Below are 222,942 nucleotides of genomic sequence, written 5' to 3'. Positions count from 1 at the left end.
AGTATTACCTCCGAGAAGATCGTGGTTGATAATTAATAAAATAAGTTTAACATTTTATTCTATGTTTTTCCACAGGTGCAAAACTATAATACACTTTTAAACATAATTGTGAACAAAAAAAAGCTTTTATCCACAAGAAAGCTGCAAAATATCAAAATTTTTGCAGTTATAAACAGAGCGGTTGTGAATAAAAAAAGTAAGAGTATCAACAACAAAATAATCATTTTGCAAAAATAATCCACAGGCTGTGTATAATTTTGTAAACAAGATGTTAATTGTTGATAACTTTGTAAAAATCCTTGTTGATAATATAAATATAAAAAAATTAATCGCAAAAAATTCACAAAACAAAAACGACTAAAAAAATAAATAAAGAATATCTATAGTATTTTTTTCAATAAAAGACTTGGCTTTTTCTTTTATCTGTGATATCCTAAATTAGAAATTGTGCTTATAGTACTAAACGGAGGTGCACATAATGACCACTAAGAGAACTTATCAACCAAAGAAGCGTCACCGTTCACGTGTTCATGGTTTTATGAAGCGTATGGCAACAGCAAATGGCCGTAAGGTTTTAGCAAGACGCCGTAAAAAGGGTAGAAAAGTCTTATCTGCTTAAGCCACTGATATTCAGTGGTTTTTTTAGTTTAAAGTTAGGATGAGTTATTTTGAGAAAATCCTATCGTGTAAAATCAGAAAAAGATTTTCAATTGGTATTTGAAACTGGACAGTCTATGGCTAATAAAGCCTTTGTCTTATATCAATTAGACAAGGTTAATCAGCCACATTTTCGCGTAGGTATATCTGTTGGTAAAAAGGTTGGCCATAATGCGGTTTTGAGAAATCGTATAAAAAGATGTATCAGAGCAGCAATCACTGAAGATAAGCATATGATAAAAAAAGATGTCGATTTTTTAGTAATTGCTAGACCATATGTAAAAGATCTTGATATGAAATGTATAAAGGCAAATTTAGAGCATGTTATGAAACTGTCTAATTTATTGATTAGTGATATACCATCGCAAGTTGAGGAGAATTAAAGTGAGCGACTTTCTATCAAAGAAAAATTTAAAAAAGATAATAGTAATCGCAACGATTTTACTTATTTCATTAACCATAACGGGGTGTGTTTCTACAAGTAGTAATGGTTCTGTACCGCCTTTGTCAAACAATAGTGGCAGTTTTTGGGATCGTTATATTTTATACTATATTTCAAGTTTTATTTTATGGCTTGCAGCAATATTACATAACGCATATGGCTGGTCAATAGTTGTATTTACTATTATTGTTAGGGTTGTATTATTGCCATTAAATGCTATTTCAATTAAAAGTATGGCTAAACAGCAAAGTTTACAACCTGAGATGGAAGCTTTACGTAAGAAATATTCAGATAGAGATGCTGAAACTCGTAGAAAATTACAAGAAGAAACTAGTAAGTTGTACAAGGAAAGTGGAGTTAATCCATATTTAGGCTGTTTACCTATGTTAATCCAGATGCCGATTATGATTGCTTTGTGGCAAGCTATTTTAAGAACTCCTGAATTGCAAAATGGACGGTTTTTGTGGATGGATTTAGGACATCCTGATCCTTATATGGTTATGCCAATCTTAGCAGCTATTTTTACATTTATTGCAAGTTACATAGGGCAATTATCTCAAGCTAAATCATCTAATAATGCAATGACTAAGGGCATGACATATGTTATGCCAGTATTTATTGGTGTGATGGCATGTAGTCTGCAGTCAGCATTATCCTTGTATTGGGTAATTTCCAATTTGTTCCAAGCGATTCAAACCTTCTTTTTGCAAAATCCGATAAAATATTATCGTGAATTAAAGCTTAAACAGATGCAAGAAAAAGAGCGTAAGGCCAAGTATAGGAAAATATATAAGAAATTCGGTCGAAAAATTAAATAGTTATCTATAGTTATTAGATAAAGTAGTCAAAGTGCTTTATCCATCAATGTAGTGGTGGAGTGGGCACTTTTTTTATACAAAATTAATTAAGGTGAAATTATGGTACAGGTTTTAACACAATATGATACTATTGCTGCAATTGCCACACCAATCGGTGAAGGCGGTATATCCATTATTAGGGTTTCGGGTGAAAATGCGTTAGAAATAGTCAATAAAATCTTCCGAGGAGCAAATTTGAATAAAGTTGCCTCGCATACTATTCATTATGGACATATTATCGATTATGCTAATAAAGACGTAGTAGATGAAGTTTTAGTAACAGTAATGTTAGCTCCTAAAACATTTACTCGAGAAAATACGGTTGAAGTATCCTGTCATGGTGGATTATTAGTGACACAAAAAATATTACAATTGATTCTTGATAATGGAGCTAGAATGGCTACGCCAGGGGAATTTACTAAGCGTGCATTTATTAATGGACGAATTGATTTAACGCAAGCTGAATCGATTATGGATATTATTGAAGCTAAGACTGATCGGGCTAGACAAGTAGCAATGAAGCAATTAGAAGGTGGACTTCTTTTTGAAATTAGAAAATTGCGACAAGAACTTTTGAATACCATGGCACATGAAGAAGTTAATATTGATTATCCTGAATATGATATGGACGATGTTACTTCTAAAGAAATGTATGACAAGGCTCAACAAGTTATCAAAGAAATAGATAAATTATTAGCCACTGCTCAAGAAGGAAAGGTAGTTAGGTCTGGACTTGCAACAGCTATTGTTGGTAGACCTAATGTTGGTAAATCTTCGTTATTAAATTACTTATCTAAAGAAGAAAAGGCTATTGTAACTAATATAGCAGGTACTACTCGTGATACTTTAGAGGAGTATGTATCATTAAAAGGCATTTTATTAAAACTAATTGATACAGCAGGAATAAGACAAACAGATGATATAGTTGAAAAAATTGGTGTAGAACGTTCAAAAAGAGCTATAACTGAATCTGATTTAGTTTTGTTGCTAATAAATTCTAGTGAAGAATTAACTGAAGAGGATCAGAAATTATTAGAATTAACGCAAGATAAAAAAAGGATTATCATTTTAAACAAAGCTGATCAAGTAGCAAAAATAACTAAAAAAGATATTCAAAAAATTACTGATAGTCCTATTGTGACGATTTCAGTATTAAAGAAAAAAAATATGATTGGATTAGAAGAGGCAATTAAATCTTTATTTTTACAGGGAATTACTGATTCAAAAAGTGAAGTTATGGTAACAAATCAAAGACAAAACGATTTACTCAGAAAGGCCAAGCAATCATTAATAGAGGCTATTGAGGCTATTAATGATAATATGCCATTAGATCTTGTGCAAATAGATCTAAAAGAGGCGTGGGATAGCTTAGGTGAAATTACGGGTGACACAGCACCTGATGAATTAATAACACAATTATTTAGTAAGTTTTGTCTTGGAAAGTAGGGTATTCAAAAATGAAGACATATAATTCTAACGAATATGATGTGATTGTTGTGGGAGCAGGACATGCTGGATGTGAAGCTGCACTAGCTGCAGCCAGAATGGGGGAAAAGACACTTTTATTGACTATCAATTTGGATATGGTAGCTTTCATGCCTTGCAATCCATCTGTTGGTGGTCCAGCTAAAGGAACGGTAGTACGTGAAGTAGATGCCTTAGGTGGTCAAATGGGCAAAAATATAGATGCAACATATGTTCAGATGCGAATGCTGAATACAGGTAAGGGTCCTGCTGTGCGTGCATTACGTGCTCAAGCAGATAAGTGGAAATACCACGAATATATGAAAAATACTATTGAAAATACACCTAATTTGACTTTGCGACAAGGAATGGCTGATGAATTGATTGTTGAAGAAGGTATATGTAAAGGCTTAATAACCAATACAGGAGCAAAATATTTAGCCAAAAGTGTAGTTTTAACACCTGGTACAGCTACGCGTGGCAGAATTATCATTGGTGAATTAACTTATTCATCTGGACCTAATAACTCCTTGCCTTCTATCAAGTTAGCTGAAAATTTGGAAAAATTAGGTTTTAAGATGCGTCGTTTTAAAACGGGAACTCCTCCACGTGTGGATGGTAATACGATTGATTATTCTAAAACTGAAGAGGAGCCGGGCGATAAGGAGCCAAGACATTTTTCATATACTACTAGCGATGATGATTATCTTAAAGATCAATTATCTTGTTATATGACATATACTAATCCCGTTACACATGAAATAATTAGAAAAAATTTAGATAGAGCACCTATGTTTTCTGGTGTGATAAAGGGAGTGGGTCCTCGTTATTGTCCATCTATTGAATCTAAGATTGTTAGATTTGCTGATAAAGATAGACATCAAATATTTTTAGAACCTGAAGGTTGGAAAACAAGAGAAATATATGTTGGCGATTTTTCAACTTCAATGCCTGAGGAGGTTCAATTAAAGATGTTACACTCTGTGGTTGGATTAGAAAAAGCAGAAATGATGCGTCCAGGGTATGCGATAGAGTACGATGTAATTGAACCATGGCAATTAAAGCATACATTAGAAACTAAAAATATTCGTCATTTGTTTACTGCAGGTCAAATGAATGGCACATCAGGTTATGAAGAAGCAGCAGGGCAAGGACTAATTGCAGGTATTAATGCAGCATTAAGTGCACAAAATAAGCCGGGATTTGTATTGGGTCGTGATGAAGCTTATATTGGTGTTCTGATAGATGATTTAGTTACCAAAGGAACTAATGAACCTTATCGTTTGTTAACTAGTCGTGCTGAATATCGTTTATTATTACGACATGATAATGCAGATTTGCGTTTAACAGAAAAAGGGTATAACTTAGGTCTGATTTCCGAAGAGCGTTATCAAGAATTTTTACGTAAAAAAGAAGCAATTGCGACGACTATGAAAAATATAAAGTCTATAACAATTCATCCAACTGAGGAAGTACAAAATTATTTAAAGGATATCAAGCAGGATGCACTAAATGGAGCAGTTAATGGAGCTGATTTCTTAAAACGACCACGTGTAACTTTTGACGCTATTGAAAAATTAACAGGTAAAAAATTAGCGGCTGATAGATATGTCAAAGAGCAGGTTGAGATTGCTTTAAAATACGAAGGTTATATTAAGAAAGAAAAGATTATGGTGGATCGCTTGCATCGATTAGAATCTAAGAAAATACCTGAAGGTATTGATTATGCAGCAATTCCAAGTTTGGCTACTGAAGCTAGACAAAAATTTGAAAAAATACGACCTGAATCTATTGCACAAGCTGAAAGAATATCAGGTGTTAATCCTGCAGACTTAGCTGTTTTGACAGCTTATATACAGCAGGGCAGAATTGCAAAAATCAAATAAAATTAAGCAAGGCACAAAAAAACGACTTTATTGTTAGGCGTATCGTCTAAGTTATAAAGTCGTTTTTATTAGTTTAAAAGTGATTTTACTATAACATACATACTTGACATTCTTTAGAGCCAGTACATTTGAATTTATCTGTTTTGATAACTTCATCAGCAGCTAGATTTTCACTACCTTCTAGTACTTCTTGTCTAACACGAACGTAGTAAATGGTTGCACATTTCTTCTTAAAAGCATAGATATAAGCTTTATTTAAATCTCGTGTAGTAGCTTTATCTGTCATAAATAAAGTTAATGAGATAGCTTGATCTACATGTTTTTGAGCAGCAGCTACTATGTCTATAATAGCTGCGGGACCTACTTCATAGGCACCTTTTTGATAATATTTGTAATTATTGTTATCAATTTTATATGCGGGAACGTATATTCGTCCAACCATTCCTTCTTTTCTAGTTTCAACAGGAGCTACAACTGGTTGTAAACTTGGGGTACAAGAAGATAAGTAGCTGATAGAACCCGTTGGAGCTACAGCTAGTAAGTGCGAATTAGCTAAACCATATTTTTTTATATTGTTTACCAGATTATTCCAATCTTCACGACTTGGAATATAAAAATGATATTTATTTAATAGATCTTTAATAGTAGCTGTTTTTGGTAAATTATCATGCTCAGTATATTTCTTAAAGTAAGAACCGTCAGCATATTCAGATTCTTTAAAACCAGAATATGCTCCAAATTTTTGAGCTAACTTGTTAGAAGCTTTGAATGCATAGTATGCAGTTGCGTAGAAAAACATATCAGTAAAATCAACTGCTTCGGGTGAATTGTAGAATATATGGTTAGTTGCTAAAAAGCCGTGTAAGTTCATAGCTCCTAATCCGACAGCATGGTTCGCTAAATTACCTTTTCTGATTGAAGGGGCACATTTTAAATTTGATTCACGTGAAACACGATCTAAAGCTCTGATACTATTAGCAACTAAATGTTCAAAATGTTCCGAGTCATCCATAGCCTTTGCAATATTGAGTGAACCTAAGTTACAGCAAATATCATGTCCAGTTTTTGAAAAACTTAAATCTTCATTGTACTCACTAGGTGTGTTGACTTGTGCAATTTCCGAACATAAATTTGACATTACAATGCGTCCTTCTTTTTTGTTTGGATTTCTATCATTAACGGTATCTTCAAACATAATATAAGGATAACCTGATTCGAATTGTAATTCAGCAATCGTTTGAAATAATTTACGTGCACTGATATATGTTTTCTTGATCTTAGGATTGGCTACCAATTTATCATATTCTTTGGTGATTGAAATATCGGACATAGGTTTGCCATATTCTCGCATAATGTCATAGGGGGAAAAGAGAGCCATGTCTTTATTTTCTTTTGCTAGTTGAAAGGTGATATCTGGAATTACAACACCTAATGATAAAGATTTTATTCGTATCTTTTCGTCAGCATTTTCTCTTTTTGTATCTAAAAATTTAAGTATCTCAGGATGATGAGCGTGTAAATATACCGCTCCAGCTCCCTGACGTTGCCCTAGTTGATTTGCATAAGAAAATGAATCTTCGAGCAATTTCATGACGGGTATAATACCACTAGATTGATTTTCTATTTTTTTAATCGGTGCTCCAAATTCGCGAAGATTAGTTAAACACAAAGCCACTCCGCCACCACGTTTAGATAATTGCAAACTAGTGGTAATGCTTCGGGAAATAGATTCCATATTATCTTCAACACGAAGCAAATAGCATGATATATATTCGCCACGTCTTTTTTTACCAGCATTAAGAAAAGTTGGTGTAGCTGGTTGAAATCTATTGTGAATAATGTCCATTAATAATGAAGTAGCAAAGTCTTCATCACCATCAGCTAAGAATAAGGCGTTCATTACCACACGGTCTTCGTAATTTTCAAGATATTCTTTGTGGTCATTAGTTTTTAAGGCGTAGGCATTGTAAAATTTTACAGCTCCCATAAAATTAGGAAAGGTAAAGTGTTGATCGTATGCTTTTTTTGTTAACTTTTCGATAAATTCAATATTATATTTAGCTAGTAAATCTTTGTCATAATAGTCATTATCAATTAAAAAATTTAATCTTTCTCGAAATGATTTGAATTTTTTAGTATTCGGATTAATTTTTTCATCTATGTATGCTTTAACAGCTTTTTTATCAGCTTCAAAGTTAAAATGACCATTTTCATCTTTAAATTCTGTTAATGCATTTAAAGAAATATAAGTTTCATTATTTTTCATCGTTATTTTGTTTCCACCGTTCTGTTTTTAATATATTTAAGACATTTTCAACGTCTTCCATTGTACCTAGCAATTCAAATTGATATAAAAAGGGAACATGTAATTTTTTGGATATTATAGGTCCGGCTACAGCAAATTGATCTCCAAAGTTAGTGTTACCTGAAGAAATTACGCCCCGGCAATAGCTTCTATTATCTTTATCATTTAAGAATTGTATAACTTGTTTAGTTACAGCACCATGCATATGCAATCTACCGCCGCAATAGGTAGGAACAATTAGAATATAATCTTCATTAACTTTTATTGGAGTACCATCTAATGGAATTCTTACAGAACGCCAATTTAATTTTTGTACAAACCTGTGTGTATTATTTGATGATGTAGAAAAATAAACTACTAATATTTTTTTATCCATTTTAAAACTCCCAATCATCGTCTGTTGTTTCTTCAGTTACTCCCATTACATATGATGAGCCATTACCAGAAAAGAAGTCGTGATTTTCATCCGCTCTGGCAGATAGTTGAGCTAAAACTTCGGGTGCGATATGTGTCTCAGCTTCGGTAAATGGAGAATCATAACCTAGATTTTGTAAAAATTTTCCTGCATTATATATGCTGAATCTGATAGCATCTTCAGCAATATCGAAACCTTTATATAGCTCTCGTAAATATGCTTTTTCAAGGTCAATTAATTTATAAAGTAAAGCAAAAACAAAATCTTTCATTTCTGCTTGTCTTTGAGGAGCTAATTTTGCAAGTTTCTGCTGATACTTATAACCACTGTAATAATTATGGATAACTTTATCTCTTAAGATTAAGCGAATAATATCGGCTGTATTTGGTAATTTGTTTCGTGATGATAAATAGAAAGGTAAATAAAAGCCACCATACAATAAAAATCCAGGCATCATAGCAGCAGCGACTTTAGATTTTAAAGGATCATTACCTGTGTAATACGGTATTAACGCTTTAGCTCGTGCTTGCAATGCTTCATTATTGATTACCCAGTTGTGGGCCTCATCTATTTGATCACTATTACATAGTGTAGAAAAAATAGTACCATATGAACGTGCATGAACAGCTACCATAAAAGCAAAGTTGGCATAAATAGCTTGCTCATGATCTGTTTGAGCATTTTTTATTTGGGCTACATCACCGATAGATGCTTGTATAGTGTCTAGCAAAGTTAATCCTGTAAAGGTACGTGTAATTAATTGCTGCCAATCTTTTGATAAACTATTCCATGAAGGTAAATCATTTGATACGGGAATTTTTTCTGGGAGCCAAAAGTTTTGTGTAACTCTGTTCCAGACTTCTAAATCTTTATCATCGTCAATCTTGTTCCAATTGATTGAACGCATATTAAGACCGTTATCATGATAAGCAAAATGAACTGGTGCTTGTGAATGATCGTAATAACTTTCTGACATAAACATTTCTCCTTACATAAAAAATCAACTTACAATCTAGCAGTTAATTTCAATCTAAAAAACAATCTAACACAATATCTTGTGCTTTTCAAATAATAAATATCATTATATAGTATCAAAAGGCTAAGGTATAGGGATAAAAAAGAAAAAATAAATTTAATAATATCTTATGTTACATGTGAAACAAAAAGAGCAACTATCTAAATAGTCGCTCTTTAAGATGATAGATATGGTAGTTAAATTTTAGGTGTATTATTTTTCAAATGATACCAAGATACCGCCATTTTCAGCATAAAAAGTACATAGAGCAGTACATAAACTAAATGATATGTCAGCATTTGGAAAAGTACTTGTAATCGTACTAGCAACCAATTGTGCTTCAGATAAATTGTTAACATGGTCAATTTCTACTTTGCCACCATTATATCCTTGATCTATCATCGCTTGTAATAGCTTAGGATAACATTTTTTCATACCACGAGCTTTGGATATTAATGCAAATGTTCCAGCGTCAGTAACTGTACCAATAATATTTAAATTAACTAGCTTGGAAAGTTTAGCAATAGTTGGATTGATTCTACCGTTATTTGCCAAGTTCTTCATATCTTTTAATATAAATACCATTTGTAATGTTTGCTGGTATTGTTTAACATCCTCAATAACTTCATCAAAAGTCAGGTTTTTATTTAAATCTTGTGCAATTCTTTCAGCAATCATTCTCATTTGCGGACCTGCTGATAGAGAATCGAAAATCTCAATTTTTACGTGAGGGTATTTTTCTTTGTATAAATTTGCCGCTTGAATAGCAGAATCATAAGTAGCAGATAAGCCACTAGTGATAGTGACTACATAAATCTCGTCTGCACCTGCAAATGCTTGTAACCAACTAGCAATGCTAGGACATGCGGTGCTGGTTTTTTGCTTGGTGTTAATAATAGCTTGAATAAAATTGTTAATATTGATATTGTTATCATCTAACCAAATATTATTATCTATTATAATAGACAGGGGGACATTAATATGTTTTTGTCCTAAAATAGTACTAGATAAGATATTGGCACCAGAATCGGTAATAATTTTTTTAATCATAGGTTGAGCCTCTATATTTTTTACATTATCTTGATACAAGTTTTTGATAAACTTATATCAAGATATAGAGTAACACAAAATAGAACAAAAGTATAAATATTTATATAGGAAGTGTATTTAATATTGAAAACAACGGAATCAGAATTAGTCAAAGACATTATCAACTTTAGGTTACCCAGGTATGATGAATTGCCAGTAATGGGTTTATATTTGGAACAAGTAGCTAATTACTTGAATGAATATTTGCATGCAATTAGTGAAACTCCCATCACTAGTTCAATGATTAGTAATTATGTTAAACATAAAATTATATCTAAGCCGATAAAAAAACTATATGATAGAGATCAAATAGCCTCGTTAATTTTTATAGCTCTTGCCAAAAACATTTTACAATTAAATGATTTAAAAAAAGGTCTTGTTATTCAGCAGGGCAGTTATAGTACAAAAGTGGCATATGATTATTTTTGTGTAGAATTAGAGAATAATTTACAATACGTATTTGGCTTAAAAGATGAAAATAAGATGGAGGATAATGCTCCTAGTCCTGAAAAAATTATGTTACATAATATGATTTTGACAATTAGTTATAAAATTTATTTGACGAAGTATTTTGAATTATATGATATAACCAAAAATAAGGGGTAACTGATTTGATATATAAACAAATAATTTTTGATATAGATGATACAATTATTGATTTTGACAATACTGAATATGTTGCCTTGAATAGTTTGTTTAAATTTCACGGTTGGAATATAACGCCTGAGATTCGAAAGAACTATCATGCATATAATCAAGGACTATGGCGCTTACATGAACAAGGAAAACTAACATATGAAGAGCTATCTGAAATTTGCTTTCGAGATTTTATCAAGCGAGAATACGATATAGATGTAAATGGTAAGCAAATCATGGCTGAATATAGGCATTATTTTGGCAATACACATAAATTAATACCTGGAGCTAAAGAAGCTTTACAATATTTTAAAAATCAAGGTTATTATTTAGCTGCTTTAAGTAATGGTGAAACATTTATGCAGAAAAAGCGTTTAAAATTGGCAAATGTTGCTCAATATTTTGATTTAATTATAACTTCTCAAGAAGCTCAAGCATCTAAGCCTAATCCTGCTATCTTTGATTATTTTTTTAGTCGCAGTAAAGTAAGTGTTAATCAATCTTTGCTTTTTGGTGATGGATTATCATCTGATATCTTAGGTGCTACTAATTATGGATTAGATTGTGTATGGTTTAATCATTGTCATAGAAAAAATCTTTTGCGACTAACTCCATTGCTAGAAGTTGATACCTATTCGGATTTTATAAAATATTGTAAAAATCATTAAGACACATAAGGAGCAAAAAATGTTATTTATTTCTTGGAATATCGATTCTTTAAATGCAGCTTTAACTGGTGATTCAGATAGAGCTCATGAAACTAGATCCGTGCTAAATAAAATTAAGGAGGCAAATCCTGATGTAGTTGCAATTCAGGAAACAAAATTACGAGCTAATGGTCCTACTAAAAAACATTGTGATATTTTAGCTGATATTTTTGAGGACTATCAATATGTTTGGCGTTCGTCACAAGAACCGGCACGTAAAAGTTATGCAGGTACTATGTTTTTATATAAAAAAAATTACCATCCACAAGTAACCTATCCGTTAATTGGGGCACCAGATACAATGGATCAAGAAGGTAGGATTATCACGCTAGAATTCGACACATTTTATTTAACACAAGTTTATACTCCTAATTCGGGTAATGAATTAAAACGATTGGCTGATAGAGAAATATGGGATACTAAGTATCAAGAATATTTAGCCAAATTAGATCAAAATAAGCCTGTGATTGCAAGTGGTGACTATAATGTAGCACATCAAGAAATTGACCTAAAACATCCTGAAACTAATCATCATAATGCGGGATTTACTGATGAAGAGCGTAAAGGGTTCAGTAAGTTACTTAGTTTGGGTTTTATTGATACATTTAGATACATAAATGGTGATATTACGGATGTCTATTCTTGGTGGTCACAAAGAATTCGCACAAGTAAAACTAATAATGCAGGTTGGAGAATAGACTATTATCTAGTTTCACAAAGATTAGCTGATAAAATTGAACAATCTAAAATGATAGATACAGGTGATCGAAAAGATCATTGCCCAATCCTACTAAAAATAGATTTATAAATAATTTCCCGGTAAATAATTTGCTTACAATTTTATATAAAAATATATTAAGCAAAAGATGTGTAAAATCTCACAATTAAGGTATAATTATTACTAATATACATAGGGGGAATTTTTATGGATAATACTGCGGTTGAAGATAATGAACTATCACAAAATATCAAATATAATAGATTAACTGGTTTAAAATTGTTTGCGATGACTAGTTCAATGGTTATATCAGTAAGTGAACTGGTACCTTTTGGAAAGACTGGTCCTACCGCAATATTTTATTTACTTTTAGCTGGTCTTATCTGGTTTATACCTATTACTAAAATGGCTGGCGAAATGGCATCGATAGATGGCTGGAATAAAGGTGGTATTTTCACTTGGGTCAAAGAAACCTTAGGGGAGAAAACAGGCTGGACAGCTTTATTTTACCAGTGGATACACATAACAATTGGTATGAATGTGATGATGTATATTATTATCGGCTCGGTATCTATTATTTTAAATAAGCCATATTTAAATACCACTCCTTGTATTAGATTTTTGCTAATGATGATCATTTTATGGTCTATTACTTTAGTCGAAATGGTTGGTATGAAAAAAATAGGACGAATTGCAGAATGGTGTTTCGGTTTAGGAATTGCTATGCCTGTTATTTTGTTAATATTATGCTTTTTCGTCTATTTGTTAGAAGGAAAAAACGTTTATTTTCATATTAATTTTGATAATGTCTTTCCTCACAAATTTGATGGTAATAGTTTAGTAGTTTTTGTTCCATTTATATTAGCATTTTGTGGAGGAGAAGCTTCAGCTCCACATGTCAAATATTTGGAAAAACCTAAACAATACTCTAAAGTAATGCTAGGTTTGGCATGCGTAGCTATTTGTTTTGATTTATTGGGAAGCATGGCTATAGGTATGACTGTTCCTAAAGAATTGCATACTAATAATGTTACGGGATTTGTAGAAACTTTTGGTCATATGTTGAATAGCATTAATCTCCCGGGTGATTTGTTGATGAAAATCATAGGAGCATTATTAGCGTGTGGTATTATTGGCCAATTGGGTAATTGGCTTGCAGGTCCTAGTCAGGGCATGTTCGAAGCAGCTAAAGAAGGTTATCTACCAGCATTTTTTACTAAGTCTACTAAACGTGACGTTCCAATGAGACTGATAGTGCTACAATCTTTAATTGTTACTCTCGGAGCTATTGCTGTAACCTTTACAAGTGGTACCAATGCTAATTTTGCATTTGATGTTTCGATGGCAGCAACTACTGTTCAATATTTGATGATGTATATCATTTTACTGATATCGTATATAGTTTTAAAATTACGTCATGCAAAATTACCCAGGACATATTATATGACGACTAGTCCTATTAAAGGTATTAGTATTGCGTTAGTAGCTTTATGTATTACATTGATAGCATTTGTTCTTACTTTTATTCCAACAAGAGAAACGCCAGAACATTTACGTAATATGTATGTGTTAATTATGCTTATAATGTGTGCTATAGTGACTATTTTACCTCTAATTGTTTATCATTTTAGATATCTTTATGGTAAAAAAAGATTATAAAGAAAGCGTTTAATCAAAAGAAGTTAATTCTCATTAGCTTCTTTTTTTGTTACAATAGTAAGATATTATATTTTAAATAGGAGGAACAAAATTGATACAAAAATTAAATTTGAGACAATATTTAGTTATTGCTTCGATGATTTTTGCACTATTTTTCGGAGCGGGAAATTTGATTTTTCCACTACATTTAGGGCAATTAGCTGGTCGTAATTGGCTTATTGCTACTATAGGATTTTTAATTACAGGGGTATTATTACCATTATTTTCAGTGCTGGCAATTGCTATTACTAAAACAGATGATGTATATGGCATTGCTAAACCTGTGAGTAATTTATTTGCTACTTGTTTTATGATATTAATCCACTTAACATTGGGTATAATGTGTGCTTCACCGAGAACAGCTAGTGTTTCTTATAGTGTAGGTATTGCACCATTATTACCATCTAAGTGGCACAATATTGGGTTAGTTATTTTTACTGCCATATATTTTATTCTAACTTTTATAATTGCGTATAACGCAGGTAATATATTAGAAAATTTAGGTAAAATATTGAATCCTATATTTTTAGTTCTCTTGTTTTTAGTTATTATTATTGCTTTGTTTAAACCTTTAGGGAATCCCGCTGATTTTTCAGCTACAGCTAGCTATGCTCATAGTGCAGGTGTTAATGGATTTTTGGAAGGATATAATACAATCGATGCTTTAGCAGGTATCGCCTTTGGGGTATCTGTTATTTCGGCTGTTAAATCTATGGGCGTTACTGAAAAGAATGAAGTTGCCAAAATTACAGCCAAATCAGGCTTCATTGCGATGACCATGATAGGTATTATTTATTTCCTACTAATTTTGTTAGGAGCGATGTCATTAGGAAAATTTAAAGTTTCAGCAGAAGGTGGAAAAGCATTTTCACAAATTGTTACTTATTATGGTGGTACATTAGGTCAAATTGTCCTTGCAAGTTTGGTTACATTAACATGTTTAACAACAGCTGTGGGATTAGTTAGCTCATTTGCACAGGATTTCCATAGTCATTTTGGTGGCTTAAAATATCGTAAGTGGCTTGCTATCACATGTTTTGCTTCTTTCATGACTGCAAATCTAGGGTTGGAATTGATTATCAAGTGGACCTTTGCTATTCTTATGTTTTTATATCCAATAGCTATGGTTTTAATTATTTTGGCATTATTTTCACCATTATTTAAGGGTGACCATGTCGTATATAAGGTGTCGGTTGTATTGACTATTATACCTGCCTTTATGGATTTGATAGCTCATCTACCTGCACCTATATCTGAAACATCATTTTGCAAGATGATAATTGATATTCGATTAAAATATTTCCCTTTATCAGATATTGGCTTATCATGGGTATTTCCAACATTATTAGGTATTATAATTGCTACTTTAGTTCATGTATGGCGTAGAAAAAATAATAAGATTTAATCGGTTAAATGAGTTAAAATAGAAACAAAGATTAAAAGGAGATATATCTATGAGAAATGGCACAAGGATAATTACGTTAGATAATGGCTATCATTTATGGACTAATACACAAGGTCAAGGCAAAATACATCTTTTAGCATTACATGGTGGCCCTGGTGGCAACCATGAATATTGGGAAGATGCAGCAGTACAGTTAAAAAAACAAGGCTTAGATGTACAAGTTACTATGTATGATCAATTAGGATCTTTGTATTCTGATCAACCCGATTATTCTGACCCTGAGATTGCTAAAAAGTATCTTACATATGAATATTTTTTAGATGAAGTAGAAGAAGTTCGTCAAAAGTTAGATATTGATAATTTTTACTTAATTGGTCAAAGCTGGGGTGGCTTATTAGTTCAAGAATATGCTGTTAAATATGGTAAGCATTTGAAGGGAGCAATTATCTCTTCGATGGTAGATGAAATTGATGACTACGTAAAAGCTGTAAATCGTAGGCGTCAAGAAGTATTACCTCAGACTGAAATTGATTTTATGCATCAATGTGAAACTAATAATGATTATGATAATGATCGTTATCAAGCTGATGTACAAATTCTTAACATTAACTTTGTAGATAGAAAGCAACCATCCAAGTTGTATCATTTACATGATTTGGGTGGCACGGCAGTTTATAATGTCTTTCAAGGTGATAATGAATTTGTAATTACAGGTAAGTTGAAAGATTGGCATTTTAGAGACCAATTGAAAAATATAAAAGTTCCAACTTTACTTACTTTTGGTGAAAATGAAACTATGCCACTTGATACAGCTAAAATTATGCAAAAAGAGATACCAAATTCTCGCTTGGTAACTACACCTAATGGTGGTCATCATCATATGGTTGACAATCCGGATGTTTATTATAAGCATTTAGCAGACTTTATTCGTGAAGTTGAAAGTGGAGAATTCAATAAATAATGGATATGAACCTCGAAATTTGGACAACAAATTCGGGGTTTTTATTGTGTCCAAATATCTGAATAACACAAAAAAGTAGCTTTTATTTTAATTAACATTTATATCATTTTATGATAAACTTCTTGCTAAGTCGATATACTATTATTTATCTTTTTTTATGGTGGATAATTATTTTTAGTGAGGAAAGAAAATGAATTTAAAAAAGACTTTATGTGTTACATTGGCTACTGTCACATTAGGAACTATTTTGTCTAGTGTATGGGGAGCAGAATGTGGTTGGAACGAGTTACGCTAAAAAAATAATAAAATGGATATTATCATTGTTGTTAATTATAATAGTTGGTATAACAATTATTACGGTATATTCTGCGTACTATAGTTTTGGTACAATGATTTTTGGTGTTCATACTGAAAGTGCCATAAAAGATTTTTGGAGTACGGAATTTTTATTAGGCGTTGTTTATATAATTGTAGTAATAACAATTGCAGTAGTTACAGAAGTTACTAGATTATACAAAAAACATCTAAAGTAATGTATTTGCTATAACATATGCCACACATTTTTTACTCAAAGAACGATACGCGTAGTGTGGTCAATTATGAAAAGTTATTTTTTCTGTTATTTTATATGAACCTCGAAATTTGGACAACAATTTCGGGGTTTTTATTGTGTCCAAAAAAACCATATCTCGACACATGATCGAAATATGGTTTAAAAAATCTAATTAATAGTATTTTTTGAATTAGAATCTCATGAACATCATTCCTGCCCAACTAGTTCCTTTATAGGCGTTATTTATGATATCAGTATAAAATTTATCAACAGAAGGAGATAGTTTAGATTGCAAAGCTAGAGGGCGAACTTGAGATAAAAAGTTATTGAGTACTCTTTGGGTGTATTCGCCCTTTTCTAAGCGATTTTTGACTCTAGTTAAAGTTTCTTGCTCTTCTGACTTTAAATTAGGATCTTTTAAAATTTCACATATGTCTGTAACAATTTTTTCTTCCACTTTATTCTTTTTACCAAACATTTTGATCTCTTTTCTATTTATGAAAACCTAAGCAACAACCACTACTGTATAAAGTATGCTTACAATCGTCTGATAATATGATGCAATCATAAGAATATTATAGGTCTGATTTTTTAAAAAACAATATATAAGAAAAATAGTAATTTTATTTAGAGCTCTAAATAAAAAACGAACAAATATTATTTACTTATGATAAATGTTTGTATATTATATAGATAACAACTGATAGAGAGGTGATTTATATAATATATAAAAAAGTGATAGAAGGCACAATTTGCACGCCTGAAACAGTAGATAAAATTGGATGTTATGGTAATGCTTTAGTATGTGTTAATCAGCAAGGATTAATCGCATCAGTACTATTTCCGAACAATAGCCAATATGGTGAGATTAAACAAACAGCTATTTCACAAGGTAATTATCATCAACTAGCTGCTGATGAATATCTTTTACCAGGGTATGTTGATTTACATGTGCATGCACCGCAATGGCCACAAGCTGGACTAGCTTTAGATCTTCCTTTAGCAGATTGGCTAGATCATTATACTTTTCCTTTGGAAAGCAAATGCTCAGATTTAAACTACTCTAAAACGATATATGATTCTTTAGTTAAAGAATTATTATCTCAAGGAACTACTACTGCTTTAATGTTTGGTACTATCTATAATGATTCCAACATCATTTTAGCTAAGGCTTGTTTAGAATATGGATTAAGAGGTTTTATCGGACAAGTTGCTATGGATAATGCAGATCAAACACCTGCTTATTATAGAAATCAGTCTGCAAAAGATGCTATTGATGCGACTGAATTGTTTATTAAGCAATTGCAAAAATTAAGCAATGATGCAGATAGAGTAGTTCCTGTCATTACTCCTAGATTTGTTCCAAGTTGTAGTGATGCATGTTTACAAGGGTTAGGTCAATTAGCTAATAAATATAATGTGCCAGTGCAAACACATGTTAGTGAAAGTAGTTGGGAGCATGGATATGTGCTAGATCGCTTTAAAGCTACTGATACTAGTGTTCTTGATCAGTTTGGTCTTTTAACCGATCGAACAATTTTAATGCATGCAACTCATTTAACTGATGATGATATGGATTTGCTTGCCAAGCGTGAGGCTGCTTTAGCACATTGCCCTATCTCTAATGCTTATTTTGGCAATGGAGTTATGCGTGTTAAAGAAATTTTAGCTAAGCAAATCAAGCTGGGCTTAGGGACAGATATTTCAGGTGGTTATTCATCTAGCATATATCATAATATTCGCCAAGCGGTAATATCTTCACGGATGTTAGAAGACGGTGTAGATACTACCAAGCAAGCAACTACTAGAGGTGTTGCAAATTCTAGAATTAATATTGCTACGGCCTTTTATATGGCTACAGTAGGAGGTGCTGAGGCATTACATTTAAATACTGGACGAATTAAAGAAGGATATAAAGCTGATTTCCAAGTGGTGAAAAGTCACCCTTCAGTTATAACATTATCCGATGAGCAAATGATTGAACGAATATTATATCAAACACAACAATCTGATATTAAACAAGTCTATATAGATGGAAATTTAGTTTATTGTAAAGATTAATTTGTTATAGAGAGTGTAAAAAGATGGCAAAAAGAACTAGTTTATTAATTGGTCCAGATGAAAAAGTAAGTAAATTTGAGGCTACAATTTTGGGATTACAACACGTTTTAGCGATGGATGTTTATGTCCCTCCAATTATTTTGGCAGGAATATTAGCTATGAGTTCTGCAGATGCGATGGGGTTATTGCAAGCAACATTCTTAGCTGCTGGAGTAGGTACTTTATTGCAAACGGTTATATTTATGAAGATACCTGTTTCTCAAGGCCCTTCGTTTGTTCCATTGACTGCTGCAGCTGGTATAGTTTTAGCTAATGGAGGACTACATGGCAAGGGTATAGCTACCTTATTAGGATCCTCTCTTATAGGTAGTATTTTTCTAATTTTATTAGGATTAACGGGAGTATTTCACAAAATTATTAATAAATTTGTTCCACCAGTTGTTGGCGGTACTATTATTACTTGTGTGGGGTTATCTTTAATACCAGCAGCGTTAAAAGATAATATATTTGCTGCTCCAGGTAATATTTTTCAGAATATTGAACTAGCTTCTATAACTGCAGTTGTTTTAATTTTCTGTATTGCCATGAGTTTGCGTATCCCTAAGTTGGAAAAAATATTTAAAACTAGTTCTATAGTAGTAGCTTTATTGGTAGGAACCTCAGTAGCTGCAACTATGGGTCGTTTTAATTGGAGTCAAGTAGCCAGTGCACCATTATTTAGTTTTCCACAAAGAACCATATTACATTGGGGACTAGATTTTTCGCTGACACCAATTATTACATTTATAATTATTTATATAATATTGACTGCAGAAACAACAGGAACGTGGTTTGCCATGAGTGCAGTTACTGGCTGTGATATTTCTAAAAAACAGTGGAATAACGGTATTATAGGTGAAGGAGCAAGTTGTATGTGTTCAACTTTGTTAGGTGCAACACCGGTAACAGGTTATTCTACTAACGCTGGTATTGTTTCTATCACTGGTGTAGCAAGTAAACATGTTTTCATATCTGCGGGTATATGGTTTATAATTTTAGGATTTTTTAGCAAACTTTCAGCATTTTTAGCTACTGTGCCTGCTCCTGTCATTGGTGGTGTATTTGCAATTATTACAGTTACTATTATGTTAAATGGATTAAAGGTTATCAGAAATGTTGAAACTGAAGAATCTGATCTCTATGTAATAGGTATACCTATTGTTTTGACTATGGCATTGCTTTTAGTTCCAAAGAAAGTAGTAGCAGTGACGCCACAACTTTTGCAATATTTATTGGGTTCACCAATAGCTGTAGCTGCGATAGTAGCAGTGATTTTAAAATTGATAATGCCTAAATACCGAGGACGTTTAGCTAAAAAATAAAGTTCATAGTAACGAAAAAAGGATCTTGTAAAAAGATCCTTTTTTATTATGGGTGGTCAGGGGATCGAACCCTGGACCCACGGATTAAGAGTCCGTTGCTCTGCCAGCTGAGCTAACCACCCATGTCATCAACAAATAATATTATGCCATGTATCTTTATAAAAAGCAATGTTTTTTTATAAAAAATATTCAAAAAATTAGGAAACAATTTTTTTACAGTATTTGTCAAGTAATATTTTGCTATGCATAATAGATATCTATAGCTCCATCTTTTCAAAAATAACGTAAAAACAGTATAATGGTAGATGAATATGAGGGAGGAATTGTTATGCCCAAAAAGATTTTAATTGTTGATGATGAAAAAACTATTTCGGATATTATTAAATTTAATTTAACTAAGGAAGGTTACGAAGTAGATACTGCTTATGATGGTGAAGAGGCAGTCAAAAAAGTAGATGAATTTAATCCTGATTTGATGATTCTAGATTTAATGTTACCTAAAAAAGATGGTCTTGAGGTGGCAAGAGAAGTGCGACAAAGTCATGATTTATCTATTATTATGGTAACTGCTAAAGCTGCTGAAATTGATAAAGTTTTAGGATTAGAAATGGGTGCTGATGATTATGTTACAAAGCCTTTTTCTAATCGTGAATTGGTTGCCCGAGTAAAGGCTAACTTACGTAGACGTGAAATCACACAAAAGTCAAAACCTGATGAAAATGCTAATATTACCATAGGCAATTTGGTTATTATGCCTGAAGCATACATTGTGGAAAAAGCAGGGACAAATATAGAATTAACACATCGTGAATTTGAATTGCTTCGTTACTTAGCACAACATATGGGACAAGTGATGACTAGAGAACATTTGTTACAAACGGTTTGGGGATATGATTATTTTGGTGATGTTCGTACTGTAGATGTTACAGTTAGACGTTTACGTGAAAAGATAGAAGATAATCCGTCTACTCCGTCCATTTTGGTGACCCGTCGCGGTGTTGGTTATTATGTTAAAAGTCCAACTGATGAGTAATGATGGTCACATACAGTGACCTTATTTTGTAGTATTTTATTATGAAAAAAATAAGAAAACCTTTTACATCAATTAATGCTAAAATTGCTATAATTTTTATGCTATTGCTTTTAGCAACTATCGAAATTGTTGGAGCTTATTTTACTAGACAATTGGAGCAAAATTCGATTGAATCATTTGAAACTTCAATTCAAATACCAAACTTGATATCTAATCAAATAGCAACACAATTGAATAAAAACAATGCCAAGAAGGCAAATAAACAATTAAATAGAATAGTATCTAATTATAGTAATGATGCTATTAATGATATTACAGTTGTAGATAGTAAGTCTGTCATCAGATCTGTTTCTAATGTTAATGATCAAGGTACCATTGGCCAAAGAGCTACTAATTCTGATATAAAAAAGGTATTAACTTCTGGAAGACAGATTTCCAAGATTATAAATGATAATGGTAAATATATGATCCAAATCTCTCCACTAAATGTAGGTAATGGGCCGAATACAATAGTGGGAGTTATTGTTGTCAAAGCAGGCATGCAAAGCGTATTTAATAATATACATCGTGTATCATTTCTATTTCTGACGGCTTCATTAGTTGCAGCTACATTAGGAGCAGGAGTAGCTTTAGTTATTGCCCGGGCAATAACTAAGCCAATTGAAGAAATGAAAGATCAAGCATTGCGAATTTCTAACGGTGATTATTCTGGGCATGTTAAAGTATATGCTAATGATGAGATGGGTGAATTAGCACGTGCTTTTAATATTTTGTCAGTTAGAATTGAGCGAAGTCAGGAAGTTTCTGACAGCGAACGTAGGAGATTGGATAATGTTTTAATGCATATGACTGACGGTGTTATTGCTACCGATCGTCATGGTAATATCACTATCATTAATGAAACTGCACTAAATTTTTTGGACAAAACTGAAAATGAAGTTAAGGGTGAGCCTATTACACAATTATTAGGATTAAAGGAAGTTACAATCCAAGACTTAATGAGTACACAGCAAGAATTAATAGTAACAGCTAATGTTAATACGCATGACGAATTGATTTTACATGCTGATTTTTCGCTGATTCAGAGGGTAACAGGATTTGTATCAGGGCTAATTTGTGTATTACATGACATAACAGAGCAACAGAAAAACGAAAATGAACAGCGTCAATTTGTTTCAAATGTATCACACGAGTTACGAACACCATTGACATCTTTACGAGCATATGTCGAAGCATTAAATGATGGTGCATGGAAAAATGAAAATATTGCACCACAATTTTTGGGTGTTATCCAAAATGAAACAGAACGTATGATTCGTATGATTAATGATCTGTTGAACCTTTCTCGTATGGATCGTGGTGTAGTTAAAATGGATTTAGAATGGGTTAATCTAAATGATTTCTTATCTCATATTTTAAATCGTTTTGATATGATGCTAAAAAATGATGGAGTAAAAAAATATAAAATTCGACGTATTTTTCCTCATCAAGCGTTATGGGTTGAAATTGATACTGATAAAATGATGCAGGTGATTGATAATATTATGAATAATGCTATTAAATATTCACCTGATGGTGGCTTAATTACGATTAGATTATTGCAGACACATAAACATGTCATTTTGAGTGTATCAGACCAAGGATTAGGTATTCCACGAAAAGATTTGAGCCGAATATTTGACCGCTTTTATCGAGTAGACAAAGCGAGATCTAGAAAACAAGGTGGTACTGGTTTGGGCCTAGCTATTTCAAAAGAAATCGTTGAAGCACATCATGGTAAAATATGGGCTGATAGTTCTGAAGGCAATGGTTCAACATTTTATATATCTATACCATATGAAAAAATGAGTGAAGAGGGAGATATGTGGGATGAAGTTTAGCGATAAATGTCAAAGAATAGTTTTAAGAATATCTCTATCTGTGATGGTTTTATTATCGATTATTTTGTCTGGTTATATATGGGGCTCAGATACTCGTTTTTCTAGAATGGAACAAGACTCTAATCAGCCAGCAATCAAAAAGAATGTTGGTCAAAAGTCTTTACGCGAGATATATACTCCTACACAAGTTTTTTATTATCGTGATAAGCAACTGTATCAGGCGTACGATGCTAAAAGAAATTTAACTTTAGAGTTTTCTAAATTTACAAAAAAGCTGGAAGGACATAAGATAAACAAAATCAAATCTAATAGTACATTTTATCGTCAACTATTACATGATGAAAAATATTTTCAATTGACTTTTCCTGATCAGATAACTATATCTTTGTTTTTACCTCGTGCTAATAAATATTTAGATGGCGAATTTAATCGTATTTTTGTTTCAACTAAAGATAAAAAATATTTATATTTAGGTGATGATCGCAATAACACATTGTATCGAGTATATGCTAATGTATCATTCAAGAACTTGTATAAGCATATTCAGAAGGCAGCTTCGCAAATACCGATTTCGCTAGAGAAATTAAAAGATGGTTTTTGTGTAAGTTATAATAAAGATCAACAAATGGCAATATATAGTTATTTGACTTATAAAGAGACAGATGCATATTTTGTTTATAAATTGCTTGACTCTGGAAACCCAACCCAACGCAATGCTGATGACTATATTGCTTACTATAATGGTATTTATCAGCGGCTAGTTGCTTATAAAAAGACACATAATTATGAATTTGTTGATTATCAGCAAAATAAAATTCCTAATACAACTACTAAAATGTTGACTGATAGTTTATTTTACGTTAGAAAAATCTGCTTGAACGAACCAGATTTACGTTTTTTTGATGCATCGAATAATACGATTTCTTATCAGAAATTTGTAGAAGAATATCCTGTTTTTTTACCTGAAGATAATAATGTGAGAGCAAAAGTAACTTTTACTAGAAGTTGTATGCAAATTAATTTCAATAGTTTGGATTTAAGAATTCCAATCCCTACCAATGGTGCGAAAAAAGAGTTACAAGCTACAGATAAGATTATTGATAAACTATTGCAAGCTGGGTATAAAAAGTCATATTTAGAAAAAATCATTATAGGTTACAAAGTATGTCATGATACTAATAAAACATCTAATCTAATTGATTTAATTCCTACATATTACATAAAAATTAATGGGCGATGGCATTCATTGGATGCTTGGCTGAATAATAATTATGAAGTACATATTCCTGCAAGTCAGCAAGGAGGTATATCTAATGGATTTTAAACGTATTGAATGCATTTTTTTGCTGGTATTTGTAGCTATTAATATTTTTTTATTTGTGGAAATTTTTCAAGCACCCAAACTTTTAAACGGGGTTCATACTGTTAATGTGCAAAATAATGATTTGAAAAATGAAATTATAGCTGATAATATTACTTTACCTAAGATTAGCGATGAACAAGGAGAAGGGTATTATTTAGCTACCAAAGAAGGGCATAGCTGGATTAGTAAGGCCAAGGAACAATTAAGCAATAATTGTACTATTGTTAGCTCAAAAGATACAGATGCTATTATTGTTAATTTAAATAAACCAGTGGATTTAGGTAATAATAAGAATAAGACGTTATCTAATATCAAAAGTTTTGTATTGAATACACGTAATGTATATCAAGGTGGAAAATATAAATACATTGATAGTACAGCAGATAAAAGTACATATATTTTTGCACAAAAATCAAAATATGGATTGGTTACAGAAAACCACAGTCAATTGAGTATTGTTGTTAAAAATAATCATATTGTTTCTTATATGCAATATTATGTTGCACCACTCAATACGTTAAGGGAAAAACAAGCTACTATTAGCTCACAAGCAGCAATTGATGCTTTATACACTTATAGTGAGTTACCTAATAATTCGCATGTATTATGGATTAGTTTTGTTTATAGTAAATTGATTACTACTAGGGGGAGTATAATTTTTATACCCACATGGTTAGTAGCTATCCAAAACAGCAATAATAAATTTACTATTTTTAAACGTGTTAATGCATTTAGTGGTAATGTTATGACCATTGATAACGAAGAAGATAAAGGATACATAAAATAATATTTGAAAGGAAAGTTTTTAAAATTGCGTATATCAATATTATCTAGTGGCTCTGCGGGTAATACTACTTTAATTGAATCTGAGCATCATAAAGTTTTGTTAGATGCAGGTCTTTCTGGAAAAAAAATTGCTAACTTATTAGCCCAAAGAGGGGTAGACATTAAGGATATCGATATGGTGTTTTTAAGTCACGATCATACAGATCATTCGGGTGGCTTAGGTGTTTTAATGAGAAGGTATTCGCAATTAAATGCATATGCTAATGAAGGCACCTGGAAATATTTGCAAGAAAGTAATAAAATTGGCAAAATACCCAAAGAGCAAATCAATATATTTGCACCTGAAACCACTAAAATATTTGATGATTTAGAAGTGCATAGTTTTGCGACAAGTCATGATGCTGCTGAACCGCAATATTACGTTTTTTGCAGTGGTGGTAAACGTTTTGCTTGTTTAACCGATACAGGATATGTTTCTAGTTCAGTTAAAATGCAAATTGAAGCTGCAGATGCTTATTTGATGGAGTTTAATTATGATGATATGATGCTAAGAAATGGTCCATATTCTTGGAGTTTAAAGCAGCGAATATTATCTGATGTTGGGCACCTATCTAATGAGCAGGCAGTGGAAGCTCTCGGTGATGTGGTTTCACGTGAAACCAAATATATTTTTCTAGCTCATATTAGTCAACATAATAATGATCAATTATTAGTTAAAAAAAGTGCACTGCAATTATTTGAACAAAGAGATGCAGACGTTGACAGTGATGTGCAATTTATGACAACTGCACCCATGAAACCAAGCAAATTCATAGAATTATAAGTTGATAATTAGTACAATGAAGCAAGGGGGATGTTATGAAAGATAAAAATAATATAAATCAAATACTTAAAACAATTTTGATAAGTTTTGTCTCAGGTATGCTGGGAGGCTTGTTAGTAATTTATGTGGTAGGATATCGCCCTAATAATACATCTATTAATAAATATGAATCACCAAAATTAGTTTATGATCAATCAAAACATGCCGGATTGATGACAGGTGCATTTAATATGGTTAAAGATAGTGTTGTTTCGGTAATTAATTTGCAAAAAACAAGAAAAAATAATCTGTTTACTGACATATTTGGTAGTAAGAATGATAAAGATACTTTACAAACTTATAGTGAAGGATCTGGTGTTATTTATTACAAAAATTTAAATTATGCTTATATAGCTACTAATAATCATGTTGTGGCAGATAGTGATCAATTGCAAGTCATTTTAAGTGACGGCAGAAAAATTGCAGCACAAAAAGTAGGAACAGACCCTGAAACAGATTTAGCTGTTTTAAAAGTAAATAGCAAGTATATCAATCAGGTGGCTAAATTTGCTAGTTCTAAAAATTTAGTGCCAGGACAGCCAGTAATTGCAGTAGGTTCTCCATTAGGTAGTCAGTACGCTACTAGTGTTACTCAGGGCATTATATCTGCTAAGAGTAGAGTTGTTAATGTAGTTAATGAACAAGGTCAAGTTACTAACGAAGCTACAGTTATTCAAACCGATGCAGCCATTAATCCTGGTAATTCAGGTGGCCCTTTGGTTAACGAACAGGGTCAAGTTATAGGTATTAATTCCATGAAATTATCACGCTCTGGAGATGGCACAGCTATTGAAGGAATGGGATTTGCTATTCCGAGTGATGAAGTTGTTAATATTTTGAATCAATTAGTTAAAAATGGAAAAATAGTTCGTCCAAAATTGGGAATTAGAGTATTAGATGTAACCGATTTAACTAGAAAAGATAAAAAACGAATACAATTACCTAATAATATTCAAGAAGGTGTAGCAGTTTTTTCAGTTGATTCAGGTAGTTCAGCTGCAAAAGCGGGAATAAAAGCTAAGGATGTAATTGTTCAAATTGATAATGATAAGATAGATAGTGTGGCTTCTTTACATAGCAAATTGTATAAACATAAGATAGGTGATAAAATCACGATAAAAGTTATAAGAGCTGGTAAATATGTAACATTAAAGGCTATCTTGCAATAATTCAAAAAGGTATCACAGATATTTTTCAATCGTATGTGATACCTTTTTTTATTATTTAAAATTTGTCGATACGTTTATTTGCGGTCATTCTCATTTATAAAGTTTGTTTTTTTATTAAATTCGTGTCAAAAATTGTACACATGAAAAGTAAACCTGTGCAAAAGTCTGTGGATTGTGGATAACTATGCGACAAAAATGTATATATGCTGTGGAAAGATTGTGAAATATGGGTACAATTTTAGTAAAACAAAAAAGTATAACGTTAACAAATCCAATGATAGTAAGGCTTTTTCATAAAGTGAATAAACATTCGTAAAAATCAGATGTTGTGTATTATTTTAGCAAAGATTTTATAAATTTAATTACACGGGCACAACAAATTGTGGTTTACGACACAAAAATTCTAGATATAGATTTCACTAATCCACAAGTGTGGATAAGTTCTGTGGATTAGTTGTAAATTATGTTGGTAATTTGCAACAATATTTTTAAAATGTTTATTTGATATGTTAATATATTGTTTGATTATAAAATAATGGATATAGGTAAAATAATGAATATCAAAATTGTATGTGTAGGAAAATTAAAAGAAAAGTATTTTAAAGATGGAATTGCAGAATATTTAAAACGAATGGATCGGTATGCTAAAGTTGAGATTGTCCAAGTACCTGATGAAAAAGCACCAGAAAAATTAAGTGATGCGGAAATGGAAAAGGTTAAGGAAATCGAAGGTAATCGTATTTTGAGTAAAATTAAAGATAAAGAATACGTTTTTGTAACAGCAATAAAAGGCTGTGAGTATACAAGTGAAAATTTTGCTCAAAAAATTTCTGATGTAACGACATATGGACATTCTGATATAACTTTTGTGATTGGAGGTAGTTTGGGTACTTCCAATGCTGTTAATAAAAGAGCTGATGAGTTGATTTCTTTTGGTAAATTTACAATGCCCCATCAGTTAATGAGGTTGGTATTAATTGAGCAGATATATCGTGCATTTATGATTAATATTGGTAGCCCATATCATAAATAGTATCAAATATGAAATATGAATAAGATTGGTTGAAATAATAACAAGATGGAAAAGAATAGCAACCAGTCTTTTTTTGTAACTAAAATCGGAATAATAACACTTCTACTTTTTTCTTCGCAATAACCATGTGATGCCATGCCTTGAGATAAGCTATCCGCCCAAGTCATAGCTGATATAATTGCTTTGAAATATAATTTAGGCGACCAAAAAGATAAAAATAGTCCCCGCATTTGACCAGCGATTCTAATCCGCTTAACTTCCTCATAAATTTTAGGAAGTAAATTGAAAGCTGCTAAAGAACCATAAGCAAATTTAGAGGGTAAATGTGCATTCTGTTCTAAAGATTTAGCTAATGTATAGTTATCAGTTGAAGTTGCGAAATAGGCACCAGATAAAGCGAATGCATAAATACGTGAGATTAAAGTTAAAGCATAAGTTAAATTATGTCCAGGGGCATAAAAATAAATTGTAAAAAACACACTGATACAGGCATATAAGGGAACGATAGTGAAGTAACATAGTTTTTTATAATTTATATGATTTATTATTAATAATATTAGGCTACCTATAATTAAGCATAAATTAGCAATTAAATTTGGTATGATAGTAATTTCAATCGTTAATAAACAAAGTAGTAATAGTTTCAAACTTGGATTCATAATTGCTTGGTCCTTAATTAGTTATAAATTTAAGATTTTGATTTTGTAGTTGCAGATGGTACTGACATAGTTGATCCATTTGATCTAAATTATGACTGATAATGATAACAGTTTTGTTCTTATCAATAAAATATTCTTTTAATAGGTTAATAAAGATAGTAATACTTTCGCAATCTAGCCCTGTAAAAGGCTCATCCAGCAATAATACTTGAGGATTAGCCATAATCATTAAAAGAAGTTGTAATCGCTTTTTTTGACCACCTGATAAGGAATAAACAGTTTGCTGGAGATGATCATTTAGTTTTAATATTGATAAGTAATGTTGCAAACTTTGTTCATCAAATAGACTATTGGCACATTTGAACTGAGATAATTCCAATTCTTCTTGGACTGTAATCATCAAAAATTGATCATCCGCATTTTGAAAAGCTTGATTGACTTTGGATAAATATTTTCTGAATGACCATTTTCTAATTTCTTTGTGTTCAAAAAGCAAATTACCTTCGTAATCAATTAATTTAGTCATTGCTTTAAAGAGTGAGGTTTTACCAGAGCCATTTTCACCAGTTAATAAAATGCCTTTACCTTTTGGTATATCTATCGTTACTTGATTAATCAAAAATTTGGCTGGATTTTTTAACGTAAACTTTTTCAATGAAAAATCAGCATTAGACGAGCTCGTCACCATTTCAAAATGCTTATTTAATGTTGGTTTAACTTGGGCAAATAAGGCTCTTTTTTGTTCGTTATCGTAATTAACGAATTTTTCATTGATAAAGCCAAAGATATCATCACAAATATTTTGATATCCTGCTAGATTATGATCAGTAATGAGGATTGTTTTACCAGCCTGTTTTAAAAGTGCTAATTGCTTGATTAGTAAATGTCTAGTAGTCATGTCACAACATGCAAAAGGTTCATCAAGTAAGATTAGCGGTGGATCCATTGCCATTATAATAGCTAAAGCGACCCTTTGCTTTTCTCCACCAGATAAATTGATAAAAGGTCTATCTAATAGTTCTTCAATGTTGGTTAATTTTACAGCATTATTTATTTGCGTATATGCTTTTTCTTTGGAGCAGTGGATATTTTCTAAGGTAAAAATAAATTCTTGTCTGGGTGTAGCCATCGTAAATTGCTTGTCTGGTTCTTGAAAAATCATACCCCAATTTTTGAATGGATTTATTATATTACCTTTTAAAATTTGTCCACCATATTGAGGATAAAGTCCAGCAATTAGCCTTAAGAGTGTTGATTTGCCGCAACCATTAGGTCCTATAATAAGTGAAAAACCACCCCGTGGGATGGTTAAATTGATATTTTTTAAAATAGTATTGACATCATAATTGAATGATAAATTATTAATGATTATATTTTGTGAGTACATGTGCTTTATCCAAAAGTTTAACGATACTATTGACTATAATGGTACAAAAGACGATCATAGATATCCAGCGAACTCCTAGACATAATAAGTTAGTATTAAGTGGTAATTTATTATATCCATTTTTCATAAAGTCCCAACCAAACGTAATAAACGTATTAATTGTTGCAGATACAATTAAAGTGAAAATATTGTATTTACGATAAATAAATGCGGCAAAGCCTAATTCACTACCAATTCCTTGTACTATACCCGATATGAGGGTTGAAATGCCCCATTGACCACCAAATAATCCTTCAGCAGCAGCACTCAACAATTCTCCTAAAAAACTGGTACCAGGTAATTTCACTACAAAACCTGCCAACGGTCCAGCCATACACCATAGGCCCATACAAATATCATTGGCTAACGGTCCTAAAAAAACTAAGGCATTATAAAGTTGGTTGCTTAAAATATAAATACCACCAAACATTACAGCAATTAGTGCAATGAAGATAATGTCTCTGATGTGTAACTTACTTGTCATGTAATAAACTCCTTTCAGGAGCGAAAAAAAACGCCCCAATGAGGCGACTAATATAAGTCCAAAAATAAATCATTTTCCCTTCGCTAATATTAGTTAGATCAGGTTCAATGGGTATATTCTCAACCACTAAAGGTACCCCAAAATAATATATTTTACAACTTATAATATATACTGATTAAAGTTAAAATTCAAATTTATGTGCAATTACATTTTTTCCAAACGTTCAATGCGTTTTTTTGTTGTTGGATGAGTGTCAAACAAATGTGTTAAACCATGCTTATGGAAAGGATTTTCAAAATAAAGACTTGCACTTGACTTATCAGCTACAGTCATAGGTGCACTAGTAGAAATTTTAGTTAAAGCGGATATCAATCCTTTTGGATTACGCGTTAATTCTACTGATCCTGCATCTGCTAAATATTCACGGTTTCTTGACAAAGCAAATTGCACTAGGGTTGCACTGAATACTAGCAATGAAGAAAATATTCTCATAAATAAATAGATTAACCAACCCCAATTAGCATTACGATCGTCATCTTTATCGCTAAATATATTGCCAAAATATAAAAACACATTGCATGTTAAATTACCAATAAAAGAAATGACAGCTACTAATACGATAGCAACAGTTGATACTAAAATATCGTAATTTTTAATATGGGATATTTCGTGACCAATTACACCTTCTAATTCTTCTCTAGTTAGCATTTTGCGTAAACCCATAGTTACAGCTATGCAGCTATTTTGCGGATTTTTTCCAGTAGCAAAAGCATTAGGACTATCATCTTCAATTATAAAAACCCGAGGCATGGGCACTTGAGCAACCATTGCCATATCTTCTACAACATGCCATAATTCTGGATCATCTTGTTCTTTAATTTCGATAGCATGATTCATTCGCATTATCATACTAGCTGGATTAGCCAAGCCGATGAATAAATATACAACACTGGCAAATATTGACCACATGATCCCTTCTATTGGTGAATTATAAAAAATTTTACCAGATACAGCTCCGATTATAGCTAAAATGATGACAAAGATTGCTAATAATATTACAGTTTTGCGTTTATTTTTAGTTATCTGTTGGTATAGCATGATTAAAATTTCACCTTAGGTACGTTCCTTTCTTCACTAGGAGTTGCGAGAAATTCTTGCTTAGTGAAGCCGTGTATACTTGCTACTATATTTGATGGAAATACTAAAATTTTCTTATTGAAAAATGATACAGTGGAATTATAGAGCTGACGTGAGTAAGCTAATTTATTTTCAGTATTTACTAATTCTTCTTGCAATTGTGCAAAATTTTCATTTGCTTTCAAATTTGGATAACTTTCTGATAAAGCGAAAATTGATTTTAAAGAATCAGTCAATTGGTTAGATACTTGCATTTGTTCTTGATGATTGCCAGTAGGTATCTGCACTAATTGATTACGTAATTGAATTACTTTCTCTAAAGTTTCACTTTCGTGTTTGGCATAACCCTTAACGGTTTCTACTAGATTAGGAATTAAATCGTTACGTCTTTTTAGTTGTACATCAATTTGACTCCAGGATTCTTCGATATTTACTTTAGCTCTTTGCAACCCATTATAAATTGCAATGTATAGAACTACTAATATAATTAAAATAATAACGATTGCTAAAATCATAAAAATTTTCTCCTTTTAAATTACAAAATATAAAACTAGCCAGCCTAAGATCATTAATACAATCAAACCTGTAAATTGCAATAAACTGAACATACAAAAGAATTTTTTGCGTGAGATTGTACCATGCTCTAAAAAGCTTTTAAAAACTAACATATTTGCCATAGAACCTACTAGGGTACCAAATCCACCAATATTGGATCCTAAAAAAAGTGCTTCGGCGTAATTGGTAAATTTACCAATCAAAATAGTAGAGGGAACATTGGAAATACATTGACTTGAAAGAATAGATGTTAAATAAACTAAATGCTCATTTGACATAGCTTTCGAAATCTCATTCACAATGAAGGGAATCTGTTGTATATCACTGATGAAAACAAAAAAACAAGTAAATGTCAATAATAAAGCATAGTCAATGTGTAATAAAATTGTTTTATTAATAAATATAGTTAATAGGATTGCTAAAATTGCTGGTACATAGACAGGAACTACATTAAAAATCCCAAAGAAAAAGAAGATAGAAACTACGATTGTTAAAATCATCGGTCGCATACTGATACGAATATCTTCCTTTGGTAAGGAAGGTATCGGTGTATTTTTGACGAACATCAACATAATGATTAGCAGAATGAGACTAACTGATAATAGTGGAAGAGACCATTTAAAAAATTGGATGGGTGTCACCGTATAACGATTGACAATATAAATATTATGAGGATTACCCCAAGGCGTAAATGCTGCACCGATATTAGCTCCCATACCGATTAACGTTACTGGCAAAATTTCAGGTAATTTGTATCGTCTGGCAATGGTTAAATATAAGGGTATTAATGTTAAAACTGTTATATCATTAGTTAAAAACATTGCCGAAATTACAGAAAGAAAAGTAAAAATTACTGTTAATCTACGTGTATTAGATGCACTAGCAGTTAATTTATATGCTAAAACGTCTAAAACGTGCAGATACGAAAAAATTTGAATAATTGTCAGCATCGCCAAGATAGAAAATAAAGTATGCGTATTGATGTCGCCTAATCTTGGTCTGGCAAAACAAAGACTCAAAATTGTAATTATAACCGTTATTTGTAAAATACGGTCTTTAAATATATTCCTTATGACGGTCATTAGGGGATCCCCTCTTAAAAATTACACATGTCTATTTTGTACTTTTTATACTGGAATATCATTTGATAAAAAAGAAGCACACACATATACTTCTATTGTATCAGTATTATTAATATTTAGGTAGGTGATGAGCAGATATTAACTATTAAATTAACAGGTTTGATAAAATTAAATTGAATATAAACAGTATAAGGATGGCTACTATATATGTTAATTAAAAAAATAATCAGTTTAAATATAAAGACGACTGCAGCTGATCTTTTGCAGAATAAAATATTTGACAATGCAGTGATTATCTTAGCGTTGAATGATGGTTCCAACAAATATTCCACTGTAGGTGGAACGTGCACGATAGGGGCCAATTTTCAGTTGGTAATTTTGTCTAAATATGATTCACAATATGATATTAAAATTGATAATAATATGAATATACCTATGTATACATCACAAGATGAATTACAATATTTCACTAAAGGGTTGACCTTAGGTGCCAAAGCTGGTGTATTGTTCCTATCATCTGATGAGGGTATTATTGATAGTGCGGTAAGTATTAATAATAAAACTTGTCATACTAACTAGTTTAATGTTATGATAATAGAAGATTTTCGAAAATTTTTATTGAGAGGAAGAAAGACATGTCACGTAATATACATACAGGAATCAATCCTCATCGTAGACCTAGAAACAAAGATAATTCTAAGGAACGTGTAGCTCATGCAGCTAAGGTTGTTGCATTCTTGAACAAAGCTAAAGCAGATGAAAATAAATAATTAATAGTTATTTATATTAAGGAAATGTTTGTAGGAACATTTCCTTTTTGTTTGCATAATTTGAAAAGTTCTGCTATTATATTAAAAATTTTTAGATTAGAAGGGGTACAATTATGGGATTACATGCATATATTCAAGGGTTTAGTAGTTTAGAGTCAATAGATCGTGCACCAGGTTATTTTAAATATCAACATCATTCAGTAGCGGCACATTGTTTTCGAACTGCAGAGTTAGCACAAATTATGGGTGACATTGAAGAAGTAATAGGTGGTCAAAAAATAAATTGGAAAGCTCTCTATGAAAAAAGTTTGAATCATGATTATACAGAACGTTTTATTGGTGATATTAAAACACCTGTGAAGTATGCTACGCCTGAATTGCGAAAAATGATTGGCGAAGTTGAAGAAACAATGACAGCTAAATTCATTAAAGATGAAATACCAGCAGAGTTTCAAGACATATACAAAAAAAGGTTGAGTGAAGCTAAAGACGATACTTTGGAGGGTCAAATTTTATCGATATGTGATAAATTAGATTTACTATATGAAGCATATGGTGAAATAGAGCTGGGGAATCCAAGTCTTGTATATATGCAGATGTTCAAAGAAAGTTTAGCTACAATTAAGACATACGATAATTTAGCTTGTGTGAAATATTTTATTCAAAAAATTTTACCAGATCTATTTAAGGGAGATTTTGCAGGAAAAGATAAGATGGAAAGAATAGCTTTTAGTATTTTGTTAATGGGAGATGAGCAATAATTGAAATTAGAATGTACTGCATGTGGGTTAAGATTGAATCACTTGCACTTTAAAAGAGACGATGCACTTAATATAAAACTATTCAGTGTTTGTGATATATGTCAAATGCGAGGTGTTGATCCACTTAAATATGAAAATAAAGTAGTACAAAAGTTATCCGAAATTTGTATGTTCAATTTTTATGGCAAAGTAACAAAAGCGATAGTAGCCACAAAATATACAACTTTCGTTCTTCCTAAATATAAACGTGCGTATGAAGCATTTATTCAAGACTATGATTGCAATGATGTAGCTATTGATCAAATAAATAGAAATACATTTTATCAATTTGTGATTAAAAGTGAGATGGGAGAATTGCCTAGTCCTGAACTGACGAATACTTTTGAAGAAAATCTATTGCAGTTGGGGATTCAGGCGGATTTTTCTTTTAATAAAATTGATTATATTGATAGAGAATATATCAGAAATAAATATAAGTATCGATGTCAATATTGTGGTCGGCGTGGCACTAGTGTTGATCATAAAGATCCAGTTTGCTTTTCCCATGATAATGGCTTGGATAATTTGATTTTATCTTGTAGTGAATGCAATAAGATTAAAGGAAATATGTCTTATCAATCATTTTGTAAAATGAATGCCCAAATTAAAAATATCAATAAAAAATTAGTAAAATACGAAACATATTTAAATTGTTTGCATGAACTATTTGATGAAAATAAGAGGTATATTGATGGACAAGTACACTTACGTGGAGTTATCAGAGATACAGAAATAGATGCTATGCGTAAACAAAATAAATCTTTGCATGATGCTATTGATAGTTTGCAAAGCGATTATGATAAATTACGTTTAATACGTAAAAACTATTTTGAAGTTAATGATAGCATTACTAACGCTGAAAAGACTGATAAATTGTTTTAACGACATATATGACATATATAAAAAATACTCTCTGAAAAAAAGTGCAGAGGGTATTTTTTGTATCAGTATTGAAATAGATTATAGAATATTGTATAGAAATTAAAAAAAAAGAAAACTATATTTACAAAAAGATAAATATTAAGATATTATTATTATTATTAGTTTTATCCAGAAAGTGAGATATTAGTTATGCAAAATACTAAGGATTATGTCAAATTGTTTTTCAAACAAAATAAGTTTGTAGCTTTTGTATCAGCATTAGTTTTCATCATATTATCAACTACTTACAGTATTGTGTCTTGGATTATGCAGGTTATTTTTGATTATATGGCTGGCAATAGTACATATTCCTTTGAAAGTATATTGTTGATGCTAGGTAGTTACTTACTTGTTGCAGCGTTACTCTTTATGATACAACGTAGTGTATATCCTAGATTTCTTGAAAAAGCAATGAATCAGTATAAAGAAGCTGTCATTAAGAAGCTTTTTAAGAAAAGTTATAGTGATTTTTTAATAACTAATTCGGGTACATATCTCTCTGTGTTAACCAATGATTGTGAACGAATTTTAGAAACATATTTGAAAAATATTTTTGAATTTATTCAGAATATTGTTATGGTAGTCAGCAGTTTAACATTGATGTTGTACTACAATTCATTGCTGACAATTATTGCAATAGTCATTGCCATGATCCCGATGGTTTGTTCTCTTCTCACAGCACGTAGTATTGCAACACGTGAGGAGCAAGTTTCCAAGACTAACGAATCTTATGTGTCGTTGACGAAGGACATTTTAAATGGCATTTCTGTTATTAAGAGTTTTAAGGTTGAGAATGAAGCTATTAGTCGCTATCAAAACAAATCGATGCAACTTGAGCATACTAAAAAAATGCGTGAGCAAACATTTACTGTTGTTTCAGCTTGTGGCACTATTGCTTATATGGTGACGCAGTTTGGTGTTATGGTCATCGGAGCTTGGATGATACATGAACATATTGGTACTATGACTGCAGGTATGATTTTAGCATTTATTAATTTAATGAATGGAATTTTGCAACCAATTAATGCACTTCCACGGATATATGGTGGGATGTCAGGTGCTAAGAAGCTAATTACTAAGATGTCTGATTATATGAGCAATGCTAAAGAAGATACGGGTGAAACTATCGTGCAACCGCTGGCTAATATTGCTTTGCAGGATGTTTCTTATGCTTATGACACTGATCATACGATTCTTAAGCATATTAATTTGCAGTTGCAAGCTGGTAAGTCTTATGCAGTTGTTGGTCCATCAGGAGCCGGTAAGAGTAGTTTGATTAACTTATTAATGGGTTACTATCAAAATTATGATGGTAGTGTGCACTTTAATAACTATGAACTTAAGCAAATAAGTAAATATTCGCTTTATGAAAAAATAACGCTTATGCAACAATCTGTCTTTATATTTGATGCTTCGATTTGGGATAATATAACTTTATTTAAGCAATTTCCAGCTGCTGAAGTCGATCGAGTTATTCATTTAGCAGGTTTGGATCACCTCATTAGTCAAAAAGGCAGAGATTATCAGTGTGGTGAAAATGGTAGTCATCTTTCTGGTGGTGAAAAACAACGTATAGCTATTGCACGTAGTTTACTAAAGAAATCGGAAATTTTACTTGTTGATGAAGCTACTTCCGCTTTAGATAATGAGACAAGTGCAAATGTAACTCAATCTATTTTAGATTTACAAGGAATACTCCGATTAGTTGTGACGCACCGCTTGGATGCTAGTTCATTGAAACAATATGATGAAATTCTTGTCATGAAGGACGGAGCGTTGATTGAACGTGGTAATTTTGATACTTTAATGGATAGTAAGGAATATTTCTACTCTTTATATACCATTTCGAAATAAAATATAAAACTATATAGAAAAAAATGGATGATTTTATGAATTCATCCATTTTTTTATATCCTATAAATTTTCATTTTTGAAATTGCGTAAAAATTTCTTGGTTTTTTCTTCTTGAGGGTGGTTAAAAATTTCGTTAGGCTGTCCTTGTTCTGTGATTATCCCATCACTCATGAAAATAACGTGATCTGAAATATTACGAGCAAAAGCCATTTCATGTGTAACAATGATCATTGTTAATCCTGTTTTGGCAAGATCATTCATGGTATTTAAAACCTCTCCAACCATTTCGGGATCTAATGCAGAAGTAGGCTCATCAAATAATAATATTTCGGGATTCATTGAAATTGCTCTAGCAATCGCTACTCGTTGTTGTTGACCACCCGATAACTGTTTAGGCTTTGCTTCAATATAAGGCTCCATACCTACTTTTTTAAGGTTTTCAATAGCAATTCTTTTTGCTTCTTCTTTACTTCTGCCTAAAACAAGTTCTTGCCCTACCATACAATTTTGTAAAACATTTTTATTGTTAAACAAATTGAATTGCTGGAAGACCATGCCTACTTTTGAGCGATATAGGTTACGATCAAAGGATGGATCTAAAATATTTTCATCATGAAAATTGATAATACCTTTATATGGTTCTTCTAAAAGATTTAAACAACGCAACATCGTTGATTTACCACCACCTGAAGGACCAATGATAGTTAAAATTTCGCCTTGAGTGACGTCAAAAGAGATATCTTTTAAAACAAAATTATTGCCAAATTTCTTTTGTAAATGTTGAATTTGTAAAATCTTCTTATTAGAATTAGTCATTTTCATTTTCTCCTTCCTTTGGTTCGTCAACTTGTAATTGGTTGGCCATTAAATTATAGTTTTTTGGACCTTCTAATTTGTTTTCAATTAGTCGGAAAATGCGGGTAATTGAAAAAGTTAATATTAAGTAGACTATCGAAATAATGAAGTAAGTTTGGAAAAATTGGAATGTTTGACTGGCGACTGTAGTACCTACAAAGAACAATTCGGATACAGAAATGATGCTTAAGACTGAAGTGTCCTTGATGTTAACAATAAATTCATTTGTAATGGAAGGTAAGCAATTTCTAACTGCTTGCGGCAGAATTATATGCCACATTTTTTGTGAATGAGACATACCTAGAGCACTAGCTGCTTCAAATTGACCTTTAGGAGTAGAAATAATACCACCACGAATAACTTCTGCTAAATAGGCACCTGTATTAATAGAAATAATGAATAATGCAGCTAAGGTACGGTCGAGATTGATGTGCCATAATTGTGCAATACCATAATAAATGACGGCAGCTTGAACCATCATAGGTGTCCCACGAAAGATTTCTACATAGACAGCTAATAACCAATTAATTAGTTTTAATAACCAATATTTGACCTTAGATATAGGTGTTGGAATAGTTCTAATAATTCCAACTAATAAGCCGATAAAGAAACCGATAATAGTACCAATTAAGGATAAAAAGACAGTCATAATGACACCATTGAGGATCATTTTACCGTAGCGATGCATGATAGAAACAACCCAGTTGGTCTTTTTAGTTGTTGAAACTTGAGGTTGTTGCTTAATCGCAAAACTCATTAATTTTTCACGTTTATTATCAGAAATTGTTTTTAATATTTGATTAACTTGATTTAATAATTTGGTATTGCCTTTTTTTACACCGATACTAGTAATAGAATCATTATAATTAACATGAAAATGAGGCATTTTGCTTAGATTAATAGATACAATGTTAGGGTTAACGCGGTGGTAACTTTGGTATTCGATATCTTCGGCTACGTAACCATCAATTGTACCAGAAGCAAGACTTTGTCGCATAACAGAAAAATCTCGCATAGCTGTTAGTCTTTTAGCTCCTACTAATTGTTTAATTAAATCATAATGTAATGTTCCTTGTTGAGCAGTTAATTTGGCCCCTTTAAATTCGGTTAATTTTGTAGCTGTGGCAAAATTACTTGCATTGTTAACGATAAGGACAAAAGTACTTTTGCGGTAAGGAATCGAAAAATCAATAGCTTTTCTTCGTTCAGAAGTTGGTGACATGCCAGCTATAATTAGATCAATTTTGCCAGATGTTAAGGATGGCAATAATCCATCCCAGACAGTTTTTTCAACAATAACACGTCGATGCAATTTTTTACCAATAATTTTGGCTATTTGTACATCGTAACCATTAGCAAATTGCTTAGAACCATCAATAGGTACAGCTCCATGTGCATCTGTATTTTGTGTCCAGTTATATGGTGGATAATTGGCTTCCATACCAATTTTTAATGGTTCTTTTGTTTTAGCATTAACAATTGATGTATGACTAAAACTAACGGTTATGATACTGCATAAAAAAAGAATCATAATCATAAATGTATTTATTTTTGACTTCATTTTGAAATACCTCCAAAAAATTATTTCAAATAAAGCCAATACAATAAAAGCGTAATAAAACCCTGTTGTATTTCATTATCAAAACACAACAGGGTTTACAAAAAATCATTAGTAATTAAACCAAATCATATAGCGCTCCCTGGAATTGTCCAGGACAGTCTGTAAAATATGCTTTTACAGCCCAACAAAATATATAGACGAAATAATATTCTGTTTCGGCGATATTCCTGAAATAAATAATCAACATCTTCGTCGACTCCTAAATATTTCGTGAGTATCGCAACCTCTATTGCATTGGGAATTTATTCAACTAAAACACATGATAAACCGTTTATTAAAAAAGTCAAGTATTTTTTCCATATAAAAAATAATTTTTTAAAAAATTATAAGAACGGTGAAAACATTCTGGCAAAAGCTTGTTTGAATTTAAGCCATTTAGACCATCTTTCAGTAATTGTGGGAGTCAACTGATAGCATTCGCACATATCATGCTTAAAGATATCTTTTAATTGTTTAGTGATAGTATTGTCATAAATGATGATTTCATCTTCGAAATTTAAAAGGTATGAACGATAATCTTGATTCATAGAACCAACGGTTGAAAAATCATTATCAATTGTGACGGTTTTGGCATGCAAAAATCCTTTTTCATAAATATAAATTTTTATGCCCATATTCATTAAATAATTGGCATACCATTCAGTTGCTCGATAAATTCCAATGTGGTCAGGCATGCATGGAATCATGATACGTACATCAACGCCAGAGTTAGCTGCTGTTACCCATGTTGCTATCATGGGATCATCGGGAATCAAGTAAGGAGTTTGAATCCAAATGCTTTCTTTAGCCATCATCATTAATTTAATCATTCCATTACGTAAATAGGGGACTTCTTTATCTGGACCATCGTTGACTACTTGGACTGTAGAATGATTGGTGTTATATGGATCATTATTACATTTTGGAAATAATAGGTCAGAAAATTTGATTGTATGTTTATAATCATTAGAAGCATTCCAATCCATCACAAAGCGTTCTTGTAACAAGAGTGCTGCTGGTCCAACTAGTCGAATATTAGTATCACGCCAATAACCGAATTTTTTATTATGTCCGATATATTGATCGCCTATATTATAACCACCAGTCCAAGCAATTTTGCCGTCAATGACAACAATTTTGCGATGCATATGATAATTTATCCTGTATTTCTTAATATTATTTTGAGAAGTAATGAATGGTATCACTTCTCCGCCTACCTTAATTAGAGGCTTAAACCAGCTTAATTTTGTACCTAGTGATCCCCATGGGTCGAAAATTATTCTAACTTTAATACCATTTTTTGCTTTATCTATGAGTAAATTCAAAAATTTATTTCCCAATTGGTCATTCATAAAAGAGTAATATTCAACATTAATAGTATGATGTGCATTTTGCATATCGTTGAATATTTTTTGAAAATTGGATTGGTTATCCGTATAAATTTCTATTGCGTTATTTTTTGATAAAGGGGCTTCTTTTTGATTATTAAAATATTTGATTAATTGGATGGCTTTATGCGAGGTATCGTTAGAAAAAATTTTTTCTAAACTATAAGCTTGCATTTTATTTACTTTATCTAAGCTGATATGTTTTTGTTTATTAATAGCAAAAAGATTTTCTTTAGAAATTCCACGACCGATAAAGCCATAAATAATAAAACCAGCAACAGGGAAAATAAGTAAAATGATGAGCCAAGCCCAAGACGTTGCTACGGAGCGTTGATGTCTAAAAACAATATAGAAAGATATAATCATATTCACTATTAGTATAAGTGTAATTATATTAGCCATTGATACCACCCTTTTGCTAGTTTGTTTAAAATTATTTTAGCATTAATGATAAAATTAGTAATATAGAGGTGAGAAATATTATGAAATTTTATGCCGTGAGAAAAGGTAGAAAAGTTGGAATTTTTAACACTTGGCAGGAGACTAAAGAAAATGTAGTTAATTTTTCTGGTGCTGAATATAAATCATTCAATAGTATGGAAGCCGCTCAGGCTTATCTGAATGCAGATAAACCTGTCGTAGATGATTATTCAGATTGTGACATCATTGTTTATACTGATGGTGGTTGTCGTAATAATGGCGTTCATAAGGGTGGCCATGTTAAAAAAGATGATAAAGCTGCGTGGGCTTATACAATTAGATGCAAAGATGAAGCTTGCAGTATAGATGGTGTTGGTGGCGAGAGAGGGGCTACTAACAATCAAATGGAATTAACAGGACTAATTGAGGCCATTGAAATGTTAATCAAGAAAAATTGGCAAAATAAAAAGATACGTTTTTGTTTGGATTCTAAGTATGTAATTGAAAACATTGATAGATTGTCTACATGGAAAGCTGCTGGTTGGCGTAATACTAGTGGTTTAGTAGCTAATAAAGATAAGTGGCAAAAATTAGAACCGTTGTTGCAAGAATGTACTAATAAATCATTTTTCTGGGTTAAGGGTCATGCTGATAGTGAAGGTAATAATTACGTTGACCGAAAATTAAATGAATATATGGACGATGAAATGTAAAAAAAGATATTAGTCACAATGATGTGACCCCAAAAAGTTAGACTTTTTTAACGTAGCAGTTTATATGACTGCTACGTTATTTTTATGCAGCCAAGAGTTTAAGCCTGTATTGAACTGGACTTATCCATCCTAGTTTTTCTTTAATTCTTTGTTCATTATAATACTTTATGTATCGTTCTATTTCTAATTTTTACTCATCATAGCTATAGTAAGTAACACTATAATAGATTTCTTGTTTAAGTAATCCAAAGAAGTTCTCCATAACAGCGTTATCATGACAGTTTCCCTTACGAGAACGATTTGGAAGATTCTTTCTTCTTTCAAACGATAAGTGTATGCTTTCATTTGGTAAGCCCATCCTTGATTTCTTAATTCTCCAACCACTCGGCGATAACCATAATAGTCTCTCTGATTTCAAGAATCTTGTCCTCAATTTCTTTGTCTGGATTTTCTCTATCTAATCTTTTCTGCCAATACATATATGTTGATTTAGGCATGCCTGTATAAGAGAGAAGGTCTTTTAGTTTAATTTCTCCTCGGAGACTTTTGATGACGAGTGCCGTTATCTCATTTTTGCCTGTCCTCTAAACGCAGCCTCCTCAATTCTTTTAAAAAGGCATTCTCAATTTTTAACTTAAGCAGTTAATCTTCTAATTCTTTAACATACTCTGCACTTGTATCAATTATTATTTCTTCTTTCGACCTTTCTTGTTCGATTTTAAAGCATCAGGACCGACAGTACGAAAGAGATTAACTCAACTACAAATCATCTTGGATTGCTTATACCTTCTTGAATCGCTAAGTCTTGATATGAAATCTCACTTGATAGATATAACTTTACAACAGAAATTTTCTTTTCGAAAGATATTGTGCTCCACCTTTACCATCTAAATAGTCTAAAACAATTTTTTTCTTAAATTCAAAACTATATTTTGCCATAAAAAACCGACCTTCCAATCGTTAGATTTTGGTCTAACTTTTTGGGGGGTCGGTACATATTATAACTTTTTAATTCCATTTTAAATACCTCCTTAAATAGTTCTATATTTATCCGGTTATATGATGAGAATTATAACTCATTTCAAAGCAAAAAGAAGAAAAAATAAAAAATAAAGAAAGAAAATTAAAATAAAAATACAAAAATATAGTATAATTTATCTGAAATTAAAGAGGATGGTGATAAACATGGAGGAAAATAGTAAAGCTGTAACAACCAATAAAGTAAGAGAAAAAAGAAGAAAAAACAACAGTAATTTGTTTTATATCCAATCATTTTTAATACTTGTAGGTATTGTTGTCCAATCAATTTTACACGGATTTGAGTCAGGATATACTTTACCTTTAGTAGCAATTTTTTTACTTACTATTTCTATATCCGCATTTCAAGAGATGGGGATAACAGTTGACTTTAATGGTAATAAACATAAAGATTTAGTAGTTTTAAGTGTAACGTTTGCAGTACTTGCTGCCATCTTTCTGGTTTTATATTTAACAGTAATAAAAACTGATATGACACCTCTTGTATATTTTGGCTCTGTATATGGAAGTCTAATTGTTGTATTCGTGATAAGCATAATAATAGTTTTGAAAAAATAAATAGATGGAGACGATATATTAGGATCGTGCAGAAAGTTAATGCTTGATACTACCACTGTGTGATGATACTTAACTTGTTTAGTTGCTTCATCCATTGAAGTAGACACTTGCAATCTACCTTTACAAAGAAATTGTTGTACTTTAGCACAGTGCTGATAAATGGCATTAGCCAATTTATCAAAGGCTAAACAGCGGATATAATCAGCTTCTTTTCTGTCATCTTGTCGAGGTACTGCCATTGTAAACCATGTATAAGGACAGCTATTAGCTGATTTTTAATTTAACTATTCTCTTAAAGATTCAATTGTTTTATAATAAAAAGCTAAAATTGAATACAAATGAAAAAAGCCCAACTTTGAATTAGCGTTCAAAGTTGAGCTGTACGCTAGACTACAAACCCAGACTTTGTAGCTGCACGCTTTTCTAACAATTTTAAAGCTAATTAATTAGGTATTAAAATAGTAACGTGAACTGAAGAAGAAATCAAAATGTGAGATACAAAGGTTTGTAGTTGTATCTCACTTTTTTATGGGCTTTTGATGTGACTAATATCTTTTTTTATTTTATTTTGTCTAACATAATCGTAAATTTAAACAAACTCTTGAAAAAGTTAACAATAGCATCAATAATTTGTTGGATAAAATTACGGTTTTGTTGAGTATTTAATTTGTTAAAAATATCTTTAGCTTTACTTTGAATTTGAGCCGCGAATTTACTTGCTTGTTGCTGGAAATTTTTACTATTAAGTGCACCAGATTTTTTGATTTCTATTAGCAAGTGAATAATTTGCTCTTTTTGTTGGCTAGTTAGAATATTATTTAAATGATTGATATTTAATTGATTATTTAAAATAATACGGATATCATTATCACTTAAATTATTGCCTTTTTTTGCCATTTCTGCTTTAGCTCCTGCGATAGCATTATTTAATTGAGCATCAGAATAGCCTTTTTTATCTTTGTTTTGTTGGGTAATGTTACTTAATGTGTTTATTTCTTGCTGTGCTGCATTGATTTGTTCTTGATTCAAATGAATGCCATTTTTAGCATATGCAGCATACACACCTGCCAAGGCACCAGATCCATCAATAGGAATAGCTGAGGTCACGTAAATATTAGCATCACTAATGCCCGCAGTAATAGCTGCATTTTTATATTGATTTGTCGTAATTGTGGTGATGTTATTGTGGCCATTATATGGTAGGATATGCACGTTAATACCATTTCCATTACCTTGTCTTTGAATTAAAGCACTTGACCAAACACCTGAGTTGTTATTAAAATTGGCACCTGTTGGATTAAGATATTTTACAAGATCTTTACCACTAATTGTGACTATTTTACAATTTTCGCCATTATTTGCTCTATTTAAAGTATTGATAGTTCCCTTTTTTTGATTAGGTGTTAATGATACACCTAGTGTCATTATAGAATTATCATCGGCAGATACCCGTTTAGTGTTAACTGCTAATATCAGTAATAGACTACTAATAAAGGCGATGATAGATAAATTAATTTTTTTCATTTTATTTACTCCTTTTAAAAATGGAAGCACTTTATAACCAAATATTATACATATTTTTGCTTTTAAATAAATATATATTATGTAATTTGTTTGCTGGATGATATAATCATTTAAAGAAAAGGAGATAATTGTTTATGTTAGACTTACCACAACTGACAGTTATTATGCCTGTATATAATGTTGAAAAGTATATAGGTAGGGCTCTGGAGGCATTGCTTAACCAAAAAAATCGTAATTTTAAATTACTTATTGTTAATGATGGCTCTAAAGATAAAACTAGACAGATAGCTGAAAGTTATAGTGATAAATTTTTATACTTTAAACTGATTAATAAGGCCAATGAAGGTGTTGCTGCAGCTCGAAATGTAGCCTTAGCTCATGTTGATACACCTTATTTTACTTTCCATGATGGTGATGATTGGGTAGATCCAGATTATACAGATTTCTTTATCAATTCATTCAAACGCTATCCTCATGTTTCGCTTATATCTTGTGGTTATTGGATAGATAAAGAGAAGCAAAAAAAGAGTAGAAGTATTGACCCGAAAAGAGAGAGCGGTCATTTAACTAAGAAAGAAGCATATTTTAAAATAGCCAATGTATCTACATCACCTGTTAAGGGATATACATGGAATAAGTGTTATCGCTTGGATGTTGTGCGTAAACACAATATTAAATTTATGGGTGATATAGCCTTTATGGAAGATGAGGTCTTCAATATAGAATATGTTTCTTTGAGTGACGGCGTTTATTTCACATCTAAGCCCTATTATCATTATTGGCAAAGACCCGATAGCTTGATCCATGTAACATCAGGATTGAAATACATACCAGACAACGTTAGAGCAACATATCGAGTATGGCACAAAATTTTAAAGAGTTTACGTCATGAAAAAAAGAAAATTAGAAGAAAAATGCCTAACAAGATTACGAATAATTAATAATTTAGATTTAGCTATTAGGGAGAAAAATGAAAGTTAAAATTAATGACATTGAGTTGTATTATCAAAAGTTTGGAACAGGGCATCCTATCATTTTATTGCATGATTATTTTCAAGATGGATCTATTTTTGATAAATTAATAGCTCCGCTATCATTGTCATATACTGTATATGTGCCGGATTTACGTGGATATGGAATGAGCCAAGGGGAAAGCACACATTATTATCAAACTGATGCAGAAGATATGGCTTCTTTTATTAGAAAAGTTAATATCAAAAAGCCATATGTACTAGGATTTGGTTCAGGTGGTAATATAGCTTTAGCATTGGCGAGTCAATATCCTAATATGTTAAAAAAATTAATTGTTGCAGGTACATATTTAAATGACGATGGTATTGATTCTGTGCATGTTGTGATTAGTAATTTGCGACATTTTGTACATCGAAAACAAATAGATCATCCGCGTAATGTAGATTTTAACTTCGATCTTAATAATTTAAAACGTATAACTATCCCCACATTAGCTGTAGTAGGTGAAAAAGATTGGGTTAAAGTAGATCATGTGAGGGCTTATAGTGATTTGATTGATAATGGTAGATTGATTGTGATGCCAAGACAAACACATGATAGCTATTTGATACATAGTTTAAAGTGTATAGATTTAATTAAAGACTTTTGCAAATAAGTGTTATTATTCATTTTTAAAACAAGCATTTTTTAGTTATAATAATTGTGTATATAGAGATCATCATATTTTGAAGAGGGATAAGTAAATGAACAAAGAAGAATTACATGAATTATTACATCCAATGAAGTTAATTGGGTTGGGTGGCAACCAGACATTGGCTAAGCGTATTGCAAAAGCTTTGAATAAAGAGTTACTTGAGACAGCTGTTAAGCATTTTAGTGATGGCGAAATTCAAGTTAATATTACAGAAACTGTTAGAGGCTGTGATGTTTATGTTATTCAATCTATTCAAGATCCAGTCAATGAAAATTTCATGGAACTAATGATTGTTTTGGATGCTTTAAATAGAGCTTCAGCACACAGTGTGACAGTAGTTGTTCCTTATATGGCTTATTCTCGTCAAGATACTAAAAATAGATCTCGTGAGCCTATTACTGCTAAATTATTGGCTAATTTGCTACAATTAACTAGAATTGATGATGTAGTTGCTTTGGATTTACATGCATCTCAAATTCAAGGATTTTACAATATACCTGTAGATCATCTTCATGCTTTACCAATTCTTGCTCAGTATTTTTTAGATAATGGTATTGTAGATAGAGATTCTGATTCCGTAGTGGTAGTTTCTCCAGATCATTCAGGTGCTAAATTGGCAAGGAACTTTGGTTCATATTTCAATGCACCAATAGCTATTGTTGATCAACGAGGTGCTCGTTATGATACTGAAGTGCATGATATGATAGGTGATGTTAAGGATAAAACTGTAATTATTGTAGATGATTTGATTGATACTGGTTCTAGAATATCGTCATCTACCAAATCAGTATTGGCAGCTGGTGCGAAAAAAGTGTACGTGGCTGCAACTCATGCCTTGTTATCTCAAAATGCTATTGATGTTTTAAATCAATTAAATTTGGAACAAATAGTTGTAACTGATACTATAGAGCATAAAAAATATCCTGATAGGATAGTACGGTTATCTGTAGATAGATTGCTTGCCAAAGGTATAGATTATATCTACAATGATAAATCTATTCATCAAATTTTTGATGAACAAAATAGAATACACCATTAATAAACAAATGGGGGGCGTTGAGTAGTGTTGTTGCTCATGCTCCCTTATTTTTTTACTAAAAATTTATTATATTTTACTCCAAAAGTGTACAAAAGAATATATACTTAATACAGATAGTATATTTATATACGGAAAAAGGTAAGGTAATAAGTTATTATGGCTAGACAAAAAAACATGAAAAGACGTCGAGCAATATTATGTAGTACATTTGCATTGCTTCGTGAAAAAGGTATCAAAAATGTTTCCTTAAAGATGATTGCGGAAAGATCGAATATTTCGAAATCATTGTTGCAATCTTATTATCCACATAAAAATAAATTAATTACAGAAATTATTATAGGATTTAAAACAACAATATTGCGTAACTTGCCACAAGCGAGTTTTTATAGTATTAATGAATTTGCCAAGGTTAAAGCCTTTATTTATCTGATTTTACAGATAGGAATGACAGATAAAGGAATATCACAAATTTTAGAGAGTATCTTGAAAGATCGCAATAATAAAACTGTATGGGACAATATTTTGGATGATTGGCTAGTTGCTAATAAAATTAAAGATAAATTAGGTACTAATGAACAGGTACAAGTGGGTTTGTCATTTGTAGTTTCTGGGGGAACTAATTTATACTTTAAACGTAAAGAACTTAATTTGAGTGCAGAAGATATTTCCAATATCATGGTTAAATCATTTATGACTACCTTTTTAAATTCTTCCGACCAAGAGATTAATGAAGCAATTACTGAGGGACATGATATGATTGTGCGTTTTGATATGAATAAAGTTTTCAAAATTATCAATTCGATGTTTTTAGAAGAGGAATAAGGAATACATGAATGAAGATTCTAGAGTGGAATTGATTAAGTTAAGTGTCACGCAGACAAAACATTATAAGCGAATGGTGGAATGTTTGACCTTTTTGTTAGTTACTTTGTTATTTAGTACCTTAACTTTTATGAATCCCTATTTTATGACTAAGCAATTAGCTAAAGAAAGTAATTATGTTATTGTCGATCGTCAGATTAATAAAAAATTTAATAATTTAGCAAATGTACTTGAAGTTGAAAAGAAAGAAACTAATAGTGCTCTATTAAATAGTAAGCAGACTCAACCGATGGCTCGAGAATTGGTTGATTATGTGATAGGATTGGGTTGGTTTAAAACTGACAATTCGGAAATAGCTCATAAAATTAAAAAGCAAATATATAAATTTGATAGTAATGTTTCATCGGGAGCTATTGAGGTTCAAAAAAAATTAAAAAAGTGTGGTAATCAAGCCAATGATTTTATAATTTATAGCTTTAATCTAAATGATTCAATGTTGCTAGCTAATTTGCATACTTTGTTTTTGATAATTAACGTGGTTGTGATCATCACGTGTGTTTTTGTAGCCCTCGCTTTACTAAAAGAGTATATGAGTATATTAAAAGGTCGTAGCTTAATACATTTAACATCGGTTGCTATATCAATCTCTAGTTTGATGATAATGTTGATTTTTATATTGTTAGCAGCTTTACCATTAATATTTAATGTTGAAAGCTGGAATATTCTGGGATTATTTTTAGAAATAGCTAGTGGAATCTTTTTGGAACTAGTGTTTGTAGCGGCTATTTTGTTTGTTATTAGTACAGTAATAAGTCAAGTTACTAGTAAGTTGTAATAGGTTATTAAAATTATATGATTAAAAAACATCACAAGCATTTTATCTAGTGAAAACATAAATGCTATTATGAATGATATAGAATATAGAATATTGATAAAATACTTGTTAGAATGAGGCGATATTTTGAAAGATTGCGTTTTTTGTAATATTATCTCTAAGAATCTTAAAAGTAATATTATTCATGAAAATAAAGGTGCCATTGTTATAATGTCGGATAATCCTGAAGTAGAGGGACATATGCTTGTTTTTGCAAAAAAGCATTTTCCTACATTGGAACTGGCAGATCAGAGCTCTTGGTACTATATTGGTGAAATATTAAATGAATTAGGAAAGAGACTAAAGTCCCAAGGATACGATGGATATAATTTATTGAGTGCTAACGGTGTAGCTGCAGGTCAATCTGTTAAACATTTTCACTTTCATGTTATTCCGCGAAAGAAGAATGATGGCATTAATGCATGGCCAAATTTTAAAACGAAACCTAATAATACCAGTGATTTTTTTGAAAAAGTAAAATTTTAGTATTATCGGCAAACAATATAGTCTTTAGGAATCATTTGTTAGTAATTTTATGTTGAAAAAGGCTAGATATTTTTTGAAGGATATTGAGCTTTTGGGCATCCAAAGAAGAGACTCACAAAATACTAAAACACTATTAGTACTAAGACCAAATTAGTCTGTATTATGATTGCTTTACTCATAAGCATGGTAAGCACTAGTCTTTCTAGAGTGTTTACTTCAAAAAATAACCAATCTTTAAGTAGATCTGTCATTTTTGGCTTTTAATATTTAAATCCTACGAATTTAATTTTTATTGGGATACCACGTTAATTAACTATTTTTTCAATCCAACCACTAGCAGCTGGAATAGTCTAATCAAAAGTAAGATTATTTACAAATGGAAGAAAAGAGAAATGATAATCCGCTTATAGAAGATGTAAAAAGGGCAATCATTGATTTCTGTAACAGGGAATATGAAGAAAATCATAGCTATGATGAATTTAATACCCTGTATCATGATTTAAAACATATCGGTATTGCCTATACCAATACACCGGATGAAAGATAGGGTATTCAGTATGAGCTTAATTTAAAGGAGAAAACTTGGACGCAGTATATTGATAATATTCCTATCAAAACAGAGAGCTTTGATTACGAGAGTAAAGGAGAAAATGAAGCTCTAAGGAAAATGGAGGCATTGAAAAATTTAGGATTACTGCATTGGGATATAAATTATTAGATATGATATTAGAAAAGGATTAGGGGGGGAGTGATGACTATGCCTGATACAATTATATATTGGTTATGGGGATTGGTAAAAGCAATACCTGAAGATATTATCAAGGGACTAATAGCATCATTTTTAATTTTACTTATAATAAAACTTGTTAACAAAGTTAAATTTTTAACTTCTAAAATTAAAAATATCATATTAAAATTGTTTAATACGAAGATAGAAATATCTACTAAAACCACTTTTATTGAATCTCCAGATTATCATTACACTACAATAAGACGAGCTGAAAATGTTAGAAGTGAAAATTCTAATGACAATGATGTTTTTTTGCTAATCATTGCAGGAGTTTTTGTAGCTTCTATGTAGTTAGTTTTTTCAAAGAATATGTAGATTATATTTCTTTGTTTTTAAAGTGGTTTGGACTTATCCCACTGATGATATGTATATTATTTTTATTTGTTATATCTATTAGTCCAGAAGTTCAAAAAGTTACAGTTAAATTCATCGCAGTTTCAATAGTTGTTTCTGCATTGACCTTATATTATGGACTTAATCTTAAAGAAATGGCGACAACAATGAGTGCAACAATAACAGATGGAAGAAATTTTTTTGCATCGATATATAAAATTTGGGGCGTATTTATAGGAGTAAGTCAACAGTTAATATCTTATATATTATTGCTTAGAGTAATAAGTGTTTATATTGATAGAAAAAAGAAAAAACCGATACAATCGGTTCGTCGTTTCGTTGCTAAAACAAAACAATTTGAATCGATTATGTTTCTTAGCATTATAGTAATATTTTTGTCAATTTTATCATACGCATTTACATTAAAAGCTGTTCATAAATTTCTATTAAAGCAATAGTAAGATTTAAAAGCCTATCTTTCCATCTCCTTGCCCATGTAAATTCCATAGTTCTTTCGTATTTGATAAAGCTCGTCCATAGTAGATTTTGTAGAAGAATACTCTTGCATTAGGGTATTCTTTTTTTCTTGCAGTTTATCAAGTCTATCTAAAATATTCTTTGAATTTGGAAGTTTAGAATAGGAGCTTTTAAGCTCTGAAAGAGAATTTTCATATAGAGTAATGTGAGCCTTGTACTCTTCAAAAAATGCCTTGTCAGACGGATTAGCCTTATATTCCTTGTAGTACGCCCTGTATTTTTTAACGGTATGAACTTGATCCATAGTTGCAGAAAGCTTCTGTATTTCTATATCAATAACCTTTATTTTATCCTGTAAATTTTGTCTTTCTTCAGCACTTTTCCTAATGTATTCATCAAGCTGATTAACGGAGTTAATGCCATGTTTTCTGATGAAAATAACCGATTCAGCCATTGTATTTAAGTTATGTTTGGTTGCCCAATATTCATAACCTTTGCTCTCTTTCACTTTGGCATTGGTATTCATATTGATGACATTTCCGATTCGTTTTTTGACAGGTGAGGCTTTGATATTTTGATTTTCTGTAATACGCTCTCTTAATCTTTCTTCTGTATAATCCTCACCAATCGTCTTAGCCCTTGTAAATCTCTGCTTATCTTTTGGCTTAAAGGCTATATGTTTCCCATGCTTTATTTCATAACCAAGTTCCGCCATCTTCTTTAGAAATTCTTCCCAATCTTTAGACTGTTTTAGCAAACGATCAATGTCAAATTGAAGTCTGCTTTTCCAAGAAGTACCTTTCTTAAATTGCTCATTTTCATACCATGACTTACCATTTGTTTTGTACTTTCTCTTATAGCTCTCGTAGAACTCATCAATCACAAATAGGTTATTTTCTTTGCATAGCTTATCGCTTTGATACCTGATTTGGTGGTAACTTCTTTTGTTGGACTGATAGCACTTGCCCGTTACCATATTTACATTATTGAAGATGATATGGTTGTGGATATGCTCTTTATCTATGTGGGTAGATAAGACATATTCGTACTCGTCCTTTAATATCTTTTTGCACAGTTCAAGACCGATTTGATGTGCTATTTCAGGACATTATTCTCTTAGGTAAATGCAAAGAACTATTATATTTTGTTTGGCGACTTTAGTATACCAGACGAACATGTCTTTTCTGTTGCACTTCATTGTACAACTGAGGTGTATAAAAATACCCCTAGTTATTTTTTGTATAACTGATATGTACCCCTTTTACTGGACAAACCGGTGAAAGGGGTTTTGTATGAAATACGATTATGTTTTTAAACTTAATGCTGTAGAACTATATCGCTCTGGTCAGTGGATTGAGACACTGGAAGGTATAAGTCAAAAGGATTTTAGAAAAAGAATTGTACAATGGTCAAGAATTGCAGATATATATGGTCTTGATTCTCTTCGGCATTCAACTACATGTAAAGAACGTTCGGCTGAATGTAGATATCAGTTAGTAGCTCGTGTACTTGCCGGTGAATCACAAAAATCTGTTGCTATTAGTGCAGGAATTGATAGTGGATTATTGTCTAAATGGGTTCAGACATATAAAATTAAAGGGTATGAAGGATTAAATCTCAAAAAAGGTAGAAAAAGTAAGAAGGAAGCAAACGTGAGCAAGAAATCCAAACCCACTGATTTAACCCCATCAGAACGTGAAGAATTAATTCGTCTTAGAGCAGAAACTGAATACTTAAAAACGGAGAATGAAGCAATAAAAAAATTAATCGCCTTGAGACACGAAAAATGGGCTGCGCGACTCAAGGCGAAAAAGCATCAATCATCAAAGAACTCCGTGAAAAAGGATACCCATTAAAGTATCTTTTAATTGCCATGAGAATGGCCAGATCGACCTATTATTTGGAGATCAATAAGGCAGATGTTGTTGCTAACCGCAATCAGGAATTATTAGCGGAAATCACAGAAATTTTTGAACAGCACAAGCACAGATATGGCGTGCGTAGAGTTCACAGAGAGCTTATAAATCGAGGATACCGGATAAATCATAAACGAGTACAACGACTAATGCATGAAGCAGGATTGTTTGGCAAACGTCCTAAGAAGAAATATCATTCCTACAAGGGAGAAGTCGGTAAAGTTGCGGATAACATAATAGATAGAGATTTCAGTACTACCGCACCTCTCCAAAAGTGGACAACAGACGTATCTCAGTTTAATTTTTCATGGGGGAAATGCTATATCTCTCCAGTGCTGGATATGAATACGAATGAAATCATTTCATATGATTTATCAACAAGCCCGAATCTTGAGCAGGTATCAAGAATGCTGGATAGAGCTTTTGAAAAATTTCCATCTGTTGAAGGGCTTATATTTCATTCAGACCAAGGCTGGCAGTATCAACATGCCTATTTTAGAAATACATTAAAAGAACGTGGGATCATTCAGTCTATGTCAAGGAAAGGAAACTGCTATGACAACTGCATCATGGAAACATTCTTTGGAAGATTAAAGAACGAGATGTATTATGGATATGAGAAAGACTATTCTTCCTTTGAAGAATTCTCAAAAGCAGTTGAAGAATATATAGATTACTATAATAACAAAAGAATTCAGGCAAAAACAAAATGGATGCCTCCTGTACAATACAGGATAGCATCCATGTGTTCAGCCTAGTTCATAAATATGTGTCCAGTATTCTGGGTACATATCAAACTTTAGGGGTACAATTTAAAATTATGAGTATTTCTATCAATGATATTATAAAAATGGTAAGAGAAACAATGGTAAAAATAAAGTAAGAGTAACTAATCTTTTCAACATAGTAAAACCTCATTTTTATTATTATAACTAGTAATATTTGGTAAAAAGATAATTTGCAAATATGAAAAAAAGAAAAAAAGAAAAATCATATTTGCGAATTGACAAAAAATAGTTAGAAAAATGATACACTACGTTCGTAAATTATTTGATCAAATTTTTTATGCTGTTTATATCATTAGGAGGTGTCTTACCATGGAAAAATTAAATCATAATGCAGTAACTTCTTTGAATGAAGTATCAGATTCTGAATTAGATACTATTTTAGGCGGTAGTCGTTGGCAGTATTATCGAAAAAGTAAACTTAAAATCTCGTATTAGAGATAGTATTCAAACTCAGCTGATTCCTTCAATTATTAGTATTTTTTCTTTCTTGATACTTTCACTATATTTATATAGGGTTTCTCGCTTACTGACCTTTCTGTCAGTATTACTACTAATTGTTTATGCTCTCATTAACTTTTTAATATACAGAAAAATTCTGAATGCTAATTTGAAGTATGTTCAGCAAACTATTACTGTTTCTGATAAGATTCAAGAGGGATTATCACAAATTGATCAAATTAAGTCTCTTGGGTCCGAGGTAGTATGGGAAAAAGAGTGGATAAACTCTAGTATGCATGGTCAAGAATTATATAATGACATCTTATCACTTCAAAGTATAATTAATATGACTAATCAATTATTTTCAATTTCTAGTGCAGTCATATTAATTTATTTAGGAATTAACTTAGTATCACTCCACAGAATTAACATGGGGGATTTAGTCCTGTTTCAGACAATTTTTATTTCTTTAATGTCTTCAGTAACGCAGTTTCAAACCAGCCTTATAGAATTGTCTAATTTAAGTGTTTATTCAAAGAAAGTCCAAAGTTTATTCATCAAAGATGAACAAAGACAAGATAAAGTCATTCCTAATAATGATTACATCCTTAAGGCACAGGATGTCTCATTTAGTTTTTACGGAAATAGACAAGTCATTAAAGATTTTAATTTGACTATCCGACCTGGTGAAAAAATTGCCATTTTAGGAGAATCAGGATCAGGTAAGACTTCGTTATTAAATGTTCTTTTAGGGGTATATAAATACCAAGGGGATATTTATTATGGGATTAAAGATTTTAGGAAGAAATTGGGCGTCGTTACTCAGAATATGAATTTAACTAGTGGTCCACTTATTAAAAATTTAATTGGTAACTCCAGCATCACCCCTAAAATTATGGATGAAGTTAATTATGCTATAAGTGCTGTTAATATGATGGAAACTATTGATAAATTACCCAAAAAGATTTTTTCAAATCTTTTCCAGAATGGTAAGAATCTTTCAGGCGGACAAATACAAAGATTGTTAGTTGCTAGATCACTTCTTAATGATAGTAAATTTCTAGTTTGGGACGAGCCATTTAGTAATTTGGACAACCTTAATCGAGAAAAAATTTATAGTAACATCTTAAATTCAGCACGGTATAGCGATAAGACCTTGATTTTGTCTAGCCATCATATTGATTGTGTTAAATATATGGATAGGATTATTTTTATTAGTTCACGAGGTCAAGTAAGTGTTGGTAGTGATGAAGAATTGAGGAATAATATTGAATATCAGCAATTTATCGGAATTAACAAAGGAGAAAATAATGACTAAATCAATACTATCAATTAGAAATTTATCCAAATCATTTGGTGGACAAAAAGTTTTGGATAATCTTAATATGGAGATTAAGACAGGTGAAATTTACGGTTTCTTAGGGGTTAATGGAGCAGGTAAATCGACTACTATGAAAATTATTTTAGGGCTACTTCCTAAAGATAGGGGCGAAATTATTGCTCTGGGTCATTCTTTACCCAAAAATCGCAGTCAGGTCTTACCAGAGATTGGTGCTTTGATTGAGGAGCCCTCCTTTTACCCTAATCTAACTGGTTTTGAAAACTTGCAGCTGATTCAAGAATTAGCTAATTTACCAAAAGAAAATATTAAAGTTGCTATGGAAGCTACTGGTATTTATTATGCTAAGGATAAATTAGTACGTAACTATTCTTTAGGAATGAAACAACGGCTTGGTATTTCAATGGCTTTGATTAAGTTTCCTAAATTTTTGATTTTAGATGAACCGACAAATGGTTTGGATCCTGATGGCATTCATCAAATGCGACAATTAATTCGCTCCTTACCGCAAAAGTTTAATATGACGGTCTTAATTTCAAGCCATATTCTTTCAGAAATTGAAAATCTTGCTGATACTGTTGGGATAATTAAAGATGGGCACCTTATTTATGAAGGTAGTATTAATCGTTTACTTAACCAGGAGAAGAAATATCGATTAAAGGTTAACGATCTGGAAAAAGCGATTCATATTATTCAACATTTTGATAGTAATATTACTATTACAAAAGATAATGATACCCTTTTACTATCATTACCTGACCATGCGTTTGTTCCTGACTTAATTACCCAACTAGTCCATAACGAACTTCAAATTTTTGAAATCTATGGAGTTAAAAAGACTTTAGAATCAGTCTTCCTATACCTAACTAAGGAGTGATGAATTATGAAACAACTACGCACTGAAATTAAAAAGTATAATCGAAATCGCCTTTGGCTGCCAATTTTAGTTTTATTTTTATTTTCAATCTACTGGTGCTCTGTGAGTAATAATATTCAAATTAACAAAAATTCATCTAATATTTTCCAGACCCTAGTCTTTAACCTATATACTATTAATAATCTAATTATTCCCTTTAGTGTAGCCTTACTTTCTTATAGAATGGTAATGATTGATAGAAAAAACCGCATGTTTAGCGTTTTATTTACCAATGGTGGGAATGAGATTGGCTTATTTCTAAGTAAATATATCCTTGGGATCTTAATCCTTTTTATCGGATTTGCTTGCCAACTTATTTTCACAATTTTATCTAGCAAGTACTATCATACGAGCATTAATCATAATGAACTAATCCTATTTGTTGTTGCTATGCTGTTAGGAAGCGGAACAATGTTACTGATACAGCTGTTGCTTTCCTTTGTCATTGAGTCTCCAATTATACCGATTGTTATTGGACTTGCTGGAAGCTTCTTAAGTATGTTAACTTCAGGACTATTGTCAAAGCAGATTACTATTTTTATTCCTTGGGAATATCTTTCAACTTTAAACCCTTATACTATTAATGATAGCGGGATACACCCTTTCACTAATTATCAATTTTATTTCAGTTTAGTGCTCATTATTCATCTACTACTACTAATTATTTCAATCTGGTTAGTGTTTAAAGAAAGGATTATTCATGAATAGTCGGTTAATTAAATGGGAGCTCAAAAAGCAACAACATACTTATCTCCCAATTATCTTATGTTGCTTTATTATTGTTGCTGTTTTTCTTGGATCTTTTCTATATTTCATGAATCAGCAAGTGTTTGGTAAAGACCAGACACAGTGGCTAGCATTATGGGGTGAAATTGGCTTATTTTATGCTCAATTATTTTTTCCATTATTGATTGCCATTATTGTCAATGCTGTTTGGTATCAGGAGTTGGAACAAAATAGTTGGCATATGTCATCGCTACTTCCAATAAAGGGAGATAGGCTTCTCATTGCTAAAGTTATTACTGCTTCTTTTTATTCACTGCTGAGTCAAATTATATTGATTATCTTATATTACTTAATTGCTTGCTTAGCTCATTTTCCAATATCTCATGTAAATCCCTTTACTTTTATTTGGTGGGGACTACTAGGGTGGGGTGGCAGCCTTTCAATTATTGCTCTACAATTCTTCGTGTCTATTATGTTTAGTCGATTTACATCACTAATTTTCGCTTTAATATTAGGATTAGGTAACTTTGTGACTCTATTAATGGGTCCTACAATCTTTAATTTATACCCCTACTCTCAGATTGCTGTTGGAATGAGGGTGCGTGCATATGAAAACATGTCCTTTTCTGAATTTGGTTTTTTCCTAATTACTAATCTGGTGTGGATGGTAATTGGATTTTTCCTTTCTAAAATTACAATGAAAAGAAAATATCATTTTTAGTGGCTATACATAAAGATAGTGTAATATTTTAAAGCTTTTAGAGTTTTACTACTATTTATTATAGATATTGATTTGATTTTTGTTGAATATTTCAAAAATTAAATCAATAGAGACTAAAGTCCTTCATCAATTGTAGCAATTTATGAAGAATATTATTATTTGAGAGAACTAGCTTAGTTTTCTCTTTTTTTGATGCAAGAAACCTATAATCATAAAAAGTAGTGTAATATCATTTGAAAAGTAATGTGAGTCTAGAACAATCAATAGGAAGTATGTTATGATAACATAAAAGTATAGGTGAGAAGAGGATAGAATGTCAGAAAAATCTTTAGAGCTAGGGGAACTTTTCAAGGAGTTAAGGCTTGCACGTGGTCTGAAATTAAAAGACGTAGCGAGAGAAAATTTATCAGTTTCCCAATTATCAAAATTTGAAAATGGACAAACTATGCTAGCTGCCGATAAGTTACTTATTGCCATCCAAGGGATTCACATGACTTTTTCAGAGTTTGGTTATGCGTTAACACAATATCAAGAATCTGATTTATTTAAAATTGGAAATCAATTAGTAAACTTTCAAGCAAAAAGGAACGTTGAAGGTTTGAAGGATCTTTTGAATAACTATCAATCTCGGGAGACTTATGAAGTTTATCACCAGTTAAATGAACTAGTGCTTAAATCTGCAATACATTCATTGGAGCCGAGTTTTGAAATTACGAATGAAGAAAAAGAGTTTCTGACGTCCTATCTTTTTGCGATTGAAGAATGGACTGAATATGAACTCTACCTTTTTGGAAATACTTTATTTATCTTATCTGATGAGGATTTGATTTTTTTGGGTAAGGCTTTTATAGAGCGAGATAAATTATATAAGGATCTTTCAGAACATAAAAAACGGGCTGAGTTAGTTTTAATAAATTTAATTTTGGTGTTAGTTGAACATCGAGACTTTTATTATGCTTCCTATTTCATTAATAGCCTTGAGAAAATGTTAAATTATCAAGATATGTTTGCTAGAATTGTTTTAAACTTTTTAAAGAAAGTTATGAATTATATAGAAGATGGAAAAGTAGACTTATCTGATATTGAAGCCTACATTGATTTAATTGAACAGCTAGATAATCCTACCTTAGTCATGTTTTTAAGAACTAATTTAGAACAGATTGTTAACAATCAATGAATGTATTGAGTAATATGGATTAAAGATGCTAGAATAAAACCAGTTAAAATGATTGCAAATTGTGAAATGAAAAGGGCTGGGCAAGCTCCTTTTACCGTGACTTTTTAAGCTGTTTATCAATATAATTTTAATATTTAGGTTCAATACAAAATAATTGATAAAATCTAATTCATCTCAGGAAAGCTGGGATGTTTTTATTTGGATCTTTGCAAAGAAAGTTGATTCATAGCTATTTGGGGATGCTTTATGACAATTATTATCAATCATAAATAATTAGCCTATACTAATAGTAATCAGTTGCAACAAGACAATTATTAAAAATGAGTTCCGAGTATAGTGAAATTTTGACATGGTTGTGGTAGATGAGCTTTCAAGTTTTAAATCATGTCATGCAAAACGCTTCAAAGCGTTATTAAAGGCTAGGACAAAAGTTAATATGTAGGCATTTGTGGATCAGATAAACAAAAATTAGATGATCCACCTATTAAATATTTAGGACATGAAATAATTGGAAAGGATATGGATAATGGAAAATTTGTTGTAATAAATCCAAATATTACATGTGGTAAATGTTATAGTTGCCTAAATGGTTATGAAAATTTATGTAGCAAAGAAAAGGCTATAGGGACTAATGTGAATGGTGGTTTTCAAGGTTGGTTACGAGTTCCATCTACTAATCTAGAATATATAGAAAAACCAGATCTTAAGTATATATTTACAGATCCTTTAGCAGTTGTTCTGCATGGTATGTCAATGATAAAAATTTTATCTCATTATAAAGTTCTTGTATTAGGAAATGGTAGTATAGCAAAAATATTAGTATGGCGATTAAATTTATTAGGTATAAAGCCAGATGTTATGTGCAGATCTGGAATTTGGAATAATAAGGAATTAACCATATCTAATTTATATAAATTGACGGGAAAAGTACCGCCTAATTACTACGATATAGCTTTTGAGTGCATAGGTTTTAAACAGTCGGAAACTATAAAAAAATCATTAGAAATGATTAGACCAAAAGGAGAATTTATTTGTTTCGGTGTTTTTCCAGAGGACTATTCTCCAACATTAAAAGTTAGAAGGTTATTTGAAAAAGAAATAACTATATTGGGAGTTCGATCATTTACGAAAAAAGATTTTAAATACGCCAAAAGCATATTAGATCTTCATGGTAGTAAATTGATAAGTAGATTATGTATAAGCGTTGTATCTGGTGAAAACATAAATGCTATTATGAATGATATAGAAAATAGAAATATTGATAAAGTAATTGTTAGAATGAAGCGATAGTTTCAAAGATTGCGTTTTTTGTAATATTATTCATGAAAATAAATGTGCCATTGTTATAATGTCGGATAATCCTGAAGTAGAGGGACATATGCTTGTTTTTGCAAAAAAGCATTTTCCTACATTGGAACTGGCAGATCAGAGCTCTTGGTACTATATTGGTGAAATATTAAATGAATTAGGAAAGAGACTAAGGTCCAAAGGATATGATGGATATAATTTATTGAGTGCTAACGGTGTATCTGCAGGTCAATCTGTTAAACATTTTCACTTTCATGTTATTCCGAGAAAGAAGAATGATGGAATTAATGCATGGCCAAATTTTAAAACGAAACCTAATAATACCAGTGATTTTTTTGAAAAAGTAAAATTTTAGTATTATCAGCAAGATATTTTAGTGAATTGTTCTAAAAGTAATATGCCATACGTGTAAAATTAAGGCATTCATTATTACAACCATGTTAGAATCAAAAAAGTATAAAAAAACATACTCCGATAGAATATCGAAATATGGTTTTAAACAAATATATTTAATCATATATTTTAAATTTTATGGTGGTGTGGGAGGTACTTTACATGCATTTTCTTTTTTAAACAAATATACTTTTCATCTTAATCATTTGATATAAATATGTTTATAACTATGGCTATACTAGCAGTTATAATTAATAGTTTACCAAAGAAAACGTTATGATCGTAAGTTTTCTAATTAATAGACCAGAAACTATAAAAGTAATTTCATCAACTATCAAAGATATTTTGGTGCCTAAGAAATTAGATACTACTACTGCTCCTAAGGGGCCAGCAATTTGAACAACTTCTTTTGCATTTTCTAAAAAGGAATTAATTTTACTTATGTGATCTAAATAAACAATTTCTCTAAAAATTGCTTTGTAAGCCGAATTACGACAAGATGATAAAATGGATAAAGAAATATTGATAAATAATATGTCATAAATCAATAAATCTTGGTGAATAAAAAAAGCTAAGACTATACATATAAGTCCACTAATTATGTCACAATGCCAAATAATTTCTTTTCTATTATTTTGGTCAGATAAAGCTCCACCCAAGAAATTAAAAAATACACTGATTAATATTTCACTACTTTGATATAAAGCAAGCAAAATCCCACCATTGTTCATATTGGATAACAATACTGAATTTATATATCGAATTACTTGAAATTACTTTGATAGTATTAAAAAATTCTGTATAAGTTAATTTATTCAATAAAATCACCACTACTGCTTACTCAAAGTATGTTTTCCAAAAAGGATCATTCAATGCTTTAAAACACATTAAAGCTTGTTCTTCAGAACCTTTGTCACAATTCATTTTTGGTAACTCATCAATGCTGAAATACTTACTATCTATTGTTTCATAATTTTCTTCAAAATGTCCACCTTTAAGTTTACATAGAAAGAAAACTTCTAAAACACCATACGGATAGTCTTTATCACTATGTTTACTTAGATCATGTAAAGCAATAACTTTTTCTACTTCTACATCCACTCCTGCTTCTTCTTTTACTTCCTTTATACAATTTTCTTGTAAAGATAAATTGACTTCACACCATCCACCTGGCATAGACCAACTACCATCATTTTCTTGAACTAATAATATTTTTTCATTTTTAAAAATTGCAGCACGAGTAGCAATTTTTGGGGTTTGATATCCAACTTCATTGCAAAAAAGATACTTAATTTTTTTAATAGGTGTATCACTTTTCCATGCCATTATTTCTGCAGAAATATCTCGAATCTCTTGATATCGTTCGATATCAAATTTATCTTTTCCATATGTTAATCCAGCTTGTGCTAAACTTTGTAATCTTTTTGCCCATTCTATTAGTATATCTTTTGAGTCCATATTATTTTTCCTCGTATATTGTATTATCTTTTATCCATTTACCAATTTCCAAAAGTTGCTTAGTGACTACCTTTTGTGCTCTTTCCTTCTACTGAAATAGCAGAAATTGCTTCAATACTACTATGTGAACCATGATATATATTCCCTATCTTTGCATATTGATAGCAGTCATATATATTTTTAAAGGGGAGTTTATTAGGAAAAGTTTTCGGTAGCTTTATTAATTTTCCTTCTCCTGGACTTGGCAATATAAAGCCTCTTATTTTGTTAAAACGTAATTCTTTTTTTTGTTCCAAAAATGAAGGTATACCTAACTCTACTTTTAATAGTTCTTTCATAGGACTGAAATTAAACTCTTTTTCTATTTCTTGTAATATGCGACCACCTCCTAGACGCACCCCTACTTCACACAATATTACATTATGACCATTAGAAAAAACCTCTAAATGATAAATAGAATTTTTGGTATTATCAAATATTTAACTTCATTATTTAGAATGAGTGCATCAACGTGATATAACGGCCATTGTATATATTCTTCGGCTAGAAAAAATTTTATAATTTCATTTTTAGCTATTTTCATTAGATTATCAAAATTATAAATATTGATCAAGTAATTGTTAGAATGAAGCGATAGTTTTAAAGATTGTGTTTTTTGTAATATTATTCATGAAAATAAATGTGCCATAATGTCTGATAATCCTGAAGTGGAGGGACATATGCTTGTTTTTGCAAAAAAACCATACTCCGATAGAATATCGAAATATGGTTTTAAAAAATATATTTAATCATATGTTTTAAATTTTGTGCTAATAGCATGATTATGCCACTTATAAAGTATGTCTAGATATTTGTTGTCTGAACCAACGATGTGGTCCTAGGTAATACCAATTCGTTTTGTTGATTTGAATAATTTGACCATAGGCATAACTTTTACCAGCTTGTAGTTGAGTGAATGTGTTTCTTCTGTATTGCTTGTAAGGGCTAGTGTATATATTTTTATCAATAGTTTTATCGGTAATATCAATAATGCCAGCTGTTAAATCAGGCACATCAACTACAAAGAAATCATGAAACCATTGCTGTGCACCTAAATTATAAAATTGTTTGCCATCTTGATATGATTTACCAAATAAATTAATGTTCATTGCCCGATCTTTATTTAAAGAATCACGCAATTTTTCAGCTTTGCTAAGCAAGGCTGATTTTATTTTTTGAGCATTGTTGCGATGCTTATTTTTGTTACTATCATCTGTATCTAAAGGTAGTGGTTTAGTTGGATCTAGACTAAATAGTTTGAATGTGTATTTATACAGTCCATGTATGTTAACTTCATATTGGTGTCCCAAAATCAAAGGCATATTTGCAGGATAGTAGGTAATAATAGTAGAAAAATAACCAAATCCTTGTTTATTAAAATTGTTGACATGATTTACTTTGTAACTTTGATTATCATCTAAGTCTGTAATGGTTATTTTAGGCAAATGATTAATTCTCTTTTCTGATAGATAGAGAGACCATGCGATATTAGATCCTTGTAACAATTCGATAGGAAAGAGGTTACTTGCAGGATATAATACTGAAGTTTGACATGGTGCAGCATATGAATCTGCAGCGAAAGCTACTTGTTGAACAGAGTAGCGATAACCATTATCACCATAGGCTGCTCCTATACCAGTTTTAGATATTTTAGTAGATAGCAACCATGCTCGGTGTCCAGTATCAGAACCATCTAGGTTAAATCTATCTGTTAACAAGTCGGTAACTACTTCTCCTGCTGTTTGATTATTTATATTAAAGTTTAGGTTAGAACTAGCTGTAACAATTTTGGCAATATTCCAAAACATATCGGAAATAAAAGGTGGCTTGACTAACGATGGTAAACCGTGTTGGTTAACAAAAGGACTAGCTTGTGTAGCAGCCATTACACTGGCTGCTATTTGTGCATTATCATTATTAGTACTGTCAGTATTGATTTTATTTAAACCAAACATACTTCTATAATAATTAATATATGCTAGCTGGCTGGATATGTATCCTGCAGATAGTATACCAGGATCAAAAGGTTCCGATAAATGTGGTTCCTTATGATAGATATTTTTTTGATTGTAACGCATTTTTGGTAATAATGCATATTGCTCTTGAATTCTGTGAATATTATTTAAATCTTTTTTAGTAAAGCCTGCAGCATTAGCTGTAGTTCCAGCTAAAGTTGAAATCAAAATAGAAGCAGTAATAAAAAATGATGTTATTTTTATTCTAAGACGCATGATTTAGCTCCTTTTCATAGTCTTTATTATAACTATAAATAACTAAAATTTCGTATATTTTATACTTTTTTAACAACTTTTTTTATTTTGACAAAATGAGGTATATTAATCAGTGTATATTTTTACTACAGATAGTATTTATCGTGATTTTCTACTTCAATTTAAATAAAAAATTTCAAAATGTGGTAGCATTGTTTATAATAGGGTTCTAAAGATGATAAGGAGAAGTGTAATGAATAAAAAAATCAGGGTTGGTTTAATTTTTGGTGGAAACTCATCTGAATATGAAGTTTCAATTATTTCAGGTCGCAATATATATAAGGCAATTGATAAAGAAAAGTATGATGTTTATCCAATGTGGATTACAAATACTGGTTTTTTAGCTAGTGATGCTGATTCTCGTAAGGTCTTAGAAGATCCTACCTATCAAATAGAGAATCCACATACTGTTACAAATATTTCTAATGTTATTGAATTATCTAATCGTCCAGAGATAGATGTCTTTTTCCCAATTGTTCACGGAAATTTGGGTGAAGATGGATGTTTACAGGGCCTGCTACGTATTTTAGACAAACCTTTTGTGGGTGATGATGTTTTGGCAGCAGCAATTACTATGGACAAAGAGTTAAATAAAATTATGGCTCAGCGTGCGGGTGTACCAGTAGCTGATTGGATTTCTATTAAACGTTTTGAATACAATGATGCTAAGAATGAAAAACTAAGCTATGATTATGTATCTCAAAAGTTAGGTACAGATTTATTTGTCAAGCCATCAAACCAAGGATCTTCAGTTGGTATTAGTCATGTAACTTCTGCAGCTGACTATGAAAAAGCTTTAGCTGAAGCATTTAAATATGATGATAAAGTTTTAGTAGAAGAAACTATTAAGGGAACAGAAGTAGAAACTGCGGTTTTAGGTAATGATGATGCGATTGTTTCAGGCGTGGGACAAATAACTAATGCACAAGGTAGTTGGTATTCGTATGAAAATAAATATAATGATAATTCAACTTCTAAGTTACAAATACCAGCTGCGTTACCATCTGAAATTATAGAAACGGTAAGACGTCAAGCACTCAAAGTTTATCATGCGACAGAATGTTCAGGCCTAGCTCGTGTTGATTCTATGTTGAGTTCTGATAACAAGGTTATTTTCAATGAATTAAATTCTTTACCAGGTTTTACAAATATTAGTATGTATCCGAAACTATTTGAACAAGTTGGTATTTCTTATACAGAATTAATTACTAAATTGTTAAATTATGCTTTAGATAGATACGCACATAAGAAAACTTTATTACATAAACACGATTAAAATTATTAATAAAAGGGTCAGCATATGCAAGAAAAAATGTTAGTTACTTCTCAAGTAGCAAAACAATTAGGTATTAGTGTAGCTACTTTGCGAAAATATTCATCTGAGATTGAACAAGTTACTGGCAATCATATGTATTTTGTCCGTAATAATAAGCAGTCAAGGATGTACACGCCTCAGAATGTAAGGTTATTACAAACAGTCTTGACATTGATTAATCAGAAAAAGTTACCCTATAAAGAGGCAATTAGCCAATTATTTGAAGTTCATGCTTCAGATAAAATGCCACAAGTAAACAAGGTCAATAGTAGCTATAATATGATTGATGCTAAACAGGTAGTTCAATTATTAGGAATGTTGCAAAAAACGATTGAGCAACAAAATGTTGCTATAAGTGGATTGAAGGCACAAATGGAGCAACTTTCACAACAAAATAGCCAACTATTAATTGATTTAAATTCTAAAAAAGATAAAGAAGTGGATCCTAAAATTTTAGCTATGCCAGATATTTCTGGAGTTGAGCCTATTAATTCTTCAGAAAGTGCAGAGACAATTCATGAAGAAATTTTGCGTAAAGCACGTGAAAATCAGCAAAAACATCCAAATATAACAATGCATCGTACTTTAGCTGATATGCAATTAAAGGATAAGCATCATTGGTGGGATCCCTTGTTAAAGTTTATTCAAAAATAAAGCTGATGGAGATAGTAATATGTCCAAAAAACAAAGATTAATCATAAGTGTGGTAATTTTACTGTTAGGCTTGTTTTGTTCACTGTGGATATACTTTTCTTCCAAAGGACTAACGCATCCAGTAGGACGTATAATTGATACTAATATTCATGATGAATTAGTGAATAAAGTAGAAGATACATATCGAAATAAAGATGAGGTTAGGCATCAGATAATTCACGTTAAAGTTTTGTCAGGAAAGCATAAAGGTGAAACTCATACCATCAGTAATTATTATTCACCTTCTCAAGTTTTAACACAAAAATATCATGGTCAGCAGATGGTTATCATGTCTTTTGTGAAAAATAAGCCAACTATTGTTAGCCCGAAACGTGACGGTATTGTGGTTTTTGCTATATTTTTGATGATTAGTTTGTTAATTTTGATAACTGGTTTCAATAGTATTAGTATTTTGTTGTCAATGATTTTGAATAGTGTAGTATTTTACTTTATCATCAAATTTGACATTATGGAGAATGGTACGCAAATATTTGCTATTTATGGAACTGCAGTTGTGTTATTTGCATTTATATCTCTAATTATTGTGCAGGGATGTAACAAAAAAATGTTGGTTACTTTAGCTTCTACACTTTTGGGTGTTTTTATATCTTTTGGTATGTGTTATTTGTTGATGCGACTTACTAATGAAAAAGGTATTAAATATGAAGCTGTTGCTTATGCTACTCAGGATCCACGAGCATTATTTTTGGCTCAAACGCTACTAGGTGTGCTAGGTGCGGTTATGGATGAAGCTACAGATATTGTGACGAGTTTGTATGCTTTGTGTCAACATAAACCACATATTACCTTTAAAGAACTATTTAACAGTGGACGTACATTAGGTCAAGAAATTATGGGACCACTAATTAATGTTTTGGTTTTAATTTTTATGGCTGAGTCTTTGCCAATGGCTATTTTATTGTTACGTGATAATAATACGTTGATATACACATGTCAATTTGCTTTATCATTGGGTATTCTCCAGAGCTTAGTGTCAGCAATAGGAATAGTAGTAACAGTTATTTTTTCAGCACTTTGTTGTTACGTATTTATCCCTAAACATTAGGAGGAATGCATATGAATAATATATTTGTTTTATTGCTATTGCTTTTATTAGGCTTAATGATTTTGGTAGGTGGTAAAACTGGATTAAAGTCCTATCTTAGTATTATTATTAATGCATTGTTGATTATTTTAGTTGCTTTACTAATTTCATGGGGTATTAATATTATAGGAGTGGCTATCGTATTTATACCATTAAAATTAGCGACAATTATCTATTTGGGAACGCATGACTATAAGGTTGCGAGGAATTCTTTTTTAACAGCTTTAGCGATTAGTTGTATTGTAATTGTTTTAATTATTATGTTTGAATATGTCGCTCAAGCTGCTGGTTTTGGAGATCAATCTGGAGAAGAATTAGTCGGTCTGTCATTACAAGCAGGCATAAGTTTTCCACAAATTTCAATCGTGGTAGCGATTTTTTCTACTTTAGGTGCTATTGCGGAAGCAAGTGTAGCGATGAGTGCTGGCATTTTAGAATTAAAAAGGCATGATAAAGATATTACTATTCGCCAGATTTTTAAAAGTGCAGAACAAATGGGTGATGATATTTTAGGTACTGCAATTAATACTATATTATTTGGCTTTTTTGGTAGTTTTTTGCCACTGTTTATTTGGTTTATGAGATTAAATTACTCTCTTGTTGAAATCCTTAATGATAAATTATTTGTAAGTGAAGCTTTGATAGTCGTATATTCTTTTGTTGGAGTATTACTTACTATCCCTTTAACAACAATTTTTTTAGTTAAAGGATTAAAAAAGTAAATTTTTAGTAAAAAAATAAAGCCCCAATATGTAACTTATGTTATATATTGGGGTTTTATTATCGTTAAAATTAGTTCAAAATTTATTTTGCTTTGAAGAATAATAATTCTTTGCCTGAAACTACACCATCAACAGCATCAGTGATATGTAATTTGATGCTTTTAGCAACAACATCTCTTAAACCAATTACTTTATTTTTTGCATCGTCATTCCAATCATATGGTGCACTCCATTCACTATAATTGAGACCATCTTTTGAAATAGCAATGCGAATCTTTAAAACATGTCCTTTGTGATCACGAGAACGTGGGATGTAAACCATGCGACTGAGTTTATAGATTTGATCAAAATTAATAGTCAATACCAATGGATTATTTGTTGTGATTTTTTCTTTGCTTAACCATTCAGAAGCAGGGCAGAAATCAATCAGACTTTCTAAAGGCATTTCTAATGTGCTTTCTAAATTGGCAGAAATTTTGATATCTTTGACTGCATATTCTAAAGGATCAGGATTGGTTTTGCCAGTAATATTTTCAGACCATTCTGATACCTTATTTAAATATCGATTTCTAATTCGTAAACGATACTTTGTGTTAGATTGTAATTCATGTAGAGTAAAGATATTCCCGCTTATATTAGTGTGGATAATTCCATTCAATTCAATGTCTGCAGTTAAATGATCATTGATGGGAGTTGGTATATTTGACCAATGCACGGTCATACTTTTTGATGTAACACTTTTTGGCATGATTTCAAAGTCTTTAGGGATGATTAACGCTGAATCCGTGATCGCATGCATTTGTACATCGTTACAATAGGTAAAATTATTGATTGTTAATTCAAAATGATCTTGTTTGATATTCTGACTTACTAGTTTGATGCGAATTATATTATGGTTAGACTGCGTATATTCACTAAATTCAGGCCACAAATTAAAATTAGCAATATAAGAAAAACCAGAGGTTTGATCATCTAAAGTATCAATATCATTAGTTTCTACTAAATTTATGACTTCATTATTTCTTTTAGCAATAATATTTTGGGGATGATTATCAGTAAAAATAGTGAGGTAGGTAGGTTGTTGTAGATCTAACTTGTCAAAATCTCCTTGTGTAGCTGCAATAGATATAACTAATGTTTTATTTTGTAAGGAACTATCAATTTTAGTTGTCGCAAATTGTTCATTTTGGTATTGTCTACTAATGCCATCATCATCATATAAAATTGCTGTTTCTTGATTACATGGAAAAATATTGGCGTCACGAAGATTATTAGGAATAATGCTTCCTTGTTTTATGAATACTGGTAAATGCCATGACGAAAAAGTTAATTGGTCGTAAGACAAGCCACCAGGAAATTTTTTACCAGTAAATGGATCAATCCAGACTGTTCGATCATCAGGCAAATAAATATTATCTTTAATTGATAATCCGTCATGATTTTCTCTACCGTTGGTAATAGGTGCTATTAGTAGACTATCTCCTAACATAAATTCTTTGTTAACTCGAGTAGTGTAGTTATATGTTTCACGTGGAAAATTAAAACACAATGGTCTAATCATAGGAAAACCATCTTGAGCTTGTTTCAGCAAATTATAAAGGTAGTAAGTTAACCGTTTACGTAAGTTGAAATAGGCCTTGTTAATTTTGGTGATTTTATTATTAAAAGCAAAAGGTGTTTTTTCAATATTTCCTTCGCCATCCATATTAAATAGAAGTGGTGTGAAAATCTTCCATTGTAAATCACGGAGGTTTACTTGAGCATTTCCGCCACCATATTCACCATCTAGTGCATTTCCAAAATTAGGTTGTCCGGATAGACTGAGTCCTAGGAAACTGGTGATTTGTGCAGAAAGCTCTTCCCATTCGCCACCTACGCCACCGTTAACAGTAGCACTATATGTATGGATACCTGCCCAACCATTATTAGTCATTAACCAGATTCTCTGATTTTGATGATCAAGTTGATTATGCATATTGCGAAGGTTATCTATTATTGTCAAATTATCAGTGTTATTCATAGGCAACTGGATGATGCCAAATGTACCATTATCTTTTAAATTTTCACTACCAAAATTTATATTGTAGTCTGATAGATTTTTAGTTGAGTTTATGTCGAAAGCAGCTTTTGATTTAAAATCAGGTATTATCCAACTTAATGGAAATTCCTTTTTAGCAAACAATTTAATCTTATCTTCGATTGCTGTCAGCCAATTTTGCTTGTGAATAGCTATATCTGAAGTATCATCTACCTTCTTTGAACTGAGGTCGCTGATATATCCAAGATTTAAAGCAAATTTAGGTAAAAATAGAGGTTGACCACTAATTTGATAATAATTAGCCAATAATTTGGCTGGATTATCACCTAAGATATAAAAATTATCAAAAATATCACAAAAATGCATTATACTTGAATATGAGGGTGATTGTTGTCCAAAATCGTAGATACCATTACTCCAAGTATTACGTAACTCACTAAAACCAGCAGTTGACCAGAATAAATTGATTGGGCAAGCTACGGCACCTAAACCTGTCAGATTAGTATTTTTAATTTGTACAGTATTACCCTTATGACTAAAGTGACCATTTTGCATGCCACATCCAAAGTAGAATTCATTATCATTTTGGGTAAGTGTTTCTGTTGTACAATTATCTTGAAAGAGCAGCGGTTGCTTTTGTTTCATTCTATAGTGATTGGTACGTTCGTCAAAAATACTAATTAAGGCTGGTTTTTTCTGGATACGTAAAGAATAACGTTGATTTCGAATAATAAATGTTTCTTCTGTTATTAATAACTTTGATAATTCAAAATAATCTTTTTGGCTTTGTTTGATTTTTGTGCACGAAAAAGGAACTGAAGGTAACTCTTCTTTACCTTTAGGCTGGATAACCAGTCGAAAAATTTCGTCATTGATAATATATAACTTGCCAATTTCATTATTTTTGAAGATTAGTTCATAATAATCTTTTTTCTTAATAACTTGGCATAAATCGCTCAAATAATTTTGTTTTTGATTGTCTTTTAAAACACTAGTCATTTTTTCACATACTTTACTATAAATATTTACTACATTATTATAATACCAAAAATTAATATTAATAAACTAAACACTAAAGGAGAAAATATGTCTTACTTTTTACATGCTAAAAAATTTTTCTTAAAAAATCATGTTACTAATGGAGGATATTTAGAAATTCAAGATGATGGTAATTTTGGTTTCTATTATCCAGAAGCAAAAAAACCAACTAATGTTGTCATTAAAGAATATGCTGATAAGTTAGTAGCTCCAGGATATGTTGATACACACATACATGGGTTATTAAACGAAGATGTGATGAAAAGTAATTGGAATGGTATTAACAAAATATCAGAAGGCTTGCTACAAGCTGGTGTAACAAGCTGGTTGCCAACCACTATTACTGCAGCCTCGTCTACTTTGACTCATATCTGTCAAATGATAGCAGAACATAAGGGTGAAGAAACAGGAGCTAAAATTCAGGGGATTCATTTTGAGGGACCTTTCTTTACTCCAGAGCATGGTGGTGCAGAAAATCCAAAGTATATGACTGATCCTTCCATTGTAGAATTTGACAAGTGGCGAGCAGCTTCTAAAAATATGCTTATCAAAATCTCACTTGCACCCGAAAGAAGGGGAGCTAAAGAGTTTACTAGGCAAGCTATAAAAGAAGGAGTTGTGGTTTCTTTAGGCCACTCAAGTGCCAACTATGAAGAAACAATGTCTTGTGTAGATGCTGGTGCAACGATGTTTACTCATACTTTTAATGGTATGAATACTTTATCACAACATACCCCTAATATTATTGGAGCAGCTTTTTCATCGAATTTAACTATCGCCGAATTAATTTGCGATGGACACCATGTAGAACCTGCAGCTATTAAGGCTTTGATTAGTGCCAAAGGATATGAACATATTGCTTTAGTTACTGATTGTATGCAAGCTGGATTAATGCCAGATGGGGATTATATGTTAGGCGAATTACCTGTATATGTTAAAGACGGAATGGCTCGTTTAATAGGTAAGAATAATTTGGCTGGCAGTGTATTATTAATGAAAGATGCTGTAAAAAATTTGGTCGATTGGAATATTGCGACCCCAGAACAAGCAATTATGATGGCTTCATATATTCCTGCCAAAAGTATCAATAAGTTAAAATATTGCGGTGTTATTGAACCTGATCATCCTGCTGATTTTATTATTTTAAATAGCGATTTAACTTTAGTGGAAACATATGTCAACGGTATCTCACGCTATAAGAATGAATAAAGTTAATTTATTTTTTGCTAATAATATATTATGATAAAATAAAGGGCTAAGCGTTTACATAACAAGTGTTTTTTGTAAAGGAGGACGAAAAAATGGCAAAAGAGTTAATTTTGATCAGTCATGGAAAATTAGCTGAAGAAGCTAAAAAAGGCATAGAGTTGATCATGGGACCTCAAGATAATATTCAAGCTGTGTGTATGTTACCTGAAGATGGTGTATCTGATTTTCAGAAGAAATTTGAAGATGCTACTGCTGATTTTAGTGTTGATGACATCGTTGTTTTTGCAGATTTAATGGGAGGAACCCCTGCTAATACTGTCAGTCGTTTGATTAAAGCGGGTTTGAATATTAAATTATATGCTGGTTTAAACATGGCGATGATTATGGAATGGCTTAATTGCCAGATGGTTGATGATCGAGTACCTGACTATGTAAAAGCGGGAAAAGATGGTGTTGTGGACGTAAACGCATTTTTGAATACTGATAATTAATTATATATTGATTAATATTTTAATTTGATAAAGTTTCCACATGTAAGATAGGGTTAAAAAATTAACCTAGAAAACAAAAAAAGATGTCAAAAGACTTGATTCTGAACTTGGTTCGGGACTAGGTCTTTTTTTATGTATAATGGTCTATTTTTGACCTATGTTTATACAATAATAATAATTAATAATATTATTATTGTATAAAATAAAAAAAACAATATAATAATATTATGAGAAAGAAGGTGCATTACCATGGTAATCAATATAAATAAATATTTAAAATCTAAATTAATATTATATGTTGGAGGTTATTTATGGCTTTAAAATATGTTGAAAAGCGTTATATATTTATTTTTGTAATTCTTTCTTTTTTCAAATCGTTACAAGCTGCATTTATAGCAGTAGTTAGTCAACAAATGGTGAATTGGGTTAATAAACCTAAGCTTAGTTATTTATTCACTATAGTTGTAGTGGCTTTGGTAGGTTTAATAGTATTTTGGCTGGTAAGTATTTTTTACCAAAAAATATATTTTATGGTTGTACGGAAAATAAATTGCAATATTAAAGCAATTGTAAGTAAATATTTAATTTTTAGTAATAATCCGTCCGTAGAATTAGATACTTCATTTTTTACTAATGATTTGAAAACTATTGAAACAGATAAAATAGAAGCTGAATTGCAGATTATAACCAATGTCATTCAATTTATAACTGCAATAATTGCATCTATAGCAGGTTCATTGCCTCTGACTATAGTATTTATGTTAGCATCTTTTTTGCCCGGTATTTTTCAAAGAATATTAGGTAGAAATATTGAAGAAAAGTCAAAAGAATGGGATAAAAGTAACAGTAAATATACTGAAAATGTTAAAGAAACCGAAATGTTTTCTGCGTCTGCTCGACTATATAATACAGAAAATAATTTGTGGAAAAGGTTTAAGTCCTCTGCTAATACAATGGAAGCTGCATTACTGAAACTGAATTTTTGGCAGGGATTTACCAATGAAACTATAAATACCATAGCTTATAGTGTCATTACGATTGCACCAATAGCATTAGGAGTTTATCTTGTAAGTATAAAAAATATCACATTAGGTACATTGATTATGGTTAGTCAGTTATCTAATAATTTTGTTAATCCAGTAATCATTATTTCTGCTTATCTCAATGATATGCGAGTTGCTAAACATATGTGGGAAAAAATTCAGGATTTATCTCAAAAGTCTAATGGTTTCAAAGATAGTAAATTAGGGATCGATTATTTTAATGGCATTGAATTAAAAGATGTAGCAGTTGCATACAAGGATAAAGATGTCTTTAGTAATGTGTCATTTGACATTAAAAAAGGCGAAAAGGTGTTAATCGTTGCACCATCTGGGTGGGGTAAATCTACCCTTTTAAATACTTTACTAGGCAACATCAATATTAAAAATGGCAGATATTTGATTAATGGAGAAGATATGACTGCAGATATCAAAAAAGTCCATAATTACTTTAGTTATATTAATCAGGAGCCTAGGTTGTTAGATGATACTATTCTTTATAATATTACTTTAGGATGTAAAGATGATCAGAATATTTTAAATGATGTTATACGTAAGGCAGGATTAGAAGATCTCATAAAGGAAAAAGGTTGGGATTTCAAAGTGGGTCAATCAGGTAGTCATCTATCTGGCGGTCAAAAACAAAGAATAGAGATTGCTCGAGCTTTATTCTTTAATCGTCCAGTAATACTTGCAGATGAAGCTACTGCTTCATTAGATCCTGTCCTTGCTAAACAGATCCACGAGACACTTTTGAAAGAATATCATGGTACTATTATTGAAGTGGCTCACCATCTTACTACTGAAGAAAAGGGTATGTTTAATAAAGTTATTCAATTTGGCAATTAATGTAAAAATTTTCAATTTAATAGTATAAAAATACCGTCGCTCTTGTTAGATTTCTAATAACAAGCGACGGTTTTTTAATTAATATTTTTTGATAAAGAAACAATGCTTATTAGTAAATATCAATATCACCATTTGAATTGTTAATATCTAGTACATTTGATTTTGATGTAATCTTTGCAAATGAATTAGATACGTGCATACCTCTAAACTTATTGGATCCATTAGAATTTGAAAGATTGTATCCTGAAAAATTAGCATGCTCTACTGTAATATTACCATTGGAACTTGATAATTCAAAACCGAAGCGTGAAATAAGTTTAGATATGATAATATTGCCATTTGATGTAACAATATATCCTTTATCAGTATGAATTTCTTCTACTTTAACATTTCCGTTTGAAGAATTAATTGAAAAGTTTTTTAATTCGTTTTGAGGAAGAGTGATAGTAACATTATAGGTGTTTCTTGAAAAGAAATTCAATGAAAAGTGATGTGGGGATGATACTTCTAAATAATGATTTTTAATTTTAACGATTGGAGCATTATTTTTGGGACCATCATAATCTACTTTTAATTTATTTCCTACTTTAACGTAAATATTATCATTACTATTTGAAATTTTAACTTGCTGGATTATTTGAGCAGATAAATCTGCAGTACTTTTTTGCAAGGAGGTACTTGCTGAGAAACTTGCATTTTGACATGCTACTATGCTCCCTAATAATGATAAAATAACAGATGGTAAAATAACTTTTTTCGAAATAGACATATTAATATCCTCCATTTTTAAATATAAGCAATGACAGTACTTCTTTTTTGATCTATTAAATAAGAAAAAGCTAAATTTGCAAGGATAGAAAATACTTTATTTATCTGATTTTCAATTATTTGAGTATCTTGGATATTAAAATATTTTTTGGATAATTGTTAGTTTTCCTTTGAATTAAAGGATTTTTATAGATAATATGTAATATTCCTGCTTTTTTCCATTTTGCTTTTAATTTAGTTAAAATATCTTCCATAGCTTAATTACTCCAGATATGTAAACTTAATGACCTTATTATATTTGAAACAATATGAAACGAGCAAAAAAGTCGTATTCGAATTTAAATTTCAAATACGACTTTTTATTTTGTGTGTTTGTTCAGGAATTTATGTATTTTATCCCCATAGCTTTTCATATCGAGATTTATGATAGTATTGATTGCATTTTTACAGTTAATAAGAGAGTTATTTTGCTTTGTTTGTTTATATATAATTAAATTTTTAAAAAAGAAAATTGTATTTTTATAAAAAAATAATTCAGGTAGAGTAGGAATTTCATCAGCAGTATCAATAAATAGTTGAATATCTTCAATTTGATTTTTTTCAATTGCAATGGCCAGAATATTACTAATTATTGCTAGTATTGCTATTTTAATATCAACGTTATCACTATCTTTATATTGCTGTATTATTTTTTTAGCTATAATTTTATTACTGTCAAGGTCATAAAAGACCATAAAGTTACAATATAGAGTAATAGTATTTTTATCCAAATTAGGATGACTAAAAATTTTATCTTTGAGCTTATGTCTTAATTCCATATCAAATGACTTAGGATCTTTTTTTAATGACTCTATCCAGCCATCAACTAACAGTTTTTCTTCATTCTTATCTTCTTTTGAAAGGTTGGTTTTATCTATTAAAAGTTTTATATCGTTAAGTTTTTGCTGATTTTGACCATAATAAGTAGATATCATTATATTGTGTAAATTACTAATTTGTTGATACTGCATATTATCATTTTGATTTAGCCTACTGAAAAATGTCCATAAAGGGATATTATTAAAATGTAGTAGTTTAATTAAGCTATCTGCTGTAATTCTGTGAGTGTTTTTTTCTACTTTAGAATAGTATGATTGACTAATAATTATTCCATTATGTGTAAAATCTTTTTGATTTTTAGCTTGACTAATTCGATATTCTTTAAGTAGTTCTCCAATTGTCATTGTATTTTGCCCCTTTTAAGATACAACTACGACTGTTTCGTTAATTTATTATTAACAGCTCCATCGTAGAAGTTAAAGCATAGTTGTTGAAAGATAAGTCTTTAATTTGCTGAGCTATAATGTTTGATACCCTTATTCCAAAGGAGTTTTGAAGTGTAATACAACAATATATCTATCATTATAAAATATCCTAATAACCAATAATTGTGTTTATGAAAAATCATTTCAACAGGTAAATTACTTGCCAATAATACTGGAATGACAAAGGTAAAAATCTGTTGAATAATCATTGGAAAAATTTGTTTTGGACGGCTAGCATAACTAATCAAATCCTCAATCATGCCAAATAAACTTGTTAATCCATCAACCCAAAATGATAATGTAACTGCCAATTGATTCAATAAGAAAATTAGAAAAGCAGTTAATATTAAGTTTATTAACATTATTGCGTAACCTATAATACCTACATTTTCCAGGGCTAAATAATATCCTAATAATCCTAAAGATAAAATCAAATTAAATATACTTGGAATATCTAAATGTGTGCCAATTGAATACCAATAAGAATAGACAGGTCGAATCAGGTTATAATCTAGTTCTCCTTCTAAAATATCTTCTACCAAGTTTTCATGTCCAATAACAAAGAAAAAGTTATAAATATAGGTTGCACTGTTCATAAAAGTAATTAAAATAAAATATTGATTTCGTGTCCAATTAGCATTTTCTGAATTTGAAAAATAAATATCACCGACAAATAATTCAATTAATAAGAATACTACGGCTAAGATAAAAGTTATCAAACTGGTGGCACGATAAATTAAAAATTCTTCTATACTCTGTTTCCAAATACTTGAAATAATTTTCTGAATTCTCATACACCCACACCCTCATATTTCTTAAGTCCTAGCTTAAACGTTTTTTTATATATGCAGTAAAAAATAATTAGCCAAACAGCAACTGCTAGATAATAAATATTTGTCTGATTAATGTTTGATGCAATTAATTTTGCAGGTACATCTGTCACTAAGGAAAATGGGTTATATTGTAACCAGGAATAAATATTTTTCCCTAGCATAGATAGTGGAAAATATAGCCCTCCAAATAATAAATAAATAGCAAATAAGCCTGATTTGAGTGGCCACATATTTATTAACCAAAATCCTAAGCTACCAAAAACTAAAGCTAGATTAAAGAACATAAAAGAACAAAAAATTAGATATAAGATCAGATTAATAAAGCCAATGTTTAAATTAAAATAAAGCCCTAAAACTAGGTAAAAAATAATTATAGGTAGTTGAGATCCTATATAAGTTAAATATAGATACCAATATAATGATACTGGTTTTGTTAGATAGTTAGATAATTTACCAGACTGAATCAAGTCAGCTAAAGTAAAGGCCGGTGCAATTGAAAATAGCAAACTTAAAGTGTTAGTCATAATTAAGTACTTTGCTAAATAGTTAAAGTTGTGCACATTATTGCCCATTAACCAGCACCACATCCAGAGAGTAACTATTAAATTTAAAACTTGAGTTATAATTTTGATTAAGTAGTTACCTCTGTAGACTAAACTAGATTTGATCCCAAGGTAAAAAATTGGTAAATACTTTTTCATGATTGTCATTTTACTTTTTTATAAATCTCCAAAATAATTTCTTCTAAATTAATACCTTCTCTAGTTAATGAGATTATTTGATTAGCAGAGAGTGTTTGCATAAATTTTTTGAGATCATTTTCGCTGATATTTTTGCTTTCTGGCTCATTATTTACTAAATATTTAACAACAAAATGATCATCTGTAGAAATATTAATTGGTAATTTTTCAAGCTTATCATCAAAAACAATTTCTCCGTTAGCTAAAATTACCAGTCTTTGTGCCAATGCTTCTATATCTCTAATGTTATGAGAGGTAATGATAATAGTTGTTTTATTACGTTTATTTTCTTCGCGTAAAAATTCATAAATATTTTCTTGAGTCATTAAGTCCAAGCCTAGAGTGGGCTCATCTAAGAATAAATATTTGGGTTCATGAATTAAGGAACAAATTAAATCACATTTAACTCTTTGACCAAGTGATAATTTTCTGACAGGTTTATTAATTAAATCTTCAGCATTAAGCATCTTAGTTAATTCTTTTAAACGTTTTTTGAATCTATTTTCTTCTAAAGAATAGATACTAGCTAACATATTTAAAGTATCAATAGCTGGTAAGTCCCAAGAAAGTTGTGATTTTTGACCAAAAAGTACACCTATCTCTTTCAAGAGCTCGGTTTTTCGTTGCATGGGAATAAAAGTATCAATATTAACAGAGCCACTACTAGGGCTAATAATTCCAGTTAATAGTTTAGTTAAGGTCGTTTTTCCTGCACCATTTGGTCCAATCAATCCAATTAGGCTACCATCTTCTATGTTTAAATTAATATTTTTTAAAGCTTTTACATATTGTGGCTTTCTATGAAAAAGGTCTTCAATAGTACCCTTAAGCCCTGATGCTTTTTCGAAAGTAACATAGTCAAAGCTTAAATTTTTAATGACAATCATTGCTTCTCCTTTAAATGTTAATTTGAAATTAATAATAATTACGATTTATATAATACAAGGCTAATGTTTTTTTGTAAATTAAATTTAAAATAAATTTAAAAAATCCATATTCCAATACAATATCGAAATATGGATTTAAAATAAATATATGTTATGTAATACCATCTCTATATGAGAGCAACTATTTTTTAATCTTCTAAATAGATTTTACGAAGATCTAATATATCCTTGCGAGATAACTTCATAGTATTACGTAAATAATTATGGATACTGCCATAATTATTGTTAATGTTACTTAAGACATAGTCCAAATATTCGGCACAAACAGATTGAATATCATATGTTGCTTTGACTACATTATCGTTTCCACCATCATCTTTGGCTTTTTTTAGCATAGAATTAATGAAATCTTTAGTTGTAGTATTAGTTAATAGATAGTCTTTTTTGATTGTATCAAAAGGAATACCTAAAGCAGATAGTATCAATAGTGCTCCAAATCCTGTTCTATCTTTTCCAGCAGTACAATGAAATAATGCTGCTTGGTTATCGTTATTATTGGCTAGTAGCAATTCTAAAAAATGTCTGTATGCATTTTGTGCTGATGAACTATTAATCATGTCATTGTATGCTGCAAACATTTGTCGTTTACCAAAATTAGGGTCGTTAGATGCCCATTTTTCCAGGTCTTCCATTGGTTTGGAAGCATTTGTCAGATCCTCGCTAAAAACAGGATTAAATTCATATTTTGCTTGGTTAGGAATAATATCAGGGTATTTATTTTTTTCTTTTTCGGATCTAAAATCTATGATCAATTTAACATTATAGTTTTCCAACAAATTGGAGTCTTCTGGTAAAAGATCTGCTAGATTTCCTGTTCTTAGTAATTTATGATATTTTATTTTTTTCCCTGTTAGTGTTCGATAACCACCTAATTCTCTAAAATTTCGTCCAGATTTAATATTAAGTAATCTTTTATGATAATTGTTCATGAGTGTTCATCCCTTTACTATAAAAATGTTATGGAAAACAATTATAACATTTTTTGAGAAATATATGCTATAAATTCTAGCATGTAAGGGCTTTTATGGTAAAATCTAATTAAAGATAAACACTATATAGCGTAGGAGATGTTTAGTTATGATAAAAGGGTATAACAACATTTTGGTTCCAGTTGATGGATCAGAATCTGCCGAGCTTGCTTTTGATAAAGCAGTGGCAATAGCTATGGAAAATGCTGCTCACATAGATATTTTAAATATTATTGATACACGTCAATTTATGGGAGAGTTACAAGATACTTTGATTTCAGGTGATACAGTTTATCAAATGACTAATGATTCTGAAGAGTATCTAAAGAGCTTACAGAAAAAAGCAGAAGAACAATTTAAATTTAAAGATGTATCTTATCATATTAGATATGGGTCACCTAAGAGAATAATTGCTTTTGATTTTATAAAAGATCACAATAATGATTTAGTTGTGATGGGTGCAACAGGTATGAATGCTGTTGAAAGAATGTTAATGGGCAGTGTTACAGAATACGTAAATCGTAACGCCTTGGCAGATGTATTAATTGTAAAAACTGATTTAAATAACGAAAAGATTAAGAAATAGTTTATTTTAATAATAGAAAGTAAAAGTACCTATAATAAGGTACTTTTTTTGATATAATGTTAAATGTAACTAGAGGAGGATATAAATGGAGCAATTAACTATGGTATCATTAGCAGACAAATTATCTGCTCAACATGATATTATTATTTCTGATAAGCAAACAATAAATGTAGCAGATATTTTTGAGCAAATTGATAATCTACACATATTACAAAAATCTGCTAAAGAATATATAGATATGACACAAGAACAATATTATGATCAAGAGTCTGATGGCAAATTAACTATATTGCAAATGGATAAGCCACTTAAATTACTTAAAGATCGGATTTTAACAAATCATGTTGATGGTTATGTGGATCAGCATGAAATAAATTTAACATATAATCATGAGTCTCCATATGTTGATGGCGGGTATAATCGTAGTGTTGATTTAAATGTATTAATTTACAGTTTAAAGGTTATTGGTGCAGTGGAACAGATTGCTGCTGATGATTTACGCAAGATTTTATCTAAGGATGCTGTGGTTTCTTTGATTATTGCTGCACATTCTTTAGCTAGCAATTAATGTTCGTTAGGGCTGATATAGCCCCTTTTTTACATAAAACAGGTGTAGCTTTATGAACATGTTTAGAAATATTTCCAAAGCTTTAGAAAATATTGTTAAAAAGAATAGAGCAGAGGAAAATAATATAACAAATAATTCGATTTTTGATGTAATGCAACATTATACGCAAGTCGGTGAATATTCTGTGGGAGCTCCTGAAGGTACACCTGGGGATAAAGATTTTGATTTAATTGTATATAAAAATGATAATGGTATTTTATATCAAGCATTGCGTCCAAAGAAAGCTGAAAATTTAGCACCACTTTTTGTTAGAAAGTTTGAACCTAGATTAAATCGGTTTCGAGCTTTTCAAAATAAAAAAAATGGGCGTCGTTTTATAGTTGAAGAGCATTTGGATGAATTTATTAATTATGTAAAGAATTATACTCGTACTAACACTAATTCGATAAATATTGGTATTATCACAGACACGCATCAAAAAGATGTTGACTCATTAACCTCGTATGGACGATTGGGCTTACTTCATTTAAAAGAGTTTAATTATCTTGAAGAAAGAGGATTTTTAAAGTTAAAAGTGCATTTAGGTGATTGGATAGATGGTTCGGATCCGGGATTAGTTGATGAGCAGGAACTAATTAATTTGCGAAATTGCTTTTCTTCCAAACGTATTGATTATGCTTTAATTAAGGGCAACCATGATGAGAATGATAAGTTTGATGCTTTGCATGAGATGTTACCATCTTTCCCTGAAAGAGAATTTGAAGACATCATGTGGACAAATATGTATCGCCAACATAATATCCATTATATTTCCAGGCAACATGGTGTTGCATATTTTGACTACGGTGATTTACGGATAATAATGATTAATACGTCCGATGTTCCCTATATCTTGGATGATAATGGTAAGAAAAAATATAATACTCAGCATACTTTAGCTATTAGGGAAGATCAAGTACAAGAGATTATTGAAATTTTAGAAAAATCTGTTAATAAGCAAATAATTTTTATGGGACATGCTGTGCCAATTGATCGTAAAGGTATGAATTCTTTGAAGTATAATGGACGTTCGTTGCACGAATTGATGGTTGCATTTAATCAACGAGAAAAAGGGTACTTGAATTCACATGATGTGCCTTTAGAGTATACGTTAACTAATAAATTTGATTTTTCCAATGTAGTTAAGGGCAAAATTATTGCTTATTTTGCAGGTCATGCTCACGCAGAGGATCAATATCGTATTAATAGTATTCAATATATTACATTTAATTGTTCTGCATTAGTAAGTTTATCTGATAGTAATAAATATAATCATCGTTATAATCGACAAGTAGATCAAAGAACTGAATATGCTGGTTATGTAGTTAATGTTGACTTAGATAAAAAGTTGTTGCAGGTTTTTGGATATGGTGCAGCCTCCAAACGGAGAGTATATAGAATATAAATATTTGTTTAATTATTATTTTTGCTTATAATTGATAGTATTGGCAATTAAGGAGAAGATAATCAATGTGTGGAATTTGTGCTTTTTATGATCCGCAATTAGAAAATAAAGATCAAGTGATCGAACAAATGATGGATACAATTGTGCATAGAGGACCATCGTCTGCCGGCAAATTTACCAATGATAAGGTTGCCTTAGGTTTTAGGCGTCTTTCAATTATTGATTTACGTGGTGGTAGTCAGCCTATTTTTAATGAGGATAAAAGCAGAGCTGTTATTTTTAATGGTGAAATATACAACTTCAAACCACTTAGAGAAGAATTAATTAATAGTGGCCATACTTTTACGACCAAAACTGATACAGAAGTATTATTGCATGGCTATGAAGAGTGGGGTATGGATGGTTTGTTAAAACGTATTAGGGGGATGTTTGCTTTTCTAATATGGGATGATAACGATCAAACTCTATATGGTGCTAGGGACTTTTTTGGTATTAAACCTATGTATTATACTAATAATGATGGTAGGTTATTGGTAGGAAGTGAATTGAAGAGCTTTTTAGCTTTTCCTTACTTTAAAAAAGAATTGAATGTTGAAGCTGTGAAACCATATTTAATGAATCAGTACAATGATTTGAACGAGACTTTTTTTAAAGGCGTTTATAAATTTCCTGCTGGACACTGGTTTGCTTATAAAAATGGTAAGTTCGATATTCATAAATATTGGGATGCAGAATATGTACAAAACAGTTTGAGTTTTGAACAAACTTTAGATAAAATTAATGAAGATTTGAAAGAAACTGTTGAATTGTATCATAATGCTGATGTAAAAGTTGGATCGTTTTTATCAGAAGGTGTAGATTCAAGTTTTGTGACTAGTCTGTTAAATCCTGATGATGTATTTTCAATTTCCTTTGATGATGCTACTTATGATGAAGCTTCAAAAGCCAAAGCGTTAGCAGATATTAAAGGTTGGACTTTTTATTCTGATAAAGTTAAAGCCGAAGAAGCTATGCATGATTTTCCAGAAATGCAGTATCATATGGATGAACCTGACGCCAATCCGTCTATTATTCCATTGTGGTATTTATGTAAGTTAGCAAGAAAACATGTTACAGTTGCCCTTTCAGGTGAAGGAGCAGATGAGTTATTTGCAGGTTATGTTAATTATGGCATGCACACGCATAATAATATTATTAAAGTCTTCACTTCTGGTCTAAAAAAAATACCCAAGAATTTGCGTTTTAAATTGGCTAAGGGAATCAAAAAATTGCCTAATTTTCCGGGAAAAGTGCATATTTATACTAATTTAGCTTCTCCTGATGAATATTACGTTGGTCAATCTGTTATTTATGATATAAATTATCCGACTATTTTTTCAGCTAAAGATGCAAATGATATTTTACAACCAAAATATCAAAATAAATTGACAGTTAATAGCAATTATCAAGCAGATTTTGCTAAGGTTAAAAATCTTGATTCTGTTAAACAAATGCAATATATTGATTTACACCACTTTATGTTGAATGATATAGAGCAAAAAGCAGATAAAATATCTATGGCTCATTCATTAGAACTTAGAGTTCCATACTTAGATAAAAAGATTGCAGAATTGGCTAATTCGATTCCAACTAAGTATTTGGTTAACAAATATGATACGAAATATGCTCTTAGGAAAGCCGCTGAAAGAGTATTACCTGAAGAATGGGCTCAGCGACCAAAATTAGGATTTCCAACTCCAATTAAACAATGGTTGCAAGATCCAAAATTTTATAAGCAAGTTAGACTTTTATTTGCGGAAGATTTTGTAAATAATATCTTTAATCAAGATAAAATTCTTGCTATGTTGGATAAAAATTTTAGTGGGGATGGTTCAGACAGACGCAAGATTTGGACTATTTATACTTTTTTAGTCTGGTATAAGTTGTTTTTTGTAGACTATGAGAATACAGTAAAGAAATATAATCATGTTCAACCAGAAGTTGCTAGTTTATTAGCATCTGGTAAATTAGTTTAAGAAAGAGATGAGATTGATTGCAGAAAAAATTTACACCTATACTTTTAGGGAGTGACATTAATGTTTATGGTATGGCACGTTCGTTTCATGAGGCTTATGGTATTAAAGTAAAAACTTTAGCTGCCGGTCATTTAGCTGCTACGCGTTATTCTAAGATAGTTGATGTTGAGGTTCATCCGGGTTTTGAAGATGACCCAACTTTTATCAATGTTATGCGTAGTAAAATGATTGAATATCAAGATCATTCTGAACCAGTTATTTTAATTGCGTGCGGTGATGGCTATGTGGAACTGCTAGCAAAACACAAAGATGAATTATCTGCGACATTTGTTATTCCTTATGTTGACTATGATTTATTAGAGAAGCTTATTTCTAAAGAGAATTTTTATAAGATTGCGGATAAATATGGTTTACCTTACCCAAAAACACAAATAATTAAAATTACTGATTATCAAACTGATGATTATTTGAAGTGTATGTCTTTTGGTTTTCCAGTTGCTTTAAAGCCAGAAGATCCTGTATCTTGGCTTGATTGTCGTTTTGAAGGTCGTAAAAAGGCATTTACAATTCATGATGCCGCTGAGTTAAAAGATATTGTTACTAAAATTTATACTCACGGATATAAAGAAGATCTTATTTTGCAGGACTTTATCCCTGGTGATGATTCGAAAATGCGGGTTCTCAATGCATATGTGGATAAAAACCACAAGGTGAAGATGATGTGTTTGGGTCATCCATTGTTAGAAGATCCAACACCGCAGTCTATTGGCAATTATGTAGCAATTTTGCCAGAGTATAATCTGAATTTATATAATACTGTAAAAACTTTTCTAGAGAAGATTAACTATGTTGGTATGGCCAACTTTGATATTAAATATGATGAGCGTGATCATGAATACAAGTTTTTCGAAATTAATGTACGTCAGGGGCGTTCAAGTTTTTATGTAACATTAAATGGTTGCAACTTAGCTAAGTGTTATATTGACGATTATGTTGAAGATAGCTTAAAAGATCAAGATCCTGTTTATGCAAATCAAGATCCTAAAAAGCATGTATTATGGTTGGGTGTACCAACTAAGGTATTTAAGCAATATGCTTTTGAGAATGAATATAAAGAAATAGCTGAAGATTTATTGAAGAAAAAGCGAGTAGGAACAACAGTATTTTATAAAGCTGATTGTAGTTTTAAGCGTTGGCTTTTAATGAAGTATATGTTTTATAAATATATCGGAAGATATAAGGCTTATTATCAAGTTAATAAAGGAAGTTTTTTTAAAAAATAAGTAGTTTTTTGCTGTAAATTGTTTTAAAATATCCTCAAAGGTTGGATGAATGTCTAATTTTTTGAGGATATTTTTTTGAAACAAGTATGATGTAATATAAATATCATCTTTTTTATTAATAGTTAAATTGCTAATAAAAAGATAATAGATTAAAATGATTACTAGCATAAAAAAACATGCAAAAAAAATTTTTTTACTAATGACTTTTGTGGTTTATGGAAGTAAAATAAGTTGTGAAGGTAATGGTTGTATTTTTTATTAGCATAGCTAAGGAGGAAATATTATGTTAAACAGAAAATCGGCTATTGGAATTGCAACATTAGGATTATTTTTGTCAATAGGAATTGTTAAAACTGATATTATTGCTAATGCTGCTACTACAGGTTCAGTATCGTCTGATGTTCAAGGGGATAACTTTATGCCAAGACAATATCGGGATTTGGATCAATTGGTTGTGGTTCATGAGAATAGATATGAAATAAGTGATTTGGGCAAGTTTGTGTTGCCTAAGCAAACATATATTAAATTATCAGAGCAGTTGGATTCTGTTAATAAAGATGTTTATAGAAAGCATGCTGTGATTGATCCTACAACCAAGTCCTTTGTATTGAATTATCAAGATAGAGCTTCAAATACTCCTTCTACTAAGAACTTTTGGTGGGGTACTAGGTATTATTTCAGAAGTAATGCACAAGTAGATACTATGGTTTCTCAATTACACACATGGGCCAATTATAATTCTATGGCTGCTATAGCAGGTGGGCTTTTATCCCCATATATTGGTGCTGTATGTGGATTGAACACTATTCGTTTAAATCAAGTTGCTGTAGATTTAGAAGCGTATAATAACAAACATAAAAAGCAACACATATATATGGATCTAAATACTTGGATAGGTACATGGTCATTTGGAACTTTTTAATTATAGCTAAAGGAGAAAATTATTATGTTAAGTCCAATAATGCAAGGTTGCTTACTATGCGTATACTTTATAGTGATTGCTTATAGCAAAGAAATATATAGGTTATTAAGAAAAACATCTGGTGGTTCTGTTCCTTTAAAATCTAAAATACTTCTTTTTATGGGTGATTTATTCTCAGCTATTGTTGTACTAATTGCAGTCATACATCCCATATCTAAGATGGACAATATATCATCTATAATGTCTTCTTTTTCCTTAGCTTTGGTGCCTGTAATTTTTATAGTGGCCTTAATTATACTTATTGCTATTTATTTATTTACTAAAAGAGCAAATAGAATATAGTTATTATATATTTTAATTTATAAAATTAGAGTCTAACGGATTGAAAAAATCTGTTAGATTTTTTTTGCTTGAATTTATGTTGGAGATAGGACTGACAAGGAGTTTAGATACTAAATATGTAATTAGTTACAGCCTTAACCACAAGATATTGTGCTTTTTCATTGTTTTTTCCATTTATTCTGCTAGAATAGATATTATGAATTGATGAGGGAGACATAGATTATGTTGAAGCAGCGTGAAGCAAAAATAATTACATCTAAAGTATCAATACCATTAAAAGCTACTAAAAGAGATGGTAGTGTTTATGATTTTGCTCTTTATAAGTTAAGAATGGTGATAGATAATTTAGGTTTAGCTAAAAATGAGCAGGTTATTTTGTCTGCAATTTTAAGCCAGTTGGCTAGCAAGGAAAATGTTACAACTGTTGAAATCGCTTCTGCTTTTGTTAGAGTTTTGAGAGAGATGGGGTTCACGCAAGCTGCCCAACAATATATTGATTATCGTAAGCAAGATGAAGCAAATTTCGTGCGTCAGACAGGTACTACGGATCGTTTGCATCGCTTGCTTGAGCATGATCCAACTATTGTTAATGAAAATGCTAATAAAGATTCACGTGTTTTTTCTACTCAACGTGATTTAACTGCTGGAACAGTAGGTAAGACGATCGGTTTAACTTTGATGCCTGAGCATATTGCTAAAGCACATTTACGTGGTGATATTCACTGGCACGATTTAGATTACACTCCATTAAGTCCAATGACTAACTGTTGTTTGATTGATTTCAAAGAAATGTTGAGCCATGGTTTCACAATAGGTAATGCTGAAATCGAATCACCACATTCTATTCAAACAGCGACAGCACATATGTCACAAATTATTGCCAATGTTGCTTCAAGCCAATATGGTGGTTGTTCAGCTGATCGAGTGGATGAAGTTTTAGCTCCATATGCTCGGAAGAATTATCAAAAACATCTTGATGAAGCTGCTGAATTTTTTGATGATCAAGAAAAAATAAAAGCCTTTGCTAAAAAACGTACTAAAAAAGATATTTATGATGCAATGCAAGCATTGGAATATGAGATTAATACCTTGTTCTCTACTCAGGGTCAAACTCCATTTACTACTTTAGGTTTCGGTTTAGGTACTGATTGGTTTGAACGTGAAATTCAAAAGTCTATTTTAAAGATTAGAATTGAGGGTCTAGGCAGGACAAGTCGTACAGCAATTTTTCCGAAACTGGTCTTTACATTAAAACGTGGACTTAATTTAAATCCAACTGATCCTAACTATGATATCAAGCAACTTGCTCTAGAATGTTCAACCAAGAGAATGTATCCTGATGTTTTGATGTATGATACGATAGTGGCGATCACAGGTTCGTTTAAAGTACCGATGGGTTGTCGTTCATTTTTGCAAGGTTGGAAAGACGAAAATGGCAAAGAAGTCAACGCTGGTCGTATGAACTTAGGAGTTGTGACTATTAACTTGCCTCGAATTGCAATGGAATCTAAGGGTGATATAGATTTATTCTGGTCTATTTTGAAAGAACGTCTTCAAACTGCTCATGAAGCTTTACAAATTAAAGCTGATAGGTGCAGACAAGCTAAGCCTGATAATGCTCCTATTTTGTATGAAAATGGTGCCTTTGGCAAAAGATTGCCTGCCGATGGTGACATTAATGATTTGTTCAAAAATAAGAGAGCGACTATCTCATTAGGTTATATCGGTTTATATGAAGTAGGTACAGTTTTTTACGGTAGCTGCTGGGAACACAATGAAGAAGCTCACCAATTTACAATTAATATTGTTAAGAAATTGCATGATGCTTGCGTTAAGTGGGAGGCAGAAGATCCAAATCACTATCACTATAGTGTTTATTCCACACCTAGTGAGAGTTTGACTGATAGATTTTGTCGTTTGGATACTGCCAAATTTGGTATTGTTAAAGACATTACAGATAAGGAATATTATACAAATTCATTCCACTATGATGTACGTAAGCATCCAACACCTTTTGAAAAAATAGATTTTGAAGCTCCATATCCTCATTATGCTGCAGGTGGTTTTATTCATTATTGTGAATATCCTAACTTAAGACAGAACCCTAAAGCTTTGGAAGCTGTTTGGAATTATGCATATGATAAAGTAGGTTATTTAGGTACTAATACACCGATAGATCGTTGCTTTAAATGCAACTTTGCAGGAGAATTTGAAGCTACAGCTAAGGGATTTCAATGTCCTAAGTGCGGAAATCATGATCCGGAAAGTTGTGATTGTGTAAAGAGAACTTGTGGTTATTTAGGAAATCCTTTAAAACGTCCGATGGTACATGGTAGACACGAGGAAATTGTTCATCGCAAAAAACATATGAGTTATCGAATGGAAGAAAAGTTAGCTAACGATAATAAATAATCAAGTGTTAGAAGGGGATTTATTGTGCCTGAGCGTGATAAAAACAAACAAGATGGGCCTGATATTAGAAGTAATTTAATTAAGGTCAATGTTGGTGGAGATACGCTATTTGTTGATTCCAATCAATATCGGCTAAAACGTAGAAAAGCTAAATATATTGATACCAAACAACGTCAGCCCAAAAATCCTAAACCGCAGGAGTGGATTTCAGAAAAATATTCCCAACATAAAATTGCTGACTATAAACCTTTTAATTTCGTTGATGGTGAAGGCGTTAGGTGCTCGCTTTATGTTAGTGGATGTTTGTTTGACTGCCCTGGTTGTTATAATTTAGCTGCTCAGAATTTTAATTATGGTATGCCATATACTCAAGAATTAGAAGATAAAATTATAGCTGATATTGCTCAACCTTATGTACAGGGATTGACTTTATTAGGTGGTGAACCATTTTTAAATACTTGGGTTTGTCTGAAATTGATTAATAGGATGCGAAAAGAGTTTGGTCATGATAAAGATATTTGGTCTTGGTCTGGCTATACTTGGGATGAATTGCAATTGGAAACAGACGACAAAAAAGAAATGTTGTCGAAGATAGATATCTTAGTTGATGGACGTTTTTTAGATCCATTAAAGGATTTAACTTTACAATTTAGAGGCTCAAGCAATCAACGAATTATTGATGTTCAAAAGTCATTTGCAGCTGGACATGTTGTTATTTGGGACAAACTTGTCAGATAAGAAGTAATTTGGTACATGGAGTATTGATTACTTCTTTTTTTAGTGCAAAAAGGTAAAATTCTTGCTAAACTTAAATTAAGATAGATTTATTTGGAGGAAAAAATGAAAACGGCACACGGCACACGGCCAAGAGATGAAATTAATTTAGTTTGGCTTTTACTGGGTGAACTATTAGATTGGATTGGTGCAAGTTTTATATGGCCCTTAACCTCAGTATATTTGAATAAAAATTTACATGTTTCGCTAGCTATTGTAGGAATTGTTATCTTATGCAATTGTTTGGCTAATATGGTTGGTTCAGTTATTGCTGGATGGGCTTATGATAGGTATAATCCTTATTATTTATTAATAGCTGGAGCTAGTATTGATGCTACAGTTTTATTTTGTATTGCCTTAAATCATAGTTGGCCTATATATTGGTTTTGGATGACATTAACTGGTTTTCTTGCTGGATGGAATGGTGCTTTAATCAATTCAATTGCTACTAGTATACATTCGCATCCAAGTCGCTATGTTTTTAATATGCTATTTTTTGCTCAAAATTTAGGTGTAGTATTAGGAACTTTATTTGTAGGTTATCTATATGATTACTCAATTACGATGCTGTTCGTCATTGCGGCATTGCTATTTGTTGGTGTAAGTATTAATGCTATTTTAAATTATCGCCCATCAATTCAATTTCACAAAGAAAGATTGGCTGCTAAGATTCATAATCAGCAAAAAATCAAGTATGAAAAAATGCCTATGAATAATTTCAAAATGACTTTTGGGTTATTTATAACTATTGGCATTATTTGGTTGATGTATATGAACTGGGAATCTAATTTATCAGTTTACATGGTTTCATTAGGGATTCCTTTTCATCTATATAGTTTTTTATGGACTATTAATGCTGGAATTATTGTAGTTATACAGATTTTTATGAGCAGATATCCTAATATCTTTAAAACGCTATTTCACCAGATAGTATTTGGTATCAGTATGTTTGCTATTTCATTTATCACTTTAATCTTTGCAAAAGATTTTTTTCACTTCGTTCTTTCAATGATTACTTTAACTTTAGGTGAAGCGACAGCAATGCCAGCAATTCCAGCTTACATTAATGATTTGTCACCAACTAGTAGTAAAGGAAAGTATCAAGGACTTACTTTATCTACTTCATCGATCGGGCGAGCTTTGGGCCCATTATTTGGTGGTATAGTTATTGATAATTGGGGATACATTAATTTCTTTATTGTTGCAGCAATAGGAATATTTTTAACTTTAGTGTTAATTGGTCCCTTACATAAACAATTAAAAAAGCAGTTTGTTCTTTATAAATAACAATTATCATAACTTTTTTCATAATAAAGAAAAATTAAACTATATTTTGACTATACCAAGCTTTTTAATCATGCTATCATATAAAGTAACAGTTTACTTAAAGGAGGAAAATTAATGACAAATATAAATATTCGTGGTGGTATTGGTAATATTATTGAACCAGATACTAATGCACGTCCTCAGGACAACTTATATCTAGCGGTTAATTCGGAATGGCTAAAAAAGGCTGAAATTCCTTCAGATCGTTCACGCACTGGAAGTTTTGATAAAATAGATGAAAATTTGGAAAAGCAACTTATGAAAGATTTTTCTGAATTTGCCAAAGTTTCTAAAGAGTTACCTGAGGTTAAGAATTTTGATAAGGCGGTAGAATTATATAAGATTGCCAATAATTTTGAAAAAAGAAATGCCGATGGTGCTAAGCCAATTCAATTAGATTTAAAATTATTAGAAGGCTTGCGTGATTTAAACGATTTCAATTTAAAAGCTGCAGATTTAACGAAGGCTGCTTTTACTTTACCATTCAATTTTAGTGTACAAACTGATATGAAAAATACTAAAGTTAATGCGTTGCATTTTAGTGGTCCAGGTCTATTTTTGCCGGATACTACTGTTTATAAGACTGATTCGGCTAAGCAGCTTTTAGATGTTTTTGAAAAGCAATCTGTTAACTTGTTACATATGGCTGGTATTGATGAAACAGTTGCTAAAAAATATGTTCAAGATGCTATTAGTTATGATGCCCGTTTAGCTGAAGTAGTAAAATCTACAGAAGAGTGGGCAGATTATCCAGCAATGTATAATCCAACTGATATTTCTGATTTTGAAGCAAAATTCAGTTCATTTAAAATTGATCAATATTTGAACGAATTATTCCCTGAAAAGCCAAATAGAATCATTGTTGCAGAACCAAGATATCTAGATAATGTTGAAAAATTAATTAATAATAACCTCTTTGATGAAATTAAAGGTTGGTTAATAGTTGAATTTATTAATGATGTAGCATGTTACCTTTCCCAAGACTTTAGAGAAGCAGCTTTTCCATTTAGTCAAGCATTATCAGGACAACCCGAATTAGCTGCTGGTGAGAAACAAGCATACAGAATTGCTAGTGGTGCTTTTAGTGAAGTTGTTGGAGTTTACTATGGTCAAACATATTTTGGATCTGAAGCTAAAGCTGATGTGTTAGATATGATCCATAATATGATTGATGTATATGAAAAACGTATTGCTGAAAATGAATGGTTATCTCAAGCTACTAAAGACAAAGCAATCACTAAGTTGCGTGCGTTAATTTTGAAAGTAGGATATCCTAGCAAAATTAAGGAATATTACAATCGTTTGCAAATCATGACCGAAAAAACAGGCGGGACTTTGTATTCAAATATGAGTAAGATCTCACAAGCATCATTGCAGTACGAATTAGAACAATTGTATAAGCCAGTAGACCGCACTGTTTGGTTAATGCCAGGACATTTAGTTAACGCTTGTTATGATCCTCAGCGTAATGATATTACCTTCCCAGCTGCTATTTTACAAAAGCCATTTTACAGTTTAGAGCAAAGCCGTAGTACAAATTATGGTGGTATTGGTGTGGTTATTGCTCATGAAATTTCTCACGCTTTTGATAACAATGGTGCTAAGTTTGATGAATTTGGTAATATGAAGAATTGGTGGACAGAGCAAGATGCCATTGAATTTAAAAAACGTACACAAGCTGAAATTGATTTATTCGATGGGATTGAATATGGTCCAGTTACATTAAATGGTAAGCAAATTGTTTCAGAAAACGTTGCTGATCAAGGCGGACTAACAGCAGCTGTTGAAGCCAATAAGATTGAACATGGTGATATGAAAGAATTGTTTGAAAACTTTGCACGTGTGTGGGCAAACAAACAATATAGTGAATCGATTAAAACGCAAGTTGCAGTTGATGTTCATGCTCCTGGTCCAGAACGAGCTAATGTTCAATCGCAATGTCAAGAAGAATTCTACAAGGCATTTGATGTTAAACCAGAAGATGGTATGTGGTTAGATCCAGAAAAACGTGTAGTTATCTGGTAATCAAAAAGTTGATATTGATTAATTAGATGTGTTTAAAACCATGTTTCGATATTTTATCGGAGTATGGTTTTTATACTGCTTTGATTTGGACATAATAAAAACCCCGAAATTGATATGTACCCAGAATACTGGACACATATTTATGAACTAGGCTGAACACATGGATGCTATCCTGTATTGTACAGGAGGCATCCATTTTGTTTTTGCCTGAATTCTTTTGTTATTATAGTAATCTATATATTCTTCAACTGCTTTTGAGAATTCTTCAAAGGAAGAATAGTCTTTCTCATATCCATAATACATCTCGTTCTTTAATCTTCCAAAGAATGTTTCCATGATGCAGTTGTCATAGCAGTTTCCTTTCCGTGACATAGACTGAATGATCCCACGTTCTTTTAATGTATTTCTAAAATAGGCATGTTGATACTGCCAGCCTTGGTCTGAATGAAATATAAGCCCTTCAACAGATGGAAATTTTTCAAAAGCTCTATCCAGCATTCTTGATATCTGCTCAAGATTCGGACTTGTTGATAAATCATATGAAATGATTTCATTCGTATTCATATCCAGTACTGGAGAGATATAGCATTTCCCCCATGAAAAATTAAACTGAGATACGTCTGTTGTCCACTTTTGGAGAGGTGCGGTAGTACTGAAATCTCTATCTATTATGTTATCCGCAACTTTACCGACTTCTCCCTTGTAGGAATGATATTTCTCCTTAGGACGTTTGCCAAACAATCCTGCTTCATGCATTAGTCGTTGTGCTCGTTTATGATTTATCCGGTATCCTCGATTTATAAGCTCTCTGTGAACTCTACGCACGCCATATCTGTGCTTGTGCTGTTCAAAAATTTCTGTGATTTCCGCTAATAATTCCTGATTGCGGTTAGCAACAACATCTGCCTTATTGATCTCCAAATAATAGGTTGATCTGGCCATTCTCATGGCAATTAAAAGATACTTTAATGGGTATCCTTTTTCACGGAGTTCTTTGATGATTGCTGCTTTTTCGCCTTGAGTCGTGCAGCTTCTTTTTCTTCTCTCAAGGCGATCTCTTTTTTTATTACTTCATTTTCAGCCTTGATATAAGTGATCTCAGCCCTTAGTCGAATTAATTCCTCGTATTCTGATTCGTTTAGCTTTTTCGGCTCTCGAGTACCAATCTTTTTCATATCCGGATCCTTTGATTTACGACCTTTCGGTTTTGATATAAGACCATTATAGCCATAAATCTTATATTTGCGAACCCATTGATAAAGCATTCCTTCATTGATACCTGAGGTGAGTGCGACAGATTTATTAGATTCTCCAGATAGCACACGTGCCACTAACGCATATTTATCTTCGGGAGACCATACTTTATTCTGAGCTTTGTGTTTTAGTGCCTCAGGTCCACAAGATTCTTCGATACGTACCCATTTCCTGATTGTACGGTGAAATTCTTTACCACAGATCCCATCTGGTGTATCAGGATACAAGCCTTGATAATACATCTCAACACATTTTCTTTTAAACGCATAACTATAGCGCATAAAAATACCCTCCTTACTGGTTTGTCCAGTAAAGAGGGTACATATCAAATTCGGGGTTTTTATCATATTTTTGTTATGCTATGGAATCCCAAGGCTTCAATGGTTCTGGTTCAGATTGAGCGATTTGCTTTTGTTCATCAGTTAAGTACTTCTTGTGTACAACAACTTCATAAACAAATTCTTCAAACCATTGATCGCTCATTGTAAAGTAACCCTTAGTAGCAATTTTGTCGCCCCAGGAGTTTTCTACTTTCCATTTTCTGACAGTCTCACCATCTAAGTCTACACCTGTGATAGTCATAGCGTGGGAAACAGTACCTTCACGAGTTTCCAAACGTTCTTTCTTAGTCATAGTAGTGTCGACGTCAAATAGTTGATCTAATTGGTACAAGTCAGTATCCAAGTAGCCAGTTTTATTATCTTTTTGCTTGCCAACATCATTACCAAACCAAACTGTTTCATTGTCTTTTAATTGAGCAATAGTTGCTTTACGCAAAACATCCATTGGAACGTTTAAGAAGGTAATAGGAATACCACCATTAACATTGTCTTCAAATGGTAATGAGTATAATTTGTTATATTCATGGTCAGGTGCGTTAGTTAAACAAACGTAATCTGAGAAGTCAAAGTTAATATATTTTTTGAAGAATTCTACTGGTGTTAAGTTCTTGTCCAAATGATATTTCTTGTCATCGTCTTTGTATTCTAAGTCAAATGTTTTCGGAGGTTCACCAACTGCTAGAGCAGTCATACGATATACTTCGTTTAAGAATTCTTTGCGTTTTGCTTCAACTTCTTCAAGTTTACCTTCTTGCACAAGTTTACGTAAGACTAAAGCATCTTTGCGTTCTTTTCTACCTAAAGATTCTGCTAAAGCAGCAGTATGATTAGTGTTGTATGTTTCAGGCATAGCATAGCTTGGCACTACACCGTACTTTTGAACTAGAGAAGCAGCCATTGCCCATTGTCCACCATCTTCACCGGCAAATCTTAAATATTCTTGTACAGTTCTATCTTCTAACGGTTGGTTAGCACTATTGATGATTTCATCGTAGAATCTATTAGCACGTTCAATTTTATCCCAGAAAAAGTTGTATGCTTGGGACAAAGTGAAATTTTTAACTTTATGTTTTACACCGAATTCATGTCGTAAGGTATTTAATGTAGAAAATAACCAGCAACGACCTGATTGTTGTTGATTAGTTACATTTTCTGTATCTACTTCAATAGAAAATACATGATTTAATTTATCTCCTAATTCAGGATTAAATGAAGCTTCTAATAATCCAGATTTCATTGCAGCACGTGCAACAACTTTATTTCGTGCATTATTAAAGCTCTCTTGAAAATCTTTTAGTTCTTCAAATGTTAATTCATGAGCCATCTATAATTCTCCTTTAATTTTTTTAATGAATATATTTATTATATGTTATATTAATATGTTTTTGCTAGTCTTATCTTTTTTTTAATTCATCTAATAATTCTTGCTTTTTTATCGGTGGAATAAAAGGAATGGTAATAAAGGCAACTGGAGATTTACGTATAACTATTGTGATTGAGTATGTATTAAGTAGCCATTGCAACGGACCTTGTTTTATTGCAAAAAATTCAACATCACTAATAAGTGTGTATAGACATATTTTATTTAACATTCCAGTTCTCGAGATGATTGTATTTTTAGAAATGATAATATTTGTAAAAATCATGTGTATTATTTGTATTAGATAGCTAATCAGAATAACTCCACAAATGATAAATATGTATAAATTTTGCTTAGCAATGGCAATTATTAATAGAATAATAAATGGTACAAAAAATATAATGCTTAATCGTTTCAATAATGCAGAATTATTTTCTAAAGCGATATTTTTAAAAGAAAACTTTGGAAAAAACTTGTGTAGATTTTCGTACATCGGTGTCGTTTTAATAAATGGTAGAAATGTATTTCTATTAGCATTATTATCTTGTGGGATAGCAGGCGATGCTGAATACGTTTCAACAGTATGTATACCTAATAATTGCATAATTAAGTTTTGTCGAATAGCAATTGTTTTGATATATATTTTTTTAAAAGAATTGGTTCTATGTTCAATAAAACCGTTAATACTATAAAAAGTATCTTTATCATCTAGCAATTTAAAATTACCATATATAATAAATTGATTAATTAGTAAAAAGCAGAAGGCCAATATTGTTGCTGTAGACCAAAATAAAGTACTATTTTTAATATATGTATAGATAAAGTTAGGAAGATAATGACGCAAATTAATATTATCTATTACTGAAGTGACGATGGCGATAATACTTATATATGCAACAATATTAATTGAAGTAAGTGATGACAACATTACATCTAAAATGTTGGTTTTAAATAGCAAACGTTCATTTTGATTAGCAATAAAGTCGCCTTTAATGAATTGTTTAAGGCTGTATTTACTTTCATTAGTTCCACCCAGATTAATCAGATCTTTAATTCGTTTGCATTCTATTAAACTAATACAATTGAAATTCAGGGTTCCTTCTTCATCGGAGTTAACACCAGTATCAACAACTAGATTAGTATGTTTAAAAATACGAAAGATTATTGGAGTATGTTGATTAGATTGTCTAACATTTTTAATTAGAAATTGTCTTTGACTAATATTGAAAATACCTTTTTGAATGATTATTTTGTCATTATCAATATAATATTTAAAATTTAGCCAGTAGTAGATTGACATGAATAGTTTGGTTAGTGGAGCTAAAAAAATATATTTAAAATATGATAAATCATGTAGAAATTTGGCATGTTTCAAGTATAACCAGATAAATATCGGTGTGATTACAATGCACAAGAGTAAATATAAAAAAATAGGTAAGGGACTAGTATGACGTGTTTTCATTGGTATGCTCCTTAATAGCTTGATTCATACATTTAATAAATTCGTCAGCCTGTTTTTTATTGATAGCAGGAATAGTTATTTCATTGGCTAATGTAACTACACTAACACTTTTAGTATTTGTTAATAATTCAAGAGGTCCATTGGACTTAGTAACTGTATAAATTTTGGACCAGGCAATATAAATTTTCTTTCTGACGATTAAGCCTCGATGTATGATAACACCACTATCATTTATTTTGATACCTAACATTTTATACTCTAAGGGGGTATAGATGAGCATAAGGATTAATAAAAAAACGATTAATACTATTGCTAAATATGTAATTATATTATGCATTTCTGAACTAAGTTTTAAGAGATACTGTGAACCAATAATTATTGCCAAAATAGCTATCATAACAATTGAATAGATTGCTCTAATTATAATTAATTTGCTAGAAGTTTGATATTTCATAGTATTTCCTCCATATTTTGATATCCAATCTATTTTGATGTCAATTATACCATTGTAATACGTAAATGCAACAGTATAATTAGTGCTGGATTGTTTTTCTGGACAACATGTCGTAATATATAATTCAAGCTGATATATAACATGATGAGGTAATATATTAATATGGTTTATTTTCAAAAAATGACTCCGGAAGGTTATAAAAAAATTGAAACTGAAATCGCTGAATTAAAAAAGGATCGTCCCAGGAGAATAAAGATCTTGCAAGAAGCTCGTAGTTTAGGAGATTTATCCGAAAATTCTGAATATACTGAGGCTAAGCGAGATCTGGGGCATTTACAAAGTCGGTTGCGGTTTTTGAATAAGCAATTACAATATGCTCAAATAGTACAAAAAAATAATGATGGTGTGATTGATTTAGGGTCTCAAGTTGAAATTCAATTTGAAGATGAAGAAGAAATAGAACCATATACAATCGTCGGCACCTTAGAAGCTGATGTAATAGACAATAAGATATCATTTGATTCGCCTTTAGGTGCAGCTTTAATGCATAAAAAAGCAGGAGATTTAGTCAAAGTAAATGCACCTGCTGGTAGTTATCAAGTTCGGATTATTTCTGTAAAATAAATTTGTACTAATCAAAATAATATATCAATATTTTTTAAAAGAGTTAAAACTTTGCATAGTAAAAGCATCTATCATTTTTGATAGATGCTTTTTTATCTTTCAGATAATGTTAATGGCATCCGCTTAAGGATAAATTGAGCAATTACAATCATAAAGAGTGTGATAACAATTGCAATTAAAATATCTATCCAATTGAAAATACCAAACGCAACAGTACGAATTGCCTTTAGTTGATAAGACAAGGGGTTAATAGCTGACAACACCTTAATAATAAATGGTGAATGCGAATTGAATACATATAAAGTAGGAGCAGCATATGAAATTGGAGAAAATAGAAGAGTCATAACTACATCACGCTGTTCATATGAGGAAATTCTAGTACTTAAAATGATTCCTAATGCAGACCAAAATTCTAGTGAAATTAACAAGACTAAAAAGGATAGTAACAGGAGACCAATATTATAAATACCTCCTGTAAATCCTCCCAAAATAAGTAAAATGCTACTTTGAAAAAGAAGGCCGATCATTGGGAAAAAACTCATTCCAGTAATATAATGCCAAGGTTGGACACCATTAGTAAACTTAATAGCTAATAAGCCATATTCTTTATCCACTGTTGAACGGTACATTGCTTGAGACATTTGCGTAGTCATGAAAAATGTAAGTACACCAGTTAAAGCATATTTATTATAAGAAATTGTTAATCCTGCATAATGAACAGCTGATAAATTTTCATTCAATGCCATAACGAGTAAACCATAAGTGATTAACGGCTCCATTAACATAGATAAAAGTAAGCCCTTATTATGTTTAAATGCTCGCCACTCATTGTTTGCTACTATTTTAATTGATTTCAAACCTAATGATTGATGTCTAAATTGTTTTGGATTCATTTATTTTCCTCTTTCTTTTAGGTATTTTTCTCTTAAACTCGTGCTATCGTTTAAAAAGTTATTTAATGAACCAAAATATTTTTGAGCATGGTCATTAATAAATAAAACTTGAGTTGCATAATCTTCTAATAACGTTAAATCGTGAGAAGATGTTAATACTAGAGCTCCTTTTTCTACTTCTTTTTTTAAATACTTAAATAAGTTTTCAGAAGTTTCAACGTCTAATCCAGTTGTCGGTTCATCTAAAATATATAATTTTGGTTTTCTAGCTATTTCTCTAGCAATTTGAACTCGTTGTTGTTGACCACCTGAAATGTGGTCTACAGCTTTATCTTTTAGACTATATAAATCTAGGAGCTGTAAAGCCTCTTTAGCATATTTTTGTGCAGTACTTAAATTATATCCAGCAAGTAATGGTCCTTGAATTACATTATCTAGTACATTTGTATACCAATCTATTAGTTGACTTTGTGGACTAAAACCCACGTCATTAAACATATTCTTTTTAGTAGATTTTAATTCCCAACTAATCTTTCCGCTTAGAGGAGTATTAATTCCTATAAGTGTATTAATTAATGTAGATTTGCCAGCACCATTAGCCCCTATTAGGGCTATAAATTCCCCCTTATTTAGTTTGAAATCTAAGTTTTTAACTACGGTTGTGTCTTTATACCCAATTGTTAAATTTGATACATCAATCATAATTACATCTCCATTTCTTAAAAAATAAAGTTCAATTTTTCATTGACTTTAATTTTATATCAATGTTATTATTATTTCAAATAAAAAATAAAAATAAAATAATAGCTATGTAAAAAAACGGTGTGATGATTGCCAAAAATTTACAATTTATCACTTGCAAACCATTACCTAAGGAAGTAGATATTTTATATCACTCTTTATTAGATGAATTCCTTTATTGAAAGGAGGGTTGTGGTATGTCAGCAGGATATATTTATTAAGAATTGCGTCTACAAAAAGTTCGCAACAAGGCAGTTAATTACTTGCCAACAGACGCATAACAGGTGGTTATATTATATAGCCACCTGTTTTTATATTCATGGATTAGTTACTTTTATTAATTATTTTGTGTCTTCATTTAAGCGACTTATGAGTCCATTAAACCTTATTTTTGAAACAACAAAAAAAGACCTGACATTGAAGGCCTTTTTTTGTGATGTGAGTGTAATACTATACACCTTCATTTTAAACTTATTTAATTAAATAGTCTAAAAAATTTTTTTATTTACAATATTTTTTTGATTTGCTCTAGAGTTTGATTAGCATTGAGCTGGCTGTATAGATCTATGCTGATATATCTAACTAGTATTTTATTATTTGATTTTTGTAAAATTAATTCATTAACCTGATCTCTTAGGTATGCTAGTTGCGGAGCAAGTAATAATAGGTCGGTTTTTTGCTGCTTGATTATATCGGCGATTTGTGAAGCTGTAGTCGATTCTATTGTGATTGCGTCGTCTGTTATTAGTTGCTTAATTTTTGTTACTAATATCGATGCAGATAGACCAGTAGTACAAGCAATAGTTACCTTTTTATTCATCTTTTTCTTCTTTCATGTCTTGTAGTTATTTCAAAGTATGGATTAAAAAATTATTGATGTCAATGTTAGTCAATGCTGTATTTGATATAATAATTTAAGAATAAAACAAAGGAATGAAGACTGTGAATACTCCAAAATCTTTTCAAGGCAATATAGTTCGTTATAGTGTCTATTTAGTTATTTATTTATTTTTATATGCCTGCATTTATCAGGTAATTCATATTGCTCGTGTTAATTGGCTAATTGATATACCTATTTTAATTTTTGTGCTCCTTGGTTTGTTTTTTTATACTAGAAGATATAATAAAGAACAACGCTATTTTGAGAAAAAAACAGAGATAACGCTAGCAAGTGATTATAAATTAATTGTTGGGGCAACAATTTTGTTAATTGCTTTTCGTTTGTTGATAGCTTATTTTCAATTTAAAAAGTATGTACCTTTTACTGGGAATCAGTTATTTTACTTGCAGCATGAAAACAATGATTTGTTTTGGTTATTAATCATTTATCAAGGTTTGTTCTTGTCGATTATGCAACAGTTTTTAGGGATTGGCTTTTTCTTTAATTACTTTTTCCGTAAGCAAACATTCTTTCATGCTATGGTAGGTATTTTAATGTCAGCTTTATTTTTTGCCTTTCTTAATCTTCAATTTTCTTTGCTATGGTTTATTATTAATTTTGCCTTTGGCTATTTTTTGGCCTTATTTTATTTATATTCACAATCATTTCTTTGGACTATTTATTTTGCAATACTAAATAGTATCTTTTGGATTATTTTGCTATAAAAAAAGACGGCTTAGACCGTCTCTTTTCATAAGCGGATAGCGTGAATCGAACCCGCATCCCCAGCTTGGGAAGCTGGTATTTTACCATTAAACTATACCCGCTTAACAAGAGCTATTATAGCATGACATTCCCATTTTTGACAATTGATTATTTGCATCTATGCATGAAGATAACAATAATATATTTAAAGCAATTGGCTTTTTTGCTAAAATGTAGTCATTATGATTGGATTACGCTAAGGAGATAATATTTATGAAAAAAGTTTTACTAACTGGGGATCGACCTACAGGTAAGTTGCATATTGGACATTACATTGGATCATTAAAAAATCGTGTTAAATTACAAAATTCAGGTGAATATGACCCATATATTATGATTGCTGATACGCAAGCATTGACTGATAATGCCCGTAATCCGGAAAAAATTAAAAACAGCTTAATTCAAGTCGCATTAGACTATTTAGCTGTTGGACTAGATCCTGAGAAATCTACTATTTTTGTTCAGTCACAAATTCCAGCATTATTTGAATTGACGGCATATTTTATGGATTTGGTTACTGTTGCTAGACTGCAACGTAATCCAACTGTTAAAAATGAAATCAAACAGAAAGGATTTAACGATTCTTTGCCGATTGGTTTTTTAAATTATCCAGTTTCACAAGCTGCAGATATTACAGCCTTTAAGGCCTCTATTATTCCAGTAGGCGATGATCAAGAACCTATGCTAGAACAAACTAGAGAAATTGTTAGAACATTTAATAGTGTTTATGGCAAAGAAATCTTAGTTGAGCCAAAGGGATATTTTCCTCCTAAGGGACATGGGCGGTTGCCAGGTATTGATGGAAACGCTAAGATGTCTAAATCATTAAATAATGCGATATATTTGTCTGATGATAGTGAAACTGTCAAGAAAAAAGTAATGTCTATGTATACTGATCCTGATCATATTCACGTTCAAGATCCTGGCAAAGTGGAAGGCAATACAGTATTTACTTACTTGGATGTATTTGATCCTGATAAAGATAAAGTTGCATCATTAAAGGAACAATATCAAAAAGGTGGTTTAGGTGATGTTAAATTGAAACAATATCTTTACCAAGTAATAGAAGCTGAATTGATGCCGATAAGAGAGCGTCGTGCAAATTTTGCTCAAAATACTGCTGAAGTATATGAGATGTTGCAAGAAGGATCACGTAAAGCCAATGTAGTTGCCAATCAAACTTTAGCAGAAGTTAGAGAAGCAATTGGCCTTAACTATTTTGACCATAAATAATAATTTGGGAGAAATAATAAAATGGTACGTGATAGAATTTCATGGCAACAATATTTTATGATGCAGGCTCTCGTAATCTCGCAACGTTCAACGTGTGATCGTGCACTTGTAGGTAGTGTTTTAGTTAAAGATAAACGGATGATAGCAACTGGCTATAATGGTAGTGTCACTGGGGAGCCTCATTGTGATGATGAGGGGCACTTAATGGTTGATGGACATTGTGTTAGAACTATTCATTCTGAAATGAATGCTTTAATTCAGTGTGCTAAAAATGGTATTTCTACTGAAGGGTGTGCAATTTATGTTACACATTTTCCATGCTTCAATTGTACAAAGGCGTTAGTTCAAGCAGGGATTGTAGAAGTTAATTATTATTATGATTATCGTGATAATCCTCTAGTTATGGCCCTTTTATCTGACAAACATATCAAGGTTCAAAAAATCAATATAGATAGAAAATATCTACATAATTTAGAAAAAAGCTTAGAAATATGAAAACTAGAGTATTATTATTTGTTTTTGTTTTGTGGATTTCATTATGTTTTACTTCAGCTTCAGCTGGAGCATCATGTCCGATTAAAGTTTCTGATAAATTAATTGAACGGATTAATCACAAAAACAAATGTTATGCTAAGACACCGCTAAAAATAAGATTGACATTGATTAGTATGCCTTCTCAACACTCTGAACAGGTTCAAAAGGTTAAAAATAATCAGGTGTTGATATTGCTGATGGATAAAAATCTTAGAATTAAGGTGGGGTCAAAAATGCAAAAAATTTTATCTGTTAGTAAATGTAATGCCATTATTTTATATGTAAGTAAATATTTGCGAAGCAATGATAAAATTAAACAAAATCAAGGATTGGAAAAAGCTGTTAATGCTATATATACCATAATTGATAAAGAATATAATCTACCTTTTGATAGTTCCGATTTAACAGCAAAAGAAATGGATAAAATACTTCATCCGCAAAGAAATAATTTGATTTGGACAGTAGTAGTGGTTGTAATCTTCTCCTTTATAATTACATATACGCAACGCAGAAGATTCTCATTGTGATTTATTGCAAAATAAGCTTGACATTTTTAATCTTAGTTCTTAGAATTATTATGTCACAACTAAATAGATGAATTTGAACTGTTAGGTGAGACTCCTACGTGAAAATATGCTGTTGCCCAGCAACATCCAGAGATGCCAACGGGTTAAACAGGGATCGTCGATTTAAGGCCCTCCCCAGACAGCTGGTTACTAACTTTGTAGTAACGTTACGTCACGTAGTGTTAAAACTGAACGACGAGTGAATTAATATTCGCCTTGGAGAAAAAGGGGTCAATACAGTTTTCGTATTGGTCTCTTTTTTCAGTTTGTAGTAGAAAGGATGTTGAATAGAATGTTAAAGATAAATACTTCGCCAAAGAATCAGACCAATGATACTTCTTTAGTTAAGAAAATTGCCAGAGAAGACAAAGTCGCGACGCTATATCGTATGCAGACAACTCTTAATGGTTTAACTCAAGAAGAAGCTAGTAAAAGATTAGTCAAAAATGGTCCCAATGAAATTGCGGTTGATAAGCATAATAATAAGTTGCATTTCTTATTTGAAGCATTTCTGACACCCTTTACTATAGTATTGTTAATTTTGGCTACTATGTCATTGTTCACAAATTATATTTTTGTGTCACCGAGTGATAAAGATTTAAGTACTGTCATTATCATGTTGACTATGGTATTTATATCAGGAATCACCAGTTTTGTGCAAAATGTTAAAACTAATGATGCAGTAGAAGCATTGCTTAATATGGTTTCTGTTACTACCAATATCAGGCGTTCGAACCAAGATCGAGAATATCCTACTAAAGAAGTTGTAGTTGGCGATATTATTAATGTTGCTGCAGGTGATATGGTTCCTGCCGATATGCGTTTATTAAGAAGTAAAGACTTGTTTTGTTCGTCTAGTTCATTGAATGGCGAATCTAGACCTGTTGAAAAAATAGCTAATATTAAGCCGACGGATGCTCAAATAGATGAATATTTAGATTACCCAAATATTCTATATGAAGGAACTACCATCGTTTCTGGTTCTGGAATGGGAGTAGTCTTTGCGACTGGTGATAATACAGTATTTGGTCGTGTTGCTCAAAGTATTTCTAAAAATAATATTAAAGAGACAACATTTGATGTTGGTATTAAACACATTTCTGAACTTTTATTAACCATGACTGCTGTGATTGCACCCCTTGTATTTTTAATTAATGGTTTAACTAAAGGTGATTGGTTAAGTGCTTTGATTTTTGCTATTGCTACTGCCGTTGGTTTAACCCCAGAAATGCTACCAGTAATTGTAACTAGTAACCTTGTTAAAGGTTCAGTTGAGATGTCTAAGCATGGTACCATTGTCAAAAAAATGAATTCTATTCAGAATTTTGGCTCTGCGGATATTTTATGTACTGATAAAACTGGAACCTTGACGCAAGATAAAGTTGTTTTGGAAAGACATTACAATCTAGCTTTAAAAGAGAAAAAACATGTACTAGAGCTTTCATATTTAAATTCTTACTATCAAACAGGAATGAAAAATTTGATAGATAAGGCCATTATCGAAGCCGCTGGTGATGAGTTGGATATTAATGATTTGCAACATCGTTATAACAAAATTGATGAAATTCCGTTCGATTTTAAACGCAGAAGAATGAGTGTTGTTGTTGCTAATGATAACAATGAACATATTTTAGTTACTAAAGGTGCAGCTGAAGAGATGATATCCTGTTCTACTAAAATGGAGGTAGATGGTAAAGTAAAACCGTTAACCGATCAAAGAAAGAAACAAATTTTAGCGGATATTGCTGAAATGAACGATGATGGGTTAAGAGTTGTTTTATTAGGATATAAGATGAATCCAGCACCTGTTGGAGAATTCTCAGTTGATGATGAGAGTGAATTGACTTTAATTGGCTTTTTGGCATTTTTAGATCCACCTAAGGAAAGTGCTAAAGCGGTTATTGAAAATCTGAAACATGATGGAATAACAATTAAAATCCTTACGGGAGATAATGCAGCTGTTACACGTAATGTAGGATTGCAGGTAGGACTAAATGTAGATACCATTTATACTGATAGTGACTTTGCTGGCAAGACTCATGAAGAAATGAAGAAAATGGTTGAAGAGTGTGATATTTTTGTAAAATTATCACCAGAATCGAAAGCTAAAATCATCCAATTATTGAAGGAAAATGGACATACTGTAGGTTATATGGGTGATGGAATTAATGATGCACCTGCTATGAAATCAGCAGATGTTTCCATTTCTGTAGATACAGCAGTCGATATTGCTAAAAAGTCTGCCGATATTATTTTGTTACATAAGGATCTATTAATTCTGGAAAATGGCGTCCGTATTGGTAGGCAGATTTTCGGTAATACCATGAAATATATTAAGATTACATTATCATCTAATTTTGGTAACATTTTATCGATCTTAGTAGCTTCTTCTTTCCTACCATTTCTACCTATGTTGCCACTACAGTTATTAATTTTAGATTTACTATATGGTACGTCCTGCTTGTCTATTCCATTCGATACTATGGATAAACAATATTTGGATGTTCCACGTAAGTGGAGTACACGAAAATTACCAAAATTTATGTTTTACTTTGGACCAGTGTCATCTATTTTTGATATCATAACATTTGCTTTATTGTTCTTTGTTATATGTCCAACTGTTGCTGGTGGGCAATATAGCCAACTGGCTGCAAGTCAAAAAACTATTTTTGCGACTGTATTTACTGCAGGATGGTTTATTGAATCACTATGGACGCAAGAGATTGTAATTCATGCATTGCGTGATCCAAAGATACCATTTTTACAACAAAGACCTTCAGTCATAGTTGCTTTATCCACAATTCTTACATCGATTTTTGGAACAGTGTTACCATTTGTGCCAAGTATTGCGAAAATGATGAAATTTGGAGAATTGCCAGGATATTATATAATATTGGTATTTATTTTACTGGTGATGTATATTTTGTTAACGACAATAATCAAAAAACAGTATTTAAAATCAGAACAGTTTTTAATTTGATATATACAAAAAAAGAGGATTTATCCTCTTTTTTTGTATATAATTTTTATTACTTAAATTATCTGGTTTGTACTATGTTATACTAGCATTAATTGAAAAAAAGGAGATATTTATATGGCTGAAAAAAAGACTTTTTATATCACTACGCCGATATATTATCCATCAGGTAAATTAACTATAGGAAATGCTTATACGACTGTTGCTGCTGATGCTATGGCTCGTTATAAGCGTAATGAAGGCTTTGATACTTTCTTTTTAACTGGTACAGATGAACACGGTCTTAAAATTGAGCAAAAAGCTGAAGCTCAAGGAATAAAACCGCAAGAATTTGTGGATAATATGGCATTATCATATAAGAAATTGTGGAAACTATTGGATATTTCTTACGATAAATTTATTAGAACTACCGATCAAGAACACGTTTTGGCAGTGCAAAAAATTTTTGAACGTTTGCTTAAACAAGGCGATATTTATTTAGGTGAATATCAAGGTTGGTATTCAGTTGAAGATGAAGAATATTTTACTGAGTCACAACTTGCTGAAGTTTACAAGGATGATTCAGGCAAGGTAATTGGCGGTAAGGCACCTTCTGGTCATGAAGTTAAATTGATTAAAGAACCTTCATATTTTTTCAGGATGAGTAAATATGCTGACCGTTTATTGGAATATTATAAAGAAAATCCACAATTTATTTTGCCTAATTCGCGTGAAAAAGAGATGATTAACAACTTTATCAAACCAGGGTTGGAAGATTTATCAGTTACACGAACAACTGTTGATTGGGGCATTCCTGTTCCAAGTGATCCTAAGCATGTTGTGTATGTGTGGATTGATGCTTTGTCTAACTATATTTCTGCTTTGGGCTATAGTTCTGAGGATGATTCTTTATTTAAAAAATATTGGCCAGCTGATGTTCATTTAGTAGGTAAGGAAATTGTTCGTTTCCATACTATTTATTGGCCGATTATGTTAATGGCCTTAGATTTACCTTTACCAAAACAAATTTTTGGTCATGGTTGGGTATTGATGAAAGATGGTAAGATGTCTAAATCTAAGGGTAACGCAGTTTATCCTGAAATGATTGTTAACCGCTATGGCTTAGATGCTTTGCGTTACTATTTAATGCGTGCTATTCCTTTTGGTTCAGATGGTATCTTTACTCCTGAAGATTTTGTAGAAAGAGTTAACTTTGATCTTGCTAATGACTTAGGAAACCTTTTGAATCGAACTATTTCTATGATTAATCAATACCAAGATGGCTTAGTAGATCCTGTTTCTACTACTGAAGATGAATATGGCAAACAATTAAAAGAATTGGCTAACCATACCATTAATCTTTATCATGAACAAATGGATGCTTTGCATTTTTCTAAAGCCCTTGATACTATTTGGGGGTTAATTTCACGTGCCAATAAATACATCGATGAAACTACACCTTGGGTTCTTAATAAAGAAGGCAAAGTTGACGAATTAAAGTGCGTTATGAGTAATTTAGCTGAAAGTTTGCGTTTAATAGCCCTTTTAATTAGACCGATCATGACGCAAAGCCCTGTTCACATTTTTGAACAGTTAGGTTTATCCTTAGATGATGCTAATGCTACTTCTTTATGTTGGGGAGCTTATGGATGGCAAAACTATGTAACTAAAAATCCTAAGCCAATTTTCCCACGTTTAAATAATGAAGAAGAAATTAAATATATCAAACAGGAGATGGCTAAAGCCAAGCCTAAGAAGAGTACTCGTAGTGAGCAAAAGCAAACCAATAGTGAGATAACAATTGATGATTTTGCTAAAGTTCAATTACAAGTTGCAGAAATACTTGCAGTAGCTCAAGTAAAAGGATCTAATAAATTATTAGCCTTTACTTTGGATTTAGGTGAAAAGGAACCAAGACAAATCTTAAGTGGTATTGCAGCTTTTTATCCAGAACCACAAGAATTAGTTGGTAAGAAAGTCTTAGCAGTTACTAATTTGAAACCTAGAAAGATGCTAGGTCAACTAAGTCAAGGCATGTTATTATCTAGCGAAAAAAATGGTGTAGTTAAGTTAATTATTGTTTCTAATGAACATGAAAATGGAGCTTTATTAGGCTAATGGAATTATTTGATTCACACATGCATCTTAATGATGAGCCTTTTCGTGGAAAAGAAGAATATTATTTAAAACGTGCTAAGCAACTAAATGTAGTTAGCGGTGTGGTTGCCGGACAGGATGCGGAGTTTAATCGTAGAGCTATAGAATTAGCTGAAAGATTTTCGAATTTATATGCGACTGTTGGTTATTGCCCAGATGTGGCTACTAAGGTTAATGCTAAAGCATATGATGTTTTAATTAAAGAATTAACTAAGGATAAGGTTGTGGCATTAGGAGAGATCGGACTGGACTATTATTGGGATGAATCTCCTCGTTCAGTTCAACGTGATGTTTTTGCCCAACAGCTAGATTTGGCATATCAGATTAAGAAACCTGTTAACATTCATACTAGGGATGCCTTTGAAGATACCTATGATATTCTAAGCCAAAGTAAAGTCGGCGAGTATGGTGGCATTATTCATAATTTTAATGGTGATCCAGATTATTTGAAAAAGATTTTAGATTTAGGGATGTACGTTTCTTTTTCTGGTGTTGTTTCTTTTACTAATGCAGTTGATGTTCATGCATCCGCTAAAGCAGTTCCTTTAGATAGATTTTTAATTGAAACTGATGCACCATATTTAACCCCTAAACCATATCGTGGCAGACAGAATGAAACAGGGTATGTTTATTATGTAGCACAAGCTATCGCTGATATTAAAAATATATCGTTAGAGGAGGTTGCTTTACATACATTTAATAATGCAATGAGGATTTATGGAATTACAAAATAAAAAAAGATTTGATGCAGTTGTTATTGTTGAGGGACGCGATGATACCAAAAGGTTAAAACAATATTTTCCAGGTATAGAGACTATAGAAACTAATGGCTCTGAAGTATCGCAACAAACTATAACTACTATTGTTAATATTGCTAAAAAAAGAGATGTAATTATTTTTACTGATCCTGATTTTAATGGCGAGAGAATAAGAAAAATAATCCTTAAAGCAGTGCCGACTGCCAAGCAGGCATTTATTACTCGTAAAGAAGGTGAACCTACTAAGCGAGGAAATAGTTTGGGAGTAGAACATGCTTCTAAAGCTGCTTTGCAACGAGCATTATCTGATTTACATGAAGTAGATATTACAGCCAACGCTATTTCTATTCAGCAATATGATGAGTTAGGACTAGGTATGGGTGATAATGCTAGAAAGTTACGCGAAAAAGTAGGTATAGCATTAGGCGTAGGATATGGTAATGCTAAACAATTTTACAAGAGATTGGCTATGTTTGGTATTAGTTATAATAAACTAAAAGAGGTGGTTAAACATGTCAAATAGCATTCCAATTGCGACGCCGCTTAGAACTCGGGCGATTGTTAATCGTTATTTTATGAAAGCTAAAAAGAGTTTAGGCCAAAACTTTTTAGTTGATTTGCCGATCGTAAAAAAGATTGTTGCCAGTGCTGGTGTTGTTGAAGGTTCACAAGTTATTGAAATAGGACCAGGTATAGGGTCATTAACAGAACAGTTATTATTAGCCGGTGCAAAAGTATTAGCTTATGAAGTTGATCCAGATTTACCTGATATTTTGTATAATGAATTACCTGCTCAAATAGGTAATTATGAACTTAATGATCGTTTTAGAATAATTATGAAAGATATTCTAAAAGCAGATTTTGCAACGGATATTGCTGATTATTTTGATGTAAATCGGCCAATTATAGTGGTTGCTAATTTACCATATTATATAACTACACCTATAATTTTAAAATTAATGCATAGTCCTGTTAAAATATCTCAGCTTACGTTGATGATGCAAAAAGAAGTGGCAGAAAGAATTTCAGCTTCACATAAAAGTAAAGCGTATGGTCCCTTAACTATTGCAGTCAAGAAAGATATGGATGTTGATTTTGCTTTTGAAGTCAAAAGAACATCATTTATGCCTAGCCCCAAAGTTGATTCAGCTGTAGTGGTGTTAAAACCATTAGAACACAAACTTTTGATTGAGCATGAAGATCTTTTTAATCAAATAGTAAAGTTAGCTTTTTCGCAAAGAAGAAAAACACTTAATAATAATTTGAAGTCTTTAATTAAAAATAAAGACTCCAGACAAAAATTGTTGAATGATCTTAATTTAGATAGTAATATTAGACCTGAAGAGTTGTCTATATTACAATATATTGAATTGTCAAAGAAAATATTTGAACAAAGATGATATGCCCTTTTTCTTATATTCTATTGCTTGTAGGGCTTTTTTGTGATAGAATGGAATAGAGTTAGGGGGTGGTGTCTAATGCCAATGTCATTGATGGCAATAAAGGAAAAATTGGATAATCATTTAGGGCAAGAACTTATTGTTATTGCTCAAGCTGGTAGAAAGAAAGTTATCAGACGTAAGGGTGTTCTGAAGAAAACTTATCCAGCCGTGTTTGTTGTTGATTTGGATCAGCAACAAAATAATTTTGAGCGAGTTTCGTATAGTTATACAGATTTGTTAACTAAAAATATCGAACTTGACTTTGATGTTATAAGCTAAATTGAAAGATAATGCGAACAATCACTAGTGTTTTAGTTAAAAATACTAGTGATTTTTTATTTTTTAGAGTATTATGTATTGTTGACTGAAGAGGTAATCTCTTATAAATTAATCATGTTTATTTAGGAAGGATTAATATGAAACGCTCAGAAAGATTAGTGGATATGGTGCAGTACTTGACGACACATCCACATACATTAATATCATTACCTTTTTTTGCTACTCGTTATGATTCTGCGAAATCATCGATTTCTGAAGATTTAGCAATTTTACGTAATACATTTGCTAAATATGAAATTGGCATTTTAGAAACTGTTGCTGGTGTTGCAGGTGGAGTTAGACTTATACCATTTATTGGGTTTAATACGGCAGAAGACTATTTAAAACAACTAGCTGATCGGATTGAAGATCCAGAAAGAATTTTGCCAGGTAATTTTATATATTTATCAGATGTTTTAGGTGATCCACAAGAATTAAGACATGTGGGTGAATTAATTGCTACGAAGTATGCTTATAGTAATGTTGATTATGTGATGACTATAGAAACTAAGGGTATCGCCATTGCTAATTCGGTTAGTCGCTTGTTAAATGTGCCTTATGTTCTAGTACGTAGGCGTCCTAAAATTACTGAGGGTGCAACAGTATCTGTTAATTATGTTGCTTCATCTAGTGATCGCGTAGAAAAAATGGAATTGGCTAAGCGTAGTTTGCCTGAAGGCTCAAATGTCCTAATTGTAGACGATTTTATGAAGGGCGGAGGGACTCTAAATGGTATGGAAGAATTAACTAAAGAGTTCAAATGTCATGTTGTTGGTATGTGTGTCCTATGTGAAGCAAGTAATCCAGTTAACAAAGTAGTTGATGATTATCAAACTTTAGTAAAAATTACGGAAGTTGATCGCTCAAAAGGGATTATAAAAGCTAAGCCGGGTAATTTGTTGGAACAAATTGATTTCCAAAAATTTCCAAAATAAAATAAAGATACCAAAATTGAAAGGAAATGTGCGATGAATAAATATGTTGTTATTTTAGCTGCAGGTAAAGGTACAAGAATGAAGTCCAAACTTTATAAGGTTTTGCACCAAGTATGTGGAAAGTCAATGGTTGAACATGTAGTTGATGCTGCTCAAGGTACAAATCCTGATAAAATAGTTACAGTTGTAGGGAATGGGGCTTCTGATGTTAAAAGCGTTTTAGCTGGTAAATCTGAATTTGCATTTCAAAAAGAACAATTAGGCACAGGACATGCTGTTTTAGCTACTGCAGACTTATTGAAAAATCTATCAGGATATACAATTGTTACTACAGGAGATACACCTTTATTTACTGCAGCTACTTTTAATGAATTATTTGAACAACATATTCAGCATAAAAATAGTGCTACAGTTTTGACTGCTATAGTTAAGGATCCTTTTGGTTATGGTAGAATAATTCGAGATGCAGCTGGTAATGTTTTACGTATTGTAGAACAGAAAGATTGTTCTGCTTCTGAAAGTGCTATCAATGAAATAAATACTGGTGTATTTTGTTTTGATAATAAAGAATTGTTTAGTGCTCTTCAAAAAGTTACTAACCATAATGCTCAAAAAGAGTATTACTTGACTGATGTTTTAGAAATTATGCGTGAAAAAGGATTAGTAGTTGGTGCTTGTCAGATGGCTGATTATACTGAAAGCTTGGGTGTTAATGATAGGATTGCTTTAGCTGAAGCAACTAAGTTAATGCAAAGACGTATTAATGAACAACATATGAAAAATGGTGTAACTTTAATAGATCCAGCCAATACTTATATTGATTGTGATGTTCAAATTGGTAGTGATACTATTATAGAACCTAATGTTGTTATTAAAGGACATACAATAATAGGAAATGAATGTTATATTGCATCTGGTTCCCGTTTGGTTAATGCTAGAATCGGTAATAATGTGACGATTACGTCGTCTACTATAGTTGATTCTACTATGCATGATAGATCTGATATTGGTCCTAATTCACATTTGCGTCCTAAATCAGAGATTATGTCGGGAGCTCATATTGGTAACTTTGTTGAAGTTAAAAAAGCAACTATAGGTGAAAATACTAAATTGGGTCATTTAACTTATGTTGGGGATGCTACTTTAGGAAAAGATATTAATGTTGGATGTGGTACTATCTTTTCGAATTACGATGGTGTTGAAAAATTGCATACTAATGTTGGAGACCATACTTTTATAGGAGCAGGTTCTACACTAATAGCACCTGTTAATATTGCCGATCATGCTTTTATTGCTGCAGATTCAACGATTACCAAGGATGTTGCTAAGTATGACATGGCGATCGCTAGGGGACGTCAAGTTAATAAGGAAGGATACTGGCATAAGTTACCATTAGCTAAAAATAAGGCTTGGGATTAGTACTTTTGAGAATTATGATAAATAAAATTATGCAGATATATATTTTTTTGTTATCATAGTAATGAAATGTTGCTTTGTTGTGTGGAGGAAATTATGTCGCAATTGGACAATGAAATAAAGATATTTGCTCTTAATTCAAACAAACCATTAGCAAAGAGTATTGCTGATACAGTGGGCGTTGAATTAGGCAAGTCGGATGTTAAGCGTTTTAGCGATGGTGAGATTCAAATTAATATTGACGAATCAGTACGTGGTAAGGATGTATTTTTAGTACAATCTACTAGTGCCCCGGTAAATGATAATTTAATGGAATTATTGATCATGATTGATGCTGTTAAACGTGCTTCAGCTAAAACAATAAATTTGGTCATGCCATATTATGGTTATGCTAGACAAGATAGAAAAACTAGGGCTCGTGAACCAATTACAGCGAAATTGGTTGCAGATATGTTGCAAGCTGCTGGTGCTACAAGAATTCTTTCATTAGATTTGCATGCACCACAAATTCAGGGATTCTTTGATATACCAGTTGATAATTTGATGGGTGCACCATTATTAGCAGATTATTTCTTAAGCCATGGATTAGAAAAAGACGCTGTCGTCGTTTCTCCTGACCATGGTGGTGTAACACGAGCACGTAAATTAGCAGAGTTTTTGAAGACATCCATTGCGATTGTTGATAAACGTCGGCCTAAAGCTAATGTTGCTGAGGTTATGAATATTATTGGAGACGTTAAAGGTAAGCGTGCCATTATTATTGATGATATGATTGATACAGCAGGTACTATAACGCTTGCTTCTCAAGCATTAATTGATGCAGGTGCTACTGAAGTTTATGCATCTGCTACACACGCCGTTTTATCAGGACCTGCAATTCAGAGACTTAATGATTCTCCAATTAAAAAATTGATTTTAACGGATTCCATTAATCAACCTGAAGAAAAACAATTGAGCAAAGCAGAATTAGTGTCTGTAGGACCACTAATGGGTAGAGCAATTAAATTTATTATTGATAATCAACCAGTAAGTCCATTGTTTGACACGCGTTTTCAAAAGTAAAAATCAAAAAAATTAGGCTATCGATTAGTAGCCTATTTTTTATGTAAAAAAATAAAAAAAGATAAACAAAATATTGATATTGCAATAAAAATCTTGTACAATAATATACGTGTTGCTATGCAGTAACACGCTGTTGAGCTTAGACGCAAAAGGTTGCGGAATGCCCGGCTGCATTGCCACAGGGGCGTGCCGGTAATTTTTGCAGAGCTAGTCATCTTTTTAAAGAAGACGAAGGAGGTTATTAGATGGCAAGTCAACAAATTCGTATAAGACTTAAGTCTTACGAGCACAGTATTCTCGATGAATCAGCTGCTAAAATCGTAGCTACAGCACAAAGAACTGGTGCTGAAATATCAGGTCCAGTTCCATTGCCTACTGAAAGGACATTGTTTACAGTATTACGTTCACCACATAAGAACAAGGACTCACGTGAACAATTTGAAATTCGTACGCATAAGCGCTTAATTGATATTGTGAATCCTACTCCAAAAACAGTGGATTCATTAATGAAGCTTGATTTACCAAGCGGCGTTGATATTGAGATTAAATTATAGTTTTTAAAAAAATATGGAGGTGTAATCATGACCAAAGGAATCTTAGGAAGAAAGGTCGGTATGACCCAAGTCTTCTCTAAAAATGGTATTTTGGTTCCGGTTACTGTTATTGAAGCTACTCCTAATGTAGTTTTACAAGTTAAAACTAATGAGTCAGACGGATATGAAGCAGTACAAGTTGGATACCAAGATGTTAGAGAAGTTTTGAGCAACAAACCGGCTAAAGGTCATGCTGCAAAAGCAAAGACAGCCCCTAAGCGCTTCATCAGAGAAATCCGCGATGTGGAGCTTGAGGGATACGAAGTCGGCTCAGAAATTAAAGTGGATACATTTAGTGAAGGTGACGTAGTTGACGTTACTGGAACTTCAAAGGGTCATGGTACTCAAGGTAACATTAAACGTTGGGGACAATCTAGAGGTCCTGAAACTCACGGTTCAAGATATCACAGAATTCCAGGTTCAATGGGTTCTATTATCAACCGCGTACCTAAGGGTAAAAAGTTACCTGGTCACATGGGTGGCAAGCAAGTAACTGTTCAAAATTTAGTAATCGAAAAAGTAGTTCCGGAAAAGAATGTTTTACTTATTAAAGGTAACGTTCCCGGTGCAAAAAACTCATTAATTATTGTTAAGTCTGCTGTTAAGGCAGCTAAATAGGAAGGAGGACTAGAATGGCTATAAAAGTTATCGACCAAAAAGGCAAATCTGTTGGTGAAGTAGATTTAAATAAATGCATTTTTGAAGTTGAACCTAATGATAGCGTTGTTTTTGAAGCAATCATTAGACAAAGAGCTGGTAAGCGTCAAGGTACTCATGCTACTAAGAATAGATCAGCTGTTAGCGGTGGTGGTAAGAAACCTTGGAAGCAAAAGGGTACAGGACGTGCTCGTCAAGGATCTATTCGAGCACCACAATGGCGTGGTGGTGGTACTGTATTTGGCCCAACTCCTCGCTCATATAAAGTTGATATGCCACGTAAAGCACGTCGCTTAGCTATTAAGTCAGTTCTTTCTCAAAAAGTTGCTGACGGCAATTTGATCGTTCTTGATCAATTAACTTTGGCTACACCTAAAACTAAAGATTTGAAAGCTATTTTCAGTGCTATCAAAGTTTCAGGTAAGGTATTAGTAGTATCTGATGACAAGAATGTTCAATTATCGGGTAAGAATTTACCACAAGTAAAAGTTGTACCTGTTAATGGATTAAATGTTGTTGATGCGGTTGACTATGAAAAATTGTTATTGACTCAAGACGCTATTAAGAGAATTGAGGAGGTATTGGCATAATGGATGCACATGATATCATCTTACGCCCTGTAGTTACCGAAAAGTCAATGGACTTGATGGATGACAAAAAGTACACATTTGATGTATTAGTATCTGCAACTAAAACACAAGTTCGTAATGCTGTTGAAGAAGTTTTTGACGTTAAAGTTAAAAATGTAAACATTATGAATGTTCGTGGTAAGGATAAGAGAGTCGGTCGTTATACTGGTAAGACTGCTCGTCGTAGAAAAGCAATCGTTACTCTTACTGAAGATTCAAATTCAATTAAGATCTTCAATGATAACGAATCAAAGGAAAAATAATAGGAGGTCAGTCAATTGGCAATTATTAAATATAAGCCAACTACAAACGGAAGACGTAACATGACTACTTCTGACTTTGCTGAAATAACTAAGAAAAAGCCTGAAAAGACTTTACTTGAGTCTCAAAGTCACAAAGCTGGACGTAATTCATATGGTCATATTACTGTAAGACACCGTGGTGGTGGCCACAAGCAAAAGTACCGTATTATTGACTTCAAACGTAACAAAGATGAAGTAAAAGCAGTTGTAAAGGCAATTGAGTATGATCCAAATAGAACAGCAAATATTGCTCTTGTTCATTATACTGATGGTGTTAAGTCTTATATCTTGGCACCCAAAGGTCTAACTGTTGGTACGGTTATAGAATCAGGTAAAGGTTCTGATATTAAGCCAGGTAATGCTTTACCATTAGCAGATATACCTGCAGGTACTGAAATTCATAATATTGAATTGAAGCCAGGCAAAGGTGGCCAATTAGTAAGAAGTGCTGGTACATCTGCACAAGTGTTAGGTCAAGATGGCAGATATACTTTAGTAAGATTACAAAGTGGTGAAGTTAGAAAGATTTTATCTACTTGCCGTGCAACAATTGGATTAGTTGGGAATGAACAACATTCTTTGATTCAACTTGGTAAAGCAGGTCGTAGTCGTTGGTTGGGCAAGCGTCCTCAATCACGTGGTTCTGTAATGAACCCTAACGATCACCCACATGGTGGTGGTGAAGGTAAAGCACCAGTTGGACGTACTCAACCTATGACACCATGGGGTAAGAAGTCTCGTGGTATCAAGACTAGAAACAGTAAAGCAAGCAGTGAAAAGCTTATTATTCGTCATCGCAAGGGTAACAAATAGTTAGACAGAAGGAGGGTTATTAATGAGCCGTAGTATTAAAAAAGGACCATTTGCTGATTCACATCTTATAAAGAAGATTGAAGCACAAGAAAGTTCTGAGAAAAAGCAAGTAATTAAAACCTGGTCACGTCGTTCAACTATTTTTCCTTCTTTTGTTGGTTACACAATAGCTGTTTACGATGGTAGAAAACATGTTCCAGTTTATGTTACTGAAGATATGGTTGGTCACAAGTTAGGCGAATTTGTTCCTACAAGAACTTTTCGTGGTCATAAGTCAACTGCTGATAAGGCAACTACTACTAAGTAAGAAAGGAGAAACTTATAAATGGCAGAACAAATTAATTCAGCTAGATCTGAAGCAAGAACTGTTCGTATCGCTCCTAGAAAAGCCCGCTTGGTTGTAGACCTTATTCGTGGCAAGAGCGTTGCGGAAGCTTTGGCAATCTTAGAATTTACTCCAAGATCAGCTTCTCCAATCGTTAAAAAGGTTTTGAAGTCAGCTATTGCAAATGCTGAACATAACTATGATCTTGAAAGTGCGAACCTTTACGTATCTGAAGCATATGTAAATGAAGGTCCAACTTTAAAGAGATTTCGTCCACGTGCTAAAGGTTCTGCTTCTCCAATTAACAAGAGAACCAGTCACGTAGTCGTTAAAGTATCTGTTAAAAACGATTAAGGGAGGCAAAATTAATGGGTCAAAAAATTAACCCAAATGGTTTCCGTCTTGGTATTAACCGTGATTGGGAAGCTAAATGGTATGCTGGTAAAGATTACGCTAATAATTTAAATGAAGATTTACGTATTAGAAAATACATTGAACAAAAATTAGCTGATGCATCCATTTCTAATGTTGAAATTGAACGTGCTGCAAATAGAATTAATCTTTCTATTCATACTGCTAAACCTGGTATGGTAATTGGTAAAGGCGGAAAAGAAGTTGAAGAACTTAGAACACGTCTAAATACTATTACAGGTAAAAATGTTCATATAAATATTGTTGAAATTAAAAAGCCTGATTTAGAAGCAAAATTAGTAGGCGAAAGTGTTGCTAAACAACTTGAAGCAAGAATTGCTTTCAGACGTGCTACTCGTAAGGCTACTCAAAGATCAATGCACGTTGGTGCTAAAGGTATTAAGGTTCAAACTGCAGGTCGTTTAAACGGTGCAGATATGGCTAGAAGAGAATGGCATACTGAAGGTAGTGTTCCTTTACATACTTTGAGAGCAGATATCGATTATGCATGGGTTGAAGCAGCAACCACTTACGGTCAAATTGGTGTAAAAGTTTGGATTAATCGTGGTGAAATTTTACCACAACGTAAGAACAAGCCTGTTGCTTCTAAGAAAGCGAAGGGAGGAAACTAATAGTGTTAGTACCTAAGCGTGTAAAGCACCGTCGTGAATTTCGTGGAAAGATGCGTGGTGAAGCAAAAGGTGGAAAGACTATAGCATTCGGTGAATATGGTTTACAAGCTGTTGAATCATCATGGATTACTAATAGACAAATTGAAGCAGCACGTATTGCTATGACGCGTTATATGAAACGTGGTGGCCGTGTATGGATCAAAATTTTCCCACATAAATCATATACCGCAAAAGGTGTAGGTGTACGTATGGGTTCCGGTAAAGGTGCCCCTGAAGGTTGGGTAGCAGTTGTAAAGAGAAGCAAGATCATGTTTGAAATTGGTGGCGTTTCAGAAGACGTTGCACGTGAAGCATTAAGACTTGCTTCTAACAAACTCCCAATCAAAACTAAGTTTGTTAAGAAGAATGTGGAAGTAGGTGGCGAATCTAATGAAGACTAAAGATATCAGAGCTTTAACCACTGATCAAATGTTAGAAAAAGAAAAGCAATATAAAGAAGAACTCTTTAACTTGCGTTTCCAACAGGCAACCGGTCAATTAGAAAACACCGCTCGCTTGAAAAAAGTCCGTAAGAATATTGCCAGAATAAAGACTATTCTGAGCGAGAATAACTAGTTGGTGGAAGGGAGTTATTAACTTGAGCGAAACTAACGAAAGAAATCGTCGACATGTATATCAAGGTCGTGTTGTTTCTGATAAGATGGACAAAACTATAACAGTTGTTGTTGATACTTATAAGAATCACCCAGTTTATAAGAAGCGTATTAAGTATTCTAAGAAATACTATGCTCACGACGAAAAGAACGAAGCTAAAATTGGCGATATTGTTCGCATCATGGAAACCCGTCCATTATCACATGCGAAGCGTTACCGTCTAATTACGATCGTTAAGAAGTCTATTTAAGTCTCAATTTTGAGGGGAGGATAATCTAGTGATCCAACACGAAAGTCGTTTAAAGGTTGCTGACAACTCTGGTGCAAGAGAATTGCTTGTAATTAAAATATTAGGCGGTTCTACTCGTAAAACCGGTAATATCGGTGATATTGTAGTTTGTGCTGTAAAACAAGCAACACCGGGTGGCGTTGTCAAAAAAGGCGATGTTGTTAAAGCAGTTATTGTTAGAACTAAATCAGGTGCACGTCGAGAAGATGGTTCTTACATTAAGTTTGATGAAAATGCTGCAGTTATCATTAATGCAGATAAGAGCCCTCGTGGTACTCGTATTTTTGGACCAGTTGCTCGTGAATTGCGAGAACACGATTTTATGAAGATCGTGTCACTTGCTCCTGAAGTATTATAAAGATATAGGGAGGTGCACTGATGTTTGTAAAAACAGGTGACAAAGTTAAGGTTATTGCCGGCAACGACAAAGGCAAGGAAGGTATTGTTCTTTCAGTTAATGCTAAGACTAACCGAGTTGTTGTTAAGGGCATCCACAAGGTAAAGAAACATGAAAAGCCATCACAAACTAACGCCAATGGTGGTGTAGTTGAAAAAGAAGGTTCAATTCATGTTTCAAATGTAAAAGTTATTGAAAAAGCTAAAAAAGAAGATAAGAAATAGGGAGGAGGACTCAAATGGCAAATACATTATTAGAAAAATACAAAAAAGAAATAGCACCAGCATTGAAGGAAAAATTCAATTACTCATCAACTATGCAAATTCCAAAGATTGAAAAGATTGTGTTGAACATGGGTGTCGGTGATGCTGTTTCTAACGCAAAAAATCTTGATGAAGCTGTTGAAGAATTAACTTTAATTTCAGGTCAAAAACCTCTAATTACTAAAGCTAAAAAATCAATTGCCAACTTCCGTTTACGTGAAGGTATGTCTATTGGTGCTAAGGTAACACTTAGAGGTGATAGAATGTATGACTTTTTATATAAGTTAATTAATGTTTCACTCCCACGAGTTCGTGACTTCCGTGGTGTTAGTTCTAGATCATTTGATGGTCGTGGTAACTATACCCTAGGTGTCAAAGAACAGTTAATTTTCCCTGAAATCGATTATGATAAGGTTAATCGTGTTAGAGGGTTAGATGTTGTTATTGTAACTACTGCCAAATCAGATGAAGAAGCACATGAACTTCTTGCACAATTTGGTATGCCTTTTAGTAAATAATTTGGAGGACAATTAATGGCTAAAACATCTCAAATCGTCAGAAATCATCGTCCTGCTAAGTTTTCTTCACGTGAATACACACGTTGTGAAAGATGTGGACGCCCACATTCTGTATATCGTAAATTTAAATTATGTCGTATTTGCTTGAAAGATTTAGCACACAAGGGTCAAATTCCTGGTCTTAAAAAGGCAAGTTGGTAATTAACGATAAAGGAGGCAATTTTTAAATGGTCATGACAGATCCGATTGCAGATTACTTAACTAGAATCAGAAATGCTAACATGGCAAAGCATGAATCAGTTGTAATTCCTGCATCATCAATGAAAAAATCACTTAGTGAGATTTTAAAGCAAGAAGGCTTCATTCGTGATTACCAAGTTGAAGAAGACAATAAACAAGGATTAATTACAGTCTTCTTGAAATATGGTCCTAACAATGAGCGTGTTATTTCAGGCTTGAAACGTATTTCAAAACCTGGATTAAGAAATTATGTGAGTGCAGAAAACTTACCTAAAGTTCTCAATGGATTAGGTATTGCCATCATCTCAACTTCTGCTGGTATTATTACCGATAAAGAAGCAAGAGAAAAGAATGTTGGTGGCGAAGTTATCGCATATGTTTGGTAATTAGGACAGAGAGGAGAACTATTAATGAGCCGTATTGGTTTAAAGGTTATTAACGTTCCTGAAAGCGTCACAGTTACCAAAAATGGTGACAATATCACTGTTAAGGGACCAAAGGGTGAACTTACTAGATATTTTGATCCACGCATCATTTTTGAACAAAAAGATGGCGAAATAACTTTCAGTCGTTCTAGTGAGTCAGATAAAGCTCTTCATGGTACATCAAGAGCTAATCTTGCTGCAATGATTGAAGGTGTTAATACAGGCTACGTTAAGAAATTAACATTAGTAGGTGTTGGATACCGTGCAAATGCACAAGGTAAAAAATTAACATTAAATGTTGGTTATTCACACCCAGTTGAATTTGAAGCACCAGAAGGTGTAACAGTTACTACTCCAGCAGCAACTACTATTCAGATTGAAGGTATTTCAAAGCAAGTTGTTGGTCAATTTGCTGCAGAAATCCGTGATGTAAGACCACCTGAGCCGTATAAAGGTAAAGGTATTCGTTACGAAGATGAATATGTACGCCGCAAGGAAGGTAAAACAGGTAAATAATAAATAGAAATTTTTGAGGTGAAATTGTGATTTCAAAACCAGATAAAAACAAGTTGCGCACAAAGCGCCACAGACGTATTCGTGGTAAAATTTCTGGTACTGCAGAGCGCCCACGCTTAAGTATTTTTAGATCAAACAAAAACATCTATGCTCAATTAATTGATGACGTAGAGGGTGTAACGCTCGCAAGTGCCTCAACAAATGATAAAGCTATTACAGCTGAAGGTTCTAAGATTGAACAGGCAGCTCAAGTAGGTAAGGCTTTAGCTGAAGCAGCATCTAAGAAAAACATTAAGACAGTAGTTTTTGATAGAAGTGGTTACTTGTATCATGGTCGTGTTGCCGCTCTTGCTGAAGCAGCTCGTGAAAACGGATTAGAGTTTTAGGAAAGGAGAATTAACTAATGGCAAACCACAACGATTCTCGTAAAGATCGTAAAAAAGACGATATTGAAGATCAATTAGTAGCTATTAACAGAATCACCAAGGTTGTTAAAGGTGGACGTCGCATGAGATTTGCAGCCGTGGTTGTTGTCGGCGATAGAAAAGGTCATGTTGGCTTTGGTACTGGTAAGGCTCAAGAAGTTCCTGAAGCAATTCGCAAGGCTGTAGAAGCTGGTAAGAAGAGAATGATTGAAGTACCTGTTGTTGGTACTACTATTCCACATGATGTTTTAGGACACTTTGGTTCAGGTAGCATTATGCTTAAACCCGCTGAAGCTGGTTCCGGTGTAGCAGCTGGTGGTGCTGTACGTATTGTTATGGATTTAGCTGGTATCTCTGATGTTACTTCTAAATCATTGGGATCAAACACTCCAATCAATGTAATTCGTGCTACTATGGACGGTTTAAAGAAGTTAAAGACTCGCGAGGAAGTATTAAAACTTCGTGAATCTGCAAAGAGCTTAGAAGATTAAGGAGAATAGAATATGACTGAATTAAAAGTTACCTTAATTAGAAGTGCCGCTCACCGTCTTCCTAATCAAAGAAAAGTTGTTAAGGCTTTAGGATTAGGAAAAGTTAGCAGCAATGTTGTTTTACCTGATAACGCTGCAACTCGTGGTGCTTTACTGAAGATTGCACATTTAATCTCAGTTGAAGAGGTTAGTAAATAATTATATAGAATCTAAGGAGGTGCTCGATTAATGAAGCTTAATGAATTAAAAGCTACAGAAGGTTCTCGTCGCAATAGAAAACGTGTTGGACGTGGTACTTCTAGTGGTTATGGTAAGACATCAGGTCGTGGTCAAAAAGGACAATTAGCACGTTCAGGTGGTAAAACTCGTTTAGGTTTTGAAGGTGGACAAATGCCTTTGTACAGAAGAATGCCAAAACGTGGTTTTAACAACATTAACCGCAAAGAATATGCAATTATTAATTTAAACGATCTTAACAAATTTGAAGCTGGTAGTGAAGTGACTATCGATTCATTAAAAGAAGCAGGTATTGTTAAAAAAGAACTTGCTGGTGTCAAATTGTTAGCTAACGGTAAATTAGATGTTAAATTAACTGTTAAAGTTAATAAAGTATCAGAATCAGCTAAGAAGGCTGTTGAAACTGCTGGCGGAACTGTTGAGGTGATTTAATGTTCACTACCTTGAAGAACGCTTTTAAAGACAAAGAAATAAGAGGTAAGATTTACTACACTTTGTTTATCCTTTTACTTTATCGTATAGGAGCTAACATTGCTGTCCCTGGTATTAATGCAAAGGCTTTAGCTATATTAGCTAATAGTTCTGCTAAAAACTTGATACCTATGCTTGATACTATAAGTGGTGGTGGGTTAGATACATTTTCCATTTTTGCTTTGGGTGTATCTCCTTACATAACAGCCCAGATTGTTATTCAACTTTTGCAAATGGATATTGTTCCTAAGTTAGTTGAATGGGGCAAACAGGGTGAAGTTGGACGTCGAAAGACCAATCAGGTTACTAGATATTTAGCTTTAGTCGTTGCATTTATCCAAAGTATCGGTATTACATTAGGTTTTAACGTATTAACGCAAATGGGCTTGGTTCGCACACAAACTGTTGAGACATATGTACAAATAGCAATTATTATGACGGCCGGTACAATGTTATTAACATGGTTGGGTGATGAAATTACTGACAAAGGGTTAGGTAATGGAGTATCTGTGTTGATTTTTGCTGGTATTATCGCCAGATTACCTCATGGTCTATACAAGTTGTTTAATGATAGTATTATTAATACATCTTCTAGTGATAGGATTAATGGTATTTTGTTCTTCATTGGTATGCTCATTATTATCTTTTTAGTAGCTAAATTTGTTACATGGTTTCAGCAAGCAGATTTACGAGTACCAATACAATATACTCGTAGAGCAACTTTGAGTGGATCTGAAAGTTTTCTACCATTAAAAATAAATGTATCTGGTGTTATTCCTGTTATCTTTGCCAGTTCTTTCATTGTGACGCCTGCAACAATTTTGGAAGCGTTCAGACTAAATCATGGTGGAGATCAGTGGTTCCAAGTTTGCCAAGAGATATTTAGCTTACAAACCACATATGGTGCATTGATATACACATTTTTGATTGTTTTGTTTACATTTTTCTATGCTTTTGTTCAAGTTAATCCAGAAAAATTGTCTGAAAATTTACAAAAGCAAGGTGCATATATACCTAGTGTTTGGCCAGGTAAGGATACTCAGAAATATGTATCTCAAATTCTTATGCGTATTTCAACTGTTGGTGCCATATTTTTAGGATTGGTAGCTCTCTTGCCTCAGTTAGCAACTAATATGTGGAACTTACCGCAATCTATTGGATTAGGTGGTACTAGTTTATTAATTGTTATTGGTGTAGTGCTTGAATTATCTCGCCAAATTGATGGTCTGTTAATGAAGCGTGAATATGTTGGATTTATTAGATAGGATAAAGAAATGATTAATTTAATTCTTTTAGGCTTGCCTGGTGCAGGAAAAGGAACTGCATCAGAGCGTATTGTAGATGAATTTCATTTAGCACATATTTCGACTGGTGATATGTTTAGAGAAGCAATTGCTAATGAAACACCAGTGGGTCTAGAAGCTAAAAGTTATATTGATAATGGTAATTTAGTTCCTGATGAAGTTACAGCCAAATTGGTTGAAGAAAGACTTCAACAGAAGGACACAGAAAAAGGATTTATTCTAGATGGATTTCCTCGTACTACTGTTCAAGCTGAGTTATTGGAAGATATTACTAAGCGTTTAGATAAGAGGCTTACTAATGTTATTTCTATTGATGTTAGTGAAGATGTTTTGATTAAGCGTTTATCAGCTAGATATATGTGCAAGGCCTGTGGAGCAACCTACAATAAAATTTCTAATCCTACAAAGGTTGAAGGTAAATGTGATCGTTGCGGTGGTTCAGAGTTTTATCAGCGTGATGATGACAAACCTGAGGTAGTAAAGAATCGTTTAGAGGTTAACAAGAAAATGAATACGCCTTTAAAGGATTTCTACGATAAAAAAGGAATATTGTCATCAGTAAATGGTGAGCAAACCCCCGACAAGGTATTTAAAGAAATATATGATATTCTGAAGAAATAGGATCTCTCATTGTTTTTTTTGATATCCGTGTTATAATTCCTTAGTGTGGCTAGTTGTCAATTTGGAGGAACAATTTTGGCTAAAGAAGACGTCATAGAAGTTGAGGGTAAAGTAATAGATACTTTGCCTAATGCTATGTTTAAAGTTGAATTAGAGAATGGTGCTACAATATTAGCCCATGTTTCAGGTAAGATTAGAATGCATTACATTAGGATCTTACCTGGTGACAGAGTTACTGTAGAATTATCCCCTTATGATTTAACAAAGGGTAGAATTACTTATCGTTTTATCAAATAATTACGGAGGCAAACATGAAAGTTAGACCATCTGTTAAGCCAATGTGTGAGCATTGCAAAATTATTAAAAGAAATGGTCGTGTTATGGTTATTTGCTCTGCAAATCCAAAACACAAACAACGTCAAGGTTAATATAATTACTAAAGAAATAGGAGGTGCAATTAATGGCACGTATTGCTGGTGTTGACTTACCAAGAGATAAAAGAATTGTTATCGCATTAACTTATATTTATGGTATTGGTGAACCTACTGCTAAAGTTATTTGTAAAGCAGCAGGAGTATCTGAAGATGTTCGTACAAGTGACTTAACTCCAGAACAACAAGAAAAGCTTCGTAGTGAAGTAGATAAGTTCCGCGTTGAAGGTGATCTTCGTCGTGAAGTTAACTTAAATATTAAGCGTTTGGTCGAGATAGGTTCTTACCGTGGTATCCGCCACCGTCGAGGATTACCTGTTCGTGGACAAAATACTAAAAATAATGCTCGTACTCGTAAGGGTTCAAAGGGCAAGAGATAAAATAATAGGAGGTTAAGTTAATGGCTGCAAAGAAAACAGCACGTAAGCGCCGTGTAAAGAAACATGTCGAAAGCGGCGTAGCTCATATTCATTCAACGTTTAATAACACGTTGGTAATGATTACTGACGTACAAGGAAATGCAGTTGCATGGTCTTCAGCTGGTGCATTAGGCTTTAAGGGTAGTCGTAAATCTACTCCATTTGCTGCACAAATGGCTGCAGAAGCTGCTACTAAGACTGCTATGGACCAAGGTATGAAACATGTTGAAGTTTCTGTTAAAGGTCCTGGTGCTGGACGTGAAGCTGCTATTAGAGCACTTCAAGCTACTGGTCTTGAAATTACTGCTATTCGTGATGTGACTCCGGTTCCGCATAACGGTTCTAGACCACCAAAACGTCGTCGTGTCTAATATTATCCTGCGTGCAGGACATTCCGTTTTGAAAGGGGCCCAGTAATGATTGAATTTGAAAAACCAAATATAACCGTTATAGATCAAGAAGAATCATATGGTAAGTTTGTTGTCGAACCTTTAGAACGCGGTTTTGGGACTACTTTAGGTAACTCACTCCGTCGTGTCTTATTAACTTCAATTTCAGGTACGGCACTTTCTTACATTATGATTGATGGTGTTTTACATGAATTTTCAACAATTCCAGGCGTAAGAGAAGATGTAACCAAAATAATTCTTAATTTAAAGAAATTGGAATTAAAGCTCTTAGTTGATGAAGAAAAAATGGTTGAAATTGATGTTGAAGGACCAGCAGTTGTTACAGCTGCAGATCTTAAAGTCGATGCTGATGTTGAAATATTAAACCCTGATCAGTATATTTGTACTATTGCTGAAGGTGGTCATTTGCATATGAGCATCGCAATTAAAAATGGTCGTGGTTATATTCCGGCAAGTGAAAATAAATCTGATGATATGCCTATTGGTGTAATTCCAGTTGATTCGCTTTTTTCACCTATTAAAAAAGTTAATTATCAAGTTGAAAATGCACGTGTGGGTAAGAGAGATGATTATGACAAACTCACTTTAGAATTGTGGACGGATGGTTCAATCACACCTAATGATGCCCTTAGTTTTGCCGCAAAGATTCTTGAAGAACACTTTAAAGTATTTATGTCTGCAGATATGAGTGATCAATTTGCTAATGTTATGATTGAAAAAGAAGACAAATCTAACGAGAAAAAGCTTGAGATGACCATTGAAGAATTAGATCTTTCTGTAAGATCCTATAATTGTTTAAAGCGTGCGGGAATTAATACCGTTCAAGAATTGAATAATAAATCTGAAGCAGATATGATGCGTGTACGTAACTTAGGACGTAAATCATTAGAAGAAGTAAAGAATAAACTTACCGAACTTGGTCTTTCCTTTAGTAAGGAAGATTAGGTTGTGTATTAAGGAGGGAAATTCATGTCATACCGTAAATTAGGCTGTGATAGTGCTCATAGAAAAGCAATGCTTAGAGCATTGACTACTCAGTTGATTATGAATGAACGTATTGAGACTACTGAAACTCGCGGTAAAGAGATCCGTAAGACAGTTGAAAAAATGATTACATTAGGTAAGCGTGGAGACTTGAGTGCTAGAAGACAAGCTGCCGCATATGTACGTAATGAGATTGCAGATATTCATGAAGAAAAAGATGGATTAGTTGTTAAAACTGCATTACAGAAATTGTTCAGTGATGTAGCACCTCGTTACAAAGACCGTAATGGTGGATATACTAGAATGTATAAATTAGCAATGCCTCGTAAAGGTGACGCTGCACCAATGGTAATTATTGAATTAGTTTAAATATAAATATATCATGATATAAATCTTTCACGAAAGCGAGAATAAGTGTGATGATGGTGGCTTATGCCTAGTCTAGCTTAGATGTTTATCGACATCCCTCTTCGTGGATGATTTTTTTTTGCCTTTTTTTTGGTAAAATAGTTTCAGTATATGTTTTTTTATTGAGGAGGAGCTGTTAAGCAAAATGGGATATAAAATTGTAGATGTTAATAATATATCATATCAGTATTATGATAGTTCCCAGCTTGCACTAGATCATGTTTCATTTACTGTAGATTCAGGAATGTGGGTGTCAGTAGTAGGTCCTAATGGTAGTGGTAAGTCAACTTTAACTAAAATCTTAGATGGTTTATTAGTGCCAAAATCTGATAAAGATAGTCATATTATTATAGATGGTATTAAATTATCAGATAATACTTTATATGATATTCGAAATAAAATAGGTATTGTTTTTCAAGATCCAGAAAATCAATTTGTAGGTGCTACAGTGGCAGATGATGTTGCTTTTGGCTTAGAAAATAGAAACATAGACAGAAATCAAATGATAGACATTGTAACTGATTCACTGAAACAAGTTGATATGTTAAAGTTTGCAGACAAAGCACCAAATATGTTATCAGGCGGTCAAAAGCAAAGAGTTGCTATAGCAGGTGTGCTAGCCATTAAACCTAAAATAATAATATTAGATGAAGCAACAAGTATGTTGGATCCCGATGGTAAAAATATAATATTAAAATTAATAAAAAAATTACAAAAGCAAAATAATTATACTGTTATTTCTATTACACATGATTTGGAAGAAGCCATATATTCAGATAAGTTATTAATTTTAAAAGCAGGAAAAGTTTTAAGGTATGATCATCCTAGAAAAATATTTAATGACATACAATTATTAGAAAAATCAGGATTAGATTTACCTTTTGTTTTTAAAATTAAAAGTCAACTTTCGCAAATGGGTGTCAATATTCCAGAAGAAATCATAGGTCAAAAGGAGTTGGTAAATTATTTATGGCAATTAAGTTTGAAAAAGTAGGATATACTTATGGAAGAGAAACTGCCTTTTCGTCTCTGGGATTGAATGATATTAATACTGTTATTGAAAAAAATACATTCAATTCAGTAATAGGTCATACTGGTAGTGGCAAAACAACCTTATTACAAGCATTAGATGGTCTGATTAAAATAACCACGGGAACGATATCCTTAAAAAATATGGTTATTAATGTTAATTCTGATGAAAAAAAGTTGTTTATTCTTAGAAAGCATATAGGATTAGTTTTTCAATTTTCGGAAAATCAACTATTTGCAGATACTGTACTAAAAGATGTAATGTTTGGGCCAATTAATTTTGGAATTAGTGTTGATAAAGCAAAACAGTTAGCTAAAAAATGGCTGCGGTTTGTTGGTATTGGTTCAGAATTATTTGATAAATCGCCATTTGATCTCTCAGGAGGGCAAATGAAACGAGTTGCTATAGCAGGTGTGTTAGCTTTTGAACCAGATATTTTATGTTTAGATGAGCCAGTGTCTAGTTTAGATCCACAAGGTAGAAAATTAATAATGCAATTATTCAAAAAGTATCAGCAAGATGGTCATACTGTAATTTTAGTTAGTCATAACATGGATGAGGTATATCATTATTCAGATAATATTATTGTCATGGAAAATGGCACAATTATTAAACAAGGTAGTCCTAGAAAAATATTTGAGGATAAAAATTGGTTAGACAAACATAAATTAGTTAGACCTAGCATCTTAAAATTTATTGATGATTTGGAAAAAGTGGGATTTAAAGTCACAAAAACAAATGATTTGTCTAATTTATTAGGTGAGATTTTACAACAGATAGGAGTAAAATAATTGAATAATATTCTAATAGGTAGATATATTCCAGGTACTTCGTTAATTCATAAAATGGATCCACGTGGTAAATTAATTACTTCATTTTTATTTGTTATGATAATTTTTTTGGCTAATAATTGGTCAACATATGCGGTACTTTTTGTTTTTGCATTGTTAGCTGTATGTATGACTAAGATTAGTTTCAAAATTTTTTGGCGAGGCATCAGACCATTAATCTGGCTAATATTATTTACTGTTATAATGCAACTGCTATTTACAGGATCAGGTAAGGTTTTGTGGCATGTTGGATTTTTAAAAGTGACTGATTATGGCATTATTTCGTCAATATATATGTGTATTAGATTAATTACTATAATTGTTGTGTCCACAGTGTTTACTTTAACTACGACGTCATTACAAATTGCAGATGCAATTGAATGGTTAATACATCCTCTTAAGTATTTAAAAGTGCCAGTTGGTGAAATAGCTCTAGTTTTGTCTATTGCATTAAGGTTTGTTCCTACGTTAATGGATGAAGCAACTAAAATTATCAATGCTCAAAAAGCAAGGGGATCAGATATTAGTACAGGAAAATTTATTGAGAAAATTAAAAAGATTGTTCCCATATTAGTTCCCTTATTCATAAGATCACTAAGCATTGCTTTAGATTTAGCTGTGGCTATGGAAGCAAGGGGATATAGAGATGGAATGCCAAGAAGTAGATATAGACAACTTGCATGGCATATTATAGATATATTAAATTTAGGAAGTTTAGCAATATTAATTGGATTATTATTGCTTTTGAGAAGATATTAGATGCAGAGATATAAATTAATTTTGGCTTATGATGGCACCTTATTTCACGGATTTCAAAAACAGCCAAATCAACGTACGATACAAGGCGTTATTGAAGATGCATTATTAAAAATGACCAAGGGAAAGCATGTGATAGTACATGGTTCTGGTCGGACAGACGCTGGTGTTCATGCCAAAGGGCAGGTGATACATTTTGATTATCCAGGTAATGTAATCCCAGCTAAAAATATGCTTCTGGCTTTAAATGCTTTAATGCCACGAGATATTATTTTCTTAGATTCTGAACTGGTTAATGATGATTTTCATGTGCAATATTCGACTAAAGCCAAATGGTATAGGTATATTATTAATCAAAGTAGATTTACGGACCCTTTTAGACGTAATTATACAGGACATTGCCCTTATAAATTAGATATGCTAAAAATGAAAAAAGCCGCAACATATTTATTAGGAAAGCATGATTTTACAAGCTTCGCTGCAAGTGGTGGTCAAATAGTTGATAAAGTAAGAACTATTTTTTATATTAATCTAGAGCAAAATGGTGATGAAATAGTTTTAGATGTCATTGGTGATGGTTTTTTATACAATATGGTAAGAATTATTACCGGATTGCTAATTGATATTGGTCATGGTCAAAAAGATGTTGAAGATGTAGAAAAAATAATTTTAGCTAAGGATCGACAAAAAGCTCGAAATACTGCACCAGCCAGCGGATTGTATCTATATCATGTTTTTTATGATGATTTACCTAAAAAGTATAATCTTATTGCTAAAAGAGATTGACATTTGCACAAAAAGGACGTAAATTATTAATTGTATGTTTGTCCACGATAGGCCCCGGAAACTTATTGTATGTCAAACACAAGAAAACGGAGGAATTAAAATTGCGTACTACCCCATTAGCAAAAACTAGTGATATTAAACGTAAGTGGTATGTTATTGATGCAACTGATGTTGCACTTGGTCGTTTATCTGCTGCAGTAGCAACGATTTTGAGAGGTAAAAATAAGCCTCAATACACACCTAATGTAGATACTGGTGATAATGTAATTATCATCAACGCAGCTAAGTTGAAGTTGACTGGTAGAAAGTCAACTGATAAGATTTACTACCACCATTCAGATTATCGTGGTGGTTTGAGAGCAACAGCAGCAGGTGAGTTGCTTGCTAACAATCCTGTAAGATTAGTTGAGTTATCTGTTAAAGGCATGTTACCTAAAAATACTCTTGGACATCAAGAATTTTTAAAGATGCATGTATATGCTGGTGAAGATCACAAGCATGCAGCACAAAAGCCTGAAACATTGGACATTAATAAATTAATCTAGGAGGTTTTGATAAATGGCACAACAAGCAGCATATGCCGGCACTGGTCGTCGTAAGAATTCGGTTGCTCGCGTTCGTTTGGTACCTGGTAATGGTAAGATTACTGTTAACAAGGAAAACGTTACGGAATATATTCCATATCCAAACTTGGTTAAAGATTTGAAGCAACCTTTAGCATTAACTGAAACAGAAGGTCAATATGACGTTATTGTTAATGTTAATGGTGGTGGTTTCTCTGGTCAAGCAGGTGCAATTCGCCATGGAATTGCTAGAGCACTTTTAGAAGTTGATCCTGATTTTCGTGGTAGCTTGAAAAAAGCTGGGTTATTGACCCGTGATCCAAGAATGAAGGAAAGAAAGAAGCCTGGTTTGAAGAAAGCCAGAAAAGCTTCCCAATTCTCTAAGCGTTAATATTGGATATATGTATGAAGAAAAGCGTTTGCGTTTGCAAATGCTTTTTTTATAGCCTTATTATTTCAAATATGTATCAAAATATGTTAGCATGGACAAATCAAGACGTGGTACCCTTGGGGATAGAAGTAGGAGAGGTTTATCTATGAAAAAATGCCATAATACAAAGTTAACATCCACAATTTATTTAGCTTCCTTATTAGCTGGTGGAATATATTATAATAATGCCCAGGTGCATGTTTATGCATCTGTGGAAAATCCAAAATTTGATCAACCAATAAAAGTGGATCAATATCTGGAAGATATTCCTTTTGTACAAGCTCCTAAAGTTGGTTGGGGTAGTTATAAGGTAGATCAAACCCTTGATGGCAAAAAAATAAAGTTAAAAATTAATGGCCAGGAACATGAATTTGCTAAGGGAATAACAGCTCATGCAGATGCATGTTTGATCTATGATTTATCTAAGATAAAATCTAATATTTTTGAAACTTATTTAGGAATTGATGATACCAAAACTGGTGAGGTTGAATTTAGAATCTATTTAGATGATGAATTATATTATGCTAGTGGAAAAGTGAACCGTAATAATACCCAACATATTCTGATGAATATCGCCGGTAAAAAACAATTAAAGATAATTGTTGATTCATTAGGATATAATGGCTCAGATCACTCTATTCTCGCAGATCCTAAGTTTTATTTCTTAGATTTAAAAGATAAAAAAATACCAGACCTTGCCAATGAAAATCCCGGTTTTTCATATAACAAAATCAATGATGCACCCTATAACCTTAATTTTGAACAATATTATTTTTTAAAACGTATGGGTAAAGCTCGATTATTTTCGTATATGATGACGGATAAATCCAATATTAAGTATTTGAATTGGCTTTTTAATAATTTGTCATTATTGCACAGCTATAATACAGCTTCTTTACCAAGAGGCGGCAATCAGATTGGCTTTTTGAAAGTGTTTAAAGAATTATTGGATCATGATCCAGACCTAAAAAGCGATTCTGAAAAGCAAAAAATTGCCATGGCTGTGGCACTTGAATATGCTAATGGCAATATAAATTTTTGGGCTAATTCCAATTTAAAAAGTGATCCAATTAAAAGATATGATATTTATAGTACACTAAATAATACTCCCGGTGCTTTGAGACCGATTTTTAAAACTTTATCTGTTGAATTATTGCGACATGTAGTCAATGCGGAAATTTCTGATGAAGATATTATTTGGATTAGAGATAAGATTAAACGTGAAAATCCCCAGTTGTTGTTTAATAATGATGAATTATCTAATGCAACTTATAAATATATAGCATATAATCCTTTTAATAAATATGGAGATGATGTGCAAAAGGGCGGCTTTTATGGTGATAATCCTACGTTGGAAAAAGTTGTTGAACTAGGTGGAGTTTGTGGATCTGTCTCAAAGTTTGATGTTGTGGTGTTAAAATCTTTTGGTGTACCTGCTAATGTTATTGGTCAGCCTGGACACGCTGCAGTTACGTATATGAGGGATGATGGTAGCTGGACGCGTAGGAATGAAATTTATTCATGGGGTAGATCACAGGGAGGTACAGCAACTCTTTTAGCGGGTGGATCTAGTGGTTATAATACGACTTATAATATTTTAGCTAGTGATATTTTAAAAGATAAGGATAATTATCAACAAGCTTTGAAGTATTATGAATTTTATAAAAATGTACAGCCTGGTTTACTTAAAAACTCATTGGCTGAAAAAATTATTACCCTGGTTCCGTGTTTTGTGCCTGTTTATCGTGATCAAATTAATGAATTAAAAGATAATCGTTCCGCAACGGCCAAGGACTATTATGAATTGTCAAAAAAGATATTAAGTACATTTAAAAATTATCCTAAAGTAATGTTTGATCTTTTGAGTCCATTAAAGAAGGGATTTGCACAAGATAGATATTTATTGACTGATTTTGCTATTAATTATATTCAACAAGTAGATTCGGTTACTAATTCAATTGCACGTGATGTTATGAAAGAGGATGAATATCAAAAGGAATATAACTCATATAATAGTGTATTGGGTGATTTTTCTTTTAGTGGTAAGAATAGATATAATTTGAAAAATGTACATCCAGATACAGAATATTCTTTTGATGGAGGTATTACTTGGCATAGTTCAATTACAAATTCGCCATCATTAACATCAAGTGAAATAGCACAATTAAATACAAAATATGGAATATTACTTCGACTTAAAGGAATGAAAAAGGCAATTCAAATTAAGTTAGCTAAACAGGTGTTACCTAGTTTTGTACGGGCTGATGATCAAGAAAATATTATTGTTGGATTAAATCACAATATGGAATATTCTTTAGATAATGGTCAAAACTGGATTGATGGTAATGTGGTTCCTGATTTGAGTGGTAAATGCACTGTGTTAGTGCGTGAAAAAGCAGCCAATAAGAGTTTTGCTAGTGATGTTAAAAAATTGGAATTTACGAATGATAATCAAATTGCAGATGACATAATGCTGGGTAATATGAAAGTTGTTCAATATTCGTCACAACAAAATGATACTAATCAAGCTGCTGTAAATACAATTAATGGAACTGGTACAGCTAATAATTTTTGGCATACTAAATGGGCTGGAGATAGTAATAGATATATAACTATTGGATTTAATAAAGAATATACTCTTAAAAAATTTTATTATACACCTAGGTTGGATAATGGTGAAAATGGAAATATTTTGAAGTATGAGATCTACATTAGTAACGATGGAAAACAATTTACCAAAGTTAAGGCGGGTGAATTTACTTATAGCTCACCTAATTACAAATCTCCTAAGGTTGTTGAACTACCTGATGGTACAAAAACAAAGTATTTCAAATTAAAGATTATATCTGCTAAGGGAACAGGTTCTTATGCAGCCGCTACCAAATTTGCTTTTGAAATTCCTCATGAAGAAGCTGTTGCCGCTTATCAAGAAAAGCAACAAAAAGCAAAACAGCAATTTAATTCTGAGTTAGTTGAAGATTTGAAAAATTTTAAGAATAATATTGAATCTTTATCTCAATTAGATCAAGCCAAATTATGTCTTGGTGACCTTAATTTACTAAAAACTGATATTAATAAATTAGATACAAAAAATATTAATTATATTCAAGAATTAAATAAGGCTAAAAAAAGGTACGATCTTCTTCGTGACGAAATTATTATCAAAAATACTATATATCAAAAACAAAATGATAGTAAATTATTAGAAACGTTTAATAAGAATAATCAGCAAATTTTGACAAAGAGTATAACTGATGTTACTGATAAAGATATCAATATTATTACAAGTGCTCTTAAACAATTGAAAGAAAAACCTGAATATTCGCAAATTAAAACGAATAACTCCGAAATAATATTAGGTTTAGAGAGAAAGTTACTAAGGGCTCAAGATAAGAAACTAGCGAATGAATTTAAGCAACAGTTTAAGACAGAACTCGAACTAAATGAAAAGAATGTATCTTTGAATGATTATAATAATATTGTTGTAGCTTATTATAATCTATTAGCTTTATCTAGTGAGATTCAAGGCGATTTAAACAATGAAAAAACGCATTTATATGACTTGTTACAATTTTTAGAGAAAAATGCAGTATCTATGCAAAATGATATTGAATTTAAGAAAAATAATAATGAAATTTTGAGTTTGTCTGTCGATAAGATAACATTAAAGAATTTGGATAAAGTAACAGAACAGGTCAATAATGCATTTTATCAATATAATTTTTTGAATAGTTTTGATAAAGCAAGGCTTAAGGCATCAAAAGAGCACTTAGACGCATTGCAAAGCAAAATTTTAACTTTTGAAAATATTAAAGCAAAAGAAAATTTACTTAGCCAATTACAACAATTTAAAAATAGTTTTGTTAATGAATCGGATGAAATTAAACATTCCTGGTTACAAGAATATAATTTCGCTAAATCTGTAGCTACAAGAACAGTAGCCACAAATGTATATTATCAAGCTAGTGCAATCTTACTAGAAAAATATGAAGAGTTAAGCAGAACAGTTTATTTGCAAAAAGATAATATAGCTAAAGCTAATAAATTTAAAGAAAGATTTAGCACTTTGCTTAATAAAGATATCTCCAAAATATCTATAGATGATAAGAAATTATTGGCTTCTGCAAACGATCAATGGCGAAGACAAAACGCAGCTACGTTAGCTTTACTAACTGATGAAAGAGCTAAATTAGATGCCATAGAAGATAAGATAGAATCAACTCAAGCAAACTATCATACTGTGATTGATGATAATATTAATAAATTAATTACGCAGTTAAAAAAAGATAGGAATAATTCATATTCAATTTATAAAACAGACATAGATAACATTTTACAAGAATCAGAACTAGCTAAAAAAGAACCTGATTTAATTAAGCAACGTGAATTGCTTTTGGACATAAAAAAGAAGAGATCTAGCATTTTAGCCAAGCAGGCTAATTTAAAAGATAAAGTAACAATAATACATAATTCATTATTACCTACGTTAAAGATATCACCAAATTTAGTAACACCTGCTGATCGAGATCAGATTAATTCAAAATTAATTTATCTTAATACATTGACTCCTGATATTAAGGCGTCTTTAGGCGATGAAAAATTAACTTTGGAAAACCTTCTAAACAAAATCAATGAAATTGAACAATCTCCAAATAAAGATAAAATTTTAAAATTGATTGATCAAAAAGTTAAGGCAGAACATGAGATTAGGGCATATTCTCATTTATCATATAAAGAAATCCAAAATTATTTAAAAGCAATTGAAAAAGCTTCAGATTCTACTACCGTTGTGGCTCAATTACAAAGTGCTCAAAAGTTGCATAATCAAAGGGATGCCAGTGCTAAGCGGGAGTTAGTAACTCTCAAAAATAAGATCAAGAGTATATTAAATGATAATAATTTGTCTAAAATGGAACCAGATAATCAAGCTCAGATAAAAAAGATTAAGATTGATGATGTTAAGTTAGATGGTATGACTTTAGGTGAATTAAGTGAATTATTTAAATATATAAATAATGAAATTAGTTTGTTAAAATCTAAGGATCAATCAGAAAAAGAGTTTAAACAAAATAAAATAAATTACGATGAAAAAATAAAAGATATTAATCAAAAGATATCAGAAATAAACCATAAGATAGTTAAGTTGAAAGAATGTGATGTTAATTATCAAAAACAATTAGGAGATATTTCAAACAAGGTAGATTTTGGTTTAGGATTAAATGAAATAGATAGTACAATAAAAAGTTTAGATAAACTAAGTACAAATGTTGATGCCAGTTTAGACAAACAAGCTAAAGCAGAAAAAGATAAATTGATCTTGTCTATAAGTGCTGCTAAGCAAAAGATCAATTCTATGAATTATTTAACGAATGAAGAAAAAGCTGATTATTTAGCCAAAATTGATCTTGCCGTGTCTGATGATATTGTTAATAAAATTGTTAGTGACGCCGTTAATAAAAACCATGAAAAATCGATTTCAGTCAAACCAGTAACACCAGTGAAGCCAAAAACTCCGAGTGAACCTGAAACTCCAGTAACACCAGTGAAACCAAAGACCCCAAGTGTGCCCGAAGTTTCAGTCAAACCAGAGAAGCCAAAAACTCCAAGTGAACCAGAAGTTTCAGTAACACCAGAGAAGCCAAAAACTCCAAGTGAACCGGAAGCTTCAGTAACACCAGAGAAGCCAAAAACTCCAAGTGAACCGGAAGCTTCAGTAACACCAGAGAAGCCAAAAACTCCTAGTGTGCCAGAAACTTCAGTAACACCAGAGAAGCCAAAAACTCCTAGTGTACCTGAAACTCCAGTAACACCAGTGAAACCGAAAACTCCGAGTGAACCAGAAGCTTCAGTAACACCAGTGAAACCAAAGACCCCAAGTGTGCCCGAAGTTTCAGTCAAACCGGTGAAGCCAAATACCACAAGTGTACCAGAAGTTTCAGTGAAACCAAAAACTCCGAGTGAACCAGAAGTTTCAGTAACACCAGTGAAGCCAAAAACTCCAAGTGAACCTGAAGTTCCAGTAACACCAGAGAAGCCCAAGATGCCGAGTGTGCCAGAAGTTCCAGTAACACCAGAGAAGCCCAAGATGCCGAGTGTGCCAGAAGTTACAGTAAAACCAGAAACACCGAAGATACCAAGTAAACCTGAAGTTCCAGTAACACCAGAGAAACCAAAAATTACGAGTGAGCCAGAAGTTCCAGTGAAACCAAAAACTCCGAGTGAACCAGAAGTTTCAGTCAAACCGGTGAAGCCAAATACCACAAGTGTACCAGAAGTTTCAGTGAAACCCAAAACTCCGAGTGAACCTGAAACTCCAGTAACACCAGTGAAACCCAAAACTCCGAGTGAGCCAGAAGTTTCAGTCAAACCGGTGAAGCCAAATACCACAAGTGAACCAGAAGTTTCAGTGAAACCAGTGAAACCCAAAACTCCGAGTGAACCAGAAGTTTCAGTAACACCAGTAAAACCCAAAACTCCGAGTGAGCCAGAAGTTTCAGTAACACCAGTAAAACCCAAAACTCCGAGTGAGCCAGAAGTTTCAGTAACACCAGTAAAACCCAAAACTCCGAGTGTGCCCGAAGTTTCAGTCAAACCGGTGAAGCCAAATACCACAAGTGTGCCCGAAGTTTCAGTCAAACCGGTGAAGCCAAATACCACAAGTGTACCAGAAGTTTCAGTGAAACCAGTGAAACCCAAAACTCCGAGTGAACCAGAAGTTTCAGTAACACCAGTGAAGCCAAAAACTCCGAGTGAACCAGAAGTTTCAGTAACACCAGTGAAGCCAAAAACTCCGAGTGTACCAGAAGTCCCAGCTAAAAAAGCCAACGCAAGTACTATAGTTAAATCTCACATTACTAAGAAAAATAAAAACAATATAGTAAAGAAAAAATCAAAATCTATATTTAGTAAAGTTAAGTCAATTAAAAGACATGTACAGAAAAATAAAAAAATGCCTATAACAATTGTAAGTACTGCAGTATTGTTTTTAGTGTCTTTGATTGCTTTTTGGATTCGTAAAAAGAAAAAGTAAATCATATAAAAAATAAAAGCATTAGAGGTTAAAATATATGGGTTATGTTGAATTAATATTAGCAATTGTTTTTGAAATAATTGCGACAGCTTTTTTAAAATTATCAAATAATTTTACTAATGTGTGGTATTCTTTTGGAACAATCATATCGTATTGCTTGTGTTATTATTTGTTTTCGCTATCATTAAAGTCTATAGCATTAGGTGTGGCATATGCTACATGGTGTGGTGTAGGTATTATTTTTACAGGTATTGTTTCATATTTGTTATGGCATGAATCTTTTCCGTTGCCTAAGTTAATTGGAATAATATTAATAATTATTGGTGTCGTACTTTGTAATTTAGTATCATCACATCATTAAAAAAGGCAGAGATGGTTAATCTCTGCTTTTTTTCAATAAATAAGTATAAAGCATATTTGATTCAATCTCTGCTGTTTTGCATTGCAAAGTTTGGGCAATAGCATATGCAAAGGACATTGCAGTGGCAGGACCTCTGCTTGTAATAAGCTTGTTTTTATTGTCTATGACGGTTAAATCATCAACAAAAGTAGCTTGTGGGTTTTCCCGGGAAATATTTTTTTCAAATCCAGGATAGCAGGTATAATTTGCTTGCTTTAATAAACCAAATTTGCTGAAAGCTAAAGGAGCTGCACACATTGCTGCATTCCACTTTTTATTTGCAAATCTTTTTTTCATGATGTTTTGTAGATCAATATTAGAGGCTAGTAATTGCGTACCTCCCATACCTCCAGGTAAAGCTACCATATCATAATTTAATAAGTCATTTGATATTAATTTGTCACATTTAAATCTGATATTATGACCACCAGTGATATCTAAAGAATCTAGTCCGATCATGTCACATTCAATGTTCAACCTTCTTAATATATCAACAATCGACAAACCTTCAATTTCTTCACAACCATTTGCAAAAATCACTGCAGTTTTAACCATATAATCACTCCTATCATGCTAATATTGTACTCTTATGGTAAATTATATGTAATATGTTAAACAAGTATAAAATATAGTTTTTTAACTTTCAAAAATTTGTTAACATTGATATAACATAATAAATATTGAAGAAAGGAGCATATATGTATACTGAAATATATTTGATTCGTCATGGAGAGACGATGTTTAATCAATTAAATAAGGTGCAAGGATGGGCTGATTCTCCATTAACTGTTAAAGGTATTAATGATTTACGGGTAACTGCATCTAATTTGTCGCAAATTCACTTTGATAGAATGTATAGTTCTGATTTGAAACGTGCAATTGATACTGTACATTTGATTAAAGACTATAATATGGTTTCTCAAATTGGAAAAATCAAAAAATTACCTGCATTTCGAGAGGTCTTTTTTGGAGGCTTTGAAGGCGATGATATTTATGAGACGTGGCGACAGGTTTCTATTGCTGGTGGAATGAAGCCAGAAACAAATGTATGTAAAATTATCGACACTTTGGGGATTAAAGAATTTAGAAATGCAACCAAAAAAGCTGATGAACGTCATTTAGCTGAAAATGCAAAAGAGTTAGATGACCGAATTATGCGAGCGGTTCATCAAATTAAAGAGGAATCAGACGGATTAAATAGGGTTTTGTTAGTCACACACGGAGACTTCATTAAAAGTCTAGGTATTAAATATTGGACACAGTATTCAGGAAAAGGTGATATCGAATTCCCTACCAATGGTAGCATGACACGTGGAATTTTTAATCAGTCAGGTAAGTTTGAAATTGTTGATTATAATATAAATAATAGCGATTTAATTAATATATAAATAGGAGTTTGTCAATGAAAAAAGATTATACATCAGTTAAATTGATATGGATTACCATATTGAATTTGATCATTACTATTGCCGAGATAATAGGTGGAATTGCTTGTGGCTCATTAGCCTTACTTTCTGATGCTTTGCATAATTTAAGTGATACAGGAGCTATTATAATGTCATTTATAGCTCATCGAATAAGTCGTAAAAATAAAAGTAATACCAAAACTTTTGGCTATGACCGTGCAGAAATAATAGCTGCATTTGCAAATGGAATTACTTTGATAGCGATTTGTATAGTCTTGTTTGTAGAAGCTTTATTGAATTTGAAAAATCCTGAGCCTATAAAAGGAAATATGATGTTAATAGTTTCTATTATAGGATTAATGGCAAATATTTTATCAATGTTTGCAGTGCACAATGATACTAAACAAAATATCAATATTAAATCAACATTTGTACATATGTTATCTGATGCTTTATCTAGTGTGGTAGTAGTTATTGCAGCATTGATTATAAAATTTTGGAATTGGCGTTGGATTGATCCAATGTTAACAATTCTGGTTTCCATTTTTATTTTAATTGAAGCTTTGAAAATTACTTATAAAGCAGCAAATATTTTAATGGAATCTAATCCTTGCATTGACTTAGAACAAGTTAAGCAACGAATATTGAAAATTAATGAAATAGAACATGTACATCATGTTCATTTGTGGCAGTATTCTGATAAACTAATAATGATGGATGCTCACATCAATGTTTCTGCAGATATGAAGATTGAAGATCTAGAAAATATTTATGTGAAAGTGGGTCAAGAATTATTACCACTTGGCATTAATCATATTACTTTACAAGCCGAACGTAATCGCGGTTTAAATAATAATATGATTTCGAATAATAATTTGGACTAGTTTTTTTACAAAGAAGGTATAAATATGAAATTAGATTCAGAAATTTTTTCCAAGGAATTGGCTTTATTGAAGAATAAAACAGTTACACTTTCTAAAAAAATACAAGAAAAAGAATGGCCTCTTATTAGACAAAAAACAACAAAATTAGTTAACCAGACCAAGAAATTTACTGTACAAAAATCAAAAGATATATATCATATTTCAAAGAAAACATTGGATAGAACTATTATTGATTTGAGTAAGAGGTGTAAGAAAAAATAGATATGAAGGTTAGTATTTGGACTGCAATTATTGTCATTATTGTTGGTTTATATGATTTAGCATATGCATTTAATCGTAGACAAGATTTACAAGATAAATCAAGTTGCTTTAAAAAAAGAAGGATGGGCATAATAGGTTTTATAATTTTGGGTATTATTTTTGTTTTATTAGGCGTATTTTTGCTATTTGTAGGTGAACGTTAAATTGGTTAAGTTGGTTTTAGTACGACATGGTGAAAGTATTGCCAATGCTAATAATACATATACTGGTTGGGATGATGTTGCTCTAAGTCCATTAGGAATTAAGCAAGCTCAACAAGCAGGTTATAAATTAAAAAAGGTAGATAACTTTTTGCCGACTGCTATACATACGTCAGTTTTGTCGCGGGCAATCGTTACCGCCAATATAATAGCAGATATTTGTAATTTCCTATATTTACCCATTTATAAAACATGGCGTCTTAATGAACGGCATTATGGTGCTTTAAGAGGGATGAATAAACAAATAAGTAAAAGAGTTTATGGCACTAAACAAGTTTTGAGTTGGCGTAGGGGATTTGAAAGTATACCACCGCTTTTAGCTACTCCATCAAACGATCGTCGCTATCAAATAGGTGATTTAAAAAATATTCCACGAGGTGAAAGCTTACATCAAACACAGAATCGTTTAATGCCTTATTATTATGATCATATAGCTTCTAAACTTTTGCTAGGTCAAGATCAGTTGGTTGTTGCACATGGATCCAGTTTGCGTGCACTTATCAAAAAAATAGAAAATATAAATGATCAAGATATTGTAAAGGTAGAAGTTGCGAATGCTGAACCAATCATTTATACCTTAGATGCTAATTTGAAAATTATTGATAAGAATATTTTAAGATAGACTACATTTTATGGTAAACTTTTAACGAGTGTATATTTAATTTTTAGTTAGTTGGGAGACAACATGCGTAAAATATTTTTATTAAGAGGAGCACCTGGATCAGGTAAATCATCTCTTATTTCTCGTAATCATTTACAACCGTATGCTATTTCTCGTGATGCAATTAGGCTTTTGTTAGCAAATTTAACTTTTTATCATGATCAGGAGACCGATACTTTACACCAAGTTATTCGTCATAGTGTCAGTGATGAAGAAGAACAAATATTAGATAGCTTAGTTGAGAGAAAGATGCAATGGGGCGAAACTATTATTGTCGATGGTACTCATATTACTCCAGATAAGATAGAACATTTTAAACCGTGGGTAGATAAGTACCGATATGATTTGTTCGTTATTGATTTAATGTATAATAATACCTTAGAAGGTTTGTTGAAAAGAAATAAGGTACGAGCTCAATATGATTGGGTAAGGCCAGAAATCATTACTTGGATGTATAATCAATATGTTGAACATCGAGCAGTGCCAGATTGGGCTATTGAAATATCACCATTAGGAATTGAACGGGCATTAAGCCAGAAGGAAAAAAATTTAGATGCATTCAATCATGTAATATGTGTTCCTAATGAAGTGCCAGAAGAAGATTTTCCACATGTGCATATTTCTAATTTCTATTTTTCATTTAATGATAAATTTACTGAAAAATATGGTACTTATCGAAATGTTGTTAATTTAGCAAAGACTGAACAAGAAGCTATTGAACAATTCAAATTACCATTTTTTGTGTTTAAATTTCATCATAAGCATTTTTTGATTTCTGCTAAACCAATTAGAAATGAAATGTTAGATCCTATCAAAAAAGTTAAGGGAACATGGATATATACAACAGGTTTGTATAATGTCGCTGACTTTTTGAAAGATTATCCAGTTAATGAGCAATCTCATGTTCATCAGTTTAATTTAGATCATATTGATGCTAAACGTCTTTTATATATTTGGTAAAAAAAACAGTAGTAATTTATTTACTACTGTTTTTGATTTATTAGAATTTTGCTAATGCTCCCATAGGATCCCAAGGTAATAATTGAATTGGTGCTTTGGAACCATCTTCGAAGATTTCTTTAAGTTCAGCTGATAAATGTTTTTTATTAACTACTGCTTGATATACGAATGAATCAAACCATGCATCGCTCATAACGAAGTATCCTTTAAAGCCTGGTTTTTCGCCCCATGAATTTTCAATTTTCCATTTGGTTGGTTTACCATCTACCAAATCCACACCAGTAATTACCATAGCGTGATCCATTAATGATTCACCAGAGTTTAATGCATCGGCTTTAGATAAATTCAAATCAATATCAAATAACTCATTACGTTTGTATAATTCAGTATCTAATAACCCTTCTTGGCGTTCAGAGTTTTTGACAACATTAGAACCGAACCAAACAACTTCACCTGATTTTAATTGCTTAATAATTAGATCTTTCATTTCATCTATTGGTAAGTTTAGATGACGTACTTGACGACCATCGACTACATTACCTAAATATTCTACTGAAAATACTTTGTGGAAAGGCTTATCAGCAGTAGGTGCATTTATTGTTGAAATATATTGACTTAGATCCCAACCTACATATTTTTTGAAAAATTCTTTCGGTGTTAAATTTGCATCACGGTGATATTGATTGTCGTCATCTTTATATTCAAAATCAAAAGTTTTTGGCGGTACACCTAATGATATAGCTAATACACGATATACTTCTTTAAGCATTTCATCTTTACGAGTTTGTACATCTTGGGAACTTGTGCCATTTTGTACTAACTTACGTAATTCTAAACCGTGTTTACGTAATAATGTATTCAATGTATCATTTAATGCACTTGAAGCAGTTGCACTGAAAGTTTCAGGATAAATATATTTAGGCACAATACCATATTTTTCAATTATTCCACATAACATATCCCATTGACCACCATCTTGTTGAGGAGTGCCGAAAAGGAATGAAACTTTACGATCACCTAAGTCGTCATTTGCAGTGCTAATGACATTTTCGAAAAACCAATTAGCTTTTTCAAATTTGTCCCAGAAGTTAGTATAGTTTTGAGATAATTCGAAATCTTTGATTTTGAAATTCTTTTGTAATGGATGACGCATAGTATTTAATGCACTAAACATCCAGCAACGACCTGATGCTTTTTGATTAGCAACTTTACCTGTTTCAATCTCAATTGAAAATGTAGGATCTAAATTAACTTTTGTTTGTAAATTTTGGCTTGCTTTAAAAATACCATTTTGTTGCACAGCACGAGCGGCAATTTGTGAATCTTTGCGTGAAGCAAAATCTTTTTCAAAGTTGTCAATAATCGCAGAAGTAATTTCTTTTGTCATTTTTTTCCTCCAAAAAATAATAATTATATATTAATCATTTTATAACATAAAATATATTTAGTCTAATAATCAGTATGATTAAAATTAATGATTTTTGCGTAATAAGTATGTAGAATAAGTATCAAAGAGCAGTTAAGGAGAGATCAAATGAAAAAACGTGGATTTGAAGTTGTTTCAAAATATAGGGATGCCAATATTAACTTACCAAAAAGGCAAACTAAAGGCAGTGCAGGTTACGATTTTGAAGCTGCTGTTGATATGACTATTCCCTCTATTTGGAGTTTGAATTTTGTTAGAATTTTTAGATTGATTAGAAATCAACATATACTTAATGAATTTGACTTTGAAAAAGCTGAAAAAATTATCAAGCCATTTTTAGTACCTACAGGTATTAAGAGTTATATGGGGTATGATGAAGTTTTAATTTTAGCTAATCGATCTTCGAATACATTTAAACGTAATTTGTCATTACCAAATGGAATAGGTGTGGTTGATAGCGATTACTATAATAATGACAATAATGAAGGGGAAATTTTCTTTCAATTTATTAATTATGGTGTTCGGCCTTTTAAAATAAAAAAAGGTGATCGAATTGGACAAGGAATTTTTATGCCATTTTTGAAGGCGGATGAAGATGGAGATTTATTAGTTAAACGACAAGGTGGCTTTGGCTCTTCTGGTTTTGGTGGAGAAAAATAATGGCAAAATTAAAAACTCAATATCGTTGTAAGAATTGCGATTATGTATCAGCTTCTTATTTAGGCCGTTGTCCAAATTGCGGTGCATGGAATCAATTGGAAAAAGAGACGGAAGTTGCCAAAACTACTTCCAATCGGCTTACTGCTAGTAGATTAATTACTGCTATAGGTAATAATGAGCCTAAAAAATTAAGTGAGATAGATATTAAAAAGCAAATTCGTATTACTACTCCATTTTCTGAATTAAATCGTGTGCTGGGTGGTGGAATAGTTCCTGGATCTTTAGTACTTGTTGGTGGTGATCCTGGTATAGGCAAATCAACTTTAATGCTACAAATTATGGGGAGTATTTCCAATGCTCACAAGGTTTTATATGTTTCAGGTGAGGAATCTGCAAGTCAAATTAAAATGCGTGCAGAAAGGCTACATATTAGTGATACAGAATTACTTTTATATTCTGAAACTAATATGGAAAATATTCGCGAACAGATAGTTGATCTTAAGCCGGAATTTTTGGTCATCGATTCAATTCAGACAATGAATGAGCCATCGCAAGATTCGATGGTAGGATCTGCTACTCAAGTTAGAGAAGTGACAGCGGAATTACTTAAAATTGCTAAAATTGATAAGATAACAGTTTTTGTTATTGGCCATGTGACCAAAGAAGGTGCTATTGCTGGACCTAAAATCTTAGAACATATGGTTGATACAGTGTTATATTTTGAAGGTGATAAGCACCATTCTTATAGAATTCTGCGTTCTGTGAAAAATCGTTTCGGTGCTACCAATGAAATAGGAATGTTTGAGATGAAGGAGGAAGGACTGAGTGAGGTAACTAATCCTTCTGCTGTTTTCTTAGATGAAAGATTACCTAATTCTACTGGTTCTGCTATTGTTGTATCACTTGAAGGCACTAGACCTATTTTAGCTGATATTCAGGCATTAGTGACGCCTACCGCTTTTGGCTATGCTAAGAGAACAACATCTGGATTAGATTATAATCGAGTGGCGTTATTACTAGCTGTTTTAGAAAAAAGGGGTAATTTGATGTTGCAAAATCAAGATGCTTTCTTGACAGCTACAGGAGGAATTAAACTTAATGAACCAGCTATTGATTTAGCTATTTGTATGGCAGTAGCTTCTAGTTATAAGAATAAAGAAATAGCAGTTACTGATTGTTTCGTTGGTGAGGTAGGACTTACTGGTGAGATTAGACGAATTAATAATATTGAAGCTCGTGTCAAAGAGGCTGCTACTAGAGGATTTAAACGCATTTTTGTGCCAAAGTATAATGTATCAGCAAAATTACAATCACACACAACTATTGAAATTGTAGGTGTAATTAGTTTAATGGAAGCATTGAAGATTGAGTTTACATAGATTGAACTTTTTGATGGAAACGAGTAAACTATCATAGGTGTATAGTAATAATTTTTTTAATTGAAAGAGGCGTTTGGATTTGGCTAAAGAAAAAATTCGTGTACGTTATGCCCCTAGTCCAACGGGACATTTACATATTGGTAATGCACGTACAGCATTGTTTAATTACTTATTTGCTCGCCATAATAAGGGAACTATGGTTTTGCGAATTGAGGATACTGATCAAAAGCGTAATGTTGAAGGTGGATCTAAATCACAGATGGAAAATCTACATTGGCTAGGAATCGATTGGGATGAAGGCCCTGATGTAGGTGGTGAATATGGACCATATAGACAGTCTGAAAGAAAAGATATCTATAATAAGTATATTCAACAACTTTTAGATGAAGGTAAAGCATATTATTCATATACTACTTCTGAGGAATTAGAAGCACAACGTGAAGAACAACGTGCGATGGGTATAGCACCTCATTATACTTATGAATATGAGGGAATGACAGCAGATGAGATTAAGCAAGCACAAGCAGCTGCAGAAGCTAAAGGATTAAAGCCTGTTGTTAGAATTCACATACCAGAGCGTCGGACATATGCTTGGGATGATATGGTTAAAGGTCACGTATCTTTTGAGTCTGATACCATTGGTGGCGACTTTGTTATTCAAAAACGTGATGGTATGCCTACTTACAATTTTGCAGTAGTAATTGATGATCATTTGATGGAAATTACTCATGTTTTACGTGGTGATGATCATGTCGCAAATACTCCAAAACAGTTGGTAGTTTATGAAGCCTTTAATTGGACACCGCCTAAATTTGCCCATATGACTTTGATAATCAATGCAGCTACTGGTAAAAAGCTTTCTAAGCGTGATGAATCTGTGCTTCAATTTATTGAACAATATCGTGATCTTGGATATTTACCAGATGCAATGTTTAATTTTATTACTTTGTTAGGTTGGTCCCCTGTAGGTGAAAGTGAACTATTTGGACGCAAAGAGTTGATTAAGTTATTTGATCCCAAGAGATTATCCAAATCTCCAGCTGCTTTTGATAAAAAGAAGCTTGAGTGGGTAAATAATCAATATGTCAAGAATGCTGATCGTGATACATTGTTGGATTTATCTTTAAATAATTTGCAAGAAGCAGGATTAGTAGAGCAGGATCCTAATCCAGAAAAAATGGAGTGGATACGTCAATTAGTAAATATTTATTCTGTTCAGATGTCTTATACTAAACAGATTGTAGATTTGGGACGAATTTTCTTTGAAGAGGAACCTAAGTTAACTGAAGCTGAACTTGATGAAATTAAGAATGATGATGCTCGCCCAGTGATTGAAGAATTTAAAAAACAATTATCACAGGTGCCACGTTTTACTGCTGTGCAAGCTATGAATGCAATTATGGCAACTAGAGCTGCTACAGGAGTTAAAGGTAGAAAACTATTTATGCCAATAAGAATAGCTGCTACTCGTTCTATGATTGGACCTGGTATTGGAGAAGCAATTGAATTGATGGGTAAAGAAAGAGTTATGCATCATTTGGAACTTACTTTAAACGAGTTGAATGAAGCTAATATTTAAAAAGTATGGTTGCTTTTTTACAGTTAAAAATAGGATGCAAGTCGTATGTATACGGGTTGGATTCTATTTTTTTTTTGTTAAAATAAATAATAAGAATATACTGCAGAAAGAGGTACATTGGTGAAAATATTTAATACATTATCCAATAAAAAGGAAGAATTTAAGCCGCAAATTGCGGGTAAAGTCAATATGTATGTATGTGGACCAACAGTTTATAATTACATTCATATTGGTAATGCACGTAGTGTTATTGCTTTTGACACCATCCGCCGGTATTTGGAATATCGTGGTTATGAAGTAAAGTATATTTCTAATTTTACTGATGTAGATGACAAAATGATTAATCAAGCACGAAAAGAAAATGTTAGTGTTGCTGATTTAGCAGATAGATATATTAAGGCATTTGTTGCTGATACTACAGCCTTAAATATAAAACCAGCTACATTTAATCCTCGTGCTACGGAAGAAATTACTGATATCATTAGCTTTATTAAAGTATTAATAGCTAAAGGATACGCTTATGTAGTAGATAATGATGTATATTTCAGAGCTAAAAAATTTACCAAATATGGTTGTCTGAGTGGTCAAAATATTGATGAATTAGAAGAAGGTGCTTCGCAACACATTAGTGTAGAAGAACAAAAGAAAAAAGAAGATGCGATTGATTTTGCATTATGGAAAGGTCAGAAGACTTTAGATGAGATTGCTTGGAATTCTCCTTGGGGCAAAGGAAGACCAGGATGGCATATAGAATGCTCTGTTATGAGTACTAAATATTTGGGCAATACAATTGATATTCATGGTGGTGGACAAGATTTGCAATTTCCACATCATGAAAATGAATTGGCTCAAAGTGAAGCTAAAACTGGGCAAAAATTTGTCAATTATTGGTTACACAATGGTTTTGTTACCGTAGGTGAGAAGCAAGAAAAAATGTCTAAATCATTGAATAATTTTATTACGGTACATGATTTATTAAAAAAGGTTGATCCGCAAGTATTACGTTTTTATATGTCTAGTGTTCAATATAGAAAGCCTATTAATTATACGGAAGATGGATTAAGACAAGCAGGAACAGTATTAAAACGCTATAAAAATATTTTGCGTAATATCGAAGAACGCTTGTCCGAGAAAAATGATGCCACAGATTCTGATTTAGCAGAGCGACTAATTGATGCCAAGAAAAAATTTATAGCTGCAATGGATGATGATTTTAATGTGCAAAATGCATTAAGTGTGATGCATGAATTGACTTTGCATGTAAATGTTCACTTGAATAACGATTTCATTGATCATAAAAATTTACAGGATTTTGTTCAATTAATGGATGAGTGGTTGCTGATTTTTGGTGTAAAAATTACTACTGAAATGGAAAATGATGATACTATTCAAAAATTGGTAGATCAACGAAATCTTGCACGACAAAACAAAGATTGGGCGACTAGTGATCAAATTCGAGATGAATTATTAGCGAAGGGAATTATTTTAGAAGATACTCCACAAGGAACTAGGTGGCATCATGTTAAAGCCTAAAAAAATAGTTGAAAAAGATATTGATCCTAATACCATAGGTTCACTAGCCTTAGCTTATTTAGGAGATGGTGTTTATGAGGCAGCCATTAGGCAACATTTAGTAAAGGGTGGGATTGTTCGCCCTCAGCATTTGCAAGGTTACGCTACTCATTATGTCTCTGCTAAAGCTCAAGCAGGATTAATCACTAAGATGAAAGATCTAAATAAATTAACTGCTGAAGAAATAGCCATCTTTAAACGGGGAAGAAATGCTAATAGTTATACACATGCTAAAAACACGAGTATTAGCACATATAAACTTTCAACTGGATTTGAAGCAATGATTGGTTATCTATATCTATCAAAGCAATATGATCGTTTGGATAATCTCATCGCTTGGTGTATTGAACAAGTGGAAAATGGAGAAAATAATGAAAAGCGATTCAAATAATGTTGATTTTGTCTTTGGTAGACATGCAGGGTTAGATTTTTTGAGAACGCAGGATGCAAGCTTGATTAATAAGATTTTTTTGCAAAATGGTGTGCAGGCAAGTATAGCTGATCAAGTGTATCAATTAGCTAAAAAGAAAAAAATAATAGTTCAAAGTGTTCCCAAAAGCAAATTAGATAAGTTAGTTGATCAGCAAAATCATCAAGGTCTTGTTTTGGCAATTACGCCTTTTGAATATACTGATTTGAATGATTTACTAAAAAGCATTGAAGAAAAAGCTGATCCATTTTTATTAATGCTGGATTCAATTGAAGATCCACATAATTTGGGTTCAATTTTAAGAACAGCAGATGCTACTGGCGTTGATGGTATTATTATTCCACAGAGACGGGCTAGTGGATTAACTTCCGTTGTAGCTAAAACTTCAACTGGTGCGATTGATTATGTCCCTGTAGTCCGTGTTAACAATTTGGTACAAACCGTTGATACCTTAAAAGATAAAGGTTATTGGTTTTTTGGTACAGCGATGTCAGGTGATAATTATACTAATTGGGATGCACGTGGAAAATGTGTATTGGTTATCGGTAATGAAGGTAAAGGAATATCACCATTGCTACTTAAACAAATGGACCAAACATTAACTATTCCGATGACAGGACACGTGCAATCTTTGAATGCTGGTGTTGCTACTGGAATTTTGTTATATCAAATGTTTAATAGCAGACAAGCTGTCAAAAATGGACAAATTAAGCAATAATTATTAATTTTGCTTGACATAAATTATATAGTGTTTGCTTGAATAAATGTTCGCTTAAAAGATAATATTTTAACTACTAATCTGATATAAAAAAGTGAAAGAGGAATTTTTTGTGTCAGATAGTGAGTTAATTATGAGGGTGAAACAAAAAGATAATGATGCCTTACAGCAGTTGTTTGTGCGATACAAACCTGTAGTAAATAAAATCAAAGCCCAATATTATGTTAGAAATTATGATTATCAGGATTGGGATCAAGAAGCAATGATAGTTTGTTATGAAGCTTGCTGTTTGTACGATTTTGAAAGAAATAGTCAATTTGGAGCTTTTTATAAAACTAAATTTACGAATCATGTTCGGTCTTTATTACGTTATGAATTAGCGAAAAGACGTGAAGCTAATAGAACTGCTATATCTTATGAATATGGTAATGATACTGGTATCATAATGGAAAAGTTTACTAATGATTATAAATTGCCAATTAGTGAAATTTATTCTCAATTTTTAAGCAATTTAAGTGAATTGGAGTTACTATCCATTTTAGTTTATTTAGGAAAATTATCGCATCAACAAGCTTGTAAAATTGGACGTTGTGATCGACTTAAACTTTTGCAGGCTAAAGCACGGTGTAAAAGGAAATTAAAAGATGAATTATTTTAATTTGATCTGTTGAAAGAAATCAAGCACTTTTAGCTTGAGTGATGCGGATGTAACTGTTAGAATAGCGATATTGAATATCATCAAAAAATGTAGCCTGATGACAGGCTACATTTTTATTTTTTATTTGGATAATTTTTAAGTGTCAAGGCTAGTAAGATAAAACTAATCAAAAAGGCCAAGATATTAAGATACCAACCAATATTATAAGAATTTGTAGTATCAAATAAAAATGCATCGATTAAAATAGCAAATGATAAAGCTAAAGCCCCGACCATATTGATAATTGATAAAATGTTACTATAGTCTTTAACACCAAATTCTTTTTTAATTAAATATGGTAAAGCAACCAAGCAGATTCCTTGCCCTAATCCTAGAATAAATGCTGATAAAACTAGGCTTAAGCCATTTTTTAATATAATTTGTCCATACCAGCCGCTTATTCCAAATAAAGCAAAGAATAGTAAAACAACTTTGGCATTGAAATAGTCTAATAAAAAACCGATAGATATTTTACCTAATGCTGCTCCAAACATGATTCCTGATACTACCAATCCAGCAGTTTGTATAGAAAAACCAATGTGGAGGATAGAGCCTGATACGTGTTGAACAGATCCTGATACAAATTGCAATAAAAACATAGCTATTGCTAAAGAATAGAAGACTATTGTTTTTCGAGCTTGTTTGAATGTTAATCCTGACTCGTTTCCTGGTTTTACATGATCAACTTTACTAGGTTCGCCATATGCATGATGTTTATCATTAGGTTGAGGAATAATGGTTAATGATGCTGGCACTAGTATTAACAAAATTAATAGGGCCTCAAAAATAAACCCCCCCCGCCAGCCAAAAGATTTAATAACATCAGCAACTAGCGGATTAAATATTGTACCACCGATACCTGATAAGCCTAAAGCAATTCCCATTACTGTTCCTAATTTAGCATTAAACCATTTTTGTAGTAATACTGGTATAGATAGGATAAAAGCTCCAGGCTGACAGATCCCAATAATGATATATACTATGTAAAACCAACCTAAATTATTAGCAATGCTTAAACTTAAAAAGCCAATTCCAATGATTGCAAATAAAATCGTTAGTAACCATTTTAAGTTAACTTTAGACATAATTTTTCCAGCAATTAGCAAAGTGATTGCTGAAGCTAAATTTTGTAAGGTAACCATTAGTGAAATACTTGATTTGTTAACATGTAATTCTTTGCATAAAGGAATAAAAAATAAACCTACCGTATTAACAATTAGTCCAAATCCAATTAGTGATATGAGACAGCTTACTATAAAAATCCACCAGGCATATATACTGCGTTGATTTGTCACAATAAATAACCTACTTTCTAACAAAATATAATCAATAAATATCATAAACTAAAAAAGTACAAGATATCTCTTAAATTGGTAAGTTTAAGTTTTTTTTATAAAATATAAGCAAATCTTTAGTAAATAATAAATTGAAAAAAGTGCATTTATTTGTTAAGATAGTTTAAGCTTAGGAGTGATTGTATGGTAGTAAAGAAAGCATCACTTGCATGTACAATATGCGGATCACGTAATTATTCAATTGCAGCAAGTAAAAGTAGAACTCAGAGATTGGAATTAAATAAATTCTGCAAATATTGCGGTAAGAAGACTTTGCATAAAGAAACGAGGTAATTTAAATGTTTAAATTTATCAAAGAAGTTATAGCTTCTATGAAAAAAGTAACTTGGCCTACATTAGAGCAAAATAGGCGTGATACTTCTACTGTTGTATGGTGTTCAATTTTATTTGCTGCTTATTTGGGCGTGCTTGATTTTATATTCCAACAATTAGTTAAATTATTGTAAAATCTATGGTATAATTTCTTATATCTTATTGTGGCCTCCATTGGAGGTTTTTTATTTGCTTAATTAAGGAGAAATAAATGGTAGAAAGCAGTAAAAAACAATGGTATGTATTGCATACTTATTCAGGATATGAAGAGAAAGTAAAAAAAGATGTATTATCACGTGCTCAGTCTATGGGGATGCAAGATTATATTTTTAGAGTAATCGTTCCCGAAGTTAAGAAAAATGAAGTGGTGCGTGGTCAGGAACAAAAGGTTGATGAAAAAGTATTTCCTGGTTATGTTTTAGTAGAGATGGTTATGACTGATGAAAGCTGGTTTGTAGTTAGAAACACGCCTAATGTTACTGGTTTTGTTGGTAGTCACGGTGGTGGTTCTAAGCCTTCTCCATTGTATGACGATGAAATAAAACGTATTCTAGCTGATCAAAATAAAGAAGCCGCACCTCAAAGTTATGATTTTGAGGTAGGAGAAACTGTTACTATTACTGAAGGTCCATTTAAGAATATGGAAGGTAAGATTAATAGTATCCAAACAGATAAAGAAAAATTACTTGTTTCTATTGACATGTTTGGTAGAGAAACTAATGCCGAGTTAGACTTCACACAAGTTAAAAAATTTGAGGCTTAAGCTGATTTATAAAATTAGTTACATCATTTGTTGAAATTAATTGTAAAAGATGATATTATACTGTAGTATCTTTATTATTGTGGGAGGAGAGAAAGGAAATCTCCATTATAACCACATCACGGAATCAAGGAGGTATTGACCGTGGCAAAGAAAGTAATTAACGTAGTTAAACTACAAATACCAGCTGGTGCAGCTACTCCTGCACCTCCAGTTGGTCCTGCATTGGGACAAGCCGGCATTAATATTGTTGGTTTTACAAAGGATTTCAATGCACGTACCGCAGATCAAAAGGGTATGATTATCCCTGTTGTTATTACAGTATATGAAGATCGTTCATTTGACTTCATTACTAAGACTCCACCTGCAGCAGTTCTTTTGAAAAAAGCTGCTAAAGTTGAAAAAGGATCTGGCGAACCTAATACTAAGAAAGTTGCAAAAGTAACTAAAGCTCAAGTTAAGGAAATCGCTGAAACCAAAATGCAAGATCTAAACGCTGCAGACGTTGAAGCTGCTATGCGCATGATTGAAGGTACTGCTAGAAGCATGGGCTTCGAAGTAGAAGATTAATCCATTTTCTAGAATGTCGGATCGTTAATCAAAGTTAACGAATCAGCGTGGGAGAGTTGAAGACTCGTTTGACCACATTTGCAAGGAGGAAATCACATGCCAAAGCATGGAAAGAAATATTTAGAAGCAGCAAAACTTGTTGAAGCTGGCAAGTTTTATACTGTTGATGAAGCTATGGAGTTAGTTAAGAAGACTTCATACGCAGGCTTCGATGCAACTGTTGAAGTTTCATTTAATTTATCAGTAGATCCAAAGCAAGCTGATCAACAAATTCGTGGATCACTTGTTCTTCCAAATGGAACAGGAAAGACCCAAAAAGTAATTGTTTTTGCTGAAGGACCTCAAGCTGAAGCTGCTAAAGCAGCAGGTGCTGATGAAGTTGGATCAGATGACTTAGTAGAAAAAGTTCAAAATGGCTATTTTGACTTTGATGTTGTTGTTGCTACACCAATGATGATGGCTAAGGTTGGTCGCTTAGGTCGTGTATTAGGACCTAAGGGTTTAATGCCTAACCCAAAGACTGGAACTGTAACAATGGATGTTGCTAAGGCTGTTGAGAATGTTAAAGCTGGACAAGTTGAATACCGTGTTGATAAACAAGGTTTAATTCATGCACCTATCGGTAAAGTTTCATTTGAAAGTGCAAAACTTGCTGAAAACTTTAATGCTTTACGTGAAGTTATTTTACGTGCTCGTCCTGCAGCAGCTAAGGGACAATACATGAAGTCAGTTGCAGTATCAGCAACATTTGGCCCTGGTATCTATTTAGATCCAATGACTTTAATGTAATTGAATAAGAAAGAAGTCATATCATAAATATGACTTTTTTTATGCCAATATATGTTGACAAAAAAAATTATAGTTGTTATTATATCAAAGGATGAAAGTTCTACCGAAGACTCGGGTGGCGTAAAGCCTTAATATCCCGCCGAGGCCAAGAAAGAATGGATATTTAATGCCACGTCTTTTTGGCGTGGTTTTTTGATTCTTACAGTAGAATTTATCTTAAAAAAATTTTGGAGGTGAATTCATTGAGTAAAGCTGCTATTGCTGCTAAAGAGAAATATGTTGATGCCTTTTCTGAGGAGTTAAAAGCTGCTAAGTCACTTTTAGTAGTTGACTACCTTGGCTTGACTGTTGACGAAGTAACAAGTTTACGTAAGGAATTACGTGAATCTGATGTTAAGATGAAAGTAGTCAAGAATACTTATTTAAAGCGTGCTGCTGAAAAAGCTGGCATTGAAGGCTTAGACGAAACTTTCTCAGGACCATCAGCTGTTGTTTATACCGATAACGCAGATGATATTACTGAACCTGCTCGTATTGTTTCAAAATATGCTAAGGATATTGAAGCATTATCAATTAAGGGTGGATTGCTTGAAGGTAAGGTTACCAGCGAAGAAGAGATCAAGCAAATCGCTTCCATTCCAGGTCGTGAAGGATTGCTTTCAATGCTTGTTTCTGTATTGCAGGCACCTGTTCGCAATGTTGCATATGCTGTTAAGGCTGTTGCTGAATCAAAGGGCGAATAAGATATCGTTCTATATATAATTAATTATTTTGGAGGAAAGTTATAATGGCTTTAGAAACTGATAAGATTATTGAAGCTTTAAAAGGTGCTTCAATTCTTGAATTGAATGACTTAGTAAAAGCAATTGAAGAAGAATTTGGCGTAACTGCTGCTGCTCCTGTTGCAGCTGCTGCTACTGCAGCTGCAGCTGCAGCTAAGACTGAATTTGATGTTGAATTAACAGAAATTGGTCAAGAAAAAGTTAAGGTTATCAAGGTTGTTAAGGAAATCACTGGCCTTGGTCTTAAGGATTCAAAAGACCTTGTTGATGGTGCACCAAAGAACATCAAAGAAGGCGTTTCAGAAGCAGAAGCTAACGATATCAAGGCTAAACTTGAAGAAGTTGGTGCAAAAGTTACTGTTAAGTAATTTATTAAATCTGTATTTGCTGCCTTTAAATACGAAAAAAAACCTGACCATTCGGTCAGGTTTTTTATTTTGTAATAATTACTTGTTTTTATTTCTTTTACTAAATAATAAATTTAACATTGTGGCACTAAAACTTGCTACTACAATACCATTACCTAAGAAAAGTTGTAATGTTTTTGGTAATTGTTGAAAAATTTGTGGATAGACACTTACGCCTAAACCTAAGCCAATTGAAGTGGCTATAATTAATATATTTTCTGATTTACTAATATCTACTTGGGAAAGCATGTTAACACCTTGAACGACCACAATGGCAAACATAATTAACATAGCTCCTCCGAGTACTGAAACAGGAATGATCGAAACTAATGCTCCTATTTTTGGTAATAATCCCATTAGCATTAAAAATCCTGCAGCCCAGTAAATTGGCTTTTTGGAAGTAATGTCAGATAATTCTAAGACACCAACATTGTTAGAAAAAGTAGTGTAAGGAAATGTGTTAAAAATCCCACCTAAAATTTGAGCTAAACCTTCAGCACGGTATCCTTTGGTTAAGTCTTGTTTAGTTATATCTTTATTAATAATATTACCGATTGCTAAGAAAACACCAGTTGATTCCACCATGGAAACCACTGCGATAATAATCATAGTAATACATGATGAGATTTCAAACGATGGAGCACCAAAGTAGAAAGGTTGTGGTAAGTGGAACCATGAAGCTTGAGCTACGGGTTCTAATGAAACCATACCAAGTGTACTTGCAATCATTGTACCGAAGATCAAACCTAAGAGAATGGAAATTGATTTTAAAAATCCTTTACCAAATGCTTGGAAAGCTAAAATTATTAAAACGGTTGCAAATCCAGTGGCTAAACATTTAATATCACCAAAGTTTTTAGCAAGACTATTGCCACCACCAATATTTTGAAAAGCAATTGGAATTAAAGATAGACCAATGACTGTAATTAAACTACCTGTAACTACTGGTGGAAATAGTTTCTTAATCCTTGCAAATTGACTGGAAATTAAGACTACAAAGATACCAGCAACGATGATTGCACCATACATAGTAGTTATAGAAAAATGTTGACCAATCATTTGTAGGGGAGCTACTGCCTGAATAGCACATCCTAAAACAACAGGCAAGCCTATACCAAAGTATTTGTTTCTGAAAAGTTGTACAGCAGTTGCTAAACCACACATGAAAATATCTATAGATATTAAATATGTCATTTGTGCACTGTTAAAATGTAATGCGGTACCGATTAACATTGGTACTGCAACAGCACCGGAGTACATAGCTAATAAATGTTGTAAACCTAAAATAGCTTGTTTTCCTAAATTTGTATTTTGTTTATCCATTATTCTTCTCCCACAAAATGAACCGTGTTGTTGTCAAAATTTGCAATGCGTGCCAATGATTCTAAATGATAACCGTTATCGACAATCCATTTACTGCCTCCCTGAAATGTTTTTTCAATTACAATACCAACTCCAGCTACTTTAGAGTTAGCTTTTTTGGCTATATTGATTAGCCCCTTAACAGCTTCACCATTAGCTAAAAAATCGTCAATGATTAAAACTGAATCATCTTTGCTTAAAAACTTTTTATCCACATTTATTTTGTTAGTAACTTGTTTGGTATAAGAAAAAACTTCTGTTTCATAACATTCCTTATTTAAAGTGGATGGCTTAGATTTGCGAGCAAAAACTACAGGAACGTGAAAAATTAAGCCTGTAGTTAAAGCTGGTGCAATACCAGATGCTTCACATGTTAATATTTTTGTTATTTTTTCTCCGTTAAATAGTTTGCCAAATTCTTGCCCAATGGCAAACATTAAATCTGGATCTATTTGATGATTTAAAAACGAATTAACTTTTAATACGTTTCCTGGTAATAGTTCACCATCTTGGCGAATACGTTTTTCTAAAATTTCCACAATATCCTCCTAATACAAAAATAAGGACTTTTTACCCAAGCTATAGGTAAAAAAGCCCTTATTACAGAGAATATTAGCTTAAAACCTATAGTCCAAAATTTACGGTTTTGGGTAGAAACTATCAACCTTATTATGACAATATATAAGTTTATTTTTTTGATTTCGATTTTAATTCTAGCAAAATAATAACGATAAAACAATAAAAATAAAAAAACTTTAAGAGGATACTCGAATGCATTATCAAAAAAATATCTAAAATATTCGTATTTTATATTTGACGAAAGCCAAAATTATTAGTAATCTTTAGAGGATAGGAAAGCTGAAAAAGGAGTAAAAAGGTGACGAAAAAAAATTTGAGAGATTTTGATAAAATTATTGTGCTAGATTTTGGTAGCCAATATAATCAATTAATCACAAGACGACTACGTGATTTTGGTATTTATTCTGAATTGTTATCACATGATCTTTCAGCAGAAAAGATTAAGGAGATTAATCCTAAGGGAATAATTTTTTCTGGTGGTCCTAATAGTGTTTATGATCAAGATGCAATGAGAATAGATTCTGATATTTTTAAATTAGGAATTCCTGTATTAGGAATTTGTTATGGAATGCAGCTTATTTCGCATGTATTTGGTGGCAAAGTAGAGCGTGCTGAAAATTCTGAATATGGACGTGCAGATATTTCTGTTACAGATACCACTGAAGGCTTATTTGCGGAACTGCCTGTTAAACAAACCGTATGGATGAGTCATGGTGATTTAGTTACTCAAGTACCAGCAGGTTTTACAACTATAGCTTCTAGTGTAAACTGTCCAATTGCTGCGATTGCCAATGCTGAAAAAAATATTTATGGTATTCAATTCCATGCCGAAGTTCGTAACTCTGAATACGGTTTGGATATCTTGAAGAATTTTGCTTTTAATATTTGTCATGCTGAAGCTAACTGGACAATGGACGATTTCATTGGTATGGAAATTGAAGATATTCGTCAAACTGTTGGCAACAAAAAAGTTATTTTAGGATTATCTGGTGGTGTAGACTCTAGTGTAACTGCAACCTTATTACATCGAGCAATCGGTGATCAATTAACTGCTATTTTTGTTGATCATGGTATGTTGAGAAAAAATGAAGCTGAGCAAGTAATGGCAGCTTTAAATAAGGAATTGGGTATTAACATCATCAAAGTTGATGCTGCTGACAGATTTTTATCTAAGTTAGCGGGTGTTACTGAACCTGAAAAAAAACGGAAGATTATCGGCAAAGAATTTATTGAAGTATTCAATGAAGAAGCTCAAAAATTGAAGGACATTGATTTTCTTGCTCAGGGAACTTTATATACAGATGTGATTGAAAGTGGTACTAACACTGCCAAAACTATCAAATCCCACCACAACGTAGGTGGTCTTCCTAAAGATATGCACTTTAGCTTGATTGAACCATTACGCAAATTATTTAAAGATGAAGTACGTGTTTTAGGCGAAAAATTAGGTTTGCCACATGATTTAGTATGGCGTCAACCATTTCCGGGCCCAGGTCTAGGTATTAGGGTAATTGGCGAAATTACAGCGGAAAAATTAGCCATAGTACGTGAAAGTGATGCAATTTTACGTGAAGAAATTAAGAATGCTGGCTTGCAAGAAGATATTTGGCAATACTTTACAGTTTTACCAGGTATTCGTTCAGTTGGTGTTATGGGTGATGGTCGTACATACGATTACACAATTGGTATTAGAGCAGTTACATCAATAGACGGTATGACTGCTGATTTTGCTCATATTCCATGGGAAGTTTTGCAAAAAATTTCTACTAGAATTGTTAATGATGTCGATCATATTAACCGTGTAGTCTATGATATTACTTCTAAGCCACCTGCAACTATCGAATGGGAATAAAAGGATAATGTTAGTTAGTATTGGAACACTGATATAACAGCATTTAGCAAGAATAAAAACTGCTTAAAAGGGTTTCTTTTGACATGAAAGTATGCCAAAAGTATGCCAGAATATAAACAGAACTCTTAGCTCTTTATGGCTAAGAGTTTTTTATTGAGAAAGAAGACTAATAATGAATAAAGTAAAAAATCTTCCTAATTTAGCTAAAAAAATTAAACGTATCATTGGTAAAATGGTAAGAGAAAATAATAAATTACTAAAAAAGTCAATGTCAGAAGATTATGATATGAGAAAAGATCCCAACTTATATGCAGTAAAATTTGGTAATAGATTATTATTCATTACTAAAGGTGCACATGAAGATTTTGTTAATCTTTTGGAAAATGTTGAGATAGTATTCAATGCTGAAAATATAGAGTACGATATTGATCAAATATCTTCTAAGCTTGAGAAATTCGTTGATAACATTGTTTCTAATAATGAGCCTTATAATCTGGATATGATAAATAGTTTTATTGATAGTATTAAAAAACCCAATTATAAGATTTATTTCTTTAGATTATTTGATTTTGCATATAAAGGAAAAATTAGTCTTGGTCAAAACATTATAATTATTAGTGGTCAGGAACTGTTGAAAGAAATACCTGAAGCTGAAGATTTGAACCGTAAAGCGGAAGAAAATCCAAAATATGAAAAATTAATTCAGCCAGAAGATATTTTATTAGGAGTATCCGTAATAGATTCAGGGAAAAGCGATAAAAGCTATTATCGTGCTTTAGCTTCTGCTAATTATATAAATAATATTATTAATTTCCTAAATGGTTTTAATCATAAACCTAGCCGGGTATTAGAACTAAGTCAACATATTATTCAAGAAGACGGATTGTATCAATTTACTAATAAAAGTGGGCATTTTTCAACTAAACAAACGCCTGGAATTTTGGAAGACGGTTGGAGTACATCAACAGGCATAAATCCAGATAATAGAAAAAAAGCAAATATGAATTTTGATAAACGTTGGTTGCCAATAATTTCCTTAATTGTTGAAGACTCAAATAAATTAACACCATTGCAAAAACAATGTGCAAGAGCCATTGATTGGATTGGTGATGGGATAGTTAACTCTAATCAAACTAAACAATTTTTGCAAATTATGATCTCGCTTGAAACAATAGTTGAACAAGATCCGGATAAATTAAAAGATAAATTAGAGAAGGATAAGCTTTGGAAAGAGGGATTATCCGTTTCAATTGAAGATCAATTAGTATCAATAATTAATTTAACTTGTTATCAGGGAGTTAAACCGCAGCAACTTAAGAAAAGCGATGCAGCCATTAAAAGAGCGTATGGATTAAGATCGAGAATTACGCATGATGGGGAGAAATTTCCGCAGGTTGATGCGACTGAAATGCTTAATACGTGGTATGGTTTAATATATACAATTATTACTGATGTTATGTTTACTAGTCGTTGGAATAATGTTTATGATTTGTGGAAAGCTGCAAATTTAAATATAAAAAACAATAAGAAGAATTAAAGTAGAAACTGCTAATTATCTAGATTAGCAGTTTTTGTATGATCAATTAGATATAATATATTTATCAAGTATTGAAGGGACAGGGAATAAAACCATTATATTAGTTAGAGTTGGAATGCCGATATATCAGCATTTAACAGGAACAAAAACTACTTAAAAAGGTATTAATTGACATAGAAATATGCCAAAAAGAAGGAGCTCTTAGTGTGATAACTAAGGGCTTTTGTCATGTTTGAAGTATTGAGTTAGATGTTAGATTCAACGATAATAGTATTAATGAATATTATTTATGTGAGGAAAGTAATATGGCTATAACTGAAATAGAAGATGAGATATCAAATATTATTGAAAAAAATGATAAAGATAGTTTCATTTATGACTTCTTAGGAGTGTACGACATCCCTAAAGCAACAATTACTAAATTGAAGAAAGGCATCAATAACTTAGCTGATGTTGCTGGTGAAGTTTACTTGAAGAATAAACTTTATTATAAGCAGACGGATAAGAATTTAATGCAGTCTTTTACTGATGTTAAGGCTAAAGTAGATGAGTTAGGTACCAAGCCACGTTATATTTTTGTAACTAATTTTAAAGAAGTCTTAGCATATGATACTAAAACAGATAATACATTGAGCATTCCTTTTGAAAGATTGCCACAGAAGTTTGAATTCTTCTTAGCATGGAATGGAATTGAAAAGGCGGACTTTGATAAAGAGAATCCAGCTGATATTAGAGCGGCTGAAAGATTTGCTAAATTATACGACGTTATCGTTAAAGATAACCCAAATGCTACGAGAAAAGGTTTGAATCTTTTCTTAATTAGAGTACTATTTTGTCTTTTTGCAGAAGATACAGATATTTTTGAAAAGAATCTTTTTACTAATAGATTAAAGGAATTAACTCGACTTGATGGCAGTGATTTAGATAATTTTATTGGTCAGTTATTCAGTGTTTTAGATGTTAGAAAAGAAGATCGTCCAGTTGATACACCAAGTTGGTTAGCAGATTTTCCATACGTTGACGGTGATTTGTTTAAGGATCCGCATGAATCATTGAAGTTTACAGTTAAGTCTAGAAAGCTAATTATTGATGCTGGTGAGAAACTAGAATGGGATCAGATTAATCCTGATATTCTGGGATCTATGCTTCAAGCTGTTGCAAGTGAAGACAGTCGTAGTCATTTGGGGATGCACTATACTTCAGTACCAAATATTATGAAGGTTATTAAGCCTTTGTTCCTTGATGAGTTAATAAATGAATTTGATAAGAGGAAAGGAAGTTACAAGAAACTTCAACATCTTTATGAGCGTATTGGCAAAATTAAGTTTATGGATCCTGCTTGTGGTTCAGGTAATTTCTTGATTGTTACTTACAAGCAATTAAGACAATTAGAAATTGATATTTTGAAAGAGCAAAATAAAATTCTTGCTGAAGAAGGTAGCGGTAAAGCTATGATGTATTTACCTTCTGTAACGCTTGACCAGTTCTACGGAATTGAAATTGATGACTTTGCTTGTGATACTACACGTCTTTCATTATGGATTGCGGAACACCAGATGAATATTAAGCTTAGGGATGAAATTAATAATGCTGTGCGCCCTACTTTACCTTTGCAACATGCAGGAGCTATTGCCTGTGGGAATGCATTGAGACTAGATTGGGAGAAGATTTTACCTCATAAGAAAGATGATGAGGTTTATTTGTTTGGTAATCCACCTTATTTGGGTTCACATGGAGCAAAGCAGAAAAAGACACATAAAGAAGATATTAAAGTGGTATTTGCTAACTTAAATGGAAATTATAAGGGGCTAGATTATATTTCAGGATGGTTCATGTTAGGGGCGGAATACATTAATAATACTAATGCGACCTTGGCTTTTGTTGCCACGAGTTCTATCACACAAGGACAACAAGTTTTTGATTTATGGAATAAAATTTTAAATCTGAATATTGAAATATCATTTTGTTGGGAACCATTTACTTGGAATAATAATGCAAAAAACAATGCTAAAGTAACAGTTAACATTATAGGATTAACGAGTTTAAAAAAAGCAAACAATAAGAGAATATATACAGATAATTCGTTTAATAATACTTTTGAAAAAGTTGACAACATTTCACCATATTTAACCAATCATTCTACAATTTTTATTAAAAGTATTGGATCATCAATTAGCAATCTACCAGAAATGGATATGGGTGATATGGCTAATGATGGAGGCAATAAAGCACCAGGTTTATTATTTACAATAGATGAGTATAAAAAGATTATTGAGCAGCATCCAGAAACAAAACAATATTTTAAAAGACATGTAGGAACTAAAGAATATATGTCTAGTACATGTCGTTACTGCCTTTGGATTGAAAAAAAAGAATATAATCTTTTAAATAAAATACCAGTATTTAGAAATCGTTTTATAAATGTATATAATCATCGACAATCAAGCTCAGATAAGGGTACTAATAATTTAGCCATAACTCCGTTTAAATTTAGAGATACTAAGATTGCGAAAGAATATACTATTGTAGTACCTAAAGTAAATACTGTTGGGAGATTATATATTCCAGCAGGTTTATTGACTAAAGATTACATTATTTCTGATTTGATGTTTGGCATTTATGATGGCCCAATTTGGGTATTAGGGTTGATTCTATCAAGATTACATTATGTTTGGATCAAGGCTTCATGCGGAAAGGAAGGAAAGAGCTATAGATATTCTAAGAATTTAGGCTATAATACCTTCCCTGTTCCTCGCTTGTCTAGTCGTAGAAAAAAAGAAATTGAGGGGCTGGTTTTAAAAATATTGGATATAAGAGACGAAGAAGAAGGCACATTGAATGATTTATATGGTTCACCACTTGCTGAAAAAAATCCTAAGCCAATGAATCCTAGATTATTAAAAGCTCATCAAGAACTTGATGAAGTGGTGGATCGAGCATATAAGTCGAATGGCTTTAAAGGTGATAATGATAGATTAGCTTTATTATTAGATATGTATAGTAGGAAAATAAAAAATGAAGAATAGAATACCGCTTGTTTTATTAAATGATGTTGAAGATCAAATATCACAACATTTTTCTGCAAATGAACTTATTGATTTAACTTATCAGTTTGCTCAAAGTTTTAATAAGCATATTCCTATTGAAGTACCAGATTATGCTTTATTTAATAATAAAAAAGAACTTTTATCAAAAAACTTAGATGCACTGTCTGATGAACAAAAGGTAGATTTTCTTTCACAAATAAAATATCATAGTCGACTTTCTGAAGATGATTTTCTTCGCGATGAAATTGATTTACTTGTAAAAGATGCGAGCGATGGGGTAATAAAAGCCCGAAATTCGGTTTCAACATTATTGGAGACTTATTCAATTGATTTAAAAAATCAATGGCAGAGAACCTATAGATTTTATGATCATTTAGATTATCGGAATGCTTTAGATAATATGCGTCTAACCATTGAATTATTAATAAAACGAATTACTGGTTCAGAAGCTTCACTTGAAAATCAGAAAAGTGCATTAGGTAAGTTCTTTGAAGATAAAGATATAAGTAAAGAAGTTAGAAATTTGTTTTTTAAAATGTTAGACATGTATGAAAAAATTCAAAATCATGAAGCTAAGCATAATCTACCTCAAAATTTGAATTCTAAAGAAATAAAGTTTTTAATGAATCAATCAACAGTAATAATAAAGTTTTTAATAGATTGTGATAAAGGAATCTCTTAACCATGCAAGATAAAAATGTAGTTGAAGTAAATTACCATCAAACTGGTAAAAGCACAAATACCGATGAATTAGGAATGCGTGAAATGCAGGCACGTGTTTATCAACACCGCAATTCGCAATATCTTTTAGTAAAAGCTCCACCGGCTTCAGGTAAATCTAGAGCTTTAATGTTTGTTGCACTTGATAAATTAGCTAATCAAGGTGTTAAAAAGATTATTGTAGCAGTTCCAGAAAGATCGATTGGTAGATCATTTAAGAATACCGAATTGGTCAAATATGGCTTTTATGAAGATTGGAAGGTTGACCCACAATATGATTTAACCCTTCCAGGTGGGGATGAAAGTAAAGTACAAAAGCTAGTGGACTTTCTTAATTCTTTAGAAAGTAGAATTTTAATTTGTACGCATGCTACCTTAAGATTTGCCTATGAAAAAGTAGCTGATGATCGTGCTTTTGACAATGTAATGGTTGCTATTGATGAATTTCACCATGTTTCATCTAATGATAGTTCTGTTCTAGGCACTGCTTTGAAGAATATCATGCATAATTCTTCTGCTCATATTATGGCTATGACGGGTTCTTACTTTAGAGGAGATTCAGAGCCGATTCTTTCTCCAGAAGATGAACAACTATTTGATAAGGTAACTTATACCTATTATGAACAACTTGATGGTTATCAGTATTTGAAGTCTTTCGGCATTGACTATAAGTTTTATCAAGGTTCGTATTTGGACGCTTTACCAGATGCGATTGATACAACTAAGAAGACAATTATTCATATTCCAAGTATTAATTCTAGTGCATCAACTAAGGATAAATACAATGAGGTTGATGCTATCTTTGATGCAATTGGTACTCTCGTTGATAGAGATGATAAAACTGGTATTTATACAATTAAAAGTAAGCAGACTGGTAAATTATTGAAGGTTGCTGATCTTGTTAATGAGGATGGACGAGAAAAGGTTCAAGAATACTTAAGAAATATCAGTAGTGCTGATGACTTGGATATTATTGTAGCTCTTAATATGGCTAAAGAAGGTTTTGATTGGCCATGGGCTGAACAAGCTTTGACTATTGGGTATCGTCATTCGTTAACAGAAATTGTTCAAATTATTGGTCGGGTTACTCGTGATAGTTCTAATAAAACACATGCACAGTTTACCAATATGATTGAACAACCTGATGCTAAAGATGATGCAGTACAGTACGCAGTTAACCAGATATTGAAGGCTATTACTGCATCCCTTTTGATGGAACAAGTCCTTGCACCTGAAATTCATTTGAAGAGAAGAAATCACAAGTCTGATACTCCTTCTGGGGATGCAGATATTTTAATAAAAGGCTTAAAAGAGCCAACTACTAAGAGAGCTCAAAGTATTATTGAAAATGATTTACCTGATCTTAAAGCAGCTATTTTGCAAGATAATGATGTGAAAAACGGTATTGCTGCTAATGTAGATGCAGAGGTAATGAATAAAGAACTAATTCCCAAAGTTATTATGACTCGTTACCCAGATTTGAACAATGATGAAGTAGAACAAGTTAGTCAATATGTTGTGGCCGATACTGTTTTGCGTCATGCTAAGGTTGATTCTTCAGTTGATCAGGAAGGCAATACAAACGAATTTCTTAAAATGGCGGATAAGTTTATTAATGTTCATGATCTAGATATTAACTTGATTGAGTCAATCAATCCATTCCAAAGAGCATATGACGTAATGTCGCAAAATATTGATAGCAACACTCTTAGAATTATTGAACGTTCCATCGATGCGAAGAAATATGACTTCTCTAATGAAGAATTGATGCAATTATTTATGAATGCCAAAGCCTTTGTAGAAAAGACAGGACGTCGACCAGACAAAAACTCTAACAATGAAGAAGAAGTTAGAATGGCTTATGCATTGGCTACGTTAAGTGATATGAGGGCTAGACGAAATGAAAATAGATAATGCTCGTCCTATTCGTTCACTAGATGATATATTTAATGATCCAGCCGCTAATGAGTTATTAGCCAAACCCAAGAAAAAACGGGTAACTTATGACCCAGAAGTTGAAAAATTTAAAGAAATTGAGAATTGGGTAAAAGAGCATAATGGCAAAGAACCTGAAAAGACCACTGATCTTAGTAGACTAGGTGAAAGAAAATTAGCTAGCAGATTAAAGGGAATTCGAGAGGATCTAGAAAGAATAGAATTACTTAAACCCTATGATGAATTAGGTTTATTAAAGACAGAAAATCAAAATGTTTCTTTGAAAGAAAAAGTCAGTCAAGAAAAAAAGACCTTTAATTCTCTTGATGATATTTTGAATGATGATTCTGCTTTATTTGATAATTCTGGTCAATCATTAAATTCTAAATTATTTGATACTGGTTCACTCAATGCCTATAAAAAATCTCAAGAGAATGTTGCCAAAAATAAATCTAAGAGAAAAGCAATGGATGATTTTAATAAATATCGTCCATTATTTAAGCAGGTGCAAGCAGAATTAACTTCTGGCAAGCGTCATTTAATAAGGTATGGTAATAATAAACTCAAATTGCATGGATTTTATGTTCTAAAGGGTCAACTAATGTACATTGAATCTATTGGTGCAGAGTTTAAGAATAATAATCGTAGCGATACTGATACTGATGCACGTTTACACGTTATTTATGATAATGGAACCGAGAATTTTCCTTTAAGAAATGGCTTAATAGCTTCCTTATATGGATCTAAACAACGTGGTGGCGGTGGAAAGATAGTCACTGAACCAGATGATAAATTTGAATTTGGTGAAGACGATCAGGTAACTGGCTATATTTACGTATTAAAGTCACTCAGTAATAATGCAGATGTAAAGAGGATTCAAGAAGATCATCCTTTGTATAAGGTAGGTTTTACTTCTGGAACCGTTGAAAGAAGAATTGCCAATGCAGAAAATGAATCAACTTATTTATATGGTCCGGTTAAAGTAGTAGCAGAATATCAAGTTATAAACCTGAATCCAGAGGCTTTAGAAACAGCTCTGCATCATGCTTTAGTCCAATACCGCTTAGACGTAGATATTAAAGCTGGTAATGGTAGGATTATCCATCCTAGAGAGTGGTTTGTAGTTGATTTGAATACGATCACGGATATCGTTAATGAGATTATGAGTAAGTTGCAAATGAGTAAATGAAAATATTAAGCAATTATAAAGTTTTATGAATCAAATTGATTTATTAATTTTCTAATGGTATAAAATAATTGTATCAAATATTTATAGGTTTGATATTTAGGTTCCTCAATTAACGTCAAGTTACGCATTGCGCCAACCTGGTGTGGTAATGTTAATTTGAGAGTGGGTTGGATATATGTTGTAGAACAATGCTATCGTTGCTGCAGGTCTATAGCTGAATTAATAACTAAATGTAACGGCACCTCCGTGGGCGTCCATGCTAGCGGATACATAGGTGGTAGCGTGGTTGAATTTTTTAAGTATTTAAAGGTATTTTTTTACTTAATCTTCTAATTACACTACCAGTCTGCCCTTTTAGAGGTTGAAAAACTGAATGTGTAACTAAGAAGTATATGTTTTAAAAGCATATACTTTTTTTGATACATAATTTAGGTTAGAAAATCAGCAAAAGCGGATTATCACTGGTCAATTCCAATAGATAATCCGCTTTTTTTGGTTTATTAACCAAAATTCAAAAATGTTGTTGATGAGTAGTAGTACTCATGTTTTTTAAGTACCAAGGAGGTACATAGAATGGCTCTTAAAGGTCTAAGAGATTTCGTCAAGTTTGATGCTAAGGGTTTCCTTGCAGGTAAGCAATTGCTTCTTATGCAAGAGAGTGAGTTGAAGGATTTTGACTCTGGCAAAGTAATCGGAGCTAAGCTCAAGGTTACTATCTGGACAGATGACACGCAATACAAGAAGGATGAAACTTCAAATGAAGGTTCAGAATTAGATGTTAAGATTTTAGGATTGACCGCTGAAAAAGTTGATCGAAATAATCGTGGGTTTATTAAATTAAAGAACCCATCAGGTGTAGTTTTTGGTGATTTTCAAAATCAACTATCCCTTAAAGCGGATGGATTTGATTTTGTTAAAGAAAGAGGAGGTGAGAATTAATGTCAACTCGAACACGTAAGCCACAAGAAGGTGGAACTCCTGAAAAGGTAATTCCACCGTTGGGCTGGCTATTCTTAGCTTGTGCAATTGCGCTATTTATTCTGGCATTTCAAGTCCCATGGTTTGGGCAATACTGCATTTTCTTTGGAATTTGTTCTCTAGTGTTGGCTCTGGGATGCTTGGGCTACTGGGTTTATCTTCATTATGATGAAATTAGATTTGGAGGACTCCTTCACTCTAAAAATGTAGATTTATCGGTAATTTATTCTCCGAAGATGAAAGCTTTTCTGTATCAAAGTAATACTACTGCTCCAGATCCCTATGATCCTCGGTATCAACAATTACCTCACGTTAGAAAGACTAGGGATGGATTGAGAATAGAGGCAATAGGTAAGTTACGTCAGTGGTTAATTAGTGACCAATTTAGAGATTCATTAGAAGCATTTCTTAATTACAATAGATGTAATATTTCAATTCAAAATGCACAGTACCACTCAGATGGATGGGTTTATTTCACGATTATTCGTGGAATTAAGAACGATCGATTGAGGTGGTAATATGAGTTACCTTCTAACGCTAAGCAAATCGTTATCTATTGATGCATACAAGAAAATTAATTTTCTTGTAGCAGGTGTTAGGGGTAGTGGTAAGACTTATGGCACTTTGATCTTAATTGCTGAACTTGCTTCTTTTCCAAGGATTAGCCCTTGTGAATTTCTTGGCACCGTGCAATTGCCGACTCAAATTTATTGCGTAGATTTTAAAAATTCTGATCTTGCAAGATTAGGTGATATTCTTCCAACTGGAAGGGTAGCAACTAATAAGGAAGATGCTATTAAAGTGGTGTCTGATTACGATGGAAAAATGCATGAACGTCTTGCATTCTTGAGAGATAAAGAATTTGGTGCAACAGCGGGTGCGTTAGGTATGCCAATGTATTACTTATTAATTGACGAATGGAGTGCTACAAATGCTTCTTTTAATCAGGGAATGACTAAAGCGGATAAAGACTTGCGATATAAATGGAATTCTTTGATTACTGATATTTCGATGCTAAATCGCGTTCCAGGTTTTGGTCTAGGAATTATAAGTCAGCAAATAAGTGTAGTTAACTCTGGTTTAAATAGTAGTGTTCAGGAAGAGGCTGGTCTTAAGCTTCATTTTGGGGATGCTAATATGAATTCTTATCGGTTGACTTTTGGCAATGACATTCAAATTCCTGAGATGCGATTAGAAACTGGAGAAGCTTACGCTTGGATTGAAGGTCTGACATCTTCGGGTTATGTAATACCCTTTTGTATGCCAGAAATTGAGCCAGATAAATTATGGGACTATTTAAAACAAGCATTAAGTAATACTCAAGATGATAAGAAGTATTTGTTCTTTACCAGTCAATGATGTTTGAAGTGCCAGCAGGCGCGCTAGCGCTGTGGTTGCGTAGCAACCACTATTAACTTGATTAATGGGTGATTTTAGTACAATGCATCAAAAAATAAAGAAAATCAATAAACATGCTGCCGTTAATGTTCATCTTTATGGCGATGTACTAGAAGTGACAGATTATAAACCAAGAAAACAAAGAATTAAACCGTTGTCTAAAGATAACTATGTTGACTTAGCAACTGGTGAGGTTAAGGACTATCACAGAAATAGCCAGAGAATTCAATCAACTGAGAACTTACGTAAAACTTTCAAAAATCTTAGAAGATTAATTATAGGTAACTTCCAAGCTGGCGATATATGAATAACGCTAACTTACAAGCAAGTTAATGGAAAACCAATGACTGACACTTCAAGGGTGTACAAGGATTTTAAAGCCTTTTGGCGGCGGTTTATTGCTAAGTATGGTTCTTGTGAGTATCTTAGTAGTCCTTGAGCCACAAGCTTCTGGGAGTTGGCATTTGCATGGCCTTATTAAAAAGAAAAATGGAAAACTCCCCTATCTTGACAATAATTCTGTAATAGCACCTATGTGGCGTCAGGGTTTTACTAAAACCAAAAGACTTAAGGACAGTGACAATGTAGCAGCTTATTTGATGGCATATTTAACAGATATGCCTAAGGATGAGATTATGCCTAATGTCAAAAGTAAATCGATTTTGAAAGGTGCTAGATTACACTTCTATCCTTCAGGGGTTCATATTTATCGTAATTCAAGGGGAATCAAGAGACCTACCAATTTTAAGGGTTTTAAAGGTCAGGTGCTAAAAGATCTAGGATTATCAGAAGATATAACAGCTGATGCTACTTTTAACCGAAAACAGAAATTAAAAGATGGTAAGCGGTTGATTCATATAACTGAATTTTATGACAACATTCCGGATAAGAAAAAGACTAATCACGCCCGCCAAGACAATGATTAGCCTTTGATACTGAACAAACCTATGCGAGGGATGTTCAGCCTTATTATCTACTAATGTCGAGGTTTTAACAATGAAAAAAGAGTTTGTTAATTATAAAGATCTTCGCCAACTGGGTTTTGGCGACAACCAAGCTAGAAGAATTATTCGGCTAGCTAAGAAAAAGCTGATAGAAAAAGGATATGCGTTTTACAATGGAAAACGAGTGGGGCTTGTTCCTGCTAAAGCTGTTGCTGAAGTTATCGGTGTTCCGTTTAAGGAGGACGATAACTTTTGAAAACGCGTTACCCAAACGTTTACCAAGATAAAAATGGTAAATATTTCTATCAAATCTTCATTGGCACTGATGCCAATGGTAAAAAGAAGTTAAAAAAGGGTAGAAGGGATGCGTTGAAGCATCCCTTTTCTTCGGCTTATCAAGCATACAAAGAGGCACAACGTGTTCAAGCACTATATGCTAATGTTTCAGCTGATAATATTAGCTATGCTTCTTTTATGAAGGATCGTTATTTACCCAAATACCGTGGAGATGTTGAAGCAAGTACTTACGATACTCACAATTTAATGATGCTGAAAGGCGTAGATTTTTTAGGAGAAATCAAGCTTAAGGACATTAAAGTAATAGACTGTGAAAAATATCGTACGTGGTTATTAACGGACTCAGGTTTTTCTAGAAATTATGCTAGTTTGATTTATACTGCATTTCGTCAAAGTCTAGATTATGCCGTAGAAATCGGGTTAATAGCTTCTAACCCTTCTTTAAAGACTAAATCAATTCCAAAAGGTCGAAATATTGAAAATTATTGGACAATGCCAGAATTTGAGAAGGTATTAGCTTCTATCAATACTGATACTTTTTATGAAGAGTTAATCTACGTTACTTTTCTTTTCTACTATCGGATTGGATGCCGAGTTAACGAGGGATTTGCTTTAAGATGTCAGATATTGATCTAATTAACGGAAAAGTTAGATTTATCAACAATTTGCACTATTCAAGTAAGCTAAACTATGAACTTGTACCATATTTAAAGAATGATGCAAGTAGAAGAACGGTTACCATTGATGCTGAATTACTTGAAGTTTTAAAGAAGTGGAAGAAGGAACAGGCTAAATATAATATTCATGATTTCGTATTCAGTTGCGATAACTGCCCACTTAATAAGTCTACTTTAAGTGTGTGGCTTAAACGTTATTCTAAATTGGCTGGAGTATCTAGAATCAATGGCCGAGGATTACGCCACTCTAATGCTTCATATTTGATTGCTGAACTTGGTGCTGATGTCTTAACGGTGAGTCATAGGCTCGGACATAAAACGCCAATGACAACGCTTAAGTACTATGCTCACATGTTTAGCAATAATGATATTGAATTAGCTTCTAAGATGGAAGGAAGCATGGATATTCAACCTGCCTCACATTCTAAAATTCACTTTAATGGTAACCAGCATATTAAAGGGAATAGTATTACAGGTATGCCAAAAGTATGCCAAAACAAGAAAAAGCCAGCTTAAGTGTTGATATAAAAGGAACATCCCCTATTCTCGGGGAGTAGTAGCAAAATTTTCAAAAATGCTTGATTACAAGCTATAAAGAGAATGAAAAATGGCTACTGGTACTCAAATGGTACTGGAAGTAAAAAAGAATACATTGAATAATAGTTCCAAGTGGTTTACATTTGGACAAAATATTAGACCGTAGATTTAAGCTGCGGTCTAATTTTTTGTCCTTAGAAACTCTTATTTATCCACACTCACCCAAAAATAAACACTTGTGTTTTTTTATGATTATAAAAAAGGCTATACTATAAATAACGTTTTAGAAAACAAATATTAAATAAACCTATATAGGTTTATTTAATATTAAAAATGGTGTATAATAATTTTAAAAGGGTGTATAATAATTTCGAAAGGAGGATATTATGCTTACACAACTTGGGATTTTTTTAAGAAAGTTAAGATTAGACTGTGGTGAAATAATGAAAGAAATGGCTACAAAGCTCGACGTCAGCTCATCTTTTTTATCAGCAGTTGAAAATGGAAAAAAGAAAATGCCAGAGTCTTGGTATGATACGATTGTCAATTTATATAATCTTGATAAAGAAAAACAAGATGAATTAATGACAGCAATCGAAGAATCTCAGAAGTCTTTGGAAATTAATCTTGAAGATTTAAGTAAAGAAAAGAAAAGATTGGCATTTTCTTTTGCAAGGGAATTAGAAAATATGAATAAAGAAGAGGTGGACAAAATGAAAATATTTTTCAAGAAGGATGGTGAGTGATATGGGTGGATATATAGCAGACCCTTTATCTAGAAAAGATATAAGAAAACTGGCTAATAGACTTAGAGAGTTATTTGGTTTTGAAAGGGATATTAATTTTCCAATAGTTCAAGTTATAGAATTTTTATCTAATAAAGGAGAGCTTAATTTAGAAATATGCACTTCTGATGATATGGGGTCAAAATTAGGTGAAACTATTTCATCAGAAAATTTAATAAAATTAAGAGAAGACATTTATGATAAGGCTTGCGAGGATGATGGATTTTCAAGATCGACCTGTAGTCATGAATTATTACATTGGATAAAGCATAGAGAAGAAACAGTTTCTTTTTGTAGAAAAGAAGAAGACCTAAAAAATAGAAGAGCATACGAAGATCCAGAGTGGCAAGCAAATTGTTTTTCAGGAGAATTGTTAGTTCCTAAGCATTTAGTAAAAGGTATGACCATTGATGAAATTGTACAAAAATGTAACGTGACACCTTCTATGGCATATTATCAATATAAAAAGTATGAAGAAGAAGGATGGGAAGAATGAATAGAAAAGAAAAAAACACACTAAACAGATTTTTGGCACAATCTAAAGTATGTTTTCTAAACTGGATATTGTCTAATAATTCCAAATTAATTATATTAAATCCAGTTTTAAAAATCAAGAGTTTTAAGCTGGAGGGATATATTGAGTAATTATAAATACGCAAATAGTGGATTTAATCCTAAGTTAATAGAAAATGTAAGTTTGGTTGGTAAATATGATATGCCTTTAATAAAAAAGGAAGAAATAGAGGGAATTAAAGAATTTATCCCTTTTGAAAAAAGAAATTTGCATAATGAGAAGAATGTGGGAATTCATTTTTACATTTACGATGGAGCATTCAAGCAAATATTAGACAATCCTCAAAAGTATATGGATGAATTGAAAAAGTTTAATGCTGTTATAAGTCCTGATTTTTCAATTTGCTATGACATGCCTATTGTTAGACAAATGTATAGCACTTATATGAATAGAGTTATGGGTGCATACTATCAAAATAATGGTATAAAAGTAATACCAAATGTAAGATGGGGCGACTCAAGAAGTTATGAATTTTGTTTTGAGGGATTAGAAAAAGAAGGGACTTATGCAATAGGATCATATGGTCAGATAAAAAGAAATTCAAATAGATACTATTTTGAAAAAGGATTAGAAGAATTTTTTAAAAGACTAAACCCACAAAAAATATATGTTTATGGTGCAATGCCAGATTCAATATTCGGTAATTATATAAACGAAACTAATCTTATTTCCATTGAACCCTATACTTCAAAAATCTATAGGGGTGATATCTAATGGGTGCCGGTAATAGCAGATTATACAAAAACACTAAAGGAGCATTGAAACCAGAGCATTTAATGGATGAACTTAGGCAAAGTGGTGTTAAATTCAATGAAGAAGATGTGGTTATGATTACAAAAACAAAGAAAAAAAGGCTTGTATGGCTAGAAAAAGGGAATGAAACAAAAGGTCTTAAGCATATAATTGATGGACATGAAAAGGATTTTAAAAATAAATTTGGTGTTTCTAAAGAAAATATACCTAGTGCAATAAAAGATATATTTGAAAATGGAACAGAAATAAGTTCTAAGAGAAAGAATAATGGATTAGAACAAGTTTACCTATATAAAGGAGAATATATCGTAATTACAGGAGTAGGAACAAATGGATTTATAGTATCAGTTTATCCAGGAGGAGGGTCAAGATAATGAAAAAATTAATAATAATGTTAGATTATATATCTGGTCCACTTTGGAAGGATATATATGATACAAAAAAGAAAGAATTAGTTACAGGAATAGATGTAGTTGATGATGATGAATACATTCAAAATCTAAATGATGTAATTTCTGATTTATATTCATCATATTATAAAATCAATTACAATGATGAACCTGTGTATTTTGACAAGGAACAAGAGAAAAAAGATAAATACAAAATGCTTGACCTGCTTGGGAAACTTATAAAAAGACTTGATGAAGTAAATGATGGCTCTTTTGAGATTGATGACAGAGAAACTGAGAGAGTTAAAAACTTATAATGAAAGAATTAGATGTTGTAGGATTGAAAGAAGATTACAAAGAAATAAGTAAGGGAACAAAGGGAACAATTGTTTTAATTTATGATGATAAAAATTGTGAAGTTGAGTTTTTTGATAAAGATGGAGATACAATAGATGTAGTTATGACTCCTTTAAAAAAACTAGAACTAATAGAGTCATTCTAATAGAATTTAAACTTTTGTAAAAAGAGCTTGTAAAAAATGAATCATACAAGCTCTATTCTTATATTTATTTGAAAAAATTAACTTTATTAAACATCATGTCTTCTATCGTTAAGTTACAAAGGATAGCGTAAATTTACCAAGAGGATTAAGAAAATCTGATTCGTAAATAGAGAAGTTATATTCTGATTCTTCTTAAGATCAATATTTCTGAAATCACATTTAAATCCGGTACTGGTACTGGGACGAGACTAAAAATCTAAAAACGTCCTACAATTAGGTGAATTTAGTGATACTCCAAAAAATAGAACCTAGTATTTTGGATGGTTTGGGATATATCGGACGTTTGGAAAAGAAGGGTGGGAGTAAATTTTTGGTAAAAATGGATAAAGAATTAAAAAAAGAATAATGCTGTGAATTGTTCTTAGTGGTTTAGAAAAATGCGATAGTCCTGGTATTTAGACTGGGATATTTGTATATTCGAATATTAATTAGCTAAAAGCAATGACAATGATCTATATTAAAATAATAGATGTAAGGATTACTTAATAGTAAGGAGGATTAGAGAATTGCCAGAAATAAAATACAAAAACTATTTAGACCATGAAATTCATGTTAAATTTGTAGATGGGATATTAAAACATAGTCAGAACTGGCAATGGTTTATTGAATATATTGAAGATAATTATAACTTGTTAGACATAAGCTCGTATATTGAATATCAAAATAGAAGTAATTCTTTGATTCGTATCTTAAGCAATTTTATTAACATTTTAGAGATATGTGATTTTAACTTTCAATTTAGAACAGTATTGTTACAAGAGATTTATGAAATATCAAAATATTATGTAGGAGCAACAGAAAGAGAGAACTGTGCGAAAAAGGTAAGTAGCGAGTTTTCTAAAATCCTTTTTTTATCAGTTTGGTTAACTAAATTACAAAATTCAGGAAATAATTCAAATTATATTATTGATAATCGATTCATGAATCAGAGAAACTTTCATCAAGCACTCAATATGCGAGAATTTGATTATGATAAAGATGAGATAATTTTATATTTAGAAAAAATAAAATTAACAGACTTTGAAAGAATAAAACAACACATAGAGGATAACCTGAATAGAGTAGTTTATGGTCTTTCAGAAAATTTCTTTGATATGTATGGTGCTAGATTACTCTCGGGAAACTGTTTCAATTTTCAATCATTAGATAGAGAAGCAAGCTTAACTTGGCAAGAAAACACTTTATTAGATATGCTTCAGATTTCAATAAGAAATGGAGAAATAATCCCTATATATTCAAATGGAGATAGTCTAGTTCCAAACTATAAATGTTGGACTTCAGATTTATTAAAACAGTTAAAAAAACATTTCAACAATCAGATTTCAGATTTCGTAATAGAATCTGTTGATTTTTTATTAAATCGAAAAGATCCAAATATAAAGACTATAGAGAGTCATTGTAACTTGTTTTTAGAGCTGATTAGGAAAGGTGAGGACTATGAAATATTGACTTCATCAACATATGAAATTTTGACTAAGTTGTTTGATGAAGGAGTCATGAATAGGATAGAAAAAACAGAAGTAATAAAAGAATTCTATAAAAATCTACACTCTATAACTTCCGTAAATCTATTAGTGAGACTTAGTTCTTCTTTTTCCCTACGTAAAGACCAAATGCAAAGTGTAAAAGATTACATAGAAAATAAATATAGAGCCATTTCGTATATAAATGATATTCCAACTTTGACGCAATACTTAGAAAATACCGATATAGCAAGACATATTAATCAGTTTTATTATGATGAAACTAAGGATAGGTTCCTGAAGTTAATCAAAGATGTAAATGATATTTCAGTTGCGAATTTATTCTACCAAGCGATGTTATTTCTCATATCTGTTAACCAAACTAATCAAATTGTTGATAAAAGAATTGTGAAACAAGATATGATCAATATTCAAGAGTATTGGCAAAAAAATAAATACCAAGAACAAGTAAAGAATCTTCAGGAATTTACATATGGTACCCAGATTTCTACAGAAGAAGTAGAAAAATACAATAAAAGTATTATGGAGAATCCCATTATTGTTGCAAATAGTACTATTCTAGCTAAAGTTGATGACCTAATATCAGTTCTTGAAGAAACGTCTAAACATGCAGTAATACATATGGTTAGTAGAATTACACTGAACAATATATTTCCAATTAAAGATACTGGTATAAATTTTGATAGACATGAAACAGACAATATCTTAAAAAAACAGGTGGAGAAAATTATAGAGCGATATGGATATAAATTTATAAATGTTTTAGATGTAGGCATTTATGTTGCTGCTATACATGAGAGATATAAAAATAATGTTTATTCAGTAATTGCTTTATTTAAGAAAGAAAAAGAATTATATGCATTGTTAGAAGAAATTATTGGAGTTAAGTTAATTCCATTTAATGAACAAATTTCTTTAGGCCACTTAACACAACTCTTTCCTTTATTAGAAATTGAGATTAGACAACTTGGAAAGTTATTTGGAATTGTGCCATTTAAAGAGAATGTTGATGAATTTATGAAATTTAAAGATCCAAGTTCTATATTAAGGGAGCTAATAGAAGATGTATATGAGGAGTTGGATGGGTTTGAGAGTGCTCCAGATTTATTATTCGTATATCACTTTATGTACAATAGTAATTCTCTAAACATTAGAAATGAATGTATTCATGGAAGAGATTATTTTGAAGGTTATATGCTTAAATTTGCTTTTAAAGTCACCATGTTAGCATTATATATGATTAGATACAGAATTAATTTAATATTGGATAATAGTAGTAGCTACAATGAAGGATTAGTTCAAAAAAAAAACTCTGATTTTCGGTTCAAGAAAGAATGCGAATCTAATCTTTTTCCTTGGTATCAATTCCCAACTTAATAATGTGACTTTTATCAAGCATCATAGAGATCTGTATTGTTTAAGTTTAAATACTTTCTCTGTACTTTAATACAAGTATTTATAGTCAAGAATTTGAGAGATAAAATCGAATAATTTAAAACAAGGTGTCGTAGAAATATGGCACCTTTTTAAATGAGGAATTAGGCTTTATTTGATATAATTATCTTTAATAAGTTGAAGATGATTTAATACAAGTTTAAAGGTAAAATCAATGTAAAAAAATATATTATGAGCAAACAGAATTAGAAAATTGGTGTAAATGTCAAGAGAAATATGGCAGATCCATTCTCTACTGCTTAATAAATCAAAAGAAAGTTCTGGTGATTAATATAGTAATTACAAAAATATACATTATAAAATCAGCTGTAAATTTGGCAATAGACTATATAATTAAGAGGGAAAAAATCTTGCTATCTTTATTCAAAAGTCACCAATCTACTGACCATATTCAGTTTATAAAAATACGAGAAGACAATGATACTAAAAGTACAGTTCTGCTTGATATTTAATTCAATCACTCAGCTCAATGAGCTAATCAAAAAATCTGTTGATGATAGACAAAACTTGCTAGATAAAATAAAGAAAATTGAAACTGAAATGAAGAGTTTATAACAAAATATGGAAAATATAAATTCTATAAATAAGTATCGTGAAATTTATAAATGTCACAAGAAAAATCCTGAAGATAAGCAATTTGCAGAGGAATATTATAGTGAGCTTTCTGTTTATAAAATAGTCGTTAAAGAGATATTAGAAAACTATAAAAACTAACAAATATAAAAGAAATACTATTAAATCTCGATAAATTGCAAAATTGCAAGAAAAAAAGAACACCCTTATGCAAGAGTATTCTTTGAATAAAGAACAATTTTCCGACCTTGTTCAATATAGAAAAACCACTATCCTTAAATACAAGAAACGGTACTAGTAAAAGAACAGTTAGATCATCATATGGACATATAGAATACGAGGCTGGGATCAAATCTTATCCCAATTATCAATATTTTTTGGAGAAAGGTTTTAATTAAGATAATAATTTAGTATGAAATCGGCTGCAAATTTTCATGAAAATTTTACAGTTTATTAAAGTTGTGTACAATTAAAAAAACTCCATTCCTATAGGAATGACAAATATTGATACATAAAAAATGTATCAACCCTTACCCTTATATCAGGATTTAGGTTGATACACAAAATTATTTACAGACCCGCAAAAACGGCTATGAGCATTAAACTCATAGCCTTTCTACTTGCCACCTAAAAGACTCTCTAAATCAGTTTTCTAAAATCCCTAATTCAATGAGCCTTTATGCAAGAGTATTCTTTAAATAAAGAACAATTTTCTGACCTTGTTCAGTATAGGAAAAACTATGAAAATTATTATGGGATAGAAGTGGAGAGATAAAAATCTATAAGCGTTGCTTACATTTATTAAAAAGACTTGACATAATTCGTTTACAATGGTAAACCTATTTTAAGGATTTTTGTTTACATATGTAAACGACGAGGCGGAAAGGAGAATGAGCACAATAGGACTTAATACTTATATCACAGATGCAGAATGGGAAGTCATGCGTGTAGTTTGGGCAAATGATCGAGTAACTAGTAAAAAAGTCATTACCGTATTGCAAGAAAAAATGGACTGGACACAATCCACTATCAAAACGATCTTAGGTCGATTAGTTGAAAAAGGCGTACTAAATACAGAGCAAGAAGGTAGAAAGTTTATTTACACTGCCAATATTGAAGCGACAGAAGCCGTAATGGATTATGCAGAAGATATTTTTAATCGTATTTGCAATAAGAAAGTCGGAAATGTAATAGGAAGCATCATTGAAGATCATGTTTTAAGCTTCGATGATATAGATCAACTAGAAAAAATATTAGAGATGAAAAAATCTTTCGCAGTAGAAGAAGTGGATTGCAATTGTCCAGAAGGACAATGCAAATGTCATTTACATCATCATTAAGAATAAGGAGGAATTTAAAATGAACAATAACAACAAACATTCATCCCACAGTCACCATAATCATGGCGACATGGATCATTCAAAACATGAGCATGGAATCACAGATGAACATGGAGACCATAAGGATCAACATCAAGAACATCATGCTGGGCATGATCACAGCGGGCACGGAGGGCATGACCACCATCATCACGGAAACTTTAAGGAACTTTTCTTAAAATCATTGCCACTAGGAATCATTATTATGCTCTTATCCCCTATGGCTGGGTTTGACCTACCATTCCAGTTTACTTTTCCATATTCTGATATTGTAGTAGCTATTTTATCTACTATATTAATTATTTATGGTGGACGTCCATTCTATCAAGGGGCAGTTGACGAATTTAAACAAAAAGAACCTGGAATGATGGCACTCGTTTCTTTAGGCTTAAGTGTTTCATATTTATATAGTATTTATACTGTAATAGCAAGCTACGTAACAGTTGAACAAATTATGGATTTTTTCTTTGAATTTGCTTCATTACTATTAATCATGTTATTAGGTCACTGGATTGAGATGAAAGCAATTGGAGAAGCAGGAGATGCACAAGAAGAACTGGCTAAGCTAGTACCAAAAGATGCTCACGTAGTATTAGATGACGATTCAATAGAAACACGACCAGTTGCTGACTTAAAGGTAGGTGATTTAATTCGAGTTCAAGCTGGAGAAAATGTGCCAGCAGACGGAACTATCGAGCGTGGCGAATCACGTGTAAATGAAGCTCTTTTGACTGGAGAATCAAAAGCAGTTAAAAAAGGTCCTGGCGATGAAGTAATTGGGGGTTCAACAAATGGAGAAGGGGTTCTTTATATTAAAGTACTTGAGACAGGTGATAAATCCTTTATATCTCAAGTACAGGATTTAATCAGCCAAGCTCAAAGTCAACCTTCTCGTGCAGAAAATATTGCTCAAAAGGTTGCAGGGTGGCTCTTCTATATTGCGGTAACTGCCGCACTAATAGCTTTTGTAGTATGGACGCTTATAGCGGACATCCCAACGGCAGTAAAATTTGCTATCACAACATTAGTTATAGCTTGTCCTCACGCTTTGGGTCTAGCTATTCCATTGGTCACCGCTCGTAGCACAAGCTTAGGGGCAAGTCATGGCTTACTAGTAAAAGACCGTGAGGCTTTAGAAATAGCTCAAGATGCAGATGTGATGATTTTAGATAAGACAGGTACTTTAACAACAGGTGAGTTTAAAGTATTAGATGTAAAACTTCTTAATGAAAAATATACAAAAGAGGAAATCATTTCACTATTGGCAGGTATTGAAGGAGGGTCTAGTCACCCTATTGCTCAATCAATTATAAGCTTCGCCGACCAAGAAGGTATAAGTCCAGTATCCTTTGATTCCATTGATGTAATTTCCGGTGCTGGCGTAGAAGGTAAAGCCAATGGGCACCAATACCAATTAATCAGTCAAAAAGCATACGGACGTAATTTGGATATTGATATTCCAAAAGGAGCAACCCTCAGTGTCTTAGTAGAAAACGATGATGCCATTGGTGCTGTAGCTTTGGGGGATGAATTAAAAGCAACCAGTAAAGAATTAATAGAAGCTCTTAAAAATAACAATATAGAGCCAATTATGGCAACAGGTGATAATGAAAAAGCAGCTCAAGGCGCGGCAGAAGATTTAGGGATTGAATATAGATCAAATCAATCTCCACAAGACAAATATGAGTTAGTAAAAACACTTAAAGAAGAAGGAAAAAAAGTTATCATGGTAGGTGACGGTGTCAATGATGCTCCTTCTCTTGCCTTGGCAGATGTTGGAATAGCGGTCGGTGCAGGAACTCAAGTGACGTTGGATTCAGCTGATGTCATCTTGACTCAATCTGATCCAGGAGATATTGAATCATTTATTGAATTAGCACACAAAACAACTCGTAAAATGAAACAAAATCTCTTTTGGGGAGCCGGCTATAACTTTATAGCTATTCCTCTAGCTGCTGGAATTTTGGCCCCTTTTGGCTTCACATTAAGTCCTGCAGTAGGAGCAATTCTAATGTCTGTGTCAACAGTCTTAGTTGCAATTAATGCCATTTTATTAAGATTAGATCCGAAAAAATGACAATTAACATATAGAATGATTGAAACTCCTTAAAGTATCAAGATACAATAGTTTTATAGGAGAAAAAGAGATGTAAGTACTGGCTCTTTGTAAAATCGTGTTGGTAGAAGTAGACGATTTTTCTACCAACACGATTTTTAATTTATTATAGAACTGATTTCTTTTAAAATCCTAAAAGCCACCTATTTCGACAGTTTTATAGCTTGTTATTCTATTTTCTTGACAATAATACCACTGTCTCCACATGTGTCGTATCCTGAAATAGCTTTAAAATATTTTTCTGTATCACTACTTAAATTTGTAATTTTAGAGCTTTTTTTGTTTGATAAAAGTATTAAATTTTCTATGCCTCATTTATTTAAAACAAAACTGCTATGAGTTGAAATAATTATTTGACTAGATTTCTTATTACTATTTACTTGTATAATATCACTTAAATTATTCATGTTAGAATATGACAAATGGTTTTCTGGCTCTTCAATTAAAATTATTTTATCTTTATTTGTATTAATATTATTTAAAGCAAGCTCAGTTTTTAATAAGCATTGTAGCCCTCTACCAGCATTGGAATATGGAATACTATCAAATTCCGTTATCATACTTGATTTCCATTGACTTATATTCAATAATATCTCCAATATCACATTGAAAATACTCACAAATCTTTCCTAATGTTTCTAGACTTACATTTTCGTCTCTTCCCATTTTTGCTATTGTCTTGGGTGTTGTTGCGATTGCACATTGTAAGTCTGTTTTTTTCATATTTTTATCTATTAAAACTTCCATAATTTGTTATATGAAAATCCCATATCATTCTCCAATTCTATATTTTACCTTTCTAAATGTATAGATTAACTATCTAATTAGAGAATATAATACAGATTCCTTTCAATTATATGATTTACTGCGTTAAACTTAGCAAAAAATAAAGGCAGTCCGAAAACTGCCGATATTTATCTCTCTGCACCTTTGCTATGGTCTTTCTTATATGACTTAAGTTTGTCCTCTGCCCTAAAGCTATTTATTTGCCCTAATATGGACTGTTTATCCTTGTCTTGACTCCTTACTTGTTCTTTTGCTTTTAATAGCTGAGAAGACAGAATACGAACATTTTTATGTTCCCTTTCATTGTTGCCAATATTAGTTTTTACTTCTCCGAAGATTTTAACAAAATCTTCTTGCTTTAGGTTCTGTAGATCTTTTGTCTTATATCCATAGGCTGGATAATTACCAAGTAATATATTTAGATTTAAACCCACAAAGTAAAAAGTAAAAATGAAGTAAATTCGAAGTGAGATTAATTTGAAAACTGGATAAACAAGATTAACAGATATTATATTAAAACAATACTTCTCCGGTACTGGTACTGGGACGGGACTAAAAATTTGAAAACGTCCTATAATTAGGTGGATTTAGTGGCATTAGAAAAAATAAAATCCTATATCTTGAACGGTTTGGTATATATCGTACGCTTGGGAAAGAAGAACAGAAATAATAGCAAAATTTTCTAAAAATTTTCTAAAAATATTCTATAAAAGATAAAATGATTTTTTTAGATTAATATTTAGCATACAAAAAGACCGTAGCGTTAAGCTGCGGTTTTTGTGTACATATACTTAGTTTAAAACTAATTTTCTCACTAAATATAGTTAATTTATGTGTCAAAATAGACCTCTACCATAACTATTGATATTTAAAAATATCGTATATATAGTATAATTGTACAGGCACATTTACTATTTAACGGGGGTTAAGATGATTCACATAGATAATAAATCATTAAAAGGTTATAAATTTATAGATTTATTTGCAGGTATTGGTGGATTTAGACTTGCATTAGAATCATTCGGCGCACAGTGTGTCTATTCAAATGAATGGGATAAATTTGCTCAAGAAACATATCACATGAATTTTGGTGATACCCCTGAAGGTGATATTACTCAAGTTGATGAAACAAGTATTCCAGATCACGATATATTATGTGCTGGCTTTCCTTGTCAGCCGTTTTCGATTAGTGGTAAGCAATATGGTTTTGAAGATAGTAGAGGTACTTTGTTTTTTGACGTGGCTAGAATTGTTAAAGAAAAACGCCCCAAGGTAGTATTCCTTGAAAACGTTAAAAACTTTGCTACACATGACGGCGGTAAAACAATCAGTGTCGTTAAAAATACTATGCTAGAATTAGGCTATAGTTTCCAATTTAGGGTTCTGAATCCAATTAATTATGGTATTCCGCAAAAGCGTGAGCGTGTATACATGGTATGTTTTAGAAATGATGTTGAGCGAGAATCGTTTGTATTTCCTCAACCTTTTAAATTAAATAGATTCGTTGAAGATTTTTTACTACCTGATAATGAAGTTAGAGATTTAATTGTTAATCGTACAGATTTGGTGCTTAATGACAAAGTTAACATCAATTATAATTCTCCTTCTACAATCAGAGTAGGAACCGTGGGTAAGGGCGGTCAGGGTGAAAGAATTTATTCACCTAAAGGAATAGCCATAACTTTATCTGCATATGGTGGAGGAGTATTTGCTAAAACGGGTGGCTATTTGATTAATGGACAAACTAGAAGACTCCATCCCCGAGAATGTGCTCGAATCATGGGATTTCCAGATAGTTTTAAATTGCATCCTAATATGAATCAAGCATATAAGCAGTTGGGTAATTCTGTTGTAGTTGACGTATTGCAACTTATAACGCAACAAATTAGCGATGCCTTAAACCATAAATATAGTGGGACAAACCAGTTAGAGATGGTTTGAGTTATAATGAATTCACAAAATTTTCTAAATCGGTTGGATTTTGTTCTTTGCGTAATTCGATACTAAAAATAACATTAGCATTTCTTGTATTAGATAATTTTCTAATATGATAAATGTTTTCTTTAAAATGGCTAAACATATATTCAGAATCATCAACTTGAAATTTGAGCTTATTAAGACGGTTGTTAGATTTGATGTTGAAATCATCTGTTAACTCAAAATTGATATTCATCTGGGTTAATTTTTTTAGGACTTCTTGTTGCTTGCTTTTTGGTACTTTGCTAGAGCCACTTTTTTTGATCCTATATTTAGCAGTTATAAAGAAATAATTACCATATTGATTGATAGGAAAAATAATGTAGTCTTTTCCTTTCGTAATCATAAATTTAACGCCTTTATCTTTATAGGCATTAGTGATCCATTCATTAAATATTTTTTGATCTATATCAATATTTTGTCCAATTGAGTCAACATGTGCATATTTTTCAAAATGCTTGTTCATATATGCAATTATGAAATCTGTACTTTTATTTGGCTTCGTTTTATTATTTGGTGAAAAAATAAATTTTTTATTTTGATAATCTGGCAAAAGCACAAATTGCCCACTTTGTGCGGAGGGCATCTTAACTTCTATATAAAACATTTTTTTGTTATTTTCATATTTGATGTCACTAATTGTTGAATTGCTAAAGCCAAAATGAGTAAAGAAGTTGCCATACTTTTTGTTTAAATATGCATTGCAGTCTAATTCAAATAATTTCCACTTTTCCATATAATATCCTCTATATCATTGCTCTTTTAAGAATTACTCTTATTATATTAAATTTTAACAGACTAAAACATATTAACATGTCATTTATTAGCTTTTTAAGCGAGCTATATATCTGCTATAAAAAAAGCCGAGAATATTCTCGACTTTTTCTATTTCTTTTCACCATATGTTTCTTTAATGATTAAGACAGATGCAGCACCAATTAATGATACAATACCTGATATCATAATCATGTTTGGCATATATTTGTTTAATAATGGATATAAAACAAAGGAAGCAACTGAAGCTACCACTTGTGGTAAACATATCCATGAATTAAATAATCCCATATATACGCCGATATTTGAACCACTTAAGGCATTCGTTAAGATAGTGAATGGAATAGCGTTAATAGTGACCCAGACAATTCCAATACATATGAAGGCAATGATTGATCCTAATTTAGTATGAGCATTAGCTAAGACAAAATAACCAATAGCTCCGACAATTAATCCTAAAATATACATTGGTTTACGGGTTTTATCATTGATTTTTACTAAGACAAATCCCCATAAGATAGCGATAATTGTTTGGATACCTAATAAAATTCCATACCAATTTCCAGCAAGTTGGAAGGCTTCACTCTTAGCATTAGCTGTATGCCAAATATTTTGAGCAATAGTTCCGGGACCATAAGTCCACAAATATTGAAAGCTGACCCAAGAACAGAATTGCACAATTCCTAATGTCCAAAAAACTTTTGGTGCCTTTTTTAAAATATTAATTAATCCATGAACTTCAGATTTTTTATTAGCAAGTTTATGATATTGGGCATAAGTTATAGGATCATATTCATGTACATTGCAAATAGTAAAAATAGAAGTAACTATTAAAATCAAGGCTCCGATGTAGAAAGATAATATTACAGAATCAGGTATGGTTCCTTTCGAAGCAGTGTTTTTAATTCCGATGATAGTTAAGATAGTTGGTAATATAGTTGCAAAAACGCCACCAATGTTACTCCATATTGTTTGCCATGACCAAGCGGTGTCTTTTTGTGCGATATTAACCATGTCCGAAATCATCATCTTAAATGGTTGCATGGACATATTTGATGATAAATCCATAAATAAAATGGCAATAGCACCAAACCATAAAGCCGCTGATGTAGATAAACCTAATGAACCTGCATTTGGTAAAAGGCACATCACAATTACTGCTACAATAGTTCCTAACATTAAATAAGGTAGTCGTCTACCTAATCGTGGTATCCAAGTTCTATCTGAATAGTATCCAACAAGAGGTTGAACTATCATACCTGCAAGTGGCGGTAAAATGAAGAAAAATCCTAATCTGGTGGGATCAGCTCCTAAGGTTTGAAAAATTCGTGCCATATTAGCACTTTGTAGCTGAAATGCCATACTGGTACCTAAATTACCTAATGTCATCATCATTAAAGTTGATAATGCCAAAGTAGGTAATTTTTTTGTTTTTTCCATAGTAGTATTCACCTTTAAATTGAAAATTAGATAATGCAAGGAAAAATTTTGCCATTTTTTCAAAAGAGAAAGCGTTTCCTTGCTAATAGATGGTATTATACACTATATCAATATACGATTCAAGTTGGAATAGTGGGCGTGCCTCTATATGATAGCGTTTTCAAATAGTATTTAGTAGATATTTATTTGAAAAATCAGAATAATTTGGAGCAAAAATTATTTTATCTTGAATTAGTTAGTTACTGATGATATAATTTATTAGTCATGTTAATCTATGGTCTGAGAAATGGCTATGGCAAAGGAGATAATAATTATGAAACAAGGTATACATCCAGATTATCAAGAAGTAGTTTTCATGGATTCATCAACTGGTGCAAAATTTGTATCAGGTTCTACTTTGAAACCAAAAGAAACTATCGAATTTGAAGGTAAAACTTATCCATTAGTTCGTGTTGAAATTTCTTCAGATTCCCACCCATTCTACACAGGTAAACAAAAGTTTGCTCAAGCAGATGGTCGTATCGAAAAATTCAACAAGAAGTATGGTATTTCTTCAAAGAATTAATCACGACAAGATTCTTTGTAAAAGAGCAGCCCTATGTTGGTTGCTCTTTTTTAACTTTATAAGTGATATAATTTATTATGTGTTTATAAACACTGATTAGTTTAAATACTAATTAAGGTTAGGAGTAAATTTTTTATTATGAAAATGCAACTTTCAGAAATCGCTAATGCAATCGGTTGCGATTTGTCTATGAATGAAAGTACGATTGTATCGTCTGTAGTGTTTGATTCACGAAAAGCAGTCGCAGATTCATTATTTGTTCCCTTGGTTGGCGAACGTGATGGTCATGATTATGTTGCTAATGCAGTTGCTAATGGTGCTGTAGCTGCATTATGGCAAAAAGATCATGCTAATAGACCTGAGAATATTCCTGTACTTGTGGTTGATGATACATTATTAGCGTTGCAAAAATTAGCAAAATATTATTTGCAAAAAGTTAATCCAACGGTGGTTGGGATTACAGGATCCAATGGTAAAACTACTACTAAGGATATGGTGGCTGCGGTTTTATCGAAAAGATTTAATGTGCATAAAACACAAGCCAATTTTAATAATGAAATCGGCGTGCCAATAACGATTCTAGAAATGAAACCTACAACTGAAATTTTAGTTTTGGAAATGGGTATGGATCGTGCAGGTCAATTGCATCATTTGAGTGAGCTCGTTTGTCCAGATGTTTGTGTAATTACGATGATTGGTGAAGCACACATTGAGTTTTTTGGTACAAGAGATAAAATTGCTGATGCGAAAATGGAAATCACTGATTTCTTAAAAGAAGATGGAAAGTTTATCTTTAATGGTGATGAACCTTTATTGCAAGCACGTGCTCAAAAATTGAATCAATTACAGGCCACTTTTGGTTTTAATTCAACTGATACAATTTATGCAACTAATTTTAATTCATATATGCACCATGCTTCATTTACCATTAATGATTCAAAAGTTAAATTTACTATACCAATGATTGGTAAACACAATGTGTCAAATGCGTTGGCAGCTATTTTGGTGGGTAGAACGTTTGGTGTGCCTGATGTAGAAATAGCTCAGGCATTAGCTAATTTTGTACCAACAGCTAATAGAATGCAGTGGGAAAAAGGCGACTTAGGTGAAGCAATTATGAGTGATGTTTATAATTCTAACCCTACTGCTGCTAAAGCTGTGTTAACATCATTTAGTCAAGTTGATGTAGACGCATTTGGTCGTCGGATTGCTGTTTTAGGTGATATGTTAGAATTGGGTGCAGCTTCACACCAGTTGCATGCTAGTTTAGCCGAGGTTTTGACTCCTCAATTAATAGATGAGCTTTATCTATATGGTCCGGAAATGAAATATTTATTCGAGGCGCTGTCTGGAAAATATGAAAGCTCAGCTTTGCATTACTATGAAAAAGATCATATGGATAGAATGATTAACGATCTTAAAGAAGATATAAAGCCACATGATATTGTTATGCTTAAGGGCTCTCATGGAATGCATCTTGAAAAAGTGTTAGAGCGCCTTCTGTAGGAAGGAAATAGATATTTGAAATTTTCAGAATTAAATTTAAAGCCAGAATTATTGAAAGCAATTAAGCGTGCGGGGTTTGAAGAGGCAACGCCGATCCAGGAAAAAACGATTCCTTTGGTTCTAAGTGGCAAGGATGTCATAGGACAAGCCCAAACAGGAACAGGTAAGACAGCTGCTTTTGGTTTACCAATTTTACAAACTTTAGATAAAAAGCAGGAAGGTATTCAAGCCTTAATTATTGAGCCTACACGTGAGCTTGCTATTCAAACACAAGAAGAATTATTTAGATTAGGTAGAGATGAAAATGCACATGTGCAAGTAGTTTATGGTGGTGCAGATATTCGACGTCAAATTAGATCATTAAAGCAGGTTCCTAATATTTTGGTAGGTACTCCTGGTAGATTACTTGATCATTTAAAGCGACGTACAATTAATCTTTCTCATTTGAAGCATGTTATTTTAGATGAAGCTGATGAAATGTTAGATATGGGCTTTATCCAAGATATTGAAAGTATTTTGACTTTTGCTTCTAATGATCATCAAACTTTGTTATTTTCAGCTACTATGCCTAAACCAATTTTACAAATTGGTGAAAAATTTATGCATGATCCGCAAATTGTCCAGATTAAATCTAAAGAGTTAACTGCAAATTTGATTGATCAATATTTTGTTCGTCTAAAAGAAAATGAAAAATTTGATATTTTATGTAGATTGATAGATGTCCAAGATCCAGAATTATCGGTTGTTTTTGGTAGAACCAAACGACGTGTTGACGAACTGACTAGAGGATTTCAGGCACGTGGTTATGATGCTGCAGGAATACATGGCGATTTAACCCAAACTAAGCGAATGAGTGTTTTGAAACGCTTTAAGCAAGGTAAATTGGATATATTGGTAGCTACTGATGTGGCAGCTCGTGGTCTTGATATCTCAGGGGTTAGTCATGTTTATAATTATGATATTCCTCAAGATCCTGATTCATACGTTCATCGAATTGGAAGAACGGGTAGAGCAGGTAAGAATGGTATGTCAATTACTTTTGTTACTCCTAATGAAATTGGCTATATGAAGACAATTGAAAGATTAACACGTAAGAAAATGACACCTCTAAGACCACCATCTGATAAAGAAGCTTTTGATGGTCAATTAAGCATTGCAAACAAAAAAATTCAAGAATTATTAGATAGTGATTTAACTAAGTATACTAAAGAAGCTGAAAAATTATTAGAAAATAATTCTGCTCTAGATTTAGTTGCCGCATTATTAAAAGATATGGCTAAGGATGCTGAGCAAGTAAAAGTAGAAATAACTCCGGAAAAACCGTTGCCTTTCAAAAATAGAAGAGGAAACACACAAAACTTTAAACGCAGATATCGTTCAGATGATCGTGATCGAAATATTAAGCGTCATCGCAAACCAAATGCTCAAACAAGAGAGCGGAATATTAAACATAATTTTGTAATTAAGAAAAAAGATTAAAATAAAAAACAGTGTCGGAGTACTAATTTTAAGTGCAGGATGCTGCTTTTTTTATAAATAATATGTCATGATATAATATTTATTATTGCTAGTTTATTATGATGATATGAAAGGAAATGCTTGTGTTACGTGGCGTTGGTATTGATATTGTTGATTTAGACAGAATTCGTGAGCAAATAAAAAAAGGCGATTTATTTGCTAAAAGAGTGCTAACTTCTAAAGAATTTGAACAATATCAAAAATATCAGGAAAATAGACAAGTAGAGTATTTAGCTGGCAGATTCTCCTGTAAAGAGTCTTTTTCAAAGGCTATGGGAGTAGGACTAGGTACTATTGTTAAATTTAAAGAAGTAGAGATTATTGATAATGATTTAGGACAGCCAGAGATGACAGCTAAAAGTTATCATGGTAGGATTTTTGTAAGTATTTCGCATGAGAAAAGATATTTAGTCACGCAGGTAGTGTTGGAGGATATTTAAGAAATGATCTCAGGAATTCATAGACCGACCAAAATATTGGTTGATCTAGCAGCAATTAAAAGTAATGTCGAAAATGAAATAAAAAATTTGAAATCAGGGCAAAAGTTGTGGGCAGTTGTCAAGGCCAATGGCTATGGACATGGTAGTGTTGTCATTTCTAAGACAGCTATTGCTGCGGGTGCTCAAGGACTATGTGTTGCTATTTTAGATGAAGCTATTGAATTACGTAAAGCTGGAATTAAGGTACCTATTTTAGTATTAGGTATTACTTTACCTAAATTTGCATCATTAGCAGCTGAGAATGACATTTCTTTAACTGTTGGTGATTTAGATTGGTTAAAAAAAACTAGCACTTTTTTATCTGGGACTAAATTAAAAATTCATTTGGCAATTGATTCTGGGATGGGGAGAATAGGTTTTAATGAAGATGATGCATTTTTAAAGGCTAATGATTATTTATTGTCTCATCCTGAATATGATGTTGAAGGAATGTTTACCCATTTTTCTACAGCAGATTGTCATGATTTAGAGTATTTTGATAGTCAAGTTAAAAAATTTGACCACTTTAAAAAAATGTTAAGAATAAAGCCAAAGTATATTCATTGTGATAATAGTGCAGCTTCTATTTTTAATCGCCAAGTGGATAGTGATTTAGTACGCTACGGGATCGCCATGTACGGCTTAAATCCATCTTCAGCACCTCATGGCATTGAGATTCAACCTAAATTTACTTTGCAACCAGCTCTTTGTTTTGTTAGTGAATTAGTATTTGTAAAACAAATTCATGCTAATAATGCGGTGGGTTATGGTGCAACTTTTAAAGCTGATACTGATGAATGGATTGGCACAGTTCCAGTAGGATATGCTGATGGTTGGCAACGCTCAATGCAAGGATTTAAAGTTAAAGTTGGGGATGTATATTGTCCAATTGTTGGTCGTGTATGTATGGATCAATTTATGGTTTTGTTACCAGAAAAAATGCCAGTAGGTACACCAGTTGAATTGATTTCTGCTGATGCAAAAGCTCCAAATAATATTAAAGCAGTAGCAGATTATGCTAATACAATTCATTATGAAATTGCTTGCCTGTTAAGTGACCGTGTACCACGTGAATATCTCAATAAATTTTAGAAATTTAATCAAAAAGATAATAGCCAAAGTAAAAAGGTTATCAGCGTTAAAACTGATAACCTTTTTTGGATATATAATTATTTATTCAAATATTGACCAGGTTTTTCATCAGATCTTAGAATTGTACCCGACTGCAAATCTTCAATCTCCGCTACTACAAAACCCTTTTTTTCTAATTTGTCTACAATGGCTTTCATTGTATCATTGGATACGCCTACAGGTAATGTAAATAGATTACGACGAACTAATTCACCTAATTTAACATCCAAGGTTAAGCAACTAGCAATATTAGTATATTTGGAAATTATTTTTGCCATCTTGACTAAATTTCCACGTTCATTATCAGAAAGGACGGTTAAAACAAACGAACTATTTTTAATATTCCAAGCATCTGAGAGCATTCCTAATAATTTGGAGTGAGTTAAAATCCCATAAAAATAATCTTGTTCATCAAGAACAGCAATATATGGTAAGTCCTTAATGTTAAAAAATACTTGAAAAAATGGTGAATTAACCTTAATGGTTTTAGTCGCATTTTTCAAAAGATAAGTTACAGGTAAATTCATGTCGCCACCTTGTGACTTATGGCGATAGATGTGCATTTTATAAATATTCCCTCGAAAAAGTTTACCTGAGTCATCTAAAATAGGGACACAACGATAGCCTGAATCTTCTAAAATTTGTAATGCTTCGGCTAAAGTTGCTTTTTCATTAACGGTTGTTAAGTAGTCTTTTTTATAGACTAATGATTTGATTAGCATATTTTTCCTCCATATATCGATAATTTTATAAAATTATATCATAAAATCAGGGCAAAATTAAACATTGATTAATAAAAAGTTCATTTTATCAATCAATGTTCAAAAAAGTGCTAATCTTTTAGATTTAAGCTATATTAAATTATTGACGAACCTTAACGCCAGTTTCTTTGAAGGCACGATCCATAACTTCCTTCAATTGTTTTGCGGAAGCTTCCATTCTCTTTTGTTCGTCTTCATTCAAAGGCATTTCAATAACTTGTTCAAGACCTTTGCGACCAACAACTGCAGGAGTACCAATGTGAAGGTCATGTAAACCATATTCACCATTCATTGATACTGATAATGGAAGAACAGCATGTTCATCGTTCAAAATAGCTTTAGTAATTCTTGCAAGTGCAGTACCGATACCATAGAAAGTTGCACCCTTCAAGTTAATGATAGTGTAAGCAGCATCAGCAACTGTCTTGTGAATTTCTTCAAGCTTGTTTTCACCAACTTCTGGATGTGCTTTAACCCAATCTGATACTTTAACACCAGCAACGTTGTTGTAGCTCCATACAGGGAATTCAGTATCACCGTGTTCACCAAGCATGTATGCATTAACTGAACGAGGGTCAACGTGTTCCAATTCAGCAATAGCTCTTTGAAGACGACCAGTGTCAAGAGATGTACCTGAACCGATAACACGATCTTTTGGAAATCCTGAAATCTTCCAAGTTGCATGAGTTAAAATGTCAACAGGGTTGGCAGCAACTAAGAAAATACCCTTAAATCCTGATTCAACAATTGGTTCAACAATTGCACTCAAGATCTTTAAGTTCTTGTTAACTAAGTCAAGACGAGTTTCACCTGGTTTTTGTGGAGCACCAGCAGAGATAACTACTAAGTCAGCATCCTTAGCGTCTGAATATTCAGCAGAGTAAATATTCTTTGGAGCAATCCAAGGTGTAGCGTCTGATAAGTCGATAGCATCTCCTTTAGTTCTATCTTTAACAATATCAACAATACCTAATTCTTGTGCAATGCCTTGTTGTACCATAGCAAATGCGTAACTAGATCCTACGGCACCGTCACCAACAAGAATAACTTTATGAATTTTTTCTTCTGTCATGTTTTACAACATCCTTTCTTAATTTTGTTAATCCTTTAACAAATTGATTATACCATTTAAAAGCAAAGTTTTAAAATTTTGTATTATTTTATATGTTATAATCTTGATTTAGTAGATGAGCTATAGGAGATTGATCAAATGAAATTAATTGTGGGATTAGGAAATCCTGGTTTAAAATATCAAAAAACAAAGCATAACACTGGATTTATGGCTATAGATTATTATTTGAAAAAAAATGGTCTTTCCTTTAATAAGGAAAAATTTGAAGGCTTTTGGATAAAAACTAAGATTAAAGGTGAAGATGTTATTTTACTTGAACCTCAAACGTATATGAATGATTCAGGAAAATCGGTCACACAATTAGTTGATTTTTTTAAAATTGATGCACATGATATTTTAGTAATACATGATGATATGGATATGCCAGTAGCTAAAATACGGCTTAGAAAAAGTGGCAAATCAGGTGGACACAATGGAATTAAGAGTATTATTAATTGCTTAAATGATTCAGAATTTAATCGACTAAAAATAGGAATTGATCATCCAACGAAAGAAACAGTTGTTTCATGGGTTTTGACACCATTTTCAAGCGAGGATTGTACTAAAATGGAAGCAACGTTTGCAACTGTAAGTCAGATTATTGATGATTTTATTGACAATAAGAGCATAGAATTTTTGATGAACAAGTATAATTAAGCATAAAAGGTAATGAAGTAATGAAACTTTCTGAGTTAATTGCAGCTGATGCTAACTTGGTAAATTTTATCAAGGCAGTTCCGCAAGCAAAAAATTCGATGTTAACAGGGGTGAATTTTGGAGCCTTTAATCTGATCATCAGAGAGCTTTTACATAGGCTACAACAACCTATTTTGATTGTCGCTAGTGATGAAAATCGAGCACAGCAAATTTATTCGTCTTTGGTAGAACTTTTTGAAGAAAATATGGTTCATTTTTTTCCAGTTGAACCATTATTAGAAACGCAGGCTGCTGTATCGTCATTGGATGAATTAAGTCAAAGGTTAGATGCTATGTCTTTTTTGCTGACGAAACAAAAGGGAATAGTTATTTCTACTCCACAGGCTTTGCAATATCCATTACCTGCTGCTATTAAATTTAAAGCGAATAGTTTAACCTTAAAAGTAAATCAAGTTTGTAACTTATCAAAAATTTGTGATTTTTTGGTTCGCTGTGGATATAAACGTGATGATTTGGTGGCAAATCCTGGTGAATTTGCACTAAGAGGGGATATTCTAGATATTTATCCAATTAATATTGCATATCCATATCGTATCGAGTTTTTTGATGATGAGATAGATAATATCAGAACTTTTAATCCTGTTAGTCAACGTACTAAAGACAGTTTAACTGAGGTAGTTATAGAGCCTGCAGATGATCAGTTAGATAAACTTTATCAAAATGAAGATTATACTACAATTTTAGACTATCTAACTGAGTCGGGGATTATTTGTTTTGATGATATTAGAGCAATTAGACAAAATATTGTTCAAATTGATGCCCGCAATCGTGATTATTTAGCTCATGAGACAAGCACCAATATTAAAAATAGTAGATTAGATTTTACGTCAATTTTTAACCAAATTGTTCAAGTTAAAATTTACAGTTCTTTATTTCAAGTTAGTGTCAATGATTTAAAAATAGATCAATTATTAAATCTACATACTAGAGAACCCCAACAATTCTTCAGTCAGATGTCGCTGATTAAAAATGAATTATCAGTGTATGAATTACAACAACAAACTGTTATTATTCAGGCTGATAATTTAGTGCGAGCCAAGCAAATTAAGAGTACTTTTGCTGATTATGGCATTGATATCACTATTGCTGCTGAAAATAGTTTGATTCCAAATAAGCGGCAAATTATTGTAGATAATTTTAATCAAGGTTTTGTTTTACCTCGAATTAATTTGGTTTATTTGACTGAACATGACTTGTTTAATCGACAACCGCATATCCATAAAAAAATAAAGAGTTTAGAAAATGCTCAGCAAATTCGTAGTTATCAGGAATTAAATCCTGGTGATTATGTTGTGCATATTAATCATGGTATTGGTATTTTCGAAGGTATAAAGACTTTAGAAAGCAATGGCAAAAAGGGTGACTATATAACGATTACATATCGTAATCATGATCAGTTGTTTGTACCAGCTGATCAATTAGGAGTTGTGCAAAAATATGTAGCATCTGATGGAAAAATACCAAAAATAAATAAGCTTGGTGGTAATGAATGGGCCAAAACTAAATGCCGTGTCCAAGAAAAAATTGAAGATATTGCTGATGAATTGCTGGCAATTTATGCTCATCGAGCAACTGAAAAAGGTTTTGCTTTTTTACCTGATGATGAATTACAGCGTGATTTTGAAGCAGCTTTTCCATATTTAGAAACGCCTGATCAAATCAAAGCTATTAAGGAAATCAAGTTAGATATGCAAAAAGAAAAACCAATGGATCGTCTATTAGTAGGTGATGTTGGATTTGGTAAGACTGAGGTTGCTTTGCGTGCGGCTTTTAAAGCTATTGATAGTGGAAAACAAGTAGCTTTTTTGGTGCCTACAACAATTCTTGCTGAACAACACTATGCAACTATGCTTGAAAGATTTAAAGATTTTCCTGTTAATGTTGCCATGCTATGTCGCTTTCAAACTGAAAAGGAAGCCGATGAAATAGCCACTAATTTGTCAAATGGAAAAATTGATATAGTAGTGGGTACGCATCGAATTCTATCACGTGATATTAAGTTTAAAAATTTGGGCTTATTAATTATTGATGAAGAACAACGTTTTGGCGTAAAACACAAAGAAAAGCTCAAAAAATTAAAAAATAATATTGATGTATTAACACTAACAGCTACGCCAATTCCTCGTACATTGCATATGTCTATGATTGGTGTGCGTGACTTGTCTGTGATGGAGACACCACCAGCTAATCGTTATCCGATTCAAACTTATGTAACAGAAGAAACACCAAATATTGTGCGAGAAGCGTGCTTACGTGAATTAGCAAGAAATGGGCAAATTTTTTTCTTACATAATAAAATTCAAGATATTGATCAAAAAGTTGCCTATTTGTCACAATTAATTCCTGAAGCACGAATTGAATATATTCATGGTCGTATGTCTGAAAGGCAGTTAGAAGACATTATGTTGCGATTTACTCAGAAAAAGTTTGATATTCTAGTTACAACTACGATTATTGAAACAGGGGTAGATCTACCTAATGTGAATACTTTATTAGTAGAAAATGCAGATACATATGGATTGAGTCAATTATATCAGCTACGTGGTAGAATTGGTCGAAGTTCTCGCTTGGCGTACGCATATTTTTTATATAAGCGTGACAAAGTTTTAACAGAAGTTAGTGAGAAAAGATTAAATGCTATTCGTGATTTTACGGCATTAGGCTCAGGCTTTAAAATAGCTATGCGTGATTTGTCAATTAGAGGTGCTGGTAATATTTTAGGAAAGCAACAGCATGGTTTTATTGATAGTGTTGGTTATGATTTGTATGCTCAGATGCTTGATCAAACAATTAAGCAAAAACGAGGCGATAAAGTATGTCATAAAACTAATGCTGAAGTTAGAATTAATTTGGAAGCTTATATCCCTACAGAATATATTTCATCTCAGAAACAAAAAATTGAATTTTATAAGAAAATTAAACATGCAAATGATGTGAAAGCCATTGATGATATTGCTGATGAATTAATTGATCGTTTTGGCACATATCCTAAATCTGTGGAAAATTTGTTGAATATTGCTACAATCAAAGTATTGGCTGATACAGCACAAATATTATCAATTACTAATATTGATAAAAAAATAGATATTGTGTTAGATCAAAAGGCTTCCGAAGAATTAAAAGGACCAAATATTTTTAGAACGCTGGAACATGTTTGTTTTAGAGCTCGCGTTAGCGTAGATCATGATTGTTTGCATGTTCGCTTGATTTTAGATTCTAAGTCATCGTGGCGTACTATATTCAATGAATTGAAAGTATTTTTGCAAGCAGTAATAGATATTTTACACAAGTAGTAGGAGAAAATTAATGAGAATCGATAAGTTTTTAAAAGTATCACGTTTGATTAAAAGGCGGACTGTTGCTAAAGAGATGGCTGATCAAGAAAGAGTGCTTGTTAATGGTCGTCAAGTTAAGTCCAGTTATAATGTTGCGATTAATGATATAATAGAAATTCAATTTGGAGTTAAAGCTCTAAAAGTAAAAGTTTTAAATATAAAAGAAACTACCAAAAAAGCTGAAGCTTCAGATTTATATGAAGTAGTTGAATGACATTTTTAGAGGGTCATGATATATTTAGTATAGGTTAGAGCTATTGTCAAATTGACGGTGTATTGAGAAAGGCTGAAGTAAAATGAGTAGGATACATCACTATAATTTCTTAAGCCCTGAAGAACAAGAACAGCGTATTATTCGTAAGGCAGAAAAACAAAGAAAAAAAATACATCGCTTGCGTAAAAGAAAAATCGTTATTGGTTTTGGTGTAATTTTTATAATTATATTGTTTCAGTTAATTATGGCACGAATACAGACAAATAAGATAAATAATCAGGTTTATAGTCTCAAAAAGGAATTATACACAAAACAAACACTTCATAAAAAATTAAAAGCAGAATCATATGACCTCAAAGATTTGGATTATCTATTAAAAGTAATTAGATACAAATATTATTATTCCAAACCAGGTGAGTTTATTTATAATATTCAGGATAAAAAGGATAGCAATTAATGAAATATTTAGTGGGCTTACGTGTTAGTGCCAAAGTCGATAAAGTGATAGCTAGTGGTATTAAAGTTATATTGAATAATGGCAGACGTGGCTTTATTCATTGGCGTGATTTTGGTCCTTTTTGGGATTTGAAGAAAAATAGCTTTACTAAGGGTCAGATATTAAGATTAGTAATTGTTGCTATTAATGAAAAAGGTGAAATTTTATTGTCCTTGAATCGAGTTAATGAGTCTACATTGGTAGATCCTACTAATCCTTTTAATAAAAGTGATGACTTTGCAGGGACATTGAAATGTTTGTTGAAAGAAGCTGAAGATCTTTTTAATCAATTCAATTGATGATTTTCAAGCAAAAAGCGTATATAAAGTATGAAAAAAATTATTAATTTTTTTAGTAAATATAAATTGACATTAGCTGGTAAAAAAATAATTTTGGCAATTAGTGCTGGCCCAGATTCCATGGCTTTGCTAGATATGATGCGACAAATAGTTGACGATCCGCAGAGTCAATTAATCATATGTCATGTTGATCATTGCTTAAGAAACGATAGTTATTTAGAAAGTGAAATAATTACTAAATATTGTCAGCAATATAAATTGCAACTTGAAGAGACAAAATGGGATACCCCTCATCCAGCAAATGGATTAGAGGCTGCTGCTAGAGATTTTCGATATGATTTTTTTGCTAAAATTTTACGTAAATATCAAGCTGATTATTTGTTTACTGCTCATCATGGAGATGATTTGGCAGAAAATATCCTTATTAAGTTATTAAGATCAGGCAATGTTCAAGAAATGAATAGCTTGAGGCCAATTAGAAACTGGATTGATAATAGTTTACTTGTTAGACCATTATTATCATTTTCTAAGGAAGAGTTATTAGTCTATGCAAAAAAAAGAAAATTAGCATATATTGTTGATTATACCAATCAAGAAAATGAAACTTTGCGTAATCGCTTACGGCACTTTGTTATGCCCCAATTAAAAAAAGATGCGGTTGATCTGATTAAAAATGCTAATCGTTTTGTACAAACTGAAGAGTCGCTGGAAGATTGGCAAAAGTTACTTTTTGAAAAAATTCGATATCATAAATTGCTCAATGGTATTGTTCAAGTCAATGCAGCAGATTTGTCTGATTTTAATTGTCATCAACTAAGCTTATATTTTAATTGGTTAATTGACAAAGAATGGGGACGTCAGGTTTATTTTGAATCTTTGGATTTATCAGATAATGTCCAAAATACTAAAGATCATTTTACATTAGTTAGATATTTATCTCATTTCTATATTTGCCCAAGTGATATAATACTATTAAAAAATCACCAACAAGAGGTGGTTTTAGATCAATGCTTTTCTTGGCTTAAAACTAAATATATTATCACTTTAAATAAGTTGGATTTACCAGAAGTAGGTTATTTTTACGCCAATAAAACTAGTAAGTTTATCGCTAGAAATTTGCAAGCTAATGATCGGTTAAAATTGCCAAATGGCTCTCGTGTCAAACCTAAGAAGAAGTTTGCTGAAAAGAAAATTCCCACTTTTATGAGAAACACTTATCTGGCAATTTTAATAAATGATGATATTGTGTTTGTACAAGATATTTTTAAAAATCAAGAATATAATATTAATTATCAACGTTATAATATATATACATTATTTTGATATTTAAGCTTATTTGTAGAGAAAAATTAATATTTATGTTAAAATCGTTGAAGTAATCGTGCAATGTTTATAGGAGGTTATTTATGAAGAATAAAAGAAATAGGTTACTTTCCAATGGCCTTTTCTATATTTTTATCTTTGTGATCCTCTTGAGTGGTATTAACTGGGCACTCGGAGGTTCAGATGGCAATGGTACCACTAAGAATATTCGTTATTCGGATCTGATAAAAGATTTGAAAAACAATAAAATCAAGAGTATTAACATTCAACCAGCAAATGGTGCTTATACTGTTACTGGTACTTATAGAAAGCCTCAAGCTTTAGATAAGCGGGGAGGAACAAGATTTGATTTCTTTAAGAATTCTAATAAACCTGTAGGTGCCACTAAATTTAGTACAACTATGTTGCAAAATGATTCAGTTGTAAAGAAAGTATCAGATTTAGCACAAAAGCATGGCGTTGCCTTTTCTGGACAAGGCGAATCACAATCTGGTAATTGGATTTCAACTGCTGTGATGCTGATTCCTACTTTGATTTTCATCGTTATGTTATGGATGATGATGAGTCAAGGCGGTAAGGGTGGCCGTGGCATGATGAATTTTGGCAAGTCACAGGTTAAACCTAGAGATCCAAGCAAAAACAAGATTCGTTTTTCTGATGTTGCTGGTGAAGAAGAAGAAAAGCAAGAATTAGTAGAGATTGTAGAATTTTTGAAAAATCCAGCAAAATTCACCAAATTAGGTGCCAGAATACCTGCTGGTGTTTTACTTGAGGGGCCTCCGGGAACAGGAAAAACTTTACTTGCTAAGGCTGTAGCCGGAGAAGCAGGAGTTCCATTTTATTCTATTTCTGCTTCCGAGTTTGTTGAAATGTTTGTTGGTGTCGGAGCTTCTCGTGTGCGTGACTTATTTGACAATGCTAAAAAGACAGCTCCAAGTATTATTTTTATTGACGAAATTGATGCTGTTGGTCGAAAACGTGGCAATGGTATTGGTGGAGGTCATGATGAACGTGAACAGACATTGAATCAATTGTTAGTAGAAATGGACGGTTTTGAAGGCGATGAAGGCGTAATCGTGATGGCCGCTACTAACCGTTCTGATGTACTTGATCCTGCTTTGTTACGTCCAGGTCGATTTGATCGAAAGGTCTTGGTAGGCTGCCCTGACGTCAAGGGACGTGAGGCAATTTTAAGAGTACATGCTAAGAATAAACCTCTAGCTAATGATGTTGATTTAAAAGAGGTTGCTCGTCAAACTCCAGGTTTTGTGGGAGCTGATTTAGAGAATGTCTTAAATGAAGCTGCTTTGGTTGCTGCACGTCGTGATCGTGATGAAATTACTGCTTCTGACATTGATGAAGCTCAAGATCGTGTAATTGCTGGACCTGCTAAAAAGGATGCTGACATTTCAGAGGCTCAAAGAAAGCGGGTCGCATATCACGAAGCAGGTCATGCTATTGTTGGATTAGTTTTGAGTGATTCTAGAACTGTTCGCAAGGTTACAATTGTACCTCGTGGTCGCATGGGTGGATATAATATTATGTTGCCTAAAGAAGATCAAGCTATTTCAACTAAGAAGCAATTAATGGAACAAGTTGCTGGATTAATGGGTGGTCGTGCAGGTGAAGAAATTGTCGTAGGCGATCAATCTACGGGTGCCTCAAATGACTTTGAGCAAGCTACTGCTATTGCACGTGGCATGGTTACTCAGTATGGAATGACTGAAGTTGGTATGAGTCAGTTAGAATCTGCTAATACGCAAGATCAAATGGTGAAGCCATATAGTGAATCTACTGCTGAGAAGATTGATTTGGCAATAAAGAATATTTTAGATGAAGGTCACAAGGTGGCTACTGATATTATTAATACCCACCGTGACACACATCGCCTTATTGCTGAAGCATTGCTTAAATATGAAACTTTAAATGAAAAGCAGATTTTGTCATTGTTTAAGACTGGAAAAATGCCAGAAGAAAATGATTATCCAAGTGAAAAAGATGCTTTGAATTATGAAGAAACTAAGGAAGCATTGAAGAGAAAAGAGGATAAGTTTTTGGAGAGTGATTCAGAAGATCAAAAAGGTCCAGATGATGCCAAAGATTCAGAAGATCCAAAAACAAATGATTAATTGTAGATATTATCTGATAAAATGGAGCCTTAACTGGCTCTATTTTTGAGTTTAATATATAATTTTAAAGGTGTAGTAAGTGAGTAAAAGTTGGAAAATTAGGGATGTTGTCATTCCCAATCAAGTAGTAGTAGCACCAATGGCTGGTATATCTAATGCAGCTTTTAGGATGGTTTGCAAACAATTTGGAGCAGGGTTGGTTGTATGTGAGATGATTTCTGATCATGGCATCATCTATCGCAATAAAAAAACTCTCGACATGATGAAAATCGATCCTAATGAGCATCCGATGAGCCTTCAGATTTTTGGCGGTAGTGAAGAGACATTAGTGGAAGCAGCTAGGTATGTTGATGATAATACGCATGCTGATATCATTAATATCAATATGGGTTGTCCAGTTCCTAAAGTAACTAAAACAGATTCTGGTGCAAAATGGTTATTAGATCCTGACAAAATTTATCAAATGGTCAAAGCAGTTGTAAATAATGTTCAAAAACCAGTCACGGTAAAAATGCGTACTGGTTGGGATGAGGATCATATTTATGCAGTGGAAAATGCATTAGCTGCTCAAGAAGCAGGTGCTTGTGCAGTTGCGATGCATGGTAGAACCAGAAAACAATTATATACAGGGCATGCAGATTGGGGAATTTTAAAAGAAGTATCAGATGCTTTAACTATTCCATTTGTTGGCAATGGGGATGTTACTACACCACAATTAGCTAAGAAAATGCTAGACGAAGTGGGTTGTAGTGCTGTCATGGTAGGAAGAGCGGTACTGGGCAATCCGTGGATTTTAAAAGAGATTACCCATTATCTGGATACAGGTGAGTTACTTGCTCCGCAAACTGTAGAAGAACGTGTAACTACTTGCAAAGAACAGTTGCGTAAATTGGTTGAACTTAAAGGTGAAAAAATCGCAGTTCCTGAATTTAGGCGACAAGCCGCATATTATTTAAAAGGCATTCCCCGTTCCGCTCGAACTCGTGCTAAAATAAATGATGTTTGGACGCAACAGGAAGTATATAATTTACTTGATGAATTTGTTGAAAAATTTGAATCTAAGTTAGATAAGTAATTGAAGGAGTTTTAAAATTGGCAAAGAATGAAATGAATGACCAACTTATTGTTCGTCGCAAAAAGATGGATGAATTAAGAGCAATGAATGTTGATCCTTTTGGAGAAAAGTTTGATCGTCAAGATTTAGCTCGTACCTTAAATGAGAAATATATTCAAGAAGATAAAGAAGAATTAAACGATGATATGCCACAAACCCGTGTAGCAGGTCGTATGTTAGCTAAACGTGGTAAAGGTAAGGTTGGATTTGCAGATATTTACGATCGTACAGGCAAAATTCAAATTTATGTTCGCAAAGACATTGTTGGTGAAGAGAATTACCAAATTTTTAAACAAGCAGATTTAGGTGACTTTTTGGGCATTGATGGTCATGTGATGAAAACTGATACGGGTGAATTAACAATTAGAGCATCACATATCACTTTCTTGTCTAAAGCTTTGCGACCATTACCTGATAAATATCATGGCTTACAAAATGTTGAACAAATATATCGCCAAAGATATTTGGATTTAATTAGTAATCAAGATAGTTACAAGCGTTTCTTGAACAGAACTAAAATTATTCAAGCTATTCGTGATTATTTGAATTCATTAGATTTCTTAGAAGTTGAAACACCAGTTCTCCATAATATTCCGGGTGGTGCAGAAGCACGTCCATTTATTACCCATCATAATGCATTAGACATTAATTTGTATATGCGAATAGCTTTGGAATTACCTTTGAAGCGATTAATTGTAGGTGATATGGAGCGTGTATATGAAATAGGTCGTGTATTTAGAAATGAAGGTTTAGATACACATCACAATCCTGAATTTACGGAGCTAGAAACTTACTGTGCATATTGGGATTTCCATGATGTTATGGATGAAGCAGAAGGTATTATTAGAGCAGCTGCTAAAGTGGTTTCAGAGGATGGTAAGATTAATTATCAAGGAACAGATATTGATTTAGGTAAATCATTCCGTCGCGTACATATGGTTGATTTGATTAAAGAAAAATCTGGTGTTGATTTCTGGCAACCGATGACTGATGATGAAGCTAAGAAAATAGCTGAGGAACATGGAATACAATGTGAAAAATTCTGGAAAGTTGGTCACGTAATTAATGCCTTTTTCGAAGAATTTTGTGAAGGTACTATTGTAGATCCTACGTTCGTTTATGGACATCCTGTGGAAATTTCACCACTTGCTAAGAAGAATAAAAAAGATCCAAGATTTACCGACCGTTTTGAGATTTTTATTTTAGGTAAAGAGTATGGAAACGCCTTTACGGAATTGAATGATCCAATTGATCAACGTCAAAGATTTGAAGCTCAAATGGCTGAACGTGCTGCAGGAAATGATGAAGCTGATATGATAGACGAAGATTATATCAGGGCAATGGAATTTGGTATGCCACCAACAGGCGGATTAGGAATTGGTATTGATCGTTTGGTGATGTTATTGACTAATGCTCCTGCAATCAGGGATGTTTTATTATTCCCAACGATGAGACCAGAACGCTTTGATGATTTAGATAGCGAAGAATAATATTCATAAATAGTTGTATTACATAGATTATGTGTTATAATAATCTATGTACTGCGGAAGTAGTTCAGTGGTAGAACATCACCTTGCCATGGTGGGGGTCGCGGGTTCGAATCCCGTCTTCCGCTTTGTATTGGAGCCTCACATTTTTTGTGAGGCTTTTTGTTCGGGAAATGGCTCAGCTTGGTAGAGCGCTACGTTCGGGACGTAGAGGTCGCAGGTTCAAATCCTGTTTTCCCGATAGAGGTAGATTTTATGCAGAAAATGCTTATAATTGAAGATTTATCTGCTTTAGGTCAGATTTCGATGGTTAGTGCAATTAGTGTTGCTACTATAATGAATGTTAAGCCGGCATTGTTGCCGACTATTATTTTATCTACACAAAGTGAAGGATTTGGAGCCCCCGTAAGCTTAACTTTAGAACAGTGGCAAAATAAAGCTATTGAGCATTGGAACAATTTAGAGCAAGAATTTGATACGATGATGATCGGCTATATTGGTTGTATATCAGGTGTTCAAAATATCCTTTCTTTTTTGCCACTCATTAGAAAGAAAAAATTAGTAGTGGATCCAGCAATGGCAGATCAGGGAAGCTTATATCCTAATTTGCCGCTTACTTATCCATCTATGATTAGCACTTTGTGTCAATATGCTGATGTGATTGTGCCTAATTTGACTGAAGCATGTTTGCTTGCCAAAGTTGATTATGCAAATGATTCTCTTAACCAAAGTAAGTTAAATCAACTTGTTGATAAGTTAGTGCAACGATTTCCTTCAACGGAGATTATTATTACTGGTGTCCCTTTGGCAAATAAATTAGCAGTAGTTTATGTTAATAAACAAAATATTGCTTCTTCGATGATATGGTCTGTAGAGTCGATTGCTAGACATTTTTACGGTACTGGTGATATATTTACAGCAATTGTTAGTGCATGTTTAGCTAAAAAAATGTCCACAAAAAAAGCAGTAAAAATTGCTATTAATGCTCTGGAACTAGCAGTAAAAGATAGTGCACAACTTACAGATCATGAGTTGTTATATGGATTGAAAATGACAAGATTGCAAGAATATTTATTAGATATTGAAGGAAATGAAATAGATGAAAAGTAAAAGAATAAAGTTGAATGTTTTTACTGCTTTGATGATTGCTATGTCAGTAGTTTTAGGTAGATGTTTCTTAATCCCTATTTTTTGGACAAGAGGCAATATTAATTTGTGTGATGCTGGTATTATGCTGGCTAGCTTAATTTTAGGTCCATTTTATGGTGCATTAGTAGGTGGAATAAGTGGGATGTTATTGGATTTGATATCTGGTTATGCACAATTTGCCATTTTTTCTTTAATTGCTCATGGATTAGAGGGATTAGTTATTGGTTTTATTTATTTTAAACTCAAAAATCGTACTTGGAGTAAATATTTAGCTCTATTTTTTGGTAGTGTAGTTATGATTGCTGGTTATGTTGTAGCTGATGGTTATCTTTACTCATTGAAGGCGGGCTGGTTAGGTATTGGTACAAATATTTTGCAGGCATTAATTGGTGCCATTGTTTCACTTTCTCTTTATTTTGCTTTATCTAAAAAAATACATAATATTTTTGAAATCAATTAATATAATTTCTATAAAAACTTTGGGTTTAGTTCTAAAGTTTTTTATTTATATTTGCATTAGCCCGTGTTTATGTTTTAATAATATCATGTTATTTTAGATAGTAGATGAGGTAAAATTATGTCAAAGTTATCAGAAAATGTCCATTCAACTCTTAATCAGATTCCTAAGTTTAAACTTTTCAATTTTTCTCAATATGCCTTAAAATTTCCTGATGTTATCCAATTGACATTAGGAGAGCCAGACTTTAATACTCCTGATCATATTAAGTTGGCAGCAATTAAAGCAATTATTAACAATCATACTAGATATGCACCGCAAAGGGGTATACCAGCTTTGTTAAACGCAATTAGTGCCGATGTTGAGCAAAAACTCGGTTTGCATTATGATCCAAAAGATGAAATTATTGTTACTAATGGAGTTACTGAGGGATGCTATGCTACGATTATGGCATTAGCAAATCCAGGAGATATCTTTTTATTACCGACACCAGGATTTCCAATGTATGTAGCAGATGTTGCGATAGCAGGAGCAGAAATAGTTGAAATAGATATTTCCAAAGACAATTTTAAATTGACACCCCAACTCTTACAAAAATATCTGGATAAATATGGCGATCGGGTGAAGGGATTAATTATGGTTAATCCTTCTAATCCTACTGGTGTGGCTATGAATCAAGCTGAATTGGATGCCTTAGCTGAGGTTATTCGTGGCAAAAATATTTTTGTTATTTCAGATGAGATTTATAATTGCTTGTGGTATGAGGATGAAATTGGTTCGATAGCTAAAGCGTTACCTGAACAGACAATTATGTTTAATGGATTTTCGAAAACTTATTGTATGACTGGTTGGCGAATAGGTTATATTTGTGCACCAAGGGAAATCAGTGCTCAAATTTTCAAGGTGCATTGTTTTGCTCTTACTGATACAGTAACATTTGTCCAAGATGCTGCTATAGAAGCTTTAGTTAATGGTCAAGATGATTGCTTGCCAATGAAAAAAGCCTATATTGAGAGACGTGATTATATTTGTGATGCTTTAGCTAAAATGGGATGGGAACATCCATTTCCTCAAGGAGCATTTTATGTATTTGCTAAAGCACCAGAATTTTTAGAACAAGATGATGAAAAACTTGCTTATGATTTGATTAATAATGCTAAAATTGCTGTGGCACCAGGTTCCTATTTTGGCAAGGGTGGTGAACATTATTTACGCTTTTCTTATGCAATATCGTTAGATGATATAAAAATCGCAATGGAACGATTAAAGAAATATACAGCAGAAAGAAAGCTACAATAGCATAAGTTACCAAATTTTTTAATTGACTTAAATTTAGTTATAATAGTTAGCATAAGATTAACTAATAAAATGGTGGTGTATAATGAATATTCCTTATAGTGAAAATGCAAAGAAAGTCTTAGATATTGCTCAGCAAAAAGCAACAATGCTTAAACATGCAGTAATTAGTACTGAACATGTGTTATTAGCGATTTCCACAATGGAAGAATGTAGTGCATATCAAACACTGAAAAAATATAAAGTTACAGAGTCTAGAGTTGAAAATATTATCAACGAATTTTATAGCGGATATGGTGAAACGGTTGTTACAGAAGAATATTGTATTTTTTCACCACGTCTCAAGAAAGTTTTGCAATGTGCCCAAAGATTGGCACTTGTTTTAAAACAGGATACTATTACAACTAATATCTTGTTGATGGCTTTAATTAAAGAAAAAGAGCTTACATCGCGTTTGATTTTGTCTGATAACTGTGGAATTGATATCAAAGAGTTATTGAAAGTTTTGCGATATACAATTAGTAAAGCTAATTCTGTTAATAGTAAAAAACATTCTAGTACTCCTGCTTTGGCAAAAGTTTCTGTTGATTTAACTAGGCAAGCCTTAAGAGGGATGATTGATCCTTTAATTGGTCGCACTAAAGAATTGAAACGAGTGATCCAAGTAATTTCTCGCCGAGTTAAAAATAACCCTATGTTGGTTGGTGATCCAGGTGTTGGAAAAACATCTATTGCTCAAGGTTTAGCTTTAGCTATCGTTAATAAAGAGGTTCCTGTTAATTTATTGAACAAACGAATTTTATCGTTAGATTTGGCATCATTAGTAGCAGGCACTAAGTATCGTGGCGATTTTGAGACTAAAATGAAAACGATTATTAATGAAGTTAGAAGAGATGGCTCAATTATTTTATTTATTGATGAAATACATACCTTAGTTGGAGCTGGTGGAGCAGAAGGTGCTATCAATGCTTCTAATATTTTAAAACCTTTTCTTTCTCGGGGAGAAATTCAAGTGATAGGTGCTACTACTTTTGACGAATATCAAAAGTATTTGGAAAAGGATCCTGCTTTGGCTCGTCGTTTTCAACGGATTAAAGTTGGTGAGCCAACTGCTAAAGAAACTTTAGGTATTCTACAGGGTTTAAAGAGTAAGTACGAAGAATTTCATAATGTTAATATTGAAGCTGATGCCTTAAAAGAAGCAGTTGATTTATCTGTTCGGTATATTTCTAACCGCTTTTTACCAGATAAAGCTATTGATGTAATGGATGAAGCATGTTCCGCTGTAAAAATTAAGCATAATGCAACTGAAAAAGACAGCTCTGGAGAGTTAAAAGTACAAATTGCCGATCTTGCAGAACAAAAACAAAATGCAGTCATTGCACAAGATATTGCTAAGGCTGGACAATTATATCGTCAGGAATTGCAACTTAAGGCCAAGTTACAAAAAATGTTGCAACAAAAGGATACAAGCAAACCTAAACGACCACTAGTTACTGTAGATCAGGTAGAAAAAGTGGTCTCTGAATTGACTGGTGTTCCTGTAACGAAGATGCAACGTCAAGAAAGCAAGCGATTAGCTAAATTAGAAAGTATTTTGCATCAACGTGTTATTGGCCAGAATTTAGCTGTAGAAGCAGTAAGCAGGGCTATTAGGCGTAGTCGCAGTGGCATCAAAGATCTTAATCGACCTATTGGTTCTTTCCTATTTTTGGGACCTACGGGTGTAGGTAAGACAGAATTAGCTAAGGCCTTAGCTGATGCGGTATTTGGCTCAGAAAAAAATATTATTCGGGTTGATATGTCTGAATATATGGATAAGGTTGCGGTTACTAAGTTAATTGGTTCTGCTCCTGGTTATGTTGGATATGAAGCTGGCGGTCAATTAGCAGAGAAAGTAAGACGTAACCCTTATTCTGTAATTCTGTTGGACGAAGTTGAAAAAGCTCATCCCGATATTTTTAACATTTTATTGCAGGTTTTAGATGAAGGCTTTTTGACCGACTCTAAGGGTCGCAAGATTGATTTTAGAAATACAATTATTATTATGACGTCTAATTTAGGATCCCGCTCTCTTAAAGACGATAAGACTGTTGGCTTTGCTACTAGCAATCAAGATATCAATGGTGTTATTAAAGAAAAAGTATCTGCTGCTACGAAGAATTTCTTTAGACCAGAATTTTTGAATCGAATTGATGAGCAAGTAGTGTTCGAAAGCTTAGATAAAAAGCAAATTAGACAAATTGTAGTGTTAATGATTAACCAATTAGTGCAACGTCTACAAGAAAAGAAAATTGCGATGAAGATTACTACAGGAGCAATGGATATTTTAGCTAAGGATGGCTTTGATCCTGAAATGGGAGCTCGTCCTTTACGTCGAGCTATCCAACATGAAGTTGAAGATGTTGTGGCAAAATATTTAATTAGTGGTGAATTACATGAACACCAAATTTTAAAGTTGTCAGCTAAAAATGGCAAATTAACTTTTGCAATTAGTGACAATAAGTAATATTAATTTTGACATTTTTTAAAATTTAGAGTATAATAACTACGTTTAAAAGTCTGAAATTCAGGATTTTGCTGATCTATTGTCCAGCAAAATAATAAAACAAAAACAACGAGAGAGGTTGTTTTTGTTTTTTTGTGCCTAATTTAGAACTTTTGCTAAAATGTAACATAATTGTAATATTTAGTCTTTTTCAAAAGAAAGGATGTTTTCTTTGCTAGGACATGCTGTTAACTATGGTAGTCATCGGACAAGAAGAAGTTTTTCACGTATTAAAGAAGTAGTTAAACTTCCAAATTTGACTGATGTACAAACCGAATCGTACAAATGGTTTCTTAAAGAAGGTATTCGTGAGATGTTTGATGATATTATGCCTATCTCTGACTTCTCAGGAAAATTATCTTTAGAGTTTGTTGATTATAAATTATTAAAACCAAAATATACATTAGAAGAAGCTCGCGATCATGATGCTAATTATTCTGCACCATTACACGTTACACTGCGTTTAACTAACCACGAAACTGGTGAAATTAAAACGCAAGATGTGTTCTTTGGCGATTTTCCATTAATGACGGATTCTGGTACTTTTGTTATCAATGGTGCTGAACGTGTTATTGTTTCGCAGTTAGTTAGATCACCAGGTGTCTATTACCATTGTGATTATGATAAGAATGGGCGTCCTATTTATGGTACAACTGTAATTCCAAACCGTGGTGCATGGTTAGAATACGAAACTGATGCTAAGAATTTAGCTTATGTTCGTATTGATCGTACCAGAAAGTTACCTATGACTGTCTTGGTTCGTGCTTTAGGACTAGAATCAGACAGTGATATTCAGGATTTCTTTGGCAAATCAGATAGTCTATCATTCACTTTAGAAAAAGATATGCACAAAAATCCTGCAGATACCCGTGTTGCTGAATCATTGAAGGATATTTATGAACGTTTACGTCCAGGTGAACCTAAGACAACTGATTCATCAAGATCATTGTTATATGCTCGTTTCTTTGATCCAAAGAGATATGATTTAGCACCTGTAGGTCGATACAAGATTAATAAAAAATTATCACTAAAGAACCGTCTTTTGCGTCAAACCTTAGCTGAAACTTTAGCAGATCCTGATACAGGTGAAATTATTGCTAAAAAGGGTACGGTAGTTACTCATGAATTGATGGATAAGTTGGAAAAATATCTTGATCGTGATGACTTCAAGACTGTAACTTATCAACCATCAGAAGAAGCTGTTTTACCTGATCCAATTACTGTTCAGGAAATTAAGGTATTTTCAAAAGTTGATCCCGAGCGTGTCGTAAAATTGATTTCTAATGGTCATATTGGCGAGGATGTTAAACATATCACTCCAGCAGATGTCCTAAGTTCGATTAACTATTTCTTTGCTTTACAAGATGGATTAGGCTCTATTGACGATATTGATCATTTAGGTAATCGTCGTATTCGTCGTGTAGGTGAGTTGTTGCAAAATCAATTTAGAATTGGTTTAGCAAGAATGGAACGTGTTGTCCGTGAAAGAATGTCGATTCAAGATATCGCAACCGTAACACCACAACAATTGATTAATATTAGACCAGTTGTTGCCTCTGTTAAGGAATTCTTTGGTTCTTCACAATTATCACAATTTATGGATCAAAACAACCCTTTGGGTGAGTTAACACATAAGAGACGTATGTCTGCTTTGGGACCTGGTGGATTGTCACGTGATCGTGCAGGATATGAAGTTCGTGACGTGCACTATACTCATTATGGTCGTTTATGTCCAATTGAAACTCCTGAAGGTCCTAACATTGGATTGATTAACTCAATGGCTACTTATGCTGTAGTTAATAAATATGGTTTTATTGAAACACCATATCGTCGTATTTCATGGGAAACACATAAAGTTACTGACAAGATCGATTATTTAACTGCTGATGTTGAAGATAACTATATTATTGCCAGTGCCAATGCTCCTTTGAATGAAGATGGTTCCTTTAAGGAAAAAATAGTTTTAGCTAGACATAAGGAAGAAAATCTGGAAGTTTCACCGGATAAGTTAGACTACATGGACGTTATTCCTAAGCAGGTTGTTTCAGTTACCTCAGCATGTATACCTTTCTTGGAAAATGATGACTCAAACCGTGCTTTGATGGGTGCTAACCACCAACGTCAAGCTGTACCTTTGATTAATCCACATTCACCATTAGTTGGTACAGGAATGGAATATCGTGCTGCTCATGACTCCGGTGATGCTATTTTAGCTAAAGCTGCTGGTGTTGTTGAATATGTAGATGCAAATGTGATTAAAGTTAGACGTGATGACAAGACGTTGGATGAATATGTTCTTGAAAAATATCGTCGTTCAAATGCTACTAAAAACTATAATCAGACACCTAATGTTCATTGCGGTGAGAAAGTTGTCGAAGGTGAAGTTATTGCTGATGGACCAGCCATGGAAAATGGTGAGTTAGCATTAGGACAAAATCCAATCATTGCTTTTGCTACTTGGAATATGTACAACTATGAAGATGCTGTTATGATTTCTGAGCGAATGGTTAAAGATGATGTCTATACTTCTATTCATATTGAAGATTATGAATCAGAATCACGTGATACTAAGTTAGGACCTGAAGAAATAACTCGAGAAATTCCTAACGTAGGTGAGGATGCTTTAAAGGATCTTGATGAAGATGGTATAGTTCGTGTCGGTGCCGAAGTACAAGATGGTGATATTTTAGTTGGTAAAGTAACACCAAAAGGTGTGACAGACTTATCTGCAGAAGAAAAATTATTGCATGCAATTTTTGGTGAAAAAGCTCGTGAAGTACGTGATACTTCCTTACGTGTACCTCACGGTGGTGGCGGAATTATCCAAAATGTGCGTGTCTTTTCACGTGAAGCTGGTGATGAACTTGCACCTGGCGTTAACAAGATGGTAAGAGTTTATATTGTCCAAAAACGTAAGATACAAGTCGGTGATAAAATGTCAGGTCGTCATGGTAATAAAGGTACGATTGCTTTGGTTTGTCCTGAAGAAGATATGCCATATTTACCAGATGGACGTCCAGTAGATATTTGCTTGAACCCAATGGGTGTGCCTTCCCGTATGAACATTGGACAGGTTTTGGAAATGCATTTAGGTATTGCCTCTAAGCATTTAGGTGTACATGTTGCCACTCCTGTGTTTGATGGAGCTTCTGAAGAAGATATGTGGAATATGGTTCGTGAAGCTGGTTTAGGTAAAGATGGTAAAACCGTTCTTTATGATGGTCGAACAGGTGAACCATTCCATAATAGAGTATCTGTTGGTGTTATGTATTACTTGAAGCTTACTCACATGGTAGATGACAAGTTACATGCTCGTTCAATTGGGCCTTACTCATTAGTTACACAACAGCCTTTGGGTGGTAAAGCTCAATTTGGTGGACAGCGTTTTGGTGAAATGGAAGTTTGGGCATTGGAAGCTTACGGTGCTGCTTACACCTTGCAAGAAATTTTGACTTATAAGTCAGATGATGTGGTAGGACGTGTTAAGGCATATGAAGCTATTGTTAAGGGTGAAAAGATACCTAAGCCTGGTGTTCCAGAATCATTTAGAGTTTTAGTTAAAGAATTACAATCTCTAGGATTGGATATCAAAGTGCTTGATAGCGATAAAAATGAGATTGAGCTTCGCGATATGGATGATGATTCTGATGAACATCTCAATATTGATAGCCTTTCTAAATTAGCTGAACAACAAGAAAAGAAAAAATTGGCTGAAGAAGCGGAAGAGCAAGAAGCCGAAGAAACAGATCAAGTTGATGAACAATCTAATTTTGATGAGTCCGATGAAGAAGAGGATTTTGATGATTTAGAGTTCCCAACTTCTAATGATGAAGTTTCCGATTAATTATAGGAGGATAAACTTTTGATCGATGTAAATAAGTTTGAAAGTATGCAGGTAAATTTAGCCTCACCTAATAAGATTAGAAGTTGGTCTTATGGTGAAGTAAAGAAACCTGAAACAATTAATTATCGTACTTTGAAACCTGAAAGAGATGGATTATTTGACGAGCGTATCTTTGGCCCTACAAAAGACTGGACATGTAGTTGTGGCAAATATAAGGGTGTTCGTTATCGTGGCATAGTTTGTGACCGTTGTGGTGTTGAAGTAACTTCTGCCAAAGTTAGAAGAGAGAGAATGGGGCATATCGAATTAGCCGCTCCTGTTTCTCATATTTGGTTCTTCAAGGGCATTCCATCACGAATGGGCTTGATTCTTGATATTTCACCAAGAGCCTTGGAAGAAGTAATTTACTTTGCTGCTTATATCGTTATCGATCCAGGCGATACTGAGTTGGAATTTAAGCAACTTTTAACTGATGCTGAATATCGTGAAAATAAAGCTAAATATGGCGATAGATTCCAAGCTAAAATGGGTGCAGAAGCTATTCAAGACCTGTTAAAGCAAGTTGATATTCAAGAAGAAGCCAAAAAGTTGAAAGAAGAATTAAAAACTGCTACTGGTCAAAAGAGAATGCGTGCCATTAGACGTTTAGATATTCTGGAAGCATTTTGTAATTCTGGTAATAAGCCTGAATGGATGATTATGGATTGTATTCCAGTTATTCCGCCAGATCTTCGTCCAATGGTTCAATTAGACGGTGGACGTTTTGCAACTTCTGATTTAAATGATTTATATAGACGTGTGATTAATAGAAATAATCGTTTGAAGAGATTACTTGATCTTAATGCACCACGTATTATTGTTCAAAATGAAAAGAGAATGTTGCAAGAAGCAGTAGATGCTTTGATTGATAATGGTCGTCGTGGTCGTCCTGTAGCTGGCCCTGGCAATCGTCCTCTTAAATCACTTTCACATATGTTGAAAGGAAAGCCAGGACGTTTCCGTCAAAACTTACTTGGAAAACGTGTTGACTATTCAGGACGTTCAGTTATTGATGTATCACCTAAATTGAAATTCTATCAATGTGGTGTTCCCCGTCCAATGGCATTAGAGTTATTTAAGCCTTTTGTGATGCATGAACTAGTTAAGCGTGGATTAGCATCAAATATTAAAAATGCTAAACGCAAGATAGATCGTGAAGATGATGATATCTGGGACATTCTTGAGTATGTAATTAAAGAAAGACCAGTTCTTTTAAACCGTGCCCCTACTTTGCACCGTTTAGGTATTCAAGCTTTTGAGCCGGTATTAGTTGCTGGTAAATCTATCAGATTACATCCGCTAGCTTGTGAAGCCTATAATGCTGACTTCGATGGTGACCAGATGGCTATTCACTTACCATTGTCTGATGAAGCTGTTGCAGAGTCACGATTATTAATGTTAGCTGCTCACCATATTTTGGCTCCAAAAGATGGTAAGCCAATCGTAACGCCATCTCAGGATATCGTTTTAGGAAATTATTGGTTGACTCAAACTGAGCGTGGACGTGAAGGTGAAGGTATGATCTTTAATTCACCAGAAGAAGCAACAATTGCTTATGAAAATGGTGATATTCACTATCATACTCGAATCGGAATGTCTGCTGATTCAATGCCTGAAAAGAAGTGGCCTGAAGGCTATGAACATGGTATTTTTGTGACAACTTATGGTAAATTAGTCTTTAATGCTTTGTTCCCTAAGGACTTCTTCTACGTCAATGAACCAACTCAAGAGAATTTGACTAGC

General features: G+C 32.3%; 225 protein-coding genes, 4 tRNA genes, 11 pseudogenes, 4 riboswitches and 1 other annotated feature (1 of these 245 cut by a window edge). Of the genes and pseudogenes, 188 read left to right on the top strand and 52 right to left on the bottom strand.

All coding sequences use genetic code 11. The features are described from left to right. Positions 1-478 precede the first annotated feature (478 nt). The 5 genes from rpmH to mnmG all read left to right on the top strand — a co-directional run bounded on the left by rpmH (position 479) and on the right by mnmG (position 5,306). Positions 479-619 (top strand): 50S ribosomal protein L34, encoded by a 141-nt coding sequence (rpmH, locus tag G6Z82_RS06505; RefSeq protein WP_006729295.1) that lies wholly within the window; start codon positions 479-481, stop codon positions 617-619. 49 nt (positions 620-668) lie between these two features. Continuing rightward, positions 669-1,040: a ribonuclease P protein component gene (gene rnpA / locus G6Z82_RS06500; RefSeq protein WP_006729296.1), complete on the top strand. Its 372-nt coding sequence runs from the start codon at positions 669-671 to the stop codon at positions 1,038-1,040. A gap of 1 nt (position 1,041) precedes the next feature. Continuing rightward, positions 1,042-1,917, top strand: coding sequence for a membrane protein insertase YidC (locus G6Z82_RS06495; protein ID WP_006732068.1), 876 nt, complete (start codon positions 1,042-1,044; stop codon positions 1,915-1,917). A 99-nt stretch (positions 1,918-2,016) separates the two neighbouring features. Further along, entirely contained in the window at positions 2,017-3,402 is a 1,386-nt protein-coding gene (mnmE, locus tag G6Z82_RS06490) for a tRNA uridine-5-carboxymethylaminomethyl(34) synthesis GTPase MnmE (RefSeq protein ID WP_006734726.1), read from the top strand. A gap of 11 nt (positions 3,403-3,413) precedes the next feature. After that, on the top strand, positions 3,414-5,306 hold the full coding sequence (mnmG, locus tag G6Z82_RS06485; protein ID WP_006731391.1) for a tRNA uridine-5-carboxymethylaminomethyl(34) synthesis enzyme MnmG: 1,893 nt from the start codon (positions 3,414-3,416) through the stop codon (positions 5,304-5,306). Positions 5,307-5,394: 88 nt separating this feature from the next. Here the strand turns inward: mnmG and nrdE are convergent, their stop codons facing one another. The 4 genes from nrdE to G6Z82_RS06465 all read right to left on the bottom strand — a co-directional run bounded on the left by nrdE (position 5,395) and on the right by G6Z82_RS06465 (position 10,091). Then, on the bottom strand, positions 5,395-7,572 hold the full coding sequence (nrdE, locus tag G6Z82_RS06480; protein ID WP_006734695.1) for a class 1b ribonucleoside-diphosphate reductase subunit alpha: 2,178 nt from the start codon (positions 7,570-7,572) through the stop codon (positions 5,395-5,397). Beyond that, complete coding sequence (nrdI, locus tag G6Z82_RS06475; RefSeq protein WP_006733297.1) at positions 7,562-7,987, bottom strand: class Ib ribonucleoside-diphosphate reductase assembly flavoprotein NrdI; 426 nt, start codon at positions 7,985-7,987, stop codon at positions 7,562-7,564. The genes nrdE and nrdI overlap by 11 nt, the downstream gene beginning before the upstream one ends. Before the next feature lies 1 nt (position 7,988). Beyond that, entirely contained in the window at positions 7,989-9,002 is a 1,014-nt protein-coding gene (gene nrdF / locus G6Z82_RS06470; RefSeq protein WP_006730804.1) for a class 1b ribonucleoside-diphosphate reductase subunit beta, read from the bottom strand. Positions 9,003-9,254: 252 nt separating this feature from the next. Beyond that, the gene (locus G6Z82_RS06465; protein WP_164785988.1) at positions 9,255-10,091 is read right to left on the bottom strand and encodes a DegV family protein; all 837 of its coding nucleotides are present in this window, start codon (positions 10,089-10,091) and stop codon (positions 9,255-9,257) included. A gap of 123 nt (positions 10,092-10,214) precedes the next feature. Here G6Z82_RS06465 and G6Z82_RS06460 point away from each other — a divergent pair, with 123 nt between their 5' ends. From G6Z82_RS06460 to G6Z82_RS06430, 7 genes are all read left to right on the top strand, one after another. Next, on the top strand, positions 10,215-10,736 hold the full coding sequence (locus G6Z82_RS06460; protein ID WP_006729304.1) for a DUF1836 domain-containing protein: 522 nt from the start codon (positions 10,215-10,217) through the stop codon (positions 10,734-10,736). Between the two features lie 5 nt (positions 10,737-10,741). Further along, the gene (locus tag G6Z82_RS06455; RefSeq protein WP_006729305.1) at positions 10,742-11,434 is read left to right on the top strand and encodes a YjjG family noncanonical pyrimidine nucleotidase; all 693 of its coding nucleotides are present in this window, start codon (positions 10,742-10,744) and stop codon (positions 11,432-11,434) included. Between the two features lie 19 nt (positions 11,435-11,453). Next, positions 11,454-12,281: an exodeoxyribonuclease III gene (locus G6Z82_RS06450; protein WP_006729306.1), complete on the top strand. Its 828-nt coding sequence runs from the start codon at positions 11,454-11,456 to the stop codon at positions 12,279-12,281. A 117-nt stretch (positions 12,282-12,398) separates the two neighbouring features. Beyond that, the gene (locus G6Z82_RS06445) at positions 12,399-13,850 is read left to right on the top strand and encodes an amino acid permease (RefSeq protein WP_006730835.1); all 1,452 of its coding nucleotides are present in this window, start codon (positions 12,399-12,401) and stop codon (positions 13,848-13,850) included. Positions 13,851-13,941: 91 nt separating this feature from the next. Continuing rightward, complete coding sequence (brnQ, locus tag G6Z82_RS06440) at positions 13,942-15,294, top strand: branched-chain amino acid transport system II carrier protein (protein ID WP_006730813.1); 1,353 nt, start codon at positions 13,942-13,944, stop codon at positions 15,292-15,294. Positions 15,295-15,343: 49 nt separating this feature from the next. Next, the gene (locus tag G6Z82_RS06435; RefSeq protein WP_164785986.1) at positions 15,344-16,255 is read left to right on the top strand and encodes a proline-specific peptidase family protein; all 912 of its coding nucleotides are present in this window, start codon (positions 15,344-15,346) and stop codon (positions 16,253-16,255) included. Between the two features lie 272 nt (positions 16,256-16,527). Further along, positions 16,528-16,788 (top strand): hypothetical protein, encoded by a 261-nt coding sequence (locus G6Z82_RS06430; protein WP_042747329.1) that lies wholly within the window; start codon positions 16,528-16,530, stop codon positions 16,786-16,788. A gap of 210 nt (positions 16,789-16,998) precedes the next feature. On the opposite strand, the gene G6Z82_RS06425 is transcribed toward G6Z82_RS06430, so the two are convergent. Then, positions 16,999-17,286: a bacteriocin immunity family protein gene (locus G6Z82_RS06425; RefSeq protein WP_006733318.1), complete on the bottom strand. Its 288-nt coding sequence runs from the start codon at positions 17,284-17,286 to the stop codon at positions 16,999-17,001. A gap of 233 nt (positions 17,287-17,519) precedes the next feature. On the opposite strand from G6Z82_RS06425, the gene guaD reads away from it, so the two are divergent. Beyond that, positions 17,520-18,869, top strand: coding sequence for a guanine deaminase (gene guaD, locus G6Z82_RS06420; RefSeq protein ID WP_006731384.1), 1,350 nt, complete (start codon positions 17,520-17,522; stop codon positions 18,867-18,869). 23 nt (positions 18,870-18,892) lie between these two features. Then, complete coding sequence (locus tag G6Z82_RS06415) at positions 18,893-20,230, top strand: uracil-xanthine permease family protein (protein ID WP_006731392.1); 1,338 nt, start codon at positions 18,893-18,895, stop codon at positions 20,228-20,230. Between the two features lie 49 nt (positions 20,231-20,279). On the opposite strand, the gene G6Z82_RS06410 is transcribed toward G6Z82_RS06415, so the two are convergent. Then, positions 20,280-20,352 (bottom strand) — tRNA-Lys (locus G6Z82_RS06410). A 206-nt stretch (positions 20,353-20,558) separates the two neighbouring features. Between G6Z82_RS06410 and yycF the strand changes: the two genes are divergently transcribed. The 7 genes from yycF (at position 20,559) to rlmH (ending at position 28,356) form a co-directional block, all read left to right on the top strand. After that, positions 20,559-21,263, top strand: a complete 705-nt coding sequence (yycF, locus tag G6Z82_RS06405; protein ID WP_006730839.1) for a response regulator YycF — start codon at positions 20,559-20,561, stop codon at positions 21,261-21,263. A 41-nt stretch (positions 21,264-21,304) separates the two neighbouring features. Beyond that, positions 21,305-23,143 carry a cell wall metabolism sensor histidine kinase WalK gene (gene walK, locus G6Z82_RS06400; RefSeq protein WP_006729316.1) on the top strand — a complete coding sequence of 613 codons (1,839 nt, stop codon included), beginning with the start codon at positions 21,305-21,307 and terminating at the stop codon, positions 23,141-23,143. After that, entirely contained in the window at positions 23,133-24,467 is a 1,335-nt protein-coding gene (gene yycH, locus G6Z82_RS06395; protein ID WP_006734759.1) for a two-component system activity regulator YycH, read from the top strand. The genes walK and yycH overlap by 11 nt, the downstream gene beginning before the upstream one ends. Beyond that, positions 24,457-25,293 carry a two-component system regulatory protein YycI gene (gene yycI, locus G6Z82_RS06390; protein ID WP_006729318.1) on the top strand — a complete coding sequence of 279 codons (837 nt, stop codon included), beginning with the start codon at positions 24,457-24,459 and terminating at the stop codon, positions 25,291-25,293. The genes yycH and yycI overlap by 11 nt, the downstream gene beginning before the upstream one ends. A 24-nt stretch (positions 25,294-25,317) precedes the next feature. After that, positions 25,318-26,115: an MBL fold metallo-hydrolase gene (locus G6Z82_RS06385; protein WP_006731374.1), complete on the top strand. Its 798-nt coding sequence runs from the start codon at positions 25,318-25,320 to the stop codon at positions 26,113-26,115. Between the two features lie 35 nt (positions 26,116-26,150). Further along, a complete protein-coding gene (locus tag G6Z82_RS06380; protein ID WP_164785984.1) occupies positions 26,151-27,323 on the top strand; it encodes a S1C family serine protease in 1,173 nt (390 codons plus the stop codon). A gap of 553 nt (positions 27,324-27,876) precedes the next feature. Further along, a complete protein-coding gene (rlmH, locus tag G6Z82_RS06375) occupies positions 27,877-28,356 on the top strand; it encodes a 23S rRNA (pseudouridine(1915)-N(3))-methyltransferase RlmH (protein WP_006732414.1) in 480 nt (159 codons plus the stop codon). Positions 28,357-28,358: 2 nt separating this feature from the next. Here the strand turns inward: rlmH and G6Z82_RS06370 are convergent, their stop codons facing one another. The 6 genes from G6Z82_RS06370 to G6Z82_RS06345 form a co-directional block, all read right to left on the bottom strand. Beyond that, positions 28,359-29,015: an energy-coupling factor transporter transmembrane component T gene (locus tag G6Z82_RS06370; RefSeq protein WP_164785983.1), complete on the bottom strand. Its 657-nt coding sequence runs from the start codon at positions 29,013-29,015 to the stop codon at positions 28,359-28,361. A gap of 13 nt (positions 29,016-29,028) precedes the next feature. Next, entirely contained in the window at positions 29,029-30,402 is a 1,374-nt protein-coding gene (locus tag G6Z82_RS06365; protein WP_164785981.1) for an ATP-binding cassette domain-containing protein, read from the bottom strand. After that, positions 30,377-30,925: an ECF transporter S component gene (locus tag G6Z82_RS06360; RefSeq protein ID WP_006729324.1), complete on the bottom strand. Its 549-nt coding sequence runs from the start codon at positions 30,923-30,925 to the stop codon at positions 30,377-30,379. Before G6Z82_RS06360 ends, G6Z82_RS06365 begins: the two co-directional genes overlap by 26 nt. A 58-nt stretch (positions 30,926-30,983) precedes the next feature. Then, positions 30,984-31,075, bottom strand: a riboswitch (TPP riboswitch). Between the two features lie 54 nt (positions 31,076-31,129). Continuing rightward, complete coding sequence (gene htpX, locus G6Z82_RS06355) at positions 31,130-32,023, bottom strand: zinc metalloprotease HtpX (RefSeq protein WP_006732409.1); 894 nt, start codon at positions 32,021-32,023, stop codon at positions 31,130-31,132. A 2-nt stretch (positions 32,024-32,025) separates the two neighbouring features. Continuing rightward, positions 32,026-32,577 (bottom strand): LemA family protein, encoded by a 552-nt coding sequence (locus G6Z82_RS06350; protein ID WP_006732405.1) that lies wholly within the window; start codon positions 32,575-32,577, stop codon positions 32,026-32,028. A gap of 15 nt (positions 32,578-32,592) precedes the next feature. Then, positions 32,593-33,699, bottom strand: a complete 1,107-nt coding sequence (locus G6Z82_RS06345; protein ID WP_006734765.1) for an SLC13 family permease — start codon at positions 33,697-33,699, stop codon at positions 32,593-32,595. Positions 33,700-33,906: 207 nt separating this feature from the next. On the opposite strand from G6Z82_RS06345, the gene G6Z82_RS06340 reads away from it, so the two are divergent. The 5 genes from G6Z82_RS06340 (at position 33,907) to G6Z82_RS06325 (ending at position 38,044) form a co-directional block, all read left to right on the top strand. Then, a complete protein-coding gene (locus G6Z82_RS06340) occupies positions 33,907-34,278 on the top strand; it encodes an iron-sulfur cluster biosynthesis family protein (RefSeq protein ID WP_006734699.1) in 372 nt (123 codons plus the stop codon). A 56-nt stretch (positions 34,279-34,334) separates the two neighbouring features. After that, entirely contained in the window at positions 34,335-34,469 is a 135-nt protein-coding gene (locus G6Z82_RS06685) for a hypothetical protein (RefSeq protein WP_006729329.1), read from the top strand. Between the two features lie 113 nt (positions 34,470-34,582). Then, complete coding sequence (locus G6Z82_RS06335) at positions 34,583-35,230, top strand: YfbR-like 5'-deoxynucleotidase (protein ID WP_006734709.1); 648 nt, start codon at positions 34,583-34,585, stop codon at positions 35,228-35,230. Next, a complete protein-coding gene (locus tag G6Z82_RS06330; RefSeq protein ID WP_042745930.1) occupies positions 35,231-36,151 on the top strand; it encodes an HNH endonuclease in 921 nt (306 codons plus the stop codon). A gap of 189 nt (positions 36,152-36,340) precedes the next feature. Further along, complete coding sequence (locus G6Z82_RS06325) at positions 36,341-38,044, top strand: ABC transporter ATP-binding protein (protein ID WP_102720553.1); 1,704 nt, start codon at positions 36,341-36,343, stop codon at positions 38,042-38,044. A gap of 60 nt (positions 38,045-38,104) precedes the next feature. Here the strand turns inward: G6Z82_RS06325 and G6Z82_RS06320 are convergent, their stop codons facing one another. The 3 genes from G6Z82_RS06320 to cls form a co-directional block, all read right to left on the bottom strand. Then, positions 38,105-38,860 (bottom strand): amino acid ABC transporter ATP-binding protein, encoded by a 756-nt coding sequence (locus G6Z82_RS06320; RefSeq protein ID WP_006730831.1) that lies wholly within the window; start codon positions 38,858-38,860, stop codon positions 38,105-38,107. Beyond that, positions 38,853-40,460, bottom strand: coding sequence for an ABC transporter substrate-binding protein/permease (locus G6Z82_RS06315; protein ID WP_164785979.1), 1,608 nt, complete (start codon positions 40,458-40,460; stop codon positions 38,853-38,855). The genes G6Z82_RS06320 and G6Z82_RS06315 overlap by 8 nt, the downstream gene beginning before the upstream one ends. 122 nt (positions 40,461-40,582) lie before the next feature. After that, positions 40,583-40,757: riboswitch (Lysine riboswitch) on the bottom strand. Between the two features lie 86 nt (positions 40,758-40,843). Further along, complete coding sequence (cls, locus tag G6Z82_RS06310; protein ID WP_164785977.1) at positions 40,844-42,289, bottom strand: cardiolipin synthase; 1,446 nt, start codon at positions 42,287-42,289, stop codon at positions 40,844-40,846. An 80-nt stretch (positions 42,290-42,369) separates the two neighbouring features. On the opposite strand from cls, the gene G6Z82_RS06305 reads away from it, so the two are divergent. Next, complete coding sequence (locus G6Z82_RS06305; protein ID WP_006736145.1) at positions 42,370-43,020, top strand: ribonuclease H family protein; 651 nt, start codon at positions 42,370-42,372, stop codon at positions 43,018-43,020. 82 nt (positions 43,021-43,102) lie between these two features. Here G6Z82_RS06305 and G6Z82_RS06745 read toward each other — a convergent pair. Then, positions 43,103-43,413, bottom strand: a pseudogene (locus G6Z82_RS06745) (transposase); the annotation flags it as partial. Positions 43,414-44,205: 792 nt separating this feature from the next. On the opposite strand from G6Z82_RS06745, the gene G6Z82_RS06650 reads away from it, so the two are divergent. Beyond that, on the top strand, positions 44,206-44,616 hold the full coding sequence (locus G6Z82_RS06650; protein ID WP_006731976.1) for a hypothetical protein: 411 nt from the start codon (positions 44,206-44,208) through the stop codon (positions 44,614-44,616). Positions 44,617-44,705: 89 nt separating this feature from the next. Here G6Z82_RS06650 and G6Z82_RS06645 read toward each other — a convergent pair. Together G6Z82_RS06645 and G6Z82_RS06290 are read right to left on the bottom strand one after the other, a co-directional pair. Further along, positions 44,706-44,855 (bottom strand): annotated as a pseudogene (locus tag G6Z82_RS06645) (single stranded DNA-binding domain-containing protein); the annotation flags it as partial. A gap of 319 nt (positions 44,856-45,174) precedes the next feature. Then, a complete protein-coding gene (locus tag G6Z82_RS06290) occupies positions 45,175-46,140 on the bottom strand; it encodes a DUF1002 domain-containing protein (protein WP_164785976.1) in 966 nt (321 codons plus the stop codon). 134 nt (positions 46,141-46,274) lie between these two features. Here G6Z82_RS06290 and G6Z82_RS06285 point away from each other — a divergent pair, with 134 nt between their 5' ends. From G6Z82_RS06285 to G6Z82_RS06545, 9 genes and pseudogenes are all read left to right on the top strand, one after another. After that, complete coding sequence (locus G6Z82_RS06285; protein ID WP_006729340.1) at positions 46,275-47,081, top strand: glycosyltransferase family 2 protein; 807 nt, start codon at positions 46,275-46,277, stop codon at positions 47,079-47,081. Positions 47,082-47,110: 29 nt separating this feature from the next. Next, positions 47,111-47,767: an alpha/beta fold hydrolase gene (locus G6Z82_RS06280; protein ID WP_006729341.1), complete on the top strand. Its 657-nt coding sequence runs from the start codon at positions 47,111-47,113 to the stop codon at positions 47,765-47,767. Between the two features lie 88 nt (positions 47,768-47,855). Next, a complete protein-coding gene (locus G6Z82_RS06275) occupies positions 47,856-48,845 on the top strand; it encodes a ribose-phosphate diphosphokinase (RefSeq protein ID WP_006729342.1) in 990 nt (329 codons plus the stop codon). A 156-nt stretch (positions 48,846-49,001) separates the two neighbouring features. After that, positions 49,002-49,667 carry a TetR/AcrR family transcriptional regulator gene (locus G6Z82_RS06270; protein ID WP_006729343.1) on the top strand — a complete coding sequence of 222 codons (666 nt, stop codon included), beginning with the start codon at positions 49,002-49,004 and terminating at the stop codon, positions 49,665-49,667. Between the two features lie 7 nt (positions 49,668-49,674). Beyond that, a complete protein-coding gene (locus G6Z82_RS06265) occupies positions 49,675-50,502 on the top strand; it encodes a hypothetical protein (protein WP_006734776.1) in 828 nt (275 codons plus the stop codon). A 126-nt stretch (positions 50,503-50,628) separates the two neighbouring features. Further along, positions 50,629-51,027, top strand: a complete 399-nt coding sequence (locus G6Z82_RS06260; protein ID WP_164785974.1) for an HIT family protein — start codon at positions 50,629-50,631, stop codon at positions 51,025-51,027. 364 nt (positions 51,028-51,391) lie between these two features. Next, a pseudogene (locus G6Z82_RS06725) lies at positions 51,392-51,700 on the top strand (helicase); the annotation flags it as partial. 78 nt (positions 51,701-51,778) lie between these two features. Beyond that, positions 51,779-52,108 (top strand): hypothetical protein, encoded by a 330-nt coding sequence (locus tag G6Z82_RS06550; protein ID WP_206528192.1) that lies wholly within the window; start codon positions 51,779-51,781, stop codon positions 52,106-52,108. A 68-nt stretch (positions 52,109-52,176) separates the two neighbouring features. Then, entirely contained in the window at positions 52,177-52,608 is a 432-nt protein-coding gene (locus G6Z82_RS06545; protein ID WP_206528191.1) for a hypothetical protein, read from the top strand. A 14-nt stretch (positions 52,609-52,622) separates the two neighbouring features. On the opposite strand, the pseudogene G6Z82_RS06245 reads toward G6Z82_RS06545, so the two are convergent. After that, positions 52,623-53,732, bottom strand: a pseudogene (locus G6Z82_RS06245) (relaxase/mobilization nuclease domain-containing protein); the annotation flags it as partial. A gap of 187 nt (positions 53,733-53,919) precedes the next feature. Here G6Z82_RS06245 and G6Z82_RS06240 point away from each other — a divergent pair. The 11 genes and pseudogenes from G6Z82_RS06240 to G6Z82_RS06195 all read left to right on the top strand — a co-directional run bounded on the left by G6Z82_RS06240 (position 53,920) and on the right by G6Z82_RS06195 (position 62,311). Beyond that, a complete protein-coding gene (locus G6Z82_RS06240; protein WP_164785970.1) occupies positions 53,920-54,483 on the top strand; it encodes a helix-turn-helix domain-containing protein in 564 nt (187 codons plus the stop codon). Next, positions 54,414-55,301: an IS3 family transposase gene (locus G6Z82_RS06235; RefSeq protein ID WP_164785969.1), complete on the top strand. Its 888-nt coding sequence runs from the start codon at positions 54,414-54,416 to the stop codon at positions 55,299-55,301. Before G6Z82_RS06240 ends, G6Z82_RS06235 begins: the two co-directional genes overlap by 70 nt. 339 nt (positions 55,302-55,640) lie before the next feature. After that, entirely contained in the window at positions 55,641-55,766 is a 126-nt protein-coding gene (locus G6Z82_RS06230; RefSeq protein ID WP_006731991.1) for a type A2 lanthipeptide, read from the top strand. Then, positions 55,732-57,087, top strand: a complete 1,356-nt coding sequence (locus tag G6Z82_RS06225; protein WP_338142648.1) for an ATP-binding cassette domain-containing protein — start codon at positions 55,732-55,734, stop codon at positions 57,085-57,087. Before G6Z82_RS06230 ends, G6Z82_RS06225 begins: the two co-directional genes overlap by 35 nt. Further along, the gene (locus G6Z82_RS06220; protein ID WP_006731966.1) at positions 57,080-57,985 is read left to right on the top strand and encodes an ABC transporter ATP-binding protein; all 906 of its coding nucleotides are present in this window, start codon (positions 57,080-57,082) and stop codon (positions 57,983-57,985) included. Before G6Z82_RS06225 ends, G6Z82_RS06220 begins: the two co-directional genes overlap by 8 nt. Positions 57,986-57,991: 6 nt before the next feature. Continuing rightward, complete coding sequence (locus G6Z82_RS06215; RefSeq protein ID WP_006731087.1) at positions 57,992-58,732, top strand: ABC transporter permease; 741 nt, start codon at positions 57,992-57,994, stop codon at positions 58,730-58,732. Continuing rightward, complete coding sequence (locus tag G6Z82_RS06210) at positions 58,725-59,471, top strand: ABC transporter permease (protein WP_006732653.1); 747 nt, start codon at positions 58,725-58,727, stop codon at positions 59,469-59,471. Before G6Z82_RS06215 ends, G6Z82_RS06210 begins: the two co-directional genes overlap by 8 nt. Before the next feature lie 313 nt (positions 59,472-59,784). After that, positions 59,785-60,648 carry a helix-turn-helix domain-containing protein gene (locus G6Z82_RS06205; RefSeq protein WP_164785967.1) on the top strand — a complete coding sequence of 288 codons (864 nt, stop codon included), beginning with the start codon at positions 59,785-59,787 and terminating at the stop codon, positions 60,646-60,648. A gap of 340 nt (positions 60,649-60,988) precedes the next feature. Then, a pseudogene (locus tag G6Z82_RS06640) lies at positions 60,989-61,081 on the top strand (SNF2-related protein); the annotation flags it as partial. 11 nt (positions 61,082-61,092) lie between these two features. Then, positions 61,093-61,938 (top strand): zinc-binding dehydrogenase, encoded by an 846-nt coding sequence (locus G6Z82_RS06200; RefSeq protein WP_338142647.1) that lies wholly within the window; start codon positions 61,093-61,095, stop codon positions 61,936-61,938. Between the two features lie 58 nt (positions 61,939-61,996). Then, a complete protein-coding gene (locus tag G6Z82_RS06195) occupies positions 61,997-62,311 on the top strand; it encodes an HIT family protein (RefSeq protein ID WP_006736117.1) in 315 nt (104 codons plus the stop codon). 289 nt (positions 62,312-62,600) lie between these two features. Here G6Z82_RS06195 and G6Z82_RS06190 read toward each other — a convergent pair whose 3' ends face one another. The 3 genes from G6Z82_RS06190 to G6Z82_RS06180 all read right to left on the bottom strand — a co-directional run bounded on the left by G6Z82_RS06190 (position 62,601) and on the right by G6Z82_RS06180 (position 64,145). Beyond that, a complete protein-coding gene (locus G6Z82_RS06190; protein ID WP_164785964.1) occupies positions 62,601-63,080 on the bottom strand; it encodes an MFS transporter in 480 nt (159 codons plus the stop codon). A 106-nt stretch (positions 63,081-63,186) separates the two neighbouring features. Further along, positions 63,187-63,807 carry an NUDIX hydrolase N-terminal domain-containing protein gene (locus tag G6Z82_RS06185; protein WP_006730821.1) on the bottom strand — a complete coding sequence of 207 codons (621 nt, stop codon included), beginning with the start codon at positions 63,805-63,807 and terminating at the stop codon, positions 63,187-63,189. A gap of 59 nt (positions 63,808-63,866) precedes the next feature. Further along, the gene (locus tag G6Z82_RS06180; RefSeq protein ID WP_241243738.1) at positions 63,867-64,145 is read right to left on the bottom strand and encodes a hypothetical protein; all 279 of its coding nucleotides are present in this window, start codon (positions 64,143-64,145) and stop codon (positions 63,867-63,869) included. 324 nt (positions 64,146-64,469) lie between these two features. On the opposite strand from G6Z82_RS06180, the pseudogene G6Z82_RS06720 reads away from it, so the two are divergent. Then, positions 64,470-64,553 (top strand): annotated as a pseudogene (locus G6Z82_RS06720) (HIT family protein); the annotation flags it as partial. An 84-nt stretch (positions 64,554-64,637) separates the two neighbouring features. Here the strand turns inward: G6Z82_RS06720 and G6Z82_RS06170 are convergent. Continuing rightward, on the bottom strand, positions 64,638-66,077 hold the full coding sequence (locus tag G6Z82_RS06170) for a CAP domain-containing protein (RefSeq protein ID WP_102878039.1): 1,440 nt from the start codon (positions 66,075-66,077) through the stop codon (positions 64,638-64,640). Positions 66,078-66,309: 232 nt separating this feature from the next. Here G6Z82_RS06170 and G6Z82_RS06165 point away from each other — a divergent pair, with 232 nt between their 5' ends. From G6Z82_RS06165 to G6Z82_RS06150, 4 genes are read left to right on the top strand one after another with little or no spacing between them, the layout of a single operon-like run. Beyond that, positions 66,310-67,392 (top strand): D-alanine--D-alanine ligase family protein, encoded by a 1,083-nt coding sequence (locus G6Z82_RS06165; RefSeq protein WP_006734062.1) that lies wholly within the window; start codon positions 66,310-66,312, stop codon positions 67,390-67,392. A 24-nt stretch (positions 67,393-67,416) separates the two neighbouring features. Beyond that, positions 67,417-68,085, top strand: coding sequence for a MerR family transcriptional regulator (locus G6Z82_RS06160; protein ID WP_006729354.1), 669 nt, complete (start codon positions 67,417-67,419; stop codon positions 68,083-68,085). A gap of 19 nt (positions 68,086-68,104) precedes the next feature. Further along, positions 68,105-69,190, top strand: a complete 1,086-nt coding sequence (locus G6Z82_RS06155; RefSeq protein WP_006731979.1) for a YibE/F family protein — start codon at positions 68,105-68,107, stop codon at positions 69,188-69,190. 11 nt (positions 69,191-69,201) lie between these two features. Further along, on the top strand, positions 69,202-69,951 hold the full coding sequence (locus G6Z82_RS06150) for a YibE/F family protein (RefSeq protein ID WP_006731999.1): 750 nt from the start codon (positions 69,202-69,204) through the stop codon (positions 69,949-69,951). An 82-nt stretch (positions 69,952-70,033) separates the two neighbouring features. Here the strand turns inward: G6Z82_RS06150 and G6Z82_RS06145 are convergent, their stop codons facing one another. Further along, positions 70,034-72,988, bottom strand: coding sequence for a TIM-barrel domain-containing protein (locus G6Z82_RS06145; protein WP_164785962.1), 2,955 nt, complete (start codon positions 72,986-72,988; stop codon positions 70,034-70,036). A gap of 87 nt (positions 72,989-73,075) precedes the next feature. Between G6Z82_RS06145 and nagA the strand changes: the two genes are divergently transcribed. From nagA to G6Z82_RS06130, 3 genes are all read left to right on the top strand, one after another. Then, positions 73,076-74,236, top strand: a complete 1,161-nt coding sequence (gene nagA, locus G6Z82_RS06140) for an N-acetylglucosamine-6-phosphate deacetylase (RefSeq protein ID WP_164785961.1) — start codon at positions 73,076-73,078, stop codon at positions 74,234-74,236. Between the two features lie 92 nt (positions 74,237-74,328). Then, on the top strand, positions 74,329-74,727 hold the full coding sequence (locus tag G6Z82_RS06135; protein WP_006730498.1) for a PTS sugar transporter subunit IIA: 399 nt from the start codon (positions 74,329-74,331) through the stop codon (positions 74,725-74,727). Between the two features lie 311 nt (positions 74,728-75,038). Next, the gene (locus tag G6Z82_RS06130; RefSeq protein WP_164785959.1) at positions 75,039-76,616 is read left to right on the top strand and encodes an ATP-binding cassette domain-containing protein; all 1,578 of its coding nucleotides are present in this window, start codon (positions 75,039-75,041) and stop codon (positions 76,614-76,616) included. Positions 76,617-76,725: 109 nt separating this feature from the next. Here G6Z82_RS06130 and G6Z82_RS06125 read toward each other — a convergent pair whose 3' ends face one another. The 7 genes from G6Z82_RS06125 to G6Z82_RS06095 all read right to left on the bottom strand — a co-directional run bounded on the left by G6Z82_RS06125 (position 76,726) and on the right by G6Z82_RS06095 (position 82,137). Then, positions 76,726-77,385, bottom strand: a complete 660-nt coding sequence (locus tag G6Z82_RS06125; RefSeq protein ID WP_164785958.1) for a DUF4097 family beta strand repeat-containing protein — start codon at positions 77,383-77,385, stop codon at positions 76,726-76,728. Positions 77,386-77,500: 115 nt separating this feature from the next. Beyond that, entirely contained in the window at positions 77,501-77,638 is a 138-nt protein-coding gene (locus G6Z82_RS06635) for a hypothetical protein (protein WP_241243737.1), read from the bottom strand. Between the two features lie 105 nt (positions 77,639-77,743). Beyond that, a complete protein-coding gene (locus tag G6Z82_RS06115; RefSeq protein ID WP_006729363.1) occupies positions 77,744-78,607 on the bottom strand; it encodes a helix-turn-helix domain-containing protein in 864 nt (287 codons plus the stop codon). A gap of 101 nt (positions 78,608-78,708) precedes the next feature. Further along, positions 78,709-79,482 carry an ABC-2 family transporter protein gene (locus G6Z82_RS06110; protein WP_006732961.1) on the bottom strand — a complete coding sequence of 258 codons (774 nt, stop codon included), beginning with the start codon at positions 79,480-79,482 and terminating at the stop codon, positions 78,709-78,711. Next, positions 79,479-80,231: an ABC-2 family transporter protein gene (locus G6Z82_RS06105; protein WP_164785956.1), complete on the bottom strand. Its 753-nt coding sequence runs from the start codon at positions 80,229-80,231 to the stop codon at positions 79,479-79,481. The genes G6Z82_RS06110 and G6Z82_RS06105 overlap by 4 nt, the downstream gene beginning before the upstream one ends. Further along, positions 80,228-81,148 carry an ABC transporter ATP-binding protein gene (locus G6Z82_RS06100; protein WP_164785955.1) on the bottom strand — a complete coding sequence of 307 codons (921 nt, stop codon included), beginning with the start codon at positions 81,146-81,148 and terminating at the stop codon, positions 80,228-80,230. The genes G6Z82_RS06105 and G6Z82_RS06100 overlap by 4 nt, the downstream gene beginning before the upstream one ends. Before the next feature lie 188 nt (positions 81,149-81,336). Then, entirely contained in the window at positions 81,337-82,137 is an 801-nt protein-coding gene (locus G6Z82_RS06095; RefSeq protein WP_102215371.1) for a tyrosine-protein phosphatase, read from the bottom strand. Between the two features lie 148 nt (positions 82,138-82,285). On the opposite strand from G6Z82_RS06095, the gene G6Z82_RS06090 reads away from it, so the two are divergent. From G6Z82_RS06090 to G6Z82_RS06040, 11 genes are all read left to right on the top strand, one after another. After that, positions 82,286-82,762 (top strand): universal stress protein, encoded by a 477-nt coding sequence (locus G6Z82_RS06090; protein WP_006729368.1) that lies wholly within the window; start codon positions 82,286-82,288, stop codon positions 82,760-82,762. Positions 82,763-82,847: 85 nt separating this feature from the next. Continuing rightward, a complete protein-coding gene (locus G6Z82_RS06085; protein WP_006729369.1) occupies positions 82,848-83,330 on the top strand; it encodes a hypothetical protein in 483 nt (160 codons plus the stop codon). Positions 83,331-83,382: 52 nt separating this feature from the next. Continuing rightward, positions 83,383-84,774 carry a metallophosphoesterase family protein gene (locus G6Z82_RS06080; RefSeq protein WP_164785953.1) on the top strand — a complete coding sequence of 464 codons (1,392 nt, stop codon included), beginning with the start codon at positions 83,383-83,385 and terminating at the stop codon, positions 84,772-84,774. A gap of 65 nt (positions 84,775-84,839) precedes the next feature. Continuing rightward, complete coding sequence (gene asnB, locus G6Z82_RS06075) at positions 84,840-86,789, top strand: asparagine synthase (glutamine-hydrolyzing) (RefSeq protein ID WP_006731958.1); 1,950 nt, start codon at positions 84,840-84,842, stop codon at positions 86,787-86,789. A gap of 17 nt (positions 86,790-86,806) precedes the next feature. After that, complete coding sequence (locus G6Z82_RS06070) at positions 86,807-88,072, top strand: carboxylate--amine ligase (RefSeq protein ID WP_006730496.1); 1,266 nt, start codon at positions 86,807-86,809, stop codon at positions 88,070-88,072. 283 nt (positions 88,073-88,355) lie between these two features. Continuing rightward, positions 88,356-88,994, top strand: a complete 639-nt coding sequence (locus G6Z82_RS06065; protein ID WP_006734715.1) for a hypothetical protein — start codon at positions 88,356-88,358, stop codon at positions 88,992-88,994. A gap of 24 nt (positions 88,995-89,018) precedes the next feature. Next, entirely contained in the window at positions 89,019-89,336 is a 318-nt protein-coding gene (locus G6Z82_RS06060) for a hypothetical protein (protein WP_006731973.1), read from the top strand. Between the two features lie 222 nt (positions 89,337-89,558). Beyond that, positions 89,559-91,748 carry an anaerobic ribonucleoside-triphosphate reductase gene (gene nrdD / locus G6Z82_RS06055; RefSeq protein ID WP_164785951.1) on the top strand — a complete coding sequence of 730 codons (2,190 nt, stop codon included), beginning with the start codon at positions 89,559-89,561 and terminating at the stop codon, positions 91,746-91,748. 24 nt (positions 91,749-91,772) lie between these two features. Next, complete coding sequence (gene nrdG, locus G6Z82_RS06050; protein WP_006730501.1) at positions 91,773-92,486, top strand: anaerobic ribonucleoside-triphosphate reductase activating protein; 714 nt, start codon at positions 91,773-91,775, stop codon at positions 92,484-92,486. 102 nt (positions 92,487-92,588) lie between these two features. Further along, the gene (locus tag G6Z82_RS06045; protein WP_006729382.1) at positions 92,589-93,809 is read left to right on the top strand and encodes an MDR family MFS transporter; all 1,221 of its coding nucleotides are present in this window, start codon (positions 92,589-92,591) and stop codon (positions 93,807-93,809) included. A 114-nt stretch (positions 93,810-93,923) separates the two neighbouring features. Next, entirely contained in the window at positions 93,924-95,873 is a 1,950-nt protein-coding gene (locus G6Z82_RS06040; RefSeq protein ID WP_006738293.1) for a M13 family metallopeptidase, read from the top strand. A gap of 147 nt (positions 95,874-96,020) precedes the next feature. Here G6Z82_RS06040 and G6Z82_RS06035 read toward each other — a convergent pair whose 3' ends face one another. From G6Z82_RS06035 to G6Z82_RS06015, 5 genes are all read right to left on the bottom strand, one after another. Continuing rightward, positions 96,021-96,872, bottom strand: a complete 852-nt coding sequence (locus tag G6Z82_RS06035) for an IS3 family transposase (protein WP_241243745.1) — start codon at positions 96,870-96,872, stop codon at positions 96,021-96,023. Further along, positions 96,839-97,408, bottom strand: a complete 570-nt coding sequence (locus G6Z82_RS06030) for a helix-turn-helix domain-containing protein (RefSeq protein ID WP_006733799.1) — start codon at positions 97,406-97,408, stop codon at positions 96,839-96,841. Before G6Z82_RS06030 ends, G6Z82_RS06035 begins: the two co-directional genes overlap by 34 nt. 73 nt (positions 97,409-97,481) lie before the next feature. After that, entirely contained in the window at positions 97,482-98,792 is a 1,311-nt protein-coding gene (locus G6Z82_RS06025; protein ID WP_006729384.1) for a C1 family peptidase, read from the bottom strand. 70 nt (positions 98,793-98,862) lie between these two features. Then, complete coding sequence (locus G6Z82_RS06020; RefSeq protein WP_164785949.1) at positions 98,863-100,290, bottom strand: PH domain-containing protein; 1,428 nt, start codon at positions 100,288-100,290, stop codon at positions 98,863-98,865. Beyond that, positions 100,271-100,921 (bottom strand): PH domain-containing protein, encoded by a 651-nt coding sequence (locus G6Z82_RS06015; RefSeq protein WP_006734051.1) that lies wholly within the window; start codon positions 100,919-100,921, stop codon positions 100,271-100,273. Before G6Z82_RS06015 ends, G6Z82_RS06020 begins: the two co-directional genes overlap by 20 nt. Between G6Z82_RS06015 and greA the strand changes: the two genes are divergently transcribed. Then, a complete protein-coding gene (gene greA, locus G6Z82_RS06010; protein ID WP_006734042.1) occupies positions 100,907-101,368 on the top strand; it encodes a transcription elongation factor GreA in 462 nt (153 codons plus the stop codon). The genes G6Z82_RS06015 and greA overlap by 15 nt on opposite strands. A gap of 92 nt (positions 101,369-101,460) precedes the next feature. On the opposite strand, the gene G6Z82_RS06005 is transcribed toward greA, so the two are convergent. The 3 genes from G6Z82_RS06005 to G6Z82_RS05995 all read right to left on the bottom strand — a co-directional run bounded on the left by G6Z82_RS06005 (position 101,461) and on the right by G6Z82_RS05995 (position 103,822). Beyond that, positions 101,461-102,261, bottom strand: coding sequence for an ABC transporter permease (locus tag G6Z82_RS06005; protein WP_006729389.1), 801 nt, complete (start codon positions 102,259-102,261; stop codon positions 101,461-101,463). Beyond that, positions 102,262-102,963: a metal ABC transporter ATP-binding protein gene (locus tag G6Z82_RS06000; protein WP_164785941.1), complete on the bottom strand. Its 702-nt coding sequence runs from the start codon at positions 102,961-102,963 to the stop codon at positions 102,262-102,264. It lies immediately after the preceding gene. Positions 102,964-103,507: 544 nt separating this feature from the next. Beyond that, on the bottom strand, positions 103,508-103,822 hold the full coding sequence (locus tag G6Z82_RS05995; protein ID WP_006729394.1) for a PTS sugar transporter subunit IIB: 315 nt from the start codon (positions 103,820-103,822) through the stop codon (positions 103,508-103,510). 113 nt (positions 103,823-103,935) lie between these two features. On the opposite strand from G6Z82_RS05995, the gene G6Z82_RS05990 reads away from it, so the two are divergent. Beyond that, positions 103,936-104,607 (top strand): CPBP family glutamic-type intramembrane protease, encoded by a 672-nt coding sequence (locus tag G6Z82_RS05990; RefSeq protein WP_050774542.1) that lies wholly within the window; start codon positions 103,936-103,938, stop codon positions 104,605-104,607. 31 nt (positions 104,608-104,638) lie between these two features. Here G6Z82_RS05990 and G6Z82_RS05985 read toward each other — a convergent pair. Next, positions 104,639-104,709 (bottom strand) — tRNA-Gly (locus tag G6Z82_RS05985). Positions 104,710-104,860: 151 nt separating this feature from the next. Here G6Z82_RS05985 and trpS point away from each other — a divergent pair. From trpS to G6Z82_RS05740, 49 genes are all read left to right on the top strand, one after another. Then, positions 104,861-105,880 (top strand): tryptophan--tRNA ligase, encoded by a 1,020-nt coding sequence (trpS, locus tag G6Z82_RS05980; protein WP_006731971.1) that lies wholly within the window; start codon positions 104,861-104,863, stop codon positions 105,878-105,880. Positions 105,881-105,901: 21 nt separating this feature from the next. Further along, positions 105,902-106,375: a ComE operon protein 2 gene (locus G6Z82_RS05975; protein WP_006729397.1), complete on the top strand. Its 474-nt coding sequence runs from the start codon at positions 105,902-105,904 to the stop codon at positions 106,373-106,375. Then, positions 106,372-106,941 carry a TPM domain-containing protein gene (locus tag G6Z82_RS05970; RefSeq protein WP_006737565.1) on the top strand — a complete coding sequence of 190 codons (570 nt, stop codon included), beginning with the start codon at positions 106,372-106,374 and terminating at the stop codon, positions 106,939-106,941. Before G6Z82_RS05975 ends, G6Z82_RS05970 begins: the two co-directional genes overlap by 4 nt. 70 nt (positions 106,942-107,011) lie before the next feature. Then, positions 107,012-107,188: riboswitch (M-box (ykoK) riboswitch) on the top strand. Between the two features lie 84 nt (positions 107,189-107,272). Then, positions 107,273-109,960: a magnesium-translocating P-type ATPase gene (gene mgtA / locus G6Z82_RS05965; protein ID WP_102695437.1), complete on the top strand. Its 2,688-nt coding sequence runs from the start codon at positions 107,273-107,275 to the stop codon at positions 109,958-109,960. Positions 109,961-110,074: 114 nt separating this feature from the next. After that, on the top strand, positions 110,075-112,054 hold the full coding sequence (metG, locus tag G6Z82_RS05960; protein WP_164785939.1) for a methionine--tRNA ligase: 1,980 nt from the start codon (positions 110,075-110,077) through the stop codon (positions 112,052-112,054). After that, positions 112,054-112,827, top strand: a complete 774-nt coding sequence (locus tag G6Z82_RS05955) for a TatD family hydrolase (RefSeq protein ID WP_164785937.1) — start codon at positions 112,054-112,056, stop codon at positions 112,825-112,827. The genes metG and G6Z82_RS05955 overlap by 1 nt, the downstream gene beginning before the upstream one ends. Beyond that, complete coding sequence (gene rnmV / locus G6Z82_RS05950) at positions 112,811-113,374, top strand: ribonuclease M5 (RefSeq protein ID WP_006731436.1); 564 nt, start codon at positions 112,811-112,813, stop codon at positions 113,372-113,374. Before G6Z82_RS05955 ends, rnmV begins: the two co-directional genes overlap by 17 nt. Then, positions 113,364-114,251, top strand: a complete 888-nt coding sequence (gene rsmA / locus G6Z82_RS05945; RefSeq protein ID WP_006730519.1) for a 16S rRNA (adenine(1518)-N(6)/adenine(1519)-N(6))-dimethyltransferase RsmA — start codon at positions 113,364-113,366, stop codon at positions 114,249-114,251. The genes rnmV and rsmA overlap by 11 nt, the downstream gene beginning before the upstream one ends. 78 nt (positions 114,252-114,329) lie before the next feature. After that, on the top strand, positions 114,330-114,572 hold the full coding sequence (locus G6Z82_RS05940) for a Veg family protein (protein WP_006730494.1): 243 nt from the start codon (positions 114,330-114,332) through the stop codon (positions 114,570-114,572). Between the two features lie 137 nt (positions 114,573-114,709). Beyond that, the gene (gene purR / locus G6Z82_RS05935) at positions 114,710-115,546 is read left to right on the top strand and encodes a pur operon repressor (protein ID WP_006731441.1); all 837 of its coding nucleotides are present in this window, start codon (positions 114,710-114,712) and stop codon (positions 115,544-115,546) included. Positions 115,547-115,579: 33 nt separating this feature from the next. After that, positions 115,580-116,965, top strand: coding sequence for a bifunctional UDP-N-acetylglucosamine diphosphorylase/glucosamine-1-phosphate N-acetyltransferase GlmU (gene glmU / locus G6Z82_RS05930; protein ID WP_006734065.1), 1,386 nt, complete (start codon positions 115,580-115,582; stop codon positions 116,963-116,965). 93 nt (positions 116,966-117,058) lie between these two features. Further along, a complete protein-coding gene (locus G6Z82_RS05925; protein ID WP_006730486.1) occupies positions 117,059-118,024 on the top strand; it encodes a ribose-phosphate diphosphokinase in 966 nt (321 codons plus the stop codon). A 245-nt stretch (positions 118,025-118,269) separates the two neighbouring features. Beyond that, on the top strand, positions 118,270-118,578 hold the full coding sequence (gene rpsJ, locus G6Z82_RS05920) for a 30S ribosomal protein S10 (RefSeq protein ID WP_006730521.1): 309 nt from the start codon (positions 118,270-118,272) through the stop codon (positions 118,576-118,578). A 27-nt stretch (positions 118,579-118,605) separates the two neighbouring features. Then, positions 118,606-119,235, top strand: coding sequence for a 50S ribosomal protein L3 (gene rplC, locus G6Z82_RS05915; RefSeq protein WP_006729409.1), 630 nt, complete (start codon positions 118,606-118,608; stop codon positions 119,233-119,235). 14 nt (positions 119,236-119,249) lie between these two features. Continuing rightward, the gene (gene rplD / locus G6Z82_RS05910; protein ID WP_006729410.1) at positions 119,250-119,864 is read left to right on the top strand and encodes a 50S ribosomal protein L4; all 615 of its coding nucleotides are present in this window, start codon (positions 119,250-119,252) and stop codon (positions 119,862-119,864) included. Then, a complete protein-coding gene (rplW, locus tag G6Z82_RS05905; protein ID WP_006729411.1) occupies positions 119,864-120,166 on the top strand; it encodes a 50S ribosomal protein L23 in 303 nt (100 codons plus the stop codon). Before rplD ends, rplW begins: the two co-directional genes overlap by 1 nt. 15 nt (positions 120,167-120,181) lie before the next feature. Further along, positions 120,182-121,018, top strand: a complete 837-nt coding sequence (rplB, locus tag G6Z82_RS05900; RefSeq protein ID WP_006730514.1) for a 50S ribosomal protein L2 — start codon at positions 120,182-120,184, stop codon at positions 121,016-121,018. Between the two features lie 22 nt (positions 121,019-121,040). Continuing rightward, the gene (gene rpsS / locus G6Z82_RS05895) at positions 121,041-121,325 is read left to right on the top strand and encodes a 30S ribosomal protein S19 (RefSeq protein ID WP_006729413.1); all 285 of its coding nucleotides are present in this window, start codon (positions 121,041-121,043) and stop codon (positions 121,323-121,325) included. Positions 121,326-121,343: 18 nt separating this feature from the next. Next, complete coding sequence (rplV, locus tag G6Z82_RS05890; RefSeq protein ID WP_006729414.1) at positions 121,344-121,697, top strand: 50S ribosomal protein L22; 354 nt, start codon at positions 121,344-121,346, stop codon at positions 121,695-121,697. Positions 121,698-121,711: 14 nt separating this feature from the next. Then, a complete protein-coding gene (rpsC, locus tag G6Z82_RS05885; RefSeq protein WP_006729415.1) occupies positions 121,712-122,386 on the top strand; it encodes a 30S ribosomal protein S3 in 675 nt (224 codons plus the stop codon). A gap of 2 nt (positions 122,387-122,388) precedes the next feature. Then, the gene (rplP, locus tag G6Z82_RS05880) at positions 122,389-122,826 is read left to right on the top strand and encodes a 50S ribosomal protein L16 (protein ID WP_006729416.1); all 438 of its coding nucleotides are present in this window, start codon (positions 122,389-122,391) and stop codon (positions 122,824-122,826) included. Further along, a complete protein-coding gene (gene rpmC, locus G6Z82_RS05875; protein ID WP_006729417.1) occupies positions 122,816-123,001 on the top strand; it encodes a 50S ribosomal protein L29 in 186 nt (61 codons plus the stop codon). The genes rplP and rpmC overlap by 11 nt, the downstream gene beginning before the upstream one ends. 22 nt (positions 123,002-123,023) lie before the next feature. Next, positions 123,024-123,290, top strand: a complete 267-nt coding sequence (gene rpsQ / locus G6Z82_RS05870; RefSeq protein ID WP_006729418.1) for a 30S ribosomal protein S17 — start codon at positions 123,024-123,026, stop codon at positions 123,288-123,290. 28 nt (positions 123,291-123,318) lie between these two features. Continuing rightward, positions 123,319-123,687, top strand: a complete 369-nt coding sequence (gene rplN, locus G6Z82_RS05865) for a 50S ribosomal protein L14 (RefSeq protein WP_006729419.1) — start codon at positions 123,319-123,321, stop codon at positions 123,685-123,687. Between the two features lie 20 nt (positions 123,688-123,707). Further along, on the top strand, positions 123,708-123,950 hold the full coding sequence (gene rplX, locus G6Z82_RS05860; RefSeq protein ID WP_006729420.1) for a 50S ribosomal protein L24: 243 nt from the start codon (positions 123,708-123,710) through the stop codon (positions 123,948-123,950). A 14-nt stretch (positions 123,951-123,964) separates the two neighbouring features. Then, complete coding sequence (gene rplE / locus G6Z82_RS05855; protein WP_006729421.1) at positions 123,965-124,507, top strand: 50S ribosomal protein L5; 543 nt, start codon at positions 123,965-123,967, stop codon at positions 124,505-124,507. Positions 124,508-124,522: 15 nt separating this feature from the next. Then, entirely contained in the window at positions 124,523-124,708 is a 186-nt protein-coding gene (locus tag G6Z82_RS05850; protein ID WP_006729422.1) for a type Z 30S ribosomal protein S14, read from the top strand. A 26-nt stretch (positions 124,709-124,734) separates the two neighbouring features. After that, a complete protein-coding gene (gene rpsH / locus G6Z82_RS05845; RefSeq protein ID WP_006729423.1) occupies positions 124,735-125,133 on the top strand; it encodes a 30S ribosomal protein S8 in 399 nt (132 codons plus the stop codon). A 24-nt stretch (positions 125,134-125,157) separates the two neighbouring features. After that, positions 125,158-125,688, top strand: a complete 531-nt coding sequence (gene rplF, locus G6Z82_RS05840; protein ID WP_006729424.1) for a 50S ribosomal protein L6 — start codon at positions 125,158-125,160, stop codon at positions 125,686-125,688. Positions 125,689-125,714: 26 nt separating this feature from the next. Beyond that, positions 125,715-126,074: a 50S ribosomal protein L18 gene (rplR, locus tag G6Z82_RS05835; RefSeq protein ID WP_164785935.1), complete on the top strand. Its 360-nt coding sequence runs from the start codon at positions 125,715-125,717 to the stop codon at positions 126,072-126,074. 17 nt (positions 126,075-126,091) lie between these two features. After that, entirely contained in the window at positions 126,092-126,604 is a 513-nt protein-coding gene (gene rpsE / locus G6Z82_RS05830; protein ID WP_006729426.1) for a 30S ribosomal protein S5, read from the top strand. A gap of 12 nt (positions 126,605-126,616) precedes the next feature. Next, positions 126,617-126,802 carry a 50S ribosomal protein L30 gene (gene rpmD, locus G6Z82_RS05825; protein ID WP_006729427.1) on the top strand — a complete coding sequence of 62 codons (186 nt, stop codon included), beginning with the start codon at positions 126,617-126,619 and terminating at the stop codon, positions 126,800-126,802. Positions 126,803-126,832: 30 nt separating this feature from the next. Next, a complete protein-coding gene (gene rplO, locus G6Z82_RS05820; protein ID WP_006729428.1) occupies positions 126,833-127,273 on the top strand; it encodes a 50S ribosomal protein L15 in 441 nt (146 codons plus the stop codon). After that, positions 127,273-128,577, top strand: coding sequence for a preprotein translocase subunit SecY (gene secY, locus G6Z82_RS05815; RefSeq protein ID WP_006729429.1), 1,305 nt, complete (start codon positions 127,273-127,275; stop codon positions 128,575-128,577). The genes rplO and secY overlap by 1 nt, the downstream gene beginning before the upstream one ends. A 9-nt stretch (positions 128,578-128,586) precedes the next feature. Next, entirely contained in the window at positions 128,587-129,237 is a 651-nt protein-coding gene (locus G6Z82_RS05810; protein WP_006731439.1) for an adenylate kinase, read from the top strand. 75 nt (positions 129,238-129,312) lie between these two features. Further along, positions 129,313-129,534 carry a translation initiation factor IF-1 gene (infA, locus tag G6Z82_RS05805; protein WP_006730493.1) on the top strand — a complete coding sequence of 74 codons (222 nt, stop codon included), beginning with the start codon at positions 129,313-129,315 and terminating at the stop codon, positions 129,532-129,534. A gap of 14 nt (positions 129,535-129,548) precedes the next feature. After that, positions 129,549-129,665 (top strand): 50S ribosomal protein L36, encoded by a 117-nt coding sequence (gene rpmJ / locus G6Z82_RS05800; protein WP_006729432.1) that lies wholly within the window; start codon positions 129,549-129,551, stop codon positions 129,663-129,665. A gap of 32 nt (positions 129,666-129,697) precedes the next feature. Then, entirely contained in the window at positions 129,698-130,048 is a 351-nt protein-coding gene (gene rpsM / locus G6Z82_RS05795; protein ID WP_164785934.1) for a 30S ribosomal protein S13, read from the top strand. Between the two features lie 20 nt (positions 130,049-130,068). Beyond that, positions 130,069-130,458, top strand: a complete 390-nt coding sequence (rpsK, locus tag G6Z82_RS05790; protein WP_006729434.1) for a 30S ribosomal protein S11 — start codon at positions 130,069-130,071, stop codon at positions 130,456-130,458. Positions 130,459-130,503: 45 nt separating this feature from the next. Then, on the top strand, positions 130,504-131,442 hold the full coding sequence (locus G6Z82_RS05785) for a DNA-directed RNA polymerase subunit alpha (protein ID WP_006729435.1): 939 nt from the start codon (positions 130,504-130,506) through the stop codon (positions 131,440-131,442). A 24-nt stretch (positions 131,443-131,466) separates the two neighbouring features. Next, a complete protein-coding gene (gene rplQ, locus G6Z82_RS05780) occupies positions 131,467-131,850 on the top strand; it encodes a 50S ribosomal protein L17 (protein WP_006729436.1) in 384 nt (127 codons plus the stop codon). A 184-nt stretch (positions 131,851-132,034) separates the two neighbouring features. Beyond that, the gene (locus G6Z82_RS05775) at positions 132,035-132,883 is read left to right on the top strand and encodes an energy-coupling factor transporter ATPase (RefSeq protein WP_006732542.1); all 849 of its coding nucleotides are present in this window, start codon (positions 132,035-132,037) and stop codon (positions 132,881-132,883) included. Then, positions 132,859-133,710: an energy-coupling factor transporter ATPase gene (locus G6Z82_RS05770; RefSeq protein WP_164785932.1), complete on the top strand. Its 852-nt coding sequence runs from the start codon at positions 132,859-132,861 to the stop codon at positions 133,708-133,710. The genes G6Z82_RS05775 and G6Z82_RS05770 overlap by 25 nt, the downstream gene beginning before the upstream one ends. Then, positions 133,711-134,508: an energy-coupling factor transporter transmembrane component T family protein gene (locus G6Z82_RS05765; RefSeq protein WP_006730506.1), complete on the top strand. Its 798-nt coding sequence runs from the start codon at positions 133,711-133,713 to the stop codon at positions 134,506-134,508. Beyond that, positions 134,509-135,291 (top strand): tRNA pseudouridine(38-40) synthase TruA, encoded by a 783-nt coding sequence (truA, locus tag G6Z82_RS05760; RefSeq protein WP_006729440.1) that lies wholly within the window; start codon positions 134,509-134,511, stop codon positions 135,289-135,291. A 101-nt stretch (positions 135,292-135,392) separates the two neighbouring features. Next, a complete protein-coding gene (gene rplM / locus G6Z82_RS05755) occupies positions 135,393-135,836 on the top strand; it encodes a 50S ribosomal protein L13 (protein WP_006730488.1) in 444 nt (147 codons plus the stop codon). 13 nt (positions 135,837-135,849) lie between these two features. Beyond that, positions 135,850-136,245, top strand: coding sequence for a 30S ribosomal protein S9 (gene rpsI, locus G6Z82_RS05750; RefSeq protein ID WP_164785930.1), 396 nt, complete (start codon positions 135,850-135,852; stop codon positions 136,243-136,245). A gap of 145 nt (positions 136,246-136,390) precedes the next feature. Then, positions 136,391-143,314: an NPCBM/NEW2 domain-containing protein gene (locus tag G6Z82_RS06680; protein WP_164785928.1), complete on the top strand. Its 6,924-nt coding sequence runs from the start codon at positions 136,391-136,393 to the stop codon at positions 143,312-143,314. Positions 143,315-143,351: 37 nt separating this feature from the next. Next, positions 143,352-143,675, top strand: a complete 324-nt coding sequence (locus G6Z82_RS05740; RefSeq protein WP_006730568.1) for a DMT family transporter — start codon at positions 143,352-143,354, stop codon at positions 143,673-143,675. A 15-nt stretch (positions 143,676-143,690) separates the two neighbouring features. Here G6Z82_RS05740 and G6Z82_RS05735 read toward each other — a convergent pair whose 3' ends face one another. Beyond that, complete coding sequence (locus G6Z82_RS05735; RefSeq protein ID WP_006730584.1) at positions 143,691-144,269, bottom strand: DJ-1 family glyoxalase III; 579 nt, start codon at positions 144,267-144,269, stop codon at positions 143,691-143,693. Between the two features lie 143 nt (positions 144,270-144,412). On the opposite strand from G6Z82_RS05735, the gene G6Z82_RS05730 reads away from it, so the two are divergent. From G6Z82_RS05730 to G6Z82_RS05705, 6 genes are all read left to right on the top strand, one after another. Then, complete coding sequence (locus G6Z82_RS05730; protein WP_006729446.1) at positions 144,413-145,102, top strand: histidine phosphatase family protein; 690 nt, start codon at positions 144,413-144,415, stop codon at positions 145,100-145,102. 14 nt (positions 145,103-145,116) lie between these two features. Continuing rightward, entirely contained in the window at positions 145,117-146,004 is an 888-nt protein-coding gene (locus G6Z82_RS05725) for a cation diffusion facilitator family transporter (RefSeq protein ID WP_164785926.1), read from the top strand. Positions 146,005-146,028: 24 nt separating this feature from the next. Next, positions 146,029-146,265 (top strand): hypothetical protein, encoded by a 237-nt coding sequence (locus G6Z82_RS05720; RefSeq protein ID WP_006729448.1) that lies wholly within the window; start codon positions 146,029-146,031, stop codon positions 146,263-146,265. 2 nt (positions 146,266-146,267) lie between these two features. Continuing rightward, positions 146,268-146,468 (top strand): hypothetical protein, encoded by a 201-nt coding sequence (locus G6Z82_RS05715; RefSeq protein ID WP_006729449.1) that lies wholly within the window; start codon positions 146,268-146,270, stop codon positions 146,466-146,468. Between the two features lies 1 nt (position 146,469). Continuing rightward, entirely contained in the window at positions 146,470-147,147 is a 678-nt protein-coding gene (locus tag G6Z82_RS05710; protein WP_006734768.1) for a 2,3-bisphosphoglycerate-dependent phosphoglycerate mutase, read from the top strand. 63 nt (positions 147,148-147,210) lie between these two features. Next, positions 147,211-148,146: an AAA family ATPase gene (locus tag G6Z82_RS05705; protein ID WP_006729451.1), complete on the top strand. Its 936-nt coding sequence runs from the start codon at positions 147,211-147,213 to the stop codon at positions 148,144-148,146. A gap of 40 nt (positions 148,147-148,186) precedes the next feature. Here G6Z82_RS05705 and G6Z82_RS05700 read toward each other — a convergent pair whose 3' ends face one another. After that, positions 148,187-149,533, bottom strand: coding sequence for a C1 family peptidase (locus G6Z82_RS05700; RefSeq protein WP_006729452.1), 1,347 nt, complete (start codon positions 149,531-149,533; stop codon positions 148,187-148,189). 147 nt (positions 149,534-149,680) lie between these two features. Here G6Z82_RS05700 and G6Z82_RS05695 point away from each other — a divergent pair, with 147 nt between their 5' ends. From G6Z82_RS05695 to G6Z82_RS05665, 7 genes are all read left to right on the top strand, one after another. After that, on the top strand, positions 149,681-150,232 hold the full coding sequence (locus tag G6Z82_RS05695; RefSeq protein WP_164785924.1) for a dCTP deaminase/dUTPase family protein: 552 nt from the start codon (positions 149,681-149,683) through the stop codon (positions 150,230-150,232). After that, positions 150,232-151,611, top strand: a complete 1,380-nt coding sequence (radA, locus tag G6Z82_RS05690; RefSeq protein ID WP_006733667.1) for a DNA repair protein RadA — start codon at positions 150,232-150,234, stop codon at positions 151,609-151,611. Before G6Z82_RS05695 ends, radA begins: the two co-directional genes overlap by 1 nt. 79 nt (positions 151,612-151,690) lie before the next feature. Further along, positions 151,691-153,190, top strand: a complete 1,500-nt coding sequence (gltX, locus tag G6Z82_RS05685) for a glutamate--tRNA ligase (RefSeq protein ID WP_006737771.1) — start codon at positions 151,691-151,693, stop codon at positions 153,188-153,190. 120 nt (positions 153,191-153,310) lie between these two features. Beyond that, positions 153,311-154,723: a cysteine--tRNA ligase gene (gene cysS / locus G6Z82_RS05680; protein WP_164785923.1), complete on the top strand. Its 1,413-nt coding sequence runs from the start codon at positions 153,311-153,313 to the stop codon at positions 154,721-154,723. Then, entirely contained in the window at positions 154,710-155,153 is a 444-nt protein-coding gene (locus G6Z82_RS05675) for a Mini-ribonuclease 3 (RefSeq protein WP_006733655.1), read from the top strand. The genes cysS and G6Z82_RS05675 overlap by 14 nt, the downstream gene beginning before the upstream one ends. Next, a complete protein-coding gene (gene rlmB, locus G6Z82_RS05670) occupies positions 155,134-155,910 on the top strand; it encodes a 23S rRNA (guanosine(2251)-2'-O)-methyltransferase RlmB (RefSeq protein ID WP_006730544.1) in 777 nt (258 codons plus the stop codon). Before G6Z82_RS05675 ends, rlmB begins: the two co-directional genes overlap by 20 nt. A 112-nt stretch (positions 155,911-156,022) precedes the next feature. Then, positions 156,023-156,568 (top strand): DNA-directed RNA polymerase sigma-70 factor, encoded by a 546-nt coding sequence (locus G6Z82_RS05665; protein ID WP_006733706.1) that lies wholly within the window; start codon positions 156,023-156,025, stop codon positions 156,566-156,568. 113 nt (positions 156,569-156,681) lie between these two features. On the opposite strand, the gene G6Z82_RS05660 is transcribed toward G6Z82_RS05665, so the two are convergent. After that, positions 156,682-157,947, bottom strand: a complete 1,266-nt coding sequence (locus G6Z82_RS05660; RefSeq protein WP_102215354.1) for an MFS transporter — start codon at positions 157,945-157,947, stop codon at positions 156,682-156,684. Positions 157,948-158,085: 138 nt separating this feature from the next. On the opposite strand from G6Z82_RS05660, the gene rpmG reads away from it, so the two are divergent. The 7 genes from rpmG (at position 158,086) to rplL (ending at position 161,543) form a co-directional block, all read left to right on the top strand. Beyond that, a complete protein-coding gene (gene rpmG / locus G6Z82_RS05655; RefSeq protein ID WP_006729462.1) occupies positions 158,086-158,235 on the top strand; it encodes a 50S ribosomal protein L33 in 150 nt (49 codons plus the stop codon). A 5-nt stretch (positions 158,236-158,240) separates the two neighbouring features. Beyond that, entirely contained in the window at positions 158,241-158,408 is a 168-nt protein-coding gene (gene secE, locus G6Z82_RS05650) for a preprotein translocase subunit SecE (protein WP_006729463.1), read from the top strand. A gap of 77 nt (positions 158,409-158,485) precedes the next feature. Continuing rightward, a complete protein-coding gene (gene nusG, locus G6Z82_RS05645; RefSeq protein ID WP_006729464.1) occupies positions 158,486-159,037 on the top strand; it encodes a transcription termination/antitermination protein NusG in 552 nt (183 codons plus the stop codon). A 141-nt stretch (positions 159,038-159,178) separates the two neighbouring features. Further along, positions 159,179-159,604, top strand: a complete 426-nt coding sequence (rplK, locus tag G6Z82_RS05640; protein ID WP_006729465.1) for a 50S ribosomal protein L11 — start codon at positions 159,179-159,181, stop codon at positions 159,602-159,604. A 96-nt stretch (positions 159,605-159,700) separates the two neighbouring features. Beyond that, positions 159,701-160,393 (top strand): 50S ribosomal protein L1, encoded by a 693-nt coding sequence (gene rplA, locus G6Z82_RS05635; RefSeq protein ID WP_006729466.1) that lies wholly within the window; start codon positions 159,701-159,703, stop codon positions 160,391-160,393. An 85-nt stretch (positions 160,394-160,478) separates the two neighbouring features. Further along, positions 160,479-160,597 (top strand) — a sequence feature (ribosomal protein L10 leader region). Positions 160,598-160,635: 38 nt separating this feature from the next. Next, positions 160,636-161,136: a 50S ribosomal protein L10 gene (rplJ, locus tag G6Z82_RS05630; protein WP_006732436.1), complete on the top strand. Its 501-nt coding sequence runs from the start codon at positions 160,636-160,638 to the stop codon at positions 161,134-161,136. Between the two features lie 44 nt (positions 161,137-161,180). After that, on the top strand, positions 161,181-161,543 hold the full coding sequence (gene rplL, locus G6Z82_RS05625; RefSeq protein WP_006732421.1) for a 50S ribosomal protein L7/L12: 363 nt from the start codon (positions 161,181-161,183) through the stop codon (positions 161,541-161,543). A gap of 78 nt (positions 161,544-161,621) precedes the next feature. Here the strand turns inward: rplL and G6Z82_RS05620 are convergent, their stop codons facing one another. Then, positions 161,622-162,905: a nucleobase:cation symporter-2 family protein gene (locus G6Z82_RS05620; RefSeq protein ID WP_164785922.1), complete on the bottom strand. Its 1,284-nt coding sequence runs from the start codon at positions 162,903-162,905 to the stop codon at positions 161,622-161,624. Then, positions 162,905-163,483 (bottom strand): xanthine phosphoribosyltransferase, encoded by a 579-nt coding sequence (locus tag G6Z82_RS05615; RefSeq protein ID WP_164785920.1) that lies wholly within the window; start codon positions 163,481-163,483, stop codon positions 162,905-162,907. Before G6Z82_RS05615 ends, G6Z82_RS05620 begins: the two co-directional genes overlap by 1 nt. Positions 163,484-163,551: 68 nt before the next feature. Further along, a riboswitch (purine riboswitch) is annotated at positions 163,552-163,649 on the bottom strand. Positions 163,650-163,821: 172 nt separating this feature from the next. Between G6Z82_RS05615 and guaA the strand changes: the two genes are divergently transcribed. The 27 genes and pseudogenes from guaA (at position 163,822) to G6Z82_RS05490 (ending at position 188,665) form a co-directional block, all read left to right on the top strand. Further along, positions 163,822-165,375: a glutamine-hydrolyzing GMP synthase gene (gene guaA, locus G6Z82_RS05610; RefSeq protein ID WP_164785918.1), complete on the top strand. Its 1,554-nt coding sequence runs from the start codon at positions 163,822-163,824 to the stop codon at positions 165,373-165,375. Positions 165,376-165,547: 172 nt separating this feature from the next. After that, positions 165,548-166,912, top strand: a complete 1,365-nt coding sequence (locus G6Z82_RS05605; protein WP_006730539.1) for a HEPN domain-containing protein — start codon at positions 165,548-165,550, stop codon at positions 166,910-166,912. A 305-nt stretch (positions 166,913-167,217) separates the two neighbouring features. Further along, positions 167,218-169,938 carry a class I SAM-dependent DNA methyltransferase gene (locus tag G6Z82_RS05600; RefSeq protein WP_164785916.1) on the top strand — a complete coding sequence of 907 codons (2,721 nt, stop codon included), beginning with the start codon at positions 167,218-167,220 and terminating at the stop codon, positions 169,936-169,938. Beyond that, positions 169,928-170,641 (top strand): hypothetical protein, encoded by a 714-nt coding sequence (locus G6Z82_RS05595; protein WP_006729475.1) that lies wholly within the window; start codon positions 169,928-169,930, stop codon positions 170,639-170,641. Before G6Z82_RS05600 ends, G6Z82_RS05595 begins: the two co-directional genes overlap by 11 nt. Positions 170,642-170,643: 2 nt before the next feature. After that, the gene (locus G6Z82_RS05590) at positions 170,644-172,593 is read left to right on the top strand and encodes a DEAD/DEAH box helicase (RefSeq protein ID WP_006729476.1); all 1,950 of its coding nucleotides are present in this window, start codon (positions 170,644-170,646) and stop codon (positions 172,591-172,593) included. Then, on the top strand, positions 172,580-173,803 hold the full coding sequence (locus G6Z82_RS05585; protein ID WP_005724122.1) for a GIY-YIG nuclease family protein: 1,224 nt from the start codon (positions 172,580-172,582) through the stop codon (positions 173,801-173,803). Before G6Z82_RS05590 ends, G6Z82_RS05585 begins: the two co-directional genes overlap by 14 nt. Positions 173,804-174,376: 573 nt before the next feature. After that, complete coding sequence (locus G6Z82_RS05580) at positions 174,377-174,742, top strand: hypothetical protein (protein WP_006729477.1); 366 nt, start codon at positions 174,377-174,379, stop codon at positions 174,740-174,742. Further along, positions 174,742-175,299 (top strand): hypothetical protein, encoded by a 558-nt coding sequence (locus tag G6Z82_RS05575; RefSeq protein WP_164785914.1) that lies wholly within the window; start codon positions 174,742-174,744, stop codon positions 175,297-175,299. Before G6Z82_RS05580 ends, G6Z82_RS05575 begins: the two co-directional genes overlap by 1 nt. Before the next feature lies 1 nt (position 175,300). Next, entirely contained in the window at positions 175,301-176,140 is an 840-nt protein-coding gene (locus G6Z82_RS05570; protein ID WP_006729479.1) for a P-loop NTPase family protein, read from the top strand. Positions 176,141-176,204: 64 nt separating this feature from the next. Beyond that, the gene (locus G6Z82_RS05565) at positions 176,205-176,486 is read left to right on the top strand and encodes a hypothetical protein (protein ID WP_006729480.1); all 282 of its coding nucleotides are present in this window, start codon (positions 176,205-176,207) and stop codon (positions 176,484-176,486) included. A gap of 100 nt (positions 176,487-176,586) precedes the next feature. Beyond that, positions 176,587-177,105: a rolling circle replication-associated protein gene (locus G6Z82_RS05560; RefSeq protein WP_006729481.1), complete on the top strand. Its 519-nt coding sequence runs from the start codon at positions 176,587-176,589 to the stop codon at positions 177,103-177,105. A gap of 70 nt (positions 177,106-177,175) precedes the next feature. Further along, the gene (locus tag G6Z82_RS05555) at positions 177,176-177,379 is read left to right on the top strand and encodes a DUF3173 family protein (protein WP_164785913.1); all 204 of its coding nucleotides are present in this window, start codon (positions 177,176-177,178) and stop codon (positions 177,377-177,379) included. After that, positions 177,376-178,056 (top strand): tyrosine-type recombinase/integrase, encoded by a 681-nt coding sequence (locus G6Z82_RS05550; protein ID WP_006729483.1) that lies wholly within the window; start codon positions 177,376-177,378, stop codon positions 178,054-178,056. The genes G6Z82_RS05555 and G6Z82_RS05550 overlap by 4 nt, the downstream gene beginning before the upstream one ends. Further along, on the top strand, positions 178,038-178,613 hold the full coding sequence (locus G6Z82_RS05545) for a site-specific integrase (RefSeq protein WP_006729484.1): 576 nt from the start codon (positions 178,038-178,040) through the stop codon (positions 178,611-178,613). The genes G6Z82_RS05550 and G6Z82_RS05545 overlap by 19 nt, the downstream gene beginning before the upstream one ends. A 407-nt stretch (positions 178,614-179,020) precedes the next feature. Then, positions 179,021-179,380 carry a helix-turn-helix domain-containing protein gene (locus tag G6Z82_RS05540; protein ID WP_006729485.1) on the top strand — a complete coding sequence of 120 codons (360 nt, stop codon included), beginning with the start codon at positions 179,021-179,023 and terminating at the stop codon, positions 179,378-179,380. A 1-nt stretch (position 179,381) separates the two neighbouring features. Further along, complete coding sequence (locus G6Z82_RS05535) at positions 179,382-179,915, top strand: ImmA/IrrE family metallo-endopeptidase (RefSeq protein ID WP_006730543.1); 534 nt, start codon at positions 179,382-179,384, stop codon at positions 179,913-179,915. A gap of 141 nt (positions 179,916-180,056) precedes the next feature. Further along, complete coding sequence (locus G6Z82_RS05530) at positions 180,057-180,707, top strand: DUF4417 domain-containing protein (RefSeq protein WP_006729488.1); 651 nt, start codon at positions 180,057-180,059, stop codon at positions 180,705-180,707. Then, positions 180,707-181,120: a putative barnase/colicin E5 family endoribonuclease gene (locus G6Z82_RS05525; protein ID WP_006729489.1), complete on the top strand. Its 414-nt coding sequence runs from the start codon at positions 180,707-180,709 to the stop codon at positions 181,118-181,120. The genes G6Z82_RS05530 and G6Z82_RS05525 overlap by 1 nt, the downstream gene beginning before the upstream one ends. Then, complete coding sequence (locus tag G6Z82_RS05520) at positions 181,120-181,452, top strand: hypothetical protein (protein WP_006729490.1); 333 nt, start codon at positions 181,120-181,122, stop codon at positions 181,450-181,452. The genes G6Z82_RS05525 and G6Z82_RS05520 overlap by 1 nt, the downstream gene beginning before the upstream one ends. Next, positions 181,452-181,637 carry a DUF4926 domain-containing protein gene (locus G6Z82_RS05515; RefSeq protein WP_006729491.1) on the top strand — a complete coding sequence of 62 codons (186 nt, stop codon included), beginning with the start codon at positions 181,452-181,454 and terminating at the stop codon, positions 181,635-181,637. Before G6Z82_RS05520 ends, G6Z82_RS05515 begins: the two co-directional genes overlap by 1 nt. Positions 181,638-181,914: 277 nt before the next feature. After that, on the top strand, positions 181,915-182,043 hold the full coding sequence (locus G6Z82_RS06675) for a hypothetical protein (protein WP_006729492.1): 129 nt from the start codon (positions 181,915-181,917) through the stop codon (positions 182,041-182,043). 160 nt (positions 182,044-182,203) lie between these two features. Further along, a complete protein-coding gene (locus G6Z82_RS05510) occupies positions 182,204-184,558 on the top strand; it encodes a hypothetical protein (protein ID WP_006738224.1) in 2,355 nt (784 codons plus the stop codon). A 280-nt stretch (positions 184,559-184,838) separates the two neighbouring features. Continuing rightward, a pseudogene (locus G6Z82_RS05505) lies at positions 184,839-184,907 on the top strand (plasmid mobilization protein); the annotation flags it as partial. Between the two features lie 179 nt (positions 184,908-185,086). Beyond that, positions 185,087-185,507 (top strand): annotated as a pseudogene (locus G6Z82_RS05500) (relaxase); the annotation flags it as partial. A gap of 381 nt (positions 185,508-185,888) precedes the next feature. Beyond that, a pseudogene (locus G6Z82_RS06740) lies at positions 185,889-185,984 on the top strand (mobilization protein); the annotation flags it as partial. Positions 185,985-186,099: 115 nt separating this feature from the next. Next, positions 186,100-186,549: a CopY/TcrY family copper transport repressor gene (locus tag G6Z82_RS05495; RefSeq protein ID WP_006729495.1), complete on the top strand. Its 450-nt coding sequence runs from the start codon at positions 186,100-186,102 to the stop codon at positions 186,547-186,549. Between the two features lie 19 nt (positions 186,550-186,568). Continuing rightward, positions 186,569-188,665, top strand: a complete 2,097-nt coding sequence (locus G6Z82_RS05490) for a heavy metal translocating P-type ATPase (protein ID WP_006732718.1) — start codon at positions 186,569-186,571, stop codon at positions 188,663-188,665. Between the two features lie 350 nt (positions 188,666-189,015). Here G6Z82_RS05490 and G6Z82_RS05485 read toward each other — a convergent pair whose 3' ends face one another. The 3 genes and pseudogenes from G6Z82_RS05485 to G6Z82_RS05475 all read right to left on the bottom strand — a co-directional run. Continuing rightward, positions 189,016-189,264, bottom strand: a complete 249-nt coding sequence (locus G6Z82_RS05485) for an AAA family ATPase (protein WP_006729497.1) — start codon at positions 189,262-189,264, stop codon at positions 189,016-189,018. Further along, positions 189,248-189,474: pseudogene (locus G6Z82_RS05480) on the bottom strand (helix-turn-helix domain-containing protein). The gene G6Z82_RS05485 and the pseudogene G6Z82_RS05480 overlap by 17 nt, the downstream one beginning before the upstream one ends. Before the next feature lie 144 nt (positions 189,475-189,618). After that, positions 189,619-189,894 (bottom strand): annotated as a pseudogene (locus G6Z82_RS05475) (hypothetical protein); the annotation flags it as partial. Between the two features lie 526 nt (positions 189,895-190,420). Here G6Z82_RS05475 and G6Z82_RS05470 point away from each other — a divergent pair. After that, the gene (locus G6Z82_RS05470; RefSeq protein ID WP_164785909.1) at positions 190,421-191,431 is read left to right on the top strand and encodes a DNA cytosine methyltransferase; all 1,011 of its coding nucleotides are present in this window, start codon (positions 190,421-190,423) and stop codon (positions 191,429-191,431) included. A 1-nt stretch (position 191,432) separates the two neighbouring features. Here G6Z82_RS05470 and G6Z82_RS05465 read toward each other — a convergent pair whose 3' ends face one another. Next, positions 191,433-192,203, bottom strand: a complete 771-nt coding sequence (locus G6Z82_RS05465) for a PDDEXK family nuclease (protein ID WP_164785908.1) — start codon at positions 192,201-192,203, stop codon at positions 191,433-191,435. A 149-nt stretch (positions 192,204-192,352) separates the two neighbouring features. Then, complete coding sequence (locus tag G6Z82_RS05460) at positions 192,353-193,681, bottom strand: SLC45 family MFS transporter (protein ID WP_164785907.1); 1,329 nt, start codon at positions 193,679-193,681, stop codon at positions 192,353-192,355. Positions 193,682-193,994: 313 nt separating this feature from the next. On the opposite strand from G6Z82_RS05460, the gene G6Z82_RS05455 reads away from it, so the two are divergent. The 5 genes from G6Z82_RS05455 (at position 193,995) to alr (ending at position 198,841) form a co-directional block, all read left to right on the top strand. Beyond that, the gene (locus tag G6Z82_RS05455) at positions 193,995-194,246 is read left to right on the top strand and encodes a type B 50S ribosomal protein L31 (protein WP_006730552.1); all 252 of its coding nucleotides are present in this window, start codon (positions 193,995-193,997) and stop codon (positions 194,244-194,246) included. 138 nt (positions 194,247-194,384) lie between these two features. After that, the gene (locus tag G6Z82_RS05450) at positions 194,385-195,752 is read left to right on the top strand and encodes a UDP-N-acetylmuramoyl-tripeptide--D-alanyl-D-alanine ligase (RefSeq protein WP_006734223.1); all 1,368 of its coding nucleotides are present in this window, start codon (positions 194,385-194,387) and stop codon (positions 195,750-195,752) included. Positions 195,753-195,767: 15 nt separating this feature from the next. After that, complete coding sequence (cshA, locus tag G6Z82_RS05445; protein WP_006729506.1) at positions 195,768-197,231, top strand: degradosome RNA helicase CshA; 1,464 nt, start codon at positions 195,768-195,770, stop codon at positions 197,229-197,231. 122 nt (positions 197,232-197,353) lie between these two features. Next, a complete protein-coding gene (acpS, locus tag G6Z82_RS05440; RefSeq protein WP_006731180.1) occupies positions 197,354-197,710 on the top strand; it encodes a holo-ACP synthase in 357 nt (118 codons plus the stop codon). A 3-nt stretch (positions 197,711-197,713) separates the two neighbouring features. Beyond that, on the top strand, positions 197,714-198,841 hold the full coding sequence (gene alr, locus G6Z82_RS05435) for an alanine racemase (RefSeq protein WP_006730559.1): 1,128 nt from the start codon (positions 197,714-197,716) through the stop codon (positions 198,839-198,841). A 77-nt stretch (positions 198,842-198,918) separates the two neighbouring features. Here the strand turns inward: alr and cbpA are convergent, their stop codons facing one another. Both cbpA and G6Z82_RS05425 read right to left on the bottom strand, forming a co-directional pair. Then, complete coding sequence (gene cbpA / locus G6Z82_RS05430) at positions 198,919-199,602, bottom strand: cyclic di-AMP binding protein CbpA (protein WP_006729509.1); 684 nt, start codon at positions 199,600-199,602, stop codon at positions 198,919-198,921. Between the two features lie 139 nt (positions 199,603-199,741). Beyond that, entirely contained in the window at positions 199,742-200,713 is a 972-nt protein-coding gene (locus tag G6Z82_RS05425) for an L-lactate dehydrogenase (protein ID WP_006734217.1), read from the bottom strand. A 138-nt stretch (positions 200,714-200,851) separates the two neighbouring features. Here G6Z82_RS05425 and pth point away from each other — a divergent pair, with 138 nt between their 5' ends. The 17 genes from pth to rpoC all read left to right on the top strand — a co-directional run. After that, entirely contained in the window at positions 200,852-201,409 is a 558-nt protein-coding gene (pth, locus tag G6Z82_RS05420) for an aminoacyl-tRNA hydrolase (RefSeq protein ID WP_006729511.1), read from the top strand. A 20-nt stretch (positions 201,410-201,429) separates the two neighbouring features. Then, positions 201,430-204,762 carry a transcription-repair coupling factor gene (gene mfd, locus G6Z82_RS05415; protein WP_164785905.1) on the top strand — a complete coding sequence of 1,111 codons (3,333 nt, stop codon included), beginning with the start codon at positions 201,430-201,432 and terminating at the stop codon, positions 204,760-204,762. A 13-nt stretch (positions 204,763-204,775) separates the two neighbouring features. Then, entirely contained in the window at positions 204,776-205,018 is a 243-nt protein-coding gene (locus G6Z82_RS05410) for an RNA-binding S4 domain-containing protein (RefSeq protein WP_006729513.1), read from the top strand. Positions 205,019-205,100: 82 nt separating this feature from the next. Then, positions 205,101-205,475: an FtsB family cell division protein gene (locus G6Z82_RS05405; RefSeq protein WP_006733868.1), complete on the top strand. Its 375-nt coding sequence runs from the start codon at positions 205,101-205,103 to the stop codon at positions 205,473-205,475. Next, complete coding sequence (locus G6Z82_RS05400; RefSeq protein ID WP_102215340.1) at positions 205,475-205,813, top strand: RNA-binding protein; 339 nt, start codon at positions 205,475-205,477, stop codon at positions 205,811-205,813. The genes G6Z82_RS05405 and G6Z82_RS05400 overlap by 1 nt, the downstream gene beginning before the upstream one ends. A gap of 30 nt (positions 205,814-205,843) precedes the next feature. Continuing rightward, positions 205,844-207,136 (top strand): tRNA lysidine(34) synthetase TilS, encoded by a 1,293-nt coding sequence (gene tilS / locus G6Z82_RS05395; protein WP_164785904.1) that lies wholly within the window; start codon positions 205,844-205,846, stop codon positions 207,134-207,136. 83 nt (positions 207,137-207,219) lie between these two features. Continuing rightward, on the top strand, positions 207,220-209,265 hold the full coding sequence (gene ftsH / locus G6Z82_RS05390; RefSeq protein ID WP_006731285.1) for an ATP-dependent zinc metalloprotease FtsH: 2,046 nt from the start codon (positions 207,220-207,222) through the stop codon (positions 209,263-209,265). A gap of 79 nt (positions 209,266-209,344) precedes the next feature. Next, positions 209,345-210,340, top strand: coding sequence for a tRNA dihydrouridine synthase DusB (gene dusB, locus G6Z82_RS05385; protein ID WP_006731272.1), 996 nt, complete (start codon positions 209,345-209,347; stop codon positions 210,338-210,340). A gap of 17 nt (positions 210,341-210,357) precedes the next feature. Beyond that, positions 210,358-211,869: a lysine--tRNA ligase gene (gene lysS, locus G6Z82_RS05380; RefSeq protein WP_006729519.1), complete on the top strand. Its 1,512-nt coding sequence runs from the start codon at positions 210,358-210,360 to the stop codon at positions 211,867-211,869. Between the two features lie 53 nt (positions 211,870-211,922). Continuing rightward, positions 211,923-211,994 (top strand) — tRNA-Gly (locus tag G6Z82_RS05375). Positions 211,995-212,033: 39 nt separating this feature from the next. Next, positions 212,034-212,107: transfer RNA gene (locus tag G6Z82_RS05370), tRNA-Pro, on the top strand. Positions 212,108-212,121: 14 nt separating this feature from the next. Beyond that, positions 212,122-212,976 carry a bifunctional hydroxymethylpyrimidine kinase/phosphomethylpyrimidine kinase gene (locus tag G6Z82_RS05365; protein ID WP_164785902.1) on the top strand — a complete coding sequence of 285 codons (855 nt, stop codon included), beginning with the start codon at positions 212,122-212,124 and terminating at the stop codon, positions 212,974-212,976. Beyond that, positions 212,966-213,475 carry an ECF transporter S component gene (locus G6Z82_RS05360; RefSeq protein WP_164785900.1) on the top strand — a complete coding sequence of 170 codons (510 nt, stop codon included), beginning with the start codon at positions 212,966-212,968 and terminating at the stop codon, positions 213,473-213,475. Before G6Z82_RS05365 ends, G6Z82_RS05360 begins: the two co-directional genes overlap by 11 nt. 117 nt (positions 213,476-213,592) lie before the next feature. Beyond that, entirely contained in the window at positions 213,593-214,771 is a 1,179-nt protein-coding gene (locus G6Z82_RS05355; protein WP_102720297.1) for an aminotransferase class I/II-fold pyridoxal phosphate-dependent enzyme, read from the top strand. Positions 214,772-214,853: 82 nt separating this feature from the next. Then, positions 214,854-217,277: an ATP-dependent Clp protease ATP-binding subunit gene (locus G6Z82_RS05350; protein WP_006734701.1), complete on the top strand. Its 2,424-nt coding sequence runs from the start codon at positions 214,854-214,856 to the stop codon at positions 217,275-217,277. Between the two features lie 202 nt (positions 217,278-217,479). After that, positions 217,480-221,160, top strand: a complete 3,681-nt coding sequence (gene rpoB, locus G6Z82_RS05345) for a DNA-directed RNA polymerase subunit beta (protein ID WP_035512241.1) — start codon at positions 217,480-217,482, stop codon at positions 221,158-221,160. An 18-nt stretch (positions 221,161-221,178) separates the two neighbouring features. Beyond that, positions 221,179-222,942 carry the beginning of a DNA-directed RNA polymerase subunit beta' gene (gene rpoC, locus G6Z82_RS05340; protein ID WP_006734230.1) on the top strand. 1,902 nt of this gene lie beyond the right edge of the window, so 1,764 of the gene's 3,666 nt are visible here — the first part of the coding sequence; the start codon lies at positions 221,179-221,181; its stop codon lies off the right edge, out of view.

It is taken from the genome of Lactobacillus iners, from assembly GCF_011058775.1.
Taxonomy (GTDB): Bacteria; Bacillota; Bacilli; order Lactobacillales; family Lactobacillaceae; genus Lactobacillus; species Lactobacillus iners.
This window is presented reverse-complemented; position numbering and strand designations above follow the sequence as displayed.

Bases quoted from the DNA above. Each gene is read 5' to 3' on its own strand.
- rpmH (WP_006729295.1), top strand. From the start codon at position 479: ATGACCACTAAGAGAACTTATCAACCAAAGAAGCGTCACCGTTCACGT.
- mnmE (WP_006734726.1), top strand. From the start codon at position 2,017: ATGGTACAGGTTTTAACACAATATGATACTATTGCTGCAATTGCCACA.
- mnmG (WP_006731391.1), top strand. From the start codon at position 3,414: ATGAAGACATATAATTCTAACGAATATGATGTGATTGTTGTGGGAGCA.
- nrdE (WP_006734695.1), bottom strand. From the start codon at position 7,572: ATGAAAAATAATGAAACTTATATTTCTTTAAATGCATTAACAGAATTT.
- nrdI (WP_006733297.1), bottom strand. From the start codon at position 7,987: ATGGATAAAAAAATATTAGTAGTTTATTTTTCTACATCATCAAATAAT.
- nrdF (WP_006730804.1), bottom strand. From the start codon at position 9,002: ATGTCAGAAAGTTATTACGATCATTCACAAGCACCAGTTCATTTTGCT.
- G6Z82_RS06465 (WP_164785988.1), bottom strand. From the start codon at position 10,091: ATGATTAAAAAAATTATTACCGATTCTGGTGCCAATATCTTATCTAGT.
- G6Z82_RS06450 (WP_006729306.1), top strand. From the start codon at position 11,454: ATGTTATTTATTTCTTGGAATATCGATTCTTTAAATGCAGCTTTAACT.
- G6Z82_RS06445 (WP_006730835.1), top strand. From the start codon at position 12,399: ATGGATAATACTGCGGTTGAAGATAATGAACTATCACAAAATATCAAA.
- G6Z82_RS06435 (WP_164785986.1), top strand. From the start codon at position 15,344: ATGAGAAATGGCACAAGGATAATTACGTTAGATAATGGCTATCATTTA.
- G6Z82_RS06425 (WP_006733318.1), bottom strand. From the start codon at position 17,286: ATGTTTGGTAAAAAGAATAAAGTGGAAGAAAAAATTGTTACAGACATA.
- G6Z82_RS06415 (WP_006731392.1), top strand. From the start codon at position 18,893: ATGGCAAAAAGAACTAGTTTATTAATTGGTCCAGATGAAAAAGTAAGT.
- yycF (WP_006730839.1), top strand. From the start codon at position 20,559: ATGCCCAAAAAGATTTTAATTGTTGATGATGAAAAAACTATTTCGGAT.
- walK (WP_006729316.1), top strand. From the start codon at position 21,305: ATGAAAAAAATAAGAAAACCTTTTACATCAATTAATGCTAAAATTGCT.
- yycH (WP_006734759.1), top strand. From the start codon at position 23,133: ATGAAGTTTAGCGATAAATGTCAAAGAATAGTTTTAAGAATATCTCTA.
- yycI (WP_006729318.1), top strand. From the start codon at position 24,457: ATGGATTTTAAACGTATTGAATGCATTTTTTTGCTGGTATTTGTAGCT.
- G6Z82_RS06380 (WP_164785984.1), top strand. From the start codon at position 26,151: ATGAAAGATAAAAATAATATAAATCAAATACTTAAAACAATTTTGATA.
- rlmH (WP_006732414.1), top strand. From the start codon at position 27,877: ATGAATATCAAAATTGTATGTGTAGGAAAATTAAAAGAAAAGTATTTT.
- G6Z82_RS06370 (WP_164785983.1), bottom strand. From the start codon at position 29,015: ATGAATCCAAGTTTGAAACTATTACTACTTTGTTTATTAACGATTGAA.
- G6Z82_RS06365 (WP_164785981.1), bottom strand. From the start codon at position 30,402: ATGTACTCACAAAATATAATCATTAATAATTTATCATTCAATTATGAT.
- G6Z82_RS06360 (WP_006729324.1), bottom strand. From the start codon at position 30,925: ATGACAAGTAAGTTACACATCAGAGACATTATCTTCATTGCACTAATT.
- htpX (WP_006732409.1), bottom strand. From the start codon at position 32,023: ATGCTATACCAACAGATAACTAAAAATAAACGCAAAACTGTAATATTA.
- G6Z82_RS06350 (WP_006732405.1), bottom strand. From the start codon at position 32,577: ATGATTTTAGCAATCGTTATTATTTTAATTATATTAGTAGTTCTATAC.
- G6Z82_RS06345 (WP_006734765.1), bottom strand. From the start codon at position 33,699: ATGACCGTCATAAGGAATATATTTAAAGACCGTATTTTACAAATAACG.
- G6Z82_RS06340 (WP_006734699.1), top strand. From the start codon at position 33,907: ATGTTAATTAAAAAAATAATCAGTTTAAATATAAAGACGACTGCAGCT.
- G6Z82_RS06685 (WP_006729329.1), top strand. From the start codon at position 34,335: ATGTCACGTAATATACATACAGGAATCAATCCTCATCGTAGACCTAGA.
- G6Z82_RS06335 (WP_006734709.1), top strand. From the start codon at position 34,583: ATGGGATTACATGCATATATTCAAGGGTTTAGTAGTTTAGAGTCAATA.
- G6Z82_RS06325 (WP_102720553.1), top strand. From the start codon at position 36,341: ATGCAAAATACTAAGGATTATGTCAAATTGTTTTTCAAACAAAATAAG.
- G6Z82_RS06320 (WP_006730831.1), bottom strand. From the start codon at position 38,860: ATGACTAATTCTAATAAGAAGATTTTACAAATTCAACATTTACAAAAG.
- G6Z82_RS06315 (WP_164785979.1), bottom strand. From the start codon at position 40,460: ATGAAGTCAAAAATAAATACATTTATGATTATGATTCTTTTTTTATGC.
- cls (WP_164785977.1), bottom strand. From the start codon at position 42,289: ATGGCTAATATAATTACACTTATACTAATAGTGAATATGATTATATCT.
- G6Z82_RS06305 (WP_006736145.1), top strand. From the start codon at position 42,370: ATGAAATTTTATGCCGTGAGAAAAGGTAGAAAAGTTGGAATTTTTAAC.
- G6Z82_RS06650 (WP_006731976.1), top strand. From the start codon at position 44,206: ATGGAGGAAAATAGTAAAGCTGTAACAACCAATAAAGTAAGAGAAAAA.
- G6Z82_RS06290 (WP_164785976.1), bottom strand. From the start codon at position 46,140: ATGAAAAAAATTAATTTATCTATCATCGCCTTTATTAGTAGTCTATTA.
- G6Z82_RS06285 (WP_006729340.1), top strand. From the start codon at position 46,275: ATGTTAGACTTACCACAACTGACAGTTATTATGCCTGTATATAATGTT.
- G6Z82_RS06280 (WP_006729341.1), top strand. From the start codon at position 47,111: ATGAAAGTTAAAATTAATGACATTGAGTTGTATTATCAAAAGTTTGGA.
- G6Z82_RS06275 (WP_006729342.1), top strand. From the start codon at position 47,856: ATGAACAAAGAAGAATTACATGAATTATTACATCCAATGAAGTTAATT.
- G6Z82_RS06270 (WP_006729343.1), top strand. From the start codon at position 49,002: ATGGCTAGACAAAAAAACATGAAAAGACGTCGAGCAATATTATGTAGT.
- G6Z82_RS06265 (WP_006734776.1), top strand. From the start codon at position 49,675: ATGAATGAAGATTCTAGAGTGGAATTGATTAAGTTAAGTGTCACGCAG.
- G6Z82_RS06550 (WP_206528192.1), top strand. From the start codon at position 51,779: ATGACTATGCCTGATACAATTATATATTGGTTATGGGGATTGGTAAAA.
- G6Z82_RS06545 (WP_206528191.1), top strand. From the start codon at position 52,177: ATGATATGTATATTATTTTTATTTGTTATATCTATTAGTCCAGAAGTT.
- G6Z82_RS06240 (WP_164785970.1), top strand. From the start codon at position 53,920: ATGAAATACGATTATGTTTTTAAACTTAATGCTGTAGAACTATATCGC.
- G6Z82_RS06235 (WP_164785969.1), top strand. From the start codon at position 54,414: ATGGGCTGCGCGACTCAAGGCGAAAAAGCATCAATCATCAAAGAACTC.
- G6Z82_RS06230 (WP_006731991.1), top strand. From the start codon at position 55,641: ATGGAAAAATTAAATCATAATGCAGTAACTTCTTTGAATGAAGTATCA.
- G6Z82_RS06220 (WP_006731966.1), top strand. From the start codon at position 57,080: ATGACTAAATCAATACTATCAATTAGAAATTTATCCAAATCATTTGGT.
- G6Z82_RS06215 (WP_006731087.1), top strand. From the start codon at position 57,992: ATGAAACAACTACGCACTGAAATTAAAAAGTATAATCGAAATCGCCTT.
- G6Z82_RS06210 (WP_006732653.1), top strand. From the start codon at position 58,725: ATGAATAGTCGGTTAATTAAATGGGAGCTCAAAAAGCAACAACATACT.
- G6Z82_RS06205 (WP_164785967.1), top strand. From the start codon at position 59,785: ATGTCAGAAAAATCTTTAGAGCTAGGGGAACTTTTCAAGGAGTTAAGG.
- G6Z82_RS06195 (WP_006736117.1), top strand. From the start codon at position 61,997: ATGTCGGATAATCCTGAAGTAGAGGGACATATGCTTGTTTTTGCAAAA.
- G6Z82_RS06190 (WP_164785964.1), bottom strand. From the start codon at position 63,080: ATGAACAATGGTGGGATTTTGCTTGCTTTATATCAAAGTAGTGAAATA.
- G6Z82_RS06185 (WP_006730821.1), bottom strand. From the start codon at position 63,807: ATGGACTCAAAAGATATACTAATAGAATGGGCAAAAAGATTACAAAGT.
- G6Z82_RS06180 (WP_241243738.1), bottom strand. From the start codon at position 64,145: ATGAAAGAACTATTAAAAGTAGAGTTAGGTATACCTTCATTTTTGGAA.
- G6Z82_RS06170 (WP_102878039.1), bottom strand. From the start codon at position 66,077: ATGCGTCTTAGAATAAAAATAACATCATTTTTTATTACTGCTTCTATT.
- G6Z82_RS06165 (WP_006734062.1), top strand. From the start codon at position 66,310: ATGAATAAAAAAATCAGGGTTGGTTTAATTTTTGGTGGAAACTCATCT.
- G6Z82_RS06160 (WP_006729354.1), top strand. From the start codon at position 67,417: ATGCAAGAAAAAATGTTAGTTACTTCTCAAGTAGCAAAACAATTAGGT.
- G6Z82_RS06155 (WP_006731979.1), top strand. From the start codon at position 68,105: ATGTCCAAAAAACAAAGATTAATCATAAGTGTGGTAATTTTACTGTTA.
- G6Z82_RS06150 (WP_006731999.1), top strand. From the start codon at position 69,202: ATGAATAATATATTTGTTTTATTGCTATTGCTTTTATTAGGCTTAATG.
- G6Z82_RS06145 (WP_164785962.1), bottom strand. From the start codon at position 72,988: ATGACTAGTGTTTTAAAAGACAATCAAAAACAAAATTATTTGAGCGAT.
- nagA (WP_164785961.1), top strand. From the start codon at position 73,076: ATGTCTTACTTTTTACATGCTAAAAAATTTTTCTTAAAAAATCATGTT.
- G6Z82_RS06135 (WP_006730498.1), top strand. From the start codon at position 74,329: ATGGCAAAAGAGTTAATTTTGATCAGTCATGGAAAATTAGCTGAAGAA.
- G6Z82_RS06130 (WP_164785959.1), top strand. From the start codon at position 75,039: ATGGCTTTAAAATATGTTGAAAAGCGTTATATATTTATTTTTGTAATT.
- G6Z82_RS06125 (WP_164785958.1), bottom strand. From the start codon at position 77,385: ATGTCTATTTCGAAAAAAGTTATTTTACCATCTGTTATTTTATCATTA.
- G6Z82_RS06635 (WP_241243737.1), bottom strand. From the start codon at position 77,638: ATGGAAGATATTTTAACTAAATTAAAAGCAAAATGGAAAAAAGCAGGA.
- G6Z82_RS06115 (WP_006729363.1), bottom strand. From the start codon at position 78,607: ATGACAATTGGAGAACTACTTAAAGAATATCGAATTAGTCAAGCTAAA.
- G6Z82_RS06110 (WP_006732961.1), bottom strand. From the start codon at position 79,482: ATGAGAATTCAGAAAATTATTTCAAGTATTTGGAAACAGAGTATAGAA.
- G6Z82_RS06105 (WP_164785956.1), bottom strand. From the start codon at position 80,231: ATGACAATCATGAAAAAGTATTTACCAATTTTTTACCTTGGGATCAAA.
- G6Z82_RS06100 (WP_164785955.1), bottom strand. From the start codon at position 81,148: ATGATTGTCATTAAAAATTTAAGCTTTGACTATGTTACTTTCGAAAAA.
- G6Z82_RS06095 (WP_102215371.1), bottom strand. From the start codon at position 82,137: ATGAACAATTATCATAAAAGATTACTTAATATTAAATCTGGACGAAAT.
- G6Z82_RS06090 (WP_006729368.1), top strand. From the start codon at position 82,286: ATGATAAAAGGGTATAACAACATTTTGGTTCCAGTTGATGGATCAGAA.
- G6Z82_RS06085 (WP_006729369.1), top strand. From the start codon at position 82,848: ATGGAGCAATTAACTATGGTATCATTAGCAGACAAATTATCTGCTCAA.
- G6Z82_RS06080 (WP_164785953.1), top strand. From the start codon at position 83,383: ATGAACATGTTTAGAAATATTTCCAAAGCTTTAGAAAATATTGTTAAA.
- asnB (WP_006731958.1), top strand. From the start codon at position 84,840: ATGTGTGGAATTTGTGCTTTTTATGATCCGCAATTAGAAAATAAAGAT.
- G6Z82_RS06065 (WP_006734715.1), top strand. From the start codon at position 88,356: ATGTTAAACAGAAAATCGGCTATTGGAATTGCAACATTAGGATTATTT.
- G6Z82_RS06060 (WP_006731973.1), top strand. From the start codon at position 89,019: ATGTTAAGTCCAATAATGCAAGGTTGCTTACTATGCGTATACTTTATA.
- nrdD (WP_164785951.1), top strand. From the start codon at position 89,559: ATGTTGAAGCAGCGTGAAGCAAAAATAATTACATCTAAAGTATCAATA.
- G6Z82_RS06045 (WP_006729382.1), top strand. From the start codon at position 92,589: ATGAAAACGGCACACGGCACACGGCCAAGAGATGAAATTAATTTAGTT.
- G6Z82_RS06040 (WP_006738293.1), top strand. From the start codon at position 93,924: ATGACAAATATAAATATTCGTGGTGGTATTGGTAATATTATTGAACCA.
- G6Z82_RS06030 (WP_006733799.1), bottom strand. From the start codon at position 97,408: ATGCGCTATAGTTATGCGTTTAAAAGAAAATGTGTTGAGATGTATTAT.
- G6Z82_RS06025 (WP_006729384.1), bottom strand. From the start codon at position 98,792: ATGGCTCATGAATTAACATTTGAAGAACTAAAAGATTTTCAAGAGAGC.
- G6Z82_RS06020 (WP_164785949.1), bottom strand. From the start codon at position 100,290: ATGAAAACACGTCATACTAGTCCCTTACCTATTTTTTTATATTTACTC.
- greA (WP_006734042.1), top strand. From the start codon at position 100,907: ATGGTTTATTTTCAAAAAATGACTCCGGAAGGTTATAAAAAAATTGAA.
- G6Z82_RS06005 (WP_006729389.1), bottom strand. From the start codon at position 102,261: ATGAATCCAAAACAATTTAGACATCAATCATTAGGTTTGAAATCAATT.
- G6Z82_RS06000 (WP_164785941.1), bottom strand. From the start codon at position 102,963: ATGATTGATGTATCAAATTTAACAATTGGGTATAAAGACACAACCGTA.
- G6Z82_RS05995 (WP_006729394.1), bottom strand. From the start codon at position 103,822: ATGAATAAAAAGGTAACTATTGCTTGTACTACTGGTCTATCTGCATCG.
- G6Z82_RS05990 (WP_050774542.1), top strand. From the start codon at position 103,936: ATGAAGACTGTGAATACTCCAAAATCTTTTCAAGGCAATATAGTTCGT.
- trpS (WP_006731971.1), top strand. From the start codon at position 104,861: ATGAAAAAAGTTTTACTAACTGGGGATCGACCTACAGGTAAGTTGCAT.
- G6Z82_RS05975 (WP_006729397.1), top strand. From the start codon at position 105,902: ATGGTACGTGATAGAATTTCATGGCAACAATATTTTATGATGCAGGCT.
- G6Z82_RS05970 (WP_006737565.1), top strand. From the start codon at position 106,372: ATGAAAACTAGAGTATTATTATTTGTTTTTGTTTTGTGGATTTCATTA.
- mgtA (WP_102695437.1), top strand. From the start codon at position 107,273: ATGTTAAAGATAAATACTTCGCCAAAGAATCAGACCAATGATACTTCT.
- metG (WP_164785939.1), top strand. From the start codon at position 110,075: ATGGCTGAAAAAAAGACTTTTTATATCACTACGCCGATATATTATCCA.
- G6Z82_RS05955 (WP_164785937.1), top strand. From the start codon at position 112,054: ATGGAATTATTTGATTCACACATGCATCTTAATGATGAGCCTTTTCGT.
- rnmV (WP_006731436.1), top strand. From the start codon at position 112,811: ATGGAATTACAAAATAAAAAAAGATTTGATGCAGTTGTTATTGTTGAG.
- rsmA (WP_006730519.1), top strand. From the start codon at position 113,364: ATGTCAAATAGCATTCCAATTGCGACGCCGCTTAGAACTCGGGCGATT.
- G6Z82_RS05940 (WP_006730494.1), top strand. From the start codon at position 114,330: ATGCCAATGTCATTGATGGCAATAAAGGAAAAATTGGATAATCATTTA.
- purR (WP_006731441.1), top strand. From the start codon at position 114,710: ATGAAACGCTCAGAAAGATTAGTGGATATGGTGCAGTACTTGACGACA.
- glmU (WP_006734065.1), top strand. From the start codon at position 115,580: ATGAATAAATATGTTGTTATTTTAGCTGCAGGTAAAGGTACAAGAATG.
- G6Z82_RS05925 (WP_006730486.1), top strand. From the start codon at position 117,059: ATGTCGCAATTGGACAATGAAATAAAGATATTTGCTCTTAATTCAAAC.
- rpsJ (WP_006730521.1), top strand. From the start codon at position 118,270: ATGGCAAGTCAACAAATTCGTATAAGACTTAAGTCTTACGAGCACAGT.
- rplC (WP_006729409.1), top strand. From the start codon at position 118,606: ATGACCAAAGGAATCTTAGGAAGAAAGGTCGGTATGACCCAAGTCTTC.
- rplD (WP_006729410.1), top strand. From the start codon at position 119,250: ATGGCTATAAAAGTTATCGACCAAAAAGGCAAATCTGTTGGTGAAGTA.
- rplW (WP_006729411.1), top strand. From the start codon at position 119,864: ATGGATGCACATGATATCATCTTACGCCCTGTAGTTACCGAAAAGTCA.
- rpsS (WP_006729413.1), top strand. From the start codon at position 121,041: ATGAGCCGTAGTATTAAAAAAGGACCATTTGCTGATTCACATCTTATA.
- rplV (WP_006729414.1), top strand. From the start codon at position 121,344: ATGGCAGAACAAATTAATTCAGCTAGATCTGAAGCAAGAACTGTTCGT.
- rpsC (WP_006729415.1), top strand. From the start codon at position 121,712: ATGGGTCAAAAAATTAACCCAAATGGTTTCCGTCTTGGTATTAACCGT.
- rpmC (WP_006729417.1), top strand. From the start codon at position 122,816: ATGAAGACTAAAGATATCAGAGCTTTAACCACTGATCAAATGTTAGAA.
- rplX (WP_006729420.1), top strand. From the start codon at position 123,708: ATGTTTGTAAAAACAGGTGACAAAGTTAAGGTTATTGCCGGCAACGAC.
- rplE (WP_006729421.1), top strand. From the start codon at position 123,965: ATGGCAAATACATTATTAGAAAAATACAAAAAAGAAATAGCACCAGCA.
- G6Z82_RS05850 (WP_006729422.1), top strand. From the start codon at position 124,523: ATGGCTAAAACATCTCAAATCGTCAGAAATCATCGTCCTGCTAAGTTT.
- rpsH (WP_006729423.1), top strand. From the start codon at position 124,735: ATGGTCATGACAGATCCGATTGCAGATTACTTAACTAGAATCAGAAAT.
- rplF (WP_006729424.1), top strand. From the start codon at position 125,158: ATGAGCCGTATTGGTTTAAAGGTTATTAACGTTCCTGAAAGCGTCACA.
- rpsE (WP_006729426.1), top strand. From the start codon at position 126,092: ATGGCAAACCACAACGATTCTCGTAAAGATCGTAAAAAAGACGATATT.
- rpmD (WP_006729427.1), top strand. From the start codon at position 126,617: ATGACTGAATTAAAAGTTACCTTAATTAGAAGTGCCGCTCACCGTCTT.
- rplO (WP_006729428.1), top strand. From the start codon at position 126,833: ATGAAGCTTAATGAATTAAAAGCTACAGAAGGTTCTCGTCGCAATAGA.
- secY (WP_006729429.1), top strand. From the start codon at position 127,273: ATGTTCACTACCTTGAAGAACGCTTTTAAAGACAAAGAAATAAGAGGT.
- G6Z82_RS05810 (WP_006731439.1), top strand. From the start codon at position 128,587: ATGATTAATTTAATTCTTTTAGGCTTGCCTGGTGCAGGAAAAGGAACT.
- rpmJ (WP_006729432.1), top strand. From the start codon at position 129,549: ATGAAAGTTAGACCATCTGTTAAGCCAATGTGTGAGCATTGCAAAATT.
- rpsM (WP_164785934.1), top strand. From the start codon at position 129,698: ATGGCACGTATTGCTGGTGTTGACTTACCAAGAGATAAAAGAATTGTT.
- rpsK (WP_006729434.1), top strand. From the start codon at position 130,069: ATGGCTGCAAAGAAAACAGCACGTAAGCGCCGTGTAAAGAAACATGTC.
- G6Z82_RS05785 (WP_006729435.1), top strand. From the start codon at position 130,504: ATGATTGAATTTGAAAAACCAAATATAACCGTTATAGATCAAGAAGAA.
- rplQ (WP_006729436.1), top strand. From the start codon at position 131,467: ATGTCATACCGTAAATTAGGCTGTGATAGTGCTCATAGAAAAGCAATG.
- G6Z82_RS05775 (WP_006732542.1), top strand. From the start codon at position 132,035: ATGGGATATAAAATTGTAGATGTTAATAATATATCATATCAGTATTAT.
- G6Z82_RS05770 (WP_164785932.1), top strand. From the start codon at position 132,859: ATGGCAATTAAGTTTGAAAAAGTAGGATATACTTATGGAAGAGAAACT.
- truA (WP_006729440.1), top strand. From the start codon at position 134,509: ATGCAGAGATATAAATTAATTTTGGCTTATGATGGCACCTTATTTCAC.
- rpsI (WP_164785930.1), top strand. From the start codon at position 135,850: ATGGCACAACAAGCAGCATATGCCGGCACTGGTCGTCGTAAGAATTCG.
- G6Z82_RS06680 (WP_164785928.1), top strand. From the start codon at position 136,391: ATGAAAAAATGCCATAATACAAAGTTAACATCCACAATTTATTTAGCT.
- G6Z82_RS05740 (WP_006730568.1), top strand. From the start codon at position 143,352: ATGGGTTATGTTGAATTAATATTAGCAATTGTTTTTGAAATAATTGCG.
- G6Z82_RS05735 (WP_006730584.1), bottom strand. From the start codon at position 144,269: ATGGTTAAAACTGCAGTGATTTTTGCAAATGGTTGTGAAGAAATTGAA.
- G6Z82_RS05730 (WP_006729446.1), top strand. From the start codon at position 144,413: ATGTATACTGAAATATATTTGATTCGTCATGGAGAGACGATGTTTAAT.
- G6Z82_RS05725 (WP_164785926.1), top strand. From the start codon at position 145,117: ATGAAAAAAGATTATACATCAGTTAAATTGATATGGATTACCATATTG.
- G6Z82_RS05720 (WP_006729448.1), top strand. From the start codon at position 146,029: ATGAAATTAGATTCAGAAATTTTTTCCAAGGAATTGGCTTTATTGAAG.
- G6Z82_RS05715 (WP_006729449.1), top strand. From the start codon at position 146,268: ATGAAGGTTAGTATTTGGACTGCAATTATTGTCATTATTGTTGGTTTA.
- G6Z82_RS05705 (WP_006729451.1), top strand. From the start codon at position 147,211: ATGCGTAAAATATTTTTATTAAGAGGAGCACCTGGATCAGGTAAATCA.
- G6Z82_RS05700 (WP_006729452.1), bottom strand. From the start codon at position 149,533: ATGACAAAAGAAATTACTTCTGCGATTATTGACAACTTTGAAAAAGAT.
- G6Z82_RS05695 (WP_164785924.1), top strand. From the start codon at position 149,681: ATGAAAAAACGTGGATTTGAAGTTGTTTCAAAATATAGGGATGCCAAT.
- radA (WP_006733667.1), top strand. From the start codon at position 150,232: ATGGCAAAATTAAAAACTCAATATCGTTGTAAGAATTGCGATTATGTA.
- G6Z82_RS05675 (WP_006733655.1), top strand. From the start codon at position 154,710: ATGTTAAAGCCTAAAAAAATAGTTGAAAAAGATATTGATCCTAATACC.
- rlmB (WP_006730544.1), top strand. From the start codon at position 155,134: ATGAAAAGCGATTCAAATAATGTTGATTTTGTCTTTGGTAGACATGCA.
- G6Z82_RS05660 (WP_102215354.1), bottom strand. From the start codon at position 157,947: ATGATATTTATTGATTATATTTTGTTAGAAAGTAGGTTATTTATTGTG.
- rpmG (WP_006729462.1), top strand. From the start codon at position 158,086: ATGGTAGTAAAGAAAGCATCACTTGCATGTACAATATGCGGATCACGT.
- secE (WP_006729463.1), top strand. From the start codon at position 158,241: ATGTTTAAATTTATCAAAGAAGTTATAGCTTCTATGAAAAAAGTAACT.
- nusG (WP_006729464.1), top strand. From the start codon at position 158,486: ATGGTAGAAAGCAGTAAAAAACAATGGTATGTATTGCATACTTATTCA.
- rplA (WP_006729466.1), top strand. From the start codon at position 159,701: ATGCCAAAGCATGGAAAGAAATATTTAGAAGCAGCAAAACTTGTTGAA.
- rplL (WP_006732421.1), top strand. From the start codon at position 161,181: ATGGCTTTAGAAACTGATAAGATTATTGAAGCTTTAAAAGGTGCTTCA.
- G6Z82_RS05620 (WP_164785922.1), bottom strand. From the start codon at position 162,905: ATGGATAAACAAAATACAAATTTAGGAAAACAAGCTATTTTAGGTTTA.
- G6Z82_RS05605 (WP_006730539.1), top strand. From the start codon at position 165,548: ATGAATAAAGTAAAAAATCTTCCTAATTTAGCTAAAAAAATTAAACGT.
- G6Z82_RS05600 (WP_164785916.1), top strand. From the start codon at position 167,218: ATGGCTATAACTGAAATAGAAGATGAGATATCAAATATTATTGAAAAA.
- G6Z82_RS05595 (WP_006729475.1), top strand. From the start codon at position 169,928: ATGAAGAATAGAATACCGCTTGTTTTATTAAATGATGTTGAAGATCAA.
- G6Z82_RS05590 (WP_006729476.1), top strand. From the start codon at position 170,644: ATGCAAGATAAAAATGTAGTTGAAGTAAATTACCATCAAACTGGTAAA.
- G6Z82_RS05585 (WP_005724122.1), top strand. From the start codon at position 172,580: ATGAAAATAGATAATGCTCGTCCTATTCGTTCACTAGATGATATATTT.
- G6Z82_RS05580 (WP_006729477.1), top strand. From the start codon at position 174,377: ATGGCTCTTAAAGGTCTAAGAGATTTCGTCAAGTTTGATGCTAAGGGT.
- G6Z82_RS05575 (WP_164785914.1), top strand. From the start codon at position 174,742: ATGTCAACTCGAACACGTAAGCCACAAGAAGGTGGAACTCCTGAAAAG.
- G6Z82_RS05570 (WP_006729479.1), top strand. From the start codon at position 175,301: ATGAGTTACCTTCTAACGCTAAGCAAATCGTTATCTATTGATGCATAC.
- G6Z82_RS05565 (WP_006729480.1), top strand. From the start codon at position 176,205: ATGGGTGATTTTAGTACAATGCATCAAAAAATAAAGAAAATCAATAAA.
- G6Z82_RS05560 (WP_006729481.1), top strand. From the start codon at position 176,587: ATGGTTCTTGTGAGTATCTTAGTAGTCCTTGAGCCACAAGCTTCTGGG.
- G6Z82_RS05555 (WP_164785913.1), top strand. From the start codon at position 177,176: ATGAAAAAAGAGTTTGTTAATTATAAAGATCTTCGCCAACTGGGTTTT.
- G6Z82_RS05545 (WP_006729484.1), top strand. From the start codon at position 178,038: ATGTCAGATATTGATCTAATTAACGGAAAAGTTAGATTTATCAACAAT.
- G6Z82_RS05540 (WP_006729485.1), top strand. From the start codon at position 179,021: ATGCTTACACAACTTGGGATTTTTTTAAGAAAGTTAAGATTAGACTGT.
- G6Z82_RS05535 (WP_006730543.1), top strand. From the start codon at position 179,382: ATGGGTGGATATATAGCAGACCCTTTATCTAGAAAAGATATAAGAAAA.
- G6Z82_RS05525 (WP_006729489.1), top strand. From the start codon at position 180,707: ATGGGTGCCGGTAATAGCAGATTATACAAAAACACTAAAGGAGCATTG.
- G6Z82_RS05520 (WP_006729490.1), top strand. From the start codon at position 181,120: ATGAAAAAATTAATAATAATGTTAGATTATATATCTGGTCCACTTTGG.
- G6Z82_RS05515 (WP_006729491.1), top strand. From the start codon at position 181,452: ATGAAAGAATTAGATGTTGTAGGATTGAAAGAAGATTACAAAGAAATA.
- G6Z82_RS05495 (WP_006729495.1), top strand. From the start codon at position 186,100: ATGAGCACAATAGGACTTAATACTTATATCACAGATGCAGAATGGGAA.
- G6Z82_RS05490 (WP_006732718.1), top strand. From the start codon at position 186,569: ATGAACAATAACAACAAACATTCATCCCACAGTCACCATAATCATGGC.
- G6Z82_RS05485 (WP_006729497.1), bottom strand. From the start codon at position 189,264: ATGATAACGGAATTTGATAGTATTCCATATTCCAATGCTGGTAGAGGG.
- G6Z82_RS05470 (WP_164785909.1), top strand. From the start codon at position 190,421: ATGATTCACATAGATAATAAATCATTAAAAGGTTATAAATTTATAGAT.
- G6Z82_RS05465 (WP_164785908.1), bottom strand. From the start codon at position 192,203: ATGGAAAAGTGGAAATTATTTGAATTAGACTGCAATGCATATTTAAAC.
- G6Z82_RS05460 (WP_164785907.1), bottom strand. From the start codon at position 193,681: ATGGAAAAAACAAAAAAATTACCTACTTTGGCATTATCAACTTTAATG.
- G6Z82_RS05455 (WP_006730552.1), top strand. From the start codon at position 193,995: ATGAAACAAGGTATACATCCAGATTATCAAGAAGTAGTTTTCATGGAT.
- G6Z82_RS05450 (WP_006734223.1), top strand. From the start codon at position 194,385: ATGAAAATGCAACTTTCAGAAATCGCTAATGCAATCGGTTGCGATTTG.
- alr (WP_006730559.1), top strand. From the start codon at position 197,714: ATGATCTCAGGAATTCATAGACCGACCAAAATATTGGTTGATCTAGCA.
- cbpA (WP_006729509.1), bottom strand. From the start codon at position 199,602: ATGCTAATCAAATCATTAGTCTATAAAAAAGACTACTTAACAACCGTT.
- G6Z82_RS05425 (WP_006734217.1), bottom strand. From the start codon at position 200,713: ATGACAGAAGAAAAAATTCATAAAGTTATTCTTGTTGGTGACGGTGCC.
- pth (WP_006729511.1), top strand. From the start codon at position 200,852: ATGAAATTAATTGTGGGATTAGGAAATCCTGGTTTAAAATATCAAAAA.
- mfd (WP_164785905.1), top strand. From the start codon at position 201,430: ATGAAACTTTCTGAGTTAATTGCAGCTGATGCTAACTTGGTAAATTTT.
- G6Z82_RS05410 (WP_006729513.1), top strand. From the start codon at position 204,776: ATGAGAATCGATAAGTTTTTAAAAGTATCACGTTTGATTAAAAGGCGG.
- G6Z82_RS05405 (WP_006733868.1), top strand. From the start codon at position 205,101: ATGAGTAGGATACATCACTATAATTTCTTAAGCCCTGAAGAACAAGAA.
- G6Z82_RS05400 (WP_102215340.1), top strand. From the start codon at position 205,475: ATGAAATATTTAGTGGGCTTACGTGTTAGTGCCAAAGTCGATAAAGTG.
- tilS (WP_164785904.1), top strand. From the start codon at position 205,844: ATGAAAAAAATTATTAATTTTTTTAGTAAATATAAATTGACATTAGCT.
- ftsH (WP_006731285.1), top strand. From the start codon at position 207,220: ATGAAGAATAAAAGAAATAGGTTACTTTCCAATGGCCTTTTCTATATT.
- G6Z82_RS05365 (WP_164785902.1), top strand. From the start codon at position 212,122: ATGCAGAAAATGCTTATAATTGAAGATTTATCTGCTTTAGGTCAGATT.
- G6Z82_RS05360 (WP_164785900.1), top strand. From the start codon at position 212,966: ATGAAAAGTAAAAGAATAAAGTTGAATGTTTTTACTGCTTTGATGATT.
- G6Z82_RS05355 (WP_102720297.1), top strand. From the start codon at position 213,593: ATGTCAAAGTTATCAGAAAATGTCCATTCAACTCTTAATCAGATTCCT.
- G6Z82_RS05350 (WP_006734701.1), top strand. From the start codon at position 214,854: ATGAATATTCCTTATAGTGAAAATGCAAAGAAAGTCTTAGATATTGCT.
- rpoB (WP_035512241.1), top strand. From the start codon at position 217,480: ATGTTTTCTTTGCTAGGACATGCTGTTAACTATGGTAGTCATCGGACA.